Origin of the sequence: Xanthobacter oligotrophicus, assembly GCF_008364685.1 — a bacterium.
Classification (GTDB): Bacteria; Pseudomonadota; Alphaproteobacteria; order Rhizobiales; family Xanthobacteraceae; genus Xanthobacter; species Xanthobacter oligotrophicus.
In genome coordinates, this window is sequence record NZ_VTTL01000002.1 from 56,648 (window position 1) to 283,238 (window position 226,591).

Annotated in this window: 198 protein-coding genes, 4 tRNA genes, 1 pseudogene and 1 riboswitch (1 of these 204 only partly in view); of the genes and pseudogenes, 95 read left to right on the forward strand and 108 right to left on the reverse strand. The window is 68.7% G+C overall.

Annotated features, from left to right (window positions below; genetic code table 11):
- The 5 genes from FZ033_RS03145 to FZ033_RS03165 form a co-directional block, all read right to left on the reverse strand.
- Positions 1-647, reverse strand: partial view of an esterase-like activity of phytase family protein gene (locus FZ033_RS03145; protein ID WP_149574719.1) — the start only. 760 nt of this gene lie to the left of the window's left edge; the window shows 647 of its 1,407 coding nt (coding positions 1-647); the start codon lies at positions 645-647; the stop codon falls past the left edge of the window.
- Positions 648-844: 197 nt separating this feature from the next.
- On the reverse strand, positions 845-1,840 hold the full coding sequence (locus FZ033_RS03150; RefSeq protein ID WP_149574720.1) for a zinc transporter ZntB: 996 nt from the start codon (positions 1,838-1,840) through the stop codon (positions 845-847).
- A gap of 153 nt (positions 1,841-1,993) precedes the next feature.
- Positions 1,994-3,400, reverse strand: a complete 1,407-nt coding sequence (locus tag FZ033_RS03155) for a M20/M25/M40 family metallo-hydrolase (protein ID WP_149574721.1) — start codon at positions 3,398-3,400, stop codon at positions 1,994-1,996.
- 328 nt (positions 3,401-3,728) lie between these two features.
- Positions 3,729-4,163, reverse strand: a complete 435-nt coding sequence (locus FZ033_RS03160) for an ANTAR domain-containing protein (protein WP_149574722.1) — start codon at positions 4,161-4,163, stop codon at positions 3,729-3,731.
- A 201-nt stretch (positions 4,164-4,364) separates the two neighbouring features.
- Entirely contained in the window at positions 4,365-6,068 is a 1,704-nt protein-coding gene (locus tag FZ033_RS03165) for a helicase HerA-like C-terminal domain-containing protein (RefSeq protein WP_188079282.1), read from the reverse strand.
- 264 nt (positions 6,069-6,332) lie between these two features.
- Here FZ033_RS03165 and FZ033_RS03170 point away from each other — a divergent pair, with 264 nt between their 5' ends.
- From FZ033_RS03170 to FZ033_RS03180, 3 genes are all read left to right on the forward strand, one after another.
- Positions 6,333-6,713: a hypothetical protein gene (locus tag FZ033_RS03170; protein WP_149574723.1), complete on the forward strand. Its 381-nt coding sequence runs from the start codon at positions 6,333-6,335 to the stop codon at positions 6,711-6,713.
- 81 nt (positions 6,714-6,794) lie between these two features.
- Positions 6,795-7,202, forward strand: coding sequence for a DUF4332 domain-containing protein (locus FZ033_RS03175; RefSeq protein ID WP_149574724.1), 408 nt, complete (start codon positions 6,795-6,797; stop codon positions 7,200-7,202).
- A gap of 378 nt (positions 7,203-7,580) precedes the next feature.
- A tRNA-Thr gene (locus tag FZ033_RS03180) sits at positions 7,581-7,656 on the forward strand.
- Positions 7,657-7,881: 225 nt separating this feature from the next.
- Here the strand turns inward: FZ033_RS03180 and FZ033_RS03185 are convergent.
- Positions 7,882-9,066, reverse strand: a complete 1,185-nt coding sequence (locus tag FZ033_RS03185) for a glycosyltransferase (RefSeq protein ID WP_149574725.1) — start codon at positions 9,064-9,066, stop codon at positions 7,882-7,884.
- Between the two features lie 168 nt (positions 9,067-9,234).
- Here FZ033_RS03185 and FZ033_RS03190 point away from each other — a divergent pair, with 168 nt between their 5' ends.
- On the forward strand, positions 9,235-10,740 hold the full coding sequence (locus tag FZ033_RS03190) for a hypothetical protein (RefSeq protein ID WP_149574726.1): 1,506 nt from the start codon (positions 9,235-9,237) through the stop codon (positions 10,738-10,740).
- Between the two features lie 199 nt (positions 10,741-10,939).
- Here the strand turns inward: FZ033_RS03190 and FZ033_RS03195 are convergent.
- The 4 genes from FZ033_RS03195 to FZ033_RS03210 form a co-directional block, all read right to left on the reverse strand.
- Positions 10,940-11,026, reverse strand: a tRNA-Leu gene (locus FZ033_RS03195).
- A gap of 358 nt (positions 11,027-11,384) precedes the next feature.
- Positions 11,385-12,155 carry an enoyl-CoA hydratase gene (locus FZ033_RS03200; RefSeq protein ID WP_149574727.1) on the reverse strand — a complete coding sequence of 257 codons (771 nt, stop codon included), beginning with the start codon at positions 12,153-12,155 and terminating at the stop codon, positions 11,385-11,387.
- 207 nt (positions 12,156-12,362) lie between these two features.
- A complete protein-coding gene (gene mutM / locus FZ033_RS03205) occupies positions 12,363-13,244 on the reverse strand; it encodes a bifunctional DNA-formamidopyrimidine glycosylase/DNA-(apurinic or apyrimidinic site) lyase (protein ID WP_149574728.1) in 882 nt (293 codons plus the stop codon).
- Positions 13,245-13,457: 213 nt separating this feature from the next.
- A complete protein-coding gene (locus FZ033_RS03210) occupies positions 13,458-14,624 on the reverse strand; it encodes a DNA recombination protein RmuC (protein ID WP_149574729.1) in 1,167 nt (388 codons plus the stop codon).
- 80 nt (positions 14,625-14,704) lie between these two features.
- Between FZ033_RS03210 and def the strand changes: the two genes are divergently transcribed.
- From def to FZ033_RS03230, 4 genes are all read left to right on the forward strand, one after another.
- Complete coding sequence (def, locus tag FZ033_RS03215) at positions 14,705-15,223, forward strand: peptide deformylase (RefSeq protein WP_149574730.1); 519 nt, start codon at positions 14,705-14,707, stop codon at positions 15,221-15,223.
- Between the two features lie 120 nt (positions 15,224-15,343).
- Positions 15,344-16,267 carry a methionyl-tRNA formyltransferase gene (gene fmt, locus FZ033_RS03220; protein WP_149574731.1) on the forward strand — a complete coding sequence of 308 codons (924 nt, stop codon included), beginning with the start codon at positions 15,344-15,346 and terminating at the stop codon, positions 16,265-16,267.
- 13 nt (positions 16,268-16,280) lie between these two features.
- On the forward strand, positions 16,281-17,018 hold the full coding sequence (truA, locus tag FZ033_RS03225; RefSeq protein ID WP_149574732.1) for a tRNA pseudouridine(38-40) synthase TruA: 738 nt from the start codon (positions 16,281-16,283) through the stop codon (positions 17,016-17,018).
- 146 nt (positions 17,019-17,164) lie between these two features.
- A complete protein-coding gene (locus FZ033_RS03230; RefSeq protein WP_149574733.1) occupies positions 17,165-17,512 on the forward strand; it encodes a hypothetical protein in 348 nt (115 codons plus the stop codon).
- Positions 17,513-17,596: 84 nt separating this feature from the next.
- Here the strand turns inward: FZ033_RS03230 and trxA are convergent, their stop codons facing one another.
- The 8 genes from trxA to FZ033_RS03270 form a co-directional block, all read right to left on the reverse strand.
- On the reverse strand, positions 17,597-17,917 hold the full coding sequence (gene trxA / locus FZ033_RS03235) for a thioredoxin (RefSeq protein WP_012115276.1): 321 nt from the start codon (positions 17,915-17,917) through the stop codon (positions 17,597-17,599).
- 86 nt (positions 17,918-18,003) lie between these two features.
- Positions 18,004-21,492 carry a double-strand break repair helicase AddA gene (addA, locus tag FZ033_RS03240; RefSeq protein ID WP_149574734.1) on the reverse strand — a complete coding sequence of 1,163 codons (3,489 nt, stop codon included), beginning with the start codon at positions 21,490-21,492 and terminating at the stop codon, positions 18,004-18,006.
- On the reverse strand, positions 21,489-24,539 hold the full coding sequence (gene addB, locus FZ033_RS03245; RefSeq protein WP_149574735.1) for a double-strand break repair protein AddB: 3,051 nt from the start codon (positions 24,537-24,539) through the stop codon (positions 21,489-21,491). The genes addA and addB overlap by 4 nt, the downstream gene beginning before the upstream one ends.
- 23 nt (positions 24,540-24,562) lie before the next feature.
- Positions 24,563-25,264 (reverse strand): nucleotidyltransferase family protein, encoded by a 702-nt coding sequence (locus tag FZ033_RS03250; protein WP_149575046.1) that lies wholly within the window; start codon positions 25,262-25,264, stop codon positions 24,563-24,565.
- Between the two features lie 62 nt (positions 25,265-25,326).
- Complete coding sequence (tsaE, locus tag FZ033_RS03255) at positions 25,327-26,898, reverse strand: tRNA (adenosine(37)-N6)-threonylcarbamoyltransferase complex ATPase subunit type 1 TsaE (RefSeq protein ID WP_149574736.1); 1,572 nt, start codon at positions 26,896-26,898, stop codon at positions 25,327-25,329.
- Positions 26,895-29,396, reverse strand: coding sequence for a sensor histidine kinase (locus FZ033_RS03260; protein ID WP_149574737.1), 2,502 nt, complete (start codon positions 29,394-29,396; stop codon positions 26,895-26,897). The genes tsaE and FZ033_RS03260 overlap by 4 nt, the downstream gene beginning before the upstream one ends.
- A gap of 226 nt (positions 29,397-29,622) precedes the next feature.
- Positions 29,623-30,852: an ArgE/DapE family deacylase gene (locus FZ033_RS03265; RefSeq protein ID WP_149574738.1), complete on the reverse strand. Its 1,230-nt coding sequence runs from the start codon at positions 30,850-30,852 to the stop codon at positions 29,623-29,625.
- A gap of 115 nt (positions 30,853-30,967) precedes the next feature.
- Positions 30,968-32,191 carry a urate hydroxylase PuuD gene (locus tag FZ033_RS03270; protein ID WP_149574739.1) on the reverse strand — a complete coding sequence of 408 codons (1,224 nt, stop codon included), beginning with the start codon at positions 32,189-32,191 and terminating at the stop codon, positions 30,968-30,970.
- Between the two features lie 162 nt (positions 32,192-32,353).
- On the opposite strand from FZ033_RS03270, the gene FZ033_RS03275 reads away from it, so the two are divergent.
- A complete protein-coding gene (locus FZ033_RS03275; RefSeq protein ID WP_232847307.1) occupies positions 32,354-33,310 on the forward strand; it encodes a LysR family transcriptional regulator in 957 nt (318 codons plus the stop codon).
- 61 nt (positions 33,311-33,371) lie between these two features.
- On the opposite strand, the gene FZ033_RS03280 is transcribed toward FZ033_RS03275, so the two are convergent.
- Positions 33,372-34,763, reverse strand: coding sequence for a nucleobase:cation symporter-2 family protein (locus tag FZ033_RS03280; RefSeq protein WP_149574741.1), 1,392 nt, complete (start codon positions 34,761-34,763; stop codon positions 33,372-33,374).
- Positions 34,764-35,022: 259 nt separating this feature from the next.
- Between FZ033_RS03280 and uraH the strand changes: the two genes are divergently transcribed.
- From uraH to FZ033_RS03295, 3 genes are read left to right on the forward strand one after another with little or no spacing between them, the layout of a single operon-like run.
- On the forward strand, positions 35,023-35,376 hold the full coding sequence (gene uraH, locus FZ033_RS03285) for a hydroxyisourate hydrolase (protein ID WP_149574742.1): 354 nt from the start codon (positions 35,023-35,025) through the stop codon (positions 35,374-35,376).
- Positions 35,377-35,379: 3 nt separating this feature from the next.
- Positions 35,380-36,828 (forward strand): allantoinase PuuE, encoded by a 1,449-nt coding sequence (gene puuE / locus FZ033_RS03290; RefSeq protein ID WP_149574743.1) that lies wholly within the window; start codon positions 35,380-35,382, stop codon positions 36,826-36,828.
- Positions 36,825-38,105 (forward strand): allantoate amidohydrolase, encoded by a 1,281-nt coding sequence (locus FZ033_RS03295; protein WP_149574744.1) that lies wholly within the window; start codon positions 36,825-36,827, stop codon positions 38,103-38,105. The genes puuE and FZ033_RS03295 overlap by 4 nt, the downstream gene beginning before the upstream one ends.
- A 44-nt stretch (positions 38,106-38,149) precedes the next feature.
- Here the strand turns inward: FZ033_RS03295 and FZ033_RS03300 are convergent, their stop codons facing one another.
- Positions 38,150-38,488, reverse strand: coding sequence for a hypothetical protein (locus tag FZ033_RS03300; RefSeq protein WP_149574745.1), 339 nt, complete (start codon positions 38,486-38,488; stop codon positions 38,150-38,152).
- Between the two features lie 147 nt (positions 38,489-38,635).
- Positions 38,636-38,839, forward strand: a riboswitch (cobalamin riboswitch).
- Positions 38,840-38,939: 100 nt separating this feature from the next.
- On the opposite strand from FZ033_RS03300, the gene FZ033_RS03305 reads away from it, so the two are divergent.
- The 7 genes from FZ033_RS03305 to FZ033_RS03335 are packed head-to-tail and all read left to right on the forward strand — an operon-like array spanning position 38,940 to position 47,330.
- Positions 38,940-39,386 (forward strand): DUF1636 family protein, encoded by a 447-nt coding sequence (locus FZ033_RS03305; protein ID WP_188079283.1) that lies wholly within the window; start codon positions 38,940-38,942, stop codon positions 39,384-39,386.
- Positions 39,383-40,420: a cobalamin biosynthesis protein CobW gene (cobW, locus tag FZ033_RS03310; protein WP_188079313.1), complete on the forward strand. Its 1,038-nt coding sequence runs from the start codon at positions 39,383-39,385 to the stop codon at positions 40,418-40,420. The genes FZ033_RS03305 and cobW overlap by 4 nt, the downstream gene beginning before the upstream one ends.
- Positions 40,421-40,435: 15 nt before the next feature.
- Positions 40,436-43,801, forward strand: a complete 3,366-nt coding sequence (gene cobN, locus FZ033_RS03315; RefSeq protein WP_149574747.1) for a cobaltochelatase subunit CobN — start codon at positions 40,436-40,438, stop codon at positions 43,799-43,801.
- Positions 43,798-45,114, forward strand: coding sequence for a precorrin-3B synthase (gene cobG / locus FZ033_RS03320; RefSeq protein WP_149574748.1), 1,317 nt, complete (start codon positions 43,798-43,800; stop codon positions 45,112-45,114). The genes cobN and cobG overlap by 4 nt, the downstream gene beginning before the upstream one ends.
- Before the next feature lie 13 nt (positions 45,115-45,127).
- Positions 45,128-45,763 carry a precorrin-8X methylmutase gene (locus FZ033_RS03325; protein WP_149574749.1) on the forward strand — a complete coding sequence of 212 codons (636 nt, stop codon included), beginning with the start codon at positions 45,128-45,130 and terminating at the stop codon, positions 45,761-45,763.
- Positions 45,760-46,485 carry a precorrin-2 C(20)-methyltransferase gene (locus tag FZ033_RS03330; RefSeq protein ID WP_149574750.1) on the forward strand — a complete coding sequence of 242 codons (726 nt, stop codon included), beginning with the start codon at positions 45,760-45,762 and terminating at the stop codon, positions 46,483-46,485. Before FZ033_RS03325 ends, FZ033_RS03330 begins: the two co-directional genes overlap by 4 nt.
- Positions 46,482-47,330, forward strand: a complete 849-nt coding sequence (locus tag FZ033_RS03335) for a precorrin-3B C(17)-methyltransferase (RefSeq protein WP_149574751.1) — start codon at positions 46,482-46,484, stop codon at positions 47,328-47,330. The genes FZ033_RS03330 and FZ033_RS03335 overlap by 4 nt, the downstream gene beginning before the upstream one ends.
- Here FZ033_RS03335 and FZ033_RS03340 read toward each other — a convergent pair.
- Positions 47,225-48,100 (reverse strand): cobalt-precorrin-6A reductase, encoded by an 876-nt coding sequence (locus tag FZ033_RS03340; protein WP_149575048.1) that lies wholly within the window; start codon positions 48,098-48,100, stop codon positions 47,225-47,227. The two genes, FZ033_RS03335 and FZ033_RS03340, sit on opposite strands and share 106 nt — an antisense overlap.
- A gap of 37 nt (positions 48,101-48,137) precedes the next feature.
- Between FZ033_RS03340 and cbiE the strand changes: the two genes are divergently transcribed.
- From cbiE to cobM, 3 genes are read left to right on the forward strand one after another with little or no spacing between them, the layout of a single operon-like run.
- On the forward strand, positions 48,138-49,385 hold the full coding sequence (cbiE, locus tag FZ033_RS03345; protein ID WP_149574752.1) for a precorrin-6y C5,15-methyltransferase (decarboxylating) subunit CbiE: 1,248 nt from the start codon (positions 48,138-48,140) through the stop codon (positions 49,383-49,385).
- On the forward strand, positions 49,382-49,771 hold the full coding sequence (locus FZ033_RS03350) for a cobalamin biosynthesis protein (protein WP_149574753.1): 390 nt from the start codon (positions 49,382-49,384) through the stop codon (positions 49,769-49,771). The genes cbiE and FZ033_RS03350 overlap by 4 nt, the downstream gene beginning before the upstream one ends.
- Positions 49,768-50,529 (forward strand): precorrin-4 C(11)-methyltransferase, encoded by a 762-nt coding sequence (gene cobM / locus FZ033_RS03355; RefSeq protein ID WP_149574754.1) that lies wholly within the window; start codon positions 49,768-49,770, stop codon positions 50,527-50,529. The genes FZ033_RS03350 and cobM overlap by 4 nt, the downstream gene beginning before the upstream one ends.
- Positions 50,530-50,537: 8 nt before the next feature.
- On the opposite strand, the gene FZ033_RS03360 is transcribed toward cobM, so the two are convergent.
- A complete protein-coding gene (locus FZ033_RS03360; protein WP_149574755.1) occupies positions 50,538-51,668 on the reverse strand; it encodes a cobalt-precorrin-5B (C(1))-methyltransferase in 1,131 nt (376 codons plus the stop codon).
- Positions 51,669-51,718: 50 nt separating this feature from the next.
- Here FZ033_RS03360 and FZ033_RS03365 point away from each other — a divergent pair, with 50 nt between their 5' ends.
- Positions 51,719-53,035, forward strand: coding sequence for a cobyrinate a,c-diamide synthase (locus FZ033_RS03365; protein ID WP_149574756.1), 1,317 nt, complete (start codon positions 51,719-51,721; stop codon positions 53,033-53,035).
- A 12-nt stretch (positions 53,036-53,047) separates the two neighbouring features.
- Here the strand turns inward: FZ033_RS03365 and FZ033_RS03370 are convergent, their stop codons facing one another.
- Entirely contained in the window at positions 53,048-53,254 is a 207-nt protein-coding gene (locus FZ033_RS03370) for a hypothetical protein (protein WP_149574757.1), read from the reverse strand.
- A gap of 200 nt (positions 53,255-53,454) precedes the next feature.
- On the opposite strand from FZ033_RS03370, the gene FZ033_RS03375 reads away from it, so the two are divergent.
- Together FZ033_RS03375 and FZ033_RS03380 are read left to right on the forward strand one after the other, a co-directional pair.
- Positions 53,455-53,676, forward strand: coding sequence for a hypothetical protein (locus FZ033_RS03375; protein WP_012115249.1), 222 nt, complete (start codon positions 53,455-53,457; stop codon positions 53,674-53,676).
- A gap of 131 nt (positions 53,677-53,807) precedes the next feature.
- On the forward strand, positions 53,808-55,286 hold the full coding sequence (locus FZ033_RS03380; protein ID WP_149574758.1) for an NAD-dependent succinate-semialdehyde dehydrogenase: 1,479 nt from the start codon (positions 53,808-53,810) through the stop codon (positions 55,284-55,286).
- A gap of 160 nt (positions 55,287-55,446) precedes the next feature.
- Here the strand turns inward: FZ033_RS03380 and FZ033_RS03385 are convergent, their stop codons facing one another.
- The 4 genes from FZ033_RS03385 to FZ033_RS03400 all read right to left on the reverse strand — a co-directional run bounded on the left by FZ033_RS03385 (position 55,447) and on the right by FZ033_RS03400 (position 58,753).
- Positions 55,447-55,905 carry a carboxymuconolactone decarboxylase family protein gene (locus tag FZ033_RS03385; RefSeq protein WP_149574759.1) on the reverse strand — a complete coding sequence of 153 codons (459 nt, stop codon included), beginning with the start codon at positions 55,903-55,905 and terminating at the stop codon, positions 55,447-55,449.
- A gap of 38 nt (positions 55,906-55,943) precedes the next feature.
- Entirely contained in the window at positions 55,944-56,705 is a 762-nt protein-coding gene (locus tag FZ033_RS03390; protein ID WP_149574760.1) for an ABC transporter permease, read from the reverse strand.
- On the reverse strand, positions 56,702-57,691 hold the full coding sequence (locus FZ033_RS03395; protein ID WP_149574761.1) for an ABC transporter ATP-binding protein: 990 nt from the start codon (positions 57,689-57,691) through the stop codon (positions 56,702-56,704). The genes FZ033_RS03390 and FZ033_RS03395 overlap by 4 nt, the downstream gene beginning before the upstream one ends.
- A 75-nt stretch (positions 57,692-57,766) precedes the next feature.
- Complete coding sequence (locus tag FZ033_RS03400; RefSeq protein ID WP_331251165.1) at positions 57,767-58,753, reverse strand: Tim44 domain-containing protein; 987 nt, start codon at positions 58,751-58,753, stop codon at positions 57,767-57,769.
- 165 nt (positions 58,754-58,918) lie between these two features.
- Between FZ033_RS03400 and FZ033_RS03405 the strand changes: the two genes are divergently transcribed.
- Positions 58,919-59,962: a hypothetical protein gene (locus FZ033_RS03405; protein WP_149574762.1), complete on the forward strand. Its 1,044-nt coding sequence runs from the start codon at positions 58,919-58,921 to the stop codon at positions 59,960-59,962.
- A gap of 6 nt (positions 59,963-59,968) precedes the next feature.
- Here FZ033_RS03405 and FZ033_RS03410 read toward each other — a convergent pair whose 3' ends face one another.
- Positions 59,969-61,759, reverse strand: coding sequence for an acyl-CoA dehydrogenase (locus FZ033_RS03410; protein ID WP_149574763.1), 1,791 nt, complete (start codon positions 61,757-61,759; stop codon positions 59,969-59,971).
- A gap of 151 nt (positions 61,760-61,910) precedes the next feature.
- Here FZ033_RS03410 and FZ033_RS03415 point away from each other — a divergent pair, with 151 nt between their 5' ends.
- The 3 genes from FZ033_RS03415 (at position 61,911) to FZ033_RS03425 (ending at position 64,318) form a co-directional block, all read left to right on the forward strand.
- Positions 61,911-62,948, forward strand: coding sequence for an L-threonylcarbamoyladenylate synthase (locus FZ033_RS03415; protein WP_149574764.1), 1,038 nt, complete (start codon positions 61,911-61,913; stop codon positions 62,946-62,948).
- Positions 62,945-63,397: a GNAT family acetyltransferase gene (locus FZ033_RS03420; protein WP_149574765.1), complete on the forward strand. Its 453-nt coding sequence runs from the start codon at positions 62,945-62,947 to the stop codon at positions 63,395-63,397. Before FZ033_RS03415 ends, FZ033_RS03420 begins: the two co-directional genes overlap by 4 nt.
- Positions 63,398-63,628: 231 nt before the next feature.
- Complete coding sequence (locus tag FZ033_RS03425) at positions 63,629-64,318, forward strand: fumarylacetoacetate hydrolase family protein (protein ID WP_149574766.1); 690 nt, start codon at positions 63,629-63,631, stop codon at positions 64,316-64,318.
- A gap of 188 nt (positions 64,319-64,506) precedes the next feature.
- Here FZ033_RS03425 and FZ033_RS03430 read toward each other — a convergent pair.
- A tRNA-Gln gene (locus tag FZ033_RS03430) sits at positions 64,507-64,580 on the reverse strand.
- A gap of 239 nt (positions 64,581-64,819) precedes the next feature.
- On the opposite strand from FZ033_RS03430, the gene FZ033_RS03435 reads away from it, so the two are divergent.
- On the forward strand, positions 64,820-65,026 hold the full coding sequence (locus FZ033_RS03435) for a hypothetical protein (RefSeq protein ID WP_149574767.1): 207 nt from the start codon (positions 64,820-64,822) through the stop codon (positions 65,024-65,026).
- A 121-nt stretch (positions 65,027-65,147) separates the two neighbouring features.
- Here FZ033_RS03435 and pbpC read toward each other — a convergent pair whose 3' ends face one another.
- From pbpC to FZ033_RS03480, 9 genes are all read right to left on the reverse strand, one after another.
- Positions 65,148-67,238, reverse strand: coding sequence for a penicillin-binding protein 1C (gene pbpC / locus FZ033_RS03440; RefSeq protein ID WP_188079284.1), 2,091 nt, complete (start codon positions 67,236-67,238; stop codon positions 65,148-65,150).
- Complete coding sequence (locus FZ033_RS03445) at positions 67,235-72,568, reverse strand: alpha-2-macroglobulin (RefSeq protein ID WP_149574768.1); 5,334 nt, start codon at positions 72,566-72,568, stop codon at positions 67,235-67,237. The genes pbpC and FZ033_RS03445 overlap by 4 nt, the downstream gene beginning before the upstream one ends.
- A gap of 386 nt (positions 72,569-72,954) precedes the next feature.
- Positions 72,955-73,560, reverse strand: a complete 606-nt coding sequence (locus tag FZ033_RS03450; protein WP_188079285.1) for a glycosyltransferase — start codon at positions 73,558-73,560, stop codon at positions 72,955-72,957.
- A gap of 287 nt (positions 73,561-73,847) precedes the next feature.
- Positions 73,848-74,036 carry a hypothetical protein gene (locus FZ033_RS03455; RefSeq protein WP_012115232.1) on the reverse strand — a complete coding sequence of 63 codons (189 nt, stop codon included), beginning with the start codon at positions 74,034-74,036 and terminating at the stop codon, positions 73,848-73,850.
- Positions 74,037-74,141: 105 nt separating this feature from the next.
- Positions 74,142-74,933: an enoyl-ACP reductase FabI gene (fabI, locus tag FZ033_RS03460; protein ID WP_149574769.1), complete on the reverse strand. Its 792-nt coding sequence runs from the start codon at positions 74,931-74,933 to the stop codon at positions 74,142-74,144.
- Between the two features lie 26 nt (positions 74,934-74,959).
- A complete protein-coding gene (locus tag FZ033_RS03465) occupies positions 74,960-77,260 on the reverse strand; it encodes a DUF3141 domain-containing protein (protein WP_232847308.1) in 2,301 nt (766 codons plus the stop codon).
- A 71-nt stretch (positions 77,261-77,331) separates the two neighbouring features.
- Positions 77,332-78,543: an acetate/propionate family kinase gene (locus FZ033_RS03470; RefSeq protein ID WP_149574770.1), complete on the reverse strand. Its 1,212-nt coding sequence runs from the start codon at positions 78,541-78,543 to the stop codon at positions 77,332-77,334.
- 2 nt (positions 78,544-78,545) lie between these two features.
- Positions 78,546-79,529 (reverse strand): phosphate acetyltransferase, encoded by a 984-nt coding sequence (locus FZ033_RS03475; RefSeq protein ID WP_149574771.1) that lies wholly within the window; start codon positions 79,527-79,529, stop codon positions 78,546-78,548.
- A 179-nt stretch (positions 79,530-79,708) separates the two neighbouring features.
- Entirely contained in the window at positions 79,709-81,418 is a 1,710-nt protein-coding gene (locus FZ033_RS03480) for a SulP family inorganic anion transporter (RefSeq protein ID WP_149574772.1), read from the reverse strand.
- Between the two features lie 459 nt (positions 81,419-81,877).
- Between FZ033_RS03480 and FZ033_RS03485 the strand changes: the two genes are divergently transcribed.
- Positions 81,878-82,279, forward strand: coding sequence for a VanZ family protein (locus FZ033_RS03485; protein ID WP_149574773.1), 402 nt, complete (start codon positions 81,878-81,880; stop codon positions 82,277-82,279).
- 45 nt (positions 82,280-82,324) lie between these two features.
- Here FZ033_RS03485 and FZ033_RS03490 read toward each other — a convergent pair whose 3' ends face one another.
- Positions 82,325-83,854 carry a CoA-acylating methylmalonate-semialdehyde dehydrogenase gene (locus FZ033_RS03490; protein ID WP_149574774.1) on the reverse strand — a complete coding sequence of 510 codons (1,530 nt, stop codon included), beginning with the start codon at positions 83,852-83,854 and terminating at the stop codon, positions 82,325-82,327.
- A 102-nt stretch (positions 83,855-83,956) separates the two neighbouring features.
- Between FZ033_RS03490 and FZ033_RS03495 the strand changes: the two genes are divergently transcribed.
- Positions 83,957-84,862, forward strand: a complete 906-nt coding sequence (locus tag FZ033_RS03495) for a LysR family transcriptional regulator (protein ID WP_149574775.1) — start codon at positions 83,957-83,959, stop codon at positions 84,860-84,862.
- Here FZ033_RS03495 and FZ033_RS03500 read toward each other — a convergent pair.
- The gene (locus tag FZ033_RS03500; protein ID WP_149574776.1) at positions 84,849-85,742 is read right to left on the reverse strand and encodes a LysR family transcriptional regulator; all 894 of its coding nucleotides are present in this window, start codon (positions 85,740-85,742) and stop codon (positions 84,849-84,851) included. The genes FZ033_RS03495 and FZ033_RS03500 overlap by 14 nt on opposite strands.
- Positions 85,743-85,861: 119 nt before the next feature.
- Here FZ033_RS03500 and FZ033_RS03505 point away from each other — a divergent pair, with 119 nt between their 5' ends.
- Positions 85,862-87,532 (forward strand): GMC family oxidoreductase, encoded by a 1,671-nt coding sequence (locus FZ033_RS03505; RefSeq protein ID WP_149574777.1) that lies wholly within the window; start codon positions 85,862-85,864, stop codon positions 87,530-87,532.
- 7 nt (positions 87,533-87,539) lie between these two features.
- Here the strand turns inward: FZ033_RS03505 and FZ033_RS03510 are convergent, their stop codons facing one another.
- The 3 genes from FZ033_RS03510 to FZ033_RS03520 all read right to left on the reverse strand — a co-directional run bounded on the left by FZ033_RS03510 (position 87,540) and on the right by FZ033_RS03520 (position 90,793).
- A complete protein-coding gene (locus tag FZ033_RS03510; RefSeq protein ID WP_149574778.1) occupies positions 87,540-89,060 on the reverse strand; it encodes an acyl-CoA synthetase in 1,521 nt (506 codons plus the stop codon).
- A 78-nt stretch (positions 89,061-89,138) separates the two neighbouring features.
- Positions 89,139-90,563, reverse strand: coding sequence for an amidase (locus tag FZ033_RS03515; protein ID WP_149574779.1), 1,425 nt, complete (start codon positions 90,561-90,563; stop codon positions 89,139-89,141).
- Positions 90,560-90,793, reverse strand: coding sequence for a hypothetical protein (locus FZ033_RS03520; protein WP_149574780.1), 234 nt, complete (start codon positions 90,791-90,793; stop codon positions 90,560-90,562). The genes FZ033_RS03515 and FZ033_RS03520 overlap by 4 nt, the downstream gene beginning before the upstream one ends.
- Before the next feature lie 829 nt (positions 90,794-91,622).
- Between FZ033_RS03520 and FZ033_RS03525 the strand changes: the two genes are divergently transcribed.
- The 9 genes from FZ033_RS03525 to FZ033_RS03560 all read left to right on the forward strand — a co-directional run bounded on the left by FZ033_RS03525 (position 91,623) and on the right by FZ033_RS03560 (position 102,167).
- Complete coding sequence (locus FZ033_RS03525; RefSeq protein ID WP_041575709.1) at positions 91,623-91,712, forward strand: K(+)-transporting ATPase subunit F; 90 nt, start codon at positions 91,623-91,625, stop codon at positions 91,710-91,712.
- Positions 91,713-91,723: 11 nt separating this feature from the next.
- A complete protein-coding gene (gene kdpA / locus FZ033_RS03530) occupies positions 91,724-93,439 on the forward strand; it encodes a potassium-transporting ATPase subunit KdpA (protein ID WP_149574781.1) in 1,716 nt (571 codons plus the stop codon).
- Position 93,440: 1 nt separating this feature from the next.
- The gene (locus FZ033_RS23960) at positions 93,441-93,611 is read left to right on the forward strand and encodes a hypothetical protein (RefSeq protein WP_188079286.1); all 171 of its coding nucleotides are present in this window, start codon (positions 93,441-93,443) and stop codon (positions 93,609-93,611) included.
- A 25-nt stretch (positions 93,612-93,636) separates the two neighbouring features.
- Positions 93,637-95,730, forward strand: coding sequence for a potassium-transporting ATPase subunit KdpB (gene kdpB / locus FZ033_RS03535; protein ID WP_149574782.1), 2,094 nt, complete (start codon positions 93,637-93,639; stop codon positions 95,728-95,730).
- Positions 95,731-95,956: 226 nt separating this feature from the next.
- The gene (locus tag FZ033_RS03545; RefSeq protein ID WP_149574784.1) at positions 95,957-96,562 is read left to right on the forward strand and encodes a K(+)-transporting ATPase subunit C; all 606 of its coding nucleotides are present in this window, start codon (positions 95,957-95,959) and stop codon (positions 96,560-96,562) included.
- Positions 96,563-96,647: 85 nt separating this feature from the next.
- Positions 96,648-99,350, forward strand: coding sequence for a sensor histidine kinase (locus FZ033_RS03550; RefSeq protein ID WP_149574785.1), 2,703 nt, complete (start codon positions 96,648-96,650; stop codon positions 99,348-99,350).
- Positions 99,351-99,375: 25 nt separating this feature from the next.
- Entirely contained in the window at positions 99,376-100,062 is a 687-nt protein-coding gene (locus tag FZ033_RS03555; protein WP_149574786.1) for a response regulator transcription factor, read from the forward strand.
- A gap of 207 nt (positions 100,063-100,269) precedes the next feature.
- Positions 100,270-100,431 (forward strand): hypothetical protein, encoded by a 162-nt coding sequence (locus tag FZ033_RS23965; RefSeq protein ID WP_188079287.1) that lies wholly within the window; start codon positions 100,270-100,272, stop codon positions 100,429-100,431.
- Entirely contained in the window at positions 100,428-102,167 is a 1,740-nt protein-coding gene (locus FZ033_RS03560; protein ID WP_149574787.1) for a uracil-xanthine permease family protein, read from the forward strand. Before FZ033_RS23965 ends, FZ033_RS03560 begins: the two co-directional genes overlap by 4 nt.
- Positions 102,168-102,322: 155 nt before the next feature.
- Here the strand turns inward: FZ033_RS03560 and FZ033_RS03565 are convergent, their stop codons facing one another.
- On the reverse strand, positions 102,323-104,137 hold the full coding sequence (locus FZ033_RS03565) for an ABC transporter ATP-binding protein (RefSeq protein ID WP_149574788.1): 1,815 nt from the start codon (positions 104,135-104,137) through the stop codon (positions 102,323-102,325).
- 553 nt (positions 104,138-104,690) lie between these two features.
- Between FZ033_RS03565 and FZ033_RS03570 the strand changes: the two genes are divergently transcribed.
- The 5 genes from FZ033_RS03570 (at position 104,691) to FZ033_RS03590 (ending at position 109,832) form a co-directional block, all read left to right on the forward strand.
- On the forward strand, positions 104,691-104,948 hold the full coding sequence (locus FZ033_RS03570) for a zinc-finger domain-containing protein (RefSeq protein ID WP_012115208.1): 258 nt from the start codon (positions 104,691-104,693) through the stop codon (positions 104,946-104,948).
- 45 nt (positions 104,949-104,993) lie between these two features.
- The gene (locus FZ033_RS03575; protein ID WP_149574789.1) at positions 104,994-106,193 is read left to right on the forward strand and encodes an FAD-dependent monooxygenase; all 1,200 of its coding nucleotides are present in this window, start codon (positions 104,994-104,996) and stop codon (positions 106,191-106,193) included.
- Between the two features lie 221 nt (positions 106,194-106,414).
- Positions 106,415-106,909: a GNAT family N-acetyltransferase gene (locus FZ033_RS03580; protein WP_149574790.1), complete on the forward strand. Its 495-nt coding sequence runs from the start codon at positions 106,415-106,417 to the stop codon at positions 106,907-106,909.
- A gap of 205 nt (positions 106,910-107,114) precedes the next feature.
- Positions 107,115-108,353 (forward strand): ABC transporter substrate-binding protein, encoded by a 1,239-nt coding sequence (locus tag FZ033_RS03585; RefSeq protein WP_149574791.1) that lies wholly within the window; start codon positions 107,115-107,117, stop codon positions 108,351-108,353.
- Positions 108,354-108,770: 417 nt separating this feature from the next.
- Positions 108,771-109,832, forward strand: coding sequence for a DUF3616 domain-containing protein (locus FZ033_RS03590; protein ID WP_188079288.1), 1,062 nt, complete (start codon positions 108,771-108,773; stop codon positions 109,830-109,832).
- Positions 109,833-109,927: 95 nt separating this feature from the next.
- Here the strand turns inward: FZ033_RS03590 and FZ033_RS03595 are convergent, their stop codons facing one another.
- On the reverse strand, positions 109,928-111,322 hold the full coding sequence (locus FZ033_RS03595) for a class II 3-deoxy-7-phosphoheptulonate synthase (protein WP_149574793.1): 1,395 nt from the start codon (positions 111,320-111,322) through the stop codon (positions 109,928-109,930).
- 319 nt (positions 111,323-111,641) lie between these two features.
- Here FZ033_RS03595 and FZ033_RS03600 point away from each other — a divergent pair, with 319 nt between their 5' ends.
- Both FZ033_RS03600 and FZ033_RS03605 read left to right on the forward strand, forming a co-directional pair.
- Positions 111,642-112,913, forward strand: coding sequence for a multidrug effflux MFS transporter (locus tag FZ033_RS03600; protein WP_149574794.1), 1,272 nt, complete (start codon positions 111,642-111,644; stop codon positions 112,911-112,913).
- Positions 112,914-113,084: 171 nt separating this feature from the next.
- Positions 113,085-113,975 (forward strand): SHOCT domain-containing protein, encoded by an 891-nt coding sequence (locus tag FZ033_RS03605; RefSeq protein ID WP_149574795.1) that lies wholly within the window; start codon positions 113,085-113,087, stop codon positions 113,973-113,975.
- Between the two features lie 221 nt (positions 113,976-114,196).
- Here the strand turns inward: FZ033_RS03605 and gor are convergent, their stop codons facing one another.
- A complete protein-coding gene (gene gor / locus FZ033_RS03610) occupies positions 114,197-115,564 on the reverse strand; it encodes a glutathione-disulfide reductase (protein ID WP_149574796.1) in 1,368 nt (455 codons plus the stop codon).
- 163 nt (positions 115,565-115,727) lie between these two features.
- Between gor and FZ033_RS03615 the strand changes: the two genes are divergently transcribed.
- Positions 115,728-117,917 (forward strand): glycosyltransferase family 2 protein, encoded by a 2,190-nt coding sequence (locus FZ033_RS03615; protein WP_149574797.1) that lies wholly within the window; start codon positions 115,728-115,730, stop codon positions 117,915-117,917.
- A 157-nt stretch (positions 117,918-118,074) separates the two neighbouring features.
- On the opposite strand, the gene FZ033_RS03620 is transcribed toward FZ033_RS03615, so the two are convergent.
- The 3 genes from FZ033_RS03620 to FZ033_RS03630 form a co-directional block, all read right to left on the reverse strand.
- Positions 118,075-118,620, reverse strand: a complete 546-nt coding sequence (locus FZ033_RS03620; protein ID WP_149574798.1) for a DUF2059 domain-containing protein — start codon at positions 118,618-118,620, stop codon at positions 118,075-118,077.
- Between the two features lie 23 nt (positions 118,621-118,643).
- Entirely contained in the window at positions 118,644-119,351 is a 708-nt protein-coding gene (rpiA, locus tag FZ033_RS03625; RefSeq protein WP_149574799.1) for a ribose-5-phosphate isomerase RpiA, read from the reverse strand.
- A 169-nt stretch (positions 119,352-119,520) separates the two neighbouring features.
- A complete protein-coding gene (locus tag FZ033_RS03630; RefSeq protein ID WP_232847309.1) occupies positions 119,521-120,012 on the reverse strand; it encodes a hypothetical protein in 492 nt (163 codons plus the stop codon).
- 193 nt (positions 120,013-120,205) lie between these two features.
- Here FZ033_RS03630 and gph point away from each other — a divergent pair, with 193 nt between their 5' ends.
- From gph to FZ033_RS03655, 6 genes and pseudogenes are all read left to right on the forward strand, one after another.
- A complete protein-coding gene (gene gph, locus FZ033_RS03635) occupies positions 120,206-120,904 on the forward strand; it encodes a phosphoglycolate phosphatase (protein WP_149574800.1) in 699 nt (232 codons plus the stop codon).
- Between the two features lie 79 nt (positions 120,905-120,983).
- Positions 120,984-121,058 (forward strand) — tRNA-Val (locus FZ033_RS03640).
- A gap of 66 nt (positions 121,059-121,124) precedes the next feature.
- Positions 121,125-121,274: pseudogene (locus FZ033_RS24655) on the forward strand (DUF6538 domain-containing protein); the annotation flags it as partial.
- Between the two features lie 30 nt (positions 121,275-121,304).
- Positions 121,305-122,774 (forward strand): site-specific integrase, encoded by a 1,470-nt coding sequence (locus tag FZ033_RS03645; protein ID WP_149574801.1) that lies wholly within the window; start codon positions 121,305-121,307, stop codon positions 122,772-122,774.
- Positions 122,775-123,148: 374 nt separating this feature from the next.
- Positions 123,149-124,069 (forward strand): hypothetical protein, encoded by a 921-nt coding sequence (locus FZ033_RS03650; protein WP_149574802.1) that lies wholly within the window; start codon positions 123,149-123,151, stop codon positions 124,067-124,069.
- A gap of 79 nt (positions 124,070-124,148) precedes the next feature.
- Positions 124,149-125,621 carry a hypothetical protein gene (locus FZ033_RS03655; protein WP_149574803.1) on the forward strand — a complete coding sequence of 491 codons (1,473 nt, stop codon included), beginning with the start codon at positions 124,149-124,151 and terminating at the stop codon, positions 125,619-125,621.
- 235 nt (positions 125,622-125,856) lie between these two features.
- Here FZ033_RS03655 and FZ033_RS03660 read toward each other — a convergent pair whose 3' ends face one another.
- The 6 genes from FZ033_RS03660 to FZ033_RS03685 all read right to left on the reverse strand — a co-directional run bounded on the left by FZ033_RS03660 (position 125,857) and on the right by FZ033_RS03685 (position 131,717).
- Positions 125,857-126,495 (reverse strand): recombinase family protein, encoded by a 639-nt coding sequence (locus tag FZ033_RS03660; protein ID WP_149574804.1) that lies wholly within the window; start codon positions 126,493-126,495, stop codon positions 125,857-125,859.
- An 867-nt stretch (positions 126,496-127,362) separates the two neighbouring features.
- Complete coding sequence (locus FZ033_RS03665; RefSeq protein WP_149574805.1) at positions 127,363-128,190, reverse strand: hypothetical protein; 828 nt, start codon at positions 128,188-128,190, stop codon at positions 127,363-127,365.
- Positions 128,187-128,516, reverse strand: coding sequence for a hypothetical protein (locus FZ033_RS03670; RefSeq protein WP_149574806.1), 330 nt, complete (start codon positions 128,514-128,516; stop codon positions 128,187-128,189). Before FZ033_RS03670 ends, FZ033_RS03665 begins: the two co-directional genes overlap by 4 nt.
- An 859-nt stretch (positions 128,517-129,375) precedes the next feature.
- A complete protein-coding gene (locus FZ033_RS03675) occupies positions 129,376-129,879 on the reverse strand; it encodes a YciE/YciF ferroxidase family protein (protein ID WP_138399875.1) in 504 nt (167 codons plus the stop codon).
- A 77-nt stretch (positions 129,880-129,956) separates the two neighbouring features.
- Entirely contained in the window at positions 129,957-130,208 is a 252-nt protein-coding gene (locus tag FZ033_RS03680) for a hypothetical protein (RefSeq protein WP_149574807.1), read from the reverse strand.
- A 222-nt stretch (positions 130,209-130,430) separates the two neighbouring features.
- Positions 130,431-131,717 carry a hypothetical protein gene (locus FZ033_RS03685; protein WP_149574808.1) on the reverse strand — a complete coding sequence of 429 codons (1,287 nt, stop codon included), beginning with the start codon at positions 131,715-131,717 and terminating at the stop codon, positions 130,431-130,433.
- Between the two features lie 151 nt (positions 131,718-131,868).
- Here FZ033_RS03685 and FZ033_RS03690 point away from each other — a divergent pair, with 151 nt between their 5' ends.
- Both FZ033_RS03690 and FZ033_RS03695 read left to right on the forward strand, forming a co-directional pair.
- A complete protein-coding gene (locus FZ033_RS03690; protein WP_149574809.1) occupies positions 131,869-132,729 on the forward strand; it encodes an alpha/beta fold hydrolase in 861 nt (286 codons plus the stop codon).
- A 173-nt stretch (positions 132,730-132,902) separates the two neighbouring features.
- Positions 132,903-133,496, forward strand: a complete 594-nt coding sequence (locus FZ033_RS03695; protein WP_149574810.1) for a L,D-transpeptidase — start codon at positions 132,903-132,905, stop codon at positions 133,494-133,496.
- A gap of 100 nt (positions 133,497-133,596) precedes the next feature.
- Here FZ033_RS03695 and FZ033_RS03700 read toward each other — a convergent pair whose 3' ends face one another.
- The 4 genes from FZ033_RS03700 to FZ033_RS03715 form a co-directional block, all read right to left on the reverse strand.
- Positions 133,597-133,803 (reverse strand): cold-shock protein, encoded by a 207-nt coding sequence (locus FZ033_RS03700; RefSeq protein WP_012115190.1) that lies wholly within the window; start codon positions 133,801-133,803, stop codon positions 133,597-133,599.
- A 379-nt stretch (positions 133,804-134,182) separates the two neighbouring features.
- Entirely contained in the window at positions 134,183-135,199 is a 1,017-nt protein-coding gene (locus FZ033_RS03705; protein WP_149574811.1) for an ABC transporter substrate-binding protein, read from the reverse strand.
- A 34-nt stretch (positions 135,200-135,233) separates the two neighbouring features.
- A complete protein-coding gene (locus tag FZ033_RS03710) occupies positions 135,234-136,049 on the reverse strand; it encodes an ABC transporter permease (RefSeq protein WP_149574812.1) in 816 nt (271 codons plus the stop codon).
- Positions 136,046-136,894 carry an ABC transporter ATP-binding protein gene (locus FZ033_RS03715; RefSeq protein WP_408068465.1) on the reverse strand — a complete coding sequence of 283 codons (849 nt, stop codon included), beginning with the start codon at positions 136,892-136,894 and terminating at the stop codon, positions 136,046-136,048. The genes FZ033_RS03710 and FZ033_RS03715 overlap by 4 nt, the downstream gene beginning before the upstream one ends.
- A 190-nt stretch (positions 136,895-137,084) precedes the next feature.
- Between FZ033_RS03715 and FZ033_RS03720 the strand changes: the two genes are divergently transcribed.
- From FZ033_RS03720 to FZ033_RS03735, 4 genes are all read left to right on the forward strand, one after another.
- Positions 137,085-138,473 carry a hypothetical protein gene (locus FZ033_RS03720; RefSeq protein ID WP_149574813.1) on the forward strand — a complete coding sequence of 463 codons (1,389 nt, stop codon included), beginning with the start codon at positions 137,085-137,087 and terminating at the stop codon, positions 138,471-138,473.
- Positions 138,401-139,153: an alpha/beta fold hydrolase gene (locus tag FZ033_RS03725; RefSeq protein ID WP_149574814.1), complete on the forward strand. Its 753-nt coding sequence runs from the start codon at positions 138,401-138,403 to the stop codon at positions 139,151-139,153. Before FZ033_RS03720 ends, FZ033_RS03725 begins: the two co-directional genes overlap by 73 nt.
- A gap of 78 nt (positions 139,154-139,231) precedes the next feature.
- Positions 139,232-140,128: a serine O-acetyltransferase gene (cysE, locus tag FZ033_RS03730; RefSeq protein WP_232847310.1), complete on the forward strand. Its 897-nt coding sequence runs from the start codon at positions 139,232-139,234 to the stop codon at positions 140,126-140,128.
- Between the two features lie 78 nt (positions 140,129-140,206).
- Entirely contained in the window at positions 140,207-140,416 is a 210-nt protein-coding gene (locus tag FZ033_RS03735; protein ID WP_012115183.1) for a DUF3126 family protein, read from the forward strand.
- 91 nt (positions 140,417-140,507) lie between these two features.
- On the opposite strand, the gene FZ033_RS03740 is transcribed toward FZ033_RS03735, so the two are convergent.
- From FZ033_RS03740 to FZ033_RS03750, 3 genes are all read right to left on the reverse strand, one after another.
- Positions 140,508-141,029, reverse strand: a complete 522-nt coding sequence (locus FZ033_RS03740; RefSeq protein WP_149574815.1) for a DUF2165 family protein — start codon at positions 141,027-141,029, stop codon at positions 140,508-140,510.
- A 227-nt stretch (positions 141,030-141,256) separates the two neighbouring features.
- Complete coding sequence (gene infA / locus FZ033_RS03745; RefSeq protein ID WP_012115181.1) at positions 141,257-141,532, reverse strand: translation initiation factor IF-1; 276 nt, start codon at positions 141,530-141,532, stop codon at positions 141,257-141,259.
- Between the two features lie 139 nt (positions 141,533-141,671).
- Positions 141,672-143,246: a DEAD/DEAH box helicase gene (locus tag FZ033_RS03750; RefSeq protein ID WP_149574816.1), complete on the reverse strand. Its 1,575-nt coding sequence runs from the start codon at positions 143,244-143,246 to the stop codon at positions 141,672-141,674.
- Between the two features lie 388 nt (positions 143,247-143,634).
- Between FZ033_RS03750 and FZ033_RS03755 the strand changes: the two genes are divergently transcribed.
- The 4 genes from FZ033_RS03755 to modC all read left to right on the forward strand — a co-directional run bounded on the left by FZ033_RS03755 (position 143,635) and on the right by modC (position 147,290).
- The gene (locus FZ033_RS03755) at positions 143,635-144,159 is read left to right on the forward strand and encodes a DedA family protein (protein ID WP_210247856.1); all 525 of its coding nucleotides are present in this window, start codon (positions 143,635-143,637) and stop codon (positions 144,157-144,159) included.
- Positions 144,160-144,385: 226 nt separating this feature from the next.
- Complete coding sequence (gene modA / locus FZ033_RS03760; protein WP_149574817.1) at positions 144,386-145,198, forward strand: molybdate ABC transporter substrate-binding protein; 813 nt, start codon at positions 144,386-144,388, stop codon at positions 145,196-145,198.
- A gap of 200 nt (positions 145,199-145,398) precedes the next feature.
- On the forward strand, positions 145,399-146,088 hold the full coding sequence (modB, locus tag FZ033_RS03765) for a molybdate ABC transporter permease subunit (RefSeq protein WP_149574818.1): 690 nt from the start codon (positions 145,399-145,401) through the stop codon (positions 146,086-146,088).
- Positions 146,088-147,290: a molybdenum ABC transporter ATP-binding protein gene (gene modC / locus FZ033_RS03770; RefSeq protein ID WP_408068466.1), complete on the forward strand. Its 1,203-nt coding sequence runs from the start codon at positions 146,088-146,090 to the stop codon at positions 147,288-147,290. Before modB ends, modC begins: the two co-directional genes overlap by 1 nt.
- Here modC and FZ033_RS03775 read toward each other — a convergent pair.
- Both FZ033_RS03775 and FZ033_RS03780 read right to left on the reverse strand, forming a co-directional pair.
- Positions 147,190-147,618, reverse strand: a complete 429-nt coding sequence (locus FZ033_RS03775) for a winged helix-turn-helix domain-containing protein (protein ID WP_232847311.1) — start codon at positions 147,616-147,618, stop codon at positions 147,190-147,192. The genes modC and FZ033_RS03775 overlap by 101 nt on opposite strands.
- Positions 147,619-147,912: 294 nt before the next feature.
- The gene (locus FZ033_RS03780; RefSeq protein WP_149574821.1) at positions 147,913-148,755 is read right to left on the reverse strand and encodes an FTR1 family iron permease; all 843 of its coding nucleotides are present in this window, start codon (positions 148,753-148,755) and stop codon (positions 147,913-147,915) included.
- Between the two features lie 562 nt (positions 148,756-149,317).
- On the opposite strand from FZ033_RS03780, the gene FZ033_RS03785 reads away from it, so the two are divergent.
- The 6 genes from FZ033_RS03785 (at position 149,318) to FZ033_RS03810 (ending at position 156,399) form a co-directional block, all read left to right on the forward strand.
- Positions 149,318-150,604, forward strand: a complete 1,287-nt coding sequence (locus FZ033_RS03785) for an imelysin family protein (RefSeq protein WP_149574822.1) — start codon at positions 149,318-149,320, stop codon at positions 150,602-150,604.
- A 7-nt stretch (positions 150,605-150,611) separates the two neighbouring features.
- Positions 150,612-152,084, forward strand: a complete 1,473-nt coding sequence (locus FZ033_RS03790; protein WP_232847312.1) for a multicopper oxidase family protein — start codon at positions 150,612-150,614, stop codon at positions 152,082-152,084.
- On the forward strand, positions 152,081-153,334 hold the full coding sequence (locus FZ033_RS03795; RefSeq protein WP_232847313.1) for a di-heme oxidoredictase family protein: 1,254 nt from the start codon (positions 152,081-152,083) through the stop codon (positions 153,332-153,334). Before FZ033_RS03790 ends, FZ033_RS03795 begins: the two co-directional genes overlap by 4 nt.
- Before the next feature lie 120 nt (positions 153,335-153,454).
- The gene (locus FZ033_RS03800) at positions 153,455-154,549 is read left to right on the forward strand and encodes an imelysin family protein (RefSeq protein ID WP_188079290.1); all 1,095 of its coding nucleotides are present in this window, start codon (positions 153,455-153,457) and stop codon (positions 154,547-154,549) included.
- Positions 154,550-154,551: 2 nt separating this feature from the next.
- Entirely contained in the window at positions 154,552-155,688 is a 1,137-nt protein-coding gene (locus tag FZ033_RS03805; RefSeq protein ID WP_149574824.1) for a DUF1513 domain-containing protein, read from the forward strand.
- 159 nt (positions 155,689-155,847) lie between these two features.
- Positions 155,848-156,399, forward strand: a complete 552-nt coding sequence (locus FZ033_RS03810; protein ID WP_149574825.1) for an NADPH-dependent FMN reductase — start codon at positions 155,848-155,850, stop codon at positions 156,397-156,399.
- Between the two features lie 123 nt (positions 156,400-156,522).
- Here the strand turns inward: FZ033_RS03810 and queD are convergent, their stop codons facing one another.
- From queD to FZ033_RS03825, 3 genes are all read right to left on the reverse strand, one after another.
- On the reverse strand, positions 156,523-156,912 hold the full coding sequence (queD, locus tag FZ033_RS03815; RefSeq protein WP_149574826.1) for a 6-carboxytetrahydropterin synthase QueD: 390 nt from the start codon (positions 156,910-156,912) through the stop codon (positions 156,523-156,525).
- Positions 156,909-157,544, reverse strand: a complete 636-nt coding sequence (gene queE / locus FZ033_RS03820; RefSeq protein WP_149574827.1) for a 7-carboxy-7-deazaguanine synthase — start codon at positions 157,542-157,544, stop codon at positions 156,909-156,911. Before queE ends, queD begins: the two co-directional genes overlap by 4 nt.
- A 66-nt stretch (positions 157,545-157,610) precedes the next feature.
- Complete coding sequence (locus FZ033_RS03825; RefSeq protein ID WP_232847314.1) at positions 157,611-158,888, reverse strand: alpha/beta hydrolase; 1,278 nt, start codon at positions 158,886-158,888, stop codon at positions 157,611-157,613.
- A gap of 272 nt (positions 158,889-159,160) precedes the next feature.
- Between FZ033_RS03825 and FZ033_RS03830 the strand changes: the two genes are divergently transcribed.
- Entirely contained in the window at positions 159,161-160,102 is a 942-nt protein-coding gene (locus FZ033_RS03830; protein WP_149574828.1) for a ring-cleaving dioxygenase, read from the forward strand.
- Between the two features lie 48 nt (positions 160,103-160,150).
- Here FZ033_RS03830 and FZ033_RS03835 read toward each other — a convergent pair whose 3' ends face one another.
- Complete coding sequence (locus FZ033_RS03835; protein WP_149574829.1) at positions 160,151-161,281, reverse strand: aminomethyltransferase family protein; 1,131 nt, start codon at positions 161,279-161,281, stop codon at positions 160,151-160,153.
- A gap of 59 nt (positions 161,282-161,340) precedes the next feature.
- Here FZ033_RS03835 and FZ033_RS23970 point away from each other — a divergent pair, with 59 nt between their 5' ends.
- The 9 genes from FZ033_RS23970 (at position 161,341) to FZ033_RS03875 (ending at position 171,582) form a co-directional block, all read left to right on the forward strand.
- Positions 161,341-161,583: a hypothetical protein gene (locus FZ033_RS23970; protein WP_188079291.1), complete on the forward strand. Its 243-nt coding sequence runs from the start codon at positions 161,341-161,343 to the stop codon at positions 161,581-161,583.
- 82 nt (positions 161,584-161,665) lie between these two features.
- Positions 161,666-163,069: an acyl-CoA dehydrogenase family protein gene (locus FZ033_RS03840; RefSeq protein WP_188079292.1), complete on the forward strand. Its 1,404-nt coding sequence runs from the start codon at positions 161,666-161,668 to the stop codon at positions 163,067-163,069.
- Between the two features lie 143 nt (positions 163,070-163,212).
- On the forward strand, positions 163,213-163,725 hold the full coding sequence (locus FZ033_RS03845) for a flavin reductase family protein (protein WP_232847315.1): 513 nt from the start codon (positions 163,213-163,215) through the stop codon (positions 163,723-163,725).
- Positions 163,726-163,766: 41 nt separating this feature from the next.
- The gene (locus FZ033_RS03850; RefSeq protein ID WP_149574832.1) at positions 163,767-166,085 is read left to right on the forward strand and encodes a DUF1989 domain-containing protein; all 2,319 of its coding nucleotides are present in this window, start codon (positions 163,767-163,769) and stop codon (positions 166,083-166,085) included.
- A 239-nt stretch (positions 166,086-166,324) separates the two neighbouring features.
- On the forward strand, positions 166,325-168,007 hold the full coding sequence (locus FZ033_RS03855) for an APC family permease (RefSeq protein WP_149574833.1): 1,683 nt from the start codon (positions 166,325-166,327) through the stop codon (positions 168,005-168,007).
- Between the two features lie 11 nt (positions 168,008-168,018).
- Positions 168,019-168,606 (forward strand): dimethylamine monooxygenase subunit DmmA family protein, encoded by a 588-nt coding sequence (locus tag FZ033_RS03860; protein ID WP_149574834.1) that lies wholly within the window; start codon positions 168,019-168,021, stop codon positions 168,604-168,606.
- Positions 168,603-169,559, forward strand: a complete 957-nt coding sequence (locus FZ033_RS03865; protein ID WP_149574835.1) for a PDR/VanB family oxidoreductase — start codon at positions 168,603-168,605, stop codon at positions 169,557-169,559. The genes FZ033_RS03860 and FZ033_RS03865 overlap by 4 nt, the downstream gene beginning before the upstream one ends.
- 19 nt (positions 169,560-169,578) lie before the next feature.
- Entirely contained in the window at positions 169,579-170,640 is a 1,062-nt protein-coding gene (locus tag FZ033_RS03870; protein WP_149574836.1) for a heme-dependent oxidative N-demethylase family protein, read from the forward strand.
- A 102-nt stretch (positions 170,641-170,742) separates the two neighbouring features.
- On the forward strand, positions 170,743-171,582 hold the full coding sequence (locus FZ033_RS03875; protein WP_149574837.1) for a universal stress protein: 840 nt from the start codon (positions 170,743-170,745) through the stop codon (positions 171,580-171,582).
- 80 nt (positions 171,583-171,662) lie between these two features.
- Here the strand turns inward: FZ033_RS03875 and FZ033_RS03880 are convergent, their stop codons facing one another.
- The 13 genes from FZ033_RS03880 to FZ033_RS03935 all read right to left on the reverse strand — a co-directional run bounded on the left by FZ033_RS03880 (position 171,663) and on the right by FZ033_RS03935 (position 185,068).
- Entirely contained in the window at positions 171,663-171,968 is a 306-nt protein-coding gene (locus tag FZ033_RS03880) for a hypothetical protein (protein ID WP_232847316.1), read from the reverse strand.
- A gap of 286 nt (positions 171,969-172,254) precedes the next feature.
- Positions 172,255-173,682, reverse strand: coding sequence for a sensor histidine kinase (locus tag FZ033_RS03885; protein WP_149575059.1), 1,428 nt, complete (start codon positions 173,680-173,682; stop codon positions 172,255-172,257).
- 14 nt (positions 173,683-173,696) lie between these two features.
- Complete coding sequence (locus tag FZ033_RS03890) at positions 173,697-174,368, reverse strand: response regulator transcription factor (protein ID WP_149574839.1); 672 nt, start codon at positions 174,366-174,368, stop codon at positions 173,697-173,699.
- A 398-nt stretch (positions 174,369-174,766) separates the two neighbouring features.
- A complete protein-coding gene (locus tag FZ033_RS03895; protein WP_149574840.1) occupies positions 174,767-175,075 on the reverse strand; it encodes a hypothetical protein in 309 nt (102 codons plus the stop codon).
- Positions 175,072-175,950 carry a glycoside hydrolase family 108 protein gene (locus tag FZ033_RS03900; protein ID WP_149574841.1) on the reverse strand — a complete coding sequence of 293 codons (879 nt, stop codon included), beginning with the start codon at positions 175,948-175,950 and terminating at the stop codon, positions 175,072-175,074. Before FZ033_RS03900 ends, FZ033_RS03895 begins: the two co-directional genes overlap by 4 nt.
- Positions 175,951-176,136: 186 nt before the next feature.
- A complete protein-coding gene (locus FZ033_RS03905) occupies positions 176,137-177,570 on the reverse strand; it encodes a hypothetical protein (RefSeq protein ID WP_149574842.1) in 1,434 nt (477 codons plus the stop codon).
- Positions 177,567-177,722: a hypothetical protein gene (locus FZ033_RS23975; RefSeq protein ID WP_188079293.1), complete on the reverse strand. Its 156-nt coding sequence runs from the start codon at positions 177,720-177,722 to the stop codon at positions 177,567-177,569. The genes FZ033_RS03905 and FZ033_RS23975 overlap by 4 nt, the downstream gene beginning before the upstream one ends.
- 76 nt (positions 177,723-177,798) lie before the next feature.
- Complete coding sequence (locus tag FZ033_RS03910) at positions 177,799-178,119, reverse strand: spike base protein, RCAP_Rcc01079 family (protein ID WP_149574843.1); 321 nt, start codon at positions 178,117-178,119, stop codon at positions 177,799-177,801.
- Between the two features lie 35 nt (positions 178,120-178,154).
- Positions 178,155-178,856, reverse strand: coding sequence for a DUF2793 domain-containing protein (locus FZ033_RS03915; protein WP_149574844.1), 702 nt, complete (start codon positions 178,854-178,856; stop codon positions 178,155-178,157).
- Positions 178,857-179,163: 307 nt separating this feature from the next.
- Entirely contained in the window at positions 179,164-183,063 is a 3,900-nt protein-coding gene (locus FZ033_RS03920) for a baseplate multidomain protein megatron (protein ID WP_149574845.1), read from the reverse strand.
- A 29-nt stretch (positions 183,064-183,092) separates the two neighbouring features.
- Positions 183,093-183,533 (reverse strand): NlpC/P60 family protein, encoded by a 441-nt coding sequence (locus FZ033_RS03925; protein WP_149574846.1) that lies wholly within the window; start codon positions 183,531-183,533, stop codon positions 183,093-183,095.
- The gene (locus FZ033_RS03930; RefSeq protein WP_149574847.1) at positions 183,530-184,420 is read right to left on the reverse strand and encodes a DUF2163 domain-containing protein; all 891 of its coding nucleotides are present in this window, start codon (positions 184,418-184,420) and stop codon (positions 183,530-183,532) included. Before FZ033_RS03930 ends, FZ033_RS03925 begins: the two co-directional genes overlap by 4 nt.
- A 6-nt stretch (positions 184,421-184,426) precedes the next feature.
- Positions 184,427-185,068 (reverse strand): DUF2460 domain-containing protein, encoded by a 642-nt coding sequence (locus FZ033_RS03935; RefSeq protein WP_149574848.1) that lies wholly within the window; start codon positions 185,066-185,068, stop codon positions 184,427-184,429.
- A gap of 109 nt (positions 185,069-185,177) precedes the next feature.
- Between FZ033_RS03935 and FZ033_RS03940 the strand changes: the two genes are divergently transcribed.
- Both FZ033_RS03940 and FZ033_RS03945 read left to right on the forward strand, forming a co-directional pair.
- A complete protein-coding gene (locus FZ033_RS03940; RefSeq protein WP_149574849.1) occupies positions 185,178-185,867 on the forward strand; it encodes a hypothetical protein in 690 nt (229 codons plus the stop codon).
- A 706-nt stretch (positions 185,868-186,573) separates the two neighbouring features.
- Positions 186,574-186,954, forward strand: a complete 381-nt coding sequence (locus FZ033_RS03945; RefSeq protein WP_149574850.1) for a hypothetical protein — start codon at positions 186,574-186,576, stop codon at positions 186,952-186,954.
- Between the two features lie 16 nt (positions 186,955-186,970).
- Here the strand turns inward: FZ033_RS03945 and FZ033_RS03950 are convergent, their stop codons facing one another.
- Genes FZ033_RS03950 through FZ033_RS03985 form a run of 8 tightly spaced genes read right to left on the reverse strand, consistent with a single transcriptional unit; the run spans position 186,971 to position 190,152 of the window.
- Positions 186,971-187,543 carry a phage tail tape measure protein gene (locus tag FZ033_RS03950; protein ID WP_149574851.1) on the reverse strand — a complete coding sequence of 191 codons (573 nt, stop codon included), beginning with the start codon at positions 187,541-187,543 and terminating at the stop codon, positions 186,971-186,973.
- Positions 187,544-187,552: 9 nt separating this feature from the next.
- A complete protein-coding gene (locus FZ033_RS03955) occupies positions 187,553-187,765 on the reverse strand; it encodes a rcc01693 family protein (protein WP_149575060.1) in 213 nt (70 codons plus the stop codon).
- Positions 187,762-188,118, reverse strand: coding sequence for a gene transfer agent family protein (locus tag FZ033_RS03960; RefSeq protein WP_149574852.1), 357 nt, complete (start codon positions 188,116-188,118; stop codon positions 187,762-187,764). The genes FZ033_RS03955 and FZ033_RS03960 overlap by 4 nt, the downstream gene beginning before the upstream one ends.
- A 29-nt stretch (positions 188,119-188,147) precedes the next feature.
- Positions 188,148-188,555 carry a phage major tail protein, TP901-1 family gene (locus tag FZ033_RS03965; protein WP_012115138.1) on the reverse strand — a complete coding sequence of 136 codons (408 nt, stop codon included), beginning with the start codon at positions 188,553-188,555 and terminating at the stop codon, positions 188,148-188,150.
- Between the two features lie 16 nt (positions 188,556-188,571).
- The gene (locus FZ033_RS03970; RefSeq protein WP_149574853.1) at positions 188,572-188,991 is read right to left on the reverse strand and encodes a DUF3168 domain-containing protein; all 420 of its coding nucleotides are present in this window, start codon (positions 188,989-188,991) and stop codon (positions 188,572-188,574) included.
- Positions 188,988-189,275, reverse strand: a complete 288-nt coding sequence (locus FZ033_RS03975) for a hypothetical protein (RefSeq protein ID WP_149574854.1) — start codon at positions 189,273-189,275, stop codon at positions 188,988-188,990. The genes FZ033_RS03970 and FZ033_RS03975 overlap by 4 nt, the downstream gene beginning before the upstream one ends.
- Positions 189,272-189,592 carry a phage head closure protein gene (locus tag FZ033_RS03980; protein ID WP_149574855.1) on the reverse strand — a complete coding sequence of 107 codons (321 nt, stop codon included), beginning with the start codon at positions 189,590-189,592 and terminating at the stop codon, positions 189,272-189,274. The genes FZ033_RS03975 and FZ033_RS03980 overlap by 4 nt, the downstream gene beginning before the upstream one ends.
- Positions 189,589-190,152, reverse strand: a complete 564-nt coding sequence (locus FZ033_RS03985; RefSeq protein ID WP_149574856.1) for a head-tail connector protein — start codon at positions 190,150-190,152, stop codon at positions 189,589-189,591. Before FZ033_RS03985 ends, FZ033_RS03980 begins: the two co-directional genes overlap by 4 nt.
- Positions 190,153-190,663: 511 nt before the next feature.
- Between FZ033_RS03985 and FZ033_RS03990 the strand changes: the two genes are divergently transcribed.
- Both FZ033_RS03990 and FZ033_RS03995 read left to right on the forward strand, forming a co-directional pair.
- On the forward strand, positions 190,664-191,413 hold the full coding sequence (locus tag FZ033_RS03990) for a S1 family peptidase (protein WP_149574857.1): 750 nt from the start codon (positions 190,664-190,666) through the stop codon (positions 191,411-191,413).
- Between the two features lie 2 nt (positions 191,414-191,415).
- Positions 191,416-192,414, forward strand: a complete 999-nt coding sequence (locus tag FZ033_RS03995) for a lytic transglycosylase domain-containing protein (RefSeq protein WP_149574858.1) — start codon at positions 191,416-191,418, stop codon at positions 192,412-192,414.
- Between the two features lie 305 nt (positions 192,415-192,719).
- On the opposite strand, the gene FZ033_RS04000 is transcribed toward FZ033_RS03995, so the two are convergent.
- The 7 genes from FZ033_RS04000 to FZ033_RS04030 form a co-directional block, all read right to left on the reverse strand.
- Positions 192,720-194,021, reverse strand: coding sequence for a phage major capsid protein (locus tag FZ033_RS04000; protein WP_149574859.1), 1,302 nt, complete (start codon positions 194,019-194,021; stop codon positions 192,720-192,722).
- Positions 194,022-194,048: 27 nt separating this feature from the next.
- On the reverse strand, positions 194,049-194,528 hold the full coding sequence (locus FZ033_RS04005) for an HK97 family phage prohead protease (protein ID WP_149574860.1): 480 nt from the start codon (positions 194,526-194,528) through the stop codon (positions 194,049-194,051).
- A 3-nt stretch (positions 194,529-194,531) separates the two neighbouring features.
- On the reverse strand, positions 194,532-194,747 hold the full coding sequence (locus tag FZ033_RS04010) for a hypothetical protein (RefSeq protein ID WP_149574861.1): 216 nt from the start codon (positions 194,745-194,747) through the stop codon (positions 194,532-194,534).
- 25 nt (positions 194,748-194,772) lie between these two features.
- Positions 194,773-194,961, reverse strand: coding sequence for a hypothetical protein (locus FZ033_RS04015; RefSeq protein WP_149574862.1), 189 nt, complete (start codon positions 194,959-194,961; stop codon positions 194,773-194,775).
- A gap of 168 nt (positions 194,962-195,129) precedes the next feature.
- Complete coding sequence (locus FZ033_RS04020) at positions 195,130-195,420, reverse strand: GIY-YIG nuclease family protein (protein ID WP_149574863.1); 291 nt, start codon at positions 195,418-195,420, stop codon at positions 195,130-195,132.
- A 230-nt stretch (positions 195,421-195,650) separates the two neighbouring features.
- On the reverse strand, positions 195,651-196,832 hold the full coding sequence (locus FZ033_RS04025; RefSeq protein WP_149574864.1) for a phage portal protein: 1,182 nt from the start codon (positions 196,830-196,832) through the stop codon (positions 195,651-195,653).
- A 77-nt stretch (positions 196,833-196,909) separates the two neighbouring features.
- Complete coding sequence (locus FZ033_RS04030) at positions 196,910-197,416, reverse strand: HPP family protein (RefSeq protein ID WP_149574865.1); 507 nt, start codon at positions 197,414-197,416, stop codon at positions 196,910-196,912.
- A gap of 269 nt (positions 197,417-197,685) precedes the next feature.
- Between FZ033_RS04030 and FZ033_RS04035 the strand changes: the two genes are divergently transcribed.
- A complete protein-coding gene (locus FZ033_RS04035) occupies positions 197,686-197,964 on the forward strand; it encodes a hypothetical protein (protein ID WP_149574866.1) in 279 nt (92 codons plus the stop codon).
- A 110-nt stretch (positions 197,965-198,074) separates the two neighbouring features.
- On the opposite strand, the gene FZ033_RS04040 is transcribed toward FZ033_RS04035, so the two are convergent.
- The 3 genes from FZ033_RS04040 to FZ033_RS04050 all read right to left on the reverse strand — a co-directional run bounded on the left by FZ033_RS04040 (position 198,075) and on the right by FZ033_RS04050 (position 201,016).
- Complete coding sequence (locus tag FZ033_RS04040; protein WP_232847318.1) at positions 198,075-199,445, reverse strand: DNA-packaging protein; 1,371 nt, start codon at positions 199,443-199,445, stop codon at positions 198,075-198,077.
- On the reverse strand, positions 199,348-199,869 hold the full coding sequence (locus FZ033_RS04045; RefSeq protein WP_188079294.1) for a helix-turn-helix domain-containing protein: 522 nt from the start codon (positions 199,867-199,869) through the stop codon (positions 199,348-199,350). Before FZ033_RS04045 ends, FZ033_RS04040 begins: the two co-directional genes overlap by 98 nt.
- A 220-nt stretch (positions 199,870-200,089) precedes the next feature.
- Positions 200,090-201,016 (reverse strand): sensor domain-containing diguanylate cyclase, encoded by a 927-nt coding sequence (locus FZ033_RS04050; RefSeq protein WP_149574868.1) that lies wholly within the window; start codon positions 201,014-201,016, stop codon positions 200,090-200,092.
- Positions 201,017-201,194: 178 nt separating this feature from the next.
- Between FZ033_RS04050 and FZ033_RS04055 the strand changes: the two genes are divergently transcribed.
- Positions 201,195-201,932, forward strand: a complete 738-nt coding sequence (locus FZ033_RS04055; protein ID WP_149574869.1) for a hypothetical protein — start codon at positions 201,195-201,197, stop codon at positions 201,930-201,932.
- Positions 201,933-202,640: 708 nt separating this feature from the next.
- On the opposite strand, the gene FZ033_RS04060 is transcribed toward FZ033_RS04055, so the two are convergent.
- Positions 202,641-204,923, reverse strand: coding sequence for an NADP-dependent malic enzyme (locus FZ033_RS04060; RefSeq protein ID WP_149574870.1), 2,283 nt, complete (start codon positions 204,921-204,923; stop codon positions 202,641-202,643).
- 150 nt (positions 204,924-205,073) lie between these two features.
- Between FZ033_RS04060 and FZ033_RS04065 the strand changes: the two genes are divergently transcribed.
- On the forward strand, positions 205,074-207,122 hold the full coding sequence (locus tag FZ033_RS04065) for a hypothetical protein (protein ID WP_149574871.1): 2,049 nt from the start codon (positions 205,074-205,076) through the stop codon (positions 207,120-207,122).
- 168 nt (positions 207,123-207,290) lie between these two features.
- Here the strand turns inward: FZ033_RS04065 and FZ033_RS04070 are convergent, their stop codons facing one another.
- Positions 207,291-207,737 carry a DUF2059 domain-containing protein gene (locus tag FZ033_RS04070; RefSeq protein WP_188079295.1) on the reverse strand — a complete coding sequence of 149 codons (447 nt, stop codon included), beginning with the start codon at positions 207,735-207,737 and terminating at the stop codon, positions 207,291-207,293.
- A gap of 81 nt (positions 207,738-207,818) precedes the next feature.
- On the reverse strand, positions 207,819-209,591 hold the full coding sequence (gene aspS / locus FZ033_RS04075; RefSeq protein ID WP_149574873.1) for an aspartate--tRNA ligase: 1,773 nt from the start codon (positions 209,589-209,591) through the stop codon (positions 207,819-207,821).
- 363 nt (positions 209,592-209,954) lie between these two features.
- On the opposite strand from aspS, the gene FZ033_RS04080 reads away from it, so the two are divergent.
- Positions 209,955-212,192 carry a putative bifunctional diguanylate cyclase/phosphodiesterase gene (locus FZ033_RS04080; protein ID WP_188079296.1) on the forward strand — a complete coding sequence of 746 codons (2,238 nt, stop codon included), beginning with the start codon at positions 209,955-209,957 and terminating at the stop codon, positions 212,190-212,192.
- A gap of 55 nt (positions 212,193-212,247) precedes the next feature.
- Complete coding sequence (gene rnd, locus FZ033_RS04085; RefSeq protein ID WP_149574875.1) at positions 212,248-213,396, forward strand: ribonuclease D; 1,149 nt, start codon at positions 212,248-212,250, stop codon at positions 213,394-213,396.
- Positions 213,397-213,502: 106 nt separating this feature from the next.
- On the opposite strand, the gene FZ033_RS24240 is transcribed toward rnd, so the two are convergent.
- The 6 genes from FZ033_RS24240 to FZ033_RS04115 form a co-directional block, all read right to left on the reverse strand.
- Complete coding sequence (locus FZ033_RS24240) at positions 213,503-216,562, reverse strand: DNA translocase FtsK (protein WP_232847319.1); 3,060 nt, start codon at positions 216,560-216,562, stop codon at positions 213,503-213,505.
- A gap of 276 nt (positions 216,563-216,838) precedes the next feature.
- Positions 216,839-217,534 (reverse strand): guanylate kinase, encoded by a 696-nt coding sequence (gene gmk, locus FZ033_RS04095; RefSeq protein WP_393991770.1) that lies wholly within the window; start codon positions 217,532-217,534, stop codon positions 216,839-216,841.
- A gap of 11 nt (positions 217,535-217,545) precedes the next feature.
- Positions 217,546-218,478 (reverse strand): YicC/YloC family endoribonuclease, encoded by a 933-nt coding sequence (locus tag FZ033_RS04100; RefSeq protein WP_149574876.1) that lies wholly within the window; start codon positions 218,476-218,478, stop codon positions 217,546-217,548.
- Between the two features lie 296 nt (positions 218,479-218,774).
- Positions 218,775-219,875 (reverse strand): endolytic transglycosylase MltG, encoded by a 1,101-nt coding sequence (gene mltG / locus FZ033_RS04105; protein WP_232847320.1) that lies wholly within the window; start codon positions 219,873-219,875, stop codon positions 218,775-218,777.
- A 368-nt stretch (positions 219,876-220,243) separates the two neighbouring features.
- A complete protein-coding gene (gene fabF / locus FZ033_RS04110) occupies positions 220,244-221,506 on the reverse strand; it encodes a beta-ketoacyl-ACP synthase II (protein WP_149574878.1) in 1,263 nt (420 codons plus the stop codon).
- A gap of 109 nt (positions 221,507-221,615) precedes the next feature.
- Entirely contained in the window at positions 221,616-221,852 is a 237-nt protein-coding gene (locus tag FZ033_RS04115; RefSeq protein ID WP_012115109.1) for an acyl carrier protein, read from the reverse strand.
- A gap of 707 nt (positions 221,853-222,559) precedes the next feature.
- Here FZ033_RS04115 and murA point away from each other — a divergent pair.
- The 4 genes from murA (at position 222,560) to FZ033_RS04140 (ending at position 226,523) form a co-directional block, all read left to right on the forward strand.
- Positions 222,560-223,849 (forward strand): UDP-N-acetylglucosamine 1-carboxyvinyltransferase, encoded by a 1,290-nt coding sequence (gene murA, locus FZ033_RS04125; RefSeq protein ID WP_149574880.1) that lies wholly within the window; start codon positions 222,560-222,562, stop codon positions 223,847-223,849.
- Between the two features lie 103 nt (positions 223,850-223,952).
- Positions 223,953-224,483: a CDP-alcohol phosphatidyltransferase family protein gene (locus tag FZ033_RS04130; RefSeq protein WP_149574881.1), complete on the forward strand. Its 531-nt coding sequence runs from the start codon at positions 223,953-223,955 to the stop codon at positions 224,481-224,483.
- Positions 224,484-224,685: 202 nt separating this feature from the next.
- Positions 224,686-225,798 (forward strand): AI-2E family transporter, encoded by a 1,113-nt coding sequence (locus FZ033_RS04135; protein WP_232847321.1) that lies wholly within the window; start codon positions 224,686-224,688, stop codon positions 225,796-225,798.
- 2 nt (positions 225,799-225,800) lie between these two features.
- Positions 225,801-226,523 carry an HdaA/DnaA family protein gene (locus FZ033_RS04140; RefSeq protein WP_149574883.1) on the forward strand — a complete coding sequence of 241 codons (723 nt, stop codon included), beginning with the start codon at positions 225,801-225,803 and terminating at the stop codon, positions 226,521-226,523.
- Positions 226,524-226,591 lie beyond the last annotated feature (68 nt).

Here is a 226,591-nt window from a genome sequence, read left to right on the forward strand (position 1 = left end):
TCGGTCTCGATGAGGAAGGGGCCGAACTCCTCGCCGAACCAGATGCTGTCACCCACCACCTGGATCGATTCGAGGTCGAAGTCGGCGCCGGTGAGATAGCGCTTGTCGGTGCCCTCCATGACGATGGGATACGGCACCTTCCGGTCCGGGTCGTGCAGGAAGATAGTGGCGAGGCGCTCGATCTTGCCGTCCTTGAAGTCCATCTTCAGGCGGTGGGCCATCAGCATGGCGTCGGGCGAATTGGCCTTGGAGCCGAAGCCGTTGTCGGTGAGCACCCAGAACCGGCCGTCGCCTTCCGAGACGATGCCGGAGAAGCCCTGCACCGGCTGGCCCTCGAACGGCAGAGACAGGCCGGTCTCACGCGGGGCGGCCTTGTCGGAGAGGACGCTGACGCCCTTCACGCTGCCCACCTGGTCGATGCGCTTGCGGTCGGCATTGGTGAACTTGCCGGAGGTCTTCAGATCGGCCGACGCGTCCGCAGGCGCGGCCACGAAGCTGGCGGCGGGCAGCACCGCCTGTCCCACCAGGATCGCCGGATAGGCCGATCCTTCCGAGGGGGCGGAAGCCGCCTTCTCCTGGGCGAAGACAGGCGAGGCCAGGGCAACGCCGGCGAGCAGCATGAGAGTAAACGATTTCACGGTGCGCATGGTGAAAACCTCCCGAGGGTCCGATGCGCACACCACCTGCCGCGCAAGCGTTGACGGCCCGGCGACAGGCTAACGACACTTCCGTTACGTTCGATATCTCCGCCTCAGAGGCTCGGCCCCAGCCTTCGAGCGAAGCCGGGAGGGCTTCGCCCGGGTTTCATCCATGGCTGATGCGTAGGACACACCGGCCCTGGGGCTCAGATCCACTTCAGCTTGCGGAACAACCACAGCAGCACGAAGCCCAGCACCAGCATGGCGACAGCGAGCGCCCAGAAGGCCTCGGGATCGGTATTGCCGGGAATGCCGCCCACATTCATGCCGAACATGCCGGAAATGAGCGTCATAGGGGCGAACACCACGGTCACCACGGCGAGCACGAGCATGGACTTGTTCATCTGCTCGGCCCGTGTGTCCACCATCTGCTCGCGGATGATGCCGGCACGCTCGCGCACGCTGTCCAGTTCCTCGGCGAATCGCGTCACCCGGTCGGCGGCGTCGCGCAGGCGGTTCCTGTCCTTCGGCCCCATCCAGGGATCATCCTCGAGGGCGAAATGGTTGAGCGCCTCGCGCTGGGGGGCGATGTGACGGCGCAGCTTGACGGCGACACGGCGCAGGATGGCAATCTTCGGCAGCATCTCGGAAGCGACGGTGGCCAGCACCGTGTCCTCCAGTTCGTCCGCCTCGTCGATAAGCTTGTCCACCACCGCGTCCACCCGCTCTACCAAGCGCGTGGACAGGTCGGCCACGAATTCGCCCTGGCTGCGGGGGCAGCGACCACGGGCGAGTGCGTCCTCGAAGTCGGCGATGGCGGACAGAAAATCGTGCTGCACCGAAAGGACACGCCGCGCATCCACCCACAGGTGCACGGTGATGAGTTCCTCGGGCAGGGCATTGCGCTGCAGGTTGATGCCGCGCAGGGAGAGCAGCGAGCCTTCCGTAAACATGGCGCACCGCGGCCGGCAATCATCCTCGGCGATGGACTCCACCACCGAGAGATCCAGGCCGCTATGCTGCCGCAGCCAGGTCTGCGGCGCGCGCGGCAGATAGCGGAAATGCAGCCAGATGAAGCCGCCATCCGGCGCCGGCTCCACCAGTGCCCGATCGAGCGGCAGGCGGGTTGCGCCGCCCCGACCGTCGAATCGCCAAGCTGAGAGCAGGCCTTCGGCATCCATCTTGAGCGCGGGGCGTTCCATGGGGGGCGTCCTCGGGGCGTCTGGAGGCTATGTCTGGCGCATCCCCGGGGGGCGTTCCGCCGACCTGGCCCGGCCTTCCTCGCACGATTGCGCGCCGCACAAAAGTGGGCGCGCAACGTCAGGTGCGAGAGATTGCGCCGGCATCGCCGGACTTCAGGCGAGAGCGTCGAGGATGCGCACCCAGCTGCGGGTGCCCTTGTGGAAGGAGCTGAGGTCGTACTTCTCGTTGGGCGAATGGACCCGGTCGTCGTCGAGCCCGAAGCCGATGAGCAGGGTATCCACCCCCAGCACGTCCTTGAACTGCCCCACCACGGGGATCGACCCGCCAGAGCCGACGGTGACCGGGGCAATGCCCCACTCGGCCTCCAGCGCCCCGGCGGCGCGGGAGAGGTCCGGGCTCTCCGGCGGCACCAGGAAGGCGCGCGCGCCCTCGCCCCAGGAGAAGACGGCTTCGCAGTCCGCCGGCACCCGAGCGGCGACGAACGCCTCGAAGCCGGCGCGGATCTTCGCCGGGTCCTGGTCCGCCACCAGACGGAACGATATCTTCGCGGTGGCCCGCGCGGGAATGATGGTCTTGGTGCCGGCCCCGGTATAGCCGCCGAAGATGCCGTTGACCTCGAAGGTGGGACGCGACTGGATCTGCTCGATGACGAGGCGGTCGCTCTCGCCCGCCGCAACTCCAAGGCCCACCGGCTTCAGGAAGGCCTCGGCGGTGAGGCCAAGGCTTTCCCAGCGCTGGCGCACCTCGGCGGGCATCTCGCGTACGTCGTCGTAGAAGCCCGGCAGCGTGACCCGGCCCGAGGCATCGTGGGCCTCGGCGACGAGGCTTGCGAGCACATGGATGGGATTGCGCGCCGCCCCGCCGAACAGGCCGGAATGCAGGTCCCGGTCGGCGCCCACGATGGTCAGCTCGGCATGGAGGATGCCGCGCAGCGCCGTGGTGATGGAGGGGGTCCTGGGGTCCCACATGCCGGTGTCGCAGACCAGGGCAAGGTCGGCGGAAAGCTCGGACGCATGGGCGGCGAGGAAGGCCGGCAGGTTGGGCGAGCCACACTCCTCCTCGCCCTCCAGCAGCACGGTGACATCCACCGGAGCCCCCGCCCCGGCCGACTTGAAGGCGCGCAACGCCTCCAGGAAGGTCAGCACCTGTCCCTTGTCGTCGCAGGCGCCGCGGGCGACGATGGTCTTGCGGCCGTCAGGCGTTGCGCCGAGGCGCGGTTCGAACGGCGGGGTCTCCCACAAGTCGAGGGGGTCCACCGGCTGCACGTCGTAATGGCCGTAGAACAACACGCGCCGCGGCGCGCCCGTGTCGGTGCGGGCGACCACCACCGGATGGCCCGGCGTCGGGTGAACCGTGGCGGCGAAGCCGAGCGCCCGCAGTTCCCCCGCCGCCCACTCCGCAGCTTGGGCGCATGCCGCCTTGTGGGCGGGATCGGTGGAGATGGAGGCGATTTTCAGGAAGTCGAAAAGCCGCGCGAGCGCAGCATCGAGCCCGTCGTCCACCGCCTTGAGCGTTGCGTCAAGGCGCGCTGCCTCGGGTGTTTCAGTGCGTCCCGCCATATGGGGTCTCCGTCGCGCGGGCCATGCCCGGCCCGGAATCGCGACGGATGCTGGCTTTCTCACGCGCATCTGGCAAGCAGCCATGACGCAGAAGAGGCGGTGACGACAAACGCCACAACCGAGAAGCCATGATGGAGGCGATCAAAGACGCGTCAAGAGACAAGACGCGCCGAAAAATGGGCACCACGGAGCGTACCCCGCGCGGCGCTCCCCATTTGAGTCGGACGCGACGCACCTGCATGGGGCCAGCCGGACTTCCGTCCGGCAAGCCAAGCATTTCCATCTTCGGCGGAACGATTTCGCCGGAGGCCGGTCAGCCCGAAGCAGGTCAGCCGGCGCTGACCAGGTCCGCGGTGGGCTGCACGACGGGGGATGGAGCCGGACGCGCCAGCCGGCGCGCGCGCTGCATCACCGAGCCGATGCGCCGGTAGAGCAGCCGCGGCGCGAGCGGTGCGCCAAGCGCGGCGTCATAGCCGGCGCGGCTTGCGGCCCGTACAAGAAGCTGGGCCGGGACTTCCGCGATCAGCACGGCAGGAATGCCGGCACCAAAGCGGAAGGGATTGGCAGGGGCATCCTCCGGATCGTCCACCTGAACGACGAGTACGTCGGCCGATCCCAGCACAGCGGGATCGGTGACTTCGTCGAGCGCAGCGGCCTCGCGCACCGAACCGACGCCAAGCGCGGTCAGGGCAGCTTTGGTCGCAAGGCGACGTTCCATATGGGAATCAACCAGAAGAATGCGGGCGATCGGCAACACCTTCATGAGGCGCTCCAGGTCGGGGCGCGCCTGAGTGCAATCCGCCTGAAAGGCAGGGCTTGGGCGCGCGCGTTGAGCAGCTCCCCAGTGCGACCCCGCAATCCCACTGGAATACCATGATTATACCGCCCCACCCGCGCCAACGCAACAGAATACGTTTTCGGGCTCCAAGATCGGTACAAACTGTCGCCCGCCCCCAGGCGGCGGTCAGCGACGGATGGAGCCGAGGATACCGCGCAGGATGGCCCGGCCGAGCCCCGTGGCCACGGTGCGCGCCACCTGATTCACCACCACCTCGGTGGTGGTCATGCGAGTGCTGGGCCGGCCACCGCCCCGCGCCGGGCCGGACGGCGCCCTGCCGGCGGCCGGACCGGTGCCGAGCACGCTGTCGAGCACCCCGCCGAGAAAGCCGCCGCCGTCGGAAGCCGCCGCCTCCTGCGGGGCGGCCTTCTCCTCGATACGCTTCTGCAGCATCTCGAAAGCTGATTCGCGATCGATGGGCGCGTCGTAGATGTGCCCCACCGGGCTCCTGGCCAGGATCGCCGCGCGCTCCTCCGCGCTCAGCGGGCCGATGCGGCCGCTGGGCGGGCGGATGAGGGTGCGTTCCACCATGGAGGGCACGCCGTTGCCTTCCAGCATGGACACCAGCGCCTCGCCCTTGCCCAGTTCCATGATGACCTGGGCGGTGTCGAGATCAGGATTAGGCCGGAAGGTCTCGGCCGCAGCCTTCACCGCCTTCTGGTCGCGGGGCGTGAAGGCGCGCAGGGCGTGCTGCACCCGGTTGCCAAGCTGGGCCAGCACGCTTTCGGGAATATCCAGCGGGTTCTGGGAGACGAAATAGACGCCCACCCCCTTGGAGCGGATGAGGCGGACCACCTGCTCCACCTTGTCGAGCAGCGCCTTGGGCGCCTCGTCGAAGAGCAGATGGGCCTCGTCGAAGAAGAAGACGAGCTTCGGCTTGTCCGGATCGCCCACCTCGGGCAACCGCTCGAAAAGTTCCGACAGAAGCCACAGCAGAAAGCAGGCATAAAGCCGCGGTGCGCCCATCAGCTTGTCTGCGGCCAGCACCGAAATGGTACCGTAGCCCGTGCGATCCACCCGCATCAGGTCGGCGATATTCAGCGCAGGCTCGCCGAAGAACTTGTCCGCTCCCTGATTCTCCAGCACCAGAAGCTGGCGCTGGATGGCTCCGACGCTCTGCGCCGAGACGTTGCCATACTTGGTGGTGAGGGTGGAGGCGGTCTGGGCGACCTCGGCCAGCATGGCCCTGAGGTCCTTGAGATCGAGGATCGGCAGGCCCTGCTCGTCGGCGAGGCGGAACACGATGTTGAGCACGCCCTCCTGGGTGTCGTTGAGGCCCATGAGGCGCGCCAGAAGCAGCGGCCCCATCTCCGACACGGTGGCGCGGATGGGGTGGCCCTGCTCGCCGAACAGGTCCCAGAAGATCACCGGGAAGCTGTCGGGGGTGTAGGTGAGGCCCACCTCCTGCGCCCGCTCGACCAGGAAATCCTTGGCCTCGCCGAGAGCGGCCACGCCGGAGAGGTCGCCCTTGATGTCGGCCGCGAAGACCGGCACCCCGGCCCGCGAAAACCCTTCGGCCAAGACCTGCAGCGTCACGGTCTTGCCGGTGCCGGTGGCACCGGTCACCAGGCCGTGGCGGTTGGCGAGGCGCAGGGTGAGATATTCATCCTTGGCGCTGGTGCCTGCTTTCGCCGCTTCGCTGCGACCAAGGAAGCTGCGCCCCACCAGGATGCGGCCGTCGCCTTCCTCCTGTGCCGCCGGCCCCCAAGGATTGGGGTTGGCCTGCGGCTCGGCCTGTCCCGGAGATGCGGGTGCCGCCGCGCCTGCCGCCGGTGCCTTGCCCGTTCTCGGGCCGGTGGCGGGCGGGCGGGTGGAAGGGGTGCGTGCCATTGCGTGCTCCTCGGCGCGATCCTCGCATCGACGCATGCAACAGCGACGAATCGCCGGATGCATCCGGTCTCCTCGATCCGAGGTTTTCGCCCGCCCCCGCCTGGCGGGCAAGCAAATTGCGCCGCTGCCTAGCGGCATCCCCTGCCCCGCCCCCTCCTCGCCTGAGGCCGGCCCGAGCTGCCCTTGCGCGCAGGCTCTGCCGCCTGCACTGTGCCGCCCCGCCTGCCGGGCGATGCGGCGCAAGGAGCGGGCGAAGGAGCGCGCATGGACGATCTGATCGCATACCTTCGGACCCGCCTCGACCTGGACGAGGCCACCGCCCGCGCGGTGGTGGTTATCGTCATCCAGTTTCTCGGCAAGGAGGCACCAGCCGATGTGCTCGCGCCCCTGTTCGCGGTGCATCCCTGGGCCGAAGCCTTGACCGCCGAGGCCCCCGAGGTGGACGCCACCGAGCTGTCCGAGCGCCATTTCGGCGGCATGGCCCGGCTGATGCTCGTGGCCGACCGGATGATGGCCCACGGCCTCACCATGGCCCAGGTCCAGTTCGCCGTGCACGAGGTCGTGGCCTATGCCCGCACCACGGTGGGCGACGAGCCGGTGAACCGCCTGGTGCGCGCCGTTCCCGGCCTGCGGCAGGTGGTGTGAGCGGCGGCGATTGACTTGGTCCCGGGTTGTGGCGTGATCTTACCCGCCGGCACATAAGCCGGCCGCGATAAGGGGAAACGCATGTCCTATCCGATCATCGACATCGAGGGCATCGGGGCGGTGTTCGCGGAAAAGCTGAAGGGCGCCGGCATCACCACCACGGACGCATTGCTCGAAAAGGCCAAGTCGCCCAAGGGCCGCAAGGAACTTGCGGGCGCGAGCGGAATCGACGAGAGCCGCATCCTCAAATGGGCCAACATGGCCGACCTGATGCGCATCAAGGGCGTGGGCGAGGAATATTCCGAGCTTCTGGAGGCCGCCGGCGTGGACACCGTGAAGGAGCTGAAGACCCGCGTCCCAGCCAACCTCACCAAGTCCATGGCCGACGTGAACGCCCAGAAGAAGCTGGTGCGCGCGCTGCCCACCGAGAGCATGGTGGAGAAGTGGGTGGCCCAGGCCAAGGACCTGCCCGCCGTCCTCACCTATTGACGCTCCAACCGCTCCGGCCCGGTCAGCCGGGCTCATGCGTTGCAACCTGTCCGCCGGGACGGCCCGGCCCTCCGGCGGACACATGCATGTCCCAAGAGCGCACAGGGTCCGGCGCACGCCATCTGCGGCCGGGACAAGCCGGCGCCTTTTCAGTCGGCCTGCCCGCGGATCGATGAACCTGTGGGGTACGACCCGCCCGCGGGCCCCTGCCCCGCGTACCGGCTGGACTGAAGCGAGCATCGCGTTTCCCCCCGGAGCGACGCCCCGGTTCGCGCGCATTTTCCGTCCGGGCCAGACCCAGTCGGCAGGGATGAAGGCCGGGCCCGCACAGAGAGGGCCTTGAAAACGTCCCGCCCTCCCCGTAAAGAGTGCCTCCGTGCCGCGGTAGCTCAGCTGGTAGAGCAACGCATTCGTAATGCGTGGGTCGGAGGTTCGAATCCTCTCCGCGGCACCAGCCACCTCTCCGAAGGCGCCCGCCAAACGCGCAACGAGGCCGAAAGCTGCTCCTGGATGGACAGTATCCCTCGACAGCGCGGAAGACGGACCAGGTCGCGCGGGGGAAGTCCTTCAGTCCATCAATGACGGCCAGCAGCGGGTCTTCGAGACGTGCCGCTCCCGCATGATCTGCTTTATGGACTTGCCCTGCGCCAAGTGCGCGCGCCGGGCCCGTGCAATCGCATCAGCCCTTGCGCCAGGTGAACACCGAGCTCGCCGCGTAGTTCCAAACCGCGCCGACCAGGATGCCGGCGGCTCCGGACGCGAACCAATTGCCGGCCATGGGCGCGTGGTTCTCAGCCTGGAACAGGAAGTTGGCAATACCGACATTGGCCACGGCCCCGACCGCGCAGACCGCATAGAACGCGAGAAGACCGCGTGCGAGGTTCCAGAACCCCTGCAGCCGTCTGTCACGATAGGTGAGCATGTTGTTGACGAAAAAATTGAACGTCATGGCGACCACAGCCGCCGCCCCCTGAGCGGCGAGGAAGCTCACACGTGCATGCAGGGCAGCCAGGACTGCCATATGCACGAACACGCCCAGGCCCCCGACCGCGATGAACATCAGGAAGCGGACCGGCAGAAGATGCCCCACGGCCTTGTCGAGCAGCATCACGCCATATTCCCAAATCACCAGGGAATCGAGCTTGCTCTCGCCATGGACGCGGCAACGGAAAATATACGGCACCTCGACCACCCGCAGCGGCGTCTCGGTTGAAGCCAGAAGGTCGAGCAGGATCTTGAAGCCCTGCCCCGAGAGCCGCCGCACGCCGCTCATGAACGCGGGCCGCGCCACCATGAAGAACCCGCTCATCGGATCGCTCAACTGCGCGCGCGCCAGCAGGCTGGCGGCACCGGTTGCCAGCCGGCTCGCCTTTGCGCGCCCCGTGTCCCAAGCCTCGATCCCGCCCCCCGCCATATAGCGCGAACCGACCGAGATGTCGGCCCGGCCGCTCCTGAGCTGCGCCAGCATCACGGGAAGCGCGTGTTCGTCATGCTGGAGGTCGGCGTCCATCACCGCCACATAGGGCGCATTCGTCGACAGCACGCCCTCGATTACCGCCGACGAAAGCCCACGCCGCCCGATGCGATGAATATAGCGCACCCGCCCATCGCTGCGCGCGAGCGCAGCCAGCACGTCAAGCGTGCCGTCCGGGGAATCGTCATCGACGAACACGACTTCCCAGGCGATGCCTGACAGAGCGGCATCGAGCCTTGCGGTCAGTTCCGCGACGCTGTCGCGTTCCTTGAACGTCGGCACGACGATGGATAGCTCGAGCGGACGCATCGGGGCAGGCCGCGCCGACGGCGCGGCGTCGAGCGCGGGAAAGTCTGTCCTGTCCGTCAATATTGCCTCGTCGTCGTCCATATGCCATGGTCCGAAACATACACGCGGTGCGTGTCTTAGTGCCAATATGCGTCTCAAAAAAGTGGGGATGCCTCGGCCATCCGAAGGCGCCCGCATTTGCGGAAGGCGCTGCGCAATGGACGGCGCCGGGATCGATCCTGCGTGAACTCGGGCGAGGGAAACCGGAGCTTGCGTGATCTTGCCGATGACGTCCGAACCTCGCGGTCGCGCCCGTTCGGGTGGGTGGTCCTGGCGTGGGTAGTCCTGGCGTTGGCCTTCGCACTTCTGGCCACGATCGAAACCGTGCTTTCGCCGCACTTCGCCCTGTGGCTGGACGAGTTGTTTTCGCTCTGGACCACTGATCCGACACTGAACCTCAAGGCAAGCGCCGCCCGGATCACGGGTGATTCCAATCCACCGCTCTATTATGCGTTGCTGCGCGTCGTCCGCATCTTCGTTCCTGAGCCGACCGGCGCAATATTTCTGTCGAACGGCATTGCTCTATTCAGCGCAAGCGCCTTCGTGCTGTGGATATCCGCGCGCGCCGGCAAACCCTTGCTTGCCTGCCTGGGCATAGCCGCGTTCGCGCTCAGCGGTCCAACATTGTTTTTCTTCCAGGAGGGGCGCGCATACTTCTTGAGCAATAGCCTGGTGTTTGCCCTGACATGGCAAGCCGCTTTGATCGTCGATGATCCAGCCGTTCGAGCGCCCCCGGTTCGGTTGGCGCTGCTTGGCGCGGCCGCAGCCCTTTCCCACGTCTTCGCGGGCCTGGCCGCGGGGGCGATCGCCGCAGGACTTCTGGCTTGCGGACTGCTCGGAAAGCGCAAGGACCTTGTTGCGCAGGGCTTGGCCTTGGGTGGGTCGGCCACGGTGGTGTTCGGTCTATGGCTCGCAAGCGCGATCGGCACCATCGGCAACATCGGCTGGATACAATTCAGCCTTGCAGACGTCACGACGGCGATCGTGTATGTGGTTTTCTTGTCCGTCGGCAAAAGGATGCTGGCACCGCTGGTGGTTTTCCTGGGCTATGCTGCATGTTTGAAGCGCACGCGGCCGATGCTGATCCTTTTCGGAGTGGCCATTCTTGTCTTCGTGACACTTCCGATTGCCGTATCGTTTCACACACCGCTGATTACTGGCCGCTATTGGCAGATCGGCGCGCCGGCGCTTACTGTGGCCCTTGTTTTTCTGGCCCGCGCGTTCAGCATGCCTCCAGCCACACCTTGGGGCTATGCTGCAACCATAGGCGTCGTTTTGTACTTCATCCTCGCCACTGTTAAAGGCTTTTCCTCCGCTCGCTTTTTGCTTGAAGTTGAACTGGCCTGGAGCGGCTCCGACCTCGTTGCAAAGCTGGCGAAAGATTGTCCTTCCGGCTCCGTACGCATCAAGGCCTTCGGGTTCGATGGTTCATACGCTTCCGATCTCTACTCGGTCGCCTCCGGCCTGCCGACTTCGCTGTTCGTGCACGCCAACGCGGCGCCGCCCGTTTCGGCACGCGACGCGCCATGTCCGGTGATCGGATGGGGTGAGCATGTCATCCAACGCGGCTTGGCGCCTCTCACTGCGTCTGAGGAGGACATCCTGAAAGCACTCAATATCGAAGGAACGTCTGGAGACGTCGACATCGTGCGCCATCCAAGCGGCTTCGTCGTGCTACGGGCGTCCACCCGCGCCTTCAACGTCACGTCGCCGTAGCGCTCTGCCACAAACTTGGCGTCCAGACGGCCGTGCCTGCCGAGGGCATCAGGTGGCACCCTCAGTGGGGTACGGCCGATACCCCCAAATTTGCCGGCTGCCAATGGATGCCCCCAGACACTCCCGGAGCCTCTCGGACCGGAGAATTGAGCGTCTATAAGGGTTTTTAGAGCTTTTTGCACCGACCCGAAAGGGTGAATGGTGCCCAGGAGAGGACTCGAACCTCCACGCCCTTGCGAGCGCCAGCACCTGAAGCTGGTGCGTCTACCAATTCCGCCACCTGGGCCCCGGACGGCGCGTTGCCGTCAGGCAGGGCCTTCACATAAGGGGGGGCGCGGGACGTGTCAATAACACCCGCACACCACGTGATCGAAAGGTGTGAACAAGCTCATCCGCATGGCTCCCCGCCCCGCGCCTGGACCTGCCGCCGCGCCAAACCAGAAGCTTGGCGCCAGATTCCGCCGCTCACCCCGCTGAATAAGCAATTTCCAATCGCCAGCGCGAACCCGGCGCTGGATAGCGGGTAAGCGCAACAGCAGCCGCGATGGCGGAAGCGCTCCGCCATCGGCCATTGTCCGCGCATCCGCCAAGCCGGGCCGCGACACCGGCGTCACCAGGACGCCCCCCCCCCGCGGGCCAGGCCCTCAGCGCTCGAACTTCGCCGGGCGCTTCTCGATGAAGGCAGCCATGCCTTCCTTCTGGTCGGCGACGCCGAACTGGGACTGGAACACCCGGCGCTCGAAGCGGATGCCTTCCGCAAGGGTGGTCTCGTAGGAGCGGTTGACGCTTTCCTTGGTCTGCATGGCCACAGAGGTGGACATGCCGGCGATCACATTCGCCACCTTCAGCGCCTCGTCCAGCAGTTCGGCGGCCGGCACCACGCGGGAGACTAGGCCGGCGCGCTCGGCTTCGGCGGCATCCATCAGGCGGCCGGTGAGACACATTTCCATGGCCTTGGACTTGCCCACGAATCGGGTGAGACGCTGGGTGCCGCCGGCACCGGGCATCACCCCCAGCTTGATCTCGGGCTGGCCGAACTTCGCCGTATCGGCGGCGAGGATGAAGTCGCACATCATGGCCAGCTCGCAGCCACCGCCCAGCGCGAAGCCGGCCACCGCCGCGATCACCGGCTTGCGGGTGCGGGACAGGCGCTCCCAGGAGGTGATGAAATCGTCGAGATAGGTCGCCGGATAGGAGAAGACCTGCATCTCCTTGATGTCGGCCCCGGCGGCGAACGCCTTCTCCGAGCCGGTGAGCACCACGGCGCCGATACCCCGATCCTGCTCGAACGCATCCAGCGCCGCGTTCAGCTCGCCGATCAGCTGGCCGTTGAGCGCATTGAGCGCCTGGGGGCGGTTCAGGCGGATGAGCCCCACGCGGTCGTGCTGCTCCACCAGGATCGTCTCGTATGCCATCCCATTCCTCCTCTTCGCCCGGCGTGACGCCGGTTCAAGCTCGTCGCCCGGCATGACGCCGGTTCAAGGCTCCGCGCGGCGCCAGCACGCGCGGTCACCGTGCTGTATCGCGTCATGGGGGCGAGGCGAAGAGGCAATGCCGCACAGTCGCCGTGCAGGCCTGCCCGACCTTTGGCGAACGACCTTCGGCAGACGACCTCTGGCAAGCTATCGCTGGCAGGTGGGGCAGTAGAAGGTGGAGCGTCCGTTCTGCACGATGCGCTTGATGGTGTCCTTGCAGTGCAGGGTCTGGCAGGGCTGCCCCTCGCGGTCATAGACCTTGAAGGTGTGCTGGAAATAGCCGAGCTCGCCGTTCACCTGCCGGTGGTCGCGCAGGGAGGAGCCGCCGGCGTGGATCGCCTCGCGCAGCACGTCGCGGATGGCGACCACCAGCCGCTCCGCCCTCTGGGTGGGCGCGCCGTCGGCGGTGGCGATGGTGTGGGCGAGGCGGCGCGGCGACAGGCCGGCCCGGAACAGCGCCTCGCACACATAGATGTTGCCGAGCCCGGCCACCAGCTTCTGGTCCAGCAGCGCCGCCTTCAGCGAAGTGTGGCGGCGGGCGCAGGCGCGGGCGAGATATTCGGCATTGAAGCCGTTGCCCAGCGGCTCCGGCCCGAGGCCCGCCAGCAGCGGATGGGACATGATCTGGTCGTAGGGCACGATCAGGATGGCGCCGAAGCGCCGCGGATCGTTGAAGGTCACCGTGGCCCCGCCGGCCAGGTGCAGCACCACGTGATCGTGCGGCCCACCCGCCCCGCGCGGATGGTGGAAGCGGCCGGGGCGGCCCTTCACGGCACCGCCCTCGATGCGGATGGAGCCGGACATGCCGAGGTGCAGGATCATCACCTCGCCGCCGTCCAGATCGGCGAGGAGATATTTGGCGCGACGGCCGATGGCCTCGACCCGGCGGCCGGCGAGGCGCTCGGCGAAATTCTCGGGCAAGGGCCAGCGCAGGTCGGGCCGCCGGGCCTCCGCGCTTTCGATCACGGCCCCTTGCAGGACAGGAATGAGACCGCGGCGGACGGTCTCCACCTCGGGCAATTCGGGCATGTTGTTCTTAAACTCAGTGGGACGCGCCGCAACCGGCACGCGAATCTTCACGGTCTCATAGGATCGGGCCGACCGGCCCCCCGCGCAAGAGAGCGCGTGGATCTTGTCCCCTCATACCATCGGCCTCGGTCTTCGCCCGAGGCCAAGTGGGCCGCTCAAGCGCCACGCGGGCTTGACCAATGGCTCATGAGCCAAGCTCACGGGCCATTGGTCTCAATCGAGGGGGGCGACCTTTGCCCCCTCCGGCGGGCCGGGCGGCGTCTCGAAATCGAGCTGCTCCAGCCTGAGGCCGCGACGGGCGATCTTGTCGGCGGAGACGATGACGCGGCCCACGTCGTCGCCCACCTGCGCGAAATGCTTGGCGAGGTCGCCCACCCGCTCGCGCAGGCGGGTGACATCGACCACCAGGGCCGCCACTTCGGCGCGCACCCGGTCCGCCGCCTCGCGCATGCGGGCATCCTTGGCGATGGCCTGCACCACCTGGATCGCCAGCATGAGCAGGGACGGCGAGACCAGCACCACCCGCAGGCGGTAGGCTTCCTGCACCACACCGTCGAAATGCTCGGAAATCTCCGCATAGACCGATTCGGAGGGCACGAAGATGAGGGCCACGTCCTGGGTCTCGCCTGGCACGAAATAGCGCTCCGCCACATCGTAGACGTGCTTCAGCAGGTCGTTGCGCAGCCTCTGGCCCGCCGCCTTGCGGATGTCGGCCGAGGGCGCCTCGCGGAAGGCGGTGACCGATTCCAGCGGGAATTTCGAATCCACCAGCAGCGGGCGCGGATCGCCGGGCAGGAAGATGGCGCAGTCCGGCCGCTTGCCGTTGGAGAGGGTGTGCTGGAAGGCGAAGCTGCCGCGCGGCAGGCCGTCCGCCACGATAGCCTCCATGCGCGCCTGCCCGAAGGCGCCGCGCGCCTGCTTGTTGGCCAGCGTGTCCTTGAGCGCCACCACCTGGGCGGAGAGGTCGGTGAGGCTGCGCTCCGCCTTTTCCACCATGACAAGGCGCTCGGCGATGCGGGTCAGGCTCTCGTGCGTGGCGCGGGCGCTGGTGGAGAGCGTCTCGCCGATGCGGTGGGAGGTGGCGTCGAGACGCTCCGCCACCGCGCGGGCGAGCTCGCTCTGGCGGTGGGCAAGCACCTCCGTCATGCTCTGCACCCGGCCGGCGGTCTCCGATTGGACGCGGACAAGCTCACGCAGGCGGCGGTCCATTTCGTCGCGCCGCAGCGCCTCCTCGGCCACCGCGGCAGCTCGCGCCCGGGACTGGCGCAGGAGGGACACGCCGACCATGAACACAAGCAGCGCAAGCAATCCCGCGCCCAGGGCTGCCGCCTCGGCCAGGGTGACGGCGTGACCCGCCAGACTGAAGAGCGCCTCCCGCATGGCTCCTTCTATCTCGATTCTCGATCCGAACAAACAGCGAACATATTGACCAGACGCGAAGCTTCGCTTATTTCGCGAGAATGGCGACGCGACCCATCCTCATCATCCCCGAGCCCAAGCTGCGCACCCTCTCGGCATCGGTCGAGAAAATCGACAGCGAGGTCCGAAAGCTCGTGGAAGACATGTTCGACACCATGTACGACGCGCCGGGCATCGGCCTCGCGGCGATCCAGGTGGGCGTGCAGCGGCGCGTCGTCACCATCGATGTCGCGCGCGAGGGCGAGGCGAAGAAGCCCATCGCCCTCATCAACCCCGAGATCATCGCCGCGTCCGACGAGACCTCGGTCTATGCCGAGGGCTGCCTCTCCATCCCCGAATATTACGAGGAGGTGGAACGGCCGGCGCGGGTCACCGTGCGCTTCCAGGACCTGGAGGGGCAGGTGCGCGAAGTGGCGGCGGACGGACTGTTCGCCACCTGCGTGCAGCACGAGATCGACCACCTGAACGGCGTGCTCTTCATCGACCACATCTCGAAGCTGAAGCGCGACCGGGTGATCAAGAAATTCACCAAGCTGGCGCGGCACAAGGACGAGGTCTGACGCCCCGGACGCCGGCGTCACCTTTCCCGCTTTCCCGCTGATGCCGTCGCATCCGGGTCTTTTCGCTCAATCGCCGCGCGCGCCTGACTGGATGGGCCGCGCCGGCCCGGATCAGGCAATATGCGCATCATCTTCATGGGAACGCCGGATTTCGCCGTGCCGACCCTTTCCGAGATCGTCGGACGCGGGCACGAGGTGGTGGCGGTCTATACCCGCGCCCCCGCCCCGGCCGGCCGGCGCGGGCTCGACCTCACCCCCTCCCCGGTCCATCAGGTGGCCGAGCGTTTCGGCCTGAAGGTGCTCACCCCGAAAAGCCTGCGCAGCGCCGAGGCGGCGGCCGAATTTGCCGCCCATGACGCCGATGTGGCGGTGGTGGTGGCCTATGGCCTCATCCTGCCGCCGGCGATCCTCGCGGCGCCGCGCCTCGGCTGCCTCAACCTGCACGGCTCGCTTCTGCCCCGCTGGCGCGGCGCCGCGCCCATCCAGCGCGCCATCATGGCCGGGGACGAGGCGACGGGCGTGTGCGTGATGCAGATGGAGCAAGGCCTCGACACCGGCCCTGTGGGCCTCGTGGAGCGCATCCCCATCGGCCCCGACATGACCGCCGGCGACCTGCACGACCGCATGATGGTGCTCGGCGCCGACCTCATGGCCCGCGCGCTGGCGGCGCTGGAGCGCGGCGGCCTCGCCTTCACCCCCCAGCCGGAGGCGGGCGTCGCCTATGCGGCCAAGATCGAGAAGGCAGAGACCCGCATCGACTGGTCGCAGCCGGCGCAGGTGGTGCACGATCGCATCCGCGGGCTGTCCCCCTTCCCCGGCGCCTGGTTCCCGCTGGGGCCGGAAGAGACACGGGTGAAGGCGCTGCGCTCGACCCTCGCGGACGGCGCGGGCGCCCCCGGCGACGTGCTGGACGACCGCCTCACCATCGCCTGCGGCACCGGCGCGGTGCGGCTGGTGGAATTGCAGAAGGCCGGCAAACAGCCCGCCGGGGCCTCAAGCTTTCTCAATGGCAACGCCGTGCCCCCCGGCACCCGGCTCGCCTGACGGCGCCCCCGCCATGCCCCGCTACAAACTCACCATCGAATATGATGGCACCCCCTATGCCGGCTGGCAGATCCAGGCCGACCAGGAGACCGTGCAGGGTGCGTTGGCGCAGGCGTTCCACCGCTTCTGCGGCGAGGATGTGCATGTGGCCGGTGCCGGGCGCACCGACGCCGGCGTCCATGCCACCGGTCAGGTGGCCCATGTGGACCTCTCGCGGCAGTGGCGGAGCGACACGGTGCGCGACGCCATGACCGCGCAGCTGCGGCCCCACCCCATCGCCGTCCTGAGCGCCGAGGCGGTGCCGGACAGCTTCGACGCCCGCTTCTCCGCCACCAAGCGGCACTATCTCTACCGCATCGTCAACCGGCGGCCGGACCTTGCCCTCGACCGGGACCGCGCCTGGCGCATCCCGCAGAAGCTCGACGCGCAGGCCATGCACGTCGCCGCCCAGCGGCTGCTGGGCAAGCACGATTTCTCCACCTTCCGCGCCGCCGAGTGCCAGGCCGCCTCGCCGCTCAAGACCTTGGATCAGCTCGACGTTTCCCGCTCCGGCGACGAGATCCGCGTCATCACCTCGGCGCGGTCCTTCCTGCACCATCAGGTGCGCTCCATGGTGGGCTCGCTGATGCGGGTGGGCGAAGGGCGTTGGAGCGCCGACGACCTGGAAGCCGCCCTCAAGGCCGCCGACCGCACCCGCTGCGGCCCCATGGCGCCGGCCGCCGGGCTCTATCTGGCCGCCGTCAGCTATTGAACGCGCGCGCCTCGGCGCCACGTCATCAACCCTTTGTAAGCCCTACCTGCCGCCAAGCAGGGAACGTCTGCCCCTGCGCGGGCATTCCCTCTTCAAAGCCCCAATGGACACGCCCGGCGCGTCCCAACGGCAGAAGAGGACTTAAGATGATGTTCGGCTTTCGCTTCCACGCCGGGCGCACGCCGCCGCAGGCCCGCGCCCTCCCCACGACCCACCTGGTGGCGCGGCTCGTGCCCGCCGCGCCCTGCGGCTGGGTGTTCTTCGACGGCAGCGAAACCCGCATGGCCACCGAGGATGGCACCGACCTCATCATCCCTGGCGGCGCCTTCTTTCCCAAGGAGGCGCGGCGCTATGCTAGCGAAAGCGAGGCATGCATCGAGGCGGCCCGCCTCAACGATGCCAGCCTGTGCCTCGACCGGCCGTGGCGGGTGAAGCCGGTGTCTGCCTTCGAGGTCAAGCGCTCGCCCTTCGCCCACGCGGTGGCGCAGTTCTGAGGACCTCAGGACAGCCAGACACGACAAAGCCGCCGCTGCCCGTCGAGGCAACGGCGGCTTTTTTTTCAGAGGGACCGGACGGGCTCAGATGGCGCCGTTGATCCACTGCACCAGCTTCGCCTTGGGGGCGGCGCCGACCTGGCGGGAGGCGATCTTGCCGTCCTTGAACAGCAGCAGGGTGGGGATGGACATGATGCCGTACTTGGAAGCGGTGGCGGGATTCTCATCCACGTTCAGCTTCACGATGCGGATCTTCTCGCCCATCTCGCCGGAGACTTCCTCGAGGATGGGGGCCACCATGCGGCAGGGGCCGCACCACTCGGCCCAGAAATCCACGATGACGGGCGCGCTGGACTGAAGCACGTCCTGCTCAAAATTCTGATCCGAAACCTTCTCGACCGACATGGCAGACCTCGTAGGGGGGAACCGGGGGAACCACTGAATGTTGGGACCGAACGTAGGGAGCCCCTCCCCTCTTCGTCAAGGCGCCGTCACGGCGAGGTGAGGCCGAGCCGCGCCAGCGCCGCCTGCAAGCGGCCGATTTCGAGCCGGAAAACGCGCGGACCCGCCGTATAGACCAGCCGCGCCTCGAAGACGCGCCCGGCGAACACCTGCGACAGAAGAGCGCCATAGACGGCAAGCTGCGCCACATAAGCCTCAGCCACGTCTTCCGGCCGCTGAGGCGGGGTGCGGTCGGTCTTGAAGTCGGCGACGATCAGAAGGTCGGGCGTCACCGCCAGCCGGTCGATCCGGCCGGAAACGTGGAAATCCGCGCCCTCCCGCGCCTTCAGCCGGCCGATGACCGGCACTTCCGCCCGGCTTCCGGCGCCGAACAGGTCCGCGAGCGGCGCATGACCGAGGACGCTGAGCGCTTCCTCCAGCACCTCCTGATGGATGGCATCCGCCACCTTGTCCGCCGCATGCCGCAGCAGGCGCAGGCCCGCCGCCGCACGCTCGGGCGCCGGCAGGTCGGGCAGGCCGGCGAGCAGGCGGTGGACCAGATCGCCCCGCACCAAGGGCGAAAGCCCCGTCTCGGGCGCCGGGGTGCGCAAAGGCGAGGGGCCAGCGGATTCGGTCTTCGAGGGCCGCAGCAGGCGCGGGGCCTGCTCCGGCGCTGGCGGATGGGGGAAGATGGGCAGCGCCGGTTCGTTCCCCGCTGTGGAAGAAGCCGCCGCCGGCCCCGCCACGGCGAGGCCCGGCCCCTTGTTCCAGCGCAGCACCGGACCCTCAAAACCGAGGGCGGGCTGCTCGGCCGCCTCCGGCGCGAGGGCGGCGCGCACCAGCTCGTACCAGCAGCCCTCCGGGCGGGCATGGGCCTTGTCTTTGGCCGGCGCGCGAGTCTCGGCGCCGCAGACGATCACCGCATCCTCGGCGCGGGTGAGGGCCACATAAAGCAGGCGCCGGTGCTCCTCCAGTTCGCGGGCGGCGGCAGCGGCACGGGCGGTTGCGAGGCGTTCGGGATCCTCCGCCTTGCGCGGGGCGAGCACCGGCACCTCGCCCTGCGGCCCCGGCACGCTCACAAGGCCACCGGCGGAGCGGGCCTTGGGCATGTCCACCGTATCGGCGAGGATGACGATGGGTGCCTCCAGGCCCTTGGCGCCGTGCACGGTCATCACCCGCACCTCGTTGCGGCCGCTCTCCATGTCGCGCTTGGTCTCGGCGCCGCCCCGGCGCAGATAGGCGAGGAAGCCGGCAAGGCTGGCTGGCTCGGTGGATTCGTAGGCGCGGGCCAGCACCATGAACTCGTCCAGCACGTCCGCCGCTTCGGGGCCGAGCCGGGCCAGCATGGCGCGCCGGCCGCCGTCGCGGCCCAGCACCCGGGCGTAGAAATCGAAGGGCCGCAGCAAAGCCGCCTCCCCGCGCCACGCGGCGAGCCGCGCCCAGACGGCGGCATGGCGGGGATCCGGCGCGGCCTTGAGTGCGTCCACCAGCCGCCCGCCCCGGCCGGGGCACAGGGCGAGGAGATCATCGTCTGTGAGGCCGAACAGCGGGCTCTTGAGCAATGCCGCCAGCGCCAGGTCGTCGTCGGGGGAGACCAGGGCGTCGCCCAGCGCCATCAGGTCGAGGGCGGCGATGTGCTCGGCCACCACCAGCCGGTCGGCGCCCGCCACTTCCACCTGCGCGTCCTTCAGCTCCTTGAGCGCGCGGATGACGGCCTCGAACACCCGCCCGCGCCGGCGCACCAGCACCAGCACGTCGCCCGCCCGCATGGGCCTTCCATTGCGGGAGGGAATGGCAAGGCCGGTCGCGATGCCGGCCTGGATGAAGCCGGCGATGCGCTGGGCCAGCCGGCTCACCGGATCGTCCGCCGGCGCCTCGTCCAGCGGGCGGCGCCAATTGTCGGGCTGGGTCGCGGGTTCCGGCGTGGTGGTGGGCCAGATCTCCACCAGGGCCGGCGCATCTGCGCGGATGGCGGCATGCACCGGGGCCACGGCGTCCAGCGTGAGGCCGTCATGGGCCTCGGGACGGGAGAAGATCTGGTCCACCGCCTCCAGCACGCCGGGGGCAGAGCGGAAGGAATGGGGCAGTTCCACCCGCCGCAGGGCATCCGGCCCCGCCTTGCGCGCGAAGGTGGCGCGCATCTCGCCGAACGCGCGCGGGTCGGCGCCCTGGAAGGAGAAGATGGACTGCTTCTCGTCCCCCACCACAAACAGGGTGCGCGTCACGTCCTCGCGCGCGCCGGCGCCGGAGAAGAAATCGTCGGCGAGGCCCTGCACCACCCGCCACTGCTGCGGGCTGGTGTCCTGCGCCTCGTCCACCAGGATGTGGTCGATGCCCTGGTCCAGCTTGTACTGCACGAAGGTGGGCTGGTCCGACAGCAACTGGGCGGCCTTGACGATGAGGTCGTCGAAATCCAGCAGCCCGCGCGCCGCCTTCTCCGCCTCGTAGCGGCGGACGGCCTCGGCGGCGAGGGTCAGCGCGGCCTCTGTGCGCTCCAGCGTGCGGGCGCCCAGCAACTGGTCGGACAGGAGCGCGAGGCGGTCGCGCTCGTCCCGCAGCCGCGCGGCAAGGCCGGGGGCGCGGTCGGCGAAACCCTTGGTAAAGAGGTTCCGGTCCGAGCGCGGGCCCTCCGAGCCGAAGAACACACGCCGCCAGGCGGCAAGGCCGGACGCCATGTCACCCGCCTCGGCGGCGGCCAGGAGATCATCGCCCCTTGTGCGGTCCGTGGCCTTGTCGGACGCGGCCAGCTCCGCCGCCGCACTCGCCCATTCGGAATGGGGCAGATGGGGGCTTGCCAGCATCTGCACTTCCAGATCCGCCACATTGGCATCCGCCGGAAGATCGAGCGCCCGCGCCACTGCCGCCCGCCGCGCGGTCGGCGTGTCGCCCAGCGGCTGGATGCGCGCACGCAGGGCGATGGCGGCCTCCAGCAGGCCGGAGAGGCCGCTGTCGGACATATCCTCCGTCAGCCGCGCCAGCGCCTCGCCCAGAGGCGCGGATGGCACGCGGGTGGCCGCCACCACGAGGTCGGCGCGGATGCGGGCCATCAGCTCCTGCCGGCCCACCTCGTCCAGTTCGCCGAAGCCGGCGGCCACGTCCGCCTCGAACGGGAAGCGGTGGAGGAGCGCGCCACAGAAGGCGTGGATGGTCTGGATCTTCAGCCCGCCCGGCGTCTCCAGCGCGGCGGCGAACAGCCGGCGGGCGCGGGCGCGCAGGGCAGCGTCTGGGGCTGAGCCCACCGTGTCGCTGATGGCGGCGTCCAGTTCGCCATCGGGCAGGCGCACCCAGCGGCCGAGGATGGCGAGCACCCGGTTCGCCATGTTGGCCGCCGCCGCCTTGGTATAGGTGAGGCACAGGATGCGCCCCGGCGGCGTGCCGGCCAGCAGCAGGCGGATGACGCGGCGCGCCAGCACATGGGTCTTGCCCGAGCCGGCATTGGCCGACACCCAGGCCGAGAAAGCGGGATGGGAGGCATCAGACTGGCGGCGCGTCGCCTCGGACTTGGGGTCGCGGGCATCCAGGGTTAGATCGGCGCTCATTCGCCCTCCTCCCCGGAGAGGGCCCATTCGCGCACGCGGGCGAGATGATCATAGGTGCCGTAGGTGCCGGACCATTGCGGCGCCGCCAGCGAGCGATAGCCCTGCGCCTCGTTCTCGAACGCCATGAGCAGGCTTTCAAGGCCGGCGAGCGCGGTCTCGGCGAGGTCCATGGTGTCGCGGTCCTTGAGGCGGATAGGCCTTTCCTCGCCCCCCGCCGCGCCGCCCTTCAGCTCCACATAGAGCAGGTCCGCCACGTCCACCGCCGGCACGTCGGGGAAGGCGCCGCGCTTGGCCATGGCCGCCTCCAGCGGCAGCTGGGGCGAAAGGGAGGCGACCTGCCGGGCACTCGGCGCCGTGCCGGTCTTGTAGTCGAGGATATTGAGCAGGCCGTCGCGGCGCACCTCGATGCGGTCGGCGCGCCCGGTGAGGCGGAAGGCAGCACCGCCCAGCGGGATTTCCAGGCTGCCGGAGGCTTCCGCCACCACATGGTCGAGATGCACCCGCCGCTCCCGCTCAAAGGCGACGAGGAAGCCCGCCGCCCGCTCGAACCGCGCCCACCACAAGGCATGCTCGGCGGGGAAAGCCTTCAGCGGGGCGAAGGCGCGCCGGCCTTCTTCCAGCAGTTGTTCCAGTGCATCGGGCGGCAGCTTGCGGGGATGCGCCTGGGTGAAGCGGCCGATGGCCTCGTGCAGGGCCGATCCGCGCTCCGCCCCGCCGGGGGCGGCATCCAGCGGATCGAGGGGGATGAGGCCCAGAACGTGGCGGGCATAGATGGAATAGGGATCGCGCAGGAAGGTTTCCACCTCCGTCACCGAGAGCCGGCGAGGCCGCAGCGCCAGCGGCGGGGCCGGCGCGGGGCGGGTGGCGCGGGGCACGGCGGGGGCATCGTCCAGCCGGCGCGCGGCCTGGACCCAGCGGGCGCCGCGGGCGCGGGCGGCGGTCCATTCCGCCTCGCCCGCCACCGTCTTCAGCCGCTGCACGAAGCGCGAGGGCACGCTCTGGGTGCCGCCCACCTTGGCGGCGAAGGTCAGCACCACCTCGGCGGCGCCGAAGCCCTGGGCGAAATCGTGGGCGGACAGGCCGATGCGCCGCTCCGGCAGGTCGAGCCCCAGATCGCCGCGCATGGGCCGGCTGAGCCAGGGGTCGGTCTCGGCGATGCGCGGCCAGCTGCCCTCGATGAGCGCGCCCAGCACCATGCGATCCACATGGATGAGGCGCGCTTCCAGCGGGCCGAGGATGCGGATGCGCGCATGCGGCTCGGCGCGCGGGCGCACCATGGCGTCGGCGAACAGGGCGCCGGCCGCATCCGCATAGGCCGACAGGTCGAGGGCGGGGCCATCGCCCGCTGCGCCGTCCAGCGTCTCGAAGGTGCGGGCAAGAGCTGCTTCCGCCGCATCCTCCGCGTCGATATCGAGGGGGCCGCAGGTTTCCACCCAGGCGGCACGGTGGGCAGCGACGAGCCCGGCAAGCGGCGCCGCGCCCCGCTGCGCGCCGAGGGCCAGCAGAGGGCCGAGCGCCCGGTCGAGCCGGTCCACCAGATCGCGGGCGCGGGCCAGCGCCCCCTCCCCCATGCGCCGGCGGGGGTCGGCGCCGCGATAATCCTCCCGGTCGAAGGCGGCGATGGCGTCCCTCAGGCCGTCGATGCCGGCGCGCGGGCGCGGGCCCCGCAGGGCCACCAGCTCCAGCGCCGCCACCGCATCCGCCTTCGCCTCGGGCGCGAGCCCGAACCGCGCCAAGGGATGGGTCAGCAGCGCGAACAGGGGCACCGGCGCCAGATCCTCCGCCGCCGCCATCACCAACAGGCTGGCGAGCCGCCCAGCGGGACTGTCGGCAAGCGGCGTGCCGGCGGAATCGTCCAGCGCCACGCCGAAGCGCGCCATCTCCGCCGCCACCCGGCGCGCGAGATCGCGGTCGGGAGTGACGAGGGCGGCGGTCTCGCCCTCCCGCTCCAGGCTGTCGCGCAGCAGCAAAGCGATGGCGAGGGCTTCAGCGCGCGGGTCGTCCGCCTCCACCACGCTGATACCCGCCATTGCCGTGCCCAGCGCGGCGGGCGGCAGGCGGTCGGAGAGGCTCGCCCAGAGGTCGGAGGTCTCGGCCTGCCGCATGGCCTCGCTCATCAGCCGCTCGCGTCCGAAGGGGGCGTGCGCGGCGAGGGGCAGGACGTCGCCGCGCGCCACGCCGAGGCGCGGCAGCAGCCGGGCGAGGCCATACTGCGGATGGTCCGGCGCCGCGTCCCGCCCATCGGTGATGCGGGCGAAGGAGGCCGGGTCCAGATCCTGGTCGAGGCCCGGCAGCACCACGGCGCCCTTCGGCAGGCCGGCGATGGCGGCCAGCAGGCGGGCGGTGGCGGGCATGGAGCCGGTGGAGCCAGCGGCGATCACCGGGCCGGCGCCGCTGCCCAAGGCGACGAGGCGGCGCGCTTCCGCATCCACCAGCGCGTCGCGGCGGGCGGCGGGCTCCACCAGTCCGGCGATGTCCAGATATTCGGTGAAGGCGCGCCGGGCGATGCGCACGAAATCGAGCCCCACGCGGAAATAGCGGTCCAGTTCCTCCGGCACGAGGCCGTCGAGGCCGTCCACGGTCAGCCCCGCCGTGGTGAGGTCGTCGAACAGGGCGCCGAGGGCATCGGCGAGGGCGAAGGTTGCGGCGGTGCCGGCGGCCACCGCCTCCCGTCCGGCTGCTTTCGCGAGGGTATCGCGCCAGTGGGCGACGAGCCGGGCCAGCACCAGGCGACGGTGCACCGGCGCGATGGCATGGGGCGCGGCCAGCACCGGCGCATCCTCGGAGAAGGCGAGCGCGTCCTCGTCCACGTCGCCCAAAGGCACGATCTTCGGCAGCAGCAGCAGCACCGCGCCGCCGGAGGCTTCCAGCAGCGCCTCGACGAACAGGCGCCCCGCACGACGGGTGGGCAGGAACACGGTGGCGCCGGCCAGCGCGAGAGGGTCCGCGCGCGGGGCGAAGCCCTCCACCAGCGTGCCGTCGAGCAGCGCCTTCGCCAAAGTCGGCAGGAACGGCGCCGAGGACGGGATGGTGAGCACGCGCGGCACGGCCGTCCCTTTCTTTTCGGACCTTAGTCGCTGGACCGCTGGATCGCTTCCTCAGCGAGGGCGATGGCATCGGGCGTGCCCACATGCATCCAGATGCCGTCGAGGCGCAGGCCGAAAAGGCGATCGGCCTCGGCGGCCTTGTCGAAGATGCGGTTGAGGGAGAAGGCGCCGTCCGGCGTGCCCTCAAACAGCTCCGGCTTCAGGATAGCGGCGCCGGCATAGACGAACGGCACGACCGTACGCTCGGCCCGGCGCGACAGCCGGCCGAGCTTGTCCATCTGGAAATCGCCCATGCCGTCATAGCCGATGGAATGGGCGGCCGAGGCAAGGAGCAGCAGCGCATCCATCCGCTCCGGATCGAAATGCTCCATCAGCCGCACCAGGTTCGGCCGCATGCCCTCGATCCAGATGGTGTCCGAATTGATGGCGAGGAACGGGTCCGGGCCCAGAAGCGGCAGCGCCTTGCGCACGCCGCCGCCGGTCTCCAGCAACTGGCCCCGCTCGTCGGACAGCACGACCTGCGGCGGCCCGCCCCGGGCCTTCAGATGCGCCTCCAGCATGTCGGCGTGGTGGTGCAGGTTGACCACCGCGCGGGGGATGCCGGCATCGGCCACGCGGCCGAGCACGTGATCGATGAGCGGGCGGCCGTAGACCTCCACCAGCGGCTTGGGCCTCGTGTCGGTGAGCGGGCGCATGCGCGTGCCCATCCCGGCAGCGAGCACCATTGCGGTGGAAATCCGGTTGTCGGAAATCTGGGCCGTCGAATGCCCGGCCTGTCCGTTGTCCGTCACGCGGCGAAATCCTTGGATGGCAGCACCGCCTCGTACCACGACCGGAGCGAGCCCAGATCCTGATGGCTGAGGCAGCGGGCAAGATGGCGGCGGATGCGCGACAGGTGGCGCAGGTAGTGCGGCTTGCCGTCGCGATCATTCAGCCGGGTGAAGATGCCGAGGATCTTGGACGCCCGCTGCGCGCCCATGAGCGCATAGGACCGCGCGAAGCCGCGCACGTCGAAGGTGGGATCGGCCTCGCGCCGCAGCTTCACGTAGTGGCTCACCAGTTGCAGCTCCAGCCCTTCCGGCACGTCCACCCGCGCGTCCTGCGCCAGCGAGACCACGTCATAGGCGGCCGGCCCCATCACCGCATCCTGAAAATCGATCAGGCCCACCTTGCGCAGCCCCTCCCGCTCCGGCAGCCAGATGAGGTTGGGGGAATGATAGTCGCGCAGCACCCAGGTGGGCGGCTCGGCCAGCACGGGGTTCAGCGCGCTGCGCCAGAGCAGGTGGAATTCCTCTCGCACCACGCCGTCGAGCCGGATGCCGCGGGCCGGCAGGTACCAGTCCAGCATCAGGTCGATCTCGGTGAGCATCGCCGCCACGTCATAGGTGGGCAGCGCCCGCTCCACCCGGGGCGCCACATTCAGCGTGCGCGGCAGGTTGCGGGTGTGGAGGGCGGCAAGCACCTCCATGGCCGCATGGTAGCGCTCGGGAACTGGCGCGGCCGGCGTGCCGGCAACGACGCCCTCCCGCCCCAGGTCCTCCAGCACAAGGAGGCCCGCATCGAGGTCCGCGGAATACAGTAGCGGCGCCGACAGGCCCTGCGCCAGCAAGGCCCGGTCCATGGCCACGAAGGGCTTCACGTCCTCGGCCAGATGCACCAGCTGGCTGTAGGGCAGGCCCCGGCGCAGGGGCGGCCCGTCCGGCTGGCGCGGCGCGTTCATCAGGATGGCGGAGCGGCCGGGCGCCACGAGGCGGGTATAGGAGCGGCTAGAGGCATCGCCCTGCAGGAATACCCGCTCGGCGGTAGCGAACCCGCTCTGCTCGATCAGGCCGTCGGCGATCTGGAAGCGGTCGAGCCGGGCGCCGACGCTGCCATGCCCGGTGAGGATCGCCACCCGCGCCTCCGGCCCAAGCCCCGCGCCGAAATCGGTGCCCGCCGCATGGAACAGCTCCACGTCGAGGCGGTCGGCAGGCAGGCGGTCATCCGCCCGGTCCGGCCATTCCACCAGCAACAGCGCATTCTCGCGCAGCTCGTCCCAGCCCAGCTCGTCCAGCTCGTCTGTCTCGATGATGCGGTAGAGGTCGGCATGCACCACCCGGCCGCGGGGAAAATCATAGGAGATGAGGATCGGGAAGGTGGGGCTCGGCACGTCCACGCCGGCGTCTTCCGCGAAGGCGCGGACGAGGGCGCGGGCGAACTCGGTCTTGCCCGCGCCGAGGTCGCCGGTGAGGGTGATGGTGTCCTTCGGCCCGAACCAGGTGGAGAGCCAGCCGGCGAGGCGGGCCGTCGCCGCGAGATCCCGGAGTACGACACGGCAGGCGACGGGCTGGCCGGCAAGGCGTTCGATCACGAGGCTCATTCGGCGGCCTCTCTCCGGCCTTCGCCGGACAAGGGAAAGATGCAGGTGGCGATGGTGCCTTTGGCGGCCGGCGCCACGGTGACGGAGCCGCCATGGAGGGTCATGAAGGAGCGCACGATGGCAAGGCCCAGCCCCACCCCGCGATGTCGCGGGCCGGCGCTGCGGCTCTCGAAGCGCTCGAACAGGGTGTCGGCCACCTCGGTGGGCACGCCCGGCCCCTCGTCCCGCACGGTGAAGACCAGCGCGCCGTCGCGCCGCACCACGCCGAGGCTTACCGTGCCACCGGCGGGCGAGACGGCGATGGCGTTGGACAAAAGATTGAACAGGATCTGCCGCACCCGCCGCCCGTCGGCGACGAAATGGCCGGCGTCCGGACCGACGCTGACGGCAAGGTTCAGCCCCGCCTCCGCCACCGGATCGCGCACTGCCTCCGCCACGCCGAGCACGGTCTCCCCCACGTCCACGTCGGACAGGTCCAGCTCCATGGCCCCGGCATCGATGGAGGCGAGGTCGAGGATGTCGTCGATCAGCGCGCGCAGCTGGTCGGAGGACTGGCGCATGTGCTCCAGATAGTCCTGCTGGCGGGTATTGAGCGGGCCGGCGAGCCCATCCCGCAGCATGTCGGCATAGCCTAGGAGTGTGTTGAGGGGCGTGCGCAGGTGGTAGGAGACGTGGCCGACGAAGGCGTTCTTCAGCTTGTCCGCCGCCTCCAGCGCCTCGGCGCGCTCGATCAGCGCCCGCTCCACCTTCACGCTGTCGGTGACATCGCGGAAGGTCACCATGGTGCCGCCGTCCGGCAGCGGCTGGGTGGCACCGTCCAGCACCCGGCCGTCCGGGCGCTCGATGCGCAAGGTCACCGCCTCGCGCGGGCCGATGGTGGTCACCGCGTGGCGGATGCGGGCGAAGGCCGAGGTCTCGCCATGGAGCGGCCGGCACAGGGCCGCCACCGCATCCACATGCGGCCGCTCGCCCAGCGCACGGGCCTCCAGCGACCACAGGCCGAGGAAGGCGTGGTTGTAGAGGTTGAGCCGCCCGTCCGAGCCGAACACGGCCACCGCTTCCGCCAGCCCGTCCAGGGTCTCGCCCTGGATGCGGATGAGATTATTGTAGCGACTCTCCAGCGCCACATGCTCGGAGAGATCGTCGAACAGATAGGTGACGCCGCCCTCCGCATTGGGCGTGACCACCACCCGCAGCATCTGCCCGCCGGGCAGGTGCCACCAGTCATTCACCGGCTCGATGGCCCGGTAGGCCTCGCGCAACTGGGCGCGCCAGCCGCGGAAATCCGCCTGCTCCGGCACCTTGCGACGGGTACGCAGGTCTTCCAGGATCTCGCCTTCCGGCGGGTGCTGGTCGAGGAAGGCGGGGGAGAGGTCGAACAACCGCTCATAGGCGGCATTATGGAACACGAGGCGCTCGTCGGCGCCGAAGATGGCCACCGCCGTGGTCAGCTGGTCAAGAGTGCGGCGATGGGCAGCGACCGCCTGCTTCATCTCCGCCCGCGCGTCCTCCTCGGAGGTCACGTCGATGGCGATGCCGGCGGTGCCGAAAGCGCCGGCCACCTCCACCACCTCCATCTGCCGCCGCTGGCCCTTGGTGACAGCCTTCACCCGCTGGCGGAAATGCCCGTCCGTGCCTTCCGCGCTCGCGGCGGCGGCGCGGGTCTTGCCGTCGAGGAGGTCGAGGCCCTGCGCGCGCGCCTCCTCCGCCGTGGCGGCGCCCACCGCCGCCACGAAGGCAGGATTCACATAAGACAGCGCGCCATCCGCCCCGCGCAGCCAGGCGGGGGAAGGCGCCGCGTCGAGCAAGACGGCAAGGCCGGATGCCACCGGCCCGGCCTCATGCCCGGAGGTGGCCCCTGTTGCCGGCGCCAGCAGCAGGATGCCGGCGCCCGAACGGCTCTTGCCGTCGAGGTGCAGCGGCCCTGTCGGCGTGTCCAGCGTCTGGGAGAAACTGCCGTCTTCCGCCCTCAGGCGGGCGAGCGCGGTTTCGAAGGCGGGCGCTGAGTGTCCGAGTTCCGCGCGGAGCGTTTCGGGGGTGCGGCCGAACAGGTCGGCCGGCGCCTCCCGGCCCGTCCACAGCAGGAAGGCCGGGGCGCCATCGCACAAAAGGACGCGGCAGGCCTGGGCCTCGGCGCGGGCGCGGGCGGCGGAGGCTGCGGCATCGGCGGCGGCGCGCTCGGCGGCTTCGATCCGGCCCCGCAGGTGCTTCACCACGCGATGGCTGCGCAGGGCGGCAAGGCCGGCGATGGCGGCGGCGGCAAGCCCCGCCACCGGCCACAGGGCGCCGGCCGCGGTCGAGGCAGCCTCCCAGCCGGCGGCAGCCGGGCTCACGAACAGGGTGGATGAGAGGAAGAGTGCGGCGAGGCCGGCGCAGGCACGACCGACCACACCACCCGGCAAGGAGAACCGGCGCAGCCCCGCCGTCAGGCGAGCGCCGCCTTGCTCACGCCCGCGCCTTTGGCGCGGAACGCCGCTGGTCCGGATGCGGTCCGCCATTCGCCCCGGTGTCCTTCCCCTGCCCGACAGGCGCCGCAGCTTCCTCCGGCGCCCCGCGAATCACTCGCGCCAGTCTACCGAAGGGGCAGCGGACGTTGAAGGGCGCGTCGGCCACAGCACACAGGCACATCGTCCCGTCTGGCGGGGAAGACACGTCTTCCACAAGCAGGAGAGGGAGAAGGCCAGGCGGGGCACATGCGCCGCCCTCGCTCCTCCCCGTTTGCCCCTACGCCAGAAGGTCGCGCAGGGTGAGGGCGATGACCAGGGTCGCCTTGTCGAGGTCGGACAGGAGCAGGTTCTCGTCCGCCCGATGGCCGTTGGCCTCCTCGATGGTGTGGGGGCCAGCGCCGTAAAGCACCACCGGCACGCCCGCCTCGGCATAGAGCCGCGCGTCCGTGTAGATGGGAACGCCGGTTTCTTTCACCGTCTCGCCAGTCACCGCCGAGGCATTCCGGCACAGCACCGACGACAGCACCTTCGTCCCCTCGCTGGGCACCAGCGGCCGCGCCAGCAGGATGCGCCGCACCTCCACCCGCGCCTTGGGGAAGGCTGAGGCGGCATCGGCGATCACCTTACGCACTTCGGCCTCCACCACCTCCGGGTTCTCGTCGGGCACGATCCGCCGGTCGAGGCGGAAAGTGACGCGATCCGGCACCACATTGGTGTTGATGCCGCCGGAGATGAGGCCCACCGTCAGCTGCGGCGAGCCGATGCCCGCGACCTCGGACACCTTGTCCTTCAGCGTGCCGCGATAGGCATAGAGCGCGGTGAGGATGTGGTTGGCCGCCTCCAGCGCGTCGATGCCGGTGAAGGGCAGCGCCGCATGGGCCGACTTGCCGTTCACCTCCACCTCCAGGTGCAGGCAGCCGTTGTGGCCCACCACCACGCCATAGGTGAAGCCGGCGGAGACGGCATAATCCGGCTTGGTGATGCCCTGTTCGAGGATCCAGCCCGGCCCCACCTCGCCGCCGATCTCCTCGTCATAGGTAAAATGCAGCTCCACCGTGCCCTTGAGCGGCAGGCCCGAGCGCTTCAGCGCATCGAGGGCGAAGGCATAGGTGGCGAAGTCCGACTTGGAGACGGCGACGCCGCGGCCATACATGCGCCCGTCCACCACCTCGGCGCCGAAGGGATCCTTGGTCCAGCCCTCGCCGGGGGGCACCACGTCGCCATGGGCATTGAGGGCGATCACCGGCCCGTCTCCGAAGCGATGGCGCACGATGAGGTTGGTCACCGAGATCATGCCCGCCGCCTTCACCCGGTCGGCCGGGACCACATGGCGTTCCACCACATGGCCGAGCCCTTCCAGCAGATCGGCGGCGCGGGCGGCGTGGGGCGCGCAATCGCCCGGAGGGTTATCGGACGGCACCTTCACCAGCTCCGCCAGGAACGCGTGCTGCGCGTCGGCGCGCTCGGCGATGAGGTGGCGCAGGGTGTCGGCGTCGGGGGTCGTCATGGGGCTTTCCTTCGATTTTACAGATGTTTTTATTTGCGCTTTCGACGCAAACGACAAGGCGGGATGGCCAGAACCCGCGTGCGTGCTCCGGCCATCCCGAGACGGGGGATCGACCTTACTTGCCCGCCCCCCAGGCCTTCAGCACCTCGCGGTCTTCCTGCGACAGCTCGGTGATGTTGTTGGGCGGCATGGCGTGGGTGAGGCCGGCCTGCACCACGATGAGGTCGCGGTTGCGGGCGATGTGCTCCGGCGTATCCAGCAGCACCCCGCGCGGGGCGATGACGATGCCCTCGTAGAGCGGCTCGGACGCGTGGCACATGGAGCAGCGGCCCATGACGATGTTGGCCACGTCGTCCGGCACCTCCACCGGCGGCCCGCTCCGCGCATAGGCCACGCTCACCAGCGGCGGCAGGCCGAGGGCGGTGCGGCCCATGGGGGTCGTAGTGGCCGAGATGGCGATGGCGAGGATGAGGCACACCGCCGCCACCAGCCAGCACCACGCCTTGTCGCCGCGCCCGGCGTGTCGCTCGTTGTAGTAATAGCGGATCACCGTCCCCACCACGAGGGACAGCGCCACGATGACATAGGCATAGGGCGTGGAATAGGTGAGCGGATAGTGGTTGGAGATCATCAGGAAGACGACGGGCAGCGTGAAATAATTGTTGTGCCCCGACCGCAGCTTCGCGGTCTTGCCATAATAAGGGTCTGGAACCTGCCCCGCCTTCAGCGCCGCCACCACCTTGTGCTGGTTGGGGATGATGACGAAGAAGACGTTGCCGCTCATGATGGTGGCCATGAGCGCGCCGGTATGGATGAAGGCCGCCCGGGCCGAGAACACCTGCTGGAACAGGTAGGCCGCCAGCACCACGCCGACGAACACGATGACGCCCACCGCCATGGGATTGTTGCCGAGCCTGGAACGGCACAGCTGGTCATAGGCGACCCACCCCAAGGCCAGTCCGCCCATGCCGATAACGAAGGCGACAAACGGCTTCAGGTTCATCACCGCCGGATCGATGAGATAGATCGACGACTTGTAGTAATAGATCCAGATCAGCAGGAAAAATCCGGTGAGCCAGGTGGCGTAGGACTGCCACTTGTGCCAGCCCAGTTCCTCGGGCAGGAAGCTCGGGGCCACCAGATACTTCTTCACCTGGTAGAAGCCGCCGCCATGCACCTCCCAGGCCTCGCCGCCCTTGCCGGCGGGAATGTCGGGGGTCGCCTTCAGGCTGGCGTCGAGATGCATGAAATAAAAGGACGAGCCGATCCACGCCATGCCGGCGATGATGTGCGTCCAGCGCAGCAACAGGCTGCCCCACTCGTGAAGGATAGGTTCCATGTCCGTTCAGGTCCCGTAGCTGGAAGGCGAAGGGGCATTTCCTTCGGAGCCCGCGCCGGTGAGCTTGCACCGCAAGCCCATCGGATGACGCGGTCTCTTATGTGATTGTTGATCCGGGATCTTGCGGCGCCATTGGCCCCGCCGTCCCGCGTGCTTATCGTTGTGAAGATTCAGGTCAAGGGACGCGGCATCGTGCTCGACAATATGAAGGCCTTCACCATGTCGGTGGAGAGCGAGAGCTTCTCGGAAGCCGCGAGGCGGCTGCGCCTGTCCGCCAATGTGGTGAGCCACCGCATCCAGATGCTGGAGAAACACCTGGGCTGCCGGCTGTTCAACCGCACCACCCGCCGCATGAGCCTGACCGAGCAGGGCCGCGTCTACTACGAGGCCATCACGGACGCGCTCCGCATCATCGACGCGGCGGAGAGCAATGTGTCCGAGCTGGGCGCCCTGCCCCGCGGCGCGCTCAGGGTGACCGCCCCGCTCCATCTCGGCCGGCGCCTGGTGGCGCAGGTTTCGGCGCGCTACCAGGAGGCGCACCCGGAGATCGACGTGCGCCTGCGTCTCAGCGAGCACACCCTCGACCTCATCGCCGAATCCATCGACGTGGCGCTGCGCCTCGCCACCTTTGAGGATTCCAGCATGATCATGCGTAAGGTAGCGCAGGTGGAACGCATCCTGTGCGCCTCCCCGGCCTATCTGGAGCGGGCGGGAGTGCCGCTGCGCCCGCAGGATCTGTTGTCCCACCAATGCCTGCTCCTGAGATTTGCGAGCCTTCGGGAACTGCGCTGGATGCTGACCGACGAGGGCCGCGACCTCGCCGTTCCGGTCACCGGGCGTCTGGAGGCCGACGACGGCGATGTGCTCACCGTCTGGGCGCTGGAGGGGCGGGGCATCGTGGTGAAGCCCCGCTTCGAGGTGGCAGATGCGCTCGCCGAGGGCCGCTTGGTGCCGGTGCTTCGGGCGCACCCACCCAAGCCCGCGACCCTCGCTGTGCTCTACCCCGCCCGCCAGTTGGTGCCGTTGAAGGTGAAGGCCTTCGCCGACATGCTGGTGGACCAGGGCCGCCGCTACATTGCCCAGGAGTTGGGGAAGATCGGGGAGCGGCTGTCCGCCTGAACGCAAACCCAAGTCCAGGTTCCGCGTTCATCCTTGCGCCGCTCCCCTCTCCTGCCCCGCCTCAGTGGGCCTCGGCCTGCTTGGCCGCCGCGACGATCTCCTCGGTGGAGGTCTGCTTCACGCCGTTGAAGAAGACGTTGAGCAGCACGGCAACGATGGCGCAGAGCAGGATGCCGCTCTCCAGCAGCGGATGCAGCTCGTGCGGCAGGTTCTTGAAGAAGTTGGGCGAGACCAGCGGGATCATGCCGAAGCCCACCGACACCGCGACGATGAACAGGTTGAAGCGGTTGGTCTTGAAATCGACGCCGGTGAGGATACGCGCCCCGGTGGCCGCCACCATGCCGAACATGACGAGGCCCGCGCCGCCCAGCACCACCTGGGGCACCGCCTCCACCAGAGCCGCCATCTTCGGCAGCAGGCCGAGGCCGAGCATGATGGCGCCGCCCGTCACCGTCACCCAGCGCGAGCGCACGCCGGTGACGCCGACGAGGCCCACGTTCTGCGAGAAGGAGGTGTAGGGGAAGGTGTTGAAGATGCCGCCGAGGAAGGTGCCGACGCCGTCGGCGCGCAGGCCCTTGGTGAGCGCCTTCTGGTCCACCGGCTTGCCGGTGATGTCCGACAGCGCGAGGAACATGCCCACCGACTCGATCATCACCACGATCATCACGATGCACATGGTGATGATGGGCACGAGGTGGAAAGTGGGCATGCCGAAGTGGAACGGCAGGATCACGTCGAACCAGGACGCCGCCGCCACCTTCTCGAAATGCATGATGCCGAGGAAGGTCGCCAGCACCGCGCCGGCGATGATGCCGAGCAGTACCGCCACATTGGCAAGGAAGCCCTTGCCCCACTTGATCAGGCCGAGCACCACCAGCATCACGAACAGCGAAATGCCGAGGCCCTGGAGCTGGCCGTAATTGGGATTGGCCACCTGCACCACCTTGCCGTCGATGGTCTGGGTCAGGAATGGAATGCCGCCACCGGCCCAGTTGATGCCCACCCGCATCAGCGAGATGCCGATGATGAGAATGATGGTGCCGGTCACCACCGGCGGGAACAAGGGCAACAGCCGCGAGACGAAGGGCGCGACGATGATGCCAAAGATGCCCGCCGCGATCACCGAGCCGTAGATGCCCAGAAGGCCGATCTCGGGGCTCGCCGCCATGGAGAGCATGGGGCCGACCGAGGCGAAGGTGACGCCCATCATCACCGGCAGGCGTATGCCGACGCCGAGGAAGCCGAGGCACTGAGCCAAGGTCGCGAGGCCGCAGGCGAACAGATCGGCGCTGATGAGGAAGGCAACATCCTGGGGCGGCAGCTTCAGGGCGCGGCCGATGATGAGCGGCACCGCCACGGCGCCGGCATACATGACAAGCACATGCTGGAGGCCGAGCACGGCGAGTTTTGGCGCTGGAAGTATTTCGTCTACGGGATGAACGGCTTCGGACATGAGGTCCCCCTGGAAAGGAAGTCGGGTCAGGTGCGGAAGGGCGTTTTCGTTTATTGGCGCCATCTTTGCGTGCGGCGCGGGTACCGGTCCGGCGGGTCTGCCCAACGTATCGGCATGCCTAATGAAAGATCAAATCGCGCGCCGTGAAAACCGTTGGTTAATCGGAAGATCTTCCAATATTTTTGGGAAATGGATCGCTCAAGACCGGGTTATGCTGCCCTGCAGCGGATCTTTTGACCGCAAGGCCTGCGAGGGAAAAATGGGGCGCCTGTCCACCCACGTACTCGACACCGTCGCCGGTGGTCCGGCGGCCAATGTCGCGGTTGAACTTTACCGTCTGGCGCCGGATGGCTCGCGCACGCTCCTGACCGAGCGCCGGACCAATGCGGATGGGCGTACCGACACGCCCCTGCTCGCGGGTGATGAGTTCAAGGCCGGCACCTACGAGCTTCAGTTCCACATCGGCGCGCATTTCCGCGCCACCGGCGCGCCGGCGTCCGATCCGCCCTTCCTCGACGTGGTGCCGCTACGCTTCTCGCTGGCGGAGGACGGGCACTATCATGTGCCGCTGCTGTGCTCCCCGTGGAGCTACTCCACCTATCGGGGTTCCTGAGGAATGTCCGTGCCCAACGATCCCATCACCGGCCGGCCCTACCCGCGCGACCTCATCGGCTACGGGCGCACTCCGCCCCATGCGCGCTGGCCGGGAGAGGCACGCATCGCGGTCCAGTTCGTGGTGAATTACGAGGAGGGCGGCGAGAATTCCGTCCTCCACGGCGACAATGCCTCGGAAGCCTTCCTGTCCGAGATCATCGGCGCCCAGCCCTGGCCCCGCCAGCGGCACATGAACATGGAATCCATCTACGAATACGGCGCGCGGGTGGGCTTCTGGCGGCTGCACCGCCTGTTCACCGAGCGCGCCATGCCGGTCACGGTCTATGGCGTCGCCACGGCGCTGGCCCGCAATCCGGATGCCGTCGCCGCCATGAAGGAGGCCGACTGGGAGATTGCGAGCCACGGCTACAAATGGCTCGAATACAAGGACTTCACCCGCGACGCCGAGCGCGAGCACATCGAGGAGGCGATCCGCATCCACACGGAGGTCACCGGCTCCCGACCCCTCGGCTTCTACCAGGGCCGCTCAGCCGAGCACACGGTGCCCTTGGTGATGGAGGAAGGTGGCTTCCTCTATGCCGCCGACAGCTATGCGGATGAGCTGCCCTACTGGATCGAGAGTGCCAAGGGCCCGCAACTGGTGGTGCCCTACACGCTGGACGCCAACGACATGCGCTTCTCGGTGGCGGCGGGCTTCGGCACCGGCACGGATTTCTTCGACTATCTGAAGGACAGCTTCGACCTGCTCTATGCCGAGGGCGAGCGCGCGCCGAAGATGATGTCAGTGGGCCTCCACCCCCGCCTCGCCGGCCGGCCCGGCCGCGCCCAGGCGCTGGCCCGCTTCCTCGACTACATCGCCGGCCATGAGAAGGTGTGGGTGGCCCGGCGCGTGGATATCGCCCGGCACTGGATCGCCACCCATCCCCCCGCTGGCGGCTACCGGCCCACCTTCATGCCGCGCGGCCTGTTCGTGGAGCGGTTCGGCGGCGTGTTCGAGCACTCGCCCTGGATCGCGGAAGGTGCGTTCGACAAGGGGCTTACCCCTCAGGAGGACACCGCCGCCGGCCTTCACGCCGCCCTGGCCGCCGTGCTGCGCGCCGCCCCCATCGAGAAGCAGATGGGGGTCATCCATGCCCATCCGGACCTTGCCGGCAAGCTCGCCGAAGCCAAGCTGCTGACCGCCGAATCCACCGCCGAGCAGGCCTCCGCCGGCCTCGACCGGCTGACGGCGGAGGAGAAGGCCCGCTTCACCGCCCTCAATGACGCCTACGTGGCAAAGTTCGGCTTCGTCTTCATCATGGCCATTCGCGGCCGCTCCAAGGGCGAAATTCTCGACGCCTTCGAGCGCCGGCTCGCCCATGATCGCGACCAGGAGGTCAACGAGGCCCTCACACAGATCGAGCGCATCGCCCGGCTCCGGCTGGACCAGATGCTCCCGGAGGCCGCATGAACAAGGTCTTCCCCGTGCCCCAACCAGCCCCCGCCCCCTCCCTCGCCCCCCTCGACGGCAATGCCATCACCGCCCGCCTGAAGGAGCTTGCCGCCTTCTCGGACGTGCCGGGCGAACTGACCCGCCTCTCCCTCACGCCGTCCCACAAGCGGGCGGCGGCGCAGGTGTCGCACTGGATGCGCGAGGCCGGCCTCACCCAGGTCCACATGGACGCCACCGGCACCATCGTCGGGCGCTATGCGGCGGACCGGGCCAATGCCAAGACCCTGCTCATCGGCTCGCACATCGACACGGTGCGCAACGCCGGCATCTATGACGGCAATCTGGGCGTGCTCACCGCCATCGCGGCGGTGGAAGCCCTGAACACGCAAGGCCTGCGCCTGCCGTTCGCTATCGAGGTCGCGGCCTTCGCGGATGAAGAGGGCGTGCGCTTCCTCTCCACCCTCACCTCGTCCAAGGCCATGGCGGGCATCTTCGATCCCAAGAGCCTTGAGGATGTGGACCAGCAGGGCATCTCCCGCGCCGAGGCGCTGCGCTCGTTCGGGGCGCCGGCAGAGCGTGTCTCCGAATGCCGGCGCGATCCGGCGGACATGATCGGCTATGTGGAAGTGCATATCGAGCAGGGGCCGGTGCTGGAGGCGGCGGGGGCGCCGCTCGGCATCGTCACCGGCATCGCCGGGGCCTCGCGCGGCCATATCCGCGTGCGCGGCGAGGCCGGCCATTCCGGCACCCTGCCCATGCCCATGCGCCACGACGCGCTGGCCGCCGCCGCCGAGATGATCCTCGCCGTGGAAGCCCGTGGCCGGGCCGATGCGGATGCCCTGGTGACTACCGTGGGCACCATGATCATCGCCGGCAGCGCCGTGAACGTGGTGCCGGGCGAGGTGCAGTTCTCCCTCGACGTGCGCACCCTCTCCGACGACCTGCGCCAGCGCGCCGTCGCGGACATCCGCGCGGCCATCGACGAGATCGCCGCGCGGCGCGGCGTGCGCGCCGTCCTGGACATCGGCCACGAGGTGCCGGCCGCGCCCTGCCACGGCGCCTTGAAGGAGCGCATGGCTGAAGTCGTGGAGGGCCTCGGCCTGCCGGTGCTGCGCCTGCCCTCCGGCGCCGGTCACGACGCCATGGTGTTCCGGGGCATCATGCCCATGGCCATGCTGTTCGTGCGCTCGCAGAACGGCAGCCACAACCCGCGCGAATATGCCTCCCCCGCCGACATCGGCCTCGCCGCCCAAGCGCTGCACGCGTTTCTGCTGAAGACCGCCGGGGAGGTGTGAGGCGGGGTTTGGAAAGCCGGGACCGGGCGTCAGGTCCGCGCGTTTCACATGCCGGGCGTGTGCCTGTTGCGGCCGCTGCCGCCGACCTGAAGCGCCCTGTCGCGGATGGCGATGAAGAACAGGTGCGGCCTGCCCGAATCCCCGATCTTCCATTCGTTGCAGTGGTTGTTCCAGACCCGGATCAATTCCGTGCGCGGAAGGTTACGCGCGAGCACGGTATCGAGGAAGGCAGCCAACGCGCGCCGTTCCGCAGGCGTGAGCCACTTCAGCGCCCGCGTCAGCCAGAGGTCCTCATCAAACGGTTGCTCCAGGTTCCGCAGCCAATAGGCCCTGAGGAATGTCCGCCATTCCGGGGGAACCGGTATGCGCGCCCGCTCGCCCAACAGCTTCCCTCCGCGCTGACCTTTCGTGATCCACCATGAAAGCGCAGGCGGCCCCGGCCGCCAACACCCCTATTAGACTGCCCCTGGTACGCGAACCTCTTTTCTTGCCGAGGCCCCGCCCCATTTGACATTCGCCCCCGCCCTGCCTTTAGTGCCCCAGTCGAAGGTCCCGTGGTCCGACACGGGCGCAAAAGGGAATGCGGTGCGGGAGGTGTCTCCCAATGCCGCGGCTGCCCCCGCAACTGTAAGCGGTGAGCCCCTGCCAGATGCCACTGGTGCCGCAAGGCGCCGGGAAGGCGGCAGGGGCGCTGATCCGCGAGCCAGGAGACCTGCCTTCGACAAGGTCCGCGCCGGGCGGGGTGCTCCGGTTTGCGTCCCTTTCAAGCCCGCTTCTCGTGGGCGGCCCGCGCACCCGTGGATATTTATAGTGGAGCGCGGCGAACCTGCCGACATGACCGGCGATGCCACGGCGGAGCCCCCCGCCGGAACGACGCCCTGCGCGCATGACGCGGCGGCCGCCGTGCCCGGCGATGTTTCGGCCGTGACCGTCTTCATCTGCACCACCTGCCGCAGCACCGGCGAAGGTGCATCCCCCGTCGATGGCGCGGCCCTCGCCGAAGCCGCCGCGGCGGCGCAGTTGCCGGATGGCGTCTCGGTGCAAGGCGTGCGCTGCCTCGCCAATTGCAAGCGATCCCTCTCCGCAGCCATGGTCCGCCGCGACGGCTGGACCTATGTGTTCGGCGACCTTGCCGCCGGCGCCGCCCCGGACCTCATCGCCGGCGCGGCGCTGCTGGCGTCCTCTGGCGACGGCCTCATGCCCTGGCGCGGACGGCCCGACAGCCTGAAGCGCGGCATGGTCGCCCGCATCCCGCCTTTGTCTCTTCCCAAGGAGCCCTGATGACCTCGCTCGCCCGCGTGCCCTGCACCATCGTCACCGGCTTCCTCGGCGCGGGGAAGACGACACTCATCCGCCATGTGCTGGAAAATGCCGGCGGCAAGCGCCTCGCGGTGATCGTCAACGAGTTCGGCGACGTGGGCATCGACGGCGAGATCTTGAAGGGCTGCGGCATCGAGAGCTGCTCCGAGGACACCATCGTGGAACTGGCCAACGGCTGCCTGTGCTGCACGGTCGCCGACGATTTCGTGCCGGCGCTGGATCAGATCCTGTCGCGCACCCCGCGCGTGGACCACATCCTCATCGAAACCTCCGGCCTCGCCTTGCCCAAGCCGCTGGTGCAGGCCTTCCAGTGGCCGGCCATCAAGAGCCGGGTGACGGTGGACGGGGTGGTGGCCGTGGTGGACGGTCCCGCCCTCGCCGAAGGGCGGGTGGCGCCGGACCTCTCGGCGCTGGCCGCCCAGCGCGCGGAAGACACAAGCCTCGACCATGACGACCCGGTGGAAGAGGTGTTCGAGGACCAGATCGCCTGCGCCGACCTCGTCATCCTTTCCAAGAGCGACCTGCTCGACGACGCCGGCTTCGCCATCGCCGAGCGGGTGGTGGCGCAGAGCCTGCCCCGCGCGGTGAAGCTGGTGCGCGCCACCGCCGGCAAGGTGGATATCGCCGTGCTGCTGGGCCTCGGCATCGGCGTGGAAGATGAGATCGACGCCCGCCGCACCCATCACGACGACGAGGAAGACCACGACCACGACGAGTTCGAGAGCATCGTGCTCCAGCTCCCCGAGATCGCCGATCCCACCGCCCTCGCCGCCCGCGTGGTCGCGGCGGCCGAGACCCCGGACGTGCTGCGCGTGAAGGGCTTCGCGGCGGTCGCCGGCAAGCCCATGCGGCTGCTGGTGCAGGGGGTGGGGCCGCGGGTGTCGCACCATTTCGACCGGCCGTGGGGCGCCGCCGAGGAACGGCGCGGGGCGCTGGTGGTGATCGGCCTCAAGGGCTTCGACCGCGCGGCGGTGGAGCGGGCCATCCTCGGCTGAGGCGAACCAGACCCCATGCACATCCTCGCCACCACATCGACGACGCTGGAGGATCTGGCCGAGCCGGTCGATCTCGCCCAGCCGCCCGGCGACATGGTGGCGCTGTCGTTCACTGACAGCGACCTCTTGGCCCTGTCCGCCGCCTGGCGGGCACGGCGGGACGCGCTGCCCAGCCTGCGCCTCGCCCGGCTGAAGGACCTCACCCATCCTATGTCGGTGGATTTGTGGGTGGAGAAGGTGGCGCGCCACGCCAAAGTGGTACTGGTGCGCCAGCTCGGCGGCCTCGACTGGTGGCGCTACGGCGCCGAGCAATTGTCCGCCCTCGCCCGATCCCGCGGCATCCCCCTCGCGCTGCTGCCGGGGGAGGACCAGGACGACCCGCGCCTCGCCGCCCTCTCCACGGTGCCGGCGGACGACCTGGCCCAGTGGCTGGCCTATTTCCGCGGCGGCGGGCCGGACAACATGGGCGCCCTGCTCGCCCGCATGGCCGTGACGGCCGGCTTCGCCGCGCCCTCCGGGATCGCGCCGCCGCGCCCCGTTCCCGCCACCGCCTTCTATCGCCCCGGCGCGGGGCTGACGGAACCGCAGGCGGCCGGAGCCGCCGCGCAGGCGGACGGGCGCCCCAGCGCGCTCATCCTGTTCTACCGCTCCCAATGGCTCGCGGCAGACGCCGCCGCCATCGATGCGCTGGCCGCCGCCCTTGAGGCGCGTGGCATCGTCGCCGTGCCCCTGTTCGTGCCAAGCCTGAAGGCGCCCGAAGCCCGCGCCGCCGTGCGCGATGCGCTGGCCGTGCTCAAGCCGGCGGTGATCGTCACCACCACCGCGTTTGCGGCGGGGGATGCGGCGGAGCTGTTCCCGGCCGGAGGGCCGCCGGTGCTTCAGGCCGCCCCCGCCACCACCGCCCGCGCTGCCTGGGCGGGCAGCCCGCGCGGGCTTTCGGCCGCCGACCTCGCCATGCATGTGGTGCTGCCGGAGCTGGACGGACGGGTGCTCGCCGGAACCCTGTCCTTCAAGGACTTCGCCCCGGCCGATGCGGACCTTGCCTTCGCCGCCGCCATCAACCGGCCGGAGCCGGACCAGGTCGCCCATGTGGCGGATCGCGTCGCCGGCCTCGTACGCCTCACCGCCACGCCCCGCGCGGAGCGACGGCTGGCGCTGATCCTGCCCGACTATCCCGGCGCCGAAGGCCGCTCCGGCTATGCGGTCGGCCTCGATGTGCCGGAAAGCGCGCGCCGCCTCATCGCGACATTGGGCGATGCCGGCTACGCCACCGGCCCGGCGCCGGCCGATGCCAAGGCGCTGCTCGCCGCCATCGCCCCCGCTCCGGCCCTGTCCCTCGATGCCTATCGCCGCGCCTTCGACCGCCTGCCGCAGGCCGCGCGCGAGGCCGTGCTTGCCGCATGGGGTCCGCCCGAAACGGATGCGGACCTGAAGGACGGCACCTTCCACTTCCGCCTCGCCCGCTTCGGTGCCCTCACCCTCGCCTTCGCGCCTGATCGCGGCGCGGCGCTCGACCGGCGGGCGGATTATCACGATGCCGCCCTGCCGCCGCGCCATGCCCTCATCGCCTTCGGCCTGTGGCTGCGCGAGGGGCTGGACGCCCACGCCGTGATCCATCTCGGCGCCCACGGCACGCTGGAATGGCTGCCGGGAAAGGCCGTAGCGCTGACACCGGCCTGCTTCCCGCAGCTGGTCATGGGCGCGCTGCCGGTGGTCTATCCCTTCATCGTCTCCAATCCTGGCGAGGCGGCGCAGGCCAAGCGACGGCTCGCCGCCGTCACCGTCGGCCACCTGCCGCCGCCGCTGGCCGCCGCCGGCCTTTCGGAGGCCGAGCAGAAGCTCGAGCGGCTGGTGGACGAATATGCCCAGGCGGACGGCCTCGACCGCCGCCGCCGCGAGCGCCTTGCCCAGCTCATCGTGGAGACCGCCGGCGACACCGGCCTCGCCGCCACCGCCGGCGTCACCACCGCCACAGACCCCGACGAGGCCCTGCGCCGCATCGATGCCTGGCTGTGCGACCTCAAAGACCTCGCGGTGAAGGACGGCCTCCACATCTTCGGCCATGTGCCGCAGGACGAGGCCGACCCCGCCCGCATCGCCTCGGCCGGCGCCGAGACCCGCGCGCTGCTCGATGCCCTCGACGGCCGCTTCGTGTCGGCCGGTCCCGCCGGGGCGCCGGCGCGGGGGCGGCGGGACGTTTTGCCCACCGGGCGCAACCTCTACACCGCCGATCCGCGCACCCTGCCCACCCCCACCGCCTGCGACCTCGCCCGCAAGGCGGCGGACGAAGCCCTGCGCCTGCTGCTGCAGGAACACGGCGACTGGCCCCGCGCGCTGGTGCTGGACCTGTGGGGCAGCGCCTCCCTGCGCACCGGCGGCGAGGAGATCGCCCAGGGCCTCGCCTTCCTCGGCTGCCGGCCCATTTGGGAGGCGGCGAGCGGCCGCGTCACCGGCATCGAGGTGCTGCCGCCCGCCGTGCTTGGGCGCCCGCGCATCGACGTGACCTTCCGCATCTCCGGCCTGTTCCGCGACATCTTCCCGGCCCAGATCGCGCTTCTGGATGCCGCCGTGCGCGCCGTGGCCGCGCGGGACGAGGACGACGCCGAGAACCCGCTCGCCGCCGCCCGCCGCCGGGGCGAGGACCTCTCCCGCCTGTTCGGCTCGGCGCCGGGGGCCTATGGCGCGGGCATCGAGGCGCAGCTCCAGCGCGGCGCCTTCGAGGATCGCGCCGAGCTGGGCCATGCCTATCTTGCCGCCGCCTCCCACGCCTATGGCGGAGCGGATGGCGTCGCCCGCCCCGCCCCCGGCGCCTTCGCCGGGCGGATCGCCACTGCCGACGCCCTCATCCACGGCGCGGATGATGCCGCCCGCGACCTCTTGGACGGCAGCGAGGATGCCGCCTTCATGGGCGGCTTCGCGGCCGCCGGCGCAGCACTGGGGCGCAAGGCGCATCTGGTAGTGCTCGACACCACCGACCCCGACCGCCCCCGCGCCCGCCCCCTCTCCGAAGCGCTGGCGCGGCTGGTGCACGGGCGCGTCTCGGCCACCTTCATCGCCGGGCAGATGCGCCACGGTCCGCGCGGGGCTGCTGAGCTGGCAGAGACCGTGGACCGCCTCGTCGCCTTCGCCGAGACCACGCAGGAGGTGGCGAGCGCCCTGCTGGACCGGCTCCATGCCGCCTATCTGGCGGAGCCGTCCGTGCGCGCCTTCCTCCTCGACCAGAACCCCGCAGCCGCCCGCGCCATGGCCCGCCGCTTCGCCGATGCGCGCCGCCGCGGCCTGTGGCACAGCCGCCGCAACGCCCTCGACGCCGATCTCGACGCACTCCTCGCCGAGGCTGCCGAGGCGCAAGTAACCGTACCGAAGGAGGCGGCGGAATGAGCCCGCGCCCGCCCGCGCGCCGGGGCGCCTGCCCGGCCTTCCTCGCCCCCATGGAAACCGGCGACGGCCTCATCCTGCGCCTCGTGCCGGCGGAAGGGGCGATCTCCCCCGACCAGTTGCGCGGCCTTGCCCGCGCGGCCACGGCCTTCGGCAACGCCATGATGGAGATCACCGCCCGCGGCAGCCTCCAGGTGCGCGGGCTGACGGCGCAAACGGTGACCCCGCTTCAGGATGCGGTGCTGGCACTCGGGATCACACCGCGCCTCGGCCTCGCCATCGACATTTCCCCGCTCTCGGGACTCGATCCTCGCGAGGTTGCCGACGCACGCCCCCTCGCCCGATGCATCCGGGAGGGAGTGGCTGGACTTGCGGGGAAGCTGGGGCCGAAGGTGTCCGTGGTCATCGATGGCGGCGGCGCCATCGGCCTTGGCGGCCAGAAGGCGGATGTGCGCCTCATCGCCATGCGCTCCGGTGCGGATTTGACGTGGTCCGTCACCATCGGCGGCGGCGCGCCGAAATTGCTGGCGGAGCAGAATGCAGCGGCCCTTGCCCTCGACGCCTTGTCCCAGATCGCCGCCCTCGGCCGCCGCGCCCGCGCCACCGACTTGCCGGGATGCGCCGCCCTGCCGGGCACCACACGGGACAATCCGGACAAGGCCCCTGCCCCGCTGGGCACCTTCCCCCTCCCCCATGGCCGCTTCGCCTGCGGCATCGGCCTGCCCTTCGGCGCCGGCGCGGCGGCACTGTTCGCGGCTCTCGGGGACGCCGCCGAGGCCGCCGGCGCGCGCGACCTTCGGCCGGCGACCGAGCGGGTGCTCCTCGCCACCGGGCTCGACGCAGATGGCGCCCACGCATTCACAACGGAAGCCCGGCGGCTCGGCTGCCTGGTGGCCCCCGACGACCCCCGCGCCTTCGTGGCGGCCTGCCCCGGTGCGCCGGCCTGCGTCTGCGCCCATTTCCCGGCGCGGGACCTCGCGCCCGGCGTGGCGGAAGCCCTCGCGCCGCTGCTGGACGGCACCGTGACGGTACATCTTTCCGCCTGCGCCAAGGGCTGTGCCCATCCCGCTCCGGCAACCCTCACCTTCGTGGGCATGGACGACGGGATCGCTCTGGTGCATGAGGGCGCACCGTCCGGGGCGCGCGGACCGGCCGTCCCGGTCGACGTCCTGGCGGCGACGCTCGCAACCCTTGCCGCCACGCCCCGTGCGCCCGGCGAGACGGGACGCGGGCTTCTGGCCCGGATGCAAGAGGCAGGTTTACCGGCGGGCCTGTGGCCGCGCGAAGGAAACGACAGACGGATGGTGAAGACGTGACGAGCCGCGCAGCATGACCCTTCCCTTCGATTACGTGCGCGACGGCACCGCCATCTACGAGCGCTCGTTCGCCATCATCCGCACCGAGGCGGACCTGTCGCGCTTCTCCCCCGAGGAGGAGGACGTGGCGGTGCGCATGATCCACGCCTGCGGGCTGGTGGAGGCGGCGCGCGATTTCGTGTTCGGCCCCGGCGTGGTGGCCGCCGCCCGCGCGGCACTGGAAACCGGCGCACCCATCCTGTGCGATGCGCAGATGGTGGCCCACGGCATCACCCGCGCCCGCCTGCCTGCCAATAACGAGGTGGTCTGCACCCTGCGCGATCCCGCCGTGCCGGCGCTGGCCGAACAGCTCGGTACCACCCGCTCGGCCGCGGCGCTGGAATTGTGGCGCGAGCAGCTCGGCGGCGCGGTGGTCGCCATCGGCAATGCGCCCACCGCCCTCTTCCACCTGCTGGAAATGCTGGACAAGGGCGCGCCCCGCCCCGCCGCCATCCTCGGCATGCCGGTGGGCTTCGTGGGCGCGGCGGAATCCAAGGATGCGCTGGCGGCGGATCCGCGCGGCGTGCCGTTCGCCATCGTGCGCGGGCGGCTCGGCGGCAGCGCCATCACCTCGGCCGCCGTCAACGCGCTGGCGAGGGCCGGACTATGAAGGGCCAGCTCATCGGCGTGGGCGTCGGCCCCGGCGACCCCGATCTCATGACCCTCAAGGCGGTGAAGGCCATCGCCGGCGCCGACGTGGTGGGCTATTTCGCCAAGGCCGGGAACGTCAGCCACGCCCGCACCATCGCCCAGGCGCACTTCCGCCCGGACACGGTGGAACTGCCCCTGCTCTATCCCGTCACCACCGAGATCCACCGCCACGACGACGCCTATCGCACCGCCATCGGCGCCTTCTACGACGCCTCGGCGGCGACGGTGGCGGAGCACATCCTGGCGGGACGCACCGTGGCGGTGCTGAGCGAGGGCGACCCGCTGTTCTACGGCTCCTACATGCACCTGCATGTGCGCCTCGCCCAGCGCTTCCCCACCAAGGTCATTCCCGGCGTCACCGGCATGTCCGGCTGCTGGTCGCAGGCAGGCGCGCCCATCGCCCAGGGCGACGACGTGCTCATGGTGCTGCCCGGCACGCTGGATGAGGCGGAGCTGGCCCGCCGCCTCGCCACGGCCGATGCGGCGGTGATCATGAAGGTGGGCCGCAACCTGCCCAAGATCCGCCGGGCGCTGGCCGCCGCCGGCCGGCTCGACCGGGCGCTCTATGTGGAGCGCGGCACCATGGCCGATTGCGCCCTGGTGCCTTTGGCCGAGCGGGCGGACGAGCGCGCGCCCTATTTCTCCATTGTGCTGGTGCCCGGTTGGGAGCGCGCGGCATGAACACCGGCGACAGGCTGGGGCGCATCACCGTGGTGGGCCTTGGCCCCGGCGCGGCGCGGCAGATGACGCCCGAGGCGGCGGCGGCGGTGGAAGCGGCGGACCTCGTCTTCGGCTACGCCCCCTATCTCGCCCGCCTGCCGGAGCGGCCGGGGCAGGAGCACCGGCCGTCCGACAATCGCGAGGAGATCGCCCGCGCCTCGGCCGCGCTGGACGCCGCAGTTGCCGGCGCGCGGGTCGCCATGGTGTCGGGGGGCGATCCCGGCGTGTTCGCCATGGCCGCCGCCGTGTGCGAGGCCATCGAGCACGGGCCGGACGCCTGGCGCGCCCTCGATTTCGAGGTGGTGCCCGGCGTCACCGCCATGCTGGCGGTGGCCGCGCGCTGCGGGGCGCCTTTGGGCCACGATTTCTGCGCCCTCTCCCTCTCCGACAATCTGAAGCCCTGGGCGCTGGTGGAAAAGCGCCTGCTGCTGGCGGCCGAGGCGGGCTTCGTCATCGCCCTCTACAATCCCATCAGCCGGGCGCGGCCTTGGCAGCTGGGGCGGGCCTTCGCGCTGCTGCGCGAGCGCCTTGCGGGCAGCGTGCCGGTGGTGTTCGGCCGCGCGGCGGGGCGCGAGGACGAGCGCATCGCCCTTACCACCCTCGCCGAGGCCGACCCGGCGCAGGCGGACATGGCCACCTGCGTGATCATCGGCACCGCCGACACCCGCATCGTGCCGCGCCCCGGGCTGCCGCCCCTGGTCTACGCACCCCGCTCGGCGGACAGGCCCGCGCCGCGAGCGGGTGAAGAGTCCGCGCCGCGAGCGGAAGAGGACTCCGTGTCTCCGGTGGAGGAATCCGCCCCGTGAGCGCCGAGCTGGTCGAGCAGCCACGCCTCGGCCTCCGCCGGGGTCGCCACCGCCGCCAAGACGGGGATGGCGGGCCGCGCGATCAGCAGCACCTCGATGCCCAGCGCACGCGCCGCCGCCATTTTGCCGTAGGTAGCCGAGCCGCCGCTGTTCTTGGCCACGATGGTGTCGATGCGATGCGCCTTCAACAGCGCGTGGTCGTCGGCCTCGCCGAACGGGCCGCGCCCGAGCACATATTCGGCTTCAGGCACCGCCAGCGGCGGGACGACAGGATCGACGCTGCGCACCAGATAGGCATGCTGCGGTGCGGCATCGAAGGCGCGCACCTCGTTGCGCCCGAGGGCGAGGAACACCCGCCGCGGCGCATCCCCCAGCGCGGCCACCGCCGCCGGCACATCCGCCACCTCCCGCCACCGGTCGCCGGCAACGGGCATCCACGGCCCGCGCCGCAGGGCGAGGAGTGGCACGCCCGCCGCAGCGCAGGCCTCCGCCGCATTGAAGGACATGCGGGCGGCATAGGGATGGGTGGCATCCACGACGGCGGCAATGCGCTCCGCCTTCAGATAGTCTTCAAGGCCCGCCGCGCCGCCGAAGCCGCCGACGCGCACGGGTACCGGCTGGGGCGCGGGATGTTCCGTGCGCCCTGCCAGCGACAGGACTACGTCGAGACCGGCATGGTCCGGGGTTCGCACGGCAACGCGGGCGGCAAGACGCTTGGCGAGGGCGCTGGCCTCGCTGGTGCCGCCGAGCAGAAGAATGCGCGGGACCATGGCTGAAACGGCGCGGGTCGAGACGGAGGGATCGCTCATGGCGGGCATAAGTGCCCCAGCCGGGCGCTGGCTGTCCATCGTCGGCATCGGCGAGGATGGGGCGGACGGCCTCTCCCCCGCCGCGCGTGCCGCCATCTCCTCCGCCGAGATCGTGTTCGGCGGGGCGCGCCACCTCGCACTCGCGGGCGGGCTTGTCACCGGCAAGGCGCAGGTCTGGCCCAGCCCCTTCAGCCTTGCCCGCGTCCTCGCCGCACGCGGGCGGGCGGTGTGCGTCCTCGCCTCGGGCGACCCCTTCCTCTATGGCGTAGGCGCGAGCCTTGCCCGCCATGTGCCGGCCGACGAGATGCGCGCCTTTCCCGCGCCCTCCGCCTTCGCGCTGGCCGCCGCCCGGCTGGGCTGGGCGTTGCAGGAGGCGGACCTCGTCTCCCTCCACGGCCGGCCGCTGGCCCGGCTGCGGCCCTTCCTGCAGCACGGTGCGCGCCTCATCCTGCTCACCTCGGACGGAGATGGGCCGCGACAGGTGGCGGATTTCGTCACCGCCCACGGCTGCGGCGCCTCGCGCCTCATGGTGCTGGAGGCGTTGGGCGGCCCCTTCGAGCGGGTGCGCGAGACGCGGGCCGATGCCTACGCCCTCGCCGACGTGGCGGCTCTGAACGTGGTGGCGCTGGAGGTGGCGGCGGACGCCGACGCCCCCATCCTGCCCCTCGCCAGCGGCCTTGCCGACGACCTGTTCGAGCATGACGGCCAGATCACCAAGCGCGAGATCCGCGCCCTCACCCTGTCCTCCCTCGCGCCACGACGGGGGGAATTGCTGTGGGATATCGGCGCCGGGGCGGGCTCCATCGCCATCGAATGGCTGCTGGCGCACCCCTCCCTCAGTGCCATCGCCATCGAGGGGCATGCGGAACGGGCGGCGCGCATCACCCGCAATGCCGGGCGCCTCGGCGTGCCGCATCTGAAAGTCGTAGAGGGTGCGGCACCCGGCGCCCTTGCCGGACTGCCCCCGCCCGATGTCATCTTCCTTGGTGGCGGCGCCTCGGAGACCGGCGTGTTCGACGCGGCGCTCGCGGCGCTGAAGCCGGGCGGGCGGCTGGTGGCAAACGGGGTGACGCTGGAGACGGAAGCGATACTCCTCGCCGCCCATGCCCGGCTCGGCGGCGATCTGGTGCGCATCGCGCTGGCGCGGTCCTCGCCGGTGAAGGGAATGACCGGCTGGCGGCCCGCCATGCCGGTCACCCAGTGGCGCTATGGCAAGCCGCCCGAGACAGAGGGAGGCGGGGCATGATCGTGGCCGGCATCGGCTCCAAGCGAGGGGTAAGCGTGGACGACGTTCTGGCCGCCCTGGACGCCGCCCTGGCGCGCGCGGCTCTGGCGCGGGACGACGTGGCCCTCATCGCCGCGCCGGCGGTGAAGGGGGGCGAGGCTGGCATCAGCGAGGCGGCGGCCAAGCTTGGCCTGCCGTTGGTGCTGGTGCCGCAGACCCAGCTTGAAGCCGCCTCCAACCGCACCAAGACCCGCTCCGAGCGGGTGATCGCATTATTGCGCGTGCCCTCGGCGGCGGAAACAGCGGCGCTGGCCGCCGCCGGAGCAAAAGCCCGCCTGCTGGGGCCGCGCCTCGCGCTCGGCCCCGTCACCTGCGCCCTAGCCCGGCGGGAGGAAGAAGAAGCGTGACCGTTCATTTCATCGGCGCGGGACCGGGCGCGGCGGACCTCATCACCGTGCGCGGGCGCGATCTCATCGCCCGCTGCCCGGTCTGCCTCTATGCCGGCTCCATCGTGGCGCCCGAACTGCTGGACTACTGCCCGCCCGGCGCCCGCATCGTGGACACCGCCCCCCTCGATCTCGACCGGATCGAGGCCGAATATGTGCGCGCCTTCGAGGCCGGCGAGGATGTGGCGCGGCTGCATTCCGGCGACCTCTCGGTCTATAGCGCGGTGGCCGAGCAGATGCGCCGCCTCGACCGGCTTTCCATCCCCTATACGCTCACGCCCGGCGTGCCCGCCTTCGCGGCGGCGGCGGCACTGCTGAAGCGGGAATTCACCGTGCCGGAGGTGGCGCAGAGCCTCGTCATCACCCGCGTCTCGGGCCGCGCCTCCGCCATGCCGGAAACGGAGAACCTTGCCGCCTTCGCCTCCACGGGAGCGACGCTCGCCATCCATCTCGCCATCCACGCCCTCGACCGGGTGGTGGCGGAACTGACGCCGGTGCTCGGCGCCGACTGCCCGGTGGCGGTGGTGTCCAAGGCCTCCTGGCCGGACGGGCGGGTCGTCACAGGCACCCTTGGCGACATCGCGGCCCAACTTGAGGCCGATCCCATCCCGCGCACGGCGCTCATTTTGGTCGGGCGGGCATTGGCGGCGCAGGATTTCCGCGAGAGCGCGCTCTACGACACCGCCTATGTCCGCCGCTTTCGCGGGGGCGGGGAATGAGCGGCCGTTCAGGCCTGCGCGGGGGCGAAGGGCGCGCGACCCATGAGCGTGCCATCGCGGTCGAACACCACGATCTCCAGCGCCACGTCAGCCCGGCCGAGCGCCCGCGCGGCGGTGGCCCAAGCGGCGCGGGCCACGCAATCGCCCAGCGGGAAGCCCTCGGCGCGGGCGATCAGGAACGCCTCCGCAACCATGTGCGCGGCGCCGATGCGCGCGGAAAGGTCCGGCCCGGCACCGGCGCCCGACGCAAGGGTGGCAAGGGCATCCATATCGGCGCGGCCGCGCTTGGAGTGGAGATCAAGGAAGCCCTGGCCGAGCTTGGTCATCTTGGCGACGCCGCCGGCGACCGTCACCTTCGCCACGGGATGAGCACGCACATATTTCAGCATGCCGCCGACGAAATCGCCCATGTCGATCAGCGCCACCTCGTCGAGACCATGGAGCTTCTGCACCGCCTGCTCGGAGGCGTTGCCGGTGGCCCCGGCCACATGGTCCAGCCCCATGGCGCGGGCCACATCGATGCCGCGATGGATGGAATGGATCCAGGCCGCGCAGGAATAGGGCACGACGATGCCCGTGGTGCCCAGCACCGAGAGCCCGCCGACGATGCCGAGGCGCGGGTTGAGCGTCTTGAGCGCAAGCCGCGCGCCGTCGTCGATGGAGATTTCCACCTCCGCATCGGCCGCAATGCCCGCCGCCCGCGCCACCTCGGCGATGCCGGCGGCGATCATGCGGCGCGGCACCGGATTGATGGCCGGTTCACCCGGCGCAATGGGCAGGCCCGGCCGCGTGACCATGCCCACCCCCTCCCCGGCCCGGAAGGTGACGCCCGCGCCCGCCACCCCGCGCCGCACCGTGGCGCGCACCAGGGCGCCGTGGGTCACGTCCGGGTCATCGCCCGCATCCTTGACGATGCCGGCCATGGCGCTGTCAGGGCCAAGGTCCTGAACGGCGAGGGCGAAGGCGGGACGGGCGCCGTTGGGCAACTCCACCTCGACAGGATCGGGAAAGGCGCCGGTGACGAGCGCCGCGAAGGCGGCCTTGGCCGCGCCGGCGGCGCAGGTGCCCGTGGTCCAGCCGCGCTTCAGCGGCCGGTCGGTGGGGGCGCCTTCGGGACCATCGCTCGGCACGTCGCTCATGACCGCCTTGATAGAGAGGCCAAGCGGACTGCGGAAGGGGGGAGCGGACAGTGAACGCCCCCCGCGGCCTCCTCATCGCCGCCCCGCGCTCCGGCTCGGGCAAGACAACGATCACCCTGGCCCTGCTCGCGGCGCTGGCGCGGCGGGGCGTCGCCGTGCGGGCGGCGAAATCGGGTCCGGACTATATCGACCCCGCCTTCCATGCCGCCGCCACCGGCCGTCCGGGGCTCAATCTCGACAGTTGGGCCATGCCGCCGGCCCTCGTCGATCACCTCGCCTCGACCGCCGCGCAGGGCGCGGAACTGCTGGTGGCGGAAGGCGCCATGGGCCTGTTCGACGGGGTAGCGACCGAGCCGGGCCGCACCGGGGCGGGGGCCGACATCGCCGCCCGCCTCGGCCTGCCGGTGCTGCTGGTGCTGGATGTGTCGGGGCAATCCCAGACGGCCGCTGCGGTGCTACGCGGCTTCCTCACCCATGATCCGCGGGTGCGCATCGCCGGCGTGGTGCTGAACAAGCTCGGCAGCGAGCGGCATACCCGCATGATCCGCGAGGCCATTGCCCCGCTGGGCGTGCCCATCCTTGGAACAGTGCCGCGCGAGGCGACCATCGTGCTGCCGGAGCGCCATCTCGGCCTGGTGCAGGCCGGCGAAACCGACGACCTCGCCGCCCGCCTCGCCACCTTGGCGGATCTCGGCGAGCGCCATCTCGACCTCGACGGTATCCGCGCCGCCGCCGGCCCCCTCGGCCTTGCGGCGGGCGATGCGGACGCGCTGATTGCGCCACCCGGCCAGAGGATCGCACTGGCGCAGGATGCGGCCTTCAGCTTCATGTATGGCCATCTGCTGGCGGGCTGGCGGGCGCTGGGGGCGGAAATCCGCCTCTTCTCACCACTCGCCGACGAGGCGCCGGACCCCTCCTGCGACGTGTGCTGGCTGCCCGGCGGCTATCCGGAGCTTCATGCCGGCCGGCTGGCGGCGGCGGGGCGGTTTCTCGAAGGCACGCGCCGCTTCGCACAGGCAAAGCCGGTGCATGGAGAGTGCGGCGGCTACATGGCCCTCGGGCAGGCGCTCACCGACGCGGACGGGGCCACCCACCCCATGCTCGGCCTCTTGGACCTCGAGACCAGCTTTGCCCGGCGCAAGATGAACCTCGGCTATCGGGCGGCGCGCCTTCTCGCCCCCTCGCCCCTCGGGGCGACGGGGGAGACGGTGCGCGGCCACGAGTTCCATTACGCGACCGTGATCACCCGCGGCGGGGATGAGCCCCTTGCCGAGCTATCCGATGCCGAGGGCCGCCCGCTAGGCGCCGCAGGCAGTCGGCGCGGCCACGTCACGGGCGGCTTTTTCCACGCCATCGCGCGGGGGTGACGCGCGCGCTCTTCAGGCCTGCCTGATGGTGACGGCAAGGATACGCTTGGCCACCACATATGCCGCTGGAATGGCGACGACCGCGCCGATGGCGGCGGCGATGGGAATGAGCTGCATGCCCTGCCCCGCCAGGGACGGCATGGCCAGCACAAACAGGATGGCCGCGCCGGCAAAGGTGGTGCCGAGAACGAGCCAGACGAGAATCGCAATCTTGAGCATGATAGGGCTCCCACAGCAGACGCCCCCTTCATACGTCCTTCCGTTGGGTCCGCTTTTGACGCCGATCAACTGTGAATGAGGCCGTCGCGTCGCATGCATTCACTGCATGACGGGGACCGGCTTTTGCGGGTTATAGTCGCTTCCGCAGGCGCGCCGCCGGGCGCCGGAAGGGCGCGCCGCCGATCCCCGGGAGGGACGTCATGCAGTGCCAGTTCAAGGAAGACGACTTCCGTGCTGCCATCCTCGACATCGTCAGCCACAAGGATGGGCAGGCCATCATCATCCAGGTGATTGGTGGAAACACCCTCACCGGCTTCGCGCCCCTGAGTGTGGGCCGGGATTATCTCAGGTGCCAGGTGGCCGCCGGGACGGGACAGAAGGAACAGGTGGTTCCCTTCCACTCCATCACCTGCGTGCGCTGAGGCGTGCATGCGTTGAAATCGGGCGTGCGCTGAGGCGTCGCCCCTGTCACGCTGGCCGCGCCGTCCTATATCGTATATCCAACGCAGGCGTTTGATCGCCCCGGCCCTTCATGCCCCTCAGGAGCCTTCCCATGGCAGCACCCCAGCCCCTTTCCCGTTCCGCAACCGCACAGTTCGCGCTTCTGCGCGACAAGATGCTGATCGGCGGCGCCTGGGTGGATGCGGATTCCGGCGCCACCATCGAGGTCAACAATCCGGCCACCGGAGCGATCATCGGCACCATCCCGAAGGCCGGCGCCGCCGAGACCCGCCGCGCCATCGAGGCCGCCTCGGAGGCCTTCAAGACCTGGCGCGCCACCACCGCCGCCGAGCGCGCGGTGAAGCTGCACAAGCTCGCCGACCTCATCACCCAGAATGCGGATGAGCTTGCCGCCATCCTCACCACCGAGCAGGGCAAGCCGCTGGCCGAGGCCAAGGGCGAGATCGGCGCTTCCGCCGGCTATGTGCGCTGGTTCGCGGAAGAGGCCCGCCGCCTCTATGGCGACGTGATCCCCTCGCCCTGGGGCAATCGCCGCATCCTCGTCACCAAGGAGCCGGTGGGCGTGGTGGCGGCGGTGACGCCGTGGAACTTCCCCTCCTCCATGCTGTCGCGCAAGATCGGCGCGGCGCTGGCGGCGGGCTGCACGGTGGTCGCCAAGCCCTCCGAGCTGACACCCTATTCGGGCCTCGCCTGGGGCGTGCTGGCCGAGATGGCCGGCATCCCGGCGGGCGTGGTCAACATCGTGGTGGGCGAGGCCCCCGCCATCGGCGGCGAGATGACCTCCAACCCGCTGGTGAAGAAGGTGACCTTCACCGGCTCCACCCCCGTGGGCAAGCTGCTTATGAAGCAGTCCGCCGACACCATGAAGAAGATCTCCATGGAGCTGGGCGGCAACGCGCCGTTCCTGGTGTTCGATGACGCCGACCTCGACCTCGCGGTGGAGCAGGCCATTGCCTCCAAGTTCCGCAACGTGGGCCAGACCTGCGTATGCGCCAACCGCTTCTATGTGCAGGCCGGAATCTATGACGCCTTCGCCGCCAGGTTCGCCGAAGCCTCGAAGAAGCTGAAGGTGGGCAACGGCCTGGACGAGGGCGTGGTGGCCGGCCCGCTCATCGACGACCGCGCGCTGGCCAAGGTGGAGCGCCTGCTGAAGGACGCCCTCGACAAGGGCGCCACCGTGCTCACCGGCGGCAAGCAACCGGCGATCGGCGGCACCTTCTTCGAGCCCACGGTGCTGGCCGGTGCCACCCAGGACATGGCGTTCGCCCGCGACGAGATCTTCGGCCCGCTGGCCCCGCTGTTCAAGTTCGAGACCGAGGAGCAGGCCGTGTCCTACGCCAACGACACGGAATACGGCCTCGCCTGCTATTTCTTCACCAAGGACCTCGGGCGCGCCTTCCGGGTGGCGGAAAAGCTCGAATATGGCCAGGTGGGCATCAATGCCGGCGTCATCACCACCGAGGTGGCACCCTTCGGCGGCGTGAAAGAGAGCGGCATGGGCCGCGAAGGCTCCAAGTACGGCTGCGACGACTATCTGAACATCAAGTACATGTGCGTCGGCGGGCTCTAGAGCACGCGCCGATCAGATTGCATCGCAATCTGATCGGATAACGCGTTCTCTTTCCTTAGGTTCAGAGGGCGATTCACCGAGCAAATTGATTCAATTTGCTCGGATCGGGCTCTGAGCCGGCCAAACCCCGGGGCGGTCCACCGCCCCGGGGTTTCCCGCATCAGGCCGGCGGCGCGAAGCGCAGCGCGATGCCGATGCGGTTCCACGCATTGATGGAGGCGATGGTCACCGTCAGGAAGACCGCCTCGTCCTCCGAGAATTCCTTCAGCAGCGCCGTCCAGGCCGCGTCGGAGGCCGCTTCCGCCTCAAGCAGCGTCAGCTCTTCCGCATAGGCCAGCGCCGCCCGCTCCCGCGCCGAGAACAGCGGCGCATCCCGCCATGCCGCGAGCAGGTCCAATTTGTCCTGCGACACGCCGGCCTTGCGCGCCACGCCGAGATGGAACTTCAGGCAGAAGGCGCAGCCGTTGATCTGGGAGGCGCGCAGCTTCACCAGCTCCGTCAGCCCCTTGTCGAGGCCAAAGGCGTCCACCGCCTTGGTGAGGGCGGACAGGCCGGCATAGACATCAGGGGCACGCTCGGTGAAGGCCTTGTAGGTGGGGCGGGACTGAGTGTCGGTCACGCGGCTTCCTTTCGGTTCGCAAATCGCAGGGTCCGCTGTCAGCTCTTCAGCCGGTAGCCGGTGCGGAACATCCAGCGCACGGTGACGAGGCAAACGATGAGGAAGACGAGCGTCATGGCGAAGCTCACCTCCACCCGCACGTCCGAATGACCGAAGAAGCTCCAGCGGAAGCCGGACACCAGATAGACCACCGGGTTGAACAGGGTCACCGTCCGCCACACCGGGGGCAGCATGTCCAGCGAATAGAAGGTGCCGCCGAGGAAGGTCAGCGGCGTGATCACCAGCATGGGGATGAGTTGCAGACGCTCGAACCCGTCCGCCCAGATGCCGATGATGAAGCCGAACAGGGAGAAGGTGACCGCCGTGAGCACCAGGAAGCCCAGCACCCAGAACGGATGGCGGATCTCCAGCGGCACGAACAGCGAGGCGGTGGCGAGGATGATCAGCCCCAGCACCGTGGACTTGGTAGCCGCCGCCCCCACATAGCCCGCCACGATCTCGAACGGCGAGACCGGCGCCGACAGCAGCTCGTAGATGGTGCCGGTGAAGCGCGGGAAGTAGATGGCAAACGCCGCGTTGCTGATGGACTGGGTGAGCAGCGTCAGCATCATCAGCCCCGGCACGATGAAAGCGCCGTAGGCGACGCCCCCAACCTCCGCCATGCGCGGGCCGATGGCCGAGCCGAACACCACGAAATAGAGCGAGGTGGACAACACCGGCGAGACCACGCTCTGCCCCAGCGTGCGCCGGGTGCGGTTCATCTCGAAGCCGTAGATGGCGCCAATAGCTTGCAGGTTCACGGGGCGCGCCTCACCAGGCTCACGAAGATGTCTTCGAGGGAGCTTTGCTCCGTGTGGAGGTCCTTGAAGGCGATGCCCTCGGACGACAAGGCGGCGAGCAGGCCGGCGATGGAGAGCCCGTCGTCGTCCCCCTCGCGGTTGGTCGCGTAGGTGTAGGTGAGACGGGTGCCGTCGTCCGAAAGGGCGAGGCCGAAGTCCGCCAGCGCCTGCGGCAGGGCGGCCAGCGGCGCGGTCAGCTCGACGGTGAGCTGCTTCTTGCCCAGCTTGCGCATGAGCGTCGCCTTCTCCTCCACCAGGATCAGCTCGCCCTTGGCGATCACCCCCACCCGGTCGGCCATCTCCTCGGCCTCCTCCAGGTAATGGGTGGTGAGGATTATGGTGACGCCCTCGTCGCGCAGCTCGCGCACGAGGCGCCACATGTCGCGGCGCAATTCCACGTCCACGCCGGCGGACGGTTCGTCGAGGAACAGCACCTCGGGCTCGTGCGACAGCGCCTTGGCGATGAGGACGCGCCGCTTCATGCCGCCCGAGAGCGTCATGATGCGGGCATCCTTCTTGTCCCACAGGGACAGGCTGCGCAGCACCTTCTCGATATGGGCCGGGTTCGCCTTCCGGCCGAACAGGCCGCGCGAGAAGCTGACCGTGGCCCAGACGCTCTCGAACGAATCGGTGGTCAGCTCCTGCGGCACCAGACCAATGCGGGAGCGCGCGGCGCGATAGTCCGCGACGATATCGTACCCTGCAACCTCCACCTTGCCGGCGGTGGCGTTCACGAGGCCGCAGATGATGGAGATGAGGGTGGTCTTGCCCGCGCCATTGGGTCCGAGCAGGGCGAAGATCTCGCCGCGCCGGATGTCGAGGCTGACATCCTTCAGGGCAACGTGGCCGGTCGCATAGGTCTTGCCGAGGCCGGAAACGGTGATGACGCTGGTGGAAGCGCCGGGGGTGGCGATCATGGAAGAGTCGCGGGTCGCAGAAGCGCTCATGGGGGCGCTTTAGACCACGTCACGGCGGCGGCGGGAAGCCCCGCCGCCTGCCCCTCACGCATACGCGCAGGCGGCTCAGGCGCCCTGGATGGCGCTGAGGCGCCAGGCGCCGCCACGCCCGCCCGTCGGCCCGCCGATGCGATCGCGCACGAAGGTCCACACCTCGGTGCTTTCCCCGATGCCCGCGGCATCACCGGAGACGACCTTGCCGCTCGCGCGGTCCAGCATCACGTCGCGGCTGGCAAAGCGCATGGCAACGGTGGCGTACTCGCGATTGCCCTCCCGCCACGCCTCGGCCACGTCGCCCTGAAGCAGCTTCACGTCGGAGACCTGGTTGCGCAGCCCGCGCTCGGCATTCTCCCGCAGTTCGTCGGCGAGGTAGCCGAACATCTCCGGGGTGGTATTGGCGCGAAGCTCCGCCTGGTCCTCGCGGCTCACGGCACCCTGGATGATGCCGAGCAGGCGCTCGAAGACATCGAGGTCGGCCGGGGTGACGCCGATCTCGTCCTGCACGCCGGGCGGACGCCCGCTTCCGGCCGGCGGCGCGCTGACGGCGCGCCAGTCGCCGGGCACAGCGGGACGGGGTCCGCCAGAGCCTGCGCCAGTACCAACCCCCGCGCCGGCGGGAACCGGCTGGGAGCGGCGCAGCAGGCGCATGACCAGCATCACGCCGGCCACGACGAGGCCGACCTGAAGCAGCAGGCCCAGGATGCCGGCAAGCCCGCCGAGCCCCTGGCCCATCAGCATGCCGATGAGACCGCCGATGAGCAGGCCGCGCATGAGCGAGCCGGCGAAGCCATTGCCGAACATGGAGGGACGCTGAGCGGCCGCCTGGGGCCGGGCCGCGCTGGAGGGCGCCGTCTGCGGCGAAGTGGTGGAGCGCTGCACTGGCGCCACCGTCCCTGGCGTCGTGGGAGTCGAGGCCGGGGTCTGGTAGGTCCGGGTTCCCCGGCTGCCGAAGGAGCCGCCTTGGCGCGCGTCCGCATGGTCCGCGGCGACGAGGGTCAGCGCGCCCGCGACGGCCAGCGCCGCCAGAAGCGTCCCTTTGCGAAACATGGACATTCCGATCAGATCCTCCCCGACGCTGGGCAAATGCCGCAACGTCACATGCGCATTCATATAGGAGGGGCAGCGCCGATTGCGAGGGCCTCGGCGTCACGTTTGCCACGTGAGCGCGCGCTGATATGGTCGCCCCGCCTGCCGCGCCGTCGCTTCCCGGAGCCCCCGATGCCCGTCCTTGCCGTGCGTGCCTTTGCCAGAAACGCCTTTGCCGGGAACAGGTTTGCAAAACCGATCCTGGGCCTTCTCGCCTGCTGCGTGCTTCTCGGCGCGCCGATTGCGCGGGCCGAGCCGGTGGGCGTCACCGTGCGCAACGAGAGCGTGGCCGCCACCTGTGCCGAGACCGACAACGTCACGCTGTCCTTCGTCTCCGACAAGGTGAGCCGTTTCCGCATCGTCGCCCGCCACCCGGCCTATGCGGGCATGCTGCGTGTCGATCGGACAGAGCCGGATTTCGACACCTGCGACTTCTCCGGCGACCCGGCGGTGCCGGCCACCACCCCCGCGCCGGCCGGAACGCCGCCGGTAGCGACCACGGCGCCGAAGCGCATCACCATCTACGAGACCCCGGACCTGTGGCTCACCGGCTTCGTCTTCCCCTCGTTCTGGCGTGCCGCGACCGTGCCTTTCCGGGTGGGCACCGAGGTGACGCAGGGCCTGCACATGGTGCAGCTGTGGGTGCGCGGCGAAAACCAGCAGCCGGAAGAGGTGCTGGTGGTCTATCCGCCGGACGGCTACTGGCGGGCGCGGCCGCTGTCGCCGGCGCATCTGTCCAGTACCGCCTACGGCTCGTCCTTCCTGCTGGGTCCGGTGGAGCAGGCCGAGCGCCCGCTGGTGCGCCTCAAGGAGATCGGCTTCGCACCGCAGACGCGCACCTTCACCCTGTCGTTTGCCGACGGCGGCAAGGCCCGGCTGAAGCTCGCCGGGGTGGATCGCGATTCGCTGACCCTGGAAGCGGAATTCGACGGCACGGCGCCGCGCACCTTCGCCGCCTTGCGCTCCATGTACGTTACCGAGGGCAATGCCGATGTTGCCCGCGTCTCCTGGCGGACGCTGGCCAAAACCGGAACACCCGCCACCATCGGCGAGGCCCCCGTGCTGAGCTTCACCGATGCCGACAACGTCGCCATGCTGTGGGCGGGCCGGCTGGTGCCGTCCCGTCACAACACCAGCGCGCCGGATTTCGTCTTCGACGGCTTCGCCAGCCGCTGAGAAACCTCAGGCGACGGCGAGCACCGCCTCCGCCTCCAGCACGCCGTTGGCGCCGCTGGTGACGGTTTCTTCCAGCCCCTTCGCCTCAGTGGCGAGGTTTTCAGCGAAGAAGCGGGCAAGAGCGATGCGCGCGGCAAGGCGCGGATCGGTGCCACCGGCCGCCCGCTCCGCATAGGCGGCGAGCGCCACCTTGGCGAGATAGGCCCCACCGGCGGCACGGGCGAACAGGCGCAGGTAGGGCGTTGCCCCGGCGAGCGCCTTGGCCTGGTCGCTCGGCAGCCAGTCCAGCATCTTGCGGGTGGCACGGGCCAGCGCGTCCACGGTCTCGGCGAGCCGCATTCCCGTATGACCGAAATCCGGAGAATTCAGCGCGGCCACCTCGGCGGCAATGTCGCGATAATCGGCAATCACCGCATTCACCACGTCGCCGCCCTCCTGCGGCAGCTTGCGGGTGACGAGGTCGATAGCCTGGATGCCATTGGTGCCCTCATAGATGGCGAAGATGCGGGCGTCACGCATATGCTGGGCAGCGCCGGTCTCTTCCACGTAGCCCATGCCGCCGTGCACCTGCACGCCGGTGGAGGCCACCTCGATGCCGATGTCGGTGGAGAAGGCCTTGGCCACCGGGGTCAGCAAGCTCGCCTCGGCCAGCGCGGCGGCGCGGGCGGACGGGTCGGGCAGGCGGTGGGCGCGGTCGAGGGCGTCGGCGGTCTTCAGGCAGATGGCACGGGCCGCGTCGGTCTCGGCGCGCATGGTCAGCAGCATGCGCTTCACGTCGGGATGGGCGATGATGGGGGCCGAGCCCTCGAAGCCCGGCGCCTTGCCCTGCCGGCGATCCTTGGCATAGGCGAAGGCGCGCTGGGTGGCGCGCTCGGCCACCGCCACGCCCTGGATGCCGACCGCAAGGCGGGCGTTGTTCATCATGGTGAACATGCAGGCGAGGCCGCGATTTTCCTCACCCACCAGATAGCCGATGGCGCCCTCGCCCTTCTCGCCGAACACCATGGTGCAGGTGGGCGAGCCGTGCAGGCCGAGCTTGTGCTCGATGCCGGCGCAGACCACGTCGTTGCGTTCGCCGAGGCTGCCGTCCGCATTCACGAGCACCTTCGGCACCAGGAACAGGGAGATGCCGCGGGTGCCGGCAGGCGCGTCCGGCAGGCGGGCGAGCACGAGGTGCACGATGTTCTCGGCGATGTCGTGCTCGCCGTAGGAGATGAAGATCTTGGTGCCGAACACCCGGTAGGTGCCGTCCGCCTGCTTCACCGCCTTGGCGCGCAGCGCGGCAAGGTCCGAGCCCGCCTGCGACTCGGTGAGGTTCATGGTGCCGGTCCAGGTGCCGGCCACCATCTTGGTGAGATAGGTCTGCTGCAGCTCGGGGGATCCGTGGGCGGTGAGGGCTTCGATGGCGCCCATGGTCAGCACCCCGCCGATGCCGAAGGCGGGCGAGGCCGAATTCCAGAATTCCGTGAGCGCCGAGGTCACCGAGGTGGGCAGGTGCTGGCCGCCGAACTCTTCCTCCGCCGCGACCGAACTCCAGCCGGCGGCGGCCCAGGCCTCATAAGCCGCGCGCCAGCCTTCGGGAGTGGTCACGGCGCCGTCCTTGAGGGTGCAGCCCTGCTTGTCGGACACCTTGTCGAGGGGGGCGATGACGGAAGCCGCGAACTTGCCGGCCTCTTCCAGCACCGGGTCCACCACGTCGAAGGAGAGGTCCACGAGGCCCTGCTCCATCAGCAGGGGAAGAGCCGTACAGGTCTTGAGAAAAAAGGCGACCTCTTCCACCGGCGCGCGATAGCTCATGTGACCCTCCCGTGTGCGGCATGCGCTTGACCGGCCCCGCGGGGCGCGCTCTAAGCACGCGACGTTCGGCTTCCCACATCGCGGCGCCGGCCGGCTTCGTCAAGAGGCGCGCCCTGACCCATTGGTCGGACACGCGCGGATTGAAGGCATCATGGTTTCTTCCGCTCCGCCCCAGACGCGCCCGACCCGCCTCCTGCCGGCCTCTGCCCCCGGCGCGGTCACCGAGGCGGCGCGGCTTCTGGCCGGCGGCGGCCTCGTGGCCTTTCCCACCGAGACGGTCTACGGCCTCGGCGCCGACGCGGCGAACCCTCAGGCCGTGGCCGCCCTCTATGCCGCCAAGGGGCGCCCGGCCTTCAACCCGCTGATCGCCCACACGCGGGATGCCGCCGGCGCCCGCCGACTCGGTACCTTCAACCGGGCGGCGAACATCCTCGCGGACCGCTTCTGGCCGGGACCGCTGACGCTGGTGGTGCCCTATGCCGGGGGTGACGGCGTCTGCGAGCTGGCGCGGGCCGGCCTCGACACGGTGGCCCTGCGGGTGCCCGCCCATGGCGATGCCGCCGCGCTCATCGCGGCCTTCGGCGGCGCGGTGGTGGCGCCTAGCGCCAACCGCTCGGGCCATGTCTCCCCCACCACCGCCGCCCACGTGATGGACGACCTCTCCGGCCGTATCGATGCGGTTCTGGATGGTGGTCCGACGCCGGTGGGTGTCGAATCCACCATTCTCGACGCGACTGGCGAAGTGCCGGTGCTGCTGCGTCCCGGCGGCCTCGCGCGGGAAGAGATCGAGGCCGCCCTCGGCCACGCCATCGCGCGACCCGATGCCACCGATGACGCCCGCCCGCTGGCGCCCGGCCGCCTCGCGTCCCACTACGCGCCCCGCGCCGCGCTGCGCCTCGACGCCACCCATGTCGCCCCGGGCGAAGCCCTGCTCACCTTCGCCGGCGCGGCGCCAGACGGCACGCAGGGCGCCGGGAGCGTGCTCGACCTCAGCCCCTCCGGCGATCTCACCGAGGCTGCCGCCCGGCTCTATGGCGCATTGCGGGCGCTCGATGCCTCCGGCGCGAGCGGCATCGCCGTGGTGCCGCTGCCCCGCACCGGCCTCGGCGAAGCCATTTACGACCGCCTCGCGCGCGCCGCCGCGCCGCGCCCCTCCAAAGCCCCTTCCGGAAGCGAGATCCCCGCATGACCGAGACGCTCGCCACCACCGCCGCCGAAGGCTACGCCTTCAGCCATGCGCAGGACACCGACACGCCGGCCCTCGCCACCCTGTGGGAGCGCGCCGGCCTGACGCGCCCGTGGAACGACCCCTTCGCCGACATCGCGCTGGCCCGGCGCGGACCCCATTCCACCATCCTGGTGGCGCGGCGAGACGGCGCGCTCGCTGGCTCGGTGATGGTGGGCCATGACGGCCATCGCGGCTGGGTCTACTACCTCGCGGTGGAGCCGGACCTGCAGGGCAAGGGCCTTGGCCGCGCCCTGCTCACCGCCGCCGAGGACTGGCTGCGCGCCCGCGCCGTGCCCAAGCTCATGCTGCTGGTGCGCCCGGACAACGAGGCCGTGCGCGGCTTCTACGCCGCCGTGGGCTATCTAGAGGAGCCCCGCGTCGTCTTCTCCCGCCGCCTCGACGGGAAATAGCCGCACGCCGGCGCCTCAGGCTGCCGCGCAGGGACCCGCTCCACAGGCCCGGGCTGCGTCCGGACAGCGCTGGCGTCGTCGCCGGGGTTCTCTGAGGTACAGAAGAATTCAAGACGCAGCTCGACCGCCAAGACACCCCCGACGGCGCCCCACCCCGGACGGCACCCCGGACACCCTTCCCTCCCCGCCGGCTGCGTCCTATGGAAAGGAACCTCTCCCCGGAGCCTTGCCATGGTTTCTTACGTCTTCGCGCCGCCCGCCGTTCCCACCCTTCCCATCGTGGGCAGCGACGACCACTTCCCGGTCCACCGCATCTATTGCGTGGGCCGCAACTTCGCCGACCATGCGGTGGAGATGGGCCATGACCCCAACAAGGAGCCGCCCTTCTTCTTCCAGAAGAACCCCGACACCCTGGTGCCCCACGGCGCGACCATCGCCTATCCCAAGCAGTCGCAGGACGTGCACCACGAGATCGAACTGGTGGTGGCGCTGAAGGCGGGCGGCGAGGACATTCCGCTGGAGCGGGCGCTGGACTGCGTGTTCGGCTATGCGGTGGGCCTCGACCTCACCCGCCGCGACCTGCAGGGCGAGGCCAAGAAGCTCGGCCGGCCGTGGGAAGTGGGCAAGGCATTCGAGGAAGCCGCGCCCTGCTCGGCTTTGGTGCCGACGGCCACCATCGGCCATCCCGACGCGGGGCGCATCTTCCTGAAGATCAACGGCGCGGTGAAGCAGGACGGCAATCTCAACCAGATGATCTGGAAGGTGCCGGAGATGATCGCCACCCTCTCCACCCTGTTCAAGCTCGCCCCCGGCGACCTCATCTTCGCCGGCACGCCGGCGGGCGTCGGCCCCATCTCGAAGGGCGACGTGCTGGAAGGCGGCGTGGAAGGCGTGGGCGAAATCCGTCTTACGGTGGTGTGAACAGGGTCCGGGCCGCGGTCCGCGCGGCCTTGCCTGCGCTCAGATAAAGGCAAGGGCTGACAAGCCCTTGCCCGCAGCCATTCGCGCCCGCTGACCTGGCTCGTCGAAAGCCGGACGGGAGCCAGTCGTGGTTCGCCCTGATGGAAGGACTGACCCGATAACGGGAAGAGCACTGGCGGATTCGGGATTGGCTGGGGGACTAGGATTCGAACCTAGATTAACGGAGTCAGAGTCCGCGGTTCTACCGTTGAACTATCCCCCAACGCTGTCCTCTATGCGCCACCGAAGCGGCCAAGGACGCGTGCCCCGAAAGGCAGGTGGGGTCTATACGCAATTCTCCGCCCCGGTTCAATAGGGTTTCGCGTCATCCACAGCCTGCGAACCGTTCTGGTATACGGTATCCGCATTGGTGCCATGCACAATACAGACTGTTGCGCCGCACACTCCCGGCTTATGTTCCCTCCATCGAATTTGGAGCCACTCTCCAAAACGGAGGCGAAAATGGCCACGATCACTGCTACTTCCACCCGCGAATTCGGCCTGTTCGGGCGCATGGGCGCCGCGGCTTCCAAGGTGGCTTCCGCCATTGCCGAAGCCCGCCGCATGGCCGCTCGTTATGAACAGCTCCGCCGCATGCCCAACAGCGAGCTGGCCAAGCTCGGCTGCAGCCGCGACGAGATCGCCCAGCTGGTCGTGCGCGGTCTCTGAGTTTTCCGCTTCTGGTTTCCGGGCGCGTTTGCCCGGAGCGTGACATCTTCCGCGTTTCCTCCCAGCCTGTCCCGCCCACCGCAAGGTGGCGCGGGACTTTCTTTTTTAGGGGTGATCCGTCCTATTCGACCCGCACCGTCACGCTGTCGGAAAGCCCGGCCGCGTCGATCACGGTGAGGCGGGCAAAGCCCCGCCCCTGCGGCGTCCAGAACAGGGTGCGCCGGTCCTCCACCTGCGCCACCGGTCGGCCATCCATCAGCAAAGTGAGCGGGAAGGTGCCGCCATCCACCTTCAGCGCCAGCGTCTCCGCCTCGGTGCCGGAAACCCGCGCACCGTCCGGCGGATAGACCACCTGCAAGGGCTGCTCCTGCCGGGTGCGGCCGAAATGGCGCTGCGGCACGGGAAGCCGAGCGTTCGCCGCCATCACCGCGCCGCGCGGCGCCGGGCCGAGCCCCGCCGGTGTGCGGACGATGCGGGCGAAGGCGTCGAACAAAAGCGGTGCCGCCGCCGCGCGGCCGGTGAGGTCGGGCACCGCCTGCCCATCTGGCCGGCCCACCCAGACACCCACGGTGCGCCGCCCGTCGAACCCCATGGCCCAGCTGTCGCGATAGCCGTAGGACGTGCCGGTCTTGAAGGCGATGCGTCCACCCAGCGCATTCTCCGGCGCCGGCGTGCCCAGAAGGCATTGGCCCACGTACCAGGCGGCCACCTGATCCACGAGCAGGGACCGGCGTGGCGCCGTCACTGCACGCCCTTCGCGGCGGAAAACAAGCGGATGCGCCTCCCCGCCCCGCGCCAGCGCGCCGTAGAGCATGGTGAGGTCCACGAGGCGGATGCCCACGCCGCCGAGCCCCATGGGCAAGGCCGGCGCCGCGCCCGGCGGCAGCTCCAGCCGCGCCCCGGCCTGCTGAAGGCGGGTGGCCAGGCGCTGCGGCCCCACCGCATCCAGCAGGCGCACCGCCGGCACGTTCAGGGACAGTTGCAGCGCCTTGCGCACCGAGAGGGTGCCCTGGAAGCTGCGGTCGAAATTCTCCGGCCGCCAGCCGCCGAAGCGGGCGGGACGGTCCTCGATCATCGTCTCGGGATGGGCGATGCCATCCTCGAAGGCGAGGGCGTAGATGAAGGGCTTGAGCGTGGAGCCCGGCGAGCGCACCGCGCGGGCGAGATCCACCGCGCCGGCGCGGTCCTTGTCGAGGAAATCCGCCGAGGCCACATAGGCCCGCACCTCGGCGCTGTCATTGTCCATCACCACCATGGCCGACGACAGCCCGCGGCCCAAAGCCCGCGTGCGCTCGCGCACCAGCTCTTCCAGCTTCTCCTGCAGCGGCGCGTCGAGGGTGGAGAGGTGGCGGGAGAGGTCCGGCCGCTCGGCAACCATCTGCTCGGCGAGGTGGGGCGCCAGCTGCGGCAGGGGGCGTCGCGCCGTGGGCATGGGCTCGGCCTTGGCCACGCGCACCTCGTCGGCGGCAAGGACGCCGTGGGACAGAAGCCGGTCCAGCACCCGGTCGCGCGCCGCCCGTGCGCGGGCCGCAAAGCGATCCGGCCGGCGGGTTTCCGGCGCCTGCGGCAGGGCCACCAGCAGAGCCGCCTCGCCAAGGGTGAGCCGGCGCGGCTCCTTGCCGAAATAGGTCAGCGACGCCGCCCGCACCCCTTCGATGTTGCCGCCATAGGGGGCGAGCGTCAGGTAGAGGCCGAGGATCTCGGGCTTCGACAGATGCGCCTCCAGCTCCAGCGCCCGGCGCATCTGGGCAAGCTTGGCGGCAAGGGTGCGCGGGCGCGGCGGCAGGGTGAGGCGCGCCACCTGCATGGTGAGCGTCGAGCCGCCGGAGACCACCCGCCGCGATCCTGCCGCCTGCCCCGCCGCCCGCAGCAGGGCGAGGGCATCGACGCCGCCATGTTGCTCGAACCGGCGATCCTCATAGGCGAGGATCATGGTGATGAGGCGCGGGTCCACGTCCTCCACCGTGGCGGCGAGCCGCCAGCGGCCATCGGGCAGCGCGAAGGGGCGCAGCAGCCGGCCCTCGCGGTCCACCACCTCGGCGGAGACCTTCACCTGCGGCGCAGGCGGGGCGTTGGCGCGCAGATGATGCAGCCCCACAAAGCCGCCACCCGCCAGCAGCCCCGCCCCCAGCACGAGGCCAGCCGACACCCACCGCAGCCAACGGCGGGCGGGAGCGGCGGGCAACGGCCCAGATGGTGCGGTCGCGCTCATCGGACGGGGGCCACCTCCAGCGTGCCGGCGGCGGTGCGGGCGAAGCGGTCGGGGCGGTACATGTCCTCCACCATGGCCGGGGGATGAGCATAGCGCCCCGGCGAGACCGCCCGCACCGTGTAGGCGACGACGAAGGCGCCATCGCCCTCCTGCCGGGTCACCGAGGCGACGAAGCGGTCGTCTCGGAACTCCACGTGGCCCGCCTCGCTGGTCTCATCCAGCCAGGTGAAGCCGCCGTCGCCGCCCTGGACGAGGCTCGGATTTTCGATCTCGAAGCCGGCGGGCAGATAGTCCACCAGCAGCACGTCGGCCAGCGCGCTCTGGGTCTCGCTGAACGAAAGCACCACGGCGAAACGCTGGTTCTGCACCGCCTTGGAGGGGTCGGCGGCCTTGCCGTCGAGGGTGAAGTAGCGCCGCTCCAGGGTGAAGCCCTTCGCCACCGGCGGCTCCGGCGCCACCGGGGCGCCATTGATGCCGATCACCACCTTCACGGCCTCGGCGCCGGCATTGCGCAGGGTCACCGGCCCGCGCTCCAGGTCGGCGCGCGTGAGCTTGCGGCCGAACGGGCCGCGCACCAGGGCGCCATCCACCTCAAGCCCCATATTCGCGGCGCTGGCGGCGAGCGAGCGGGCTGCGAGCAGCAGCCAGGCATTTTCCTGGGTGGAGGTGCGCTCAGTGCGCACCCGCGCCGCGTCCACCCGGGCGAGCGCCACATCGGCCAGCTTCTCCAGCCCCGCCTCGCGGGCGAGCACGGTGAGAGCCGCCGCATCGCGCAACACCGAGCCGAAATCGGGCCGGCCCGCCACCGGCGCACCGGGGTTGGCGGGCAGGCCCTCGATGGCCACGTTGAAGGCCCGTTCCGCCCGGGTCCGATCGCCGAGCAGGGCCAGCGCCGCCCCCACCTGCCCCTTGGCGAGGGGGGTGCCGAGATCCTTCAGGCGGGTGTCGGCGAGATAGCGCAGGTCGCCCAGCGGCGCGCGGCCGTTGCGGGCCAGCACATAGAGCGCATAGGCGAGGTTCTCGGTCTCCGCGCGCATGTCGGCGCCGGCGAGGTTGACCACGTTGCGCAGCCGGTCGAGGGCCAATGAGAAGGCCACATCCGGCACGGCGAAACCCTTCTCCTTGGCGCGGCTGAGGAAATCCACCACATAGGCGTCGAGCCAGGTGTCGGTGCCGCCGGCCGACCACAGGCCGAAGGAGCCGTCCGAGCCCTGCCGGGCCATGATCCGCACGATGGCGTCACGGATGCGCTGGTCCGCCTCCGGGTCGGTGGCGCGGCCCGCCAGCACGCTCAGCTCGTTGTAGGACAAGAGCGGCAGCGCCCGGCTGGTGATCTGCTCGGTGCAGCCATAGGGGTAGCGGTCGAGGGCCGCCAGCAGCGCCGGCACGTCGATGGTGCTGGAGGGCATGGCGCTCACCGCCACGCCGCCCGTTCCCGGCAGCAGGTCGGCGAGGAGGTCGCGCGACAGGGTGATGCTCTCCCCCGGCGCAAGGTTGCGCACGGTGCGCCGCTCGATGTCCGGATAGGCCGGGCGCACATTCATCTCGAAGCTGCGGGTGATGTCGAGCCCCTGCCCCGTCAGCCGCGCGGTGACGGTGGCAGGCCCCACCGCCTTGCCTTCCAGCGCGAGGCGCAGGGACTGGCGCTGCTTCGCCGCCAGCGTCACCGGGCCGGCCGGCTGGGCGACGGTGGCGGCACCGGTGGCAGACACATCGAGGCGGTAGTCGCCGTCGGGCGCCTCCACATTGGTGAGGTCGAGGTTCAGGCTGGAGCGGTCGCCGGAGGCGAGGAAGCGCGGCAGGGTGGCGAGCATCACCACCTTGTCGCGCACCACCACGTCGGCAGAGGCATGTCCGAGCTTGCCCGCGCTCCAGGCGATGGCCATCACCCGCGCCGTGCCGTCGAAGGCAGGGATGGGGAAGGCAACGGTGGCGATGCCGTCCGCCCCCACCTCCACGAGGCCCGAGAACAGCGCCAGCAGCGGTCCGTTCGGCGGGCTCGCGAGCATGGCCGTCTCGCCGCCGTCGCCGCCGGAGCGCAGCCGGCCGGCGGCGCCCTGCATGCCGTCGATGAGCGCGCCGTAGAAATCGCGGATGTCGGAGGCCAGCCGGCGCTGGCCGAACACCACCGCATCGGGGGCCGGCGGCTTGTAGCCGGTGAGGTTGAGGATGCCCACATCCACCGCAGCTACCGTCACATACGCTTTCTCGCCCGCCGCGAGGCCGCCGACGCGCACCGGCACGGAGAGGGTGGTGTTGGGGCGGATCTGCGCGGGCGGGGACAGATCCACCTTCAGGGTGCGCGCGTCCTTGTTCACGGAGAACCAGGAGAGGCCGATGGCGCGGCCGGGCATCCGGCTCGCCCCCACATCGAGCGGCCGATGCATGAAGGCCACCACATAGGCCCCCGGCCCCCAGCCCGCCCCCACCTTGAAGCTCACCTTGTTGGCGCCGGGGGAAACGGTGAGGAATTTCTGCTCCAGAAGGCCCTCGTTCAGCACCAGCACGCTGGCGGTCCCGGCGGTGCGGGCGGTGAGGGTGGCATCCAGCGTGTCACCGGAGGCATAGGCGGCGCGGTCCAGCGTCAGCTCCAGCCGGTCGGGCGTGTCGGCGCTGCCTTCGCCGGCGAAGCCCGCCTCGAAGCCAAGGCTGGTGAGCGGCAAGCCATCGCCGATGATGTCGAGGCGGTAGCGGCCATATTCGGTGGGCATGGCGAGGCGCGCGGGACCGTCCGCCTTGGTGTCGAGCCGGCCTTCCGCCACGCGGGTCACGGTCTTCACCGGCTCATAATCCCACGAGCCGCTGACGCGATACCACTGATAGCGCGTCTCGATGCGCGACAGTTTCCAGGACAGGCCGGGCGCCGCCAGAAGCTTGTCGTCGGTGCCTGCGACCACCACGTCGAAATTGGCCACCTCCCCTTCCCGCACCCGGTCGGTGAACAGCGGCTTCACGCCGATCTGGCTGCCCGCCGGCGCCACCGGCAGCACGATGGTGCGCTGGACCGCTCGTCCGCCCGCCTCCACGAGGCGCACGAAGGCTTCCATCTCCAGCGGTCGCGCCGTGCGCGGCAGTTCGGAGGCGATGAGGCGCAGGCTGGCGCGGCCGCGCGCGTCGGTGGTCGGCGTATCCGCCAGCGGCTGGCGCTCGGCCAGCACCTGGTCATCCCCATTGCCGAAGCGATAGCCGGCAAAGCCGGGGCGCTCGGCGGCGGCGCGCAGTTCGCTCTCCGCCTCCACGTCGAGGCCGGCGGCGGGGGCGCCGAACAGGAAGCGCCCGTCCACCAGCACCTCGGCCGGCCGGTTGCGCGGCAGGCGCGTCTCACGGGCGGAGAGGTCGAATTCCACCCGGTCGGGCACATAGTCTTCCACCAGGAAGGTCACCTCGCCCACGGGCGGCGCCTTGGGATCGGTGAGCGCCTTGGCCCGCCAGGTGCCGGTCATGGCCCCCTTGAGCAAGGCGAAGTCCGCCGTGCGCCCGCCCGCGCCCTGGTCCGCCACCACGAGGCGGCGGTCGGCGACCCCGTCGGGCCGGAACAACTGGAGGGTCAGGGGCACGCCGGGCGCCGCATTGCCCTGCGCGTCCCGCAGCAGCACGGTGAGATGGACGCTCTCGCCGGAGCGGTAGACGCCGCGCTCGGTGGCGAGGAAGGCGTCCAGCCCCCCCGGCGCGTCGCGGCCGGACACGCCCCGGTCGGTGAGGTCGAAGGCGGTCTCCTTCAGCGACAGGAAGGCATAGTCGCCGCCCTCCGTGCGCGCCGCCACCACCTCCGGACCGAGGCCCGCGGGGCCGCGGGAGAGGCCGGCATCGAAGCGCACGTAGCCGTTGGCATCGCTCTTCGTCGTGCCCAGCACCTCGTTGGAGCGGGCGATGAGGCGCACCTCTGCCCCCGCCACCGGCTCGGCGCGGCCCAGCGAGCGCAGCAGCACATGCACGCCGTCCTGCCCCGACAAGGCGGTGAGGCCGAGGTCGGAGACGATGAACCACTGGGTCGCCTTGGTGGAGTAATCGTCGTCGCCGGCGGTCTTCTGCGGCTCGGCAGTCATCACATAGACGCCGGGCTCGAGCCGCCCCACGGCCTCGGTGACCGGCACGGCGGTGGTGACATCGGCATTCAGCGGATTGTCCACCTCCAGCACACCGGAATAGACGGCGATGGCGGTGCCGTCGGCCAGCCGCTCGCGGGCATAGGCCTCGATGCCCTGCCGGAATTCGCCCTGGATGGCGGTGGGCACGAGGCCCCGGTCGCCGATGCGCAGGATGTCGACCTTTACCGCGCTGGTGTTCACCGAAACCAGCGGAATGCCCTTCTGTCCGGTGCGCGGCAGCACATAATTGCGGCCGGTGAAGCGCACGGTGGGCGAACGGTCGCGCACGTAGATAGTGAGCTCGGTGGACTTGCGCAGCCGCTCGCCGGTGACGGCGGGAATCCCGGGACGCACCGCCAGCGTGTAGCGCTCGCCGTGTTTCAGGCCCTCGACGCAGATCTGCCGCGCCTCGCCGGTAATGGCCGGCTTGTCCAGCCCCCCCACCTGCACGAAGGCGGCGAAATCGGTGCTGGGCACCAGATCCTCGGAGAATTGCACGCAGGCGCGCGGGGCGGCGGCGTCCGATTCCACGGAATAGTCCACCAGCCGGAACCCGTGCTCCTCCTTGAGCTTCTCCAGGAAGGTGCGGTCGGCGGCATTGTCGCGCAGGTCGAGGGCGGTCTTCATGGTGTCGATGGCGGCGTTCCACAGACGCCGATCGGCATAGATGCGGCCGATGAAGGAAAGCGCCTCCCCCTCCTCCGCACGGGTCTGCGACCGTCGATAGGCGATGAAGGCGGCGCCCATGGCATTGTCGACGAAGGCGGAGGCGTCCTCGTTGTCGTTCGCCTTGATGGCCGCGAGCGAGCGGGCAAGGCGCAGCCACACGCCCGCATCCTGCGCCTGGGCGACGGCGAGGCTGGCGTAAAGCTCGGCGGCGGCGCGGGCATCGTTGCGCTGGAAGGCCTGGGCGGCGTCGCGGCGCACCTTGTCGAGGGGCTGACTGGGCGCGGTCGCCTCCCGCCGCAGCACGCGCTCATAGCGGCGGGCGGCGGTCACGAGGTCGGAGCGCTGGAAGGTCTTGAGGCTGGCGGGGCGGGGCGGCACGGGCGGCTGTGGCTGGGCCGAAGGCGCGCCACCCGGCACGGCTGCCGGCGGGCGCGGCACCTGTCCAAAGGCCAGCGTGGCCGGGCTGGAAACCGCGACGGCAAGGCAGGCGATGCGGCTGAGCGTCAGGAGACGACGGGGCAGGGAATCACGGCGCAAAGAAACTTGGCGCAGGAAAAGACGGCGAAGGTCCATGGACCGCTCCCTCGGTGCGCAGCACCGTTATGGGAGGCGAGGCGTGCGCCGCGGCCCTCAGGCGGGGCATCGATCAGGCGTTGCGCCCGGTCGGTCGCCCGGATCACGGTCCCCTCGGATTGCAGCGCAACCCGATTCGAAAACCGTTCTCTGTCCTGAAGTCGGAGACGGATCCACCGTGCAGGCCAATTCAACCTGAACGGATCCGGCTCCAAAGCCCGCTGATCGTTCGACCGGCCCCCTTACGAGAAATGACCGACCGGTGCCCGCTTCCCCAAGAGAAGCTGGCCCGACCCCGCGCCGTCATCTATGCGCAACCGGGGCGGCTCGCCAAGGGGGATGTTTGGAACCGCCGGGAAATTTCGCGGGCGGACCACCTTCGGCCTTCAGGCGTCTTTCGCCGGCATCAGCACATGCGGGCGCAGCAGGTGGATGCGGCGCCGGCCGATCCGCGCGATCAGGCGCCGTTCCGCCCGCGCGCCGGTGGGGTGGCCGCCGAGCCGCTCGTAATAGCTGCGGGAGATGAGAAGCCCCTGCCCGGGCGCCGGCAGGCCGAACAGCGCCAGCCGCGCCACCGCGAGCGCTTCGCCGATGCGCGGACCGATGCCGTAGCCGTCCACGGCGAGGCGGAAGGTGGCGGCGATACGCTCGGCCTGTCCGCGCCGCTCGCAGGTCTCGATGAAGATCATCACCTCCCGCGCCCAGCCTTCCTCCAGAATCGAGCAATCCGACAGGAACAGCAGCCAGCGCCCGCGCGACTGGGCCGCGCCCTGGCGCAGGCGCACGCCCACGTCGGTCACGGAGGAAAGGAACGCGCAGCCGGCGGCATCGGCAATGGTGGCGGTGCCGTCGGTGGAGCCGGAATCCACCAGCGTGACGTCACGCAGCACGCCCGCCGTCACGCCCTGGACGAGGGCCGACAGGACCGGCACGAGCTGGCGCTCGGAATTGTGCGTTGCAATGACGACGGACAGCACGGGAAACGTTCTCATTGAGCGTTCCCGCCAGCTATACCGCCGCTTCCGCGCGCCGTCGATGCCGCATCGCACCAAAGCGGATGCTTGTTGCGGTCTCAAGCGATGCGGATTGACGCGGGCCAGCCTGAAGGCGTGCGCAAATACCTTACGCCCGCGAGCAAAGGCTCGGGGCAGCACTCACAGGGCGGCCAGAGCATTTTCCGCTCGCCTTGGCTCACGTCAACCGCTCTGGTTTCCTGTATTGACGCGTTTTCTTCACGCGAACCGGTATCCACTTCGTTCGAAAACACTCTCAGCCACCGCTATTTCGGGCAGGGCACGATCTTGTAGACCGCATCGGCAAACTGCTTCACGCCCACATTGATGCGCAGGGGCGAAGTCCAGGTCTGGTAGGTGACGATGCCACGGGTCATGGCGATCACCTTGTAATTCTCGATGCCCTTGGTCTTGTAGCACTTGCCGGGCTGAATATCCTCTTCCCTCAAAGGCATGGCGAAAACCTCAACGCAAATGGCCGAAACAATAAGGCCAGTATGATCGCCTTGAGGATCGCGATCAAGACGGCCTGCCGCAGTGCAGCAGGCCGCCCGGAAGGCTCAGGCCATGATGGAGAGGCCGCCGTCCACATAGACCGTCATGCCGGTCAGTCGCCGCGCGAAGGGGGTGGCGAGGAAGGCCGTGGTGAGGCCCACGTCGTCGATGTCCACCAGTTCGCCGATGGGCGCGCGCTGGGTCGCCTCGGACAGCAATACGTCGAAATCCTTCAGGCCCGAGGCGGCGCGGGTCTTCAGCGGGCCGGGCGAGACGGCATGGACACGGATATCCTTTTGGCCGAGCTCGTAGGCGAGATAGCGCACGGTGCTCTCCAGCGCCGCCTTCACCGGTCCCATGAGATTGTAGTTGGGCACCACCTTGTCGGCGCCGTGATAGCTCATGGCCATGAGCGTGCCACCACCGGTCATCAGCGGCTCGGCGAGCTTCGCCATGCGGATGAAGGAGTGGCAGGAAATATCCATAGCCACCTTGAACCCCTCCGCCGAGGAATCCACCAGCCGGCCCTGAAGGTCCTCCTTGGGGGCGAAGGCGATGGAATGCAGCGCGATGTCGAGGCCGCCCCACTCCTTGCCGATGCGCGCGAACACGGCCTCAAGCTCCCCCTCCCGGCTCACGTCGCAGGGGGCGAAGATGCTGGCGCCCAGCTCCTGCGCCAGCGGCTCCACATGGGGCCGCGCCTTCTCGTTGAGGTAGGTGATTGCGAGGTCCGCGCCGAGCCGGCGGAACACCCGGGCGCAGCCATAGGCGATAGAGTGCTCGTTGGCGATGCCGAGCACCAGGGCCTTGCGGCCCTTCAGCGCCGCGCCCAGCAGGTCCCAATCCCGCTGCGACATGGAACCCGTCGTCGTGTCCTGCGCGCTCATAGGGCCTGCCCTGCATAGGAAGGAAAAGGAATGACCTGACCCTCGGCGTCCTGCCCCTCGGCACCCTGCCCCGTCGGGCTTTCGGCCAGCACACGCTTCACGTCGTCAACCACGTCGCTCACGTGCGGCCCGAAGGCGATGTTCGCGAGCAGCCGGTCGAGCAAAGTCAACAGGTGGGCGCGCGCCTCGGGCGTGGGAAGCAGCGACGGAAGCGTGGCGAGGGCCTCATCGGGCGCATGCTCGACGATGATGGACTGCCGCCGGATCACCGCCTGCGCGTCGTCGGACGGAAGCGCGAGGAGGCCCACCTCCTGCCCCACCAGCTCGCGGATCTGCTTCAGGGTGGAGAGGCGCTGCTGGCCGCCGCCGCGCTTCTGGGCGAGCAGCGCCACGCGCACCGCCGCATCGGTGAAGCCGCCCTCGCGCAGGGCGGCAAGCGCCGACGCCACTTCCACCGGCGACTGCTCCACGATGGCGGTCGTCGCCGGCGTGGTGAGGTCGGGGTCCACCATGGCGAGGGTGCCGTAGAGGCGGAAGAATTCGGTCTCCACCGTAGCGTCGCGCATCTGCCGGTAGAGGTCGAAGCCGGCGGTGATGGCGGTAGCCATGAAATGCTCGGCGGCCACGTGGGGGCCGTCCTCGTTGCGCGGCGTGCGCTGGCCGCGGGCAAATTCGGCGAAGGGCGCCAGGGCGGCGAGGAACGGGTTGAGGTCGGAGAGGCCCCAGCGCACCGCCCGCAGCGGGTGCACGGCCCGCAGCGCCCGCCCCATCTCCGGCGTCACCACCGCGGAGAGGGCAGGATGCACGAAGGTCTCATAGGTCCGCGCATTGACCTCGGAAACGTTCGCCACCGCCTCGAATGGGATTTCGTCCTTGCGGCTGTATTTTTGCAGCACGGCGAGGTCTTCCACCCGGCGTTCGGTGAGCGTCACGTCGTATTTCACCTCGGGGCCGGAATGATCCTCCTCAATGGTCATGCCATAGAGGCCGGGCGCTAGCGCCTCCACATAGTCGATAAGGTCGACGATCTGCGCATGCTCGCGCTTGGCCACCGCCCCGGAGACGAAGATGCCCAGATGACCGACGCTCTGGTGCATCAGGCCCACCACCACCTGCCCCGCATCCTTCAGCGCCTGGGTGGTGGGATAAAGGTCCGCCACCCAGTTGATGGCCTGCTGCGGCGGGGTGATGTTGTCGCCGAGCGAGGCGAAGACGATGATGGGCGAGCGCACCGCCTTCAGGTCGAAGGTCTTGCCCGGCGCCCATTCCGCCTTGCCGGCGGCCAGCTTGTTGCCGACGAACAGGTTCTCGACAATCCACTTGATCTCTTCCCGGTTCATCAGGAAGTAGCCGCCCCACCAGCGCTCGAACTCCAGGAAGCGCGCCGGCTCGGTGTCGATGCGGGAATAGAGGTTGTAATACTTGCCGAAATAGGTGTTAGCCGGGTTCAGATACTCGAAATTGTCCACCAGGTAGGCGCCATCGAACACCCCGCCGCCGAGGTCCGCGGCCAGCGAGGCCGTCCACGCGCCGCCGAGCACGCCGCCGGCGTAGCGCATGGGGTTCTCGGCGTCGTTGCCGGCCCAGTAGGACATGGGCGCGCCGTTGACCACGATGGGACCCACGTTGTCCGGATCCAGCGCCGCCACCAGCATGGCGGCCCAGCCACCCTGGCAATTGCCCATCACCACCGGCTTGCCGCGGGTGGGATGGCGCTCGCGCACGATGCGCACGAACTCGGCCTCCGCCAGCGAGACATCGGCCAGCGTCTGCCCCGGTACCGGCTCGGGGAAGAAGATGACCATGTACACGGCGTGCCCGGCCTTCAGCGCGAAGCCCACTTCCGAATCCGCCTTGAAGCCGCCGATACCCGGCCCGTGGCCGGCGCGCGGATCGATGATCAGGAACGGCCGCTTGTCGGGATCAAGCGTCACCCCCTCGGGGGGCTGGATGCGCACCAGGGCGTAGTTGGCGGGACGCGCGAAGGTGCGCGCATCGGCGATCGTCTCATAGTCGAAGGCGAGCAGCGGCGGCTTGCCGGCCTTCTCGTGGGCGATCCAGTTGTTGCCGCGCTGGCGCATGGTGTCCCAGAAGATGAGGGAGCGCTGGGCCGCGTCGAACGTGTAGGAGACCGTGTCGCGCCAGGCGCCGGTCGGATCCTGCGGGCGGCCAGCGGCGGCAAAGGCGCTCGCCGCGCCGCGCATGGCCGTGCCATAGGCCGAGACCGCCTCGCCGAGGCGCAGGCGGTAGATCTCCGCCACCCGGCCGTACACCTTCATCATGTCCAACGGGTTCATGTGCGTCTCCTTCTAGAGTCGCCGCGTTTCGGTGAACCGCGAAACGGCCTCGGGCCATGGGCTTAAGCCGCTCAGATCTGGCCGGCGTCCTGCCGGCTCTCCGCCAGCACCGCGCGCATCTCGCGCACGATGGTCCATTCCTCGTCGGTGGGGATCACATAGGCCTGCGGACCGCTGCCCCGGGTGATGCGCGTCGCGCCGGACCGGTTGGCTTCCGGGTCCAGCTCGAAGCCGGCCCAGCGGGCGGCCTCGATCACCTCGGCGCGGGTGGCGGCATCGTTCTCGCCGATGCCGGCGGTGAAGACGAGGGCGTCGATGCCGCCCAGCGCCGCCACCAGCGAGCCAAATTCCCGGTTGATGCGATAGACGAACAGGTCGATGGCCCGCTGCGCGCTCGGCTCCGCCTCTGCCTTCTCGCGCAGCTCGCGCATGTCGTTGGAGATGCCGGAGACGCCGAGCAGGCCGCATTTCGTATAAAGGAAATGCTCGGCCTCCGGCGCGCTCATGCCCAGCTCACGCTGGAGATAGAACACCACCCCCGCATCGATGGTGCCGCAGCGCGTGCCCATCACCAGCCCGTCCAGGGCGGAAAAGCCCATGGTGGTGGCGATGCTCTTGGAGGCCGCATAGGCGCCAAGGCTCGCGCCCGAGCCGAGATGCGCCGCCACCACCCTGCCGTGGACGAGGCGTTCGTCCACATGCGGAAACTGGGTGGCGAGATAGGCGTAGGACAGGCCGTGGAAGCCGTAGCGCTTCACCCCCGCGTCGGTGAGGGACTGCGGGATGGCGAAGGCCTGGGCGATCTCCGGCTGGGTGCGGTGAAAGGCGGTGTCGAAGGCTGCCACCTGCGGCAGGCCCGGCACCCGCCGCGCGATGATGCGGATGGGCTCCAGGCTGCGCGGCTGGTGCAGCGGCGCGAGCGGGGAGAGCGTGTCCAGCTCGGCGATGATCTCCGGTGTCAGCCGCACCGCGTGGGTGTAGTTGGGGCCGCCGTGTACCACGCGATGGCCCACGGCGGCGAGCTGGTGGCCGCCGCGATGGGCCGCGAGCCAGTCGGAGAGGTAGGCCAGCGCCTCCTCGAACCCGTAGGCCGTATCGTGGAGCCAGCGCTCCTCCCCTACCACCGCGCCCTCGTGATCCTTCACCTTGAAGTGCGGGTCAGTACCGAGGCCCTCGAACAGGCCACGATAGAGGCGGTTGGGCACGTCCGCCCCATCGTCCACGAACACCTGGAACTTGAGGCTGGAGGAGCCCGCATTCAGGACAAGCTGCACCTTCGCCATGCTCAGACCTCCACCGCCTTGGCCATCGCACGCTGCGCGTCAACCAGCAGGGACGCCACGGCGCAGGAGGCGAGCCGCGTGGTCTTGGAATCCGCCCGGCTGGTCAGGATGATGGGCACGCGGGCGCCGAGCACGATCCCCGCGGCATCGGCGCCGGCCAGGAAGGTGAGGCTTTTCGCCAGCATGTTGCCGGCCTCAAGATCCGGCACCACCAGAATGTTGGCCCGCCCCGCCACCGGCGAGATGATGTGCTTGATGGCCGCCGAGCCGAGGTCGATGGCGTTGTCGAGGGCCAGCGGCCCGTCCACGATGCCGCCGGTGATCTGGCCCCTGTCCGCCATCTTGCACAGGGCCGCCGCCTCGATGGTGGAGGGCACGTTGGGGTTTACTGTCTCCATGGCCGAGAGCACCGCGACGCGCGGCTCGTCGAATTTCAGCGCATTGGCAAGGTCGATGGCGTTCTGGACGATGTGGCACTTGTCTTCCAGCGACGGCGCGATGTTGATGGCCGCATCCGTGATGATCAGCGCATCCGGATGACCGGGCACGTCCATGACGAAGCAGTGGCTGATGCGGCGCGCAGTGCGCAAGCCGGTGTCGCGGGCCACCACGGCGCTCATCAGCTCGTCGGTGTGCAGGCTGCCCTTCATCAGGGCGTCGGCCTCGCCGCAGCGCACCAGTTCCACCGCCTTGGCGGCGGCGTCGTGGCTGTGGGCGGCGCTCACCTGCCGCAGGGCGGAAATGTCCAGCTTGGCCGCAGCTGCGGCAGCGGCGATCTTCCCCGGCGGGCCGACCAGGATGGGCTCGATGAGGCCCAGTTCCGCCGCCTCCAGCGCTGCGCCGAGGGAGGCCTCGTCGCAGGGGTGGGCCACCGCCACCCGCAGCTTGGGCAAGGCCTGCGCGGTAGCGATGAGACGATCATACTTCTCATGGCGCGGCGCCTGGGCGTGAGGCGATAAAGGCTCTAGGGCAATGGAGGCCGGCATCAAGGTTTCTCCCTGTCGTCCCACCGGTGCCGGCTGCTCAATCTGATCTTCCCCGGCGATCAGCGCGCGTGACAGGCGGAGAAAATAGCCTCTACCGGGGTAGGCTCAAGCCGAATTCGAACCAAAGCCTATGCCGAATTCAGGCTCTCGTCTTCCATGACACAAATCAATCCTTGGATTTATGACGCTTTCGTATCGCCCGCATCGGACTGGTCCGTATCCGCCGCCGCCAGCGCCTCGACAGCCTTGCGCAGGGTGGGGTGGATGTCGATGCCATCAGGGTTGAAGCCGTGAGTCACCATCCAGTTGCGCCACTCGGTCTGCCGGCAGGCGCCGACGAGCGCGATGCCGCGCTGACGCAGGGCATCGGATACCTCCTTCAGGGTAAAAAGGCCCGTTACATCCACCTCCGTCACCGGCAGCAGATCCAGGATGACCGCCTTCGGTGCCCCCTCCTCGGCGCTGGTGGCCGCCAGCAGCGCGTGGCGGAAATGGCCGGCATTGAAGAAGACGAGCGGGCCGTTGAAGCGGAAGATGACGAGGCCGTGGGGCGCCGTCGCGCTTTCGTGCCGCGACAGGGCATGGAAGCCCGGCATGCCCGCCACCCGGCCGAGGATCTCCACCCGGGGCCGGGCGCTCATGCGCAGGAACCGCAGCAGGGCCAGCACGACGGCGACCAGGATGCCCTGGGTCGCCCCCAGCACCACCACCCCCAGCGTGGCGAGAAGTGAGATCACCGCCTCCGCCCGGTCGGCGCGGGCGATGAGGCGCAGGGTGGCGAGGTCCACCAGCGAGAGGCCCGCCATTACCAGCACCGCGCCCAGCGCCGCCACCGGCACGTAGCGCAGCGGCGCGGTGAGGAACATGAGCACCAGCGCCACCGCGATGGCGGCGAACAGCGCCGCGGCGTGGGTGCGCCCGCCGGCGGCATCCGCCATGGCGGTACGCGAATCCGCCCCGCTGATGGCGAAGCCATGGGTGAGGGCCGAAACCACGTTGGCGGCCCCGAGGGCGGCAAAGTCCTTGTCCGGATCCACCTCGTAGCCGTTCTTCGAGGCGAAGGAGCGGGACGTGAGCATCATGCTGGTGAAGCTCACCAGGGCGAGGCCGCCGGCGGCGGGCACGAGCGCGGCCAGCGCGTCGGGATCGAGCTGGACCAGCATCACGCCCGGAAGCCCCACCGGCACCACGCCCAGGGTCTTCACCCCGGAAAGGTCGAGCCCCAGCAGGAACACCGCCAGCGCCGCGCCGGCCATGGCCAGCACCGCGGCCGGAAAGGCCGGCAGCAGCCGCCCGCTCGCGATCATGAGGCCGAACGCGCCGAGCGCGATGAGCAGGGTCGGCGGATGGGTTTCGCCCAGGCGCAGGACGAGATCGAAGGTCGCGTGCAGGACGTGGCCGGCCGTCCCCTCGATCCGCGTGATCTTGGCGAGCTGGCCCAGCACGATGGTGATGGCGATGCCGTTCAGGAAGCCGATGAGGATGGGCTTGGACAGGAAATCGGCCAGCACGCCGAGGCGCAGGAACCGCGCGAGGATGCAGATGATGCCGGTGAGCAGCGCCAGTTCGGCGGACAGCGCCGCATAGGTCGCCCCGTCTCCGGCCGCCAGCGGCGCCACGGCCGAGGCGATGACGGCGCAGGTGGCCGCATCCGGCCCCAGCACCAGTTGGCGGGACGAGCCAAAGATGGCATAGGCCACAAGAGGGAAGACGCAGGAATAAAGCCCCACCTCCGGGCGGAAGCCGGCAAGCTCGGCATAAGCGATGCCCACCGGGATCGCCACCGCCGCCACCGCCAGCCCCGCCCTCAGGTCGGGGCCGAGATCCACCCGGCGATAGGCGAGGAGGGCGGCAAGCCCGGGGGCCCAGCGCCTGAGGGCTTCACGCACGATCCCGCTCCTCGCCTTGCCGCGTCACCGCGCAGACGCTCGGGATTTGCGGCGGATACGCATGGCAGGATTTTAGACGAGGATGGCACCGGCTCATAGCCGGCTAAGGCGCCGCCCCAAAAGGGGCGCCCCGCGCGTCAGCGCGGGGCATAAGGCAAACTTGGAGGAAAAATCCCGACCGGGCCGCGTGCGGGGAAAGCGGCCCGGTCGACGCTGCCCGGAAGATTTCCTGCAGCGCGGGATCATCATTAGTCAGGGCCGAAGCCGCCGCATCCCCCAAACTGAGGACGGCGCGGATTTCCATTCCTCCCGCCCTAGATTTCATCGGCTGGAGCTTTGCGTCACCTCCGGCACAGGCCATGAAGGGACAGGACGCCACCGTTTCAGATCTGTGCCGGGTTCCGTCAGGCTCCCCCCTGAACGGATCCAGCTTCGAGGATGCCCCATGATTGATGCCGAATGACCGCTGCTGCCACGGGCCTGCGCACCCTGCTGCGCCACAAGGACCGCGTCCTCAAAGGGCTCGCCGCCGTGCTGTGGCTGGTGATCGTCATCTTGTCCCTGCTGCCGGGAAGCGAGCGGCCGCACACCGGCTATTCCGGCAATCTGGAACACTTCGTCGCCTATCTGGGCACGGGGGCGATGACGGCCTTCGCCTTTCCTGCGGCCTCGCTCCTGCGCCTCGCCCTGCCCTTCTGCCTCGCCTCCGGCCTGTTCGAGATCGCCCAGACCGTCATTCCGGGGCGCTCGCCGGGCGTGGACAACTGGATGGCGAGCAGCCTCGGCGCCCTCGTCGGGATCATCGCCGTGCGCACCGTGGCCCGCCCCCTCCTGATGCGCTGCCTCCGCCGCGAGACCTGACGGCGGAGCGGAGGGACCGCCCCCGCGCGGCCCCTCCCTGCCCGCTCACTTCATGGTGGGCATCACGAAGTCGGCGCCGGCGCGGATGCCGGTGGGCCAGCGGGTGGTGATGGTCTTCAGGCGCGTATAGAAGCGCACGCCCTCGGGACCGTGCATGTGGTGGTCGCCGAACAGGGAGGCCTTCCAGCCGCCGAAGGAGTGGAACGCCATGGGCACCGGGATCGGCACGTTGATGCCCACCATGCCCACCTTGATCTGGTGCGCGAACTCGCGCGCCGCATCGCCGTCGCGGGTGAAGATGGCGGTGCCGTTGCCGAATTCGTGGGTGTTGATGAGGCGCGCCGCCGTGGCATAGCTGTCGGCGCGCACCACGGCGAGGACGGGTCCGAAGATCTCCTCCTTGTAGATGCGCATGTCGCTGGTCACGTGGTCGAACAGGGTGCCGCCGATGAAATAGCCGCCCTCATAGCCCTGGAGCTTGAGGCCGCGCCCGTCCACCACCAGCTTGGCCCCTTCCGCGACGCCGCTGTCCACATAGCCCGACACCTTGTCGAGGTGCTGCCTGGTCACCAGCGGACCCATCTCCGCCTCGGGATCAGTGCCGGGGCCGACCTTGAGGGCGCGCACCCGCGGCTCCAGCTTTTCCATCAGGGCCTCGGCCGTGCCCTCGCCCACCGGCACGGCCACCGAGACCGCCATGCAGCGCTCGCCGGCCGAGCCGTAGGCAGCGCCCATGAGGGCGTCCACGGCCTGGTCCATGTCGGCGTCGGGCATGATGATCATGTGGTTCTTGGCGCCGCCCAGCGCCTGGCAGCGCTTTCCGGTGCGCGCCGCGGTCTCGTAGATGTAGCGAGCGATGGGGGTGGAGCCGACGAAGCTGATAGCCTCCACGCCCGGATCGGTCAGCAGCGCATCCACAGCCACCTTGTCGCCCTGCACCACGGTGAAAACGCCGTCCGGCAGGCCGGCTTCCTTCAGCCACTCGGCCATCAGGAGCGCGGCGGAGGGATCGCGCTCGGACGGCTTCAGGATGAAGCAGTTGCCGCAGGCCAACGCCACCGGGAACATCCACATGGGCACCATGGCCGGGAAGTTGAACGGCGTGATGCCGGCCACCACGCCGAGGGGCTGGCGCACGGCGTGGCTGTCCACGCGGGTGCCCACGTCCTCGGTGATCTCGCCCTTGAGGAGCTGCGGCGCGCCGGTGGCGAATTCCACCACCTCCATGCCGCGCTGGATCTCGCCCTTGGCGTCGGAAAACACCTTGCCGTGCTCGGCGGAAATCACCTCGGCTAGCGTGTCGATGCGCTCTTCCAGGATGCGCAGGAAAGCGTTGAGGATGCGGGCGCGGCGCAGGGGCGTGGTGGCCGCCCAGCCGGGCGCGGCCGCATTGGCCGCCTCCACCGCCGCACGCACCTCAGCCTCGGAGGCGAGCGCCACCTCGCCGGACTGCGCGCCGGTGGCCGGGTTGAACACCGGTGCGGTGCGGCCGCTGGTGCCGGGCACCTGACGGCCGGCGATGAAGTGCGGGATGGAGACGGGGCCTGAAACAGGCTGGGCGGCGGCGAGCGGCATGGTCTGGGCCTCTTGAAGCGGCGGGAAGGTGCCCCGTCTTCCCACTTCAAAAGACGCTCATCAATGCTATCATTCGAGCATCTGTTATGCGGATTTTGAAGTATGGATTGGGACCATCTGCGCGTCTTCCTCGCCGTGGCGCGGCAAGGGCAGCTTCTGGCGGCAGCGCGGCGGCTGGGGCTCAACCATGCCACCGTGGCCCGCCGGCTCGATGCGCTGGAGGAGGCGCTGGGCGCCCCCCTGTTCGATCGCCGCCCCGCCGGCTGCGTGCCCACCGAGGCCGGCGAGCGGCTGCTGCCGGCGGCCGAGCGGGTGGAAGCGGAGATGCTGGGCATCGCCGAGGGCTTCCGCGACGCGGCGGCGGACGTCTCCGGCACGGTGCGGATCGGCGCGCCGGATGGCCTCGGCAATTACTTCCTCGCGGCGGAGCTGGGAGCGCTGGCCGCCCTCTATCCGGACCTCGTGGTGGAGCTGGTGCCCCTGCCGCGCACCTTCTCCCTGTCTCGACGCGAGGCGGATCTTGCCATCGTGCTCGACCGGCCCACGGAAGGCCGGCTGCTGGTTTCCCGGCTCATCGACTACACGCTCTCGGTCTACGCCGCCCGCGCCTATCTGGAGCGCCATGGCACCCCGGAGACGGCGGAAGACCTCGCCGGCCATGTGGTGGTGACCGGGGTGGAGGACCTCGCCTATGCCTCCGCGCTGGATTATTCCGGCGTGCTGGAGAAGCACGGGCGCAGCCGGTTTCGCTGCGCCAGCGTCATGGGCCAGATGGAGGCGGTGCGCGCGGGGGCCGGCATCGGCGTGCTGCACGATTTCGCCGCCGGCCGGCATCTGGAGGCACAAGGGCCGGATGCGCTGGTGCGGATCCTGCCCGGCATCGGCTTTCGCCGCTCCTATTTCCTCCTTGCCCACCCCGACACGGTGCAGGTGAGGCGCATCGCGGTGCTGCGGGATGTGCTGGCGCAGCGCTTCCGCGAGGAGCGCGCCCGCTTCATCGTCCCATGAAGACGGCGCGGTCGGCTCGGATGGTGGTGGTGATGGCCTCCAGCACAGCCCGCACCCGATTGAGGTGCTTGAGGTCGTCATGCACCGACACCCAATAGCTGCGGGTCAGCCGGAAGGCGCCCTCCAGCAGCACCTGAAGGTTCGGATGGGCGGCCGCGAGAAACGCCGGCAGCACGCCCAGCGCCGCCCCGCTCACAACCGCATTCACCTGTGCGATGACGCTGGTGGAGCGGATGACGGGAGTCACTTCCACACCTGCCTCCAGCGTGGAGAAATCCAGCGCGCGGGTGAACAGCAGTTCCGGGATATAGCCGGCGAAGACATGGCCCTGAAGCTCCGCCGCCGTGCCGGGCCGACCCCTGCGATCGAAATAGGCCGGCGTGCCATAGAGTTCGAGGGTGTAGTCCGTGAGCTTCTTCACGCTCAGCTGCCCGGCGATGGGGCGGTCGAGGGTGATGGCGATGTCCACCTCGCGGCTCGCCAGCGAATAGGCGCGCGGCAGGGCGACCAGTTCGGTCTCCAGCTTCGGATTTTCCGCCGACAGCGCCGCGAGGCGAGAGGCCAGATAGCCCACCCCCAGCCCTTCCGGCGCGCCGATGCGCACCCGCCCCGCCACCTGCATGCCGGCCTCGCCCAGGCCGACGATCTTGCGCAGGACGATGGATTCCATCTCCTCCGCCGCCTGCGCCAGCTTCTGGCCCTGCTCCGTAATCACCGTGCGGCGGCCGGCGCGGGCGACGAGGGGCGCCCCCACCTCCTTCTCCAGCCGGGCGACGCGGCGGCCCACCGTGGTATCGTCGAGCCCCAAAGCGCGCCCGGCCCCCGCCATCCGGCCGGTGCGCGCCAGCTGGAGGAAGATGCGCAAATCGTCCCAATCCATGGCCTCGGGATCTCTCGCCAATTGCTGCAATTTTGCAGAATGGATCCGACTTTATCGGCCTTGAGTGCAAATCTGCAAGCTGGGATCAAGGCAAAACCCAGCGCGAGGAGGAACGCCAGATGCAGCGCCAGAACGAGCCGGCCGCCGAACGGCTGGAGGGGGATTACGACTATATCGTCGTGGGCGCCGGCACCGCCGGCTGCATCGTCGCCAACCGTCTGTCGGCGGATGCGCGCAAGCGCGTGCTGATCCTCGAAGCCGGCGGCAACGACAACTGGATCTGGTTCCACATTCCGGTGGGCTACCTGTTCGCCATCGGCAATCCGCGCGCGGACTGGATGTTCCGGACCGACCCCGAGCCGGGGCTGAACGGGCGGTCCCTGGCCTATCCGCGCGGCAAGGTCATCGGCGGCTGCTCCGCCATCAACGCCATGATCTCCATGCGCGGCCAGGCGGCGGACTATGACCACTGGCGCCAGCTGGGCCTTGCCGGCTGGGGGTGGGATGATGTGCTGCCCGCCTTCAAGTCGCTGGAGGACCATTTCCTCGGCGCCAGCGACATTCACGGCACCGGCGGCGGCTGGCGCATCGAGGCGCCGCGCATCGCCTGGCCGGTACTCGATAAGGTGGCGCAGGCGGCGGGGGAGATGGGCATCCGCTCGGTGCCCGATTTCAACACCGGCGACAACGAGGGCGTCGGCTATTTCCACGTGAACCAGAAGCGCGGCCGGCGCTGGTCCTCGGCCCGCGGCTTCCTGAAACCCGCCTTGTCCCGCCCCAACCTGCGCCTGGAAACGGGGGTGCTGGTGGACCGGCTCGTCATCGAGAACGGCCGGGCGGTGGGGGTGCGCTACATGCAGAACGGCCGGCTGGTGGAGGCCCGCACCCGTGGCGAGGTCATCCTGTCCGCCGGCTCCATCGGCACCACGCAGGTGCTGCACCGCTCCGGCATCGGCCCCGGCGAATGGCTCTCGGCGCTCGGCATCGAGACCGTGCGCAACCGGCCGGGGGTGGGCCGAAACCTTCAGGATCATCTGCAGCAGCGGGCCATCTACAAGGTGAACGGCATCCGCACCCTGAACGAAACCTATTATTCCCTGCCCCGCCGCGCGCTGATGGGGGTCGACTATGCCCTGCGCCGGCGCGGGCCGCTCACCATGGCGCCGTCCCAGCTCGGCATCTTCACCCGCTCCGATCCGAGGCAGGAGCGAGCCAACATCCAGTTCCACGTGCAGCCGCTCTCGCTCGACAAGTTCGGCGAGCCGCTGCACCGCTTCCCGGCCATCACGGTGGCGGCCTGCAACCTGCGCCCCACATCGCGCGGCGTGGTGCGGCTCACCTCCATGGCGTTGGACGCCGCCCCGCAGATCGCCCCCAATTATCTCGCCACCGACGAGGACCGGCAGGTGGCGGCGGACGCCATCCGCGTCACCCGCCGCCTCATGCGCCAGCAGGCCCTTACCCCCTACCGGCCGGAGGAATACCTGCCCGGCCCGACAGTCGGCGAGGACGACGCAGCGCTGGCCAAGGCGGCGGGCGATATCGGCACCACCATCTTCCACCCCGTGGGCACGGCGAAGATGGGCCGTCCGGACGACCCCATGGCGGTGGTGGACGAGCGGCTGCGCTTCTACAGCATCGAGGGGCTGCGCGTCATCGACGCCTCGGTGATGCCCACCATCACCTCGGGCAACACCAACACCCCCACCGCCATGATCGCCGAGAAGGGCGCACGCCTCGCCATCGAGGATGCGGCGCTGGGCGCATCCTCCGCCAACGCGGCGGCGTGAGATCCCCTCACGTCCTCAGGGCGCGGCGGAGCACCTTGCCGGATGGGGTGTGGGGCAGCTCGCGCACGAACACATAGGCGCGCGGGCGCTTGTATTCGGCCAGGTGCCGGGCGGCGTGATGGGCGAGCGCGTCCGGGTCGCCGGCCGCGCCCTCGTGCAGCACCACGAAGGCGGTGATGACCGAGACCTCGCCGGATTTTGCTTCCGTCACAGCCACTTCGGCGACGGAGGGATGATCGGCCAGCGCCCGCTCCACCTCCTCCGGCGCCACCCGATAGCCGAATGCATTCATCTGGTCGTCGGAGCGGCCCTCGTACCAAAGGTAGCCCTCTTCATCGAAGCGGGCGAGGTCCCCGGTAAGGAACCAGTCGCCGCGCATCACCGCCGCCGTCTCCTCCGGCAGGCCCCAATAGCCGAGCATCAGGCCGGGATCGGAGCGGTGGACGGCGAGGACGCCCGTCTCCCCCGGCGGCAGCGGCTGGTCGGCCGCATCCGCCGCCGCATCCGGTGGCAGAACGCACACGCGCCGGCCCGCCTGCGGCTTGCCGGGACTGCCGGGGCGCGTGGGAACGCTTGGGCCGGAGGAGATGTAGGTGGAGATCTCGCTCATCCCCAGCGCCTCGTAGAGCGGGCGGCCGGTGGCCTCGATCCACTCGCGATGCAGGGTCGGCTTCAGCGCCTCTCCGGCGGTAAGCCCATGGCGTAGCGCGGGAAAACGGCTGGGGGTGACGGACCCGTATTTCAGGATGCGCCGGTAGAGGCCGGGGACGGCGGCGAACAGGGTGGCGCCCGTCGCCTCCAGCAGGTCGGGCCAGGCATCAAGCGGGCGCTCGCCCAGATGGACGATGCTGGTGGCCCCCGCAGACCATGGGTCCATGAGGCCGGCGCCCAGGGTGTAGGTCCAGTTGAAGGCGCCGGCGTGGAACAGAAAATCCGTCGATGAAAGCCCGAGCCAGCCCTCCCGCATGGGCCTTCGGCCGAGCACCACGCGCTGGGCATGGGCGACGCCTTTCGGCCGTCCACTGGTGCCGGAGGTGTAGACGAGGAAGGCGAGATCGTCCGCCTTCGTATCGGAAACTTCGGCAGGATCGGCTTGTTCGAGTTCGGCGATCTCGCCCCGCCCGAGCACCCGCGCCGCGCCCGGCTGGGAGGGCATGGCGCCGGAGCCGTCGCCCACCACCAGAAGCGCCCCGGAATCGGCGAGGATGAGGTCCACCTCGTCCTGGGTGAGCAGGGTGGAGGTGGGGATGGGCGCGAGCCCCGCCGCGATGGCCCCGAAGAACAGCAGCGGGAAGTGGGAGGTGTTGCCCACCCGCAGCAGCACCCGCGACCCGCGCGGCAGGCCATAAGCGGCAAATCCGCCGGCCATGCGCGCCACCGCCGCGCGCATCTCGCCATAGGTCCAGGTCTCGACGATGCGCCCCTTGGGGCCCTCCGCCACCAGCAGGGCCGGCTTTGCCGCATCCGCCCCCTGGTCGAGGCAGTAGCGGGCGAGATTGAAGGGGGTGTCGGGCAGGGCGTCGCTCATGGTGCGATCATGGACCAGCTTCAGCCGCGCTGGCCAGATGGCACGCCGCCGCGATGGGGTGGCGCGCCCCTCCTGTGCTCAGGCCAACGCGCCGCAGCCGGGGGGCAGCAGCGTGTGGAAATCGGTGCGGCGCTGATAGGCGTCGCCCGCTTGCAACAGCACCGGCTCGGCATAGGGCCGGCCCACCAGTTGGAAGGCCGCCGGCAGGCCGTTGGCGGTGAAGCCGCACGGCACCGACAGGCTCGGCAGGCCGAGATAATTGATGCCCCGCGTGAACGCCGCGAGGCGCCCCACCACCGCGGCGATATCCTCCGGCGGCCCTGCGGTGGTCTCGGCGATGCTGGGCACCGGCACCGGAAGGGTCGGCATAAGCGCCATGTCCGCGTCGCCCATGGTGGCGGCGAGCCAGTCGCGGGTCACGCCGGCGCGCATCATCAGCGCCTCGGCGTAGCGGGTGGCCGGCAAGGCGAGGCCGGGCAGCATGCGGGCGCGCACCTGCGGGCTGTAGTCCTGTGGCCGCTCGGTGAGCCAGCGGCGGTGGAGGGTGGACATCTCCACCAGCATCACCACCTGCATCAGCGCGTTCACCAGCGCCATGTCGGGCGGGCTGGTCTCGACCAGGCGCGCGCCGGCCTCCTTCAGCACGGCGCGGCTGTCGTCCATGAGCACGGCGATCTCCGGCGTCGCCTGCTCGCGGTAATAGCCGGAGGGCACGGCGATGGTGAGGCCCTTGAGGTCTCCCGTCAGGCCGCCCTCGAAATCGAGGCGCGGGGCCGGCAGGGTGGCGGCATCGCGCGGGTCGGGCCCGGCAAGGACGGTCATCATGCGCGCCGCGTCGCGGGCGGTGCGGGTGAGCGGGCCGACGGTGTCGAGGCTCGGCGCCAGCGGCATGGCGCCGTAGAGCGGCACCAGGCCATGGGTGGGCTTCAGGCCCGTCACACCGCACATGGCGGAGGGATGGCGGATGGAGCCGCCGGTGTCCGATCCGAGCGCCCCCGGAACCATGCGCGCGGCCACCGCCGCCCCCGAGCCGGAGGAGGAGCCCCCGGCCCCATAGGCGGTGTTCCACGGGCTGAGGCCGTGGCCGTAATGGATATTGAAGCCTGTGGGCGAGAGCGCGAACTCGGCGAGGTGCAGGGAGCCCAGATCCAGCGCGCCCGATGCATCCAGCCGCTCCAGCACGCTGGCGGTCACGTCCGGTACGAAATCCTTGCGGATCAGCGAGCCGCCGGTGGCGACGCGGCCGGCGCGATAGAGCAGGTCCTTGTGGGCCAAGGGCACGCCGGCCAGCGGCCCCAGCTTTTCGCCCCGCGCCCGAGCGAGATCGACGCCGCGCGCCTGTTCCCGCGCCCGCTCGGGCTCGATCTGCATCACCGCATTGTAGCGCGGCCCGAGGGTTTCGAGCCGCTTCAGCGCCTCCTCGGCGAGGGCTTCGGACGAGACGGAGCCATCGGCCACGGCGTCGGCCATCTCCACGACGCCGAGGGTGAAAAAGCCGCTCATTCGCCCGCCTCCGTGCCGGTCTTCCGGCCGGCCTTCAGGCCAGCGGCGATCTCGGCGCACAGGGTGGCGAAGCTCCAGGGTGCGGCATCGAAGGCGAGGCGCTGGTCGGCGCCGGCCGCCACGCGGGCATTGAGATCGCCGGCCAGTGCGGCAACCGCCCGCGCCTCCGTCTCGGTCAGCGTGATGCCGTTGTCCGCACTCACGCGGGCGGCGATGTCGTCTTGGGTCATGGGCGGGTTCCGGGGCAGCGTGTGACGGGCGCGGACGGCGCTTCGGGGGGCGGGATTCGCCGGCGAGTGTAGAGGCTGCGGCCGGCATGGAGAATGCGGCGCGCGCGCCCGTGGTGTCTCAGTTCGAAAAGACGCGCGGTCGCCCCCTCTCCCCTTGCGGGGGAGGGCTGGGGAAGGGGCAGGCCCTCTCCCTTCAGGTGGTCCGCTGGGTGATGGCGCCGGCTTCTGGCCGCGAGGTTATGGGTAGGAACACTTCAGGCCGTCATGGCCGGGCTTGACCCGGCCATCCACGCGGACGGGCCGGGCGCAAAACTCTGAACGGAGCCCAAGCGGCCCGGCGTGGATGCCCGGGACAAGCCCGGGCATGACGGCTGGAAAAAAGCCGGGCTGCCCCCTCTCCCGCTTGCGGGGGAGGGCTCGGGAGCGTGCAGGGTCGCAGCAGTGGCGGACGGACGCTCAAACTGAGACACCACACTCCCACCGGAACCCCACCCCCCACCCGCGATCTTTATGAGATTCCTATGCCGCCGCTGCGGCATCCCTCTCGAATCTTGATCCCGTTAGGGCCAGCTTCAGACCCGTGAGGCGAGCGCTCCGCCAGCCGGCGCCGCGCCCTCCCCCGAAACACGGAACGGACCGGAAAGCCAAACTCATGCTGGACCTTCTGATGCTCGCGCTGGGCCTCGGCTTCTTCGCCGTCGCCATCGGCTACGGCCACCTCTGCGAGCGGCTCTGAGCGAAAGATCTTTCACGCCGAAAACCGGGGCGGCCTCTCGCTGCCGCCGGATCAAGTCTTGTGCGCCGACGCGGCGCATCGAGGAGAACTTCCATGGTCTTTGATTATGCGCTCGGCGGTCTCGTGACCGCGGGGCTCCTCTTCTACCTCACCTTCGCGCTCCTCAATCCCGAGCGGTTCTGAGGCATCCTCCCATGACACCCAATGGACTGATCCAGATCGCCCTGTTCTGCCTCGTCGTGCTTGTGCTGACGCGGCCGCTCGGCGGCTACATGACCCGCGTGTTCGCGGGCGAACGCACGTTGCTCTCACCCGTGTTCGCGCCGGTGGAAAAGCTCATCTACCGCCTCGGCGGGGTGGATGCGACGCGCGAGCAGCATTGGCTCACCTACACCATCGCCATGCTGCTGTTCCACGTGGGCGGCTTCCTCCTGCTCTATGCGCTCATGCGGGTGCAGGATCTCCTGCCCTTCAATCCGCAGGGCATGGCGGCGGTGGCCCCCGACCTGGCCTTCAACACGGCCATCAGCTTCATCACCAACACCAACTGGCAGAATTACGGTGGTGAAAGCACGATGGGCTACCTCGTGCAGATGCTGGGGCTCACCCACCAGAACTTCCTGTCCGCCGCCACCGGCATCGTGCTGGGCATGGCGCTGATCCGCGGCTTCTCCCGCGCCTCGGCGCAGACGGTGGGCAATTTCTGGGTGGATATCACCCGCTGCACCCTCTACGTGCTGCTGCCCATCTGCGTGGTGTTCACCCTATTCCTGGTGTGGCAGGGCATCCCGCAGACGCTGGGCCCCTATGTGGACGCCGCGACCCTGGAAGGCGGCAAGCAGACCCTTGCGCTGGGCCCTGTGGCTTCGCAGGTGGCCATCAAGATGCTGGGCACCAATGGTGGCGGCTTCTTCAACGCCAATGCCGCCCACCCGTTCGAGAACCCCACCGCGCTCTCCAACTTCCTGCAGATGGTGTCCATCTTCGCCTTGGGCGCGGCGCTCACCAACGTGTTCGGCCGCATGGTGGGCAACGAGAAGCAGGGCTGGGCGATCCTCGCCGCCATGGGCGTGCTGTTCGTCGCCGGCGTCGGCGTGACCTACTGGGCCGAGGCCGCCGGCACGCCGGCGCTCAACGCGCTGGGTCTTTCCGGCGGCAACATGGAGGGCAAGGAGCTGCGCTTCGGCATCGTCGCCTCCGCTTTGTTCGCGGTGGTCACCACGGCGGCGTCCTGCGGCGCGGTGAACGCCATGCACGACAGCTTCACGGCGCTCGGCGGCATGATCCCGCTCATCAACATGGAGCTGGGCGAGATCATCGTCGGCGGTGTTGGCGCAGGCCTCTACGGCATGCTGCTGTTCGTGGTGATCACCATGTTCGTGGCGGGCCTGATGGTGGGCCGCACACCGGAATATGTGGGCAAGAAGATCGAGGCCAAGGAAGTGAAGATGGCCATGCTCGCCATCCTCATCCTGCCCCTGATGATGCTGGGCTGGACGGCGGTGGCGACAGTATTGCCCTCAGCTGTTGCCTCCATCGCCAATCCGGGACCGCACGGCTTCTCGGAGATCCTCTACGCCTTCACCTCGGCCACCGCCAACAACGGCTCGGCCTTCGGCGGGCTCACCGGCAATACCTTCTTCTACAACCTGACGCTCGCCTCCTCCATGTTCGTCGGCCGCTTCCTCATGATCGTGCCGGCCATGGCGCTGGCGGGGGCGCTGGCGGCGAAGAAGACCGTGCCGGCCTCGGCAGGCACCTTCCCCACCACCGGCGGCCTGTTCGTGGGCCTGCTGGTGGGCGTCATCCTGATCGTGGGGGGGCTCACCTTCTTCCCGGCCCTGTCGCTGGGTCCCATCGTCGAGCATCTGGCGGCGGCGGGGGGGCAGAGCTTCGGCGCGGGAGGCTGACATGGAGCACCATCTCCCGCCCGCCCGGCCACGCGCCGGGCGGGAGCCCAAGGCGCGGCGCCTGCCGCTCGCAGCCTCCGAACTCATCCTGATCGTGTCCGTCGCCGCCCTCGTGCTGGCGGCCGCCATCCAGGCCGTCATCGCGCTGGCGCTGAACATCTCAGCCCACTGATTCCTCTTCCCCCGGGAGTGCCTCCATGGCCAGATCCCATTCCGTAAGCCTTCTCGACCCCGCCATCCTCCTGCCGGCCGTCGGCGCCTCGTTCCGCAAGCTCGACCCGCGCGCGATGGTGAGGAACCCGGTCATGTTCGTGGTGGAGGTGGTCGCCCTCCTCACCACCGTGCTGTTCGTGCGCGACCTTGTCACCTCAGGCACGGGTCTCGGCTTCTCCTTCCAGATCATCCTGTGGCTGTGGTTCACCGTGCTGTTCGCCAATTTCGCGGAAGGCGTGGCGGAAGGGCGCGGCAAGGCGCAGGCGGAATCGCTCCGCCGCACCCGCACCGAGACCCAGGCCAAGCTCCTCACCGGCGAGGGCGACGGCTTCCGCACCGTGCCCGGCACGTCGCTGAAGGTGGGCGACGTGGTGCTGGTGGAAGCCGGCGACATCATCCCCTCCGACGGCGAGGTGGTGGAAGGCGTCGCCTCGGTGAACGAAGCCGCCATCACCGGCGAGAGCGCCCCGGTGATCCGCGAATCCGGCGGCGACCGCTCGGCCGTCACCGGCGGCACTACTGTGGTCTCCGATCACCTGAAGGTGCGCATCACGGCAGCGGCGGGCGCCACCTTCCTCGACCGCATGATCGCGCTGGTGGAAGGCGCCGAGCGGCAGAAGACACCCAACGAGATCGCCCTCAACATCCTGCTGGCGGGCATGACGCTGATCTTCATCTTCGCCACCGCAAGTATTCCGAGCTTTGCCTACTATGCGGGGGGCTCCATCTCCGTGGTGGTGCTGGTGGCGCTGTTCGTCACCCTCATTCCCACCACCATCGGGGCGCTGCTCTCGGCCATCGGCATCGCCGGCATGGACCGGCTGGTGCGCTTCAACGTGCTCGCCATGTCCGGCCGCGCGGTGGAGGCGGCGGGCGACGTGGACACCCTGCTGCTCGACAAGACTGGCACCATCACGCTGGGCAACCGGCAGGCCTCGGCCTTCCACCCTGTGCGCGGGGTGAGCGAGCAGGACCTGGCGGACGCCGCCCAGCTCGCCTCGCTGGCCGACGAGACCCCCGAAGGCCGCTCCATCGTGGTGCTGGCCAAGGAGAAATACGCCATCCGCGGCCGCGACATGGCGACCCTCCACGCCCATTTCGTGCCCTTCACCGCCCAGACCCGCATGAGCGGCGTGGACGTGGACGGAAGCTCGGTCCGCAAGGGCGCGGTGGATGCCATCCTGTCTTATGTCCAGGCCGGCACCAGCACCGTCACCGCCTCCGGCGCGGTGCAGAACGTGCGGGCGCTGGTGAGCCAGGAAGCCATCCGCGAGATCAACGCCATCGCCGAGGAGATCGCCAAGTCCGGCGGCACGCCTCTGGCCGTGGCGCGGGACGGGCGGCTGCTCGGCGTTATCCACCTGAAGGACATCGTGAAGGGCGGCATCCGCGAGCGCTTCGCGGAGCTGCGGCGCATGGGCATCCGCACGGTGATGATCACCGGCGACAACCCGCTCACCGCCGCCGCCATCGCCGCCGAGGCGGGCGTGGACGACTTCCTTGCCCAGGCGACCCCGGAAGCCAAGCTGCGCCTCATCCGCGACGAGCAGGCCAAGGGCAAGCTGGTGGCCATGTGCGGCGACGGCACCAACGACGCCCCGGCGCTGGCCCAGGCCGACGTGGGCGTGGCCATGAACACCGGCACGGTGGCCGCCCGCGAGGCTGGCAACATGGTGGACCTCGACAGCGACCCCACCAAGCTCATCGAGATCGTGGAGATCGGCAAGGCGCTGCTGATGACGCGCGGCTCGCTCACCACCTTCTCCATCGCCAATGACGTGGCGAAGTATTTCGCCATCATCCCAGCCATGTTCGTGGCCTTCTACCCGCAACTCGGCACGCTGAACGTGATGGCGCTCCATTCACCCCAGAGCGCCATCCTGTCGGCCATCATCTTCAACGCGCTCATCATCATCGCCCTCATCCCGCTGGCGCTGAAGGGCGTCGCCTTCCGGCCCATCGGGGCTGCGGCGCTGCTGAAGCGCAACCTTTTGATCTACGGCCTCGGCGGCATCCTCGTGCCGTTCGCCGGCATCAAGGCCATCGACCTCGCGGTCACGGCCCTCCACCTCGTTTGAGGACACGTTTGGATATTCACAAGGGCATCACCGCAATCACAATCGTCATGCCCGGGCTTGTCCCGGGCATCCACGCCGAACCGCTTGAAACAGCTTGCGAAAGCTCTTCCCAGCCTCACCGCGTGGATGGCCGGGTCAAGCCCGGCCATGACGGCGATAAAACGCCTGCGACGGCGCAAGCGCCCATCTCGGCGAATTATCAAAACAGCTCTGAGGACACACGACCATGCTGAAAGAACTTCGCCCCGCGCTCGTCGTGCTCATCGCCCTGACGGCGCTCACCGGCCTTGCCTACCCGCTCGCCATGACCGGGGCGGCACAGGTCCTCTTCCCCCGGCAGGCCAACGGCAGCCTCGTCACCCGCGACGGCGCCGTGATCGGCTCGGCGCTGATCGGCCAGAACTTCACGTCCGAGCGCTATTTCCACGGCCGGCCCTCGGCCACCACCGACGCCGACCCGGCCGACGCTACCAAGACAGTTCCCGCGCCCTATAATGCGGCGAATTCCATGGGCTCGAACCTCGGCCCCACCAATCCGGCGCTGGCCGACCGGGTGAAGGCCGACCTTGAGGCCCTCAAGGCCGAAAATCCCCGCGATCCTGTTCCGGTGGACCTCGTGACCACCTCCGGCAGCGGGCTCGATCCCCACATCTCACCGGAGGCGGCCCTGTTCCAGGTGCCACGGGTGGCCAAGGCGCGCGGCGTCAACGAAGGCGTGGTGCGCCGGCTGGTGGAGGAAAATGTGGAGGACCGCACCCTCGGCCTCCTCGGCGAGCCGCGCGTGAACGTGCTCGCCCTGAACCTCGCCCTCGACAAGGCGCGCCCGCAGTGACAGACCGGTAGGCCAAGCCCACGCGGCGCTTGAGCCTGAAGGCAATGGATCCGGGTGGCGCACCGCCCGGATCCCGGAGGAGGCCATGCCCGACGACCGAGCCGCCCCCGTGCGGCCTTCGCCCGATGCCCTGCTCGCGGCCGCCGAGCAGGAGACGCGCGGCCGCCTGAAGATCTTCCTCGGGGCCGCGCCCGGCGTCGGCAAGACCTACGAGATGCTCGCCTCCGGCCACGCCCGCCGGAACGACGGCACCGACGTGGTGATCGGCGTGGTGGAGACCCACGGCCGGCGCGAGACGGAAGCGCTGGTTGCCGGCCTCGAGGTGATCCCGCGCCGGAGCATCCCCTACAAGGGGCGGATGATCGAGGAGATGGACCTCGACGCCATCCTCGCCCGCCGCCCCGCTTTGGTGCTGGTGGATGAACTGGCCCACACCAACGCCCCCGGGAGCCGCCACGCCAAGCGCACCATGGACGTGGAGGAGCTGCTGGCGGCGGGCATCGATGTCTACACCACGCTCAACATCCAGCATGTGGAGAGCCTCAACGACGTGGTGGCGCAGATCACCCGCGTCCGCGTGCGCGAGACGGTGCCCGACGCCATCATCGACCGCGCCGACGACATCGAGGTCATCGACATCACCCCCGGCGACCTCCTCCAGCGCCTGAAGGAGGGCAAGGTCTACGTGCCCGAGACGGCGCGGCGGGCGGTGGAGAATTATTTCTCCCCCGGCAACCTCACCGCCCTGCGCGAACTCGCCCTGCGCCGCACCGCCGAGCGGGTGGACGAGCAATTGCTCTCCCACATGCGCGCCCATGCCATATCCGGCCCGTGGGCGGCGGGGGAGCGGGTGCTGGTCTGCCTCAGCGAGGACCCGCGCAGCGCCGCTCTGGTGCGCTACGCCAAGCGCCTCGCCGACCGGCTGCGGGCGCCGTGGGTGGCTCTCTATGTGGAGACCGAGCGCGCACTGCGGCTCGACACCGCCGAGCGCGACCGCGTCGCCGACTTCCTCAGGCTGGCGGAGCGCATGGGCGGGGAGGCCGTGACCATCCCCGGCGGCACCCGCATCGCCGATGATGTGCTCACCTATGCCCGGTCGGCCAACGTGACCCATATCGTCATCGGCAAGTCGGATCGCTCCCGCTGGTTCGAGATCCTCAACGGCTCGGTGGTGCATGACCTGGTGCGCCGCTCCGGCAACATCTCGGTCCACGTCATCGCCGGGGAAAAGGAGACGACCGCGCCCGGCCGCACCGCAGCGGCCGCGCCCACCGCCCGGCGCGAGACCTGGCCCTATCTCGCCAGCCTCGTCATCGTCGCGCTGGCGACAGTGGTGGGCTTCGGCCTGCAGAAGATCCTCGCGCTCCAGAACATCGCGCTGGTGTTCCTCACGGCGGTGCTGGTGAGCGCGGTGCGCTTCGGGCTGGCGCCGGCGCTGCTCGCCTCCGTCGCCGGCATGCTGGCGTTCAACTTCTTCTTCATCCCGCCGCTCTATACCTTCACCATTACAGATCCGGAGAACGTGGTCGCGCTGTTCTTCTTCCTTGTGGTGGCCATCATCGCCTCGAACCTCACGGCGCGGGTGCGCGCCCAGGCGCTGGCGGCGCGGGCGCGGGCGAAGACGGCGGAAGACCTCTACCTGTTCTCCCGGAAGCTCGCGGGCGCCGGCACCCTCGACGACCTGCTCTGGGCCACGGCGTTCCAGATCGCCTCCATGCTGAACGTGCGGGTGGTGATCGTGCTGCCGGACGCCGACACGCTGGCGGTGAAGGCCGCCTATCCGCCGGAAGACGCCATCGACGCCGCCGACCTTGCCGCCGCCCGCTGGGCGTTCGAGAACAACCGCTGGGCCGGGCGCGGCGCCGATACGCTGCCGGGGGCGAAGCGCCTGTTCATGCCCATGCAGACCGGGCGCGGCGCCGTCGGCGTCATCGGCATCGACCGCGACAAGGAGGGGCCGCTCCTCACCCCCGAGCAGCGGCGCCTCGTGGATGCGCTGGCCGACCAGGCGGCGCTCGCCGTGGAGCGAGTGAACCTCGTTGCCGACGTGGAGAAGGCGAAGCTGGACGCCGCCACCGACCGGCTACGCACGGCGCTCCTCACCTCCATCTCCCACGACCTGAAGACCCCGCTCGCCTCCATCATGGGCGCGGCGGGCACGCTGCGCAGCTTCTTCTCCGCGCTGACCGAGGAGGCGCGCTCGGACCTGCTCTCCACCGTCGAGGAGGAAGCCGAGCGGCTCAACCGCTTCATCGCCAACCTGCTCGACATGACCCGGCTGGAATCCGGCGCCATCGTGCCCAATGCCGGGCTGTGCGACGTGAGCGAGGTGGTGGGCAGCGCGCTGAACCGCGCCCAGTCCATTCTGCGGCATCATCGCCTCGAGATCGAGCTTGCCCCGGACCTGCCGATGCTCAACATCGATCCCGTGCTGTTCGAGCAGGCCCTGTTCAACCTCCTCGACAATGCCGCAAAATATGCGCCGGAGGGCTCGCTGGTGCGCATCGAGGGCTGGTCCGACGGCGCCTTCGTCACGCTCTGCGTGCTGGACGAGGGGCCGGGCATCGCCGAGGAGGACCGCGAGCGGGTGTTCGACAAATTCTATCGCGTCCGCAAGGGGGATCAGGTGCGGGCCGGCACCGGCCTCGGCCTCGGCATCAGCCGCGGCTTCCTGGAGGCCATGGGCGGCACCCTCACCGCCGACGGGCGGCCCGACCGGCGCGGGGCCGCCTTCACCATCCGCATGCCGGTGCCACCCCAGGCTCGTGCGCTAAAGGCGTTGCCATGAAAGGCGCGGTCATGAGGAGGACACCATGAACGGCGTGAAGCTCCTCGTGGTGGATGACGAGCCGGCCATCCGCAAGCTACTCAATGCCGGGCTTTCCACCCAGGGCTATGACGTGACCAGCGCCGCCACCGCTGCCGAGGCCATCGCCCGCGTGGGTGAGGCCCGGCCCGACCTCGTCATCCTCGACCTCGGCCTGCCCGACATGCCCGGCCGCGACCTGCTGGCCCGGTGGCGGGCCGAGGGGCTGGATGTCCCCGTGGTGATCCTCTCCAGCCGCACCGACGAGGCGGGCATCGTCGAGGCGCTGGAGGGCGGCGCCGACGATTACGTCACCAAGCCCTTCGGCATGAACGAGCTGATCGCCCGCCTGCGCGTCGCCCTGCGCCACCGCCTCCAGCAGCAGGGGGAAAAGCCCCTGTTCAAGGTGGGCGACCTGTCGGTGGACCTGGTGCGCCGCATCGTCCGGCTGAAGGAGCGGGAGGTGAAGCTCTCGCCCAAGGAATACGACATCCTGCGCCTCATGGTGCAGCACGCCGGACGGGTGCTGACCCACGCCTTCATCCTGCAACGAGTGTGGGGGCAGGCCTATGACGTGCAGTATCTGCGGGTCTATGTGCGCCAGTTGCGGCAGAAGCTGGAGGACAACGCCGAGCAGCCGCGCTACATCCGCACCGAGACCGGCGTCGGTTACCGCCTCGCCGAGCCGGACTGAGCGGCAGACGGCCATACGCTGCCACCCGGTTCGCAGCCGGGCGCGCAATGCGCGGTATTCCCCGGGCTCTGAAAGCTGCGCGCCGGCGGCGGCCGCCAATCCGGTGGACCGGACCGTGAACGGCACCCGGCTCGACACGACATCGCGATTTCGTTCGACAAAATAATGCTCTAGGCTCGCCCGGGCTTACCCGAGCCGGGCCGATCCATGATCCTGCGCACCAGCTTTGCCACCCTCGCGCTGCGCGCGGCCCCGCCCGCCCCGCGCGGCTGGACCGGGCACGACGGTCACGACCATGACCGACACGCCCCCTTGTTCATCAGCATCGGTGCCGCGCGGCGACCCGCCCGCAAGCGGGGGACGGCATGAGTCTGCGCTACGACCTGCAGTCGCGCCCGCCGCTGGCGGTGCTCGTCACATCGATCGCCCAGCACATGGGGCTGATGGCGGTGACGCTGGTGTTCCCGGTGCTGGTGGCGCAGGCCGCCGGCGCGGATGCGACGACGCAAGCCAATTACCTGGCCCTGGCCATGCTCGCCATGGGGCTTTCCACCCTGTTCCAGTCCTGGGGCGGGCGGCTGCCGGGACTGCCGCGCATCGGCAGCGGCTTCCTGTTGCCGGCGGTGTTCACCGCCGCCTACCTGCCCGCCGCGCTGCTCACCGCCAAGACCGGCGGGCTTCCCGCGGTGGCCGGGCTCACCATCGCGGCGGGGCTGACCCAGATCACCCTCAGCCGCTTCATCAGCCGGCTGCGGCCATATCTGCCCATCGAGATCGTCGGGCTGGTGGTGGTGCTGATCGGCATCATCCTGGGGGTGGTCGCGTTCAAGCTGGTGGTGGGACTGGGGCAGGACCGCCCCCTGTCGGTGGATGGCACCGGCGCCGCCGTGCTGGCGCTGGCGGTGATGATCGGCCTTGCGGTGTGGGGCACGGCCCGGCTCAAGACCATGGCGGTGCTGGTGGGCCTCGCTGTGGGAACCGCCTTCCATCTGGCGTGGGGGCTCGCCGACCCCACCGGCGCATCCTCGGCCGATGTGGGCGCGCCCCTGACCGCCCTTGCCCCCTCGTTCGCCAGTTCGCTCGGCTGGTCGCTGAACTGGCCGCTGGTCGTCCCGAGCTTCAGCGTCGGGCTGCTGCCGGGCTTCCTCGCCGGGGCGCTGGCCTGCACCCTGCGCGGCTTCGGCGACATGGTGGCGAGCCAGCGGGCCAATGACCGCGACTGGAAGCGGCCGGACTATCCCAACATCGAGGCCGGCGTGCTCGCCGACGGCCTCGGCACGCTCATGGCCGGTCTGCTCGGCACCATGGGGCTGAATACCTATTCCGCCAGCGTCGGGCTTTCGGTGGCGACGCAGGTGCTGGCGCGCCGGGTGGCCCTGGGCGTGGGCTTTGGCTGGATCGCCCTCGCCTTCCTGCCCGGCGCATCCGCCCTGGTGCTGGCCATTCCGCGCGGGGTGCTGGGGGCGGCGCTGTTGTTCGCCTCCGCCTTCATCGTCCTGTCCGGCGTGTCGATCCTCGGGCAGAGGATGCTCGATGCCCGGCGGACCATCACGGTGGGGCTCGGCTTCCTCATGGGCCTGTCGTTCGACCAGCTGCCCACCTTCTACTCCGAACACCTCGCGTCGGAGCTTCAGTCCGTGGTCAGCTCCTCGCTGATCCTCGGCCTGTTCACGGCGCTGGCGCTGAACGCCCTGTTCCGCATCGGCCGGCGCACCACGCTCAGGACGCACTGGCAGCCCGAGACCGGGTTTTCGACCCTGCGTCCCTTCCTGCTGGATGCCGGCGGCGTGGAAGGCGCCCGCGCCGATGGCGTCGCACGCTTGGTGCAGCTGACGGAGGAATTCAGCACCGCCGCCCCCTCCCTCGCCGCCGGGGCCGGGGTGGAGGTGGCGGCGACCTTCGACGAACACCAGCTGCAGCTGGCTTTCACCTGGGCCGGCCGGCCCCTGGAGCCGGGCCCCCCGCCCAGCCTGGACCCGGACGTGGACGAGGACGCGGTGATGAACGGCATCGTGCTGCTGATGATGACCCGGCTGTCGGATCGCCTCACCCGCCGCGTGCTGGCGGACGGACGGCACGAGCTGCTGTGCGTGGTGGACCAGTAGGACGGCCCGCACTGGAGCTTTTTTCCGCTCGCCTTGGCTCACGGAAAAAAGCTCCAGAGTCTTGCATTGACGCGTTTCCTTCACGCGAACCGGTGCCCACTTCGCTTGAAAACGCTCTAAAACAGGGGCCGGCACCTGCGCGCCGCCCCCTGTTTTCACGCCGCGAGCCCCCGGGCCAGCTCCATGGCCTGCCGCTCGAACAGGCGGCGGTAGAGGCCACCCTCGCGCTGCACCAGGGCATCGTGGTCACCCTCCTCCACGATCCGGCCGCGATCGAACACCAGCAGGCGGTCGAGCGAGCGCACCGTGGACAGCCGGTGGGCGATGACGAGCGTCGTGCGCCCCACCATCAGCCGCTCCATGGCCTCCTGGATCGCGGCTTCCGATTCCGAATCGAGGCTGGAGGTGGCCTCGTCCAGGATCAGGATGCGCGCATCCGCGAGGAAGGCGCGGGCGATGGCGATGCGCTGGCGCTCTCCGCCGGAGAGCTTCACGCCCCGCTCGCCCACCAGCGTGCCGTAGCCACGCGGCATGCGCTCGATGAAGCCAGCCGCATTGGCCAGCTCCGCCGCCCGCCGGATCTCCGCGAAGGAGGCGTCGGGACGGCCATAGGCGATGTTCTCCATCAGCGAGCGATGGAACAGGACAGGCTCCTGCTGCACCACCGCGATGGCCCGCCGGAGCGAGCCTTGCGTCACCGCGCGCACGTCCTGCCCGTCCACGGTCACCCGGCCGGAGGTCACCGGGCTGGAGGTCACGTCGTGCAGGCGCTGGATCAGCTTCACGAACGTGGTCTTGCCCGAGCCGGAATGGCCCACGAGGCCCACCCGCTCGCCGCCATCGATGGTGACGTTCAGGTCCTCGAACAGTGGCGTGCCGTGGCCGCGATAATGGAAGGTGACGTGCTCGAAGGCGATGCGCCCGTCCTCCACCCTGATCGGCACGGCTCCCTTCGCATCGGCGATGGCCACGGGCTGCTGGTGGATCTCCACCAGTTCCTCCAGCTCGTTGAGGGAGCGCTGGAGATTGTGCACGTGCATGCCGATGTCGCGCAGGTAGGAATGCACGACAAGGTAGGTGGTGAGCACATAAGCGATGTCGCCCGCGCTCGCCGCGCCCTGCCGCCACAGCATCAGCGCCGTGCCGATGATGGAGGCCTGCAACGCCACCAGCGCCAGAAGCTGCGCCGTTCCGGCCCAGGTGCCCGCCATCCAGGTGCGACGAGTGCGCCCGTTCCACTTGGCGAGCACGCGGGAAAGCCGCGCCTCCTCCCGCTCCTCGGCGCCGAAGCCCTTGACCACCGCGTTGCAGCCCACCGCGTCCGCCAGCACGCCGCCGACGCGGGTATCCCACGCATTGGAAAGGCGGGCCGCCGGCGCCACGAAGTTCAGCGACAGCACCAGCGTCAGCGTCACGAAGGCCACCGCGCCCACCGCCACCACGAGGCCCATCACCGGCCAGTGCAGGCCCAGCAAAATCGCCGAGCCGGCCAGCGCCACCACGGACGGGAACAGCGCCACCAGCAAGGTGTCGTGCAGCACGTCGAGGGACCACATGCCGCGCGAGATCTTGCGCACGGTGGAGCCGGCAAACGTGCTCGCATGCCAGTCCGCCGAGAAGCGCTGAACGCGGGCGAAGGCATCCGCCGCCAGGTCCGACATCATGCGCAGGGTGAGCCGCACGATGATGACATAGGTGAAGTGCCGGGCGGTGACCATCACCGCGCCGAGGGCCACGATGGCAAGGAAGGCCGCCGTCGCCGCCTGCCACGCCGCCTCCCGGTCCGCGCCCGCGAGCGCGCCGATGAGCCGGCCGGCGAACAGCGGCACGAACACTTCCGCCAGCGTGGCGACGAGCACGGCGGCGGCGGTGGCGGCAATCACACCCTTCCGGCGCCGCCAGTGGCCGAGGAGGAAGGCGAAGACGGCGCGGAAGGGCACCCCGCGCTTGTGGGTCTGGAAGAGCGACATGACACGTTCCCGGCCGCGCAAGGTCATGCACAAGGCGTGTGCGAAGGGCCGGTCCCTGGTTCGGACAAGGAGAAGCGGCGCAAGGCGCGCCGCGTCGGGTGAGGCGGATGGGGAAGCGGGCATCGTCATCCCGCCGGCCGGGAGGCCGGCGTGGGGCGGACCACGCGCGCTGGAAGGAGAACCGGACTAGCGGCGTGGATGCCTGGGAATGACGTCGGTGTGGTGCGTGCGCCGGAAGATACCGCGCGCGAGCCCCGCGCCGATAACGGCTCCCGACGGGACGTGGCCAAACGGGGCGCGGGCAAACGGGGGGCGCGCAAGCCTGCCGTGGGCAAGCCCTGCGTGGGATGGTGCGTCGGACATGAAATGCTGCATGGACACGACCCTCCCCTCATCACCTAGCGTAAGGATAACCCGGACGAAACCGTTCGTCGAGCCGGCGCCGGTTCCCCCACACACAGCCATGGCCGATCTGCCGCGGCACGGGGTCTTTCACCGGCGCGCATCAAAGGCTAAGGTCGCGGCGCTTTTTTGAACGCACACGGGCGGAACCATGGCGGACACCGGCATTCCCCACTTCTGCAACGACCTCGGCGTCACCCTGATCGAGGTGGGCAGCAAGGAATTCATGTGCGTGGGCGCCAAGCCGCCATTCGACCACCCGCACATCTTCATCGACCTCGGCGGCGACACCGAGGCGGTCTGCCCCTATTGCTCCACGCTCTACCGCTACAATCCGGCCCTTGCCGCCGGCGCGGCCAAGCCGGAAGAGTGCGAGTGGCACGACACCCCGGCGGCCACCGCCGCCTGACCGAAAGCTGATCCGCCGGCTCCCCGTGCGGAGCCGGATGCCGCCATGGCCGAGCCTGTTCCCTTGCCCATTCCCTTTCGGCCAAAGCCGGTCCGCGCGGCGCGCAGCGCCGTGGTGGTGGGCGCGGGGATCGGCGGGCTTGCCGCCGCCATTGCCCTCGCCCGCGCCGGCCTCGCGGTGCAGGTGGTGGAGCAGGCGAGGAAGCTGAAGGAGGTCGGTGCCGGCCTCCAGCTCACCCCCAACGCCACGCGCATCCTGCGGGATTTCGGCCTGCTGAAGCGCCTTGAGCAGGTGGCAGTGGCCCCGCGCTCCCTGGACGTGCGCGACGGGCGCAGCGGCGCCACCATCACCCGCGCCCACTACGGGCCGGCAGCGACGCGCTACGGCGCGCCCTTCCTCGTGGTGCATCGGGCGGACCTGCAGAACCTGCTGGCCGATGCCGCCCGGGAGGAAGGGGCCATCCTGACCCTCGGCTCCGACCTGACGGCGGTGGAACCCTCCTTCGGCGGGGTGCGCGCGGTGGTGAAGCAGGGAGACACCCTGCTGGCCCATGGCGCCGACATCCTCGTCGGCGCCGATGGCGTGCGCTCTGCGGTGCGCGCCCATCTCGGCGTCAAGGACCCGCCGGTGTTCGCCCGGCGCCTTGCCTATCGCGCCACCGTGCCGGTGCCGGCGCGCCATCCGCCCGACGTGCGGCTCTATCTCGGCCGCGACGCCCATCTGGTGGTCTATCCGGTGAAGGGGGGCGAGGTGCTGAACCTCGTCGCCATCGTCAAGCAGACCGAGCCGGTGGCCCGCTGGAGCGCGCCCGGCGACAGCGCCGCCGTCCACGCCGCCTTCGCCTCCTGGACCGGGGAGGTGCGCAAGCTGCTGGAAAGCGCCTCCCACTTTTTGTGCTGGGGGCTCTACGACATCGATCCCCTGCCCCGCTGGGGTTCCGGCCGCGTCACGCTTTTGGGCGATGCCGCCCATGCCATGCTGCCCTTCCTCGCCCAGGGCGCGGCGCAGGCCATCGAGGACGCGGTAAGCCTTGCCGGCGCGCTGACCCGCGAGAACGATGCCGCCACCGCCCTGCGCGCCTATGAAAGCGAGCGGCGCGGCCGCACCGCCCGCATCCAGGGCGAGGCGCGGCGCAACGGCATGATCTACCACCTCTCCGGCGCCCCCCGGATCGCCCGCGACCTGGTGCTGCGCCGGCAGGGTCCGGCCCTGCTGGACCGCTACGGCTGGATCTACGGCGCCTGACGGCCCGCCCTCTGGACCTTCCCCCACGGCCGTGGTATCGGCCCGCCTCTCTCCCGAGGAAGATGTTCTCGTGCAGGACGTGATGGTGAACCGCCTTCAGCGACGACGACAGGACACGGCGCGCCAGACCGCCCGTGCCTTGCTGCCCGCCTGACGACCCGGTTGGTGATCCCTCCGGCTCTCTCGCGGGCCTTTCGTCCTGCCCGCGAAACGAGCCTTCCATGACCGAGCTTCCCCTGTCCATCGCCGTCGAGACGGCGGCCGACGACCACGACATCGACAAGCTGCACGAACGCACCTTCGGCCCCGGCCGGTTCGCCCGCACCGCCTTCCGCATCCGCGAGCAGACGCCCCACGAGCGCGCCCTCTCCTTCACGGCGCGGGTGGGCAACATGCTGGTGGGCTCGGTGCGGCTGACGAAGGTTCACGTCGGCACCACGCCAGCGCTGCTGCTCGGCCCGCTCACGGTGGAGCCGCCGTTCCAGTCGGTGGGCATCGGCGCCCGGCTGATGGATGTGGCGCTGAAGGCGGCGCAGGAGGCCGGCCATCGGCTCGTGGTGCTGGTGGGGGACCAGCCCTATTACGCCCGCTTCGGCTTCAAGCGCGTGCCTCCCGGCCGGGTCACCCTCCCGGGCCCGGTGGACCCCGCCCGCCTGCTGGTGGCGGAGCTGGCGGAGGGCGCCTTCGCCGATGTGGCCGGCATGGTGAACGCCTGAGGCGCCGCCCAAGCTCGCCCCACGAAGCCCGCACCTCGAAGGTTACCCCTCAAGGTCATTCAGCTCAGCTCCAGCCGATGGGCGCGGATGCGGGGACACCCATATTGTCCCCGGCCGCGGCCCGTGCTTACGTCAGCACCATAAGAACAAGCCGCACGCCTGTCGCAGGCCGGGCGGAAACAAGACTCACAAGGGAGAAGCTTTCATGACGTCACGTCGATCGCTCGTTCCGCGCGCCCTGCGCCATCCGCGTCCGCTGCTGGTGGCCGCCGCGCTCTGCGGCCTCATGGCCGGCGGCGCGCGGGCCGAGGACACCACCGTCAAGCTGGGCGTGCTCAACGACATGTCCGGCGTCTATGCCGACATTTCCGGCCCCGGCTCGGTGGTGGCCGCGCAGATGGCGGCCCAGGACTTCATGGCCAAGAACAAGGGCTTCAAGGTGGAGGTGGTGGGCGCCGACCACCAGAACAAGCCGGATGTGGGCTCCTCCATCGCCCGCAAGTGGTACGACCAGGACGGGGTGGATGCCATCATGGACGTCACCACCTCCTCGGTGGCGCTGGCGGTGAATGACGTGACGCGGGAGAAGAACAGAATTTTCCTCGTCTCCGGCGGCGGCACTTCCGATCTCACCGGCGCCAAATGCTCGCCCAATACCGTGCACTGGACCTACGACACCTGGGCGCTTGCCAACGGCACCGGTTCGGCGATCACCAAGCAGGGCGGCTCTCCCTGGTTCTTCATTACCGCCGACTATGCTTTCGGCGCGGCGCTGGAGCGTGACGCGGCCGCCGCCGTGAAGAATGCGGGCGGCAAGGTCAACGGCAGCGTGAAGCACCCGCTGAGCGCCACCGATTTCTCCTCCTTCCTGGTGCAGGCCCAGTCCTCCGGCGCCAAGGTCATCGGCCTTGCCAATGCCGGCGGCGACCTCATCAACGCCATCAAGCAGGCCTCCGAGTTCGGCATCACCCAGGGCGGCCAGTCGCTGGCCGGGCTGCTGATCTTCTCCTCCGACGTGAAGGCGATGGGGCTGACCGCCGCGCAGGGCCTGCTGCTCACCGAGGCCTTCTACTGGGACCTCAACGACGACACCCGCGCCTTCTCCAAGCGCTTCGCCGAGAAGTTCGGCGGCAAGATGCCGACGAGCGCGCAGGCCGGCGTCTATTCCAGCGCGCTGCACTATCTGAACGCCATCAAGGACGCCAAGACCAAGGACGCCCCCAAGGTGATGGAGCAGATGCGCGCCACCCCCATCGACGACCCGCTGTTCGGCAAGGGCGAGGTGCGCATCGACGGCCGCGCCACCCACCCCATGTATCTGTTCAAGGTGAAGAAGCCGACGGAATCCAAGGGTCCGTGGGACCTCTACGAGGTGGTCGCCACCATTCCCGCCGCCGACGCCTTCCGCCCGCTCAAGGACGGCGGCTGCCCGCTGGTGAAGTAGGACAGGACGCTGCCGGGCCGGACTCACCCTGTGGGACCGGCTCGGCAGCGGCGCCGCATCACCATGCTGAACTGAATTTTCGATTAAAATCAATGGTATCAACACATATGCTGATTTTTACAGGGAGGTGTTGCAATCGCCGGAGCCTTGGCCGATCAAGGACGACAACTGCTGTTCGAGACAAACGATCCCGCCCTGTCCTGAAGCCGGTCCGGGCGCGTCCCGACCTACAAAAGCGCTCCCGGGATATCCTCGACCAAGGACGCTCCCAAGGTGAGGGAGCAGATGCGCGCCCATCCCATGTCTCTCTTCAAGGTGAAGAAGCCGGCCGACTCCAAGGGTCCCTGGGCCGGCAATGTTGGGATTGCACGAAAAAGCATATCCTGCCTATCAGCTCTATCTATGCGGGAGATGGCCATGCGCGTTGTGGCCTCAGCCGGGCTGTTGTTGCTCTCGGCCCAGATCGCCTCTGCCGACATCGTCCGCGCCCCCCAGGACTGGCAGGTCCAGCCGCCGCCCTTCCGCACGGAAGACGGCAACGACAACAAGGCCAACGCGGCCCTGAGCGGGGCCGCCTGCGTGCCCAGCACCAACCGCTGCCTGGTGGTGAATGACGAGGGCCGCTTCGCCCAGTTCTTCGAGATCGACGGCACCACCATCGTGCCGAAGGAGGTCATTGGCCTGTTGCCAGCGCGCGACGACACGAAGAAGATAAAGGAACTGGACGCCGAGGGCGTCGACTATGTGGCGCCGCGCGCGGCGGGGGCGCCGGGCTATTTCTATGTCACCGGCTCGCACGGACTGTCGCGCAACGGCAAGAAGCAGCCCTCGCGCTACCACGTGCTGCGCTTTCCGGTGGATCCGCCCACCGGCCGGCCGACCTTCCCGTTCGATGCCGAGACGGTGGCGCCGCAGATCAAGTCCGCGACCACGCTTGGCCCGGCCATCGCCAAACTGCCGGAGATCGGCCAGTTTGCTCCGAAGAAACTCGACGAGAATGGCGTGACGGTGGAGGGCCTCGCCATCCTCGGCGACGAGGCGCTGTTCGGCCTGCGCGGGCCTTGCATCGCCGGCAACGCCTTCGTGGTCCGAGCGCCGGTGGAGGCGTTGTTCTCCGGCGCGCCTTTGACCGCAAAGGCGAGCCGGCTGGCACTGGGCGACAATGTGGGCATCCGCGATCTGGCGCGGGTTCAGGACGGCGTGCTCATCCTCAGCGGGCGCAGCAATGATGCCCGTGGGACAGCTGCCTTCAACTGCGAGCAACCCGGCCCCGCCCCGATCCCGGACGCGCAGGTCTGGTTCTGGAGCGGCAAGGACGGCGATCCCGCCCGCCCGCTCGGCACCCTGCCCGGCGTACCCAAGAGCGACAAGGCCGAAACCCTGCTGGTGCTGGGGGAAGACGCCACCCACTACCGGGTGCTGGTCTGGTTCGACGGCATCGCGGACGGCGGCGCCACGGAATTCTCCATCGGCAAGTGAGGCGACCCACAAAAAAGCGCCCCCGGGATATCCTCCCGGGAGCGCCGATCTTCATGGCCGTTGCCGGCCGCTTACCTTCGCAAGGGCAGAGCGGATCACTCCGCCGCCACCACCTCCGGGCGGCCGCGGGCGAGGCGCTCGCGCTTCAGCAGCTCGGCCACCAGGAAGGCGGTCTCGATGGCCTGCTCGGCGTTGAGGCGCGGATCGCAATAGGTGTGGTAGCGATCGCGCAGGTCCTCGTCCGAGATGGCGCGGGCGCCGCCGGTGCACTCGGTGACGTTCTTGCCCGTCATCTCCAGATGCACGCCGCCGGCAAAGGTGCCCTCGGCCGCATGGATGTCGAAGAACGAGCGGATCTCCGACTGGATGCGCTCGAACGGCCGGGTCTTGTAGCCCGACGCCGCCTTGATGGTGTTGCCGTGCATGGGATCGCACGACCACGCCACCACGCGCCCCTCCTTCTCCACCGCGCGGATCAGGCCCGGCAGGTAGTCGCCCACCTTGTCGGCACCGAAGCGGCAGATGAGGGTGATGCGGCCCGGCTCATTGTCGGGCTGCAGCATGTCCAGCAGGCGGATGAGGCCGTCCCCGGTGATGGAGGGGCCGCACTTGATGCCGATCGGGTTGCGGATGCCGCGGAAATACTCGACATGCGCATGGTCCGGCTGGCGGGTGCGGTCGCCGATCCACAGCAGGTGGCCGGAGGTGGCGTACCAGTCGCCGGAGGTGGAATCCACCCGCGTCAGCGCCTGCTCGTAGCCGAGCAGCAGCGCTTCGTGGCTGGTGAAGAAATCCGTGGTCCGCATTTCCGGGTGGCTCTGCGGATTGATCCCGCAGGCGCGCATGAAGTCGAGCGCCTCGGTGATGCGGTTCGCGAGTTCCTGGTAGCGCGAGGACTGGGGGCTGTCCTTCACGAAGCCCAGCATCCACTGATGGGCGTTCTCAAGGTTGGCATAGCCGCCGTTGGCGAACGCGCGCAGCAGGTTGAGGGTAGCCGCCGACTGGCGGTACGCCTCGATCTGCCGGCGCGGGTCCGGAATGCGCGCTTCGGGGGTGAAGGCGATGTCGTTGACGATGTCGCCGCGGTAGCTGGGCAGCGTCACGCCGTTCTCGGTCTCGGTATCCGCGGACCGGGGCTTGGCGAACTGGCCGGCGATGCGGCCCACCTTCACCACCGGCGTGCCGCCGGAGAACGAGAGCACCACCGCCATCTGCAGGAAGACGCGGAAGAAATCGCGGATGTTGTCGGCCGAGTGCTCGTCGAAGCTCTCGGCGCAGTCGCCGCCCTGCAGCAGGAAGGCTTCGCCGCGGGCGACCTTAGCGATCTCCGACTTCAGGCGGCGCGCCTCGCCGGCGAAGACGAGCGGCGGGTAGGAGGCAAGCTTGGCTTCCACCTCGGCGAGTTCTGCCTTGTCCGGATAATTGGGCATCTGCACGCCGGGATAAAATCGCCAGCTATCCGGACGCCAGCCTTCGGCGCGGCGAGACATCTCGGCGCCAGGGACAGGTGCGGATTGCGGGCGGGTCACCATTTCACTCTCCATGTTCTCAAAAACCGGGCCGGCTCGTCCGACACCGGGTCCAACCCTTGCGTTCCTCTTGTGTTCGCGGGGCCGGAAGGCGGGCTTATACACGAACCCGCGCCGCGCCGAAAGGACGCGGCGCAAACACGGTTCGGTGTCAGCGGGCGGCGCCCCTTCTCCTTCCCGGCGCCATCGCCTATGTGTCCTCCCTCCCGGTCGCCCCTCCCCGCGCACCGCATCTCACAGCCGTGTCTGTTGCGGGACACGCCCAACGCCAGAGCGTTTCATGTCCCATCCCGAGCGCGCCCCCGCGCCCCGCAACGCGTCCATCCCGGCGAAGGCGCCGGCGCCCACCCGGCCGCCGTTCCTCGAATTCGTCGCCCTCATCGCCCTGCTCATCGGCATGACGGCCTTCTCCATCGACAACCTGCTGCCCGCCTTCGGCGCCATCCGGGAGGATTTCGCCCTCACCAACGCCAACGACGTGCAGGTGATGGTCTATGCCTACCTGCTCGGCATCGGCGCCGCGCAGTTCCTCTACGGCCCCATCTCCGACGTGGTGGGGCGCCGGCCGATCCTGTTCGCGGGCCTGGCCATCTATGCGGTAGGCACGCTGCTGGCCCTGTTCACACGGGATTTCAACGTGCTGATCGCCGCCCGCGTCATCCAGGGCGTGGGCGCGGCCTCGGGCCGGGTGCTCGCCATCGCCATCGTGCGCGACCGGTTCGAGGGGCGCGAGATGGCGCGCATCATGTCGCTGGCCATGATGGTGTTCCTCACCGTGCCCATCCTGGCGCCGGCGCTGGGCAGCCTCATCCTCGCCTTCGGCTCCTGGCACCTCATCTTCATCGCCATGCTCACGCTGGCCTTGGCGCTGCTGGTCTGGTTCGGCCTGCGGATGCCGGAGACGCTGCATCCGGAATACCGCATTCCCTTCTCGCTGCGGGCCATCGGCAAGGCGGTGGTGCTCACCCTCACCACCCGCCGCGCGGCGGGCTATGCGGTGGCCATCGGCCTGATGATGGGATCGCTGATGGCCTATGTGGGCTCCGCCTCCCAGGTGTTCCAGACCGATGTCTACAAGCTGGGCAACCTGTTCCCGGTGGCGTTCGCCGCCGTGGCGGGCATCATGGCGGTGGCCTCCTTCACCAACGCGGCCCTGGTGCGGCGGATCGGCATGCGGCGGCTGTCCCACGGCGGCATCTGCGGCTTCATCACCGTGGGCGCCCTGATGGTGGCAGCCAGCGTCGCCTATGGCGGCAAGCCGCCGCTGCTGCTGTTCTGCGGCCTCGTCGGGGCGGGGCAGTTCCTGTTCGCGCTCACGGTGCCGAACTTCAACTCCATGGCCATGGAGCCGCTCGGCGCGGTGGCCGGAACCGCCTCCTCCTTCATCGGCGGCTTCACCACCCTGATGGCGTCGGTGCTCGGCTACTTCGTGGGCCGCGCCTTCGACGGCACGGTGCTGCCGCTCAGCCTGGGCTATCTGGTGCTGGGCGCCATCGCGCTGGTGTTCGTGCTGTGGGCCGAGAAGGGCCGGCTGTTCGGGCACAATCCATAGACGGCTAACCAGATGGGCGGAAGGCTCCCGCCCCGTGCTGGCCGCATGGGTGCTCCGCCCGCCGCAGCGGAATCTGTCGGCGAACTGTCCGCAAGCCGTGGTAGAAGAAACGCTTGCGCCTACACGCTTGCGCGATCTTGCGCCCGCAGTTCGAACGACAACAGGAGCCTCATGCCTCAACTTTCGCCCGAAGGCCAGGCGGCCATCAATGCCATCTCCCAGCGCACCGGCTTCAGCCCGGATGCCGTCACCTCCATGCTGTTCTCGGTGATCGCCGGCAACGGCTCGATGGCCCAGTTCAGCCATCCCGAGTTCGGCGGATCCGGCCAGTGGATGCGCGGCGGGATGACCATGGTCTCGGACATGTTCAACAATTACCTGAAGGGCCGCGTGGACGGCCTGTGCAGCGAATTGTCGAACCTCGTCGCCAGCCAGCCCGGCCTCACCCAGACCGGCAGCTTCCAGTCGCAGAACCAGGGCGGCGGGAATTTCGGCAGCGGGCAGTGGCAGTCGAGCGGCGGCGGAATGGGGATGGGCGGCAACCAGTCCAGCCTGTTCGTGCCGGACGCCTCGGGCAACTTCAACTGGTGGCCGGCCGATCTTGGCCAGCCGGCCAGCACCGGCGCGCAGAACTCGGTGCGCTACGCTTACTTTCCGGGATCTCACCGCCTCGCCATCGACCTCAACGGCCAGGTGACGGTCTATGACAGCCTCGACCACCAGATCGGCGGCTTCTCCCAGCAGCAGGGCGGTTCGGGCTCCCTCACCTTCACCAGCCAGTACGGCACGGTGTTCGTCTCCAACCTGCCCATCGTGAGCGGCGCGCCGCAGGCCCCGGCCCAAGCTCAGGCCTATGCCCCCCCGCCGCCGGTCTACGATCCGCCGCCGCAGCAGCAGCAGACCTATGTGCCGCAGCCCCAGACCTTCGGCAATCCTCTGCCGCCGCTCGGCCAGAACGAGGTGATCTCCGCCATCGAGAAGCTGGCCGATCTCCACGCCAAGGGCATCCTGAGCGACCAGGAGTTCAGCACCAAGAAGGCCGAGCTGCTCAGCCGGCTCTGAGCGCCCGTTTGGGCATTCGAGAGGGCATAGATGCAATCACAGTCGTCATGGCCGGGCGTGTCCCGGCCATCCACGCGGATAGGCTGGGAAGAGCTTTCGCAAGCTGTCCCAAGCGGTTCGGCGTGGATGCCCGGGACACGCCCGGGCATGACGATGGTAAAGCGCTGCGAGGGCCGCACGCGCCCATCGGCGTGAATTTCAACCAGATCTGAGCCTGCCGGTCAGACGCTGCGCGTGGGCGTGCGCAGGGTCACCAGTTCCTCGGCGGAGGTGGGGTGCACGGCGACGGTGCGGTCGAAATCCGCCTTCTTCACCTTCAGCCCCAGCGCCACGCCGGCGAGCTGGATCATCTCGGACGCCGCATCCCCCATGATGTGGCAGCCGAGCACCACGTCGCTCTCCTTGTCCACCACCAGCTTCATGAAGGTGCGGGTCTCGCGGCCCGAGAGGGTCGCCTTCAGGGGGCGGAACGAGGTGCTGTAGATGTCGATGGGCCGGCCGAGGGCGCGGGCCGCCTCTTCCGAGAGGCCCACGGTGCCGATCTCCGGCTCGGAGAAGACGGCGGTGGCCACCAGGGAATGGTCCACGGTCCAGGGCTTGTTGCCGAACACCGTGTCGGCGAACGCATGACCCTCGCGGATGGCGACGGGGGTGAGATTGATGCGGTTGGTCACGTCGCCCACCGCATAGATGGACGGCACGTTGGTGCAACCCTTCTCATCCACCACCACCGCGCCCACGTCGTCGAGCTTCACCCCCACCCCGTCGAGGCCGAGATGGCCCGTGTTGGGGATGCGGCCGAGGGCGAGCATCACGTCGTCCACCTCGAGCACCGAGCCGTCCGAAAGCGTGACCCGCTTGCCGCCGTTGATCACCTCGATGGAAGAGAGCGTCCGCCCGGGCGTCAGGTGGATGCCGGCGCGGGTCATCTCGGCTTCCAGATGGTCGCGGATCTCCCCGTCGAAGCCGCGCAGCACCTTGTCGGCGCGATAGACCAGGGTCACGTCGGACCCCAGCGCGCGGAACAGGCCGGCGAATTCCACCGCGATATAGCCGGCGCCCTGCACCAGGATTCGGTCGGGGAAATGGGTGAGGTTGAACGCCTCGTTGGAGGTGATGGCCAGCTCGCAGCCCACGATGGCCGGGCCCAGCGCCGGGCGGGCGCCGGTGGCAAGGAGGATATAACGGGCGTCGATCTCCTCCCCGGTGGACAGGATGCGCACCGTGTTCGGCCCCGCCACCACCGCGCGGGAGGCGACCACCTCCACCCCGGCATTCTCCGCATTGCGGCGGTAGATGGCTTCGAGGCGGGCGATTTCCTTGTCCTTGTTGGCGACCAGGGTCAGCCAGTCGAACTCCGCCTCGCCCACGCGCCAGCCGAAGCCGGCCATGTCCTCGAGATCGTGGGCGAACCGGCCGGCGTGGACGAACAGCTTCTTGGGCACGCAGCCGCGGATGACACAGGTGCCGCCGACGCGGTATTCCTCCGCCATCATCACTCGGGCGCCGTGCTGGGCCGCGATGCGCGCCGCGCGCACTCCGCCCGAGCCCGCGCCGATGACAAACAGGTCGACTTCTCGCCGTGACATTCCAATCCGTCCTTCGCGCCGCGCAATGGCCGCCACAAAACGGCCGGCGCTCCCATCCGTCAAGGGAAAGCCACGGTCTTGCCCCATGCGCCGGGGCCAAGGCCGGACGGGTCGCCCGTCGAACTCAGCCGGAACAAGCCGCGAAGGGGCGGGACCACATCTCATGCTGAACGACGTGATCCCGCCGCGGCCCCTGCGCGCCATCAAGTCCCAACCGGGCACGGCGGCCTTTCTCCCGCCCCTCCTCCTGCGCCTGCCGGGGGCCGGGGGGGCGGTGGTGGTGCTGGTCGCCACGGGCGTCCCCGGCCTGCTGGTGGTGCGCATGGAGGATGGGCGCGGGACGCCCCTCGCCAGCTTCCCGGCGGAGGCGGACACGCCGGTGGCAGCGGATCTGCCCGCCGGCACGGCGCGGATCGTCGTCACGGGAGATGGCGTGCAGTCCGGCGCGGTGAGGCTCGGCTACTATCCCGTGCGCGGGCAGTTCCCCGCCGGGCGGCTGCTGCTGAAGCTCCACGCCTTCCGGAACGGATCTTTCGCAACACCCGAAGGCGGAGTGAGGGGCCTCAAGAGCCGCTGGCGGCAGGCGGAGGGCGCGGCGCGCCATCTGGGCCTGAGCCTCATCGCTCTCAGCCAGACCGCGCAGGCGCGCCTGTCCCTGAAGCGGGCGCAGTACCAGCGCTTCCGCGCCGCCTTCGTGGAGGACTTCACCGAGGTTCCAGCCGAGGGGGCGGCGCCGGCCCTCGTCTTCCTGTCCGCGGCGGGGGACGGGCGCTCGCTCGCCCAGATCGCTGCCTGCGCGCAGGCCCTGACGGCGCAGACCGACCGGAGCTTCAGCTGGATCGTCGCTACGAGCCCCGACCGGATGGCGCGCGAAGGCACGGCGCTGGCGGAGACCGTTGGCAATACAGGTCGGATCGTGCCCGCAGCGAGCGCGGACGACGCCAGCCTCCTCAAAGCCGCCCTAGCCGCCGCCGAGGCGCCGGACGATAGCCTCGTCTGCCTGCTGGATCCCGAAGGGCGCCCCACGCGGGACGCCGTGGCACTGATCCGCGCGGCCTTCGCCGCCCATCCCGATTGCCAGTTGCTCTATACCGACGAGGAGCGCTGCGACGCGTCCGGAACGCCGCTCGCGGGCGTGTTCAAGCCGGCCTTCAATCGCCACCTGCTGGAATCCTCGCCCTATACGGGCGCGCTCACCGTGCTGCGGGCGGGGTTGAGCCGGACGCTGGGGATCGATCCCCGCTTCGCCGCCGCCGCCCCCTATCACCTCGTCGTGCGCACGGTGGCGCAGGTCGGGGCCGGCGCGGTGCGGCACCTGCCGCGCATCGCCTTTTCCGGTCCCGAGCGGGCACCGGGCTTCCCCGAGCCCGAAACCGCCCGGCTGGCCGCGCAGGCGCTCGAAGGCGTGCTCGGCGTGCCGGTGAGCGTGGTGCCGGAGGCCGGAACCCACTTCCTGCGGCCGGACTTCCCCCTGCCGGCGGTGCCGCCCAAGGTGTCCATCGTCATCCCCACCCGCGACCGCGCCGGCCTTCTGGGCATGGCGCTCGATTCGCTGATCGGGAAGACGGCCTATCGCAATTTCGAGATCATCATCGTCGACAACGGCTCGGTGGAGCCCGAGACCTTCGCCCTGTTCGCGGAGATGAAGGCCACCTGGCCCGACACGACCATCGTGCGGGACGACGGCGACTTCAATTATCCGCGCATCTGCAACAACGGGGTCGAGGCCGCCACCGGCGAGCTGATCTTGTTCCTCAACAACGACATCGAGGTGATCGAGGCCGGCTGGCTGGACGAGATGGTGGCGCTTGCGCTTCGGCCGGGCGTCGGCATCGTGGGGGCCAAGCTGCTCTATCCCGACCGCACCATCCAGCATGCGGGAGTGATGGTCGGCCTGTTCGGCTATGCCTCCCACTGGTTCGCCCATGCCCTGCCGGACACGCCCGGCCCCGAGGGCCGGCTGCTGGCGCGGCAGGACGTGTCGGCGGTCACCGGCGCCTGCCAGCTCATCCGCAGGGACGTGTGGGAGGCCATCGGCCCGCTGGACGCCGAGCGGTTCCAGGAGGATTGCAACGACATCGACCTGTGCCTGCGCGCCCGCCGCTCCGGCTACGAGGTGGTGACCACGCCGTACGCGCTGCTCATCCACCACGAATCGGCCTCGCGGGGGAAGTCCCGCAACAAGCTCCACCGGGAGCGGTTGAAGGCCCAGCACGAGCGTTTCGACGCCCTGTGGCATGCCCGCACCCTGGTGGACCCCCACTCCAACCCCAACCTCGACCGCAAGAACCTGTTCGCCGCCCTCGCCGACGCGCCACAGGGCTCGCGCGACGCCCGCACCGACGCGATTTGATACCAACGGCCCCAGTCTTTGACCGGTGCCGAGAGGGTCGCGCTCAGGCGCCGCTCGGGCTGCGCGACGCGCCCCAAAAGAAAAAGGCTCCCGGCCAGTGCCGGGAGCCTTTTTTCTTAAGCCCAAGCCGCCCCGAAGGCCGGCGTCCGCACGAAACCTACAGGTCGACGCCGCGCTTGCGCATTTCCGCGCGCACCCGCTCCACCGCCTGGGCGTTCACCTGCGCACCCCACGCCTGGATGCCCTGCACCGCCTCCTGGACGATGACCGGACGGTCCTGCACCAGCTTGGCGCCGGTGGGCGAGCGATAGAAGGTGATGGCCTCCTTCAGCTCGGCCTCGGTGAAGTGGCTGGCGTAGGAGGTGGCGAGGATGTCGATGATCTCGCTCTGCCGCGCCTCGAACTCCGGCCGCACGATGATGGCGACCTCGCGCAGCTGCTTGGCAAGATCGGGATTGGTCTGGAGGAACGACAGTGCCGCCCCGTCGACGATGTTGGGAATAATCCCCTCGAAGGCGCGGGCCTCGCCATTCACCGCCACGAGATCGCGGGCGAGCTGGAGATGCGGCGCGCTCACCTTCGCCGCCGGGCGGGCGGGCTGCGCCTGCTGGGCCAAGGCGAAGGGAACCGGGAGGGCCGGCACGGCAAGGGCGGCGGCGAGAAGGAGCCGCACGCCGAAGCGGCCGCGATGGGACATGAACATGGGTCTCTCTCCGGGAAGAGGAATCAGAAGCTGCCGGGCTCCAGCACGGTGATGCCGTCCGCGCCGGCAAGCACGACCCGGCGGGCAAGGCCCAGGAACAGCCCGTGCTCGACCACACCGGCGACTTCCTCCACCGCGCGGGCGAGCGCGGCCGGGTCCGGGATGCGGCCGAGATGGGCGTCGAGGATGAGGTGGCCCTGATCGGTGACGAAAGGATGACCATCGCCGTCGCGGCGCAGCTTCACCGGGCCTTCGCAGCCGGCCTTGCGCACCGCCTCGGCCACATTCCGCTCGATGGAGGCGACGCCGAAATCCACCACCTCGATGGGCAGCGGGAAGCGGCCGAGCACGGCCACCTTCTTGCTCGAGTCGGCGATCACCACCATCTCGCGCGCGGCGCTGGCGACGATCTTCTCCCGCAGCAGCGCCCCGCCGCCGCCCTTGATCAGGGCCAGGCCGGGGCCAACCTCGTCCGCCCCGTCGATGCACAGGTCGAGCGGGCCGGCCTCATCAAGGGTCGCGATCGGCACGCCGAGGGAGACCGCCTGCGACAGCGTCTGCTCGGAGGTGGGCACGCCGAGGATGTTGAGGCCGGCATGGACCTTCTCGGCCAGCAGCTCCACGAAATGGCGGGCGGTGGAGCCGGTGCCGAGGCCGAGGCGCATGCCGTCGGTCACGTAGGTCAGGGCGTGAGCGGCCGCGCGGCGCTTCGGGTCTTCGGCGTGCACCATGGGAGTTTCCGTTCCGGTGCCCCTCGCGCGGCCAACCGGCGCGGCGTGGGGCATTGGCGTTTCGTTGATGCGGGCCGGGTCGCCCCGCCGCGTTCCGGCTCTAGCCCCGATCCGGCCCGCCGACAAGCGGCGCGACGGCTCGGCGGCCCCAAGCCTCAACCCGCGCCCCTCACCGGGCGGCGGGGGTACAGACCAGGCTGGAATCGGCGCCGCCCTGGGGCCGGGCGGTTTCGCGCACGTAGCAGATGCTCATCTCCCCGGTGTCGCGATTGACCCGGAATATGCCGGTCTCGCCCTCGTAATGGGTGGGGGCCAGGGCGTAGCTGCCGGCCTTCTGGGGGCCGGCCCCCTCCCCTTGCGCGAAGCAATGGGTGATGCCCACGGCGCTGCCCTCGGGCCGCTCGAACTGGCACACGTTCATCTCGCCGGTCTGGCGGTTGAGGCCATAGACGCGGTTCGCCTGGGCCGAGGGCGGCGCGGCGAATTCGTAAGCCCCTTGGGCCCCCTGGGCCGCCGGTGCCGGCTGGGCCAGCGCGCCGCCGGCGCCGGCGACGCTACCAAGGCCCGCGAATGCCAGCGCCGCCAGCATGCCGCGCGCCAGCGGCTTCAGCTGCCGCAGGTGGTTCCGCGATCCAGCCACGGAAAGAACAATCCCCTGCATTCAAGCCTCCTTGGTGTTCCGGCCCGGCCAAGCTCACGTCCGATCCCGGCGCTTTCCGCTCCTCGGGGCTGCGCCATGCGGCCGCAGCCCTGCGATCGACGCGGACGCTCGCGCGAAAAAGCGGCAGGATTTAAGGCAGGGAGTAGGGTCGGCGCCCCCCATCCCTGTCTGTCCCCGATGAAAAGGCCCGAACATGACTGCCCCGCCCGTTTCCAACCGCCCCGTGGTCGCCTTCGATCTCGACGGCACCCTTGTCGATACCGCGCCCGATCTCCTGGACGCCCTCGACCTCGTGCTGGCCCCGCACAAGATCCCGCCCGTGAACCGCACCGAGGCCCGCAACATGATCGGCGGCGGCGCCCGCCTGCTCATCGTCCGCGCCCTGAAGAGCGAGGGCGTCGCCCTGCCCGATACCGAGGTGGAGGCGATGACCCAGCGGTTCATCGCCCACTACGCCGACAACATCGCCGTGGGCTCGCGCCCCTTCCCCGGCCTGCTCGACGCCCTCGACCGCCTCTCGGCCAAGGGCGTGAGCCTCGCCGTGTGCACCAACAAGCTGGAGCACCTCGCCCGGCTGCTTCTGGACGCGCTGGACCTGACCGAGCGTTTTTCCGTGATCACCGGCGCCGACACCTATCCACGCTCCAAGCCGGATCCGCTGCCGCTCGTATCCACCATCGCGGCGGCCGGCGGCTCCGCGGCGCGTTCGATCATGGTGGGCGACAGCATCACCGACGTGCTCACAGCCCGCGCCACCGGCGTGCCGGTGGTCGCGGTGTCCTTCGGCTATACGGAAACCCCGGCCGCAGAACTCGGCGCGGACGCGCTGATCCATCATTTCGACGAGTTGGAGCGGGCCGTGGATGCCCTTCTGGCGCGCCCGGCCATGTGAAGTCATCCACAGGCCGGAACCACCGGCACTTGACAGGGAGGGGCGCGCCGGCCTAAACGGCGCTCCTCGCAAATGGCGCGGGCGATTAGCTCAGCGGGAGAGCACTCCCTTCACACGGGAGGGGTCGCAGGTTCAATCCCTGCATCGCCCACCATTTTCCGCAAATTCAAGGACTTAGAGTGCGAGTTGCCCTGGTGATGCATCAAAGGGATGCATTGCGGTGCGTAGCCCGACCTATCTAGAGCTGTCCCGGCACGGTGTTTTCCACTTCCGGTGGCCATTGCCGAAAGCGATTCACCCTCGACAGCAAGCCTCCTGCGTCAAAGTCTCCCTGCGTACCCGAGTGCCAAGAGAGGCATTGCGGCTATCCCGCCAACTCAGTTATCTGGCGGAACAGGCCATGGTGAAGATAGCGTCGGCAGGCATGCGCTTTGATGAGATACGCGGCGTTCTGAAGCAGCATTTCCAAGAGGCATTGCAGCGAGAGAAAGACCGGATTGCCGAACAGGGGCGACTCGATCAGATCGAAATTGCGGCGCTGACGAATGGAGAGAGCTTCGCTCGGGAAGCCCTTGCAGAAGGCATGGGCCTTCATCTCGATTTGCCCGGCATGGAATCGGACGACGAGCTAGCCGCTACGTTTGCCGAACGCTACGGCCTCAAGCTTGATCCCAGCACGAAGACACACAACGTCTTCATTCGAGAGCTGAAAATGGCGTATCGGGATTTTTGCGCCAGTGTTCTCGCATACGATAAATCGCTTGATAGCTACGATCTGTCCCAGAGCCCTGCTCCTGCTCTACCCCAAACGGTAGGGGCAGGTGGCCCCACATGCTTGCTGAAGGATCTCGTGCAGAAGTTCACGACAGAGCAAGAGCGTGCGGGTCTGTGGCGTGAGCGTTCCGAACAGCAGAAGGTCCAGCATCTCGACCTTTTGCAGGAAATTTTAGGCGAAAATCGCGATATACTAAACATCAATCGAAAAGACACGCAGAAGGTTAAGGAGATACTTCTAAAATATCCAAAGAATAGAAATAAAATATCACCTATCAAAAACATGTCCATTGAACAATTAATGAACCTGGATGGCATAGAAACGCTGTCGGTCAGAACGATAAATCTATACCTTCAAAGCTATGGAAGCCTTTTTGGTTGGGCCAAACGCAATGGCTACGTCACCGAGAACATATTCGATGGCATCACGCTCCGGCAAAACAAACAAGCGACAGGCACCCAGCGAGACGCTTTCTCGCCGGAACAGCTCGGCGACATACTTCATGAGCTGACAACCAATGAGAAAGGCTTGATCCGTAAAGACTATCAGAGATGGGGCTCGCTCATCGGCATCTATACGGGTGCTCGCCTCAATGAGGTTTGCCAGATCCACCTTGATGATATCAAGGAGGTTGACGGCATCTGGTGCTTCGACATGAACGATGAAGGGGACGGAAAGCGGCTGAAGAACGCCGCATCATGCCGCATGGTGCCAATTCACAGTCGCCTGCTGGAAGTTGGTCTACTGAAGCATGTGGCCACGCTCAAGGAAGCTGGAGAGACACGCCTGTTCCCCGATTTCTCGTTTAGTCCGAAGGAGGGATACGGCCGTGCCCTCGGGCGCTGGTTCAATGATCGGTTCCTTGTGCAGCTTGGCATCAAATCCACGGACCTCGTTTTCCATAGCCTCCGTCATACGATGGTGACGCGCCTCATGCAGGCCGGCGTCGAGGAAAATCATGTGAAGGCACTTGTGGGCCACACTCGGGAAGGCGTGACCCAACAGCACTATTTCAAGCAAGGCTACACCCTTGCACAACTCAAAGGTGCGATTGAAAAATTCCAACCTTCTGAGAACGGCGCCGGCAGACGCTGAGGCGGAAACAGATACAAGCTAGTTCGTCAGCTTCGCATCTCCGCTTCATCACACGGCTTCTTCACCCGAGGGAACGCCCCCTCCCCACAGCCCCCCCATTGACACCATCGAGGCGAGGCCTGAAACAGATGGGTGGAGTCGTACGTGCGGCTCTGGGGCGTGGAAACCCCGAATGGATAGGTACGGGCGCCAACCGGAATGGCGCCATCTCCTTGACCTATGGTCGGGGAGCCTGTGGCGTATGCAACAGGTTCTCCGAACTAAAGGCCACAGGGACCGTATCCATTCGGTTTTCCAACTCCCCGATCACCAAGGGATCAAGGGGCAAGCTCGCGGGGACGTACCGCGACATATGCCCCCAGCCGGAGGACAAGATGGAAGCCCTTTTAGTCCTGGGTCTGCTCGGATGGGGTGTCTATAGGTTCTTCAAACTTAACACCGCTGTCGGTGCTGAGACCCTTCGGGCATACGTCTATCTTGAATTGCTTCTAAAGGACGCCCCCCCTCAAAAGGCGCAAGAGCTAGCTGGGCGAGACATGTCCGAACTCAAAAGCGCGTTTATCAAACACATCCAGCACGAGATACGATACGTGCACGACGGGAAGCAGGGGCCTTTAATCGCTGAAGCATATCGACATGGCATGGTGAGCAAGCTGCCCCGTTGGTACCGCGATCTAATCGTGAAAAATGGCACGAGCTACTCAGTAGAGATAGCTTATACGATGCACCTCATCGCAAAAGAAGGCAGGAGAAACGTGCCACCTAAAGAGCCTACCTGCGAATGGACGAGGCCCTTTGTGCTTTATTATCTGATTAGCGAATCGCACCCATTTTCGGTTGAACCAGCCGGAATGACGGAGAATATTCTTGCTTTGCTACATGGTCAGATGACGAGAGAGCTTCAATTTTCGCTGTCCGCATCCCTGCGATATTATCTCGCCTTCGCCTATCCCCATGTCGAACGCTGGGACATCCGACCGGTGATCGAGGATGCGCAAGCATTTTTGAAGGACACTATACGAACTCTTAACACCCCCTCTAAGCAGAGATCATTCATCCAGAAGATGGCAGTTCTGGATACAGGCTCACCGATGCCGCCAGACGAACTTGAAAATGTCTTAGAACAACTTCGAACACACCCTGCTGCCAGGCAGGAAGCGGCTGCAACGATGCTCACCAACATGATGCTTCAAAGTTTTATCGCAGAGCAATTTCAGGCGGTTCATGGCAAGACATATATGGATTATTTAACCGCTATTGTAAGCTTTTGGAGAGAAAGAGAAATTTTTAATTGACAGAGCTTTTTATGTTTATTCATACCCCGTTAAGCCGAACGAATATTTAAGTTACACCAACGATCGAGAGGAACGGCAGGTGGTTGATATTGCTCTAGGCACGGAGGCAGGCCGCCATAACGAAAAACAGATTCCCGGCGACAGAGCGCGCCCCCTTGATGTTCATCGCTGGTCTGATTACCCGGAGCTAAACAATTGTCTCAATGATATCATCAATGAGCTAAAAGCCAACGAACAACGAGAAAGGCGGAGAAATCAGAAAGCTGAAAAGAAATTCAGAGCGGCAATTCGTTGTTTAACATTAGACCTTTATGTTGCATGGAAATCTGATCCATCTCTATTGGTTGCTGTAGCCAGAGGAAAATCACACTTTGGAAAAAAGACTAGATATTCTGCATTATATATTTCATATGATCAATTCATACAAGCATTCAATGGACTCCGAGATCTTGGATATCTCGAAATTGTGTACGAAGGCTTTAACGACAGACAATCAGAAGTGAGCAAAACAACACGCGTTCGGGCAACACAAAAACTCATTAATACGCTAACAGACAAAGGCGCTTTAACACTCGCCAGCATTCGCAGATCGCCTCCCGACGAACCGCACGAAATCATTATACTCAAAGATAAAAATAAAAGACCCATAGATTATGACGACACAACCGCTACAACAAAAATGCGCAACGATCTTAAGATGATCAATCATACATTGCTATCTAGCTGGATCGATATAAATTTATCAGATATTGAATTTATTAAACTACAAAAGCGCATCTCCGCACGCACTGTAGATTCGGATAATGATAGCCATACCGTCGACCTGACACGGATAGAACTACATCGAGTTTTCAACAATTCATCCTGGGACGAGGGTGGACGTTTCTATGGCGGATGGTGGCAGACCATACCAAGCGAGATGAGAAAGTTTATAACAATAAATGAAAAGGACACAGTAGAGCTTGATTACAGCGGAATGCACGTAAAAATGCTGTATGCCGAAGTTGGTGAGGAATTGACGGGTGACGCCTATGAGATACCGAACCTAGTCGCGCCTCGCCCATTGATAAAGCGAACTTTCAATAAACTAATAAATGCGAGTGGTAGAATAAGAATCGATATTGAATTTGACGCCAATAATATAGGTATGTCTTGGGAACAGTTCATTGGCTGCATTATTAGACATCACCATCGGATTGATAAATTTATCAATTCTGGATATGGAGTTAAATTGCAGAGAATGGATTCAGATATTGCAAATGCAGTTATGTTACGATTCCACTATATGAACTATGCATGCCTTCCTATTCATGATAGCTTTATCGTCATAAAAAGCCTAGCAGACGAATTAGGTGATATAATGATAGAGGAATTTAGAAAATTCATAAATAAAGACATAGACATAAAGGCAAAAGATATCATTGAGCATATTCCATCAGATGCAATTGACATGAGGGCGGCACTAATGGAATCACTAGGACGAGAAGGCGAGTATAAAGGATATTATCAGCGTCACTTAGAATGGCTTACTAGGAAACACAGAGAGAAGTGACACCCCCTCCCGCCATTACCAGTCCGCGTAAGGACCAAAGCCGCTAAGGTCCGCAATCCAGCCGTTTGACGCCCTTCCTCGCCCTTTTGGCACACAGCAGCTCAATTCCAACACCGGCCCTCCTTCACGCGGACAGCCCACACTGGGATCTCCGGCTTTTTGGGACATGGCCCTTCACTGAAGAGAAAGCCGCTCAGTACCCTTCCCTGTCGATTCGCTCCCTGTTTGTAAGCAATCAAAGGTCCCACGCTGCCAGCGCGGCTTCCGCCTGTTGCGGAGCATCCCGGATGCGCAGGACCGTCTGGCGTGTGAGGCCGGCGAGTTTAGCAATTTCAGAAGCGCCCTTTCCCTGCGCTAGCAGATCCTGAACAAGCTGGAATTGCGAGCGGCCATAGCTTGGCTTTCTTCCACGATATTTGTCCACTTGAGCCATAGCCCGCGCATGATCGATACCAGCCCGCTGAGCTATCTTGGTGGCCTCTGCCTGGGCCTGAGCCATAGCTGCCATGAATGCGATCATCGCATCCCTCACAGCCATCTGGGTTGGATCAGTCGTCGCACCGTCAAACGTCATAGAGTTGATGACAGTGCGGATGGTAACGCCACGCTTCAGAAACTCACGGATGGAATCGCAGACATCCCCATAGTTCCCGCCAAGGCGATCAATCCAACGCACGACTAAAACGTCTCCTGCCCTTAGGAGATCGAACAGACGTCTACCTTGAGGCCTTTCCCTGAGGCTGGTGCTCAGGCCGGACTGGCCATGATCGGCAACCACCTGATCAATGAGAAAACCAGACTGCCGTGCCTGAGCCTCTTGGTGCTCAATGGTCTGGTCGCTGGTCGACACACGCGCATACAGAATGGTTTGCACTGGCCACCCCATTCGTCCATATGGATTATGTACGTTGAATACATCGTACGTTGATTTAAGTCAACCCTTACGGACACACCCACAGCCAACGACCAATCGACCGTTGGGGTATACCTTTATGGACAAAATGCCATTCCACGGCTCCGAGCTAACAAACGAGCGAAGCTATATCTAGAACACAATACGAAGATCAGATGCCCATCGCATAAATTACAACGCCATAAAAGACGGCCGTATTCCATAAATGGAGGGAGATATTCCAGGGCCGGGCATGGGGGGAATTGCAATGATCGAAAAGCTTTAATTGCCTTCGCGAAAAATTTCACAATTTCTCCAATCTACTAAGATCTAATGAGTTAGCCCTCTGCTTAGTCCGCAGCTTGAAAGGAATGCCCGCGCTAAGTTCGCCTCACCCCCAACCGACTCCGATGCTCTCTGAAGACTGGAGTGCGCCAGTTTCGTAAGGGGAGGGTTGCGCCAGGAAATGACATTGGGTCGCGGCTTGAGAGCGGACATACCGCTTTACGCCTGACCTTGGTCGTAGAAGCACTCGCACAGCGTTCCTTAAACCGGCTCTTCACACTGAGCACCAGCGATTTACAGGCCGGGAGTGAATTCAAAGGCCGAGATCGGAACTTTCTAGACCGGCAGGCTTCGGGGGGTGAAGAGGATTGCCGCCGCTATCAGCGCGGTTGCCGCGCATCTATTTGAGCACCCAAAAGTCGATCGGTAATACTTTTCCGCTTTACTTCACCTCGACTACAGGGAGATTATGGCTACATAATAGGCACCCCAGTATCAGTGCAAGAGGGCGGAGAGCCCACGTAACGCAGCTCACTTGCCTCACCTCAATACGTGCCGCGGAGTTTAATCAGCCTCCCCAACAGCAATCTCCTCCCGACGCAACTCACTCGCCAACTCATTATATCTCTTATCATCTAAGCGTGAGTCCAAGGCTGGGAGAAGCTCTTTTAGTATCCATTTACTCAACTTTCTCAAATTAAATACCTGGACCTCGTTGGCAGCGCGATTGGTAATTCCACCTTCATCTCCAACCTCGTCATTCTGTTGACGAGCGTATCCTACGATGTCATCTAGCAGCGACAATCTAAGCATCATCACGGACCATACGGCCAACTCAGCTTGGCGAGATATTTGTATCGATTCTGAATATCGGAGATCACGAACCATTAACTCAGGAATATGCGCAATCCTTTTCTTTGTCCACCAATAAATATGAATGCCGCTCGTCCACTTCCCTCCCCTTGAAACACAATTTTTTACATAAGCTCGCCCTAGGCTGGCCATGGCAACGTCTGACCTGATCGTCGCCATCGACTTCAACTGCGCAAAAGATGCGATCTTTGAGTTCAAAAATCCATAATCCAAGACGGCACCCGCTACGGCATCACCTCTAAGAATTTTGATATCTTTGCCTGACGCAGATACATCGCCACCAATCTCACAATTATCTGTAATCCTAACAATTTTATCTTCGTCATACACTTTAGCGTGAACGGCAGCGACTTCCTGCGCTCGAGCAAGCCCCAAATCTTTACGAATGTGCTGCCCACATGTGGTCTCATCGGCGATATTGAGAACCTTCCGATGTCGGCTACAATAACCAAAGGACAGTCCAACAGACCCATACTGAAGGCCGTTGAACCAGCAATTTTGGCATGCCTGTAGTTTCATGATTTTTTGAATATCGCTTTTACGACGACAGCAGCGACCTTTGGATCAGCTACCGCTCGGAAATCCAAAATATGCTCGCTGTGCTCTTCGGCATAGCGACGAGCTTGCATCACCTCAAAGGCATCAAGCCACTTAGCCGCCCCCTTTCCGTTACCCTTCATCAGGCCAAGAAGTTCGGAATTGCTAATATGTTTAATGCTTGTGTTCTTCGTGAGAGCAACAGATGTCTCCCAAACGCTGCCCGCTTTGGCAAACCGACCTGCAACTTCTCGACGTTCAGTCGTTGAGAGATACGGTGTCTCACGGCCAGGCCCCTCCAGGAACATTATGTGGCGTACCACTGACGCATTAGCTGACGGGGTCGGAACATTGACCGCGTTTGCATGATCCCCTCGATAGAGAGGATCTCTGCTCTGCTTCCACTTTTTAACTGCCACAGCTCAGCACCTCAAATGCACTCCCGCGTCACCCATACCTCGGTCCCGGCGCCGGAGCTATCGATCCGATTATTAACCCAGTCAGATGTTCCGGCATAGATTGTTAGGTAGCGTCCGTCGCAGAGGGGGCGCACGCGGATGGGCGCGGAAGTTTGAGCCGCAAGGGCAACTTCATGGTGACCGTGGCAATTGACGAACGGCGGCTTTTGCGCTCGGCCAAGAACCGGCCAAATGACTGAGTCTGGTTGACACCTGCCTGCGGTTTCAAACACAGCTATCTCACCTTCGCCTCGCAGAACCTGTCTGTCCGCACTCTCCCCCATTCTGGTCGCACAAACACAGGTGCCCAACCCGCCCAAAGCAGACGGTGGCAGGGTCAGCTTAGGGCCACGTCACCACAAAGAGCGTGAGCCCACTGACCGACCTATCTTGATTTCCCACTCCCGACCTGTGCTAATGATGCGTCGAAGGGAGACATTGTGCCTCCCCACATCACCATGGCAATAGCAATCTCAAGGCCTTAGGTGGATGGTGGATGCCCCTGCATCGCCCACCATTCCTTTTTCCGCACCATTCCAGATTGTTGGCCAGAGTCCTGGCCTCGTGCGCGGCGTTTCGGTGCGCCGCATGCCGCCCCCTCAACGCAAAAAATGCCCCCGCCGCGGGTGCGACGGGGGCAAGTGGGATTCTCCCCGCGGGAGGGAGAGGTGCGGCGCCTGCCATTCGGAAGACGCCGGCGGCGGTCTTGTCAGGCCGCGCGCATGTTGACCTGGGCGTCGGCGAGGCCGGTGAGCTTGGCGTCGGCCGCCTTCTCCTCGTCGAGGGTGCGCTGGAGCACGGTGGCGCAGTCATTGCGGCCGAGCCGCTTGGCCCAGGCGATGAGGGTGCCGTAGCGGGTGATCTCGTAATGCTCCACCGCCTGCGCGGCTGCGGCGAGGGCGGCATCCAGCACCTCGGGATCGGCCACCTCGGACGCCACCTCCTCCGCCTCGGCGATGATGCCGTCGATGGCCGGGCATTTCACCGTCTTGGCCTCGACGCCATGCAGGCGGAACACCTCCTCGAGGCGCTTCACATGCTCCTCGGTCTCGCCGAGGTGAGACTGGAAGGCCTGGCGCAGGGTCGCGCTCGAGGCCTTTTCGACCATGGTGGGCAGTGCCTTCAGGATGCGCTTTTCCGCGTAATAGATGTCGCGCAGGGTGTGCACGAAGAGATCGTCGAGCGAATGGATGTCTTTGGAAAAGAAGCCCATGTCTGTCTCCTGATGTCTCTGGATTGCCGCGGATTTCAGCCGGCGCACGCCGGCTGAAATCTCAGCGCCGGAAGGCGTCAGCGCGTGCCCGGCTTGCGGCCGGCCTCGGACTGCTGATCGCGGTCCTGCGAGGGGGAGCGCTTCTCCTCGGACTGACCGGCCTTGTGGCCGGCTTCGGAGGCGCGATTGCGATCGGGATCGCCGCCGCCCTGCTGGCCACGGCCGTGATCCTGCTGGTGCTGCTGGCGGCTTTCCGCAGCCTTGCGGGCCGCCTCCTTGGCCTGATCCGTCTCGGGAGTGCCGGAACCGCCCTGCTGACGATTGGTCATGGGAATGTATCCTCCTGTTCAGCCCCTGGTCATGCAACGGAGGGGAGAGAGGATGGTTCCTTCGATTTTTCAGAGCGCACAGCCACGCTCTACTCAAAATGAAAGCGCGACCGTCGCCGTATTTCTGGAAAAAATACGGCGACGGTCGCGCTTTTAATCATTATCAAAGGATCGATATTCCTCGATAAAACTACGATTTTCGCGGCGGATCGAGATTCACCCTCAATTGTCGTCAGGGTGACTCACATCATCCAGCGCGATGTTGGTGCAGGAAATGGCGCCATCGGGCTCGTCGAACGCGGTCTGGGTGAGAAAGGCGCAGCGCGTGCCCTCGGCCGCGGCGATGAAGGAGACGATGCGCTGGGTGATGCCGGCCACCTGGCTGGAATCGTCCGCCGGGCGGAAAGCGGCGTCGGCGGGTGGCTGCGGGCCGGCCTTCTTGGCGCTCTTCAGGTCGGTGACGGTGGGAATGAGCGAGAGGGTGTCGGCCGCATCATCCGGCGTCACCACCGGCTCGAGGGTCAGTGTGAACTGGTCGAAGCTACCCTTGCCGAGGCGCGTCGCCTCCGCCTCTCCGGTCACGGTCGCCTTGAAGGCGGGGCCGGACACGCCGGGCACCACGGCCCCGGCGATCCTGAACTTGCGCGGCCCGGCGGCCGACGCATCGGGCGCCGCGCCCGACAAAAGGCGCGACAGCATGGCTTCCGCATAGGATTTCAGCTTCGCCTCGGACACCGTGTTCCCCTCCGCCACCCGGGCGCGGGGAATGGTGGCGAGGGCCATCTCGCCGCACAGCGCCGGCAGCATCACCGAGGAAACCAGCGGCACGCGGCGCAGGTCCTCGGCGTGCTTCGCCTCGCTGCCCACCGGCACGGCGATGTCCACGGACACGTCGTCGCCGCCCCGCGCGGCGAGGCGCAGGCGGCTCCAGGCGTCCTTCACCTTCTGCGTTGCCGTGCCACCCTGCTGCGGCACCACCATCAGATCGAGGTCGGCCACGGCGGCCGGCGCCTCGGGCGCCGCGGCCAGGTCCTTGGCGCGGAACTGGACGGAGAGACCGCCATAGACACGCCCGCACCAATCCTCCGGATCATGCTGCAGCGCCAGCGCCGGCTCGGAGAAGCCCGCCGGCGGCCGAAACAGGGTGACCGCATCGATGCCGGGGATGCTGGTCGTCTCCTCGAAGATGCGGTGCAGTCCCCGCTCGTTCTCGCTGAAGACGAAGCGGTAGGCCTCCGCACCCTGCCCCACGGTGAGGGTGAGCACGCCGCTGGCCAGCGTACCGGAGAGCGGCAGCGCCGGGCGCGGATCGCCCACGGGCGCCGCCAGGGTGCCCGTCACCTTGCCGTCGGCCACGTCGATGCTGGCGATGGCCACATGGTAGGGATCGAAGAAGGGCAGCCCCGTCGCCATGTAGCGATCGGCGGCCCGCGCGGTGGCGGGCGCAAGCAGCCCGAGGGCGGCGACGAGGGCGAGACGCCCAGCTCGGGACATAGGAAGGTTGCGCATGTTTCGCCGCCTCTGTGGCACTGCCGCGTTCGGCCCGCTCTATATCATCGGCAAAGCGGCGGACCCAAGGCGCAAGGCTGGGCGCGAACGGCTCCGGGCTTCAGCCGCGCCCGCGCTTAAAGCCGGCGCCTCGGAATGCTAGTGATGAACCATGAGCGCTCTTAAGCCCCCTGCCCGCCGCACCGCCCGCGTCACCACCCCCGACGGCATCGGCATCGCCGCCGAGGCCTTCGGCGCCGAGCCCTTCGGCACCGGGACTCGGCCGGGCATCGTCTTCATCCACGGCTTTTCCCAGTCGAGCCTGTGCTGGTCGCGGCAGACGGCCAGCCCTCTCCTCTCCGACTTCCAAATGGTCACCTACGATTTCCGCGGGCATGGCGCCTCGGACAAGCCGGAAGACCCCGCCCGCTACAAGGCGGCGGAACTCTGGGCGGGCGAGGTGGACGCCGTGATCCGCACCTTCGGTCTGGAGCGGCCGGTGCTGGTGGGCTGGTCCTATGCCGGGCGTATCATCGGCGACTATGTGACCATCTTCGGGACCAAGGGCATCTCCGGCATCGTGTATGTCGATGCCGTGACCGCCAACGAACGGCGCTTCTACGGCAGCTGTAACCGCCTCATGCGACAGATGTGCAGCCCGGACGTAACCCAGAACATCACGGCGACCCGCGCCTTCCTGCGCCGCTGCTTCGCCAATCCGATCCCCCAGCCCCTGTTCGAGCTGATGTTCGGCGTGAACATGCTGGTGCCACACAACATCCGCGCCGCCCTGTTCGACCGGGTGGCGGATTATGACGCCGTGAACCGCACCCTCGACGTGCCCGTCCTGGTGGTCCAGGGCGCCCTCGACGAGGTGGTGGCCCCGGCCATGGCGGAACATATTACCGAAATCGTGCCGAACGCCCGGCTCGATCTCTTTGAGGGCGCCGGCCATGCGCCGTTCCTGGAGGCGCCGGAGCGCTTCAATGCGGCGCTGGCCGCTTTCGTGCGGGAGGTAGCCGGCAAGGCTTGAGCGTTGCGGCAAGGCCCCACGGGCCGAAAATCCGCATCACACTCCCGTGCGGCCGGAACCGCCATGCCACAAAGCGGTTGCAGTCATGTCCATTTTACGGCGACAAAATGGACGTCGGAGCGCGATCCGCTCCCCGTGTGTCCCCTTCGTTCCTCAGCCGAGACGTAAGACCCATGACGCACTTCAGATCCCTCGCCCTGGCCGCCGTCGCGGCCACGCTCGTGGCGGCGGGGCCGGCGCGAGCCGACGACCGCTACGACCTCTTCAACTTCAACAAGCTGTTCAGCGGCGCCAACAGCAATGCCGGCTACGTGGGCACCTCCTCGCCCATCGGCCGGCAGGTGGTGTCCATCGACCCGCGATACGCGCCGGGCACCATCGTCATCCGCACGTCGGAGCGGCGGCTTTATTATGTCACCTCCCGTGGCGAGGCCCTGCGCTACGGCGTCGGTGTGGGCCGCGAGGGCTTCCAGTGGTCCGGCGTGAAGACCGTCAGCGCCAAGAAGGAATGGCCGGGCTGGACGCCGCCCTCGCAGATGCTGAAGCGCCGGCCCGATCTGCCGCGCTACATGCCGGGGGGCATCGAAAATCCGCTGGGCGCCCGCGCCATGTATCTCGGCTCCAGCCTCTATCGCATCCACGGCTCCAACGAGCCCGAGACCATCGGCCAGGCGGTCTCCTCCGGCTGCTTCCGCATGACCAACGACGATGTGGTGGACCTCTACAACCGCGTCCGCGTGGGGACCACGGTGTACGTGCTGCGCTGAGCGCGGCGGCCGGGAGCAGCGATCTGACAACAGCTGCTCCAAACGCAAAAAACCCCGGCCACCTTGCGGTGACCGGGGTTTCTTAAATCAGAGCGTCAGCTCAGAGAGCGGCGAGGTTCGACGCCTTGCTCTTACCGCGGTTGTCCGCGACGATGTCGAAGGACACCTTCTGGCCATCGTTCAGGCCATAGAGGCCGGAGCGCTCCACGTCCGAGATGTGCACGAAGACGTCGGGGCCGCCCTCATCCTGCTGGATGAAGCCGAAACCCTTCTGGGAATTGAAAAACTTGACGGTACCTGTGGCCATGGTGGCCTCCTGTGCGCGCAGGTCGCTCTTCAGCTGTGCCTGCGCCAGTCACCCCCGCGCACGACCAACGTCGCGGCGCAGCGGGGCGTAGTTCTAGACGAGTTCGAATTGGAAGGCTTTTGTGTCGCGGCCCGAAGGAAACGATGAAGCAGGCCGATGACGAACTGTCCGCTCAGCTCGCCCCTCCGCACATCCATGATGATGGAAAGCGGAGGAACGAACACCCAGTGCCGCGGCGGGATCGGAGTACATCCGTCCGTCTCCCGAATGCGTTCGCGCTTTGGAGCGCGCCGCGTCCGGCGGCTTGGGTTGAGGGAGAGATAGGGACCAATAACGGCCTTTCAAGGGCAGCCCGCAAAATAATGCGCACCGCCTGAGCTTATTTTCCGCCCGCCGCAGCCTTCGCAACGAAACGATCGTCGAAGGTCTTCGCCAGATCGATGGTCGCAGCCTTCAGCTCCGGATCAAACTCCACCAGCATGGCGAGCGCGTTTTTCATGCCCTGGGCGGGAATGACGCCGGTGCGCGAATAGATGGGCAGGGAATTCTTCACTGCCGAGAGATAAAGCGCGCGGTCCCCCAGCAGGTATTCTTCCGGCACCACGGCGGCCACGTCCTCGGGGGTGGCCATCTTCAGCCACATCAGGGTGCGGTAGAAGGCGTTCACCAGCTTCTGGGTGGTCACCGGGTTCGCCTCGACGAAATCGCGCTTCATGTAGAGCACGGCGGCCGGGTTGGCGCCGCCGAAGATCTTGTCGTTGCCCGCCTCGGTGCGGCTGTCGGCCAGCACCTTCACGTCGCCGTCGTCCTCCAGCTTGGTGATGACCGGGTCGAGGTTGGACATGGCGTCGATCTCGCCGCGCTTCATCTGCGCCACGGCGGAGGCCCCGCCGCCGACCCCGATGAAGGCCACGTCCTCCGGCTTCAGCCCCTCCTTCGCCAGCAGGAAATTGACGAAGAAATTGGTGGAGGAGCCCGGCGCGGTGACGCCGATCTTGGCGCCCTTCAGGTCCTTCACCGAAGTGATGGGCCTGTCCTTGCGCGCCACCAGCACGATGCCGGGGAAGCGCCCCAGCTCGATGACCGAGACGATGTCCTGCCCCTTGGCCTGCATGCGGATGGTATGTTCATAAGCGCCGGTGACCACGTCGATGGAGCCGCCGATGAGCGCCTGGAGCGATTTCGCCCCGCCGCCGAAATCGTTGATGGTGACGTCGAGCCCCTCGTCCTTGAAGAAGCCCTTCCGCTCGGCGATGGTCAGCGGCAGGTAATAGAGCAGCGGCTTGCCGCCCACGCCCAGCGTCAGCTTCGGCTTTTCCGCCTGCTGCGCCGAGGCCGGCGAGACTGCGAGCATAAGGGCCGCGCCGAGCGCAGCCGCCAGCGTTCCGATGCGCATGGTGTCCTCCCTTTCGTTCTGCTGTTCTTCTGGTTCACCCCTGCCCTGCCGGCGACGGACGCCAGACCAGGAGGCGGTTCTCGATGGCGCTGACGCCGGTGTCGATGACGATGACGAACAGGGCCAGCACCAGCATGCCGGAGAACACCCCGGTCACGTCGAACACTCCCTCCGCCTGGTGGATGCGATAGCCGAGCCCGGCCGCCGAGCCGAGATATTCGCCCACCACCGCCCCCACCAGCGCAAAGCCAACCGCCGTGTGCAGGGAGGAGAACATCCAGGTGAGGGCCGACGGCCAGAACACATGGCGCATGAGCTGGCGCTCGCTCATGCCCAGCATGCGGGCGTTGGAAAGCAGCGTCGGGCTCACCTCCTTCACGCCCTGGTAGACGTTGAAGAAGACGATGAAGAACACCAGCGTGACCCCCAGCGCCACCTTCGACCAGATGCCGAGCCCCAGCCACAGGGCGAAGATGGGCGCCAGCACCACCCGCGGCAGCGCGTTCGCCATCTTCACGTAAGGATCGAACACCGCCGCGAGCAGCGCCTTGCGAGCGAACCAGAAGCCCACCAGCACCCCGCCGGCGGCACCGATGATGAAGGCCAGTGTCGTCTCCAGCAGCGTGACGCCCAGATGATACCAGATGACACCGGTGGCAAAGTCGCGCCAGGTGCGCTCGAACACGGCCAGCGGCGTCGAGAAGAAGAACGGATCGAGCGGATAGAAGGGCTTCGGCGAGAGCGCCGGGATGGACAGCTTCACCGTGGCGCCGAAATGCCAGATGGCGATAAGCACCGCTGCCACCAGAACCTGCAAAACCAGCAGCACGAGACGCGAGCGAGCGATCATCCCACCGCCTCCGACTGGCGATAGCCCTTTACCACTTCGTCCTTGAGCATGGCCCAGATCTCGCGGTGGAGCTGGTGGAAGGCGGGCTCCAGCCGCACATCCATGCCGCGCGGCCGGGCCAGCGACACCCGCCACTCGCCGATGATGCGCGAGGCCGGCCCCGCCCCCATGATCACCACCCGGTCGGCCAAGGCGATGGCTTCCTCCAGATCGTGGGTGACGAACAGCACCGCCTTGCGGTCGGCGCTCCACAGGTCGAGCAGCAGATTGCCCATGATCTGGCGGGTCTGGGCGTCCAGCGGGCCGAACGGCTCGTCCATGAGCAGGATCTTGGGATCGCGGATCAGCACCTGCGCAAGGCCCACGCGCTTCCGCTGCCCGCCGGAGAGCATGTGCGGATAGCGATCGGCGAAGGCGGAAAGCCCAACACGGCCAAGCCAGCGCCGGGCCTTCTCGCGCGCCTCGCCCTGCTTGGTGCCGGCGACTTCAAGGCCGATGGCCACGTTCTCCAGCGCGCTCTTCCAGGGAAACAGCGCTTCAGCTTGAAACAGGTAGCCGGCCTTGCGGTTCAGCCCGGCAAGCGGATCGCCGAAGATGGAGACGGTGCCGGTGGCCGGCGTCAGCAGGCCGGCGGTGGCATTGAGCAGGGTGGACTTGCCGCAGCCCGTGGGGCCGACGATGGCGACGAACTCGCCGTCCGCGACATCGAGGTTCACCCCCTCCACCGCCACGAACGGGGCCGCGCTGCCCGCCTGGGCGGGAAAGGCGATGGAGAGGCCGCGCAGAACGACGGCGCGGGTCGCGGCATCGCGACCGCCCGCGACCACGCTGAAAGGTGGCGACACGCAACTCCTCCCGCTTCCTCAGCGCCCGTTCGAGGGCACACGTCCGGTTGGCCGGATCACGGGCAAAGGTAGCGGCGGAGGCGAAAGAGGCAAGGCGAGAAAAGGCGGGCAAGGCACGCGCGACGACGCCCGGCGCACGCCCCTTCACCTTCGCCATGATCGGATGCGAGAATGCCCTACAGGAAACATCATGGCCCGCATTCTCGCCGCCCTCGCTTTGTTCGCAACGCTCCTCGCCGGCACGCCGTGGCTGCTACCGGTGGCTAAGGAGAGCCTCAAGCTCGTCGCCGCGCGGGACGACCCGGCCGCCCTCGCCGACCTGGGCCTTGCCGGCTTCACGGCGGAAGACGCACGCCGGTCCATCGCGGCGGCGCTGGCCGAGGACGACGCAGCGCTGGCCGCCTCTTTCCTCGCGCTGGCCGATGCGCGCGGCCTCGCCATCCCGCCGGAATTGCGCGCGCAGGTGGCGGACGCCACCGGAGCCCTGTCCGAGACCCTGCGGTCGGCCAAGGCCTTCGGCCTCGGCTTCGTCACCGGCGAGCCGCGCGACCTCGCAGGCCTTGCCGGCGCGGCCACCAGCGACCTCATGGTGTGGGGCGACATCCGCGATGCCGGCCGCGAGGGCCTGAAGCTGGCGCGCGGCGAAGGTGCGGACGAGCTGATTCTGGGCCTCTCCGCCGTGGGCATCGCCGTCACCGCCGGCACCTATGCGACCGTGGGCGCGAGCCTGCCGATGCGGATCGGCATCTCGCTGGTGAAGGTGGCCAAGCGCACCGGCCGCCTCTCCGCCTCGCTCGCCCGTAGCCTCACCCGCGCCGTGCGCGAGAGCGTGGACTTTGCCGCCCTGCGCCGGCTCGCGGCCGCCCCCGCGACCGTGGATGCCGCAGCGGTGAAGGGCGTGGTGCGCACGCAGCGCCTCACCGACCTCACCCGCATGCTGGATGACGCCGCCCGCATCGAGGCCAAGGCCGGCACCCGCGCCGCGCTGGAAGGCCTGAAGGTGGCCGACAGCAGGCGGGATCTCTCCCGCGTCGCCCGCCTCGCCGAGGCCAAGGGCTCGCAGACCCTGGCCATCCTCAAGACCCTGGGGCGCGGGGCCATCGCCATCACCAGCGCGCTGTTCCACCTGATCTGGTGGACCTTCGCGGCGGCGTTCTACGCCTTCGCCCTCGTCTCGTCCTTCAATTCCTTCTGCGTCGCCTGCGCCCGCCGCTGCTGGCGCGGCAAGCGCCCCAAGGCCGGCCGGCATCGGCATGGAACACCCGCCCCGGCGAAGGCCGCGCCTTCATCTCCGGCCGTTGCCGACATGGAGGCCGCGGCCGCCCGCGTGCTGGCGGCGATCGAGGCGGCGCGGGACCTCGCCCGAAGCCCGTCGCCGGCGGACCATCCGCCTGAAGACCATTTGCCAGTGGGCTTGGCACAACGGGAGCGAGCTTCTAGTTTCCCGCCCCGTCATCCGCCGAGATCCGAGGCGCCCGCCGTGGCGGTGCCCCGCGAAGGTTCCCCATGCCCCATTTCTCTTCCGCAGGCGTCGATATCGCCTATTTCGACATCGGCGCCGGCGATCCGGTCCTCCTGATCCACGGCTTCGCCTCCTCCAAGGAGATCAACTGGGTCGGCCCCTCCTGGACCCGCACCCTGACCGAGGCCGGCTACCGCGCCATCGGCTTCGACCATCGCGGCCATGGCGAGTCGGAGAAGCTCTACGACCCCGCCCTCTACGACACCCGCATCATGGCGGAGGACGCCCAGCGCCTCCTCGCCCATCTCGGGTTGGAGCGGGCCGACGTGGTCGGTTATTCCATGGGCGCGCGGGTGGGCGCGCAGATGGCGCTGCATTTCCCGCAGGCGGTGCGTTCGCTGATCATGGGTGGGCTGGGCATCCATCTGGTGGACGGGGTGGGCCTGCCCCAGAGCGTGGCCGATGCGCTGGAAGCGCCGAGCCTCGATGATGTCGCCGACCCCATGGGCCGCATGTTCCGCGCCTTCGCCGACGCCAACAAGGCCGACCTGAAGGCGCTGGCCGCCTGCATCCGCGGCTCCCGGCAGGTGCTGGCCCGCGAGGAGGTGGCGCGCATCTTCCAGCCGGTGCTGGTGGCCATCGGCACCCGCGACCTGGTCTCGGGTCCCGGCCAGCCTTTGGTGGATCTCCTGCCGGACGGTACCATGCTGGACATCCCCAACCGCGACCACAACCCCGCCGTGGGCGACAAGGTGTTCAAGGCGGGCGCTCTCGAATTCCTGAAACGCCGGCCCTGAAGCGACCACGGGGAACCTCTCCCCTTCGCGCCGCTTGTGCTAGAACAGGCGCCAAGTTGCATCGTCGAGGAGGCAGGAATGCCCCAATCTCCCATGCCTGCCCCCATGCCCGCGCCCGTTGCGGACGCGTTCGCCCCGAAGCTCACCAAGGCGGGCACGGAACGCTGGCACGACGTGGTCGATCCGGTCTGGGCGCGCCTGCGCAACGAGGCGGAGGAAGCCGCCGAGCGCGAGCCCCTGCTCGCCGCCTTCCTCATCGGCGCCGTGCTGGGCCAGCCGAGCTTAGAGGCGGTGATCGGGGAGCGCATCGCCGCCCGCCTCGACCATGCGGACGTGCCGGCCAGCGCCATCCGCGCCGCCTGGCTCGAGGCCGCCGCCCGCGACAAGTCCATTCCCCAGGCCCTGCGCGCCGACATCATGGCGGTGGTCGACCGCGACCCGGCGGCCACACGAACGCTTGAGCCGGTGCTGTATTTCAAGGGCTTCCACGCCATCCAGACCCACCGCCTGTCCCATTTCCTGTGGGCCAACGGCCAGCGCGACTTCGCCCTCTATCTCCAGAGCCGAGCCTCCTCCGTGTTCGCCGTGGACATCCACCCGCAGGTGCCCATGGGCCGGGGCATCTTCCTCGACCACGCCACCGGCGTCGTCATCGGCGCCACGGCGGTGATCGAGGACGACGTGTCCATCCTGCAGGGGGTGACGCTGGGCGGCACCGGCAAGGAGACCGGCGATCGCCATCCCAAGATCCGCCGCGGCGTGCTCATCGGCGCTGGAGCCAAGGTGCTCGGCAATATCGAGGTGGGCCGCTGCGCCCGCATCGCCGCCGGCTCGGTGGTGCTCAAGCCGGTGCCGCGCAACACCACGGTGGCGGGCATTCCGGCCAAGGTGGTGGGTGAAGCCGGCTGCGCCGAACCCTCGCGCTCCATGGACCAGATGTTCGAGGACAACATCTGGTCCGGCGCGGATATCTGAGGGCTGTTGCCCGCCGCGACTTGAACGCGCGCGCCTTGGCCGCCATAACGCGGCCATCCGTTCGCAAGGAGAACACCGTTGGAAAAAACCGAGCTCGAGCGCGTGCAGCGCTATTTGCGGACCCTGTTCGGCAACCCGCAGATCAAGGTGACTGCCCGCACGAAGAAGAAGGACTCGGCCGAGGTCTATCTGGGCGAGGAGTTCATCGGCGTCCTCTACCGGGACGACGAGGACGACGACCTCTCCTACAATTTCCAGATGGCAATCCTGGATTCCGACCTCGAGTGAGGTTGAACAGGCGCGAGGCCTGAATGGGGCCTCTCGCCGCTGCGAGGGGGAGCGGCCACCGCTCCCGCCCCTCAGGACCAGGCCTGATGGCTCAGCCCGGCTGCGTCGGGGGCTCGGTGTCCACGATCTCGCGCTCCGGCAGCGCCACGAGGATCAGCACGCCGAGGACGGTGATGGAGAAGCGGAAGGCCGAGGCCTGGCCGTTCCAGTCCTTGGACTGCCACATGGCGAAATACTCGCCGGCGACCACCATGAAGCCGAAAAACCAGACCAGGAAGGCCAGCGCGCCGCCCAGATAGACGAAGCGCTTGGCGCGCTCGAAGCGGGCGGCGGGTGCAGCAAGCCGCGCCAGCATGGCGACGGCCCCAAGGGCGAGGAACAGCCCGCTCACCGCCTCGCCTGCAATGATGGCGGCATAGGCCATGCGCCACCCGCGCTCGTCGGTGATGGCGCGATGCATCAGGGCATTGCCGGGAAAAGTCGTGTCCATGCTCAGCACATGGCGCACGAACGCGTAATTGGTCTCGTAATCCACGAGATTGTCGTAGGCGACCAGGAGGCAGAAGGCCGCCAAGGCGGCCGTCATCATCGCCTTCGCCAGACGCAGCTCCATCTCGCCCTCCGCTTCTGCCCGACGCAGTCTTAAAGCGTCGGCAGGCGAAGTGGATACCAGCTCGCTTCAAGAAAGCGCGTCAACACCGCGAATCCGAAGCGATTGCCGTAAGCCGCTGCGAACTTGGAGCCAATCCGAACGTAAAGCGCCCTGCCCCCGCGCGGCAGCCCCCGCCGACAGGGTCGGACGGACGCGCGCGGCGGGACAAGAGCGCAGCTGGCCGCAAATCAGCGGCGGCGGAAATTCTGCTGGCGGCGGGCGCCGGGCGGCGGGGCATTGCCCTCGGCCTTGTGGCGGAAGTTGATGCGGCCACGATCGAGGTCGTAAGGGGACATCTCCACCACCACGCGGTCACCCTCGATGGTGCGGATACGGTTCTTCTTCATCTTGCCGGCCGCATAGGCCAGAATCTGATGATCGTTATCGAGCCGCACACGGAAGTTACCGTCCGGGAGCACCTCGGTCACCGTTCCTTCGAACTCCAGCAGTTCTTCCTTCGCCATATAGTCGTCTCCAGATGCCCCGATGAGGGGGCGTAATTGCCCGGGCTTATCTCACGAAATCACCCGCACGCCCATAGGTAGATGCGCGCGGCGGCGCATTTTCGCCATCCGCGCGCACCCATGATCAATTCAATGCGCCTCAGCGCACCGGACGCTTGGCCCCACCCGGACGGGAGTCCGAGCGCTGGCCGCGGTTCGGCACCGACTGCATGAAGCCGAGGCCGCCGATATCGCCGGCGGGACGCTGGCCCCGCTCGGTCCGCTGGCCACGGCCCTCGGCCCGGGCCGGCTGGCCCGCGCGATGGCCCGCACCCTGGGCGCCGCCGGCATCGGGACGCCCTTCCGGACGACCGCCGGCCGGACGACCCTCGCTGCGCGGCTGGTGGGCACGCGCCGCCTGGGGCCGGCCTTCTTCCGAACGCGGTGCCCGCGACCGGCCTTCGCCGGACCGCTCGTCACCGTGGCGAGGACGCTGGCCGCGCGGATTCTGCCGGCCGGAGCGGCCGATATAGTCCGAACGCTCGGAGGTCTCGTCCCGCTCGTCGAGGATGATGGGCTCAAGCTCCGGCACCGCGAAGCGGGTGCCCGCGCCACGGCGGTCGCTGGCGGGAAGCTGCATCTTGATGAGCTTCTCGATGGACCGCAGGAACGCGCGCTCCTCGTGATCGCAGAAGGAGATGGCGATGCCCTCCCGGCCGGCGCGCGCGGTGCGGCCAATGCGGTGGACGTAGCTCTCCGGCACGTTGGGCAGGTCGAAATTGATGACGTGGCTCACCCCGGTCACGTCGATGCCGCGGGCGGCGATGTCGGTGGCGATGAGGGTGCGGATCTTGCCTTCGCGGAAGGCCGCGAGCACGCGGTCGCGCTGGTTCTGCGACTTGTTGCCGTGGATCGCCTCGGCGGCGATGCCGGCCTTGGCGAGCACGCGCACCACCTTGTCCGCGCCGTGCTTGGTGCGGGAGAAAACGAGGGCGCGGTCGATTTCCTCGGTGGAGAGCACCTCGGCGAGGAGCTGGCCCTTGTTGGCCTTGTCCACCAGGATCACCCGCTGCTCGACCCGGTCGGCGGTCTTGGCGACCGGGGTCACCGCGACGCGCACCGGATCACGCAGCATCGAGCCCGCGAGCTCGGCGATGGCGTGGGGCATGGTGGCGGAGAAGAACAGGGAATGGCGCTTGTGCGGCAGCCGGCGCACGATGGCGCGGATGGCGTGTACGAAGCCCATGTCCAGCATCTGGTCGGCTTCGTCGAGGACGAGAACCTCGACCTGGTCGAGCTTCACCGCATGGTTCTCGACGAGATCGATCAGGCGGCCGGGGGTGGCGACCAGCACGTCCACGCCGCGGGAGAGCGCACGGATCTGCCGGCCCATGGGCACGCCGCCGATGGCGAGCGACACCGAGATGTTGGCGTGACGGCCGAACTTCTCGAAATTCTCGACGATCTGGCCGGACAATTCACGGGTGGGGGAGAGCACCAGGGCCCGCACCGACTTGGGCTCGGGGCGGTGAGGATGGCGGACCAGGCGATCAAGGATGGGAAGGGCGAAGGCGGCGGTCTTGCCGGTGCCGGTCTGGGCGATGCCGATGAGATCGCGACCCGCGAGAATCTGCGGGATGGCTTCGGCCTGGATGGGGGTGGGAGTGACGTGCTGCGCTTCAGTGAGCGCGCGAACGATAGGCTCGGCGAGGCCGAGGTTCGAAAAAGAGGTCAAGCTCTGACTTTCATATGCGAACGACACCGGCGCACGCAGGGGCGCAGCGCGGTTCGCGGGGATATTCGACATCCCGCGTGGCCTGGGGTGTCCAAAGGCAATCATTGAAGTCGGGCAAAGCCGCTCGCGACGCTTCACAAAGGGGAAGCTCCGGCGGTCTCCGCTACGCGGCCCGAGCGCGCTGCAAGGGGGATTTGAAATCCCTCCGGGGCGCTACGGCAGGGTGTATGACCCATCCCCATGACAATTTCAAGGCGGGAGCAGCTTTTTCGCCCAAGCCGGCTTTTTCGCCAAACTCCTGCGGCATGACCATCCCGCCGCGGGGTGACACCGGGACCGCCTCTTGCGCGAGGGGACCGGCCTTCCGATCTCTGCGGCTGGAGGAGACATGATCGACGTTCAGGCCATCATTGCTGCGACCACCACGTTTGTTCAGAACAACCACGGCCTTGCTGCGCCGATCGTGTTCGGCCTCGCCTTTGGCGAATCGCTCGCCCTCGTGTCCTTCTTCATTCCGGCGACGGTGCTGCTGCTCGCCATCGGCGCGCTGATCGAGGCGAGCGGCCTGCACTTCTTCCCCATCTGGCTGGCTGCCGCCACCGGCGCGGCGCTGGGGGATGCCATCTCCTACTGGCTCGGCTTCCATTACAAGGAGCGGGCGAAGACCTTCTGGCCCCTGTCGAAACGGCCGGACCTGGTGGCCCGCGCGGAGGATTTCTTCCACCGCTTCGGCGTCTGGGGCGTGGCCATCGGCCGCTTCTTTGGGCCCGTGCGGGCCGTGGTGCCGCTGGTGGCCGGCGTGCTCGCCATGCGCCAGACCCATTTCCAGGTGGCCAACGTCGCCAGCGCGGCGGTCTGGGCCTTCGCCATGCTCGCCCCGGGCGCGGCCGCTTTCAAGCTGTTCGGATTCTGAGGGCGATCGGGTCTGGGCTTCGTGGCCGGACCCGTCCGCCGGGAGGCGCCCGAAGGGGCGACCGGAGCGCTCGCTTGCAGCGCCGCGGCGCCATGCCGCAACGCAGCACAAATACAGCTTTCCGTATCCCTCGCGCCGGTTGACCCGGCGGTCCGCGCCCTCCCGCGCCTCTTGTTTCCCTGCGGCATGCTGTATATGAACGAGCATACCAAAGGGGACCTTTTCCATGTCCAGCTTCATACTGCGCCGCGGCCTCATCGTCGGCCTTTTGCTTGCCACCGCGGGCCTTGCTCCCGTCCGGGCCGAGGAGCCGGCCAAGGCGTCTGCCACCGGGGCTGACACCACGGTGACCGTGTTCGCCGCCGCAAGCCTCACCAATGCCTTCGAGGACATTGCCAAGGCCTATGCCGCCAAGGGCGAGAAGGCGCCGGTGAAGTTCTCCTTCGCCGCCTCCTCGGCGCTGGCCAAGCAGCTGGAGGCCGGCGCGCCGGCCAACATCTTCGCCTCCGCCGACCTCAAGTGGATGGACTATACCGACGGCAAGGGCCTCACCCTGCCTGCCACCCGCGCCACCGTGCTCGGCAATGCCCTGGTTCTGGTTGCCCCCGCCGACAAGGCGAAGCCCGTGACCATCGCCAAGGGCATGGACATCGACGCCCTGCTCGGCGCCAACGGCCGCATCGCCACCGGCCTCGTGGATAGCGTGCCGGTGGGCGTCTACGCCAAGACCGCCTTCACCAACCTCGGCGTGTGGGACAAGGTGGGCCCGCGCATCGTCGGATCCGAGAGCGTGCGCGCGGCACTCGCCCTGGTGGAACGAGGCGAGGTGGCTTACGGCGTCGTCTATGCGACCGACGCCGCCGTCGCCAAGAATGTGAAGATCGTCGCCGTCTTCCCGGCCGACAGCCACCCCCCGGTGGAATATCCCTTCGCCCTGGTGAAGGGTCAGGATACGCCCGCCGCCAAGTCCTTCTTCGCCTTCCTCCAGGGGCCGGAAGCGAAGGAGATCTACAAGAAGTACGGCTTCACGGTGAAGTGAGCCCGACCCGAGGCGCCGTTCCCGCCCCGGCTGCGGCCGGGCGGGAACAAGACTTGCTTCGCGACTTGCGCGGCTTCGGCTTAAGCTCACGAGACGCGTGATCTTTGCCGAAACGAGAGGGCGATGGACCGGGCAAATTGATTCAATTTACCGGGACCGCGCTCCGAGCCCAGCACTGCCCCTATCCGGAAGACTGCCCCATGCTCACCCCTGAAGAATGGACGGCTGTCAGGCTCAGCCTGCAGGTCGCCTTCTGGGCCACCATCTGGAGCCTGCCACCCTCAATCCTCATCGGCTGGGTGCTCGCGCGCTTCGACTTTCCCGGCAAGGGCATCTTCGACGGCATCGTCCACCTGCCCCTGGTGCTGCCCAAGGTGGTAGTCGGCTATCTGCTGCTCATCACCCTGGGCAACCGGGGCTATATCGGCCAATACCTCCACGAATGGTTCGGCATATCGCTGATCTTCTCCACCGCCGGCGCCACCGTGGCGGCCGCCGTGGTCAGCTTTCCCCTCACCGTCAACGCCATCCGCCTCGCCATCGGCGGCATCGACCAGGGCATCGAGACCGCGGCGCGCACCCTGGGCGCGACCAAGCTCGATGCCTTTTTTACGGTCACCCTGCCGCTGATGATGCCCGGCGTGCTGTCCGGCTGCCTCATCTCGCTGGCTTCGGCGCTGGGCGAATTCGGCGCCACCATCACCTTCGTCTCCAATGTGGAGGGGCAGACGCGGACCATTCCGCTGGCCATCTACAGCGCCACCCACATGCCGGACGGCGACGCCATGGCGCTGCGCCTCACGGTGGTGTCGGTGATCCTGGCCCTCGGCGCGCTGGTTCTGGCCGAACTGGCGGACCGGCGCATCAAGCTGGCGCTGGGGCAGATATGATCGAGATCGACGTTTCCCTCGCCCGCAGCACGGGCTTCTGCCTGGAAGCCCATTTCACAGCCCCGGACATGGGCGTGACGGCGCTTTTCGGCCGGTCGGGATCGGGCAAGACCACCATCATCCAGGTCGTCGCCGGCTCGGTGCGGCCCGATCGCGGGCGCATCCAGGTGGGCGGCGAGGTGTTTTTCGACAGCGAGAAGGGCATCGACCTGCCCATGGAACGGCGCGGCGCCGGCTATGTGTTCCAGGATGCCCGCCTGTTCCCGCACATGAGCGTGGACAACAATTTGCGCTACGGCGAGCGCCGGGCCAAGCGGCAGATCACCATCCGCTTCGACGCGGTGGTGGACATGCTGGGCATCGGCCACTTGCTGAAGCGCCGGCCCCACACCCTTTCCGGCGGCGAGAAGCAGCGCGTCGCCATCGGCCGCGCGCTGCTCTCCCAGCCGCGCCTGCTGCTCATGGACGAGCCGCTCGCCTCCCTCGACGAGATGCGCAAGGGCGAGATCCTTCCCTATCTCGAGCGCCTGAGGGACGAGCTGCGGCTGCCCATCCTGTATGTGAGCCACTCGGTGGAGGAGGTGCTGCGCCTGTCGGACGCGGTGGCGGCCGTGGCCGACGGCAAGGTGATCGCCTGCGGCCCCCTCGCCGAGGTGCTGTCCCGGCCGGAACTTCTGCCCGTGCTCGGCCGCTTCGACCTCGGGACCATCTTCGACTGCACCATTACCGCGCATAATGAGGAGTTCGGCCTCTCCACCGTCTCCTTCCCCGACGGCGAGCTTCGGGTGCCGCTGGTGGGGCGGCCGGTGGGCGCCCCGGCGCGCGCCCGTGTTCGCTCGCGCGACGTGTCGCTCTCGCTATCGCGGCCCATCGACGTGTCGGTGACGAATCGCCTCTCCGGCACCATCGCCAGCATCACGCGGGCGGAAGGCCCGTTCGCGGACGTGGAGGTGGCGCTCGCCCATGGCAAGCTTCATTCACTGGTGACGCAGGAGAGCGTGCAGCGCCTGGCGCTGGAACCGGGCATGGCGGTGTGGGCCATGATCAAGGCCGTGACCGTGGACAGCCGCCCGGCCGGCTTCAACTCGCCGGGGGCGGAGATCAGATCGCCTTCGCCGGTTTCGCAGCCACGGCAGCCGTCTCCGGCTCCTCCGGCTCTGCGTGTGATTGCGGGCGGAACTCCACCGAAAGTGCCTTCGTGAGCTCGTCGACCGAGGCGTTGGTCGCCTTCGCCGCCTGGCGCTCCATGGCGCGGTAGAGAGCGATGATGCGCTCGCCGAACGCGGTCACTTCCGTACCGGCGCCGCGGCGGCCCGGAAAGGTCACGATCACCCGCTGCTCGAACATGCGGTCCAGCTCGTCCACCAGAAGCCAGGCCCGGCGGTAGCTCATGCCGATGGCCTTGGCGGCGGAGAGGATGGAGCGATGCTCGCGGATCGCCTCCAGAAGCATGATCTTGCCAGGACCGAGGCGGCGACCATCCGGAAAATCGACACGCAGAAACAGGCGGGTACCGACCTTTTTCGTCACTACGTCCCTCCTCGCGCGCCTAGTGGTTCGACCGCGACAGATGGGTTCCATCTGTCGCGAGCAGGTCGAACCACAAGCCTATGATCTGGTGGATCAACTTTTCGAAACAGATGGGTACCATCCGTTTCGGTTGATCCACTAGCGCGGCATGGCGGAGGGTGATCATACCGGAAGAGCCTCCGGCCGGGAACGCTTTCCCGCAGGAAAGATGCGGTGCCCGGAGGCCGACGCCGCGCCGGATCCGCCCAGGCGAGCGGACAGGCCGTTCCGCTTGGACCATCCAAAACCCGAGGGTCAGGCTCGCACCTGGCGGGGGGCGCCGGCGGAGTGGGATATGCGGCCGTTCACCACCGCCGACAGCAGGACGATGGTGGCCACCGTCCCGAGATAGGCGAGCAGCTGCATGCCCGTGGGCTCGGCGCGATAGCCGACGAGGGTGCGCAGCACACGCCCCAGGGCGCTGTCGTTGGCGAGTAGCCAGCTGGTGTTCCACAGCGGATCCGCCAGGGACTGGATAAAGCCCGAATCCTGGAGAATGCCCACCACCTGCGCGGCAAGGCCTGCGGCAAGCAGGGTGATGATAACGGCCGTGACCTTGAACAGGTGCTTGAGCGGAATGGCGACCAGCCCGCGATAGAGCACCAGTGAGACCACCGCTCCACAAGCGAGGCCCGCGAGGCCACCAAGGGCCACCGCACCCGCGGTCTCGTCGCCGGTGGTGGCAATGCCATAGAGGAAGAGCACGACTTCCACGCCCTCGCGCAGCACCGCCATGCCCACCACGATGGCGAGCGCCGCCAGAGGCCGGCGGCCTTCCTTCACGTCGCGCCCGACATTCTTCATCTCGACGACCATGTGCCGGCCGTGGCTCGCCATCCACACCACGGTCCACACCAGCATGACCACGGCGACGGAGAGAATGGCGGCGTTGAGGATGTCCTGGCCCGAGCCGTCGAAGGTGGAGGCGATCTGGTCCGCAAAAAGCGCCAGCAGCGCAGAGCCGGAAAGGCCGCCCAGGATGCCGAGGCCGATCCACAGGCCGCGATGGCGGATGCCCTCCGAAGCCGCAAGAACAACGCCGGTGACGATGCCCGCCTCCAGCACTTCGCGGAAGACGATCAGCAGGGCGGCAATCATGGCAACCGGTCCTTCCTGGCAAGCAACTGAGCAAGCATCCGGCCGGCTTCCGACTTGCGGGCTGCAATGCTCGCGCGGATACGACGAAAGACGAAGGGACGCGAAGATTTGAACATTTCCAAAACCGACCGAAGCGGACGTTACGTAAAGAGAAAATCTGCGAATGACTGGCGAGAGCTTACCACCTCCGTGGCCGCACTGTCATCCGGCGCCCCCTTGTTTTGAATTGTTCAAATGACAAGAAACGAATATCGCCGGACCGACCCGCTGCGTTGTCCGGAACAGCCAAAGCGCCCGGCGGCACGGGATGAGAGATCTTGGCGCGGCACCCACACACTATCTCGGAGCATTGAACAGGAGCCTGAATTGGCGTAACGTAACTCTACTGCCATCTGCGTCGTTTTGACTTGGATCTGACAAGTCTTCGGGACAGCGCCGAACAATGGAACAATTCCATTGTCTGGCCCGCCACTTGCCGCCCCATGGACGGGTCCCTAATGTCGGACGGGAGGGAGCCGTCCCCCGCCCCTTTGCGAACATTCATTTCAAGGAGAGAAGGTCGATGCGCGCGCATGTTCTTGGCGCAGTCGTCGCCGCAGTTGCAGCCTTCGCGAGCCCGGCCTTCGCCGAAGCTCCCAAGGACGCCCCCAAGCCGCGCGACGTGATCGTCCACTATGCCGACCTGGCGCAGGCGATGTACGGGTCCTCCGCCGCCACCGCCAAGGACATGCAGAAGGTCATCCTCTCCTTCCTCGACGCCCCCAGCGCCGACACGCTGGCCAAGGCCCGCGATGCCTGGAAGTCCGCCCGCGTCTTCTACATGCAAACCGAGGCCTTCCGTTTCGGCAACAAGGCGGTGGACCAGATCGAAGGCAACGTGAACGCCTGGCCGCTGGACGAAGGGCTTATCGATTACGTGGACAAGAAGAGCTACGGCGAGAAGTCGGATGAAAATCCGCTCTATACCGCCAATGTGATCGGCTCCAAGTCCATCCGCATCGGCAAGAAGACCATCGACACATCGAAGATCACCCCGGAACTGCTGCACAGCCTCAACACCGCCGGCGGCGTGCAGGCCAATGTGGCCTCGGGCTGGCACGCCATCGAATTCCTGCTCTGGGGCCAGAACCTGCATGATCCCAAGATCAATGCCGGCAACCGGCCCTATACGGATTTCGACCTGAAGAACTGCACCAACGCCAACTGCGACCGCCGCGCCGAATACCTCAAGGTTGCCACCGCGACGCTGGTGGCCGACCTCGAGGAAATGACGGCCCTGTGGGGACCGAAGGGAGCTGGCCGCACCACCCTTCTGAAGAAGCAGGACAAGCCGGCGCTTGGCGTTATCTTCACCGGCCTCGGCTCCCTGTCCTACGGCGAGCTTGCCGGCGAGCGCATGAAGCTCGGCCTCATCCTGCACGACACAGAAGAGGCGCAGGACTGCTTCTCCAACAACACCTATAACGCGCACTATTACGACGAAGTGGGCATCCGCGACGTCTATTACGGCCGCTATACCAAGCCTGACGGCACCGTCTTCTCCGGCCCCTCCGTCGCCGACCTGATCCGCGCGGCGGACCCCAAGATCGCGGACGAGATCGACCAGAAATCGGACGCTGCCCTCGCCGCCTTGAAGAAGATCAAGGACACGGCCGACGCCGGTGAGATGTACTACGACGCGATGCTCGCGGAAGGGAATGCGAAGGGTGCCAAGCTGATCCAGGACGGCGTGGATGCTCTCGTCGCCCAGGCCCACGCCATCGAGCGCGGGGTCGCGGCCCTGAAGCTGCAGATCAAGGTTGGCGGCTCGGCCAGTCTCGACGACCCGAAGACCGTGAAGAAGAAATGAGGCTGAGGTGACGATCTCGCGACGAGCGGTCCTGCTCGGCGCCACGGCGGCGGGGGCGGCAAGCTTTGCCCCCTCCGCCCTCGGGCGCATGCCCCTCTCGCGCGACACGCTCCCAAGGAGCGCGCCGGTGCGGCACCTCACCCTCGCCGCTGCGGAGATGGAGGTGCCGCTGCTCGGCCCCGACAAGCCGAAGACGGCGGGCTTCTGCGCCTATAACGGCACGCCCTTCCTCACCTGGCGTGCGCCGGCAGGCACCCGGCTGATGGTGGATTTCGAGAACAATCTGCCGACCCCCACGACCGTGCACTGGCACGGCATCCGCGTGCCCTACCTGTCCGACGGTGTCGCCCCCCTCACCCAGCAGCCGGTCCCGGCCGGCGGGCGCTTCAGCTACGACGTGCCCCTGCCCGATCCGGGCTTCTATTTCTTCCATCCCCATTGCGACGAAACCGGCCAGGTGGGGCGCGGCCTCTTCGCCCTGCTGATGGTGGACGACCCGGCCGAGGCCAAGCTCGGCTTCGACCTGGAACATATAATCGCGGTCAAGGACTGGCGGCTCGATGCGGACGGCCGCTGGTTGCCCATGTTCACGGACGAAGGCGCCTCCACCGCCGGCACCTTCGGCACGGTGCGCGCCACCAACGGCTCGGTCATTCCGCCGCGGGTCGAGGCGCCTGCATATGGCGACGTGCGTCTGCGGGTGATCGTCGCCGATTCCACCCGCACCATCGAATTCGGCTGCGAGACCAGCGACGCCGCCATCATCGCCGTGGACGGGCAGGCGCTCACCCCGCTGCCCCTCTCCAAGCTGCCGGACGAGGTCTGGCGCATGGGTCCGGCCATGCGGCTCGACGTGCATGTACACATGCCCGGCCCCGGCGAGGAGGTGAAGGTCTTCGACTATCGCACCGCCGAGCCCTATCTGCTCACCACCCTGGTGGCGGTGGACAAGGGAAGGAAGAAGACCTCCTTCAAGCCCAAGGCGCTGCCCGCTGCCAAGGCGCCGCTGCCGGATGTCAGCCGCGCCCAGAAGCGCGATTTCATCGTTCAGACGTCCGCCGGCGCCACCGCCATCGCGCCGCCCTTGCCGCCGGATGATCCGCTGGCGAAGGCGCTGATCGATTCCTTCTGCGTGGGCGACAAGACCTTCTGGGCTATCAACCGCAATTCCTGGGGCGCGGGCGCCGACCTGCGGCTTCCGCCGCCGCTGGACACATTGAAGGACGGCGACAGCTACCGGCTCTCCATCACCAACGTGACCAAGCATGTGCATCCCATGCACCTGCACGGACACGTCTTCCGGGTGCTGTCCTCCACCAAGAAGACGACCATCCCGCCCTATCTGGCCGACACGGTGATGACCGAGCCCAACGAGACGGTGGAAATCGCCTTCAAGGCCGCCAGCGGCGACTGGGTGTTCCACTGCCACATCCTGGAACACATGGATGCCGGCCTCATGGGCTGGTTCCGGGTGGCATGATGGGACGGGTTGGTCTTCGCGCGACCCTCGCGCTGGCCCTGCTCGCGACGCCTGTCGCCGCGCAGGACCTGGACAAGCTGGACATCGCCATCGGCAAGGCGCTGTTCAGGCGGCCGTGGGTGCCGGCCCCCGCCTCCACCCGTGGCGACGACGGGCTGGGTCCGCTGTTCGATGCGCGCTCCTGCTCCACCTGCCACCCGCGCGACGGCCGGGCGCCGGCGAAGATCGAGGACGGCACGGCGGGGCGCGGCTTCGTGCTCATGATTGCCCGGCCGGACGGCTCCGGCGATCCGGTCTATGGCCGGCGCTTCCAGATTGACGCCGTGCCCGGCATCCCCCCGGAAGGGGTGATCGGCGTGAGCGACACTCTGCTGCTTGATGGCCGCACCGCCCGCGCTCCCCACCCGCAGACGCTGGGCTATGGCCCGCTCGATCCGGCGAGTGGCCTCTCCCTGCGCGTGGCGCCGGACCTGAAGGGGCGCGGGGCGCTGGCGCAAGTGCCAGATGCGGCGATCCTCGCCATCGAAAAGGAGCAAGCGTCGGGCAAGGACGGCGTTGCGGGCCGCGCCCGCCGCATCACCCGCCCGGACGGCACCACCGCCATCGGCCGCTTCGGCTGGAAGGCGGCCCAGCCGGATCTCGCCAGCCAGTCGGCGGAAGCCTTCTTCCTCGATCTGGGCCTGTCCAACCCCTATCATCCCGAGCCGTGGGGCGATTGCACCCCCACGCAGAGCGCCTGCCGCGATGCCCCCCACGGCACCGCCAATCGCACCGAGGGTACCGAGGACGACGCGCTGGAGATCGGCCGGCCGCTGCTGGACCGGGTGGTGGCCTATGTGGCCTCCCTGCCGCCGCCGGAGCCCGATCCACTGCCCGAGCCCGAGCGTCGCGCGGGCGCGCGCCTGTTCGCCGCCACCGGCTGCGCCGCCTGCCACCGCCCGGCCCTGCCCACGCGGGATGGCGGGCAGGCGCACATGTTTACAGACCTGCTGCTGCACGAGATGGGCCCCGGCCTCGGCGACACCATGCCGGAGCCCGGCTCCGGCGCGTCCCAATGGCGCACCGCGCCGCTGGCCGGCCTGTCTGAAGCGTTGGCGGCGCAGACGGGCTTGCTGCATGACGGGCGGGCGCGCACCATTCAGGAGGCCATCGCCTGGCACGGCGGGGAAGCGGCAGAAGCCGCGCGGCGCTTTGGCGCCCTCCCCCCGACGGACAAGGCGGCCTTGGTGCGTTACGTGTCTTCGCTTTAAAGCGTTTTCGAGCGAAGGGGATACCGGTCCGCGGCAAGAAAACGCGTCAACATTGGATCTGGAGCGATCGCCGTGAGCCAGTGCGAACGCAAAGCGCTCCAGATAATGAGAGACGGTCGGATGTTTTACCGCTTTTCAGCCCCCACCCGCCGCGCCGTTCTCGGCCTCGTGGTCGGCCTTGCACTTGCCCCAGTCGCTGCGCCAGGCCATGCCGCCAGCCCCGCGCTCGATCCCGTGCCGCTCATCGAGACCTGGCTTTTGCCGCGATACGATGCCCTTGCCGGCGCCACCAAGGCGCAGGCTACCGCCTGGGCGACCTTCTGCGCCAAGCCGGAAGCCGTCGGCCTGCCGGCGCTGAAGGAGGCCTATGGCAAGGCGGCGGACGCCTGGAACGCGGTGGAATTCGTCACCTTCGGCCCCATCAGCCTGTCGCTGCGCGCCGACCGCATCTCCTTCTTCCCGGACCGTCGCAACGCCATCACCCGTGGCCTTGCCGAGATCATCGGCGATCCCGACGCCGGCCGGCTGGAGCCGACCCGCTTCGCCCAGTCCAGCGCGTCGGTGCAGGGCCTGCCGGCGCTGGAGCGGCTGCTCTATGAGGAAGGTGCAGCGGATGCCCTCCTGACCGGCCCGGAGGCGGCGCGGCGCTGCGCCCTCGGCACTGCGATCGCCACCAATCTCGCCGCCATCGCCGCCGAGATCCGCACCGCCTGGGGTGACAAGGCCACGGGCGTGCTCGGCGCCATCGTCTCCGGCAAGGGCGACCCGGCCCTGTTCCCGGATGTGGGCGCCCTGCCCGGCATGATCCTCACCGACCTGTCCGGCGCCTATCAGCGGGTGACCGACACCAAGATCCTGCCCGTGCTCGGCACCGGCCCCGCCGAGGCCAAGCCCACCCTCGCCGACAACTGGCGCTCGGGTCGTTCCGGGCGAGTGGCAGCGAACATGATCAGGAGCGCCGACGCCCTGCTGGTGGCCGTGGGCACGCAATTGCCGAGCCGGCCGCAATATGTGGTCAACAAGGCTGCCACCGGCGCCGATGCCGCCGCCGACAAGCTGCCCGCCGACATCGGCGCCGCCGCCAGCACCGCCCAGGGCGCGAGCGCGCTGCAGGCCGCCATCAAGACCTTCAAGGTGGCGCAGGCGAGCGTCTACAAGCCCGTCGCCTCCTATTTCGGCATCTCGCTCGGCTTCAACGCCCTGGACGGGGACTGAGCATGCCGCTGCGTCTCGACCACGCCGGACTCTTGGATCGGCGCGGCTTCCTATTGGGAGTGGCGGCGCTGCTCGCGGCCGGTCCGCTGGGCGCCTCCAACCTGCGCGCTGATCCGCTCGCCGAGGGATGGCTGGCAACGGCCGGCATGGGCGATGGCTTCGCCGCCGTGGGCCTCGACACCGCCCTCGCGGCCACCACGGCAGCGGAAACCACCACGCGCCTGCACGGCATCGAGGCGAGCCCCACCGGCCCGCTCGCCGTGGCGGTGGGGCGGCGGCCGGGGCAGATCGCCCTCGTCTTCGACCGGCGGAAGGGCGGCATCGTCGCCACCCTCGCGCCCGGCACCGGTCGCGTGTTCTCCGGCCACGGCCGCTTCACGGCGGACGGCAGGCTCTTCCTCACCAACGAGATCGAGCGCCCCGGCGAGGGTGCGCACGCCATGGGGCGCGGCATCGTCGCCGTGCGCGCCGCGGATGGCGGCTTCGCCATCGTCTCGGAATGGCCGAGCGGCGGCGATGGCCCGCACGACCTGATGCAATCGGGCGCAGCCCTGGTGGTCGCCAACGGCGGCATAGAGCCCAACACACCGGAAGCCCGCGACGCGGAAGTCACCGGCTCGGGCATCACCCTTCTTGACCCCGCCTCGGGCGCGGTGCGCGGTGCGGGCCGGCTGTCGCAGGACCTCGCCAGCCTGTCCCTGCGCCACCTCACCCGCGACGGGAGCGGCGGCACGGTGGTGGCGGCGCAGGACCTGCTGAAGGATGGGGGGGCGCGCCCGCTGCTGTTCCGCATCGCGAGCGACGGAGCGCTTTCGGCCTTCGACGCGCCGGATGCGGAATGGCGGGCGCTGAGGGGCTATGTGGGCTCCGTGGCCTATGATCCCTCCGGCCGCTATGTGGCCTGCGCCTCGCCGCGCGGCAATCGCGTGGCGGTGTGGCAGGCGGACGGTCGCTTCGTGGGTGCCGTCACCCTCACCGATGGCTGCGGCCTTGCGGCGGGGCGGGAAGCCGGCACCTTCGTCGCCGCCTCCGGCTATGGTGAGGTGATCCTGGTTTCGGCAGGTCCCGAGGGCGTCGGCATTGCAGCACGGCGCACCGGAGGGCCGCGCTTCGACAATCACATGGTGCGGATCGGCTGAAACCAAAGCCCGCGCGGCAATTGAGCGACCCTCTCGGCGCCGGTCGAAGACCGGGGCCGTTGGTATGAGTCTTCTGCCCCGCTTGTGAAACCCAAACGCGGGCTTCACCGTTGTCTCTGTGATTCCGCCGCCGGCGGACAAGAGAAGAAGAGGCAAGCCATGAACTGGGTGGTCCTGGTGGGCAGCGTGCGCAAAGGCTCCCTCAACGCGGCGCTCGCCCGCGCCCTCCCCGATGTTGCCCCCGACGGGGTGAAGATCGATCTTTTGCCCTCGGTGGCGGACATGCCCATCTACGACGGCGACATCGAGACCGCCGGCTTCCCCGGCCAGGTCAGCGCCGTGGGCGACCGGGTGAAGGCGGCGGACGCCCTCGTCATCGTCACGCCGGAATACAATTACTCCGTCCCCGGCGGGCTGAAGAACGCGCTGGACTGGCTGTCCCGCCTGAAGACCCAGCCGCTGAAGGCCAAGCCCACCCTCATCATGTCCGCCTCCCCCAGCACCATGGGCGGCGCGCGGGCGCAGTATCACCTGCGGCAGGTGCTGGTGGCGGTGGACGCCCATGTAATGAACGTGCCCGAAGTGATGGTGGCGCAGGCCCATACCAAGATCACCGACGGCGTGCTCACCGACCAGGGCACGCGCGACTTCGTCGGCAAGCAGCTCACCGCCTTCCAGAGCTTCGTGAAGCAGGCGCAGGCGACCGCCTGAGCTTGCTGATACCAATGGTCCGTGAGCTTTGCTCATGGGCCATTGGTCAAGCCCGCGCGGCGATTGAACGTCACCCACTTGGCATCGGTCCTTGGCATCGGTCGAAGACCGAGGCCGATGGTATCAGTCGCCGTCGAATTCCGCGAAGGAGAACGGCGTCTCATAGACCCGAACGGACGACAGCAACGGCAGGACCGGCTTCACCCGGTCCCAGACCCAGGCGGCGATGATCTCGGCGGTGGGGTTTTCCAGCCCCTCCACATCGTTGAGGCAGTAATGGTCGAGCTGCTTCAGCAGAGGGCCGAAGGCGGCCTCCACGTCGAAGAAATCCACTACGAAGCCCGTCGCCGCGTCCACCGGCCCTTCCAGCGTCAGGTCCACGCGGTAGGAATGCCCGTGCATGCGCCGGCAGCGGTGGGTTTCCGGCACGTGGGGCAGGAAATGGGCGGCCTCGAAGGTGAAGCCCTGGGTGATGCGCGCGCGCCGCGGCACCGGGGTGGCGCTCGAACTCATGGAATACCAATCATCTTGTGGGTCTGGAGGGACAGCCGCCAGCGCGGATGCGAGAGGCAATAGGCCACCGCCGCCTCGGTATTGCGCAGGCGGTCCGGTCCGTCCATGGGCTGCAGGAAGAAATGGGTGAAATCGAGCCCCACCAATGCCTCGGGATCGAGGCCCGGCTGCGGGAAGACCAGTTTCAGCTCATGGCCGCGCGTGAGCTTGAGGTCCGTGCCGGCCTTGGGGCTCATGCAGATCCAGTCGATGCCGTCCGGCGCCGCCACGGTGCCGTTGGTCTCCACCGCGATCTCGAAGCCTTGGGCATGGACCGCGTCCACCAGCGCGGCATCGAGCTGGAGCAGCGGCTCGCCGCCGGTGAAGACGACGAAGCGGCGCTCCGGCGCGCCGGCACCCCAGGTGGCGGCGATGGCGGCGGCCAGCGCGGCGGCGTCAGCGAAGCGGCCGCCGCCTTCCCCGTCCATGCCGATGAAGTCGGTGTCGCAGAAACGGCACTGGGCGTCCGCGCGGTCGTCCTCCCGGCCGGACCACAGGTTGCAGCCCGCAAACCGGCAGAACACCGACGCGCGCCCCGCCTGGGCGCCCTCGCCCTGGAGGGTGAGGAACATTTCTTTGACAGCATAGGCCATGGGCCGATGCCTTTAGCCCGAAGGCGCGCGGGGGGGAAGCCACCGCTGCGCCCGGCAGGTCCGCGCCTATTGCGCGGCGGTTGCCGGAGCCGGGGCTGCCGCGGCCTCGTCAACCGCGACGGCGGCCTGCTGCGTGGGCTGCTGGCGCAGCCGGTCGAGGCCACTGATGCGCACCCCTTGAAGCGCGCCGTGGGAGCCTGCCGGGGCGTCGGCGGACGCGGTCCCGCTCAGCACGGACCCGCGCAGCTGCGGCGCCATTTCCGCGAGCTGGGCGAACTTGCCGTGGTTGAAGCTGTCGAGGGCCTTCACGTCGGTCATGTCGACCACGACCGCACCGAGGTCCACCAGTTCTGCGTCGTTGGAATATTCGCCCAGCCGCTGCTTCTTGCCAGCGAGGAAGTCCGAGAAGCCCAGCGCCTTGTCATCGCGCGAGACGATGACGACGAAGGGCTTCGCCGGCTTGCCGAAGCGCTTGAGCTGGCTCTTGAACACGTCCACGTCGATGTCGGGGGCGGCAAGGATGATATTGCCGATCTTATTCTGCGGCACGGGCTTGCCGGAAATCCGGATCTGCCGCAGGGCCTCCACCGTCACCCAGTTGCCCATGGAGTGGGCCATGATGCTCACCTCGTCCGCGCCGCTGCCGAAGGCAAGGCGGATGGTCTCTTCCAGGTTGTCGCGGGCGGCGGTGGCGCTGTTGTTGTCGTAGACATACGCCTCGGTGGTCGCCCGGGACGCCCAGGTGAACAGCACCGGCACCGCCGGCGCATCGGCATCATGCGCCATCTGGGCGAGGCGATAGAGCGCCTCGGAAAACTGGGTATTGTAGCCGTGGACGAAGATGAACACCCGCTTCTGGCCCGCGGGGCGGCGCGCCAGCTCGCTCTTCATGTCGCGCAGGAACTCCTGCTCGGTGTCGCGGTAGAGGGCCTCGTGCACCACCATGTCGGTGGCGGGGTCGCCAGCGCCCTTTTTAGGCCATTCGATCTCGCCGGACTTGTGGGCGGGGGGGACGGAGAGGTCCACCTTCGCGAAATTGAGGGCGGTGGAGCGCTCGCCGTTGAAGATGACGCCGGGGCGCGGGTCCCGTTCACGGGTCGAGGCGACGAGAATGACATGTTCGCGGGCGCCGGGCGCCTTGGCAGAGGTGGGCGTCAGCGCCTCGGGGCCGGGGCGGTCGGAGCAGCCGGCGAGCAAAGTGAGGCACAAAGCCGTGGCGGCAAGGCGCATCCCGGCGCGCCGCATGCCCGCCAGTCCCGGCCGTCCCATGCCGGACACCGGCCCCACCCGCTCGAAATTCTGCACGTCATCCCCCTCCACGCGCACCTGTAACTGCGCCTTCATCGCACAGCGAAGCCCAGCATGCGCGGTAATTTCGGGCCAATGCTGAACGCCAGCTTGGCGGGAGGTACGAAGCTGGGGAGTGCCGCAAAGTCAGCTGGGACCAGCCTGGAGGACACCGTGCGCTGCGGCACACTCGATGCCCTATTCCTGGCATGATTGCTTGCAGTTCAGCAAACCGGCTTTGCGGCTTCGAGTCTCGCTTAAGGGCGGCTGCGGTCCTATCTCCGACCCAGCATCACGAACGGAGGCCCGCCCTCCCCGGAGACACCGTTATGGAACTCACCGGTCTTCACCATGTCACCGCCGTCTCGGCGGACGCGCCCTACAACCATCGCTTCTATACCCAGACGCTGGGCATGCGCCTTGTGAAGAAGACGGTGAACCAGGACGATACCTCGGCCTATCACCTGTTCTATGCCGACGGCGAAGCCAGCCCCGGCACGGACCTCACCTTCTTCGACTGGCCGGTGCCCCGCGAGCAGCGCGGCAACCATGCGGCGGTGCGCACCTTCCTGCGGGTGCGCGACGACGCGGCGCTGGACTACTGGGCCGGCCGACTCGCCGATTCCGGCGTCGCCCACACCGGCATCGAGACGCGCGATGGCCGCGACATGCTGCCGTTCGAGGACCGGGAGGGCCAGCGCCTGGGCCTGATCGTGGATGGCGGGCGCGGCCCCGGCGTGCCGTGGGCCAAGAGCCCGGTGCCGGCGGAGCACCAGATCCGCGGCCTCGGCCCCATCGTGCTGTCGGTGCCGGACCTTGCCCCCACCGCCGTGGTGCTGACTGAGGTGATGGGGATGCGGGAGGTGCGCGCCTATGCCAGCGAGGAAGGCCGCGCCATCCATGTGTTCGAGATGGGCGAGGGCGGCCCCGCCGCCGAGGTGCATGTGAAGGTGGAGCCGGGCCTTGCCCCCGCCGTGCAGGGCGCGGGCGCTGTGCATCACGTGGCGTTCCGCGTCACCACCTTCGACGAGTACGACGAATGGGCGCGGCGGCTGAAGGATCTGCGCATTCCCAACAGCGGCAAGGTGGACCGCTTCTATTTCCGCTCGCTCTATTTCCGCGAGCCCAACGGCATCCTGTTCGAGCTGGCGACCGACGGGCCGGGCTTCGCCGCGGACGAGGACGCCGCCCATCTGGGCGAGAAGCTGGCCCTGCCACCGTTCCTGGAAGGCCGGCGGGCCGCCATCGAGGCCGGCCTCAAGCCGCTCTGAGACGCCGCCAAAAATGAGAGGGGCCGGTTCTCCCGGCCCCTTTTTTGTTCAACCCCGCTCGTCCAGCGGATGGGTGCGCAGGCGCATGGGATCGTAGAAGGGCGTGCGGACCACATTGGCCTCGAAGCTCTCCTCGCCGTCCACCACGCTCACGCCCGTGCCGAGGGCGGTCACGTCCGGCCGCAGCGAGACGAGGGCCAGCGACTTCATGAGGTGCCGGCTGTAGGTGGTGGAATTCACCACGCCCACCTCGGCCCCATCCTTGAAGATCTTCGCGCCGGGGGCGATGGCCTTGGCGGCCAGTACTTCCAGCCCGGCCTGGTGGGTACGCTCGGTGCCCTTGCGGGCAACGAGGGCCGCCTTGCCGCGGAAGTCCGGCTTGGAGAGGTCCACCGACCAGTCCATCAGCACTTCGAACGGGGTGGTGTCCTTGTGGGGCATGTCGAAGGGGAAGAACAGCAAAGCGCCCTCCACCCGCACGATATCCAGGCAATCCCACGACACCGGAATGGCGCCGAACGGCTTGCCCGCCTCGAGGATCTTGTCCCACAGGGCGATGGCATCCTTGGCGGCGCAGAACACCTCGTAGCCCCGCTCGGCCGAATAGCCGCCGCGCGCCAGCGACACCGGCACGCCGAAGAGGGTGGTCTTGCCATGCCCGAAATAGGGCAGGCCCTTCAGGTCGAAAGAGGTGTGGGGCGCGAGGATATCGAGGGCCTTGGGGCCCTGCAGCGACAGGATGTGCACGTCGTTGTCGCGCGAGAAGGTGACATCGAAGCCTTCGGCGACGAGAGGCAGCGCCTCTTCCAGCGCGCCGCCGCCGTGGGACAGGCGGAAGGCGCCGTCACCATCCACATAGATCAGCACGTCGTCGATGAGCCCGCCGTCATCGCCCACGATGGAGGCGATCGCGGAGCGGCCGGCCGGCACCTTGCCAATGTCGGCGGTGACCAGCTGGTTCAGGAAGGCCAAAGCGTCCTTGCCGCCCACGTTGATGATCTTGAGGGCGGACACGTCGAACAGCCCGGCGCGGGTGCGCACTGCTTCCGTCTCCTCATAGGGATCGGTGGCGTAGTGCTGCGGGATCGCCATGTCGTTCCACGATTCCTCGAGCTTCGACCCCAGCTCCCGGTGACGCTCGTTGAGGATCGATTGGCGCCAGATGGGTGCGCTCGTCATTCTGTCCCCCTCTCTCTTCGGCTGTCGGACAGCATTGAATGGGAAGGCGACGGGGTGCGATGCGCCGCACGCCCGCCGCGACGGGGCGCATCCTGTGCGGCACGACACTTCAGTGTCAATTACTTTTCCTGAGAAGAAATTATTTCTGCCGGATGTGCAATATCAAGGCAGGGCAAAGACGCATGGCCGCTTGGCGCGGCCGCTTTCGGCTGAAAATTGAGCGCCAAGACGCCCAACGAATGGGCTTGCACAAGCCGCAATCATCGGCACAGTGTTTCTACGGCGTCAAAAAAGTTCACTGAGGGGAACAGACTGCCGCCTTCGCGAAGATCGCAACTGCGGGACGGCCCGGTCGGGGCGCCGGCCCAGGCGGAGCTTGAAATCATGTCCGATGTCAAGATGTGGGGCAAGGAAGAGTTCTGGGGGCTCGGGTTCGAGTGGGACCCCCAATGGCTGCTCACGCCGGCGCAGAAGGAGCTGCAGAAAAAGCTCATCGCCCTGTGCGAGACCACGCTGCGCACCAACGCCGTGGAGAGCGACGCCAACTACGTCTACCCCCGCAAGAATTTCGAGGCCCTCGCCTCCCTCGGCCTGCTCGGGCTGAACGTACCGAAGGAACTGGGCGGACTGGGCGAGAATCACCTCTGCGCCGCGATGGTGGTGGAAACCATCGCCCGCTACGGCTGCCCCTCCACCGCCATGTGCTACACCATGCACCTGGGCGCCACGGCGGCCGCGCTCCTGCGCCACCACGACAACCCCATCCTCACCGACATCCTCAAGCGGCTGGACAAGGACGTGCTCATCGGCACGCTGTCCTATTCCGACCCCGAGACCGGCTCCCACTTCTGGTATCCCATCTCCTCCAAGGCGGAAGCCTTCGGCGACGGTTGGAAGGTGACCAAGAAGGCGTCCTGGACCACCTCCGGCGGCTTTGCCGACTGGTACATCGTGCAGACCACCAGCCCGGGCTTTGCGGGCGACTATTCGGACCTGTCCTGCTTCCTCGTCACCAAGGACGAGGTGAAGGCCAATCCGTCCGAATGGGATGGCCTGGGCCTGCGCGGCAACCAGTCCGGCCCCATCGTGGTGGAGAATGCCATCCTGCCGAAGGACGCTTTGGTCGGCCCCATCGGCGATGGCGCCAAGTCCAACGACGAGGTGGTGGACCCGTTCTTCCTCACCTGCTCGTCGGCCTGCTGGAACGGCATCTCGCTGGCAGTCATCGACATTGCCAAGCGCCATACCACCCGCAAGACCCACAATGACGTGGGCATGCGCGTCGCCGACTATCCCACCATCCAGGACTATGTGGGCGAGGCGATCATGGACACCAATGCCTGCCGGGCGCTGGACTTCCAGATGGCGCAGGCGCTCGACAGCGTGACCAACAATTGCGACTGGTCCATCCACGCCGACGTGGACGCCCTGCCCCGCTCCGCCCTGCTGCACTGGCTGTGGCAGGTGAAGTTCGAGGCGGCCAAGAACGTGGCCCATGTGGTGGACAAGATGCTCCACGCCACCGGCGGCACCGGCTTCCGTCCCGCGCTCCAGATCGAGCGCTACCTGCGCGACGGCAAGGCGGGCTGGGTGATGGGCCCCACCAACGAGGTGCTGCGCCAGTTCGTGGGCAAGGCCTCCCTGCTCGGCTTCGGCTCGCTGGACTACTGGAACAAGTCCATCAACGAGCGGGTGCTGAACAACGAGATCAAGAAGATGGACGACGCCGAGAAGCGGGCGCTGGCCGAAAAGCTCCTCGCCGAGCTCCAGCCCGCCAAGGTGGCGTGAACGAGGTGGCCTGAAACAGTGGGAGGGCGGCGCGCGCATGACCCTCCCGCACCCGTCCTGCGGCTTTGCGCCGTCCCTCCGAGCGTCCGCCATCAAGAGGGATTATCATGGACGCAGTGATCCATTTCAGAGAGTTCCGTTCGATGACCGCCATTGATCTCGACGCCCGTCTCGATCCGCGCGAATTGCGCAACGCCCTCGGCCGCTTCGCCACCGGCATCGCGGTGGTGATGGCGAAGGATTCCGAGGGGCCCATGGGTGTCACGGTAAACTCCTTTTCCGCCGTGTCGCTGGATCCGCCGCTGATCCTGTTCTGCATGGCGCGCTCGCTCCATTCCCTGGAGCGGCTGGAGAAGGCAAAAGCCTATTCGGTCAACATCCTGCTGGAAAACCAGAAGGAGATTTCCAACCGCTTCGCCCGCGCCGGCGAGGACAAGTTCGCGGACATGCCCTGCGCCGACGGGCGGCTCGGCGAGCCGCGGCTCGAATCCGCCCATGCGGTCTTCGAATGCGTGCCCTATGCCCATTATGACGGCGGCGACCATGTGATCTTCGTCGGCCGCGTGGTGCACATGCACACCGACGGCGAGGGCGATCCGCTCCTCTATTACCGCGGCAGCTACCGGCTGCTCGCGAGCCTCATGCAAGACACCTGAACCAAGACACCTGAACCACGACACCTGAACCAGAGGGCTGAATGGACGCCTCCCTCCTCCCGCCCGGCCCGTCCCGCAGCGCGGCCGCCACCCGCCCCCGCGAATGCGTGGTGGTGCGCGGCGGCGGCACGGCCGCGATCATGCTCGGCGCCGGCGACGCCATCGCCATCCGCGACGGGGAAGGCCTCCAGCCGGCCCTCGTCTTCGCCATCGACGCCGAAGGGCGGGCGGACGGCACCGCGCTCGGCCTCGAAGGACCGGCCGATGCGCGCCTCGCGGATATGCTGGATCTGGGGGGAGAGGGGAGCGCGCAAGTTGTGCATGCGCTGGTGGCGCGGGGGATCGCACCGGCGGCCGTGAGCGGGCACGGGGTGCTTGCCGGCGATCATCCGGCACAGACGCAGGTCACGCTTACGGCGCAGCGCGATGTTCTGGTCGTGGTGGCGGCCCCCGGCGGCCCCATGGCGCCCCATGGGCAGGACGCGCCCACGGACATCGAAGTCACCGTCACCCGCGCCCCCGGCAATGAGCGCCCCCTGCCGGAGCCGTTGGCCGAGCCGAAGCTGGACCTGAGGGTGCCAGCCGCCGAGGCCCGCGCCTTCCGGGTGAAGGCCGGCGACTATATCCAGATCATCGACGTGGACGGGCGCCAGTGCTCGGACTTCCTCGCCTTCGACGCCGCCGCGCTGGAGAAGGGCGCCGAATTCGGCCTCGACGCCACCACCACCCGCACCCTGATGGGCGCAGCCTATCCGGGGCCGGGGCTGCACTCCAAATACTATGACGAGAGACAGATCCCCCTGGTGGAGGTGATCCGCGACACGGTGGGGCGGCACGACACCTTCGCGCTGGCCTGCTCGGCCAAATATTACGAGGACATGGGCTATCCGGGCCACGCCAATTGCTCGGATAATTTCAACGCGGTGCTTCAGCCCTACGGCATCCGCACGCGCGCCGGCTGGCCGGCCATCAACTTCTTCTACAATACGGCCGTGGACCACACCAACGCGCTCACCATGGACGAGCCGTGGTCGCGGCCCGGCGACTATGTGCTGATGAAGGCGCTCACAGATCTTGTCTGCGCCACCTCGTCCTGTGCCGACGACATCGACCCGGCCAACGGCTGGGTGCCCACCGACATCCATGTGCGCGTCTATGACGGCGCCGAGAGCTTTTCCAGGGGGACCGCATTCCGCATGAATGCCGCAGCCGAGCCGCGCCTGACGCGCGAGAGCGCCTTTCATCAGCGCCTGTCGCAGATGACCCGCAGCTTCGTGGAGTATCGCGGCTTCTGGCTGCCCACCTGCTTCACCGGCGAGGGTCCCATCGCCGAATACTGGGCCTGCCGCGAAAAGGCAGCGGTGATGGACCTCTCCCCCCTGCGTAAGTTCGAGGTGACGGGGCCGGACGCCGAGCTGCTGCTCCAGCGCACGGTGACCCGCGACATGCGCAAGCTGGCGGTGGGACAGGTGGTCTACACGGCGCTGACCTACGACCATGGCGGCATGATCGACGACGCCACCATCTTCCGCCTCGCGCCGTCCAACTTCCGGGTGGTGTGCGGGGAGGAATTCACCGGCTCCTGGCTGCGCGACAAGGCGCACGAATGGGGGCTGAACGCCTTCGTGCGCTCCTCCACCGACCAGTTGCACAATATCGCGGTGCAGGGCCCGCTCTCCCGCGAGATCCTATCCGAGGTGATCTGGACCAGCCCGACGCAACCCGCCATCGCCGAGCTGAAATGGTTCCGCTTCGCGGTGGCCCGGCTCGGCGGACCCATGGGGCCGGCGCTGGTGGTCTCGCGCACCGGCTACACGGGGGAACTCGGCTACGAGATCTGGTGCCACCCCAAGGATGCGGGCGCTGCGTTCGACGCCGTCTGGGCGGCGGGTGCGCCAAAGGGCATGAAGCCGCTGGGCCTTACCGCCCTCGACATGCTGCGCATCGAGGCGGGGCTGGTGTTCGCGGGCTATGATTTCTGCGACCAGACCGACCCGTTCGAGGCCGGCATCGGTTTCGCGGTGACGGAGAAGGAGGAGGATTTCGTGGGCAAGGCGGCGCTGGCGCGGCGCAAGGCCAGCCCTGCCCGCAAGATGGTGGGCTTGAGGATCGAGGGCAACGATGCGGTCGGCCACGGCGATCCGATCTATATGGGCCGCGCGCAGGTGGGCGTCGTCACCAGCGCCACCCATTCGCCCATCCTGAAAAGCCAGATCGCGCTGGCCCGCATCGATGTCGCCCACGGGGCCACCGGCACGAGGATAGAGATCGGCAAGCTGGACGGGCTGAAAAAGCGCATCGCGGCCGAGATCGTACCCTTCCCGCACTTCGATCCGCAGAAGACCCGGGTGCGCGCCTGACGGGCGATGCACGGTGGCCGACCGAGCTTTTGGCCACCAATGCCATGTATTGATTTGAAGACCTCCAGACGACATTTCGCCTGGGGATGATTTTGCGCGTACAAGACGCAAGTTATTGAAACTTAAACACAATTATAATCCAAAAAACAACTCGCATTAACCTTGCGTCATACATATATCGTGATTGACAAATTTTTTTCGTACCGGGAAACTCCCCGCATAAAAATGAGGGGAACCACATGAGCATCGCAGCAACCACCGGGGCCGCCGCCCCCCCAGAGGCCGGCACACTTCAACGCAAGATCAGCTGGACCGGCGCATTCTGGATCGCGAGCGGGGTGCCCGCGCTCGTGCTCTTCTCCATCGGCGCCATCGGCGCCACCGTGGGCGCGCCGGCCTGGTTCGTGTGGATCCTGTCCATCATCTTCGGCTTCATCCAGGCCTTCTCCTATGCGGAGATCGCCGGCCTGTTCCCGCACAAGTCGGGTGGCGCCTCGGTCTATGGCGCCATCGCCTGGGTGCGCTACGGCAAGCTGCTCGCGCCCTTCTCGGTGTGGTGCAACTGGCTGGCCTGGTCGCCGGTGCTGTCCATCGGCTCAGGCCTCGCGGCGGGCTATGTGCTGTCCATCCTGTTCCCGGCGGATGCCGCCATCAACACCTGGCAGCTCACCCTCGTGGACCTCGGCTGGCTGAAGACCGGCCTTGCCCTGCGCCTCAACGCCACCTTCTTCCTCGGCGCCGCGCTGCTGCTCGTCGCCTTCGCCATCCAGCATCGCGGCATCAGCCAGACCGCCAAGGTGCAGGTGGTCCTGGGCGTGGTGGCGCTGCTGCCGCTGGTGCTCATCGGCCTTGTGCCGCTCCTCACCGGCGACGTGCTGGCGGCCAATCTCGGCCCGTTCGCGCCGCTGGCCAAGGACGAGGCGGGCAAGGTCATCGCCGGGTCCTGGAACATGGCCGGCATCACCCTCATGGCCGGCGGCCTGTTCATCGCCGCCTGGTCCACCTACGGCTTCGAGACCGCCGTGTGCTACACGCGCGAGTTCAAGGACCCGAAGACCGACACCTTCAAGGCCATCCTCTATTCCGGCCTTCTGTGCATCTTCGTCTTCACCATCGTGCCCATCTCGTTCCAGGGCGTGCTCGGCCTCGGCCAGCTGGTGACGCCGGCGGTGGTGGACGCCTCCGGCACCGTGACGACGCCGGCGGTCTATGACGGCATCCTGTCCGCCGACATCTATTCCGGCATGGGCGTCGCCAGCGCCATGGCGGACATGATCAAGGGCGGCCCCATCGTCCACCACGTGATCGTGGTGATGCTGATCCTCGCCCTGATGCTCGCCATCATCACCTCCATGGCGGGCTCCTCGCGCACCCTCTACCAGGCGTCCGTGGACGGCTGGCTGCCCAAGTACCTTTCCCACGTGAACGAGAACGGCGCGCCCACCAAGGCCATGTGGACCGACCTCGGCTTCAATCTCATCCTGCTGATGATGTCGGACTACGTGTTCATCCTCGCCATCTCGAACGTCTGCTACATCCTGTTCAACTTCCTCAACCTCAACGCCGCCTGGATGCATCGCATCGACCGCCCGAACTGGGAACGCCCCTTCAAGGCGCCCACCTGGCTCATCGGCATGGGCACGGTGCTGGCCTTCGTGAACCTGTTCCTGCTGGGCATGGGCGCGGACATCTGGGGCGCGGGCACGCTGGTGACGGGGCTCGTGGTCTCGGCCGCCATCATCCCGGTCTTCCTGTTCCGCCATTATGTGACGGACAAGGGCCAGTTCCCGGCAGCGATGATGGAGGACATGCACCTGAAGTCCGAAACCGGCGCCGGCACGCGGGCGGGCCTGTTGCCCTACCTCGCCCTCGCCTTGGGTGCCGTGGTGATCATCGTGGCGCGCACCCTCGCGGTCTACTGAGCGGAGACGAGATGAGCGATCAAGGCATCAAGAGCCGCCCCAAATACCAGCCGATCGCGCCGGATCCGCAGGGCCGGCACCATCTGATGGTCGTGGACGGCGCTCACGTCCCGGTCGAGGCTTTGGCGGAGGGGGTCACCCCCTCCGCCTTCGAGGTGTGGACGGTGGCGCGCAAAAGCGCCGTGCCCGGCAGTGCGGCCATGGAGGAGGAAGCCGGCGCGGTGCGCGTGTTCCGCGCCGTGCCGCACCTGTTCTCGGCGCTTGAGGAGCGGCTCGCCCGCGAGACCATGGGCCTGCGCCTCTATGCCGCCGGGCCGGAACCGTTCCTGTGGGACGCCTACGGCATCGGCGCGCGCGCCGGCCTCAGCCCGCAGGAAATGGCCTTCGCCCATGTGGGGGCGCAGGCGCGGCGCATCTTCTGCGTCCACTGCCGCACGGTGATGGAAGGCGTCACCACCTCCATCGCCCCCTGCGCGGGATGCGGGGCACCGCTGTTCGTGCGCGATCATTTCTCGCGGCGGCTCGCCGCCTTCATGGCCGTCCAGATCGACGCGGAAGTGCCGGGCGAGGTGCCGCCGGCCGAGGAGCTCTATTCATGACCGCCGGGGTCCCCCTGCAGGTGCGCGTGCGCGACATCGTCGAGCTGGCGCCGAGCCTCAAGCGCTTCTCGTTCGAGCCGGCCCATGGCGGCCTGTTCCCCACCCCGCCTGCCGGCGGGCATGTGATGCTCACCCTGCGCGATGGCGGCAGGGTGATGAAGAACGCCTATTCCCTGGTCTCGGCCCCCATGGAGCGCGCGCGCTACGACATCATCGTGCGCCTCGTGGCCCAGTCGCGCGGCGGCTCGGCCTTCCTCCACCGCAAGGTCGCGCCCGGCGACGTGCTGGAGATGGCGCACCCGGTAAGCCTGTTCCCGCTGGCCTCGAGCGCGAAGAAGCACCTTCTCATCGGCGGCGGCATCGGCATCACCCCCCTGCTCTCCTTCCTGCCGGAGCTGAAGGCACGCGGTGCCCGCTTCGAGCTGCACCAGCTGTCCGGCGGCGAGGAAGCCCCCGTGTTCGAGCGCCTGCTCGCGCCCTATGCCACGGGCGAGGAGATCCGCGTCCATGGCGGCGGCCGCGCCGCCTTCGACCTCGCCGGCCTGCTGTCGCGCCAGCCTTTGGGCACCCATGTCTATGTCTGCGGGCCGCACGCCCTGATGGATGCGGTGACGGTCACCGCCGCCGCCTTGGGCTGGCCCAAGGGCAAGGTGCACAAGGAGAGCTTCGGCGGCGCCGGCAGCGGGCTGCCATTCCGCGCCGTCCTCAAGCGCTCCGGCATCGAGGTGGAGGTGAGCGAGACCCAGAGCCTGCTGGAAGCCATCGAAGCGGCGGGCGTCGACGCGCCCTGCCTGTGCCGGGGCGGCGCCTGCGGCGAATGCAGGACCGAGGTCATCGAGGGCGAGGTGGAGCACCGCGACGACTTCCTCTCCGAAGAGGAGAAGGCCGGCGGCACGGTGGTTCTGACCTGCGTCTCCCGCGCCCGCGGCCCGCGCCTCGTGCTCGACCTGTAAAATTCCGGAAGGATACGACATGACCGTCCAGTTCAAGCCCGCCGAGACCTTCCGCGACACCTTCACCTACCGGAAGTCGCCGGAAGACATCCTGCGCTTCCCCTTCCCGTTCCCCGAAGACGAATACATGTACTCGGTGAACATCGAGCCCCATGTGCGCGGCGGCGCCTCGCCCGCGTTCCAGGCGGCGTTCGACATCGACGAGCACTACATCGCCGAATGCCGCGAGCGCGAGCGGGTGCTGAAGGAGGACCCCAAGCGCTGCCAGGTGCTGCCGCACATGCTGGCGGCAGAGTGGGACAGCCTGGAACTCATCATGGAGAGCCTGGCGCAGGACTATCCCGAGCACTTCTCCCTGACCAAGGCCGGCGACCTGTGGACCTGGGTGAACCGGCCGCTCAACATCCACCAGAGCTTCACCTTCGGCAAGGCAGAGACCCTGCCCTGCGGGCCGTTCGAATACATCACCCGACAGGCGCAGGGCGATTTCACCCTCCAGGACCAGCGCGACGACAATTTGTTCGTGGACGGCGGCATGGTGACCACCCAGGCCGACTGGTCGCTGGAATTCGACATCGGCATGAGCTTCCACGAATGGCACGGCCCGGTGCCGCTGGCCCATGAGAAAGGCGTTTTCGACCGGGCGCTGAAATACCTGCTGCGGCTCCAGTATGGCCAGCCGGTGCGCCGCCTCAACTGGACCATGACCGTCAATGCGCGCCTCGACACCTCGCCGGAGAATTATCCGGTGTGGGGACCGGACAAGGCGAGCGTCACGCCGGACAACGTGGCCGACAAGGTGCACCTGCGGGTGGAGTTACAGACGCTTTACCGCCTGCCCCGCTCCAACGCGATCCTGTTCGGCATCCGCTGCTACCTCACCAGCGTGGCCGACATCGCCCGGGTGCCGAAATGGCGGCGGCGCCTGCACCGGGTACTGCGGGACCTGCACCCCGACATCGCCGCCTACAAGGGCCTGCCCCGCTTCCGCCAGATGGTGGTGGATCATCTCGCCCCCCTGGATGACGGCACCCCCACCTCCAAGGGCATCGCGCCGGACACGGACGTGCTGGCGGGGTGACAGAAACGCGCCGGCTCTGAGCTGGAGCTTTTCCGTTGGTTGACTTGACGCAACGACACCACAGCCGTGCTAGGTAAGGTGTCGTGCGTGGAGGAAACCAAAATGCTCCAGAACATGAAGAGCGTTCTCATCGGCATGACGGAAGAAGGCATCGACGAGCCCTCTTCCGCCCTCGCCTACGGCCTGTCCCTGGCGCAGAAGGCCGGCGCCCATGCCACCATCCAGGCCGCCTCGCTGAAGGTGGTCATGGGCAACACCTTCGTGAGCAACGTGGCCTCCGGCCTCGTGGCCGCGCATAACCGTCGCCTGCGCCACCTCGCCGACGCGGTCGCGGAAAAGGCCCGGGGCGATGCGGCGGCGGCCGGCGTTGCCGCCTCGGTGGAGACGCCGCAGCTGTCCTACCCCCAGTTGGTGGATACCTTCATCGCCCAGGCCCGTGTCCACGACATTTGCGTGCTGGACGCGGAGACCGCGACGGTGAATGCCGACCGCGGCCTCATCGAGGGCCTGCTGTTCGAAAGCGGGCGCCCGGTGCTCGTCGTTCCGCCCGGCTTCGACACCTTCCGCCACCATCGCGTGCTGGTGGCGTGGGATGCCAGCGCCCGCGCGGTGCGGGCGGTGAACGACGCCATGGACATCCTCAAGGCCGCGGCGGCGGTGGAGTTGCTCGCCATCGGCACGGAAAAAGAGCTGGCGCACGAAGTGCCCGGCGCCGAGCTTGCCCCTCACCTCGTCCGCCACGGCGTGAACGTGAGCGTGAAGAATCTGGTCGCGGGGCCGGAGGGCATCGCCGGCACGCTGCGCGAGCAGGCCTCCCTCATCGGCGCGGACCTCATCGTCATGGGCGCCTTCAACCATTCCCGCGTGCGCGAATGGGTGCTGGGCGGGGTCACCCAGTCGCTGCTGGAGGACTGCAAGGTCCCCCTGTTCATGTCCTACTGATCGTCCCGCGCCGCTGAAAAAGAGCGCCCGTATCGCCTCAGGCGGCGGGCGCCTTCCCTGCCGGGCCGGCGCCCCTTGCCTCAGCTTACCGGCTGCCAGTGCCCGTCCGCCGCGCGGCAGGCGGCGCCGCGGGCGATCTGCGGGCGGTTGTCGATATAGATGGTGTGGGAATAGTCGCGGCAGCTCTGGAAGCCCGCGCGATTGTAGGGCGGCCCGGCCACCACGGTGCCGTGGGTGCCGTTTTCGCCCTTCCAGCCGATGGGATAGCCGGGGCCGCCGGTTTCCAGGGCGGAGATTTCCGCGTCAAAAGCGCGGCGCCGGTCGCCCTCGTCGAGGCCGTTGCCGATGCCGCCGCTGATCAGCCCGCCCGAGACCGCCCCGCTCATGATCGGGGCTGTCGGCAACGCCGCCTGGGCCGCGATGGACCGCCCCGGCCCGGTTTCCGTCGCACAGCCGCCCAGGGCCGATGCGAGGACCGTGAGGGCACAGAGGCGGACGCAAACCATGCGGGCGGGCATCGTATGGGGTCTCACGCGCGAGGATACTGGGGCGACACCAAGGCTGTCCTCCCTCTTAAGCGGTTGCGGGCCGCCTGAAAACAGCCTTCGCCGGGAAGGCGCTCCGGGCGCGTCACTGGAGCGCAGCCCTGTACCTGTGGCGGGGCCGGACCTCTCAAGAGGCGGCAGCCGGAGGCGGCGGAGCGGCGGCGGGCAGCACCAGCTCGGTGCGCAGGCCGCCGATGGGCGCGGAACTCAGCTCGAAGCGGCCGCCATAAAGCAGCGCCAGCTCGTGCACGATGGACAGGCCGAGCCCCGAGCCCGGCTTCGATTCGTCGAGCCGCCGCCCGCGCCGGCCCACGTCCACCCGACGCGCCGGGTCCAGCCCCGGCCCGTCGTCGTCGATGATGACATGGAAGAACACCCGGTCGCCGGGCGATTTCGGCTGGCCGACGCAGACCTCCAGCTCGACCCGGGACGAGGCCCACTTGCAGGCATTGTCCACGAGGTTGCCCACCATCTCCTCCAAATCCTGCTGCTCGCCGCGGAAGTGAACATCGTCGCGGATGTGGACCTCGATGGCGAGGTCCTTGGTGCGGTGGATCTTCTCCATGGTGCGGGCCAGCGCGGTGATGACGGGGGTCACCTCGCACACGCTCGCCACCACGGAGACGCGGGCCGCCATCCGCGCGCGCTCCAGGTGATGGGCCACCTGGTCGCGCATGACCCCGGCCTGGTCGCGCACCCGCATGGCGAGGGGATCGTCCCGCGTGCCGGCCTCGTTCATCAGCACCGAGAGCGGTGTCTTCAGAGCGTGGGCGAGGTTGCCCACATGGGTGCGGGCGCGCTCCACGATCTCCTTGTTGGCATCGATGAGGGCGTTGACCTCCCGCACCAGCGGCACGATCTCGTCCGGATACGGGCCGTCCAGCCGCTCCGCCTTGCCGGAGCGCACGTCGGCGAGCACCTTGGAGATGCGCGTCAGCGGCATCAGTCCGAAGCGCACCTGCACCATCACCACCAGCAGGAAGGCGCAGGCGAGCACCACCAGCGTGCCGGCGAGCGCCAGGTTGAAGGCGGAAATCTCCTCGTCCAGCTCTGAGGCCACCGCCGCCACCGAGACCACGTAGCGCTCGTTGGCGCCGAGATCCACGTCGCGCTCGGCAAGGCGCAGCGCTTCCCCGCGTGGGCCCTTCACATAGCCCTCGCGCATGAGGCCTGGCCGGCCGGTGATGCCCTGGGCAGCCAGCAGCGGCAGCCTGCCCTGCACCAGCGAGCGCGAGGTGCGCCACCGGGCCTCGCCATTGGAAAGGAGGGTGATCTGCCAGTACCAGCCGGAATTGGGGAAGGCGAACAGGGGATCGCCAAGGGCCACCGGTTCGGGGAGTGCCTCGTCGGTCGCGTTGGCCACCTCGGCCACGATGGTCTTGAGATACACGTCGAGCCGCCGGTCGAAGGCCCGCTCGGCGGCGGTGCGGTAGAGCGAGGACAGGACGAACCCCACCACCAGCAGCACCACCACGGTGATGCCCATCGCCGAGAGCACCAGGCGGAAGGCGAGCGAGCCGGGGGCGTATTCGGAGGGCCGCGAGGCTGTTGCCATCATCGTTGCGCGCGTTAGCGCGTTCCTTCCGGCGCGGCCAGCAGATAGCCGAGGCCGCGCACGGTCTGGATCACGTCGCAGTCGAGCTTCTTGCGCAGGCGCCCGACGAACACCTCGATGGTGTTGGAATCGCGGTCGAAATCCTGGTCGTAGAGGTGCTCGACCAGCTCCCCCCGCGACACCACCCGCCCGGCATGATGCATGAGATAGCTCAGCAGCCGGTATTCGTGGGAGGTGAGCTTGACCGCATTGCCCTCCACCGTGACCCGACCGGAGCGGGTGTCGAGCCGCACCGGCCCGCAGGTCATCTCGCTGGAGGCGTGGCCGGAGGCGCGGCGCAGCAGGGCGCGCAGGCGGGCCAGCACTTCCTCCATATGGAAGGGCTTGGCCACATAATCGTCGGCGCCGGCATCGAAGCCCTGCACCTTGTCGCTCCAGCGATCGCGGGCGGTGAGGATCAGCACCGGGGTGACCTTGCCGGCGCGCCGCCAGCTCTCCAGCACCGAGATGCCGTCGAGCTTGGGCAGGCCGATGTCGAGGACGATGGCATCATAGGGCTCGGTCTCGCCCAGATACTGCCCTTCCTCGCCGTCATAGGCGCGATCCACCGCATAGCCTGCGTCGGACAGGGCCTCGACCAGCTGTCGGTTCAGCTCGGGATCGTCCTCGACCACCAAAAGACGCACAGGTTTCCTCCGGCTTCGGCTTCCACCTCTTATACCAACGGCCCCGGTCTTCGACCGATGCCGAGAGGGTCACGCTCATGCGCCGCGCTGGCTTGTACCAACGGCCCATGAGTCAAGCTCAGGCGCCGTTGGTATTAGAGCACGCGCCAGCCGGCCGGCATCCCCCTTTTGGAGGGATAACGTTTTCATCCTCGCCGCCCGGCCGGTTGAGAATGACAGAGGCGCGCGGTGGAGCAAGCGTGAACGGCGCCGCAGGGCCGCGCGCGCCGGAAATCGCGACGGTTCATTTCCAGCCGCACAGGCGGCGGCCCACCGCATTATGGGCCTTGGCCTGGCGGATGGTCTCGTCGCTGTCGGCCGCCGACCAGCGGATGGGCTGGGCGGCGCCGCAATAGACCTTACTCGCGGCGGAACCCGTCGTCGTCGCGCAGCCGGCGAGCATCGCTATCGCGCCGATCAGCGCCAGAGCGCGCAGCGCGGGCCGTATCGAGGATGCGCTCGGCATCGCGTTCTCCTTCCTTCATGGCGTGGGAATAGCCCTGCTGCGCACCCTTCCGGTGGGCGAGGACGACGGCGAGCACGGCCGCCGCCGCGAGCGCCGCGCGCGGTCCCGCCACCCGCGCCAGCGCCGCGACGGCGAGGAGGCCGGCCATGCCCCAGAGCCACCAGGGCACGCCATAGCCGAGAAGGTGGGCAAGGCCGCTCACGACGCCGGCCCCGCGGGCAGAAGATCCAGCGTCGCCGCCCGGCGCGCCCCGGCGCGGGCGCTCCACCACACATAGGCAACGCCGCCGAGGGTGAGGGCGAGGCCCAGCAGCGTCAGGCCCGTGAAGACCAGCGCGAGGGTCGAGGACGCCTGCGCATGGGGAGCGATCTGGCGGGCCGCCTCGGACACAGCGGACGCGGCGACGCCGCCCGCCACCGCCCCGGCCCCCGCCTGCGGCTTTGGCGCCGGGCGGGCACTGGCGACAGGCGCCTTGCCGGACGGGATCGCAGTTCCATGACTCTCCAGCACCGGGATGCGGCGGGCCGGGCCGGCGCCGGTCGCCCAGGTACCCGTGGCCCAGGCCTTGCCGGCCTTGCGCACATCCTCCACCCGCCGCCCCCAGCCGCGGCCGAACACCGGCCAGGTGCGAAGCGCCTTCAGCATGGCGAGGCGGCGGTCGCAGATGTCCTCCACGAGCCGGGCCGGCGCCGTCTCCGCCGCAACGTAGGCGGCGGCCAGCGTCACCGCACCCATCTCGCCATCCGCCGGCAGGCCCAGCGCCCGCTGCAGCCATTTGACCGATTGGCCGGGGCCGGAATTCACCGCCCCGTCGAACACCACATAATCGATACCCTCGGGCAGCTCGTCGGCACGGACGGCGTCCCAATACTGGCGGCGGTAGATCTCCTGGAGTTCGCTTTCCTCGATCTCGCGCACCGGACGCACGGCAAGGCCCTTGCCGCGCCGGTAACCGTCATAGACCCGCTGGATGATGCCCTTCATGGTCGGGCCGCCGGGGTCGTCGGGATGGTTGGAATAGCCGCCCTCGTGGCGGAGCACGGCGGCGAGCGCCGGCGCGAAGCTGGTCTTGGCCATGGAGCACCTCGACTGGGGACATAAAAATGGCCGCCCCCGTGAGGGGGCGGCCGGCCGGTTCAGACGCCGAAGCAGCGCCGGGCTCGTACAAAGGCCTGTGAGCTTTGCTCATGGGCCTTTGGCCTAGCCCGCGCGGCGCTTGAGCGTGACCCACTCGGCACCGGTCGAAGACCGGGGCCGATGGTATCAGAGCCAGGTTGAGACGCTGCCGAAGATGCGGCCGCCGAGGGTGGGCATGTTGCGCACATAGACCGCGCCGCCCGTTCCCACATTGATGCCGTAGGAGGTCGGGCCGGACGGGCTGACCACGCACTCGGACAGCCAGATCTGAGCGGTGTTGAGCGTGCCCACCTCGGTCGGAGGAACCGTTCCGCCGGAGAGATAGAGATCGCCGCGATCGCTCATGAAGGTCGAGCCGTGGGCGAGGCACTTGGACGTGTTGATGTTCCGCAGCGTGCCGCCCTGGTTAAACTCGTAGCGGCCAGCCACATCGATGCCGATGACGTTCTCGTGCAAGGTGAGGCCATTGTTGGACCCCGCCCCGAACACGCCCGTATCCACGCCCCGGCAATTGAGCGTGACCACATAGAGCGGCTGCGTCCCCAGCGTGTTGTGAAAGTTGAAGCAGTCCGCGCTGGCGCGACCGGCATAGCAGCCTTCCAGCCAGATCAGGCCCCACCAATTGTCGAAGCCGAAGCCGTTCCAGTAGTCCGACGAGGTCGAGCTGGCATACCGGGCCGAGACCCGGCGCATGGCGAGGATCTTCGGGCTCGCAGCATAGGCGGTGCCGAACATCTTGACGCGGCTTCCCATGATGTCCCAGGCCGAGGCCTCGTCATTGGAATCCACGAAAAAGTGCTGCGGCGCGGAGCCCCAGTTGATCGCGAAGGTATCCGAGGTCAGGTACACCGACGCCGTGGCATCGGTCACGGCGGCACCATCGAACGGATTGACATAGACCGTCACGTTGTCCGTGTACCAGGACCCCGGACGGGCATTGCAGGCGGCCGCACTCGCGGCCTTGGTGTACATCACCGCATTGCCGAAGCGGTCGCGCAGGAACGGGTTGTAGACCGAGCCGGCCGACGACCGGGTGATCTTGTAGGTGTTGGTATAGGTGGCGTCGGCGACCCAGGTGTACGTGTCGTTACAGCCGAACTTCACAATTCCGTTGTAGGCCATGAGGCACAGGGGAACCGTGGGCAGCGTGGTCGCTCCGGGCGCGTTGATGAAGCCGCCGCCCGCCGAGCGGGTGTAGGTGCCCGCGGCGAACCAGATGGTGGCCGGCTGACCTGCCGCATTGGCGACCTGGATCGCCTTGTTGGCCGTCAGATAGGGCGATCCGATGGTGCCGGCACCGGAGCTGTCGGAGCCGGTCGCGGAGATATAGACCTGCGTGCCGGCCCGGCATGCCAGGTATTCGGCGGATGTCCAGGGGCTGTAGCCCGCGGCATAGCCCTGGCGGGTACCGGCCCCGAGGTCGCAATAGCCGACCTTGGTGATGGGATAGAGGCCCGTGCCCCAGCCCAGCGCGGACGGCAGCGCCACTTCGGAGGCGCGCGCGTAGCGGGTGGCTTCCTGGACCGCGATGAAATCGGGATCGTCGATCAACAACATCATGAAATCCTTCCGTAGAGAGCCCGGCCATTGCCGGAGGTCAGGAAGCCGCCGGTGCGGCTTCGCAATCGCCCGTAGGCGACGCCGCCCACCACCTTTCGAAGGGGCAGGCCGCGTCGCCAGAGCGAAACGAGGGAGAGGGAAAGCGACAGCATGGGAACCTCGATGGTTCGATGCCCGCGCCGTGGACGGCCGCGCGGCCTCAGGACGGCAGCCGTGGCGCCGCGGCGTTCAGCGGTCGGTAAGGGCGTAGATGGCGAGCCCCGCGCTGGTGCCGGTGGCCCACACGCGACGCACCTGGCAGGGCGGCAGCGGCTGGAGGCCGGGGAGCGCGAGCACATCCACCGTGTCGGCATCGCCGCCGGCCACCGGCGTGATGCGGATGGTGGCGACGCCGCCGGCCACGTCCTCGGGCACGTAGACCCACAGGGCCTTGGCATAGGTGGCAAGGTCGGCGCCGTCGGCGGGGGTGATGCGCGCGAGCCGGCGCGCCGGCGACGACAGGGACGACGCCAGTCCCTTCAGGGGATCGCGGGCGGGATCGTAGGGCATGGGGATCTCCGATGGATGGAAAGGCGCGCGCGGGCTCAGGCCTCGGGCGCTGAGCACAGCAGCAGGTGGAGGGCGACCCGCACCGTGCCGCCGGAGAAGCTGCCGCCGTTGGCGGTGAGGCGCACCGGCGTCGCGGCGTAGAAGGCGGTGGGGCCGATGACGCCCACATTGGAGGAACCCGCCGCCGCCCCGAGGCTGCCGCCGAACTTGGAGACTTCGCCGGAAATGCCGCAATCGTAGGAAGTTGCGCCGGTGACGGCGGTGAGCGTCCGGGTGGAGACGGCGAGCACGATGGCGCGGTCCGGGATGGACATGGTGGTCGCGACGAAGGCGCCGGTGAGCGCCACGTCCTCCTCCATCACCCGGCCCGCGATGGTGGCGCGGTGGGCGCTCGCCGCGAACGGCGAGACGAAGGCGGCGCCGTCGAACAGCGCCAGCCGGCCCTCGTCGCGGATGAAGGCGAGGAAGCCCTGGGCCACCGGCAGGAAGTCGAACGCACCCTGCTCATAGGCGGCGATGGTGCCGGCGTGCCCGGCGAAGGCGCCAGTGGCGCCGGCCGGCACGAACCAGCGCGCGCCCTCGGCGGGGGTGGTCGGCGGGGCGGTGGTGGTGGCGCTCTCCAGCACCAGTTGCACGAAGGCATCGAGGCGGCGGATGGCCTCATTGTGGGTGACATGCTTCTGCGCCTGCGCCGCCGCGATATAGGGCAGCGCCAGGTTCGCCGACTGGTCGGTCATGGGGACCTCGGAGAGGGTTGGGGAGAGAATGCGGAGGCGCCGGCATGCCCCGGCCGACCGGAGCGCGAGCGGAAGGAGAGCCGGGGCTTAAGATGCTGTTCTGAAATCAAAAAATAGGCATTGCCGCAATCACCCCCGTCATGCCCGGGCTGGTCCTAGGCATCCACGCCGAACCGCTTGGACAACGTACGAAAAATCGTTTCCAGCCTGGCCGCGTGGATGGCCGGGACAAGCCCGGCCATGACATTGCCAAAAGTCCCGGCAAGAGCTGCGGGCGCCCATCCGGCAAATGGTTTCAAACGGCGTGCTACGGCACCACCACCGCCGTTACCGCCGCGCCCAGGCCGACGCTGGCGGAGCGCTGGGCGACGCGCACGGTGAGGGTGGCTTGCGGCGCACCGAAATCGGCCGCCTCGTCCGCCGCCACATAAAGCAGCTGCGGCGCGTTCACCTCGAAGGCGCGCACCACGCTGGGGCCGGAGAGGATCTCCACCCGGTAGGCCTCGCTGGCCTCGCCCAGGGGCACCTCCAGCGCGTCCCAGCCGTCACCGGCGATGCGGGTGCGGCGGATGAAGGAGAGCGCCACGCCCTCCGCAGTGCGCCGCCCGCTCACATGCACCGGTGACAGCGGACGCAGGGCGAGGCCGGAGGCGGTGGCGGTCACTTCCGTGACATCCTCCGATCCCTGGTCGTCCCGCGCCGCGCCCACCCGGTAGATGGAGCTGCGCCCCAGCGCCGAGAGGCCGCTCGCCACGCTCACCAGCGTGCCGTCGATGCGCACCAGGCGCGTGCCCGCCGGCCAGCTTTCGGAGCCCGCCGCCTCGGTGCCGGCAAGGCCCCGCAGCAGGCCGGAGAGGCGGTAGGTGTCGGTGTCGATCAGCTCGGCCCCGGTGAAAGCGATGAGTTCCAGCGCCCGCCCCTCCGCCACCAAAGCGGTGAGATTGGCGCCGGCCAGCACCTCGCTTTCACGAGCCGGGATGAGGAGTGAGGATTGCAGCAGCACGTCCACGCTGTTGGAGCGGTCGAAGCGCCAGACCGGCCCCGGCGAAAGGTCAGAGATCAGCGTGCCGAAGGTGGCGGAGGCGGTGACCGGCGCCACTACCTCGAAGCTCTCGCCATCGCCCGAGCGCCAGATGGCCAGCGTCCCCGGCCAGGGCGTGGCGGCGGCGGCAAGATATTGCAACGGAACGGGTTCCGCCTCCGACAGGGCCGGCAGGTCCAGCACCATCACCTCCGGCGGGCCTGAAACGGCGGGCAGCGCCACGCTGCCGCCGGAGGCGGGCGCCAATGCCGCGTCGAACACCTCCGGCTCGATGCTGCGGGCGGTGACGGCCAGCGCCTCCGCCTCCTCCACGCGGGTGATTTCGAGCAGCCGCGACCGCCCGTCGAGGGTGAGGCGCACGAGGTCGCCCGGCCCCAGCGCGCGATGCGAGGGCGGCAGCGAAAAGGTGAAGGTCTCGCGCCCCGCCCACAGGCCCTGAAGCCAGATGTCGGCGGCCCGCGCCATCGCCGCGTCGGAGGCCACCACGGCAAGGTCCGCATGGCTCACATGGCGGCTGCCACCCTTGAGGCGACGGGAGGAGACGGTGGCGCGGCGATAATCCTTCAGGCTGTCCACGAAGCCGATGGAGACCTGCAGCGGCAGCTCGCTCTCCTGCGCGCGGGTGGCGGAGAGGAGCGGGTCATCCTCGCTCCGCACCAGGTCGTCGACGCCGATCTCGCTCACCGTCCCGACGCCATGGGGGCGGAAGGCGATGCGGCCCTCCGCCTCCCCCGCCTCGAAGGCGAAGGCACGGGCCAAAGGCTCCAGCGCGTCGCGGCCGGCCATGGGCTGGTCCACCACATAGCCGTCCACCCCGCCGGAGAGGGTTGTGGCGTCCACATCGCCGACGCCGAAATCGGCGCAGAGCGTCGCCACCAGCCCGTCGAGGGGCGCGCCGCCGAGGCGGCCGGTGAGCCAATGGCCGGTGGCCCAGTTCGCGCCATCCGCCCACACGGTCTCGGCAAGCGGAAATTGCGGGAAGGGCCGCGCGTCCCAGGTCCAGGCGAAGGCCTGCTCCACCATCCGCCCGCCGTAGAGCGGCGCAGGCGGGTTGTCGGCATCGTCCGCATCGGGGGCGAAGGCGCCGAGCACAGCCTCCAGGAAGCGGCGCTGGACGAGGTCGTCCCGCGCGCCGGTGGAGAAGGGCGGCAGGGCGTTCTCGGACGACTTGGCGTCGGGAAAGACGCTCGGCCGGTTGGCGCCCTTGTCCACGGCGGGGCAGCCCGTCTCCATCAGGCGGATGGGCTTGGCGCCGGGCGCGAACGCCGTGGGCACGGCAAGGCGGGTGCCGGCGATGCGCTCGTGATGGGCATTGGCCCACCACGCTTTGAGGTCCTTCTGGCGATACAGCCACGGCTCGCCATGGGCGTCGTCGGCGATGGGGGTGCGGACCTGCGCGGCGCGGGCGGCCTCATCCGCATAGAACCAGTCGAACGCCTCGCCGGAGGTGAGATTGGCCTTCAGATAGGCGCGGTCGTGGATGTCGCTGGCGAGTGCCGCATCGAGATGGCCGGCGCCGTCGCGCCAGTCGGCCAGCGGCGGATAGAAATCGATGCCGATGAAGTCCACCGCCGGCGCGCTCCACACCACATCCAGCGGAAAGCGCACGTCGCCGTTGGCCATCACCTGCGCGCCATATTCAGTCCAGTCGGCGGCGTAGGAGACGCGAATGCCGGAGCCCACCACCGCCTTCACGTCGGCGGCGAGGGCGGCCAGCGCCTCGGCGGCGGGACAGGCGCCGGTGTCGTCGGTGAGGCGGGTGAGCGCCACCATCTCCGAGCCGATGAGGATGGCCTCCACGCCCCCCGCCGCCACCGCCAGATGCGCGTAGTGGAGCACCATGCGCCTGAGGCTCCATTCGGCCGGGCCGTGATAGAACACGCTGGTGCCGTAGCGGGTGAAATCCCCCGGCGCGGCACTGCCGAACAGGGCCGCCACCTGCGCCCGGCAGGCGGCGGTTCCGTCCGCCGAGCCCGGCCGGCCGGGCGCGGGATCGCACACGATGCGCCCGCGCCAGGGATAGGCCGGCTGGGCGGCAGCGCCGGTCCAGGGATCGGGGCGGGTGTTGGCGGCGGGAATGTCCATCATCACGAAGGGGTTCAGCGTCACCTTAAGGCCAGCCTCCTTCAGCCGGGCGATGGCCCGCACCACGCTGTCGTCGGAGGGCGTGCCGCCATAAGCCGAGCGGCCCTCGTACTGGGAGACGGCGAGGGCGCTGAACCGCGTCTCGCCGCCCACGGTCCAGGCGACGGAGGTGGTCTTGTCGGTGCGCTCGGTGCGCGGGCGCACGGTGCAGGCGCCGGCCCTCAGGTCGTCGCCGAACCACGCCACCACGAGGGACACACGCTCCACGTTCGGGCAGGTGCCCGTGAGCTGGTCGATGGCCACTTCGAAATCGCTCGACGCGGTGCTGACATGGCGGTTCTCCCGGCCATAGCGCGACCGCCCGTGCAACTGGCGGATGGTGCGGGTGTCGTAGGCGAACTCGCTGGCGCCGGGGATCAGCGTCACCGCCCGCACCTGCCGCTCCAGCGCGCCCACCGCACGCTCCACCTCCACGGTGATCTGGGGCAGGCGATTGCCGTAGTCGGTCAGCTCCAGGTTCTCGAACACCACATAGGCGACGCCGCGATAGGCCGGCGTCGCGCCCACCCCCTGCCGCGCCTCGATGAGGGGATCGGGCACCTGCGCCGCGTCGCCGAGATGGAGGCGCACGGTAATGCGGCGGGTGTCCAGCAGCTTGCCGTCGGCCCAGATGCGGCCGATGCGCGAGACCGGCCCCTCGCACACCGCCACGGCGAAATTGCCGTAATAGGTGTAGGTCGTGGTGGTGGGCGCGGAGGACTTGAGGCTGGAGCCCTTGCCGCCGGTGGACTGGGTGGAGGTGGTGGCCACCTCCTTCAGCTTCGTCGCCCAGATGACCTGGCCGGCAAGACGCGCACGGCCATAGACGCGCGGCAGTGGCGTGCCCTCGGTGGAGCCCATCACGTCGAGGTCGGTGAGGCGCGGGCCTTCCGTGTTGCGCGAGCGGTTGCCGCCGAACAGCGCGCCATCGATGACCGCGCCGCCGAGGGCGCCCAGCGCCCGCCCGGCGATGGCGCCGACGGGCCCGAACAGCGCGCCGCCGACAAGGCTGCCGGCCGCGCCGAGAAGCAGGGTCGCCATGGGATGTCCTCAGGATCTGGAAAGGGGCGCTACGCGACACCCGGAAAGGCGAAGGCGAAGGCGAGGCGGCGGCGCCACCAGGGCGCCAGATGGCCCTCGCACACCCGCGCGCCGTCATAGGCGTGGACCATGCGGCCGCCGTCTGAGAGGATCGCCGCGTGCTTGGCCGGAAGGTGCGCGCGGAAGCGGAACAGCAGCACGTCGCCGGGCTGCGCCGCTTCCACCGGCACCACATTGAGGCAGCGCCCCGCCGCCTCCGCCAGGGTCTCGCGACGGCCGGCCTCGGCCCAATCCGGCGCATAGGACGGCATGTCCTCCGGCTCGGGGCCGATCAGTTCTCGCCACACTCCGCGCACGAGGCCGAGGCAATCCGCCCCCTGCCCCTTCAGCGAGGCGCGATGGAGGTAGGGCGTGCCGATCCAGCTGCGCGCCTCTTTGAGGACGGCGGCACGGGTGAGGGGCGCGGTCATTCCATGAGGCTCCCGTCGTATCCGCCCTCGCCGGGAATGGCGACGGAGATGACGAAATCGTTGCCCGGCATGTGCGGGAACCCGCGGAAATTGAGCGCGTTCACGAAACGGTCGCGGCAGGTCGAAAACTGCTTGTCGCAGCCGGCCGTCAGCACGATCACATCCCCCTCGACCACCGCGAAGGTTGGGCGCTGCCACAGGCGCAGCAGCACCCCTTCGGCATCTACGAGATGCGCCTTCACCTCAGTGACGAAGCCCGCATTGGCGCCGCTGGAAAACCGTGCGCGACCGCGTGCGAAGGCCGCCTTCTCAAAGGTGGACAGGCCACTGACGCGCAGGCTCAGCGCGCCCTCGACCGCCACCACCGTGGCGTTCGCCCCATGGGCCGGGAGTGTGAGGTCCACGCCGCAGCGCGCGTCGCCGAGATCGGCATCGCAGGTCGAGGACAACAGCCGCCCGCGGGTCTGGTTCAGGCCATCGGAGAGGCTGCGGATCTCGGCGGTGAAGACGCCGTCCTGGGCACGCACCTCGCCGATGGTGCCTCGCCGCAGCAGCAGGTGCTGGCCGGGGTCCTGCCAATTCACCAGCAGCAGGTCGATGGACGCGCCGTCATAAAGGCCGGCGGCGAGATCGTCCTCCGACAGCGCATCGTGGGACAGCGCGCCCGACACCTCGGCGCCGGTCACTGCAAGGCCGGCTGCCAGCGTGCTCTGCGAGCCGGAAATGCCCGATGCCGCCTTGCAGGTGACGCCATCGACCACGAGGTCGCGATCATGGTCGGTGAAGCCGGTGACGAGGCCGTCGCTCCGCGTCACGCGCCAGGCATGGCACAGGGTGGTGGCGCCCGACGCCATATGGGTCGCGAGTGCAGAAGGAAGGGTGCGCATTTCGCCTCACACGCGGATCTCGATGACGGGGATGCGCGGGATGTCGCCCGCGGCGAAAGCGGAGAGATTCACCTCGAGGAAATCGGTGTCGAAACGCACCGGCACATCGAAGGAAAAACCGGCCGACACGACGGCGGACGCGGGGGGAACGGAAGGCGCCGCGAAGGTGATTTCGCCGCGCGTCGCATCCAGAGAAAAATGCGTATTTTCAATGTATTCAACCCCGTTTACGGAGACGCGCACGCTGCCAGGAACCGGCTTGGTGATGGCCCGCGCATAGGGCGCATGGAGACCGCCGTAGGTCTTCACCAGAGCGAAGGTTGCGCGCGCGCCGTCGCCGGTTCCGATCACCTGGTCGAGGGGTGTCATCGCGTGTCCCGGCGGCGCGGAGGAATGGTCGAGGCGATCGCGCCAGCGGAAGCCGTAGAGACGCCCGCGACGCTCCTCGAAAAAGCTCACCACATCGGCGAGCGCGGCGAGGCTCTTCACCCCGTATCCGGCGTCCCAGCGACGGCGCGAATCAGCCTGTCGCGTGTTGCGTTCCTCGCGTCCGGATGCTGTAGTGATCACCTCGGTGACGCGCTCGGGACCGCCTGAAGCGCCCAGCGCGACCTCCAGCGGGAACAAAATCTCATGGAAGGCGGCCATATGATGCCCCTATTCCCCAATTCTTAGGCGAAAACAGTAGAGACGGCCTTGACATAGTTGAACGTGACGCCTTGACTTTGCTCCGCCCCGTTGAGCATGGAGCGAAAGCATGGCCACCAAGCCCGCAAAAAAGCCGGCCGCCGCCGCAGAGAAACCCGCCGAAAAGGCACCCGTCCCGAAGGCTGCGGCGAAGGCCGCTCCCAAGGCGGCTGCTGCCAAAAGCACAGCACCCAAGACCGCAGCGACTCCCGCAGCTGCCCCGAAGGCCGCCGCACCGAAGGCCCCCGCGAAAGCCGCGGCACCCAAGGCCGCTGCTCCGAAGGCTGCAGCCCCCAAGCCTGCTGCAAAGCCCGCTGCTGCCCCCAAGGCCGCCGCGAAGCCCGCCGCCGCCAAGAAGGCCGCAGCGCCCAAAGCTGCGGCACCCAAGCCCGCGGCTGAGAAGCCTGCCCCGAAGGCCGTCGCGGCCAAGTCGCCGGCACCGAAGGCTGCATCCGCCAAGGCTGCCAAGCCCGCCGCCGAGAAGCCTGCGAAGGCCCCGGCCAAGGCCGCAGCGAAGCCTGCCGCCAAGCCCGCCGAGGTGAAAGCCCCCGCGAAGGCGGCCGCTCCCAAGCCCGCGGCCAAGGCTGCGAAGCCCGCTGCTGCGAAGGCCGCACCTGCGCCGGAAGCCAAGGCTGCTGCCCCTAAGGCTGCCGCCCCCAAGGCTGCTGCGAAGCCGGCCGCCAAGAAGGCTGCTGCGCCCAAGGCCGCTGCTCCGAAGCCTGCCGCTGCGAAGGCCCCCAAGGCCGCCGCCAAGAAGTGAGGTTCGCTTCCCCGATGGCTGGCACTCGGCACACCGCCGGAGTGCCCCATCGGAGCGAGACACGCCTGTCGCCTACGGGCGGCGGATGAACAGGGCCCGCATCCGGATCGGCAGAACGGATGCGGCCTGTGCTTGCATTTCCAAAGACGGGCGACACGTTCGCATGGCCCGTCTTCATCGCGCGTATTCGAGGCTCCGGCTGTCGGCCCGCATCCTGTTGTCGGCCCACACCGGCGTCGCGACTTCCCGTCCGAAACCGTCGCGCCAGAGCCCCGGCGCCTTGGGGCCGGTCGCGACAGGCGCGTCGCTAACGGCATGTGGTCACCCAAGAGCTGCATGCGCTGCAGCCCTCTGACGGACGCATGCGCGCGGAGCGCTCGCACGGGTTTCGGTCACCGTCCCGCGCAGCCTCCTTGTGCGCCGTCACCCGGATGGAATACGCGCGGGTCTGCCTGCGTCTCGACTTGATCGGACGCCGCGTTTTCCTGGACCGAGAGGGCGATCCACCCATCAGCGTGAGCTAATCCGACCGGATCGCGCGCTATGCCGGACGGCGTCGGCACGGTAACTACGCGGCTGTTTTTCCAGTGCCGACCTGACCTTAAGGCACGCCCGCGCCCGCGCAGCGGGGATTTTCGTGCGGCCTCGGGCGCGCTATGGTCGGCCGGCCCGCCTTGATGCGGCGGGCTCAATCTGGACCCGCACCATGCCCGACGCCGCTTCGTTCCCGCCCTGCCCCGCGCCGCGCGCCATGCGCTTTGCGCCCGTGGGCCGACGCCCGTCGCGGGCGGTCGGCGCGCTGGCCGCCGGCCTCGCCGCGCTCCTCCTGGCCGCATTCCCTCTGGCGGGGAGCGCGCAGGCCCAGTCGGCGGCCGCGAAGAAAGAGGATACCAGTTGCGCCCAGTACGGCGCCGGCTTCCAGAAGGTGCCGGGCGGCACCTCCTGCGTGCGCACCGGCGCAACGGTGAGGGCGGAAGGCTTCAGCGGCACCGCCCTCACCGGCGCGCCGAACCAGTTCGGCGGTACCCCGTCCGGCAGCGGCACCACCGCCACCGACACCAGCGACCCGTGGAAGAGCGCACGCTGAAGCTGAACCCCAGCGCTCACGCCCCGCGCTGTCCGCGCGCCACCGCCCGTGCCACCAGGCCGGACAGATAGGCCTCCGAGCGACGGAAGCCGGCCACGTCCGGCGTGGAGACATTCACCGTCACCGCCGCGCGTCCCGCCCCTTCGGCCGAGCGCACGCCGAGCTTGCCATCGGCGCCGCGCGCCAAAGGCAGGATGGCCTCCGCCCCCTTCTCGCCCATGAGGCCGAGACTGGAGCCGCCGAGCGGAAAATAGGTTGGCGCCGCCACCACGCCGCCGCGCGCGAACGGCATCACCCGGCCTTCCGAGATCACCCCGCCATGGGCGAAGCCGAGCCCACCGGCCGCCCCTGACAAGAGCGAGGACAGCCCGCTCTCCAACGGCTTCAGGGCCGCCGTGAGGGCAAGGTTGGAGAGCCGCGCGGCGAGCTGCTCCAGCACGCTGCCGAGGTCCTTGCCCTGCACGGCGATGCCGGTGAAGGCGGAAGCCAGCGCCGAGGCGAAGCCCTTGGCGGACACCTCCACTTCGCCCAGCGCTGCCTTGGCGGTGCGGGTGTCCACCTCGATGGCGATATCGACGGTCTCGGTCATGGGTCGGCCTCAGGACAGATCGGGGAAGCGCTTCATCAGCGCGGACAGGTCGGGTCGCGAAAGGTGGTCCGGCGCGGGCGGCAGAAGAGCCGAGACGGCGGCGGCCAGCTCGCGCGGCGTCATGCGCCAGAAGGCATCGGGGCTAAGCCGCAGCAGGCCGAAGCCGGCGCCCATGGCCGCCGCCCAGGGAAAGGGACGGGCGGCTGCGGGCGCCGGCCTCAGGTCCGCTGCGGCGACGGAGGGGACGCCGACGCCTGCCCCGTCGCATCGGCCGCGAAGGTGATGGCAAGAAGCTCCGCGACGATGCGCGCGAAGCCCGCCGCGCCGCCATCGGCGCGCATGCGCTCCACCTCGGCGAGGGTCACGCTCTCGCCTGCCCCGTTGAGGCCGGCGGCGATGATGCGCGCCGCATCGCGGGCCGACAGGCGGCCTTTTTCGAAGCGCGCGGCCAGCGCCATGAGGTCGTCGGCGCCGAACGCGCTCTCCAGCTCCGCGAGGGCGCCGAGGGTGAGCACCAGGACGCGCACGCGTCCATCGAGCACGGCCGCGATCTCGCCGCGTCGGGCATTGGGCATGGGATGTCCTTTCGGGGAATGGGCCGGCGTCAGAGCGCCGCGAACGCAAGTTCCCCAGCGCTTTCCAGCGTCAGGTCGAAGGTCACTTCGCGGTCGTGCTCGGCGGCGATCTCCAGCGCGGTGATCTGGAACGGCCCGGTGATCGTGCCGAAATCCGGGATCACCACCTGGCAGGAGGCCAGCGCGCCGGAGAAGAAGGTCTGCCGCACCAGCGCGTCGGAGGCGGCATCCTTGAACACGCCGGAGCCGGAGACCGACGCACGCTTCACCCCGGCCCCGTCCAGCAGCTCGCGCCAGCGCCCGGCGCTCTCGGAGTGGGTCACATCCACGCTCTGGGCGTTGAAGGCCAGGGTGCGCGAGCGCAGGCCCGCCACGGTGGTGAACTGGGTGCCGTCATGCATCTTCAGAAGCAGGTCCTTGCCCTTCTGCGCGGCCATCTCGTTTCTCCGAAACTCAAAGGGGCTCGGTGACGGCGCGAAACCGCACCAGAGCATGGAAGGTGCGCCCGTCGCTCTCGCGGCGGACTTCGGCGGTGGTGGCGCGCAGATTGGCGAGCCGGTGGCCGGCGAGCGCCAGCGGCGCGTCGTGCAGCGCCTGGGCGACGGCGGCGGCCACCGCATAGGCCTCGACCCGACCGCCGGAGCGCGAGAAGACGTGGAGCGTCAGCGCATGCTCGGTGCCGGCCTCGGTGGCGGTGGACCAATCGGCCACCACCGCCTCGCCCAGCGCCACGAACGGGAAGTCCGCCTCCGCCGGCGGCACATCATGGATGCGCGGCCCGCCCAGCAGGGCGAGGAGCGCCGCGTCAGCAACGAGGGCCGCGTGGAGCGCCGCGCGCAGGGCGAGAGCCGGGCTGTCGACGGGGATACTCATTTGCGCCTCCGGGCGAAGGCGAGGCGGATGCGGTCGAGCACGGGATCGCCCGGGCGCCCCAGCCCACCACGGATGCGCGCCAGCAGCGCGGGATCGGCGACGCGCACCACCGGCCGCTGGGGCGATCCGGCGATGGCGGCGGGCACCCCGGTCTCGGCGGTGATCTCGGCGGCCAGCTCCCGCGCCGCGCGGCCGGCGGCCTCGGCCTCGGCGGCCGGCAGGTGGCGGGCGGCGAGGCGCTGGGCGAGGCCCTGCAGGCCGCTGGTGCCGATGGTGGCCTTCATGTCTCTTCCTCCCGGCAGCGGATGTGGTGGAAGCGGCCGCGCCCGTCCGCGTCCACCACCGCCTCCACATGGAAGCGGCGGCCGGCATGGAGCAGGCGGTCGCCGGCGGCGACGGTGTTGGGCGCACGCACGGTGAGGCGCAGGAGGCGGCTCGCGCGCGGGCGCTCCTCGGCAATGCCGTAGTCGGTGGAAAGGGCTTCGATGGCGCCCCACAGCACGTCCACGGTGAGGAAGGTGCGGACGATACCGCCGGCGCCATCGGGCAGGTCCACGGGGGTCTGGTGCGTCAGGCGGTGGCGCAGCGCCCCGACGCTCACAGCCGCACCACGCGATAGGGCGCCAGCAGTGCCCGCACGGCGGCGGGCAGCGCGGTGGCCTCGCCCGGCCCATCGCGATGCTCGTAGAAGTGCGCCACCAGCAGGCGCACGGCCTGCACCAGGTCCGCCGGCACATCGGCGGCGTTCGGGCCATAGCCGGCGGTGAAGGTGATGCCGATGCCGCCATGGCGTACCAGCGGCGCGCTCACCCGCCCCGGCTCCACGCGGAACAGGGCGGGGGCGCGATCGCCCACCAGCGTCAGGGCGCCGGCGGGCAGCGCCACCGGTGTGCCGTCCGCCGCTGCGACGGTGGCGCCGAGGATCTGGCGCACCGGCGACAGGGGCGCCGGGATGATGCCGCGCAGGGGCCAGGCATCGAGGCTGAAGCGCCAGGTCTGCTCCAGCAGCGCGCGGCCGGTCTCCACCTCCACCCGGCGCCGGGCGGCGGTGACGAGGGCGTCGAGGAGGGCGTCCTCGTCCGTGTGGTCGATGCGCAGATAGGCCTTCGCCTCGGCGCGCGTGAGCGGCTCGGCGGCGGGGCCGGCGACAAGGTCTGCCATGGGAGGCTCCGGTGGGTGGGGAGGGGGTGGAAACAGAGATCTCCGCCCGCGCCATGCGCCCCCTCTACCGCCTGCGGGGGAGGGCTGAGGGGGCAGCAGGGCGGGACACAGCGGCGGGACGGTGGCGAAGCCGGGCAGAGGAAGCCCGGCCATCGCGAATGCGGAAACGGCCCGCCCCCACCCTGCCCGCCCCCACAAGCGGGAGAGGGTTCACCGGCTGCGCGGGATTGAGATACTTCTCTCAACGCAAACAGCGATGCGCCCCTTCTCCCGCTTGCGGGGAAGGACTGGGGAGGGGGCAGCAGGGCGGGCACCGGCGGGACGGACGGTAGCGAAACCGGGTTGAACAAACCCCGCCGCCGGAAACCGCGCGAACAAAAAACCGCAAATGGCCAAGCCTAAGACGCACAGTCGCCAGCGCTGTGACCGAACGGCATCGCCCCGCGCGGAAAGGAAATCCCCGCCCCCGCCCGCCATTGACGCACCACCCGGCGGGCGGCAGAAACGGGAGATGATCGCCGCACGCCTTCCCGCCTTCGCGCTCGTCGCGGCCCTCCTTGCGCCAGGCGCGGCGCAGGCCATCGTGGGCGGTGCGCCGGCGGCGGCGGAGGTGGCGGCGCAGACGGTGCTCATCGTCTCCACTCGCGGCGCCTCCTGCACGGGCGCGGTGCTTGCGCCTGATCTCGTGCTCACCGCAGCCCATTGCGTGGCGCCGGCGGCGGACTATGCGGTGGCCATCATCGGCGACGGACCGCCGAAGCTGGTGCCGGCGAAGCGCATCGCCGTTCATCCGCGCTTCGATGCCGGCCAGTTCCAGACCCGCCGACCGACCCCCGATCTCGCCCTGGTGAAGCTCGCCGAGCCCCTGCCCGGCCGCTTCCGCACCGCCCGGCTGGCGAATGCCGACGGCCTGCCCGAGAAGGGCACCGCCTTCCTGCTCGCCGGCTATGGCGTTATCGCCGATGGACAGGCCAAGAGTGCCGGAACGCTGCGCACGGTGGCGCTGCCCTCCATCGGCACCACGGGGGGCATCATGGTGCGCCTGTCGGCGCCGGAGGGCGCGGCCGGCGCCTGCACCGGCGACAGTGGCGGCCCCGCCTTCCGCGACGGGGCGGTGGCGGGCGTCACCGGCTGGGCCACCGGGCCGGGAGGCAGCCGCGGCTGCGGCGGCGTCACCGGCGTGACATTGGTGTCGCTCCATCGCGACTGGATCGAGGCCACCGCGAAGAGCCTCGGCAGCCCGCTCGGCAGCGGGAGATAGGGATGGCGCCGGCCGCATCGCCCCGTTACAGGCGCGCCGGCCGGATCATCGCTGCTGCCATGGTCGCCCTTCTCGGCGCCGGGCCGGCCTTCGGCCAGAGCGCGGGTGAAGCCACCCCGGACAAGCCGGCATCGACAGCGCCCGCTCCCTCCGATCCCGCGGCGGCAAATCCGGCGCCCGCCAGTCCCGCGCGGGGCGAAACGGTGGACCAGGCCATCTGCCGCCTCATCGATGCGGCGGCGGCAAAAGAGGGCCTGCCGGCCGCCTTCCTCACCCGCCTCATCTGGCGCGAAAGCTCGTTCCGCCCCCATGTGGTGAGCAACAAGGGGGCGCAGGGCATCGCCCAGTTCATGCCCGGCACCGCGAAGGAGCGCGGGCTGGAAAATCCGTTCGATCCGGAGGCGGCGATCCCGGCTTCCGCGGCGCTGCTCGCCGACCTCAACCGCCGCTTCGGCAATCTGGGGCTGGCGGCGGCGGCCTACAATGCCGGTCCCGGGCGCGTCTCCGGCTTCCTCAATGGTGGCGGCCTGCCGGAGGAGACGCGCGCCTATGTGCGCATCATCACCGGCCGCCCGGCGGAGGACTGGGCGGCGCTGCGGCGCCAGGGAGCCGACAAAGCAGCGGACAAGGGAACCGACAAGGCGGGCGAGGCCCCGGCCGTCCCGCAGGAGGCCTGCCTTGCCACCGTCGCCGCCCTGCGCAAGGGCGCGCCAGCCCCCTTGGCGGGCGAGCCGGCCAACCCGCTGTTCGCCCCCTGGGGGGTGCAGATCTCCGGCAATTACGTGCGCGACATCGCGCTCGCCTCGTTCCGCCGGGAGGCGACCCGCTATCCCGCCGAATTCGCGGACCTGACCCCGGTGATCGTGGCGACGCGGGTGGGCGGGCGCGGCCCGCGCACCTTCTATCGCGTGCGCCTCCCGGCCCAGACCAAGGCCGAGGGCATGAAAATCTGCGACCGCCTGCGCAAGGCCGGCGGCGCCTGCCTGGTGCTGCCGAACTGAGGGGGCGGGGGGGGTATCCCTCGCCCGGTCGTAATGCGGCTCCCACCCGTCCCTCGCCCGCGCGGGGAGACACGCAGAGAGGTGTCACAGTCGCCATCGCCCCTCCCAGCGTCGCCGTCCGGCTTGAGCGGACGGCCCATGGCCCCGCCTGGGAAGACGCAGCCGTAACACCGTGGAGGCTGGGACACGCGGAGAGATGGACCCTCCGGTCAAGCCGGAGGGCGACGGCGGTGAGACGCGGACCCTACCCCGCACCACAAGCCGGAGAGGGGTCTTCGGCGCCCTTGGACGAAGACCCCTCCCCCTCAGCTCACCGCGAACTTCAGCAGCTTGGCGGCGTCGAAGTCCTGCACCCCGCCGCCCACGCGCTTGGTGGTGTAGAACAGCACGTAGGGCTTGGCCGAATAGGGATCGCGCAGCACCCGCACCCCGGCGCGGTCCACCACCAGATAGAAGCGGCGGAAGTCGCCGAAGGCGATGGCGTAGGCATCGGCCGCCACGTCGGGCATGGCCTCGCTTTCCACCACCGGGAAGCCCATGAGGCTGGCGCCCTGGCCCACCCCGGCGGGCGGAGCCCACAGGTAGTTGCCGTTCTCGTCCTTCAGCTTGCGCACCGCGCCTTGCGTCTGCCGGTTCATGACGAAGGTGGCGTTCTGCCGGTAGCCCGCCTTCAGCGCATAGACCAGGTCCAGCAGCGGATCGGCCGGCGTCGCGGACGGGAAGGCCCCCGCCGCGCCGGTGGCCACATAGCCCACCTTGTCCCAGGCCCAGGCGCTCTCCGCCACCTTGGTGTAGGCGAGGAAGCCCTTGGGCTTGGCCACGCCATCGCCGGTGACGAAGGCCACCCCCTCCTGGCTCGCGAAGGCGGTGTCCACCTCGGTGGCGAGCCACTCCTCCACATTCACCTGCGCGTCGTCCAGCAGCGACTGGGTGGCGGCGGGCATGGCGTAAAGCTCCATGGCCGGGAAGGCCAGCTCCGCCAGCACCGGGCTGTCGGTCTGCGGCCGCGCCGCCGTCTCCGCCGCCCAGCCGGAGACCGGGCCGGAGGTCATGAACGGCTTGCGATAGGTGCCGCCGCCGATGGTGCGCACCGAGGCCAGCGCCCGGATCGGCGACAGCACGGCAAGGCGCCGGCCGATCTCGGTCTCGGTCTCCGAGGGCACGAGGTATCCGCCGGCCTCGCCGGTGGCGGAAGAGAGCGCCTTCGCCTCCAGCGCCTTCAGGCCGCCGGCCTCGCCGTGGCGCACATAGGTGGCGAAGGCATCGGTGTGCTCGCGGGTGGCGGCCGGCGCTTCCGTACGCTCCGGCGCGGCGCCGAGCGCGGGCCGGCGCGCCTTGGTGGCGAGGGCGTCGAGCCGCGCCTTGTGGGTGTCGAGGGCGGCATCGATGCGGGCCAGCTGCTCGGTGGTGAGCACATCGGCGCTGCGCCGCTCCATCTGCGCCAGGCGGGTGTCGTTCACCTGCTTGTAGGTCTCGAAGGCGGCGAGGAAATCGGCCACGGCGGTGGTGGCCTCGGCGGAAGTGGCCTCGGCGACCGCCACCTTGGTCTCGGGCGCGCCGGTGAGGGTGCGGGCGGTGTCGGCAAAGGCAGTGTCGGGACGGGACATGAAAACCTCTTCTGCGATGAATGAAAGTCAGGGACGGGCGGCAGCGCGCAGGCGGGCCGCGGCGGCCGCGAGCAGCGCCGCGGGGGCCGCGGGCGGACGGGCGATGCGCGCCCCCGGCTGCATGGGGAAGGTGACGATTGACACCTCCCACAGGTCGATGCGGGACAGCCGGCGCAGGCGGGTGCGCGGATCGGTGCGCGCCTCCACCGCCTTGAAGCCGATGGAGAGGCCGTCGAGCGCGCCCTCGCCGATCAGCGCCGCGCACTCGCGGGCACGGACCACGTCGGGGGAGAGGCGGCCGCGCACATAAAGGCCGCGCGTGTCCTCGAACGCCTCGGTCCACATCCCGATGGGCTCGGCCGGATCGTGCTGGTAGAGCAGCCGCACGCCGCCCGCGCCCTGCCGGGCGAGGCTTGCGGCAAAGGCGCCGGGCAGCACCAGGTCGCGGCCGAGGTCCGCCACGTCGAACAGGCAGGCATAGCCCTCGATGGGAAAACCGTCCGCCATGGCTCAGCTCCGCTCGGTGGGGGCGGCGGGGACCTTCTTGCGGCGCCGGCTCTTCTCCAGCCGCTCCAGGGTGGCGACGAACTCGCGGAACACGGCGCCGGCGGCGGGCGGCGGCGCGGGAGATTTGCCAAGGGCGCTTGTCTTTGAGGGTGCACCGGTGAGGGCGCGGATGCGCGGCGACGACGCCGTCTCCGGCGCCTTGCGGAAGGGTGAGCGCATGGGGGATCTCCGGAATGGGAGGGGGTCAGGAAAGCTCGTCGAAACGGGCGTTGAAGCGCGCCAGCTCGCGGACGAAATCGTCGATGCGGTGGGTGGCGCGGGCGAGCTCGCCGAGCGCCCGCCACAGACCGGCGGAGGCGGCCAGCGCCCATAGCAGCAGCGCCAGATGCGCCAGATCGCCCCGCTCGGCGAAGGCGCGGATGAGGGCGTCCATGGGGGGTGTCCGGATTGGGGGGGGCGAGAGGGAAACCACGCGGACGTGCAACCACCGTCATGGCCGGGCTCGTTCCGGCCATCCACGCCGGGAGGCCGGGAGCGACTTCAGAGAATTGCGCAAACGGCACCGCGTGGATGCCGGGCACAAGGCCGGGCATGACGGTGGTTATGCGATGATATCGTTGTACAAATCACGCCATTCGGGATTGAAATCCAGAATAAGGCGCACCTTCCAGGCACGTGGCCAATGCTTCATCAACTTTTCCCGCTGAATGGCCAGAGGAACTTCGGAGTGAAGCTCGAAATAAGCCAGCCGGGTCAGGCCATAGCGTTTGGTAAAGCCATTTGCGGTGCCCTGCCGGTGTTCCCAGAGCCGGCGAACAAGATCATTCGTCACGCCCACATAGAGCGTGCCATTCGGCCTATTCGTCAGGATGTAGATCCAGCCGCCGCGCATCTCACGAGAATGGCCAGCACCTCAAGGTTTCACAAGACCTGCGCTCATTCGCACGTCGTCATGGCCGGGCGCGTCCCGGCCATCCACGCCGCGGGGCTGGAAGCGACTTCAGGGAATTGCACAAGCGCCGCCGCGTGGATGCCCGGCACAAGGCCGGGCATGACGGCGAGTGAAAAGCACCGAAATACTCGTCGCCGCACGTCGGATCGGCAGGAGGCCCCCCCCCCCCCTCACCGCAGCCGCCGTCCCCCCTCGCCATAGCCCGTCGCGGCGCGCTTCTCTTCATCCGTGAGGAAGTCCGCCGCGCCGATGCGCGCCCACAATTCGGTGCGCTCGGCGGCCAAAGCCTCGGCCTGGTCGAGGTCGGGGACCAGCGACAGGCCGCCGCCATAGGCCGGGCCGAGCCACAGGGAGAGCGCGTCGCACACCCGGCGCACCAGCGGCACCACGCTTTGGCGCCACAAAGCGCGGTTGGCCTCGGCGTAATTGGCGTAGGTGTTGTCGCCGGGAATGCCCAAAAGCAGCGGCGGCACGCCGATGGCCAGCGCGATTTCGCGGGCGGCGGAATTGCGCGCGGCCTCGAAATCCATGTCCTTGGGCGAGAGCGACAAAGGCCGCCAGTCGAGCCCGCCCTCCAGCAGCAGCGGGCGGCCGGCATTCACCGCGCCCTGGAAGGATGCTTCCAGCTCGCCCTTCAGCCGCTCGAACTGCTCGTCGGAAAGCGCGCCCGAGCCGCTGTAGACCAGCGCGCCGGAGGGGCGGGCGGCGTTGTCGATGAGCGCCTTGTTCCAGGCGCTGGCGGCATTGTGCAGATCGAGGGCCTGCGCCGCCGCCTCCAGCGGGGCGAAGCCGTAATGGTCGTCCAGCGGGTTGAAGGCGGTGAGGTGCAGGATGGCCGGCACGTCCGCACCCTCCACCAGCGTGTCCTGCGGGATGCGCACGGTGCGCGCGCCGAGGGTGTAGTCATAGGCCTCGGGCCAGCCGTCGGGGCCGGGCACCACCTTCACCCGGTCGGGGCGCAGCAGGTGCAGCTCGCGGATCTCGCCCTCCACCGCCACCGCCTCCACATAGGCGTTGCCGGCCACCATGAGGTGGCTGCAGATGGATTCCATGAGGGAGGACCCGGTGAGGCGCGGGTTGGGCCGGCGCATGAGATCCAGCAGCGGGTGGGCCTCCATCTCCTCCCGCCCGGCCATGAGCACCAGCGGCAGCGCCGAGGCGGATTCGCCGATGAGCCGCACCGCGCGATAGGCGATGGCATTCTTGGTGAAGCCCTCGCGGGCAAGGGAGGCATAGTCGCGCGGGGTCCAGCGCGGCCGCCCGGCGGAGAACAGGGCGATGAGGGGCGCGGCGCGGCTCGCCTTCTCCTCGGGCGGGCGACGGCGGAAGGGGGCGAGTAACTCGGCGAGCATGAAGAGACTCCGGAAACGAAAAAGGCCGCCCGGAGGGGCGGCCTTGATGCGGGGGGCAGGCGCGTGCGGCGGCGCGCTCAGGCGATCCGGCGCGGATAATCGTGGCGCGGCGGCAGCCGGTGATAAAGGCTCGCGATCAGCACCAGGGCGATGGAGCCGGCGAAGACGATGCCGCCCAACTCGAACGGATCGATAGCGGCCACCACCATGAGGATGGGCACCGCCCCCGCCGGCGGATGGGACACGCGCATGAGCAGCATGGCGAGGATGGCGAGGCCCACGCCGAGGGCAGCCGCCCACCACGCGCCGGGGAACACCACGGCGACCAGCAGGCCGATGGTGGCGGAGACCGCATAGCCGCCGATGACATTGGCCGGCTGGGCCAGCGGCGTTGCCGGATGGCCGAACAGCAGCACCGCGCTGGCGCCGAACGGCGCGATGAGCAGCGGCAGCTGGGTGAAGGCGGCGGCGCCGCCCACGAGACCCATGCCGAGCATGCCCCCCGCACCGGATTTCAGGCCGACGAGGACCGATCCGCAATGGGGCTCATGACGTGCGAAGAAATCTTTCAGATGCTGTCTCATGGCTCCAGATGGGGCAGTAGGGGCCAATGGGATGCAAATGTCTGCACACATCGTTGTCATGCAGCCTCATTTGTAGGCACGATCATGCATGTATTTTGAATATGTGCAATGGGGACGGTGCCCCGCGATGGCATTGAGCCGGTTTCCGTCGGCTCATCGGCGGCGGCGCGGGGTCGCGATTTCGTTCCGCCGGCGGCCGCGTCGGCGTATAATGGCGATGCGTGATGGCCCCGAAACCCGGGGTCTGGGGGACGCGAAGGGAGGGCGTCATGCTCTATGCCCTGGTCCTCATCGTGACCACTACCACGTTCCAGCCCGTTGCTTCCGGCGCATATGGCTATGCGCCGGATCCCTACGGCGCCGGGCCGGGAATGGTCGCCACCACCTCGCAGAGGCTGGTGGGCTATTATCGAACCGAGCGCGGGTGCCTCGGCGCCAGCATCAAGCGCAACCAGAACTGGCCGGATTTCGCGCCGGGCCAGAGCGTCACCGGCGTGTGCGTGCAGGTGCAGATCCCGGTGGGCGCGGACATGGTCGGCGGCAGCTGAACCCGCTCATACCGTCGGCCTCGGTCTTCGAACGATGCCAAGTGGGTGACGCTCAAGCGCCGCTCGGGCTTGATCAATGGCCCATGAGCAAAGCTCACGGGCCATTGGTGTCACAACCCCCTGACCCGCGGCGCGCCGGCCTTCGGGCCGAGCGCCAAAGCGGTGACCGCCCACACCAGCGCGTCGAGCCGGTCCGGCGAACGGCCCGACGACAGGCCGTCCGTGCCGAAGTCGCACATCTCGTCCTCCAGCGCCGGGAAGGCGCCGGCATGACGCACCCGGCCCTGCTCGTAGAGCGCGGCCACGGGCTCGGCGCGCAGGAACTTGCCGCGCGTGGCCCGCACCTGTTCCACCGGCACGCCATCGTCCACCTCGGCGATGACGGCGCGCACCATCTCGCCGCCCTGGTTCACCTCGGCGACGATGAGATCCGCCTCGAAGCGGCGGAACAGCGCCACCGCCTTCGCCGCCCATTGCGCGGGGCGCAGGCCGGCGGCGCTGTCGTCCGCCAGCACATGCACCACGCCTGACGCGTCGATGCCGGCGCAGACGATGCCGCAGGCATCCGCCCCGGCCCGCGAGGAAGCCGGCGGGTCCACCGCCACCACGATGCGGACAAGGGGCGGCGCCTCCGCCTCCCGCAGCGCTTCCAGCGCCGGGCGGGAGAACAAGGCGTCGGCGCGGTCCTCGATCAGTTCGCCGTCCAGCTCCTGCCGGCCGAGGCGGGTACCGCCATAGCGGGTCAGCACCTGGCCGAGGAAGCTCGGGGCGAGGTGGAAGGCGTTGTCGGCGGTGCGCGCCCGCGTCACCGCCGTTGAGGGGTCCGCCAGCAGGCGGCGCAACAAGGCGGTGGGGCGCGGCGTGGTGGTCACCATCTGGCGCGGCTGGGCGCCGAGCCGCAGGCCGAATTGCAGCATGTCGAAGGTGGCCTCGGCCCGCTTCCACTTGGCCAGCTCGTCGAGCCAGGCGGCGGCGAATTGCGGGCCGCGCAGGCTCTCGGGGTCCTCCGCGGAAAAGCCCTGCGCCACCGCGCCATTGGCCCATTCCAGCCGGCGCCGGGTGGGCTCCCAGCGCGGCCGCTCGGCGCGGGGATGGACCGCAAGCAGGCCGGAGACCCCCTCCACCATCACCTCGCGCACATCGGCCATGGTCTCGGCCACCAGCGCGATGCGCCCCACCGGCTGGGCGGCGAAGGGTGGACGGCCCAGCGCGAGGCCCCGCACCCATTCGGCGCCGGCCCGCGTCTTGCCGGCGCCGCGCCCGCCCAGCACCAGCCAGGTGGTCCAGGGATCGCCGGAGGGCGCGGTGTCGGGCGGCAGCTGGTCGGGACGGGCCCACAGGGCCCAGTCGGCGAGCAGAAGCTCGGCCTCGGCCTCGGGCAGATCATTCAGCAGGCTCTGCGCCTGCCCCGTCCGCGCGCAGGCGATCAAGGCGGCGCGCAAGCTCGCGGCGGAAGGTGTCGAGGTCGCGGACGGCGTCATCTTCGGCTTTCACCTTGCGGCTTTTCTGCGCCTCCGCCTCCAGGGCGGACAGTTCGCGCAGGGTGCGGGCGAGCACGGCGAGGGCGCGGGCGTCCTTCTCCGCATCGGCGGCGGGGCGGGACGGGCCGGCAGGCGCATCGGCCTCGGGCGGCACGGCGGCGGCGAGGCGCTGCTCGATCTCGTCGAGCTGGCGCTCGGCGGCGCGCCACAGCCGGGAGAGGAGATGGCCCCGCGCCGGCGAGGCGCTGCGGGTGCCCGGCGCCAGCGTCACCCGCCGGGCCGCCGGCTTCAGGGTGACCGTGCCGTCGGACGCCACCTCCCGGTCGATCCAGTAGTAGACCTGGGAGGGCTTCAGGGCGGTGCGGCGGGCGATCTCGGCAATTGGCGCGCCATCCAGATAGAGCTGGCGCGCAAGCTGTGCCATGGCTGGCACCCGGCGGGGCGGCAACGCTTTGCGCATGGACATGTCCGAAAAAGGATGGGCCGAAGCCCAAGAGGCAAAAGCCGGAAGGCCGGCAGAACCGGCGGCGAGAGCGGCGCAGGGGCAAAGGCCCGTCAGGCACACGTCTCGAACATGACCAAAACCTAGCCGGGCAGCGTCACGCTGTCAAGGATTAAAATCCGTATAGAGGATAAAAAGCCGATCACCCCGCCGATGCCACCGCGGACGGGGGCCGGTCCTGTTCCACATGGATGCGGCTGCGGCCGGCCATCTTGGCGGCGTAGAGCGCGCGGTCGGCGCGGTTGTAGAGGTCGGCGAAGGTGTCGCCGAGCCGGCTCTGGGCGATCCCGGCGGAGAAGGAATAGGAAAAGTCCGGCTGGTGCGTCAGCGGGCGGGCCAGCCGCACCATGTCCAGCGCCTGCTCCACGATGCCCCGCGCGGCACCGGCGGAGGTGGCCGGCAGCACCAGCACGAACTCTTCCCCGCCCACCCGGCCGAAGCAGTCTGCGCGGCGCACCTCCCGCGCCATCCGGGCGGCGAAGTCGCGCAGGATGAGGTCGCCGGCCTGGTGGCCGAAGCGGTCGTTGATGGCCTTGAACTGGTCGAGATCGATGAGGCAGAAGGCGCCGCCCGGCCCGTCCGGCGCCAGCATGTCGGCCACCCGAGCGGCGACGAAGCGGCGGTTGGCGACGCCGGTCAGGTCGTCCGTGTAGGACGCATAGAGGGCGCGGTCCCGGTCCAGCCGCATGGCCCGCTCGTCGGGGCGGAAGGCGGTGACGTCCACGGCATGGGCCAGCATCCAGCCGTCGGCCGACACCACCTGGGTCACCAGCAGCCAGCGGCCGTCATGGAAATCGACCTCGAACACCTTGTGGCGCTCCTTGCCGCGCCGCGACCGGTGGACGATGATCCACTCGTCGATGTCCGAGGTGTTGATGATGGTGCCGCGACCGGCGTGGTAATTGCGCCGCACCATCTCTTCCCAGCTGATCTCCTCGCCCTCGGCGATGAACATGGCGGCACGGAAGGCGGCATTGGCATAGCGCAGGCGATCGGAGGCGTCGAAGAGCGCCACCAGCACCGGTGTGCTCTGCTCCAGCTGGCGCAGGTGCTCAAGGATATCGTTCATCTGCCCCGACTTTACAGCGCGTAGCGCCGGTTGCGGAGTGTTGTTTTCGGCCCCACGCCGGGCGGCATGTCGCGGCCCGGACGGCGCCGCGCGCGCACCGGCGCCATGGCAAGCGCCGGCCGCCTGCGCTATGGAAGAGCAGCCGGCGCGCCGGCGCTGCCGTGGGCCTGATGCCACCATGTTCCTTGTGCCGATCATGCTGCCGCTCGTCTTCCTCGCCTGCCTCCTCGCGCCGGCCCGCGCGCTGGAGACCGGCGCCCCGCAGCCCGGCACCCGTCAGCCCGAGATGCCCTCCCAAGCGATGCCCTCCCCTGCGATTGTCTGGCCCGACACCCCCGCCACGCGCCGCGCCGCGCAGGATTTCATCGAGACCCTGAACCGCGAGCTGCTGGCCCAACCCAGCGCCACCCTGACGCTGGAGCGCTGGTGCGGCGCCCGTGGCATCGGCGATCCGGCCCTGGTGCGGGCCGAGCGCGAGCGCGCCGGGGAGGATCCGGCCCCCGAGGAGGTGCGCGCCCTGCTCGGCGCCGATGCGCAGACCCCGGTGCGCCACCGCCGGGTGCGGCTGACCTGCGGCGCCATCGTGCTGTCGGAGGCGGACAATTATTACCGGCCGGACCGGCTGACGGCCGAGATGAACGCCGTGCTCGACGCCACCGACACGCCCTTCGGCAAGGTGGTGCGCCCGCTCGACTTTCGCCGCCGCACGCTGGAGACCCGCCTGCTGTGGCAGCCGGCGGAAGAGGCCCCGGCCGCTGGCGCCTCCGGCGCCTCCGCCGGCCCCTTGGGCCCGCTGGTGATGCCCCGCTTCGTGCTGGCCCATCGCGCCGTGCTGACCCTGCCCGACGGCACCCCCTTCAGCGCCCTGATCGAGCGCTACACCTCCGGCGTGCTGGCGTTTCCCGCGCCGAAGTGAGGGGGGACGGAGACGGGAAGCGCCGGGCCGCACCCTAACCCCCGCGCGCGGGAGAGGGTTCACCGCCAGTCCATCGCCCCAAGCCACCGTCGCCGTCCGGCTTGACCGGACGGCCCATGGCCCGGCCGGGACAACGCGGCGGGCGCTTGGAACGCGGCGAGATGGGCCCTCCGGTCAAGCCGGAGGGCGACGATGATTTCAGAAGCGGCCCGGGTTTCAGAAGCGGCCCGCCCCCTCTCCCGTCCCGATGCCAGATGTTTCCGGCTTCGGCTCTTGGAGAACCGAACTCGGCAACAGCCGAGTTCGGGCGGAGGAGGGTTGGGGAGGGGGCTGAGGCGGCGAGATTCCGGGACCAAACGTGCAGGCCGGAACAACCCAGCATGGCCGCCCGGCGGGGTGCTTTGGTTGGCGAGGGCCAGCCCCTACCCTGCCCTCCCCGGCACGCGGGAGAGGGTTCAGCGCCGGTCCATCGCCCGATCCCACCGTCCGCCGTCCGGCTCGACCGGACGGCCCATGGCCCGGCCGGCACAAGGCGGCGGGCGCTTGGAACGCGGCGAGATGGGCCCTCCGGTCAAGCCGGAGGGCGACGATGGTTTCAGAAGCGGCCATCCCCCTCCCCCGCACGCGGGAGAGGGTTCACCAGCGACAGCGGTGAGGAGGCGCACGACGCTCCGGAAGGCAAGCCTTCCGGAGCGCTGAGGCGGCCGCTCAGGCCTCGGTCTGCGCCTCGGCCACCGCTACGGCCGTCATGTTGACGATGCCGCGGGCGGTGACGGACGGGCCGAGGATGTGCGCCGGCTTGGCCGTGCCCATCAGGATCGGACCCACCGGCAGCGCGTCGCCCAGCACCTTCAGCATGTTGAAGGCGATGTCGGCGGCGTCGAGGTCGGGCATCACCAGAACGTTGGCCGCGCCGGTGAGGGTCGAGTTGGGGAACACCCGCTTGCGGATGTCTTCCAGCAGGGCGGAATCGGCCTGCATCTCGCCATCCACCTGCAGGCTCGGTTCACGCTCGCGGATGATGGAGAGCGCCGAGCGCACGCGCTTGGCCGACAGCGTCTCGTGGCTGCCGAAATTGGAGTGCGACAAGAGCGCCACCCGCGGCTCCAGGCCGAAGCGGCGGACGTGGGCGGCGGCCAGCACCGTCATCTCGGCGAGGTCGGCGGCGGTGGGCTCGGTCTGGATCTGGGTGTCGCAGATGAAGAAGTTGCCGTGGGAGGTGATGAGCAGCGACAGCGCCGCCAGCTCCTTCACCCCCGGCGCCAGGCCGATGATGTCGCGCACCTGACGCAGGTGGCGGGTGAAGCGGCCCTCGATGCCGCACAGCATGGCATCCGCCTCGCCGCGCTTCACCGCCAGCGCCGCGATCACGGTGGGATGGGTGCGCACCAGGGTGCGGGCGGCGTCCGGCGTCACGCCACGGCGGCCGGCGATCTCCACATAGTCGCGCACATAGTCGCGGTAGCGCGGATCGTCTTCCGGATTGATGAGTTCGAAGTCGTGGCCGGGCCGCACCGAGAGGCCGAAGCGCTTCAGGCGGGTCTCCAGCACATTGGGACGGGCGACGATGATGGGACGGGCGATGCCCTCCTCCACCACCGCCTGCACGGCGCGCAGCACCCGCTCGTCCTCGCCCTCGGCGTAGACCACGCGCTTGATGTTGCGCTTCGCCTGGGCGAACAGCGGCCGCATGATGAAGCCGGAGCGGAACACGAAATGGTCCAGCCGCTCGATATAGGCGTCCATGTCGGCGATGGGCCGGGTGGCGATGCCGGTGTCCATGGCCGCCTTCGCCACCGCCGGCGCGATACGCAGGATGAGGCGCGGGTCGAACGGCGAGGGAATGAGCGAATCGGCGCCGAAGGCCCGGGTCTCGCCGCCATAGGCGCGGGCCACCACGTCGGACGGGGTCTCGCGGGCCAGCGCCGCGATGGCCTCCACCGCCGCCATCTTCATCTCGGGGTTGATGTCGGTCGCCCCCACGTCCAGCGCCCCGCGGAAGATGTAGGGGAAGCACAGGACGTTGTTGACCTGGTTGGGGAAGTCGGAGCGGCCGGTGCAGATCATGGCGTCGGGGCGCGCCTCGCGGGCGAGCTCGGGCATGATCTCCGGGGTAGGGTTGGCAAGCGCGAGGATGAGCGGGTGGTCCGCCATCTTCTTCACCATCTCCGGCTTCAGCACGCCGCCGGCGGAGAGGCCGAGGAAGATGTGCGCGCCCTCGATCACCTCGTCCAGGGTCCGCTTGTCGGTCTTCTGGGCGAACTTCTCCTTCCAGGGGTCCATGAGGGTGTTGCGGCCGTCATAGACCACGCCCTCGATGTCGCAGACCCAGATGTTCTCCTTCTTGGCACCCAGCGTGAGCAGCAGGTTGAGCGAGGCGAGGGCCGCCGCGCCGGCGCCCGAGGTGACGATCTTCAGCTCCTCGATCTTGCGCTTGCCCACCTCCATGGCGTTGCGCACCGCAGCGCCGACGATGATGGCGGTGCCGTGCTGGTCGTCATGGAAGACCGGGATCTTCATGCGCTCGCGCAGCTGGGCTTCCACCTCGAAGCACTCGGGGGCCTTGATGTCCTCCAGGTTGATGCCGCCGAAGGTGGGCTCCAGCGCGCTGATGACGTCGACCATGCGCTCGACGGTCTTGGCGTCGATTTCGATGTCGAACACGTCGATGCCGGAGAACTTCTTGAACAGGACGGCTTTGCCCTCCATCACCGGCTTGCCGGCGAGCGGGCCGATGTCGCCGAGGCCGAGCACGGCGGTGCCGTTGGTGACGACGGCGACGAGATTGGCGCGGATGGTCAGTTCCGCCGCCAGGAGCGGATCGGCGGCGATGGCTTCGCACGCGGCGGCGACGCCGGGAGAATAGGCGAGCGCGAGGTCGCGCTGGTTGCCGAGGGGCTTGGTGGCCTGGATCTCCAGTTTCCCGGGCTTCGGCAGGCGATGATAGACGAGCGCCCCGGAACGCAGATCCTCGGAAATGTTGGACGCCATATCCCCTCCCCCTCCTCGAGCCCGCCGGCTCGGCAAAACGGGCTGCAACCTAGCCGCCGCGCACTCCCATGTCACGGGCCGGGATGAAAATTGAGGTATGTTGCGCAAGCGTAACGCGACTCGGCCGGACGGCGGGGGAAAGGACGGGACATGAGCAGGAAATTCGGCCTTCGGATCGCCGGCGCGATCGGCCTTGTGGCGGTGCTCTGCGTCGCCGGCTGGTATGGCTTCCTCGCCTGGTCGCGCACCAAGGTCCGCGCGGAGGTGGACGCCGTGTTCGCCGGCATCCGGGACACCGGGGCGAAGGCCTCCTTCACCGAAGCCAGCTTTGATCCCAGGGAGATGGGTGTCACCGTCACCGGCATTTCCATCCTCTCCCCGGACGGATCGGCGCGGCTGAAGGTGGACCGCCTCTCCGCCCGCGGCGGTGAGCGGCCCCATGACCGGCGCGTGGCGGTGGACGCCCTCGATCTCGACGGCGTGGAGATCGCCCTCACCGGAGAGGCAGCCGCCGGCGGCACCATCACCTACACCCTGCCGCAGGTGATGATCGACCGCTACAACGGCCCCATGACTCTGATCGCCGCCGGCGAGGGCAACGGCCCGTTCGGCGCGCTCCGGGTGGCGCTGCGCCAGCTCGCCTCCACCACCGCCGCCAAGGTGACCATTCCCGAGGCCCACGGGCGCATCGCGCCGGCCGGCGCCGCACCCGCCGAGATCGCCTACCGCAACCTCGCTGCGGAAGGCATCAATGCCGGCATCATCCGCAGCCTGCTGGTGGATTCCATCACCTTCGCCTTCACGCCGCCGCCCGAACCGGCCCCCGCCGGCGCCGCGCAGGGCCAGACCGCGCCGGTCAAGGCGGCCCCCGGCCGCGTCACCGCGCAGGTGGACGGCTTCGTGGCGGCGCAGATCGACACCGCCCCGCTCCTCCTCATGACCCAGCCCGGCGGGCCCTCCGGCAAGGCGGCGGAGACCTACGGCCGCATCTACGGCAAGGTGGTGACCGGCCCCTACAAGGTGACGCAGGAGAATGGCCCCTCCCATGGCGCCCAGTCGGTGCTCCTGGAGAACGTGGCCATCCGGCCCGCCTCCTTCGACGCGCAGCGCGTCGCGGCCCTCGACGCCCTGAGCCGCAAGGCGCCCAACCTGTCGCTGGAGGACAGCCGGCGCCTCGCCGAGCTGTCGCGTGATCTCGTCGGCGGCATCGCCTTCACCACGGTGGCCATCAGCAATGCCACCACCGAGCAGCAGGGCGAGAAGGGCAAGGTCGCCACCGCGCGGCTCGAAGGCCTCGCCAACGGTGTGCTGGACGGCGCCACCTTCGAGGGGGTGGAGGGCGTCACCCCCGGCGGCGGCGCGGCGAAGATGGCCCGGCTCGCCGTGCGTCAGCTCGATTTCAACCAGCTGGCCCGGCTCTCCGCCGAGGCGGACGCGCCCTCGCCCCTGTCGGCGCTGGTGCTGTTCAAGGTCTTGTCCGGCGTGGAGCTGAAGGGCCTCGAAGTGCCCTATGGCGAGGGACAGCAAAGCAACGAGCCGGTGAAGGTCGGCACCTTCGCCCTGTCCTGGGGCGGCTCGCTGGGGGCGCTGCCCTCCTATTTCGACTTCACCCTCGCCGACGTGTCCGGCCCCATCACCGCCGACGACGGCGAGCCCTTCACCTATCTGGTGCAGGCCGGCATCACCCGAGCCACCATCTCCATGGGGCTGAAGGCGGCCTATGACATCAACGACCGCACCCTCACCATCGCCCCGGTGACCACCGAGGTGAAGGACGCCTTCCGGGTGAACCTGGAATCGGCGCTGGTGGATGTGCCCGACGCCGCCTTCACCGATGCGGCCGGCTTCCTCGCCGCCCTGCCCGTGGTGACGGCAGGGCCGGTGAAGGTGACGCTGACGGATCTCGGCCTCGCCAGGCTCATGTTCGCCCAGCTCGCCGCCGCCGCCGGCGTGAGCGAGGACGCCTATCGCAACGAGGTGGTGGCGCTGGCGGAAGGCTTCGCCGACGAACTCAAGACGGTCTCGCCCGATGCCGCGTCTGTGGGCGCTGCGGTGGTGGCCTTCCTGCGCAAGCCCGGCACGCTGACAGTGACCGCGACCCCCAAGGGCCGGGTGCCGCTGCTGGCGCTCGCGGGCTCGGACGACCCTTCGGTGGTGCTGGAGGCGTTCAGTTTCTCTGCGACCGCGACAGCGCCCTGAGGCCGTTGGCTGCGAACGCCCAGGCAGGGCTTGAAGGCCCTCTCCCGCCCGAGGCCGAATATGGCCTCGGCTGCTGGGAACAGAACCCGGCGCAGCCCCCTCCCCCGCAAACGGGAGAGGGAAAGGGAGAGGACGCCGATCACCTGCGATGCGGGACCGATCGACGGCTCATTTCCCCGCGGCCGACATGTTCAGGAGCGCCACCAGCTTCATGATCTGCTGCTGGATGGCGGCATTCACCTCCGCCGGCTTGTGCTCTTCCACCTGCACCGTCTTGAGGCCCAGGGGGCTCCGGTAGAAGGCGACCAGATCCTTGAGCTCGGCCGGCGTGTAGGCGGTCGCGTAATAGGTCGCGAAGGTGGCCATCAGGTCCTCGCGGATGCCGGCGGAGGCCTTCAGGAGTTCGGCACGCACCTCGGCCTGCTTGTCGGCAGGCTGCTTCTCCGCCACCTGCGCGATCATGCGGTCGATCCGGCTTTCCATGCCGGGGGCGACCGCCAGGTTCACCATCTGGCGCGCCAGTGCCGACGCATCGGCCCCCTCCTCTGCCACGGCCGCGACCGGAGACAGCAGGGCCGCGACCACAAGCCAAGACACCACAAGCCGTGACAACACGCACCGCATCGGCGTTCCTCCCCGGGAACGGCCGATGCGTCGCGCGCGCCCGGTCCTGCGTTCCCGCAGGCGAGGCTATACCTATTTCGCCTGCGGCGCCGAGCGGATGTGAAGCTCGCGCAGCTGCTTGGGCGCAGCCTCCGCCGGGGCACCCATGAGCAGGTCGATGGCCTGCTGGTTCATGGGGAAGAGCGAGATTTCGCGCAGGTTGGTCACGCCGCACAGCAGCATTACGATGCGGTCCACGCCCGCCGCCATGCCGCCATGGGGCGGGGCGCCGTACTGGAACGCGCGATACATGCCGCCGAAGCGCTCCTCCACCGTCTCCGCGCCATAGCCGGCGATCTCGAACGCCTTCACCATGGCCTCAGGGCGATGGTTGCGGATGCCGCCGGAGGCGATCTCGTAGCCGTTGCAGGCGATGTCGTACTGGAACGCCTTGATGGTCAGCGGGTCCTGCCCGTTGAGCGCATCGAGGCCGCCCTGCGGCATGGAGAAGGGGTTGTGGGAGAAGTCGACCTTCTTGTCGTCCTCGTTCCACTCATACATGGGGAAATCGACGATCCAGGCCAGCTCGAAGCGGTCCTTGTCGACGAGGTTCAGCTCCTCGCCCACCCGGGTGCGAGCAAGGCCGGCGAACTTCACGAACTTGTCCGGATCGCCGGCGACGAAGAAGGCGGCATCGCCCGCCTTGAGGTCGAGCTGAGCGCGGATGGCCTCGGTGCGCTCGGGACCGATGTTGTTGGCCAGCGGGCCGGCGCCCTCGCCGCCCTCACGCCACATGATGTAGCCGAGGCCCGGCTGGCCCTCGCCCTGCGCCCAGGAATTCATGCGGTCGCAGAAGGCTCTAGAGCCGCCGCCGGGGGCGGGGATGGCCCACACCTGGTTCTTCTCCACCTCCAGCATGCGGGCGAACACCTTGAAGCCCGAGCCACGGAAATGGTCCGATACGTTCTGCATCACCAGCGGATTGCGCAGGTCCGGCTTGTCGGTGCCGTACTTGCGCAGCGACTCCGCATAGGGGATGCGGGGCCACTTCTGCGTCACCGGCTTGCCCTGCGCGAACTGCTCAAACACGCCGGTGATGACCGGCTCCACCGCCGCGAAGATGTCCTCCTGCTCGACGAAGCTCATCTCCAGGTCGAGCTGGTAGAACTCGCCAGGCAGGCGGTCGGCGCGGGGGTCCTCGTCGCGGAAGCAGGGGGCGATCTGGAAGTAGCGGTCGAAGCCGCTCATCATGATCAGCTGCTTGTACTGCTGCGGCGCCTGGGGCAGCGCATAGAACTTGCCGGGGTGCAGGCGGCTCGGCACCAGGAAGTCGCGCGCGCCCTCCGGCGAGGAGGCGGTGAGGATGGGGGTCTGGAACTCGAAGAAGCCTTGCCCCTTCATGCGCGAGCGCATGGCATCGATGATCGCGCCGCGCGTCATGATGTTGCGGTGGAGCTTCTCCCGCCGCAGGTCGAGGAAGCGGTAGCGAAGGCGGGTCTCCTCCGGATACTCCACGTCGCCGAACACGGGCAGGGGCAGCTCGGCCGAGGGGCCCAGCACTTCCAGCTCGGCGGCGTAGACCTCCACGGCGCCGGTGGCGAGGTCGGGGTTCTCAGTGCCCTCGGGGCGCAGGCGCACCTTGCCGTCGATGCGGATCACCCATTCGGCGCGCACCTTCTCGGCGTCCTTGAAGGCGGCGCTGTCGGGGTCCACCACCACCTGGGTCAGCCCGTAATGGTCGCGCAGATCGATGAACAGCACGCCGCCGTGGTCGCGGATGCGGTGGCACCAGCCGGAGAGGCGCACGACATCACCCACCTGGGCGGTCGAAAGCGCGCCGCACGTATGGGAGCGGTAACGGTGCATGGGTCGCCCTTTCAAGGCTGAACAGAGAGGCGCGGGGCCCGTGGGCCCGGTGTCCGGACGTCCCGCGCGCAGCCAGATGGGCGCGCGCCGGACGCCTGAGGCCCCGTCCGTCCCGGGCGCGGCGTCTCCGCGCGCCACGGCACGACAGTCCGCGTCTGAGGCGGGGCGAAGGTGCATGCGCCCCGCCCCTTGTCAAGCGTGCTGTCCGTTTCGGCAGGTTTCAGGCGCTGTTGAAAATCCCTGCGATCGTGCGTTAATGCTGCGGTGCAGCGCAGGGTGAGCGGGGGCGTAGCCGGCATGGACACGCCAGGGGGCGGGCAACGAGCACCGGGCAATGCGGGCCCGCCGGACCGGCGCAGCCCGATGGCGCTGGCGATCCTTGCCGCTCTGCTGATCGTGAGCATCGTCGTCGCCACCGCCTCCTTCGTCCGGACCGCGCGGCGGGATGGCATCGAAGGCCGCCGCCGCGAGCTGGCCAACCTCGCCCTGACCCTGGCGGAACAGACCGCGCGGGTATTCCAGGGCCTGGAGTTCGTCCAGGACGACCTGATCGGCCACATGCGTGAGCAGGAGATCGAAAGCCCCGGCCAACTTCGCGCGATGATGGGCACGCAGGCCGTCCACGTCCTGCTGCGGGCGCGGATTTCCGCATTGCCCCAGGTGGGCTGGTTTTCCGTCGTCGACGACACCGGGCAGCTTGTGAACTCCTCGCGGGCCTGGCCGGTCCCGGACGTCAACATTTCGGATCGCCCCGCCTTCCGGGAGCTTTCCGCCCCGCAGGGGCCGCGGCTTTTCGTCGGGGAGCCGGCGGCCAGCCCCAGGACGGGCGCCATCTCGATCACCCTCGCCACCCGCTTCACCACCGGCGACGGCCGCTTCCTCGGCCTGGTGCAGGGCGCGTTGGAGCAGTCCTACCTGGAGCGCTTCTACGGGGCCATCCAGCTCGGCCGCGACGGCATGATCGCCCTGGCGCGCACCGACGGGACGCTGCTCGCGCGGCACCCCGGCAGCGCCGGCCTCTCCGATCGCGACCCGGCGCTGCGGGCACGGACCATCGGCGCCGTCCTCGCCGCCGCAACGGAAGGTGTTCTGCCCGCCGGCGCCCTCGACGAGAAGGGGCGTATCGCCGCCCTCCAGCCCCTGCCCCACCTGCCGCTGGCCATCGTGGTGAGCGACAGCCGGGCCGCCATCGAAACCGTGCTGTGGCAGCGTGCCATGCCGCTCATCCTCGCCTCGGGGCTGTTGTGCTGCGCCATCGCCCTCATCACCTACGGCTTCGCGCGCCTCATCAGGGGCGAGCGCGCCTTTGCCGCAGCCGAGCACGCCCTGGCGCGGGTGGACCCGCTGACGGGCCTTGCCAACCGGCTCGCCTTCACCGAGCGCCTCGAAGCCCTGCTCGCGACGCCCGACGCCGCGCCGGCCTTCGCGTTGCTTTGCGTCGACCTCGACGACTTCAAGGCCGTGAACGACACCCTCGGCCACGAAGCCGGCGACCTGCTGCTGACCGAGTTCGCCCGACGCATCAGCGGCCGGCTGGCGCCGGGAGACACGGCCGCCCGGCTCGGAGGCGACGAATTCGGCATCCTTCGCCTCGACACCAGCGGCGACCGGGAGGCCCTGGCGTTCGCCCAGGGCATCATCGCTGCCCTTCAGGAACCGCTCGTCATCGGCCACCACCGGGTCACCGGCGGATGCAGCATCGGCCTGGCCCTGTCCCCGGCGGACGGGACCACGGCGACGCAACTGCTGCACAATGCCGACCTCGCGCTCTATCGCGCCAAGAGCGACGGGCGCGGCGTCGTGCGGGCCTTCGTCGCGGAGATGGAGGCGAGCGCCAGTGCGCGCCGCACGCTGGAGACGGACCTGCACACCGCGTGGCGGGACCGGCATTTCGTCCTCGCCTATCAACCCATCTTCGAGGCCGCCACCGGCCGGCTGGCCGGCTTCGAGGCGCTCGCGCGCTGGCCGCATCCCGAGCGCGGCCTGGTGCCACCGGAAACCTTCATCCCCGTGGCCGAGGAGACCGGCCTCATCCTGCCACTCGGCGCCTGGGTGCTGCGGGAGGCCTGCCACATGGCCGCGGAATGGCCGCCGCACCTGTTCGTGTCGGTGAACCTCTCGCCCCTCCAGTTCCGCGGCGCCCAGACCCATCAGCAGGTGCGCGCCGCCCTCGATGATTCGGGCCTGGCGCCGCAGCGCCTTGAACTGGAGATCACCGAATCGACCCTGCTCAAGCAGGGGCCCATGGTGCGGGCCACCCTGGAGCAGCTTGCCGCCGAGGGAATCACCGTCGCCCTCGACGATTTCGGCACCGGCTACTCCTCCCTCGGCTATCTGCGCACCCTCAACATCGGCCGCATCAAGGTGGACCGCTCCTTCGTGGACGACGTGGAGCGATGCCCCCAGAGCCTCGCCATCGTGCGGGCCATCGTCGGCCTCGCGCGCACCCTGTCCCTGCGCTGCACGGCCGAGGGCATTGAAACCGAGGCCCAGCGCCGCATCCTTGCGGACGAAGGCTGTACCCATCTCCAGGGCTTTTTCCTGGGCCGCCCGGCGACCCCCGAGACGGCCCTCGCCCTGGCCCGTTCCGACGCTGCCTGACAAAATCGCGCCACATTCCCTTTTCCGGACGGCCCGGCATGGGTATGGTCTGCGGATGGATCCGATCTCCTCGACCGAGGCGCTGGCAGCGGCCTGCGAACGCCTCGCCCGCCACCCTTTCGTCACCGTCGATACGGAATTCCTAAGGGAAACCACGTTCTGGCCGAAGCTCTGCGTGGTGCAGGTCGCTTCGCCGGAAGAGGCCGTGCTCATCGACGCGCTGGCGGACGGGCTCGACCTCGCCCCCTTCTACCGACTCATGGCCAATGAGCGGGTCATGAAGGTGTTCCACGCCGGACGGCAGGACATCGAGATCATCTGGCACCAGGCCCGACTCATCCCGCACCCGGTGTTCGACACCCAGGTGGCGGCGATGGTGCTGGGCTATGGCGACAGCATCTCCTACGACCAGCTGGTGCAGCGCGTCACGGGCCACGCCCTCGACAAGTCGTCGCGCTTCACCGACTGGTCGCGCCGGCCGCTAAGCCAGGCGCAGATCGTCTATGCCGTAGCCGACGTCACCCACCTGCGCGACATCTACATCAAGCTGACCACGGACCTGGAGGCGCGCGGCCGGGCGGAGTGGGTGGGCGAGGAGATGCACGTCCTCACCTCCCCCGCCACCTACGAGCAGCACCCGGACAGCGCCTGGGAGCGGCTGAAGTCCCGCGTGCGCAAGCCGCGGGAGCTGGCCGTGCTGGTGGAGGTCGCCGCCTGGCGCGAGCGCGAGGCCCAGACCCGCGACCTGCCCCGCGGCCGCGTGATCAAGGACGAGGTGATCGGCGAGATCGCCGTGCAGCAGCCGCAGACGCCGGAAAAGCTGGCCGAGCTGCGCTCCCTGCCCAAGGGCTTCGAGCGCTCGCGCTACGGCGAGGCGGTGTTGGAGGCGGTGCGTCGGGGCGTCGCCCGCGATCCCAAGACCCTGCCCCGCATCGAGCGCGACAAGCCGCTCCCCAATGGCGCCAGCGCCACGGTGGAACTGCTGAAGGTGCTGCTGCGCATGACGGCGGAGCAGAATGCGGTGGCCGCCAAGGTGATCGCCACCACCGAGGACCTGGAGCGCATCGCGGTCAGCGACGAAGCGGACGTGCAGGCGCTGAAGGGCTGGCGCCGCGAGCTGTTCGGCGAGCGCGCCCTGGCCTTGAAGGCCGGCCGGCTGGCGCTGGCGGTGGACCACGGCCGGGTCATCGCGGTGGAGAAATAACGCCGATGGCCGGTGCGCCATGCGCACCGGCCATCGGAACTCGGTCATGCATACGCCGCGCCGCCTGAAGAACGGAGGCGCCGCCCCCGCCCTTCATCCCCGCTCCTCATCCCGGCCGTGAGAAGCTGAGGATCTCGCGCTTGCCGGCATGGTTGGCCGGGCCGACGATGCCCTCGGTTTCCATGCGCTCCATGAGGCTCGCGGCCTTGTTGTAGCCCACCTGAAGCCGCCGCTGGATGTAGGACGTGGACGCCTTGCGGTCGCGCATGACGATGGCAACGGCCTGATCGTAGAGATCGCCCCCTGCCTCGCCGAGGCTGGAACGGTCGAACACCGCGTCGTCCTCGTCGTCCACCTCGGCATCCTCGTCGAGGATCACGGCGTCCAGATAGTCCGGCCCGCCCTGGGCCTTGAGGAAGGCCACCACCTTCTCCACCTCGCCATCGGACACGAACGGCCCGTGGACGCGGGTGATGCGCCCGCCGCCGGCCATGAACAGCATGTCGCCCTGCCCCAGCAGGGTTTCAGCCCCCATCTCGCCGAGGATGGTGCGGCTGTCGATCTTGCTGGTCACCTGGAACGAGATGCGGGTGGGGAAATTGGCCTTGATGGTGCCGGTGATCACGTCCACCGAGGGGCGCTGCGTCGCCATCACCAGATGGATGCCGGCGGCCCGGGCCATCTGGGCGAGGCGCTGGATGGCGCCCTCGATCTCCTTGCCCGCCACCATCATCAGGTCGGCCATCTCGTCCACGATGACGACGATGTAGGGCAAGGGGGTGAGGTCCATGTCCTGTTCCTCGAACAGGCTTTCCCCCGTCTCCTTGTCGAAGCCCACCTGCACGCTGCGGGTGATGACCTCGCCCTTCTCCGCCGCCTCCTTCACGCGGGCGTTGAAGCCGTCGATGTTGCGCACCGCGAGGCGGCTCATCTTCTTGTAGCGCTCCTCCATCTCCTTCACCGCCCACTTCAGCGCGATGATCGCCTTCTTCGGGTCGGTGACGACGGGGGTGAGCAGGTGCGGGATGCCCTCGTAGACGGAGAGTTCCAGCATCTTGGGGTCGATCATGATGAGCCGGCAGGCATCCGGCGTGTGCCGGTAGAGCAGGCTCAGGATCATGGTGTTGATGGCCACCGACTTGCCGGAGCCGGTGGTGCCGGCCACCAGCAGGTGGGGCATGCGGGCAAGGTCTGCGATCACCGGCACGCCACCGATGGTCTTGCCGAGGCACAGGCCGAGCTTGGGGTGGGTCTCCACGAATTCGTGGCTGGAAAGAAGCTCGCGCAGCCACACGGTCTCGCGCCGCCGGTTGGGCAGCTCAATGCCGATGACGTTGCGCCCCTCCACCACCGCCACGCGGGCCGACACCGCGCTCATGGAGCGGGCGATGTCTGCCGACAGACCGATGACGCGGGACGACTTCACCCCCGGCGCCGGCTCGAACTCGTAAAGGGTGACCACCGGGCCGGGATTGGCGTCGATGATCTCGCCGCGCACGCCGAAATCGCGCAGCACCTGCTGGAGCATGGTGGAGGACTGGTCGAGGAACTCCTCGGACATCTCATAGTCCGGCTCCACCACCGGCGGCTCGCGCAGCAGGTCGAGGGGCGGCAGGTCGTAGAGGTTGGTGTCGTCCGTGACTTCCCCATCGGCGTCGATGGCCGGGGCGGCGAGAACTGGGGCCGGAAGGGTCGCGGGCGACAACTCCTCCGCGCTGGACGCAGGCACCGGCGCTGCGAGGGCAGCCGGCGCGAAGCCGAGCGGCGCCACCGCGCCGAGGAAATGGGCGGTGATGCTCTGCTGGTACGGCCGCCAGAGGGAGGGCCCCGGCTCCGTCAGGATCGGCAGGCCGGAGAGAGCGGAAGAAACGGCGAGGGGTTCGCCGTCGTCACCGGCGTCGGCTGCATCGGCCGCCTCCGCGTCGTCGGCAAGGAGCAGGTCCTCGTCTTCTTCTTGGTCCTCGTCCTCATCCTCGGCTTCGGCGTCGTCCTCGTAAGCGTCTTCGTCGCCTTCAGAGGCGCCTGCCTCTTCGTCTTCGTAAGCGTCAGCGTCCGAGGCCAGGAGCAGTTCGTCGTCCTCGGCGTCGGAGGCAACCTCTTCATCGGCCTCCTCGTCTTCAGCCTCGGGCTCCCCGGCCTCCGCCTCGGCGATGAGGTCGGTAGCGTCGATCATTTCGTCTTCGACACGTTCGCCCTCGGCGTCCGAATCAGCGTCCGTCTCACCCTCCACCGGCGCGTCGGAGATGGCCGCATCTTCGATTGAAACAGCATCCAGCGGCTGGGCCTGATCCTCGCGGTCGGAGGGAGCGAGATCCTGCTCGTCGGCATGGGCGGGGGGCACGGCGGCGCGGCCGAGGACCAGAAGACGCGACAGAGCCTCGAAATGGGGCGGCAGATCCTCGTCCGGCTCCGGGACCGCGACCTCGGGCTCCGCGCCCTCAACGGACGCGTCGGACAGGTCGTCCATGAACGCAATCTGCGCCTCGACCGCCTCCTGCACTGCGAGAGCCTCCTGAACAGCAAAGGCTGCTTGCGCCGCGTGCTCCTGCTCGAAAGCCACGGGCGCATCAGCGCTCCAAGCCTCGGCCGCATCCAGGGAAAGGGCCAGCCCGTCGTCCACGAGCCCTTCGGCCTCCACGGGCTCAACCGCGAGGGCTGCGACCTCGTCGGCAGCCTCGGCCGTCGCTTCGGCCACCACATCCGCAGGCGGATCGATGGCGGCGATCACCGCCACCTCCGGTACGACCGCCGCGTCATCGGCGGGGTCGTGCACGAAACGCCAGCTGCGGCTCGAAATCTCGGGCACCGGGGCGGTCTGTGCCTCACTCAGCGCCAGGACATGGTCCTCGATGCCCGGCAGAACCAACGGCTCATGCAGGGCCTCAGCCTCGCGCGGACGCAGGAAATGGTCCGGCGTGCGGGTGAAGCGGGTGTTGGCGTCGAGGGTGAAGGGCCGCAGCCAGCTCGGAATCAGCTCCAGGTCGATCCAGCTGTGGGTGAGCGGGGCGGGGGGAACCTCAACCGGCGCCCGATACTCCGGCGCGAAGGCGCCGAGGGACGGCGTAACGCTGCGGCCGGCCGCATAGTCCGCCGGCGGCGCATAGTCCGCTTCCGCGTCATAGGCAGGATATCCAAAGGATCTGGGAGGACGGTTGAAAGAAGACATGCTGATCCGTAGCCCGCAGCACCGGCGCCGTTCCCCAAGGCTTAGAGCCCCCGCGTTAAGGGGAGGTTTGCACCCCCGGATCAGAGGTTATTCAATACCGCCGCCTGTGGATGACAAAGAGGGCCGTGCGCCGGTGGTACACACATGGGGATGAGCGGAACGCCCACGTGTCTGGACTGCCGGGCACGAGGGCGTTCAGTGCTCAGAATTGTGCGGGTATGAGCTCAGGCGCGACGGCCTGTCGCAGATCACCTAAGCGTCACGCGCTGCGGCGCCTCACAGGGCGTCGCGCAGGCCCTTCACGAAGCTCGACAGGCCTGTCAGGCGCCGCCGCTTCAGCCGCTCCGCCTGCAGGATGGCGGTGAGCTTGACGAGGCTGTCGTCCACCTCGTGGTTGATGATGATGTAGTCGTATTCGGTGTAGTGGCTGATCTCGTCGGAGGCCTTGGCCATGCGCTGGTGCACCACCTCTTCCGAATCCTGCGCCCGGGAGCGCAGGCGCTGTTCGAGGTCGGCAGCGGTGGGCGGCAGCAGGAAGACCTTCACCAGGTCCTGCTGGGCTGTCTCGCCCAGTTGCTGGGTGCCCTGCCAGTCGATGTCGAACAGCACGTCCCGCCCGGCGGACAGGGCCAGCTCCACGGCCGGACGCGGCGTGCCGTAGAGATTGTCGAACACCACCGCGTGTTCCAGCAGTTCGCCTTCATCCCGCATGCGGTGGAAGGTGGGCACGTCCACGAAATAATAGTCCTTGCCGTCCACCTCGCCCGGCCGGGGCGGGCGCGTGGTGACGGACACGGACATGGTGATTCGATCGTCGCTCGCCAGCAGCTTGCGCGACAGGGTGGTCTTGCCCGCCCCCGAGGGCGAGGACAGCACCAGCATCAGCCCGCGCCGCGCGAGTATACCCGCGCCCGGCTTCCAGCCCGGCAGCGCGAAGTGCGACGACACGGAGGAAGAGGCGGATTGCGGCATGGGTTCGGGCTTCACTCGAGGTTCTGGATCTGCTCGCGGAACTGGTCCACCAGCAGCTTCAGGTCAAGCCCGATCTGCGTCAGCGCCACGGAATTGGACTTGGAGCACAGGGTGTTCGCCTCGCGGTTGAACTCCTGGGCGAGGAAATCGAGCCGCCGCCCCGCCGGACCGCCGGTGTGCAGCAGATCGCGCGCGGCGGCGATATGGGCGCTGAGCCGGTCCAGCTCCTCACGCACGTCCGCCTTGGTGACGGCAAGCACCGCCTCCTGGTGCAGGCGGTCGGGATCGAGGGTGGCGGCCTCCATCAGCACCCGCACCTGCTCGGCGATGCGGGCCTTGATGGCCTCGACGCCGCGTTCCGGCAGGCGTTCGGCCCGCACCAGCAGGGCGGCGATGGCATCGAGCCGCTCGGAGAGGATGGCATTGAGCGCCTCGCCCTCGCGGGCGCGCATGGTGCCGAGCTCCGCGAGCGCCCGGTCGAAGGCCGAGAGCATGGCGGACATGAGCGCGCGGCGCTCCTCCTCGCCCTCGTCGGCCTCGGCGATCTCCACCATGCCCTTGACCGCCACAAGGGCGTCGAGGGTGGGTGCCGGCGCACCCAGGCGGCGGGCGCTTTCGGACACGGTCCGATACAGCGCCTCCAGCGCCCCCTGGTTGACCCGAACGGTGCTGGTCTCCCCCTCTCGGGTGGCGGCGAGGGTGGCGGAGACCGAGCCGCGGGTCAGCACCTGGCCAGTGCGGGTGCGCACATCCGCCTCCAGCATTTCGAAGCCCGGCGGCAGGCGCAGCCGCAGGTCCAGGCCCTTGCCGTTGACCGCGCGCACCTCCCAGCCGAACCGCCACGGCCCGTGGGAGCCGGCGACGCGGGCAAAGCCGGTCATGCTGGCGAGGGGGGCCCGGGCCGAAGCCGGAATGCGGTTGGTGGTCACGGCGGCACGCTTCATGTTCGATCCTGCGGCGACGCCGCGCTCAAGGGGTAAAAGCCGTTTCGGCAGACGGGCCACCGGTCCTGCGTCCTGAAACCGCTTAACACAATAACCTGAGGCCGGGGCAATGTGATCCGACCTCAGGCCCGCCTTGAAGACATATCCGACCACAATCGCCATGCGATCGGATCAGAGCATACCTAGAGCGCGATCCGATCAGATTGAACCAATCTGATCGGTGAATCGCCCTCTAACTTAATGATAGAGAACGCGTTATCCGATCGGCTTGCGACGCAAGCTGATCGGCGCGTGCTCTAGTTGCCGGTGTTCGGCGCCGCAGCGGGGGCCGGCGTACCGGCGGCAGGAGCGGCCGGGGCGTTGCCCTGCTCGATGGCGCGCCAGCGGGCGACATTCTTGTTGTGGTCGGCCAGCGTCTCGGCGAAGGCGTGGCCGCCCGTACCGTCCGCGACGAAGAACAGGTCCTTCGTCCGCGGCGGATTGGCCACCGCCGCCAGCGCGTCGCGCCCCGGATTGCAGATGGGGCCGGGCGGCAGGCCGTCGATGGCGTAGGTATTGTATGCCGTCGCGGTGGCGATGTCGGTGCGGCTGATGGGCCGCCCCAGCGCGCCGCGCCCGCCGACGATGCCGTAGATGATGGTCGGATCCGACTGGAGCCGCATCTTCTTGTTGATCCGGTTGACGAAGACCGCGGCCACCTTGGGCCGCTCGGCGGCAAGCCCGGTCTCCTTCTCCACGATGGAGGCGAGGGTCACCAGCTCCTGCGGGCTCTTGACCGGAACATCGGGCGCGCGTTTGGCCCAGAGGGTGGCCAAGAGTTTGCGCTGCTCCTCGGCCATCTTCTTCAGCACCTCCTCGCGGGTCTGGCCGCGGGTGATCTGGTAGGTCTCGGGCAGCAGTGTCCCCTCGGCCGGCACTGCGGGGGTGCCGGTGAGCAGCTCATTGTCCATCAGGCGCTTGACCACCTGCTGGCTGGTGAGGCCCTCGGGGATGGTGATCTGGTGCACCACCATCTTGCCGGAGGCCAGCGTGTCGATGACGCTCGCCAGCGACTGGCCCGGCTTGAAGACGAACTCGCCGGCCTTGAAGCTGGCATCGGGCCGGGCAATGCGCTGGCCGGCCAGGAACAGCAGGGCGTTGCTGATCACGCCCTCGCGCTCGAGGATGTCGCCCATGTCGCGCACGCCGGACCCGCGCGGGATGTTCACCACCTTTTCGGTGGCGAGGGGGCCGGGGGCATAGAAGGCGCGCTCGGCGTACCAGGCCCCGATGCCGCCGCCGACCGCGAGGAACAGCAGGAAGGTGAAGAGGCCGCTGAGAACGGTCACCGCCGGATGCCGCGCCGCGCGCGACGGGCGCGGCGGCTTGGCCTGCCGGGCACCGCGGCCGGATCGCACGGACGCCTTCGGCGCGGGTTTGGGCGCGGCAGGTTTGGCGCTCGCGGACGGGGGCGTGGCGGACCCTGCGGCGGGGGCGGCGGCCGCGTCAGGACCGCCGGCCGGGGGCACTGGTGACCCTACGGGTCCGGCAACGTCCGGTGCTCCGGCCTTTGGTGATCCGTCGTTGGATTCGGCCATCCAAGGGCTCCCCTGTCGTCGGCGAAGGCGCGCGGTCAAACGTTCGGGCCGGAACGCCGCCGCATGGGAGGCTTGCTAAAGGCACATTCGGGCGCAACGGCGGCATGGTGCCGTACGTCTTCCGGTCCGTCGGCCGGGCCACGGCCCTGGAAGGGGCCGGCCGGGGCAAGGCCCCGGCCGGCGCAGCATCAGGCGTCGAAGCGCTGGAAGATGAGGGATGCGTTGGTCCCGCCGAACCCGAAGGAATTGGAGAGCACGGCGTCGATCTTGCGCGGCTTCGCTTTGAGCGGCACCAGATCGATGGGGGTCTCCACCGACGGATTGTCGAGATTGAGCGTCGCCGGGGCGATCTGGTCGCGGATGGCGAGGACGGAGAAGATCGCCTCCACCGCGCCCGCGGCCCCGAGCAGGTGGCCGATGGACGACTTGGTGGACGACATGGAGGTGGTCGCCGCGGCATTGCCGAGCAGCCGCTCCACCGCCTTCAGCTCGATCTCGTCGGCCATGGTCGAGGTGCCATGGGCGTTGATGTAGTCGATGTCGCCCGCCGTCAGGCCCGCCCGCTTCAGCGCCGCCTGCATGCAGCGGAAGGCGCCGTCGCCGTCCGGCGAAGGGGCGGTGATGTGGAAGGCGTCACCCGACAGGCCGTAGCCCACCAGCTCGGCATAGATGTGCGCGCCGCGCGCCTTGGCGTGCTCGAGCTCCTCGAGCACCACCACGCCGGCGCCCTCGCCCATCACGAAGCCATCGCGGTCCTTGTCGTAGGGGCGCGAGGCGCGGGTGGGATCGTCATTGAAGGCGGTGCAGAGCGCCTTGCAGGCGGCAAAACCGGCCAGCGCCAGGCGGTTGACGGTCGATTCGGTGCCGCCAGCCACCATCACGTCCGCATCACCCAGGGCGATGAGCCGCCCGGCATCGCCGATGGCATGGGCGCCGGTGGAGCAGGCCGTGACCACAGCGTGGTTCGGCCCCTTCAGCCCGTGGGTGATGGAGACGTAGCCGCCGGCCAGATTGATGAGACGGCCGGGAATGAAGAAGGGCGATATGCGCCGCGGCCCGCGCTCCTTGAGCAGCAGGGCCGATTCGGCGATGCCCTCGATGCCGCCGATGCCGGAGCCGATCAGCACGCCGGTGTTGATCTGGTCCTCGTAGGAGGACGGGTGCCAGCCGGCGTCGTCCAGCGCCTGGGTCGCGGCAGCCATGGCGTAGACGATGAACTCGTCCACCTTGCGCTGCTCTTTCGGCTCCATCCACTGGTCGGGATTGAAGGTCCCGTCGGAACCATCGCCGCGCGGAACATTGGCGGCGATCTTGCAGGCAAGATCGGCCACTTCGAAATGGCTGACCGCCTTCACGCCGCTCTCGCCGGCGATGAGCCGCCGCCAGGTCGGCTCGACGCCGCAGCCGAGCGGCGTCACCATGCCGAGGCCGGTGACGACAACACGTCTCATGGGAAAAACTCCGGCAGGCGGGCCGTTGGCGCGGCTTGCGCGCGACCCGGTGCGACAACGGCCGCGGGCGCCCAGCGCCGCGCGACCGTCGAATGAACAGGCGTGAGAATCAAGCCGCGTTCTTTTCCAGGAACTTGATCGCGTCACCCACGGTCAGGATGGTCTCGGCGGCATCGTCCGGGATCTCGCAGTTGAAAGCCTCCTCGAAGGCCATCACGAGTTCCACGGTGTCGAGGCTGTCGGCGCCGAGATCGTCGATGAAGGAGGCGCTCTCCGTGACCTTCTCGGGTTCCACCCCCAGATGCTCCGCGACAATCTTCTTCACCCGCTCGGCGATGTCACTCATAGATGCAACCCTCGTTGTTCGGATAATCCCGTTGCCGTTCGGCGGCTGGTGGAGGGCATAATGCCTTTTTTCCGCCGTGCCCAGCCCCCTCCGCCGCAAGGAACATTCCTCGCAGGCAGCGCGTGGATTGGAGCGGACAGCTCCCACCGCCGCTCTCGGATGTTTAGACACCTTTGAAGGCGCCCTTTTCCGGTCCGGCAATGCGGCTCGTTAGCACACTCCCCGCAGCAAGGCCAGCCAAGCTCCGCAAAGGCCGGCACGGTAATAGCGCACGTTACGGCGATGCGTGTCGGCGATGCGCTTCTTGCGCCGACGGTGTGCGCCGGCTACTCACCCTCCATGCCCGGGAGCAAGGACCGATCGGAACGCCTCGCCGCCGCCCTGCGTGCGAACCTGTCGCGGCGCAAAGCCCAATCGCGCGCGCGGCGCTCGGGTGAAGTCGAAAATGCCCCCGCGCGCGCTGCGGGCAACCTTCCCGAGTCCGCCCCCCTCGCCAGCTCCGAGCCAGGCCAAAGCCCCCTCCCCGCCGCCGAAATGCCCCTGGACGGCGCGAATAGCGGTGAAAACCCTGCGCGCGGTGGTAGCACGGCGCTGGCGACGGGTGCCGCCAAGATTGTGCCGGACGGCGAGCCGGGCTAGAGCTTTTCACTTAAATTCCGCGGTCGGCCGGCTTGGGGGGGCCAGCCGGTAGGAGGCACAGGTAGCGCATGGACAAGATTCGCATCGTCGGCGGAAACGAGCTCAAGGGCACCATTCCCATTTCCGGTGCGAAGAACGCAGCCCTGCCGCTGATGATCGCCAGCCTCCTGACCGAGGAGAAGCTGATTCTCGAGAACGTGCCGCGCCTCGCGGACGTGGCGCTGCTCCAGCGCATCCTCGGTAATCACGGCGTGGACATCACCACCAACGGCAAGCGCAACGGCGACGATCCCTATGCCGGCCAGACGCTGGAGATCGACGCGCGGGTGATCGTGGACACCACCGCGCCCTATGATCTCGTCTCGCGCATGCGCGCTTCGTTCTGGGTGCTGGGGCCCCTGCTGGCCCGCATCGGCGTGGCCAAGGTGTCGCTGCCCGGCGGCTGCGCCATCGGCACCCGGCCGGTGGATTTCCATCTCGACGCCCTGCGCGCCCTCGGCGCCGAGATCGAGATCGACGCCGGCTATGTGGTGGCCAAGGCGCCCCACGGGCTCAAGGGCGCGCGCATCGTGTTCCCCAAGGTGTCGGTGGGCGCCACCCACACCGCCCTCATGGCCGCCGCCCTCGCCCGCGGCGACAGCATCATCGAGAATGCCGCCCGCGAGCCGGAGGTGGTGGATCTCGCCGACTGCCTCATCAAGATGGGCGCCCGCATTACCGGCGCCGGCAGTTCCACCATCCATGTGGAGGGCGTGGCACGCCTCAAGGCCGCCCGCCACGCCGTGCTGCCCGACCGCATCGAGACCGGCACCTACGCCATGGCCACCGCCATGACCGGCGGCGACGTGATGCTCGCCGGCGCCCGGCCCGACCTGCTGGAAAGCGCGCTTGATGCCTTGCGCCAGGCCGGCGCCGAGATCGACGCCACCAACGAGGGCATCCGGGTGCGCCGCAACGGCGCCGGCATCCTGCCGGTGGAGGTGACCACCGCCCCCTACCCCGGCTTCCCCACCGATCTCCAGGCCCAGTTCATGGCGCTCATGACCAAGGCCAAGGGCAATTCCCGCATCACCGAGACCATTTTCGAGAACCGCTTCATGCATGTGCAGGAGCTGGCCCGGCTCGGCGCCCGCATCCACCTCGATGGCGACACCGCCGTGGTGGAGGGGGTGGAGCGCCTGACCGGCGCGCCGGTGATGGCCACCGACCTTCGGGCCTCGGTCTCCCTGGTCATTGCCGGCCTTGCGGCGGAGGGCGAAACCATGGTCCAGCGCGTCTACCATCTCGACCGCGGCTTCGAGAAGCTGGAAGAGAAGCTGTCGCGGTGCGGCGCGCAGATCGAGCGCATCAGCGGCTGACCCGGGGCGTGGACAGCCCCGAACTTCAAGACAGGGAACGCGATATCCGGCCGGCTTGCGATCCAGGCGGCCGGCGCATCCTCCCGGCGGCGCGGAGGCCGAGGTGAGCCTGCCGAATATCATCACCCTCATGCGCATCCTGCTGGTGCCGGCCGTGGTCTGGTCGATCGCCTCCAGCGAGTATGCGCTGGCGTTCTGGCTGTTCCTGGCGGCCGGCATCTCCGATGCGCTCGACGGCTTCATCGCCAAGCGCTTCCATATGCAGACGGAGCTCGGCTCCTATCTCGATCCGGTGGCCGACAAGGCCCTGCTCATCTCCATCTACGTGGCGCTGGCGGTCTGCGGCCTGATCCCGCGCTGGGTGGCCATCGCCGTGGTGTCGCGGGACGTGATGATCATCGGGGCGGTGGTCCTGTCCCTCGTCATGGCCAAGCCGGTGGCGATCAGCCCGCTGCTCGTCTCCAAGGTGAATACGGCGGTCCAGATCGTGTTCGCGGCCTTCGTGCTGGGCGCATCCGGCTTCGGCCTGGAGCTGCCCGGGCTGTTCCAGGTGGGGCTTGTGATGGTCGGGCTCTTGACGGGCCTTTCCGCCGCTGCCTATCTCGCCGCATGGACGCGCCACGTTGCGAACTGACGCACAGTCAGTTGAAGATGGCGCACCGGCGAATGGTGCGCTCACGAACGGCGAGCTGATGGATCGTGAGTTGATCGGCGAACGCGACCCGCGAAACACCGCAGCAGCCGTCAGCCCGGCGCACGGCGGCAGGGTTCGCGCGCCCGGCGTGCAAGACGATCCTGCGCCAAACCGCCCTACGCCGGAACGCCGCCCCCCCGACATGGCGCCTGAGGAAAGCACGCTGCCGGTCCGGTTCCAGATGCGCTTCTGGGTGACGGCCCTCATCCTCACCGCCATCGCCCTGTGGCTGCTGAGCGGCATCCTGCTGCCGTTCGTGGCGGGCATCGTGCTGGCCTATTTCCTCAATCCCGTGGTGGCGCGGCTGGAGCGCATCGGCGTCGCCCGCACCCTTTCCGCCCTGGTGGTGGTGGGGATCATGCTGCTGCTGGTGGTGCTGTTCTTCCTGCTCGCCCTGCCGCTGCTGTCCTCGCAGATGTTCGAGTTCATCCAGCGCCTGCCCGCCTACGTGGCGCGGCTGCAGGGCCTTTTGACCGAGGAAAACCGCGAGTGGCTGAGCGGTATCGTCGGCGACCGCCTGCCGGATATGCAGCGCTCGATCTCCGATCTCATGACGCAGGGCGTCAGCCACCTGGTGGGCCTGCTCTCCTCCGTGTGGTCCGGGGGGCAGGCGCTGATCTCGCTGTTCGCGCTGCTGGTGGTGACGCCGGTGGTCGTGTTCTACATCCTGTGCGACTGGAACAACATGGTCGCCTTCGTGGACCGGCTGGTGCCGCTGCCCCATCGCACGGAAGTGCGGGGCCTTGCCTGCGCCATGGACATGGCGGTGGCGGGCTTCGTGCGCGGGCAGGCCATGGTGTGCCTGCTGCTCGGCACCTTCTATGCGGTGACGCTGACCATGGCGGGGCTGAATTTCGGCCTGCTCATCGGCATCGTCTCCGGCGTCATTACCTTTATTCCCTATGTGGGCTCGCTCACCGGCTTCGTGCTGGCCATGGGCGTGGCAATCGTCCAGTTCTTTCCCGACTGGGGCATGATCGGCACGGTGCTGGCCATCTTCGTCACCGGCCAGACCATCGAGGGCTACGTGCTCTCGCCCAAGCTGGTGGGCGACAGCATCGGGGTGCATCCGGTCTGGCTCATGTTCGCCCTGTTCGCCTTCGGCTACCTGTTCGGCTTCGTGGGCCTGCTGCTCGCCGTGCCGCTCACGGCGGTGACAGGCGTGCTGGTGCGCTTCGTGATCGCCCGCTACATGCAGTCGACGCTCTACCAGGGCACCGCCGACGACGCCCTGCCCCCGCCGGGGACACCCTGAGCATGGCAGAGCGCGACGGACGTCCGCGCCAGCTTCCCCTCGACCTGCCGGCCTACCCGGCGCTCCGGCGCGAGGATTTCCTCGCGGCGCCCGGCAACGGGGCTGCCCTCGCCCTCATCGACGCCTTTCCCGAATGGCCGGCCCGGGTGGTGTGCATCGTGGGGCCGGAGGGCGCCGGCAAGAGCCATCTTTCGGCGATCTTCGCCGAGCGCTCCGGCGCGCTGACCCTCAACGCCCGCGCCCTGACGCGCGAAGGCGTGCCCGATGCCCTCGCCACCGGCGCGCTGGTGCTGGAGGACCTGGAGGCCGGCACCTTCAGCGAGGCCGCCCTGTTCCACCTGCTCAACCTCGCCCGCGAGCAGCAGGCCTACCTGCTGATGACGGCGCGCACGCCGCCCTCAACCTTCAGCCTCGCCACCGCCGACCTCGCCTCGCGGCTGCGCGCGTTGCCGGTGTTCGAGATCGCGCCCGCGGACGATGCCCTTTTGGCGGCGGTGCTGGTGAAGCTGTTCGCGGATCGCCAGCTTTCCGTGGATGAAGCCACTGTCCAGTACCTCCTTATGCGCATGCAGCGCACGGTGGCGGGCGCCAAGCGCATCGTGGATGCGCTGGATACGGCCGCCCTCGCCGCCCGACGCCCGGTGACTCGGGCCCTCGCGGCACAAGTGTTGAAGGAACTGGGCGATGACCCATCCTTCCCCGACGTCCACGGGGAAGAAGACTGATACCGCCGAGCGTCATAGAGTAGTCATCCAACGCGGCCATGGTCCGGCCGAAACGCGGGGGACCGAGC

Excerpts from the sequence above, each read along its gene's own strand:
- FZ033_RS03150 (WP_149574720.1), bottom strand. The coding sequence starts at position 1,840 with ATGGAACGCCCCGCGCTCAAGATGGATGCCGAAGGCCTGCTCTCAGCT.
- FZ033_RS03155 (WP_149574721.1), bottom strand. The coding sequence starts at position 3,400 with ATGGCGGGACGCACTGAAACACCCGAGGCAGCGCGCCTTGACGCAACG.
- FZ033_RS03160 (WP_149574722.1), bottom strand. The coding sequence starts at position 4,163 with ATGAAGGTGTTGCCGATCGCCCGCATTCTTCTGGTTGATTCCCATATG.
- FZ033_RS03165 (WP_188079282.1), bottom strand. The coding sequence starts at position 6,068 with ATGGCACGCACCCCTTCCACCCGCCCGCCCGCCACCGGCCCGAGAACG.
- FZ033_RS03170 (WP_149574723.1), top strand. The coding sequence starts at position 6,333 with ATGGACGATCTGATCGCATACCTTCGGACCCGCCTCGACCTGGACGAG.
- FZ033_RS03175 (WP_149574724.1), top strand. The coding sequence starts at position 6,795 with ATGTCCTATCCGATCATCGACATCGAGGGCATCGGGGCGGTGTTCGCG.
- FZ033_RS03185 (WP_149574725.1), bottom strand. The coding sequence starts at position 9,066 with ATGGACGACGACGAGGCAATATTGACGGACAGGACAGACTTTCCCGCG.
- FZ033_RS03200 (WP_149574727.1), bottom strand. The coding sequence starts at position 12,155 with ATGGCATACGAGACGATCCTGGTGGAGCAGCACGACCGCGTGGGGCTC.
- mutM (WP_149574728.1), bottom strand. The coding sequence starts at position 13,244 with ATGCCCGAATTGCCCGAGGTGGAGACCGTCCGCCGCGGTCTCATTCCT.
- FZ033_RS03210 (WP_149574729.1), bottom strand. The coding sequence starts at position 14,624 with ATGCGGGAGGCGCTCTTCAGTCTGGCGGGTCACGCCGTCACCCTGGCC.
- def (WP_149574730.1), top strand. The coding sequence starts at position 14,705 with ATGGCGACGCGACCCATCCTCATCATCCCCGAGCCCAAGCTGCGCACC.
- fmt (WP_149574731.1), top strand. The coding sequence starts at position 15,344 with ATGCGCATCATCTTCATGGGAACGCCGGATTTCGCCGTGCCGACCCTT.
- truA (WP_149574732.1), top strand. The coding sequence starts at position 16,281 with ATGCCCCGCTACAAACTCACCATCGAATATGATGGCACCCCCTATGCC.
- FZ033_RS03230 (WP_149574733.1), top strand. The coding sequence starts at position 17,165 with ATGATGTTCGGCTTTCGCTTCCACGCCGGGCGCACGCCGCCGCAGGCC.
- trxA (WP_012115276.1), bottom strand. The coding sequence starts at position 17,917 with ATGTCGGTCGAGAAGGTTTCGGATCAGAATTTTGAGCAGGACGTGCTT.
- addA (WP_149574734.1), bottom strand. The coding sequence starts at position 21,492 with ATGAGCGCCGATCTAACCCTGGATGCCCGCGACCCCAAGTCCGAGGCG.
- FZ033_RS03250 (WP_149575046.1), bottom strand. The coding sequence starts at position 25,264 with ATGGTGCTCGCTGCCGGGATGGGCACGCGCATGCGCCCGCTCACCGAC.
- tsaE (WP_149574736.1), bottom strand. The coding sequence starts at position 26,898 with ATGAGCCTCGTGATCGAACGCCTTGCCGGCCAGCCCGTCGCCTGCCGT.
- FZ033_RS03260 (WP_149574737.1), bottom strand. The coding sequence starts at position 29,396 with ATGGCGGACCGCATCCGGACCAGCGGCGTTCCGCGCCAAAGGCGCGGG.
- FZ033_RS03265 (WP_149574738.1), bottom strand. The coding sequence starts at position 30,852 with ATGACGACCCCCGACGCCGACACCCTGCGCCACCTCATCGCCGAGCGC.
- FZ033_RS03270 (WP_149574739.1), bottom strand. The coding sequence starts at position 32,191 with ATGGAACCTATCCTTCACGAGTGGGGCAGCCTGTTGCTGCGCTGGACG.
- FZ033_RS03280 (WP_149574741.1), bottom strand. The coding sequence starts at position 34,763 with ATGTCCGAAGCCGTTCATCCCGTAGACGAAATACTTCCAGCGCCAAAA.
- uraH (WP_149574742.1), top strand. The coding sequence starts at position 35,023 with ATGGGGCGCCTGTCCACCCACGTACTCGACACCGTCGCCGGTGGTCCG.
- puuE (WP_149574743.1), top strand. The coding sequence starts at position 35,380 with ATGTCCGTGCCCAACGATCCCATCACCGGCCGGCCCTACCCGCGCGAC.
- FZ033_RS03295 (WP_149574744.1), top strand. The coding sequence starts at position 36,825 with ATGAACAAGGTCTTCCCCGTGCCCCAACCAGCCCCCGCCCCCTCCCTC.
- FZ033_RS03305 (WP_188079283.1), top strand. The coding sequence starts at position 38,940 with ATGACCGGCGATGCCACGGCGGAGCCCCCCGCCGGAACGACGCCCTGC.
- cobN (WP_149574747.1), top strand. The coding sequence starts at position 40,436 with ATGCACATCCTCGCCACCACATCGACGACGCTGGAGGATCTGGCCGAG.
- cobG (WP_149574748.1), top strand. The coding sequence starts at position 43,798 with ATGAGCCCGCGCCCGCCCGCGCGCCGGGGCGCCTGCCCGGCCTTCCTC.
- FZ033_RS03325 (WP_149574749.1), top strand. The coding sequence starts at position 45,128 with ATGACCCTTCCCTTCGATTACGTGCGCGACGGCACCGCCATCTACGAG.
- FZ033_RS03330 (WP_149574750.1), top strand. The coding sequence starts at position 45,760 with ATGAAGGGCCAGCTCATCGGCGTGGGCGTCGGCCCCGGCGACCCCGAT.
- FZ033_RS03335 (WP_149574751.1), top strand. The coding sequence starts at position 46,482 with ATGAACACCGGCGACAGGCTGGGGCGCATCACCGTGGTGGGCCTTGGC.
- FZ033_RS03340 (WP_149575048.1), bottom strand. The coding sequence starts at position 48,100 with ATGGTCCCGCGCATTCTTCTGCTCGGCGGCACCAGCGAGGCCAGCGCC.
- cbiE (WP_149574752.1), top strand. The coding sequence starts at position 48,138 with ATGGCGGGCATAAGTGCCCCAGCCGGGCGCTGGCTGTCCATCGTCGGC.
- FZ033_RS03350 (WP_149574753.1), top strand. The coding sequence starts at position 49,382 with ATGATCGTGGCCGGCATCGGCTCCAAGCGAGGGGTAAGCGTGGACGAC.
- FZ033_RS03360 (WP_149574755.1), bottom strand. The coding sequence starts at position 51,668 with ATGAGCGACGTGCCGAGCGATGGTCCCGAAGGCGCCCCCACCGACCGG.
- FZ033_RS03370 (WP_149574757.1), bottom strand. The coding sequence starts at position 53,254 with ATGCTCAAGATTGCGATTCTCGTCTGGCTCGTTCTCGGCACCACCTTT.
- FZ033_RS03375 (WP_012115249.1), top strand. The coding sequence starts at position 53,455 with ATGCAGTGCCAGTTCAAGGAAGACGACTTCCGTGCTGCCATCCTCGAC.
- FZ033_RS03380 (WP_149574758.1), top strand. The coding sequence starts at position 53,808 with ATGGCAGCACCCCAGCCCCTTTCCCGTTCCGCAACCGCACAGTTCGCG.
- FZ033_RS03395 (WP_149574761.1), bottom strand. The coding sequence starts at position 57,691 with ATGAGCGCTTCTGCGACCCGCGACTCTTCCATGATCGCCACCCCCGGC.
- FZ033_RS03400 (WP_331251165.1), bottom strand. The coding sequence starts at position 58,753 with ATGTCCATGTTTCGCAAAGGGACGCTTCTGGCGGCGCTGGCCGTCGCG.
- FZ033_RS03405 (WP_149574762.1), top strand. The coding sequence starts at position 58,919 with ATGCCCGTCCTTGCCGTGCGTGCCTTTGCCAGAAACGCCTTTGCCGGG.
- FZ033_RS03410 (WP_149574763.1), bottom strand. The coding sequence starts at position 61,759 with ATGAGCTATCGCGCGCCGGTGGAAGAGGTCGCCTTTTTTCTCAAGACC.
- FZ033_RS03415 (WP_149574764.1), top strand. The coding sequence starts at position 61,911 with ATGGTTTCTTCCGCTCCGCCCCAGACGCGCCCGACCCGCCTCCTGCCG.
- FZ033_RS03420 (WP_149574765.1), top strand. The coding sequence starts at position 62,945 with ATGACCGAGACGCTCGCCACCACCGCCGCCGAAGGCTACGCCTTCAGC.
- FZ033_RS03425 (WP_149574766.1), top strand. The coding sequence starts at position 63,629 with ATGGTTTCTTACGTCTTCGCGCCGCCCGCCGTTCCCACCCTTCCCATC.
- FZ033_RS03435 (WP_149574767.1), top strand. The coding sequence starts at position 64,820 with ATGGCCACGATCACTGCTACTTCCACCCGCGAATTCGGCCTGTTCGGG.
- pbpC (WP_188079284.1), bottom strand. The coding sequence starts at position 67,238 with ATGAGCGCGACCGCACCATCTGGGCCGTTGCCCGCCGCTCCCGCCCGC.
- FZ033_RS03445 (WP_149574768.1), bottom strand. The coding sequence starts at position 72,568 with ATGGACCTTCGCCGTCTTTTCCTGCGCCAAGTTTCTTTGCGCCGTGAT.
- FZ033_RS03450 (WP_188079285.1), bottom strand. The coding sequence starts at position 73,560 with ATGAGAACGTTTCCCGTGCTGTCCGTCGTCATTGCAACGCACAATTCC.
- FZ033_RS03455 (WP_012115232.1), bottom strand. The coding sequence starts at position 74,036 with ATGCCTTTGAGGGAAGAGGATATTCAGCCCGGCAAGTGCTACAAGACC.
- fabI (WP_149574769.1), bottom strand. The coding sequence starts at position 74,933 with ATGTCGCAGCGGGATTGGGACCTGCTGGGCGCGGCGCTGAAGGGCCGC.
- FZ033_RS03465 (WP_232847308.1), bottom strand. The coding sequence starts at position 77,260 with ATGAACCCGTTGGACATGATGAAGGTGTACGGCCGGGTGGCGGAGATC.
- FZ033_RS03470 (WP_149574770.1), bottom strand. The coding sequence starts at position 78,543 with ATGGCGAAGGTGCAGCTTGTCCTGAATGCGGGCTCCTCCAGCCTCAAG.
- FZ033_RS03475 (WP_149574771.1), bottom strand. The coding sequence starts at position 79,529 with ATGCCGGCCTCCATTGCCCTAGAGCCTTTATCGCCTCACGCCCAGGCG.
- FZ033_RS03485 (WP_149574773.1), top strand. The coding sequence starts at position 81,878 with ATGACCGCTGCTGCCACGGGCCTGCGCACCCTGCTGCGCCACAAGGAC.
- FZ033_RS03490 (WP_149574774.1), bottom strand. The coding sequence starts at position 83,854 with ATGCCGCTCGCCGCCGCCCAGCCTGTTTCAGGCCCCGTCTCCATCCCG.
- FZ033_RS03495 (WP_149574775.1), top strand. The coding sequence starts at position 83,957 with ATGGATTGGGACCATCTGCGCGTCTTCCTCGCCGTGGCGCGGCAAGGG.
- FZ033_RS03500 (WP_149574776.1), bottom strand. The coding sequence starts at position 85,742 with ATGGATTGGGACGATTTGCGCATCTTCCTCCAGCTGGCGCGCACCGGC.
- FZ033_RS03505 (WP_149574777.1), top strand. The coding sequence starts at position 85,862 with ATGCAGCGCCAGAACGAGCCGGCCGCCGAACGGCTGGAGGGGGATTAC.
- FZ033_RS03510 (WP_149574778.1), bottom strand. The coding sequence starts at position 89,060 with ATGAGCGACGCCCTGCCCGACACCCCCTTCAATCTCGCCCGCTACTGC.
- FZ033_RS03515 (WP_149574779.1), bottom strand. The coding sequence starts at position 90,563 with ATGAGCGGCTTTTTCACCCTCGGCGTCGTGGAGATGGCCGACGCCGTG.
- FZ033_RS03520 (WP_149574780.1), bottom strand. The coding sequence starts at position 90,793 with ATGACCCAAGACGACATCGCCGCCCGCGTGAGTGCGGACAACGGCATC.
- FZ033_RS03525 (WP_041575709.1), top strand. The coding sequence starts at position 91,623 with ATGGTCTTTGATTATGCGCTCGGCGGTCTCGTGACCGCGGGGCTCCTC.
- kdpA (WP_149574781.1), top strand. The coding sequence starts at position 91,724 with ATGACACCCAATGGACTGATCCAGATCGCCCTGTTCTGCCTCGTCGTG.
- FZ033_RS23960 (WP_188079286.1), top strand. The coding sequence starts at position 93,441 with ATGGAGCACCATCTCCCGCCCGCCCGGCCACGCGCCGGGCGGGAGCCC.
- kdpB (WP_149574782.1), top strand. The coding sequence starts at position 93,637 with ATGGCCAGATCCCATTCCGTAAGCCTTCTCGACCCCGCCATCCTCCTG.
- FZ033_RS03545 (WP_149574784.1), top strand. The coding sequence starts at position 95,957 with ATGCTGAAAGAACTTCGCCCCGCGCTCGTCGTGCTCATCGCCCTGACG.
- FZ033_RS03550 (WP_149574785.1), top strand. The coding sequence starts at position 96,648 with ATGCCCGACGACCGAGCCGCCCCCGTGCGGCCTTCGCCCGATGCCCTG.
- FZ033_RS03555 (WP_149574786.1), top strand. The coding sequence starts at position 99,376 with ATGAACGGCGTGAAGCTCCTCGTGGTGGATGACGAGCCGGCCATCCGC.
- FZ033_RS23965 (WP_188079287.1), top strand. The coding sequence starts at position 100,270 with ATGATCCTGCGCACCAGCTTTGCCACCCTCGCGCTGCGCGCGGCCCCG.
- FZ033_RS03560 (WP_149574787.1), top strand. The coding sequence starts at position 100,428 with ATGAGTCTGCGCTACGACCTGCAGTCGCGCCCGCCGCTGGCGGTGCTC.
- FZ033_RS03565 (WP_149574788.1), bottom strand. The coding sequence starts at position 104,137 with ATGTCGCTCTTCCAGACCCACAAGCGCGGGGTGCCCTTCCGCGCCGTC.
- FZ033_RS03570 (WP_012115208.1), top strand. The coding sequence starts at position 104,691 with ATGGCGGACACCGGCATTCCCCACTTCTGCAACGACCTCGGCGTCACC.
- FZ033_RS03575 (WP_149574789.1), top strand. The coding sequence starts at position 104,994 with ATGGCCGAGCCTGTTCCCTTGCCCATTCCCTTTCGGCCAAAGCCGGTC.
- FZ033_RS03580 (WP_149574790.1), top strand. The coding sequence starts at position 106,415 with ATGACCGAGCTTCCCCTGTCCATCGCCGTCGAGACGGCGGCCGACGAC.
- FZ033_RS03585 (WP_149574791.1), top strand. The coding sequence starts at position 107,115 with ATGACGTCACGTCGATCGCTCGTTCCGCGCGCCCTGCGCCATCCGCGT.
- FZ033_RS03590 (WP_188079288.1), top strand. The coding sequence starts at position 108,771 with ATGCGCGTTGTGGCCTCAGCCGGGCTGTTGTTGCTCTCGGCCCAGATC.
- FZ033_RS03595 (WP_149574793.1), bottom strand. The coding sequence starts at position 111,322 with ATGTCTCGCCGCGCCGAAGGCTGGCGTCCGGATAGCTGGCGATTTTAT.
- FZ033_RS03600 (WP_149574794.1), top strand. The coding sequence starts at position 111,642 with ATGTCCCATCCCGAGCGCGCCCCCGCGCCCCGCAACGCGTCCATCCCG.
- FZ033_RS03605 (WP_149574795.1), top strand. The coding sequence starts at position 113,085 with ATGCCTCAACTTTCGCCCGAAGGCCAGGCGGCCATCAATGCCATCTCC.
- gor (WP_149574796.1), bottom strand. The coding sequence starts at position 115,564 with ATGTCACGGCGAGAAGTCGACCTGTTTGTCATCGGCGCGGGCTCGGGC.
- FZ033_RS03615 (WP_149574797.1), top strand. The coding sequence starts at position 115,728 with ATGCTGAACGACGTGATCCCGCCGCGGCCCCTGCGCGCCATCAAGTCC.
- FZ033_RS03620 (WP_149574798.1), bottom strand. The coding sequence starts at position 118,620 with ATGTTCATGTCCCATCGCGGCCGCTTCGGCGTGCGGCTCCTTCTCGCC.
- rpiA (WP_149574799.1), bottom strand. The coding sequence starts at position 119,351 with ATGGTGCACGCCGAAGACCCGAAGCGCCGCGCGGCCGCTCACGCCCTG.
- FZ033_RS03630 (WP_232847309.1), bottom strand. The coding sequence starts at position 120,012 with ATGCAGGGGATTGTTCTTTCCGTGGCTGGATCGCGGAACCACCTGCGG.
- gph (WP_149574800.1), top strand. The coding sequence starts at position 120,206 with ATGACTGCCCCGCCCGTTTCCAACCGCCCCGTGGTCGCCTTCGATCTC.
- FZ033_RS03645 (WP_149574801.1), top strand. The coding sequence starts at position 121,305 with ATGGTGAAGATAGCGTCGGCAGGCATGCGCTTTGATGAGATACGCGGC.
- FZ033_RS03650 (WP_149574802.1), top strand. The coding sequence starts at position 123,149 with ATGGAAGCCCTTTTAGTCCTGGGTCTGCTCGGATGGGGTGTCTATAGG.
- FZ033_RS03665 (WP_149574805.1), bottom strand. The coding sequence starts at position 128,190 with ATGAAACTACAGGCATGCCAAAATTGCTGGTTCAACGGCCTTCAGTAT.
- FZ033_RS03670 (WP_149574806.1), bottom strand. The coding sequence starts at position 128,516 with ATGTTCCTGGAGGGGCCTGGCCGTGAGACACCGTATCTCTCAACGACT.
- FZ033_RS03675 (WP_138399875.1), bottom strand. The coding sequence starts at position 129,879 with ATGGGCTTCTTTTCCAAAGACATCCATTCGCTCGACGATCTCTTCGTG.
- FZ033_RS03680 (WP_149574807.1), bottom strand. The coding sequence starts at position 130,208 with ATGACCAATCGTCAGCAGGGCGGTTCCGGCACTCCCGAGACGGATCAG.
- FZ033_RS03685 (WP_149574808.1), bottom strand. The coding sequence starts at position 131,717 with ATGCGCAACCTTCCTATGTCCCGAGCTGGGCGTCTCGCCCTCGTCGCC.
- FZ033_RS03690 (WP_149574809.1), top strand. The coding sequence starts at position 131,869 with ATGAGCGCTCTTAAGCCCCCTGCCCGCCGCACCGCCCGCGTCACCACC.
- FZ033_RS03695 (WP_149574810.1), top strand. The coding sequence starts at position 132,903 with ATGACGCACTTCAGATCCCTCGCCCTGGCCGCCGTCGCGGCCACGCTC.
- FZ033_RS03700 (WP_012115190.1), bottom strand. The coding sequence starts at position 133,803 with ATGGCCACAGGTACCGTCAAGTTTTTCAATTCCCAGAAGGGTTTCGGC.
- FZ033_RS03705 (WP_149574811.1), bottom strand. The coding sequence starts at position 135,199 with ATGCGCATCGGAACGCTGGCGGCTGCGCTCGGCGCGGCCCTTATGCTC.
- FZ033_RS03710 (WP_149574812.1), bottom strand. The coding sequence starts at position 136,049 with ATGATCGCTCGCTCGCGTCTCGTGCTGCTGGTTTTGCAGGTTCTGGTG.
- FZ033_RS03720 (WP_149574813.1), top strand. The coding sequence starts at position 137,085 with ATGGCCCGCATTCTCGCCGCCCTCGCTTTGTTCGCAACGCTCCTCGCC.
- FZ033_RS03725 (WP_149574814.1), top strand. The coding sequence starts at position 138,401 with ATGCCCCATTTCTCTTCCGCAGGCGTCGATATCGCCTATTTCGACATC.
- cysE (WP_232847310.1), top strand. The coding sequence starts at position 139,232 with ATGCCCCAATCTCCCATGCCTGCCCCCATGCCCGCGCCCGTTGCGGAC.
- FZ033_RS03740 (WP_149574815.1), bottom strand. The coding sequence starts at position 141,029 with ATGGAGCTGCGTCTGGCGAAGGCGATGATGACGGCCGCCTTGGCGGCC.
- infA (WP_012115181.1), bottom strand. The coding sequence starts at position 141,532 with ATGGCGAAGGAAGAACTGCTGGAGTTCGAAGGAACGGTGACCGAGGTG.
- FZ033_RS03755 (WP_210247856.1), top strand. The coding sequence starts at position 143,635 with ATGATCGACGTTCAGGCCATCATTGCTGCGACCACCACGTTTGTTCAG.
- modA (WP_149574817.1), top strand. The coding sequence starts at position 144,386 with ATGTCCAGCTTCATACTGCGCCGCGGCCTCATCGTCGGCCTTTTGCTT.
- modB (WP_149574818.1), top strand. The coding sequence starts at position 145,399 with ATGCTCACCCCTGAAGAATGGACGGCTGTCAGGCTCAGCCTGCAGGTC.
- FZ033_RS03780 (WP_149574821.1), bottom strand. The coding sequence starts at position 148,755 with ATGATTGCCGCCCTGCTGATCGTCTTCCGCGAAGTGCTGGAGGCGGGC.
- FZ033_RS03785 (WP_149574822.1), top strand. The coding sequence starts at position 149,318 with ATGCGCGCGCATGTTCTTGGCGCAGTCGTCGCCGCAGTTGCAGCCTTC.
- FZ033_RS03795 (WP_232847313.1), top strand. The coding sequence starts at position 152,081 with ATGATGGGACGGGTTGGTCTTCGCGCGACCCTCGCGCTGGCCCTGCTC.
- FZ033_RS03800 (WP_188079290.1), top strand. The coding sequence starts at position 153,455 with ATGTTTTACCGCTTTTCAGCCCCCACCCGCCGCGCCGTTCTCGGCCTC.
- FZ033_RS03805 (WP_149574824.1), top strand. The coding sequence starts at position 154,552 with ATGCCGCTGCGTCTCGACCACGCCGGACTCTTGGATCGGCGCGGCTTC.
- FZ033_RS03810 (WP_149574825.1), top strand. The coding sequence starts at position 155,848 with ATGAACTGGGTGGTCCTGGTGGGCAGCGTGCGCAAAGGCTCCCTCAAC.
- queD (WP_149574826.1), bottom strand. The coding sequence starts at position 156,912 with ATGAGTTCGAGCGCCACCCCGGTGCCGCGGCGCGCGCGCATCACCCAG.
- queE (WP_149574827.1), bottom strand. The coding sequence starts at position 157,544 with ATGGCCTATGCTGTCAAAGAAATGTTCCTCACCCTCCAGGGCGAGGGC.
- FZ033_RS03825 (WP_232847314.1), bottom strand. The coding sequence starts at position 158,888 with ATGAAGGCGCAGTTACAGGTGCGCGTGGAGGGGGATGACGTGCAGAAT.
- FZ033_RS03830 (WP_149574828.1), top strand. The coding sequence starts at position 159,161 with ATGGAACTCACCGGTCTTCACCATGTCACCGCCGTCTCGGCGGACGCG.
- FZ033_RS03835 (WP_149574829.1), bottom strand. The coding sequence starts at position 161,281 with ATGACGAGCGCACCCATCTGGCGCCAATCGATCCTCAACGAGCGTCAC.
- FZ033_RS23970 (WP_188079291.1), top strand. The coding sequence starts at position 161,341 with ATGCGCCGCACGCCCGCCGCGACGGGGCGCATCCTGTGCGGCACGACA.
- FZ033_RS03840 (WP_188079292.1), top strand. The coding sequence starts at position 161,666 with ATGTCCGATGTCAAGATGTGGGGCAAGGAAGAGTTCTGGGGGCTCGGG.
- FZ033_RS03845 (WP_232847315.1), top strand. The coding sequence starts at position 163,213 with ATGACCGCCATTGATCTCGACGCCCGTCTCGATCCGCGCGAATTGCGC.
- FZ033_RS03850 (WP_149574832.1), top strand. The coding sequence starts at position 163,767 with ATGGACGCCTCCCTCCTCCCGCCCGGCCCGTCCCGCAGCGCGGCCGCC.
- FZ033_RS03855 (WP_149574833.1), top strand. The coding sequence starts at position 166,325 with ATGAGCATCGCAGCAACCACCGGGGCCGCCGCCCCCCCAGAGGCCGGC.
- FZ033_RS03860 (WP_149574834.1), top strand. The coding sequence starts at position 168,019 with ATGAGCGATCAAGGCATCAAGAGCCGCCCCAAATACCAGCCGATCGCG.
- FZ033_RS03865 (WP_149574835.1), top strand. The coding sequence starts at position 168,603 with ATGACCGCCGGGGTCCCCCTGCAGGTGCGCGTGCGCGACATCGTCGAG.
- FZ033_RS03870 (WP_149574836.1), top strand. The coding sequence starts at position 169,579 with ATGACCGTCCAGTTCAAGCCCGCCGAGACCTTCCGCGACACCTTCACC.
- FZ033_RS03875 (WP_149574837.1), top strand. The coding sequence starts at position 170,743 with ATGCTCCAGAACATGAAGAGCGTTCTCATCGGCATGACGGAAGAAGGC.
- FZ033_RS03880 (WP_232847316.1), bottom strand. The coding sequence starts at position 171,968 with ATGAGCGGGGCGGTCTCGGGCGGGCTGATCAGCGGCGGCATCGGCAAC.
- FZ033_RS03885 (WP_149575059.1), bottom strand. The coding sequence starts at position 173,682 with ATGGCAACAGCCTCGCGGCCCTCCGAATACGCCCCCGGCTCGCTCGCC.
- FZ033_RS03900 (WP_149574841.1), bottom strand. The coding sequence starts at position 175,950 with ATGGCCAAGACCAGCTTCGCGCCGGCGCTCGCCGCCGTGCTCCGCCAC.
- FZ033_RS03905 (WP_149574842.1), bottom strand. The coding sequence starts at position 177,570 with ATGATGTTGTTGATCGACGATCCCGATTTCATCGCGGTCCAGGAAGCC.
- FZ033_RS23975 (WP_188079293.1), bottom strand. The coding sequence starts at position 177,722 with ATGCTGTCGCTTTCCCTCTCCCTCGTTTCGCTCTGGCGACGCGGCCTG.
- FZ033_RS03910 (WP_149574843.1), bottom strand. The coding sequence starts at position 178,119 with ATGCCCTACGATCCCGCCCGCGATCCCCTGAAGGGACTGGCGTCGTCC.
- FZ033_RS03915 (WP_149574844.1), bottom strand. The coding sequence starts at position 178,856 with ATGACCGACCAGTCGGCGAACCTGGCGCTGCCCTATATCGCGGCGGCG.
- FZ033_RS03920 (WP_149574845.1), bottom strand. The coding sequence starts at position 183,063 with ATGGCGACCCTGCTTCTCGGCGCGGCCGGCAGCCTTGTCGGCGGCGCG.
- FZ033_RS03925 (WP_149574846.1), bottom strand. The coding sequence starts at position 183,533 with ATGACCGCGCCCCTCACCCGTGCCGCCGTCCTCAAAGAGGCGCGCAGC.
- FZ033_RS03930 (WP_149574847.1), bottom strand. The coding sequence starts at position 184,420 with ATGCGCACCCTTCCTTCTGCACTCGCGACCCATATGGCGTCGGGCGCC.
- FZ033_RS03935 (WP_149574848.1), bottom strand. The coding sequence starts at position 185,068 with ATGGCCGCCTTCCATGAGATTTTGTTCCCGCTGGAGGTCGCGCTGGGC.
- FZ033_RS03940 (WP_149574849.1), top strand. The coding sequence starts at position 185,178 with ATGGCCACCAAGCCCGCAAAAAAGCCGGCCGCCGCCGCAGAGAAACCC.
- FZ033_RS03945 (WP_149574850.1), top strand. The coding sequence starts at position 186,574 with ATGCCCGACGCCGCTTCGTTCCCGCCCTGCCCCGCGCCGCGCGCCATG.
- FZ033_RS03950 (WP_149574851.1), bottom strand. The coding sequence starts at position 187,543 with ATGACCGAGACCGTCGATATCGCCATCGAGGTGGACACCCGCACCGCC.
- FZ033_RS03960 (WP_149574852.1), bottom strand. The coding sequence starts at position 188,118 with ATGCCCAATGCCCGACGCGGCGAGATCGCGGCCGTGCTCGATGGACGC.
- FZ033_RS03965 (WP_012115138.1), bottom strand. The coding sequence starts at position 188,555 with ATGGCCGCGCAGAAGGGCAAGGACCTGCTTCTGAAGATGCATGACGGC.
- FZ033_RS03970 (WP_149574853.1), bottom strand. The coding sequence starts at position 188,991 with ATGAGTATCCCCGTCGACAGCCCGGCTCTCGCCCTGCGCGCGGCGCTC.
- FZ033_RS03975 (WP_149574854.1), bottom strand. The coding sequence starts at position 189,275 with ATGAAGGCCACCATCGGCACCAGCGGCCTGCAGGGCCTCGCCCAGCGC.
- FZ033_RS03985 (WP_149574856.1), bottom strand. The coding sequence starts at position 190,152 with ATGGCAGACCTTGTCGCCGGCCCCGCCGCCGAGCCGCTCACGCGCGCC.
- FZ033_RS03990 (WP_149574857.1), top strand. The coding sequence starts at position 190,664 with ATGATCGCCGCACGCCTTCCCGCCTTCGCGCTCGTCGCGGCCCTCCTT.
- FZ033_RS03995 (WP_149574858.1), top strand. The coding sequence starts at position 191,416 with ATGGCGCCGGCCGCATCGCCCCGTTACAGGCGCGCCGGCCGGATCATC.
- FZ033_RS04000 (WP_149574859.1), bottom strand. The coding sequence starts at position 194,021 with ATGTCCCGTCCCGACACTGCCTTTGCCGACACCGCCCGCACCCTCACC.
- FZ033_RS04005 (WP_149574860.1), bottom strand. The coding sequence starts at position 194,528 with ATGGCGGACGGTTTTCCCATCGAGGGCTATGCCTGCCTGTTCGACGTG.
- FZ033_RS04010 (WP_149574861.1), bottom strand. The coding sequence starts at position 194,747 with ATGCGCTCACCCTTCCGCAAGGCGCCGGAGACGGCGTCGTCGCCGCGC.
- FZ033_RS04015 (WP_149574862.1), bottom strand. The coding sequence starts at position 194,961 with ATGGACGCCCTCATCCGCGCCTTCGCCGAGCGGGGCGATCTGGCGCAT.
- FZ033_RS04020 (WP_149574863.1), bottom strand. The coding sequence starts at position 195,420 with ATGCGCGGCGGCTGGATCTACATCCTGACGAATAGGCCGAATGGCACG.
- FZ033_RS04025 (WP_149574864.1), bottom strand. The coding sequence starts at position 196,832 with ATGCTCGCCGAGTTACTCGCCCCCTTCCGCCGTCGCCCGCCCGAGGAG.
- FZ033_RS04030 (WP_149574865.1), bottom strand. The coding sequence starts at position 197,416 with ATGAGACAGCATCTGAAAGATTTCTTCGCACGTCATGAGCCCCATTGC.
- FZ033_RS04035 (WP_149574866.1), top strand. The coding sequence starts at position 197,686 with ATGCTCTATGCCCTGGTCCTCATCGTGACCACTACCACGTTCCAGCCC.
- FZ033_RS04040 (WP_232847318.1), bottom strand. The coding sequence starts at position 199,445 with ATGACGCCGTCCGCGACCTCGACACCTTCCGCCGCGAGCTTGCGCGCC.
- FZ033_RS04045 (WP_188079294.1), bottom strand. The coding sequence starts at position 199,869 with ATGGCACAGCTTGCGCGCCAGCTCTATCTGGATGGCGCGCCAATTGCC.
- FZ033_RS04050 (WP_149574868.1), bottom strand. The coding sequence starts at position 201,016 with ATGAACGATATCCTTGAGCACCTGCGCCAGCTGGAGCAGAGCACACCG.
- FZ033_RS04055 (WP_149574869.1), top strand. The coding sequence starts at position 201,195 with ATGTTCCTTGTGCCGATCATGCTGCCGCTCGTCTTCCTCGCCTGCCTC.
- FZ033_RS04060 (WP_149574870.1), bottom strand. The coding sequence starts at position 204,923 with ATGGCGTCCAACATTTCCGAGGATCTGCGTTCCGGGGCGCTCGTCTAT.
- FZ033_RS04065 (WP_149574871.1), top strand. The coding sequence starts at position 205,074 with ATGAGCAGGAAATTCGGCCTTCGGATCGCCGGCGCGATCGGCCTTGTG.
- aspS (WP_149574873.1), bottom strand. The coding sequence starts at position 209,591 with ATGCACCGTTACCGCTCCCATACGTGCGGCGCGCTTTCGACCGCCCAG.
- FZ033_RS04080 (WP_188079296.1), top strand. The coding sequence starts at position 209,955 with ATGGCGCTGGCGATCCTTGCCGCTCTGCTGATCGTGAGCATCGTCGTC.
- rnd (WP_149574875.1), top strand. The coding sequence starts at position 212,248 with ATGGATCCGATCTCCTCGACCGAGGCGCTGGCAGCGGCCTGCGAACGC.
- FZ033_RS24240 (WP_232847319.1), bottom strand. The coding sequence starts at position 216,562 with ATGTCTTCTTTCAACCGTCCTCCCAGATCCTTTGGATATCCTGCCTAT.
- gmk (WP_393991770.1), bottom strand. The coding sequence starts at position 217,534 with ATGCCGCAATCCGCCTCTTCCTCCGTGTCGTCGCACTTCGCGCTGCCG.
- FZ033_RS04100 (WP_149574876.1), bottom strand. The coding sequence starts at position 218,478 with ATGAAGCGTGCCGCCGTGACCACCAACCGCATTCCGGCTTCGGCCCGG.
- fabF (WP_149574878.1), bottom strand. The coding sequence starts at position 221,506 with ATGAGACGTGTTGTCGTCACCGGCCTCGGCATGGTGACGCCGCTCGGC.
- FZ033_RS04115 (WP_012115109.1), bottom strand. The coding sequence starts at position 221,852 with ATGAGTGACATCGCCGAGCGGGTGAAGAAGATTGTCGCGGAGCATCTG.
- murA (WP_149574880.1), top strand. The coding sequence starts at position 222,560 with ATGGACAAGATTCGCATCGTCGGCGGAAACGAGCTCAAGGGCACCATT.
- FZ033_RS04135 (WP_232847321.1), top strand. The coding sequence starts at position 224,686 with ATGGCGCCTGAGGAAAGCACGCTGCCGGTCCGGTTCCAGATGCGCTTC.
- FZ033_RS04140 (WP_149574883.1), top strand. The coding sequence starts at position 225,801 with ATGGCAGAGCGCGACGGACGTCCGCGCCAGCTTCCCCTCGACCTGCCG.